The organism is Arthrobacter sp. Leaf337 (assembly GCF_001423745.1).
GTDB lineage: Bacteria > Actinomycetota > Actinomycetes > Actinomycetales > Micrococcaceae > Arthrobacter.
Genome location: NZ_LMPC01000006.1, coordinates 1 through 190,245 on the forward strand (window position 1 = coordinate 1; position 190,245 = coordinate 190,245).

The following is a 190,245-nucleotide window of genomic DNA, read 5'->3' on the forward strand; positions in this document are numbered from 1 at the left end:
CCATATAAATAAATTGGTATCAACAAACTTGGCACACTATTGAGTTCTCAAACAACAGACACACCCGGCACCACCACAACCAACTTCTGGTCGCGGATCGCTCCGGAGCAACTTTCCAAACTTACCCGATCCCGGACCACTATGCAAACCGGCGTTTCCRCCAACCACAAGCACCACAGGAAGGATCCCCACCCGGTTTCCGCACGCCACAAAAGCGCCGTTTTCCAGGCCGTTCAACAAGGGGGTCGGTCGCTATCTTTCCGCATCAGCGGCGGCGACTCGAATTACTTTACACGCCNCGCACGCCACAAAAGCGCCGTTTTCCAGGCCGTTCAACAAGGGGGTCGGTCGCTATCTTTCCGCATCAGCGGCGGCGACTCGAATTACTTTACACGCCCGAAGCACCCCACACAAATCCACCCCCAAACAGGGCGGGGCGGGCGTAAAACCCCGGAACGGCGGCGAATTTCGCCCAACTAGCCGCCCCAAAAACCCAAGCGGCCGGCGTCGGACTTTTATGGAGTGGGTCACACCGGGCCACGCGTCTACCCCTAGCCGCCGACGTGGTGGATGGTGAACGCCGAGAGGAAACCCACGGACGCCACCAGGCCGGTGAGGTTGTGGTGCTCTTCGAAGGCCTCGGGGATCATGGTGTCGGCCAGCATGGCCAGGATGCCGCCGGCTGCCACCGCGGTAATGAATGCGACGGCCTCGGCGGGAGCGTTCTCCAGCGCTGTGTAGCCCAGCAGGGACGCCAGGCCGCAGAGCACGGCAATGCCGCCCCAGACGCCGAAGACATACCCGGCGCTTCGGCCCGCCTTCTTCATGCCTGCGGTGCTGGACAGGCCTTCCGGCACGTTCGAGATGAAGACGGCGGCCAGCATCGCGGGGCTGACGGTTCCGGCAGTGATGAGTCCCAGCCCGAGGACCACCGACTCCGGAATGCCGTCCAGGAGGGCGCCGACGGCGATGGCCGTGCCGCTGCCGGGGCTGTCCTTCTCGGAGGGCTGCTGGCCTTTGGACCGTTTGCGGTGCTTGGCACCTGAGCGCGCCAGCAGGGCGTTGGCGCTGACGTACACCACGGCACCGGCAAGGAATCCGGCCGCCGTGGGCCACAGCCCGCCGCCGTCCACTGCCTCGTCCACCAGCTCGAACGCGAGAGCGGAGATGAGGACGCCCGCGCCGAAGGCCATGATGGAGGACACCAGCTTCGGAGGGATGGTCCACTTCCACGACAGCCAGGAACCCAGCACCAGCGCGCCTCCCGCCAGCGTTCCCCAGAACATGGCCTGCGCCCACATCGGCATGCGTACCACCTTCCGCGGCCACGGAGCCCGGGCTGCAAAAACAGATAGTGCCGGACGCTGAGCCGTCCGGACACCTCCAGTATTGTTGCAGACTCCGGTGGCAAACGAGTTCAGCGGCGCTGTGCCCACCGAAAAATTACGCACGACGCCGGGCGGCCGGCTCGCGGCGCCGGCATGACGGACGCTCTCAAGACGCCGGCCAAGCCTCCAGCCGGCCCGCTCCGAACCCCAGCAGCACCCCCTTGAAACCTGCCCGGCCCGGCGTATGGTTTTTGCATGGGACCGATGCTGGACACCCTTGTTATCGGAGCCGGGCAGGCGGGCCTGGCCACCAGCTACTGGCTGGGCCGGACCGGCGTCGAACATCTATTACTGGAACGGCGTGCCGCCCTGGGCGGCGCCTGGCAGGACCGCTGGGATGCCTTCTGCCTGAACACCCCGAACTTTTCGCTCGCGCTGCCCGGCGGTTCCTATGACGGACCAGCACCGGAGGCCTTTATGCCGCGCGCGGACGTCGTGGAATACATGCGGCAATATGCGGCGACCATCGGCGCGCCGGTGCGGACCGGCACGGACGTCACGCGCATTGCACCGGCGGAGCACGGCGGCTTCAGCGTGGAGACCACCGAGGGAGCCTGGCGGGCGCGCAACGTGGTGCTGGCCACCGGCGGCTACCAGAAACCGAAAATCCCCGCGCTCTCTGCGCGGTTCCCGGGCCACATCGTGCAGCTGCACACCGACAGCTACCGCAATCCGGAGCAGTTGCCGGATGGCGCCGTCCTGATCGTGGGGACCGGACAGTCGGGCGGGCAGATCGCCGAGGAACTGCTCGCCGTCGGCCGGGAAATCCACCTGGCGGTGTCCACCTGCCCGGAAGCGCCCCGCCGGTACCGCGGCCAGGACCTCCTCTTCTGGATGATGCACCTTGCCGAGCACGGGCCCGATTACGGACTGAACGGCCTCACCGTGGGGCAGCTGCCCTCCCCCGCCGCACGATTCATGTGCAACCCGCTGGTTTCCGGCGCCGATGGCGGCCACGACATCCACCTGCGCGACCTCGGCCGCCAGGGCGTCCGGCTGCACGGGCACCTGGAAGCAGCCGACGACGGCGAACTCGCCTTCAGCGACGACCTCCCGGAGCGCCTGGGCGTTGTTGAGCGCACGTTCTACCAGCGCATGCGGCCGATGTTCGATGCCTACATCGCCGCTGCAGGGATCACGGCACCGGAAGCGGACCCGCCGCACAGGGACGACTGGCTGCCGTCCGAACCTGCGCGGCTGAACCTGGATGCCGCGAACATCATGTCGGTCATCTGGGCCACCGGCTACCGGCTGGACTTCGGCATCCTGGACATTCCGGTGCTGGACGAGTGGAACTACCCGCGGCATCAGCGAGGGGTCACCGAGCACCCGGGCCTCTACGCCGTGGGGCTGCCCTGGCTGACCGGACACGGTTCGTCGATCGTGGCCGGCGTGGGCCGCGACGCCAAGTACATTGCGGAACACATCGCCGCCCGCTGACGCGGCCCCAGACGGGGTTATCGCAGAAGCGGGTTATCCGGAGCAGAGCCCGTCGAAGTCCACCGGCGCGGCCAGCCCGGCCGAGCTGAACCACTCCGTGGCCCACGCCTGGACCGACGGCAGGGCGAGCTGCTCGGCCACGAGTTCCGGCGGCCCGTCGAACACCGATTGCCCCGCTTCCAGATGCTCCCCGGTGCCGCTTCCGGCAAGCAGCCCGAACAGGGCCGGCTGGTCCACGAAAGGAAACGTCCCGCCGTCGCCATCGGTCAGGACGCCCCAGCGCGAGGTGAACAGCGAAAAGTCCTCCGGACGGCCGCCTTGGTCAAGCGCGAGCGGACAGGTGTCGCCGTCGAGCTGTATCCGCCGGTAGTTGGGCTCCGTTTCGTCCAGGGCCAGCAGCTGGAGTTCGTCCAGCCACGAAACCCACACGGTGGTGCACTCCCCCGGCCGGGGGTAGGGAGCGGCGGCGATGTAGCCGGCCTTGCTCACGTGGGCGGAGTGGCCCACCGCGATGTTGCTGAGCTGCCCGCGGACCAGGGGCAGGACCGGGCTGACCGGCTGGTGGTAGGCGGCGAACTTCCGGCGCATCACGTCGGCGCTGGCATTCGAGCCGATGGAGACCACAAGGAAGCGGGAGTCCAGCGGTGCCGCGTTGGCCTCCGCGAGGGCTTCATCCAGGCCAGTGAGGTCAAGGGGCATGAAGCCGTCGCGGTCCATGACGCCCGAGGCTTCGGGCGGATCCCACGGGTACAGCAGCGGGTCGAGCCGGCCGGCGCCGGCGGCGTCCGTCAGCCCGGTGCCCGGTCCTCCGTTCGGTTCCATGCGCTGCCTCCTCGCGATCCGGGAACGTGCTGCCGGAGTCAGTCGCCCATGCCGGGGTGGACGGGCACAAACTCGATCTTGTTTCCCGAGCTGGTTTTCTTCTTCGGCGACCGCGAATATCCCCGCGCGTCCAGGTGGTTCCGGGCGCGGAATTCGGCCAGGGCGTCATCGTAGGCCTTGTTGAGCCTGCCGCCGGAGAGTTCCTCCGTGGTGCCGTCGGCAAAGGTGACGGCGATCCGGACTTTTTCCGGGAAGTGCCGGTTCATCCTGATGAAGCCGTCGGCGTCCTGCTGGAGATTGATCAAAGTGTGGTCCGCTTTCGTGGGTGGTGTGACTTCCAGTGTCCCGCACTTTTGGGCGGGGCGGGGCCCTACCAGAGCAAATAGGGCCCGACGGCGGCAGCGGCCGGCCAGGTTAAAGAACCCAAGACCCGGTTGGGGGAACCGGGCCTTGGGCGTTGCGGGGAGCCGGCGCAGCAGCTCCCCCGGGACCGGCGTCAGTTCGACATTGAAGTGACGCCGCTGGTGTACCAGCCGGTGTACGGCGACCACACGCCGTTGCTGCCTTCCTGGAAGCTGACCTTCTGGTAGATCTCCTCGTTGCCGATCTCGCCGTCCACCAGCGTGCGGACGTTGTGGATGGTCACGGTTCCGCTGTACTGGTTCAGGTGGCGGCTGAACGTGGAGGTGCCCAGGTGGTCGTCGCCGTTGGGCCAGTCGTCTTCCTCCCAGCGCTGCTGGGTGATGTTGACGTAGCGGTCCGTGCTGCAGCGGACCTGGATCTGGTAGTCCACCAGCTTCACGCCGGCGGAGTTGTGGCCGGCGAACACGGGCCGGAGCGGCGTAACCGAGCAGGCATAGTTCGTGCCGGCTGCCTGGGCCGGGGCAGCCAGGGCGAACGGTGCCGCCACCGCCCCGAGTCCGATGGCGGTCAGCAGGGCCACCTTGCGGCGGGCGGTGTGGGACTTCATGGTGGTTGGTGCGTCGGACATGAAGGTGCTCCTGAGGGGAATGATGCGAGTGGATGAGGCGTGCTGCCCGTTGATTCGGGGCTTGGATTGAGGCGTCGGTTCCGCCGGTATTTCCCGCGCGTTCCGATGTATCCATAGTGAATCCGGGCACCCCTCCCGCACTTCCGTGCTAGCACGGTTTCTACTCGCCGGTACGGAAAAGCCCGCCTGCCTGAGATTCGGACCCTTCCCAACCCAAGGAAGTTTGTTCTAACATAAGGACAAACTGCGTCATGCGCTAATAAACACCCTCACGGGGACGAAGGAGATCTTGTGAAACTTGGACTCGTTGGATTCGGCTTCGGCGGGCGGTACTTCCACGCCCCGTTCATCACGGCCGCTGACGGGGTGGAACTGGCGGGCATCGTGACCCGCTCCCCCGCCCGCCGCGCGCAGGCCGCGGAGGAGTACCCGGACGTGCCACTCTACGATTCCCTCACCGAACTGCTGTCCGCCGGCGTGGACGCCGTAGTCATCACCACGCCCCCGGAGACGCGCCGCGAGCTGGTGCTCGAGGCGGTTGCGGCCGGTGTGCACGTCGTGGCGGACAAGCCCTTCGCCCCGAACGCCGAGGTGGGGCGCGAACTGGTGAAGGCAGCCGCGGACGCCGGCGTGATCCTCAATGTGTTCCACAACCGCCGCTGGGACACGGACATCCGGACCCTTCGCTCCGTGTTGGACTCCGGCTCAGTGGGCAAGGTGGCACGCTTCGAGTCCCGCTTCGACCTCGACCAGCCGGACACCCTCGAAGCCGGCCCCGCGGGCGGACTGCTGCGCGACCTCGGCAGCCACCTGGTGGACCAGGCGCTGTGGCTCTTCGGCCCGGCCGCCAGCGTCTACGCCACGCTCGACTGGGTGGACCTGGACGCCGGACGCACCGACTCGGGTTTCTTCGTGACCATCGCGCACCGGAGCGGCGTGAAGTCCCACGTTTCCGCCACCAAGAGCAACCGGCTGGTCGCGCGGGAACTGCGGCTGCTCGGCTCCGAGGGAAGCTACGTGTCCCAGCAGTCCGATGTCCAGGCCCTCGCGGCAATAGCCGGCAAACGCCCGGCGGACGATCCCGCCGCGTGGGGTTACGAAGAGGAGAGCCGCTGGGGAACGCTTACGACGGCGGCGGGCCAGGTCCGCGTGCCGTCCGAGCAGGGCGCGTATCACCACTACTACGAGCAGTTCGCGCTGGCCGTTGCCGGTAAGGGACCCGAGCCTGTCCCGGGTACCGAGGCTGTCCACACGCTCGAGGTCCTGGACGCCGCCCGGCTCAGCGACGCAGAGGGGCGTTCGGTGGACATCGCGGACTGACCGCCCCCCTTCGGAACCACACCGTCACCGTTTCGGCTGCAGCTCCTGGCTCCAGAGGACAGTGCCGTTGGCGTTGCGGAGGCTGACGGTGAAGACGTCGTCCTCGTTAAGGTCCACGTGGCCGAAGAACTGGTTTTCGCCCGTGCGAGGTGACTGGTTGGCGTAGGCGCCGGTCTTATAGAACACTCTCTCGGGGCCGAAGGTGCCGTCCAGTTCGCCGGGGCCGAAGCTGCCGGCGTTGATGGGGCCGGCCACGAATTCCCAGAAGGGGTCGAAGTCGGTGAAGCCTGCTCGCTCGGGCGAGTAGTAGTGGGCGGCGCAGTAGTGGACGTCCGCCGTCAGCCACACCACGTTTTTAACCCGGTTGCGCTTCAACGCGGAGAGCACTCCCGCGATCTCGAGCTCCTTGCCCAAGGGGGCGCCGGCGTCGCGGTTGGCCAGGGACTCCTGGTTCACCGGGCCGTCGGGGACGATCAGTCCCAGCGGAAGGTCGGCGGAGATGACCTTCCAGGTTGCCTTGGACTTGCTGACCTCGCTGATGAGCCAGTCGGCCTGCTCCTGGCCCAGGATGTGGGTGAGGTGCGTTTCCTTGCCGTCGGTGTTGGGGTCCTTGAAGGTGCGCATGTCCAGGCAGAAGACGTCCAGCTGCGGGCCGCGGGAGATCTTGCGGTAGATGCGCGCCGGTTCGAATCCCGTGCTGCCGTCGCCGATCCGGGTGCTGAGCCCGGAGATTGGCTGGTATTCCTGCCAGGCCTGGCGGCCGCGCGCGGCGAGGACGTCAATGCGGCGTTCGGTGTAGCGGGCGTCGGTGATGATCTCCCCGGGGTACCAGTTGTTGTGGGTTTCGTGGTCGTCCCACTGGGCGATCACCGGCACCTCCGCGTACATCGCACGGACGTTGCGGTCCATCAGGTTGTAGCGGTGCCGGCCGCGGAACTCGTTGAGGGTCTCGGCCACCTTGGACACTTCCTCGGTGACGAGGTTTCGCCAGATCTGCCCGTCGGGCTCGGTCACCTGCGAGGCGATGGGGCCGTCTGCGTAGATGGTGTCGCCGGAGTGGATGAAGAAGTCCGGTTCGGTGGCGTGCATGGCCGCGTAGCCGCGCATGCCGCCGATCTCCTCGTTGATGCCCCAGCCCTGGCCCGCGGTGTCGCCGGTCCAGACGAAGCTCTGCCTGCGGGGTGCACGGCCGCTGCTGAGCAGACCGTTTCCGGGCGCGGTACTAAAGGAGCCCTGCGCGGTTTCGCCGGCGTTGCCGTCGGCGTCCTCGAAGTGCAGGCTCAGCGCGAACCGGGTGCCCGACGGCAGATGCTCGGCATTGATCCGCGAGGTGAAATCGGTGGCCTCGCTGGCGGCGCTCCCCCGCAGCACGCGCTGGAAGGCACGGCCACCACGGAGCGGCACACCGTCCTCGTCCACGGCGAGCAGGTTGGCCACCAGCCAGCCGGGGCCCGACGCCCGGGACCACAGCACGCCGGAATCGGCGGTCACATCGCCGGTGGCGATTCCGGACGGGAGGGTCAGGCGGTTGCGGACCAGCGCGACGCCGGCATGGGCGGCGGTGGTTGAGCTTGTCGAAACCACGGGCACGACGGCGGCAGCTCCTGCGGCGGCAAGGGCACCTTTGAGGACATTTCGGCGGGTGAAAGCAGTCATGCTGCTTATCGTTGCCGGGGCGGGTGAATTGGTGGTGGCGGGGGTGTGAACCGCCCGTGGAGCTTGCCGAAACCGCAGCCGGTGCCATACTCAAGACGTGACGGCGACATATTCGTTTCGTGGCGAGCTGTGGCACTATCCGGAGGAAGCCGGGTGGCATTTCATCACACTGCCACAGGACCTGGCGGACGAAATCAGTGACGAGGCCGCTCCCTTCCGCAAGGGATTCGGCTCAGTGAAGGTCACAGCATCCATCGCGGGCAACAGCTGGTCCACGTCGATCTTCCCGGAGAGCAAGAGCCGCTCGTACGTCCTCCCGGTCAAGAAGGCCATCCGGACGGCGGCCGGCATCCTCGCCGGAGACGACGTGGACGTGGAGCTGGTCTTGGTGCTCGAGGGCTGATCTTACTGCCAGGCGGCGGCAGTCGGTCACTCGCCAAAAGGCCCTATCCCGCGCCTTTCTGCAGGACTACCATGCAGGTGCACAGCCACGGTCGGACTACCCGCCGCATCAGTGCTGAAGCAACTGCGTGGAAGGACATGTCATGGAATGCATCACCTGGTTCGCGCCGATTCTGCCCGGGAAACTGGACGAGTGGAAGTCGCTCATCGAGGAGATTGAAGGCCCCCGCAAGGAGGAACACCGGCGTTCCCGCGAGCGGATGGGCCTGACCCGGGAAGTTGTCAGCCTCATGCAGACCCCGCAGGGGGACTTTGCCTGCCTGTTCCACGAAGCCGAGGATCTGGCCAAGTCCTTCCAGACCGCCGCAAACTCGGACGATCCGCACGATCAATGGTTCGGGGAGAAGATCCAGGCAATCCACGGCATCACTGCTGAGATGCTGCAGGGCCCCCTCCCTGCGTCGCTTGCTTACGATTACAAGGGCTGACGCCGCGAAGGTCGGAAGCAGCGAACGCGGGAAGCAGCGCACGACGGCGGGATGCCGGCAGCGATTGCCAGCCTCCCGCCGTCGTACTTTTCTGGGTGGTTAAAGCTGCCGGACCCGGCTAGATCCGCGGCGATGCGTATGGCGCACTGGGAAGGTTGCCCGCCGTCCACGGCGCAGTGGAACGGATGTCGGGCAGGTGACCCCGGCCGTCGGTCAGGACGGCGCGGACGGTAACGCTAAGAACCCAGAGTCCAAGAAGCAGGATGCCGAGCAGTTCCATGGTGTTGCACCTCGAGTGAGTGTGTGCGGATAGGGTGATTTCAGTGTGTCCGGCAGGCGTGTGAGCAAACGTGTGAGCCCCGCAGACGCCGGAGAGCCCGCGGCGTACCATGAGCCGTATGGCCGAGAATTGGATTCGGCTCCTCGGTCCGCCCGCGATCGAGACCCCCGGCGCAACTCCCATGCAGCCCAGAGGCCGCAAGGCCTGGGCAGTGCTGGCCTATCTCGCGTTGCAGGCGGACGGCACCGGCCGCTCCCGCACGGCATCGCTGCTGTTCCCTGATGCCGAGGATCCCCTCGGCGCCCTGCGCTGGAACCTGTCCGAGCTGCGCCGGGCGCTCGACGGCGTGACGGTTGCGGGCGATCCCCTGCGCCTGACCCTTCAGCCGCCGTGGCGCTGCGACGCATTGGAAGTGGTCGATTCGGCCGGAGTTCCGGGCATTGATCCGCGACGCTTCGGCGGCCAGCTGCTGGAAGGGCTGTCCTTCGCCGATTCCCCGGTCTTTGATTCCTGGCTGGCGGACCAGCGCTACCGTCTGGACAACGTCGTCCAGTCCCTGCTGTACGAGGCAGCGCTGGCGGCCCTGGCTACGGGCGCTCCCGGCCAGGCGGCGGAGCTGGCAACGCTGGCCCTGCACCGCGATCCCTTCCACGCGGACTGCAACGCCGTCCTCGTCAAGGCGCTCGTGGCCCTCGGCGAGCACCGCCGTGCCCGCGAGCACGTCACCAAATGCGGCAACCTCTACCGCGAGGAGCTTGGGCTGCCGCTGCCCGCGGAAATCCGGCGGGCGCTGTCCGATGCGGCTCCGGAGGCGGACCCCGGGATGCCGGCCACCGCAGCGACGGTGCGGTCCTATCTCGACGCCGGCGGCGCGTCACTCTGGGCGGGGGCCGTGGACCGGGGCCTCGATCAGCTGAGGCTCGCGGTGGTGCTCGCCCAGCGCACGGGCGACGCCCATTTGGTCGCCGAGTCCCTCGTGACCCTGTCCGGGGCCCTGATCCACCAGGCGGGCGGGCGCGGCGCGGAGGTGGCGGATTTCCTGCACCGCGCCCTGCAGGCGGAAGGGCCCGACGGCGCCTCCCGGACTGCCGCTGCGGCGTACCGCGAGCTGGGCTACTTGTCCGTGCAGCGCGGTGTCCCGGACCGTGCGGCCGGGTGGCTGGACCGGGCGCTGCGGGCGGCTGAGGGATTCCCGGACGAACAGGCGAGGGTCCTGGCGATCCAGGGGATGCTGGCCTCGGATACAGCGAGGTACGAGGATGCCGTGACGGCGCTGACCGAATCCGGACGGCTGGCCAGGGCGGTCGCGAACCGCCGGCAGCAGGCGTTCAGCGAGGCGCTGCTTGGCAGGGTGCACCTGCTCCGCGGTGACTTGGACAAGGCGGCTGCTTCCCTGGACCGGGCACTGATTTGGATTGCGGAGGAGCACTGGACGGCATTCGAGCCGTTCGTCGACGGAGTACGCGGTGAGACCTACCTGGCTGCCGGAAAGCTGGAGGAAGCCGCAGCCATGATCGACCGGTCCTGGGTGATGGCGGACCTGGCCGGCGACCACTGCTATATGGCCCTCGCTGCTGGCGCAGAGGCCCGGCTGTTCCTGACGCACGGCGATCTCGCCGCAGCCGAGCACTGGATAGACCGGGGGCTTGAGCCCAAGCCGTGGTACATCTGGTACACGGCCCGGCTGCTGGATACGGCAGCGGAGGTTGCCATAGCAATGGGCTCGCCGCGGGCGTCGAAGTTCGTGGAGAAGCTCGCCGAGCTGGCCGGCCGCAGCGGAATGCGGGAGTTTGCGGTGCGGGCGCAGTCCCACCGGGCGGTGCTGGGTGATGAGGCCGCGGCGCAGGCTGTGCCGTGGCTGGCGAAGGAAATCGGGAATCCTGCGCTCGATGCGTTCCTCATGCAAAGGCACGGCGGTTGAGCCTGCCCTGTGCTTGCAGGAGGCACCCAAGATACCGGTGGCGCACCGGGTCGCGGGCGTGGTAGCTTTCGGGAGATCGTGATCTTTCGGCAGGAGGTGAGTCCCATGAACGCAGTATCCATAGTGGGCGCTCCCCCGCAGTCCACGATCGCGCGACTGAGGTAGTCGCCGCCGGGAGCGCCCAACAGGCAATTCGCGAAAGGGCGACTCCCATGAACACAACACCTTCTTCCCCTCTGAACTCCGCTGCAACGAGCGCCGGCGAGCGGGCGTTGGTCCTCGGTGGCGGCGGATCGACAGGCAACGCCTGGCTGATCGGCGTCATCGCCGGCCTCTACGATGCCGGGCTGGATGTGACCGAGGCCGATCTGATCATCGGCACCTCGGCCGGGTCGACGGCTGCAGCCCAGATAACCGGCGCGAGCCCCATTCAACTGCTTGCCAGCATCCTTTCCGCCGAACCCCGGCAACGGACTGCCCCGGCAGGATCCGACGGCGGACGCGTCCGCACCGGGTCAGCGGCAAACCATATGCAGAGAACAAGCCGCATCATCGCCGCCGCCGAGGATGCGGCCGACATGCGCCGCAGAATGGGTGCGGCGGCGCTCGAGTTGGATGCGGCGTCGGACGGTTCAGGGCAAACGCGGTGGCGCGACACCGTCGCCACCCGGCTGCCCAGCCAGCGCTGGCCCGAGCGAACGGTGCTCATCACGGCGGTCGATGCCAATACCGGTGAACCGGTGGTGTTCGACCGCCACAGCGGAGTCGACCTGGTGGACGCCGTCGCCGCCAGCTGTGCCAGTGGCTTCGCCTACAGGATCGGGCACAACGGATACATCGACGGCGGCTACCGGTCCAACGCCGACAATGCCGATCTGGCAGCCGGATACGCACGGGTGCTGGTCCTGTCACCCTTCGGCGGCAGATCACGGACGCCGGTGGACTGGGGCATGCATCTCGCAACACAGGTCGACGAACTACGCGCACGCGGAAGCCGAGTCGAAACGATCTTCCCGGATACCGACTCCGGGCACCTGTTCGGTGCCAATGCGATGGATCTGTCCCTGCGTCCGGCCGCCGCTCGGGCCGGTTACGAGCAGGGCAGCGCCCTTGCCGGGCACCTCACCGAATTCTGGCGCTGACGCTGTAGCAGTCAGCCGGCCCACAAGAACAACTTAAACAAAAGCAGGGCCTGCCAAATGAATGGCAGGCCCTGCTTTATGAAACCTAAACGGTCCCGGGTATCTAAGAAATTAGATAGCCTGGATGTTTACAGCCTGGGGACCCTTGGGGCCCTGCTCGGTTTCGAAGGAGACCTTCTGGTTCTCTTCGAGGGAGCGGAAGCCGGAGGAGTTGATCGCAGAGTAGTGTGCGAAAACGTCCTGTGAGGAGTCATCGGGGGAAATGAAGCCGAAGCCCTTTTCAGCGTTAAACCATTTGACGGTACCAGTAGCCATTATTTATGTCCTTCGTGAAGGTGGAGGAACTGTCCCGACTTTCGGGTCCTCCGGTGTGGGGTGTTCAAAACCGCTACTTCAGAAGAACGAGGACTTTCGACCCCGCGTACTGCCTGAACTACCAAATACAAACACAACAACGGTCTCTACTGTACACGGGTTTTCAGAGCGGCTTTACCACCGGCATCAGCGGGATGTCCTGGACGGTGATCGACCGCGGCCCGTCGAACCCCTGCATGAACACCGTCACGAAGCTGAGGGACACCGTGCCGCCCGTGTCAGGCAGCTGGCTCTCGAAGTTGATGGTCCCCTTGCGCTGTCCCCCGGGCGGTATTTCGGGCTGCCAGCTGCTGCGGAAGGCATCGGCGTCGAACGTCGTCCCGTCCGGGCCGGTGAGAATGGCGTTATGGAAGAGGGGCAGCGACATGGAGCTACTGGTCCCGTTACGCACGTGGATTTCCACCCGGGTGAAGTGGGCAGTGCTCTGGACGCCGAGCACGGTCACAGTGACGCCCTGCGCTTCCGTCACCACCTGGCGTGCCAGCCGCTGGGTGCCTTCCTCGTTCCCTGAGAAGTATCCGACGGCGTAGCTCGCTCCTGCTGCCAGCAGCCATCCGCCGCCACCAAGCAGGAGCAAGGTCACCAGCACCGTGGCGATAACTGGACGGGAACGCGTACGCGGCGCGGCCTCCGGGTGCCCCGGCTTCAACGGGCGTGCAGGTCTTGCCGGCTGTCCGAGGCTCGACGGGCGATACTGCGGCTTCGCCCGCTTGGGCGCCGGCTGTGGCTTGTCTTTGAGGTAATCGAGCGCCTCGCCGCCTAGGGCGACAGCAAGGCCCATGGCCGGGGTGACGAACCACGTCCACGTCGGTGTCAGCTCGGTCAGGAACGCGGTCAGGCTATTGCCGATCAGTCCCACCACATTGATCGCCGCCGCGAAGAGCAGCGCCGCGCCGAGGCCTTTCTTCCGGGCAGCGGCCGGGGCGGGCCGACGCCCCTCCCGGCTGCCCGCCGCTTCGGGAGGTGAGCCGCCGCCGTCGTACGTCCCTTCAACAAAGCGGAGCAGCATCTGACCGATCCCGACCTCATCGCCGTCGGCGAGCTCTGTGGGCGAGGTGATCTCATGGCCGTTGACCCAGGTGCCGTTGCGCGACTGCTGGTCGGTAAGGATTGTCCGGCCGTCCAGGGAAGTCAGTTCAGCGTGGCGGCGGCTGACTCCGGACGCCGGCAGGCGCAGCCGTGAGCCTTCGCCGCTGCCGATGGTGGTTGTGCCGTGCGGAATGCGGATCCGACGTCCCGCCGCCTCGCCGTTGACGACCACAAACTCGTCCCGCAACCCCGATGCATCCACGACTTCCCCGACCAGCCAGGAGGGCGCCGGCCCCCGAAAGGTGAAAAACCGCCCCCGGCGCTAGCGGACGGCATAAAGCAAGTCTCCTCGCGGCGCGTGGGGCTGACAAGAATGAAAAGCCGATCACGACGGCGGGTGGCGACGGCGGTTCGCGACGGCGGGTGGCGGGGACTTTCGGCACTTCCCCGGCCGCGGGACCACGCGGAGGCTGTGAGTATGGCGGCTGCTACCACGAGGCAGGTGAGCGGGATGGTAAATCGCACGAAGTTGCTGATTCTGGGAGGAGCACTGGGCGCCAAGGTTGCGGCCTATCTGGTGTGGCGTCCGGCCATGCTGCGCTGGGGGACGCAGGGTGAGGAAGCCGTTGAGCCCTTGCCCGGTGACGGTCATGTACCCCGTCCGGCGTTCCAAAGCACGCGGGCCATCACCATCGACGTGCCGCCGGAGCGCGTGTGGCCGTGGCTAGTGCAAATGGGGATCTACCGCGCCGGCTTGTACACCCACGACCGCGTGGAGCGGGCGATGTTCCACGCCCGGTACGTCGAAGGAAAGCACTCGGCGACGCGGATTCACCCGGAGCTGCAGGATCTCAAGGTCGGCGACCTGGTGCCGTACGGCGGTGGCGTCTACGCGACCGTGGCGGAGATCGAGCCCAACCGGCACCTCGTAGCGGGAGAAGCGTTCGTACTGCGTCCTCTCCCGGGAAACCGCACCCGCTTGATTGTTCGGTGCCGAGGGATGGGTTACATCAGTGCTGCGGCTCAGGGTGCCGCGGCCGATGCCCCGGCGCTGACCAAGGCCATCGCGTTCGCCCTTCATCGTGTGCCCGGCGCAATGCTGCTGGCCCGCGGCATGGACTTCTTCATCGGCGACCCGCTGCACCACTACATGGAAGTCGGCATGCTGCGCGGCATCAAGCAACGCGCTGAAGGGACGTACGACGGCGGCCATGCCGCCGTCGTGGAGCCCTAAGGGCAGCTTCCAGCAACTAAGGGCACAGTGACGGCCTTGCAGGCGTTCACCCGACCGTTCGCCCAGAAGGTTTCAGTTCCAGCCTTTCTTTCGGCGGTTGATTGGACCTTGGCGCGGACGGATGCGTTAGTAGGGCCGGCCTGAGAGCTCCAGACAAGTGCGGCAGTCGCAGCCACAATCGGCGAGGCCATTGAGGTGCCGCTGGCGATGTCATAGCCCATGGACCGGCCGTTCTGCGTACCCAGGACGAAGGGGTGGAACGGGAAGGTCGAGTAGACATTGACACCCGGCGCCGCGATATCCACCCACTTGGCACCGTAGCTTGAGAAAGATGCCTTGTCGTCCCTGTTATCCGTTGCAGCGACTGCAATAACGTTGGGGTAGGCGCCCGGGTAGATCTGGGCCGGAGTACCGGCGTTGCCGGCCGCGGCCACCAGCACCACACCCCGATTCCAGGCGTTGTTGACGGCCGTCTCGAGCGTGCGTGAAGAGACGCGCTGTCCAAGGCTCATGTTGATCACCTTGGCACCATTGGCCACCGCCCAGTCGATGCCCTTGGCAATGGCTGAGCTGGAACCGGACCCGTTGTCGTTGAGAACTTTGGCGTCCAGGATGGTGCACCCCGGGCACACGCCTGCGACGCCCATATTGTTCTTGTAGGCGGCAGCAACGATGCCGGCGACGTGGGTGCCGTGGCCGTATTTGTCGTAGTCCTCAGGGTTATCGATTTTCGTGTCGCTGAAATTGGTCCGCGCAACGACCTTCTGCGAAATGTCCTCGTGGTCGATTGCCACGCCTGAGTCGACAATTGCAACCCTGGTGCCGCCGCCGGTCGTGACGCTCCATGCTTCGACGGCGTCCACATCGGCGTCTTTGTCACCCGCGGCCACAGTCATCGTGCTGAGCGTGTTGGTAAATGATTGGCCGTCGTTTTGCAGGGCATATTGGCGGGGGAAATAGGGGTCATCGGTCGCGGCAGTAACGAGCTCGTCCGGCTCGGCGTACTCAACTGCCGGGTTCCGGCTTAGGGCTTCGACAAGGTTCAATTCCTTGCCAGCCGGCACTTTGATGAGCTGAGCGCCGGTGCTGCCGATACCGGCGCCCTCCTTGAGCCCATGCTGGCGAAGAACGCCGGCTGCCGCGCCATTGTCGCGGAATTTAACCATGATTTGTCCCGCGATATGTGACGGCTCCGAAGCCGCGTTGCCCGGGACCGATGCGGCAATTCCGCTGAGGCCCATGATTACTGCTGCGACACCGGCTACCAGGATCTTTTTCATTCAGTTATCTTGCGGCAGAATTCGCCCACTGGATAGTGCCTTTTGGCAATTCACAATGGTCGGTTTCCGGCCGTTTCATCACCGCGCAAGTGCGCGTGCACGTCGGCCCACAGGTGCACTATTTGAGGCTGAGCACCTCGTCGATCGGGCGGCCGTTGACGAACACTCGGGCGCTCGTCGCCCCGGCCGCGGCCATGGCGGTGTACTCCAGCTGTGCCTTGGCACGCGGGATGTCGCACACGCCGCCCAGCATGAACTGCCCGGTGAGGTAGATGGTGATCGTGCTGCCCTCCAGCTCGCCGCCGACGTAGCTGAGGTTCGACTGGTACAGGACGTTCACGAGCCCTGACAGTCCGACGTCGCGGTTCTTGTTCGCGAGCAGGGTCCCGATGCTGGGGCCCACCTGGTCCGTGAAGCGAACCGGGGCCGTGGTCGTGGCGACGAGGCTGTCGCCGCAGCCGATCCTTGGCCCGGAAATGCCATTATCGTCGATGGCCACGTAATAGATGGTCAGCGGGGCCTCCTGCTCGGGGAGGCCGGTGGGTGTTGGTTCCTGCGCGGCCGGCGGGCTCGCGGGGGTGGACGACGGCGGGGCAGCCGCTGTAGGAGTCGTGGTGACCGACGGGCTGGCCGTGGACGGGCTCGCTGTCGTGGGCGACGCGGACGGACTCGCTGTCGTGGTCGACGTCGCGGTCGGGGCGGCGGAGCTGCTTGTGGGCGCCGGGGTCGGCGGGCCGAAACATGCCGAGAGCGAGAACAGGGTGCAGAGCCCGAGAACGCTGAATGCCGTAAGCCTGGGCCTGGTCATGATGCCCCCTTTTGTGCGGGCCCAGCATTTTCGGAGCCCAGTTTCAACCTACGCCGGAACCGCCCTCCAAAACAGGGACTTTAGTCCGACGTCAAGGCACGCTCACCCGGCCGGACGGGTTAAGCACCCCCGGCGAAACTAGGCGGCCTGGCCATTGTTCGGTATGACGGCGGGCGATACGATGCTGCCGGGGAGAGGTCCTGGTTTCGCTTGATTGCCGTTAGGGGCCACCCAATGACTGACTTCTTCACTATGCAGCCCGGCGAGACCGCAGCTCCGCTACCACCTGGGCCCGTTCTTTGCACCGGGACGGCGGCCATGCGGCGCATCCACCGCTTTTTCCTTTGGGCCTATGACGAGGCACCGGGCCTTGTACGTTCCGCAGCGGCCGGTGACACCTCCCGCGCCGCCTACGTGGGCGAAGTACTCGGCAACTTCGACAAGGTGCTGCATATCCACCACGAGGGCGAGGACCTGCTGATGTATCCGCGACTGACGGAGCGAGCACCGGCGTGCGCGTTGCACGTTGCGCAGATGCTCGAGCAGCACCGGCAGGTCACACAACGGCTTGAGGGAATCGAGCCAATCCGCCTCCGATGGATGGAGACGGCTGACACAGAGGCCGGTGAGGAACTCGCCACGCGCTACGAGGACCTGTCCGCAGTCCTCAAAATGCACCTGCGCCGCGAGGTCACTGAGGTAATGCCCGCTGTGGACAGGGTGATGGACGAGAAGGAAATGAACGGAGTTGGCCAGCACGGGATCGAGCAGTTCGACAAGAAGTTCATGGTCGCCTACCTCGGCATGGTGCTTGCCACGAACCCTCCCGCAGACCGGAAGGAGCTGTTCAAGGAGATCCCTCCGCCGGTCCGTCTTGCTTACCGTCTCGTGGGGCGCAGGATGTATCGGCGGCAGTACTCCACGCTCTTCCCGGGGCGCACGATTCCCGCCACACTCTAAAAGACGATGATTTTCCTAGTCCCCTTAATCGGGATCCTGTTTTGGATTGCAGCACTCGTCGTGGTCTCGGTCCTGCTAGGTGTTATCTGGAGCGTGCTCGGTCTCCTCGTCGGCCTTGAGGAGGTTATGCACCGGCTCACCGGGCGGAAGACAGCTGCCAACTCCAAGCGGAGCGTGCCCCGCGGGCAGTCCACGCGGAACTCGGCCCGGGGGCCTTCCGGGCCGAGCCCGCCGCCGAAAACCGCTGCCAGCTCCAGGCGCAACACTCCTCCCGCCCCCGAGCAGGCCGCGGCCGGGACCACCACCAAATCTGACATCTGGCCCAGGTGGACCCCGTCGCGCAGGCGGGACGTGGACCGGGAACTGGCCCTCTGGCAGGAGCGGTTCGACGCCCTGAACTCCCCCAAGTAGTCATGACGACGGCGGGCGGCCGGCTTTGCTGCCGGCCGCCGTCGTTAGTACGTGGTTCAGCCGACTGCTAGATGCAGGCGGGCTGATAGGCCGGGTCTGCAGGACCCGAAGGCTTGCCAAGTGCATGGGCCACAATCTGGTGAACCACCGGGTCGTTCGGCGTCTGGTCGTGCTCGAAGAGATCGGCCGGGCACTTGTCCTGGACGGTGATGTTCGTGACCTGTTGTGCCGCGCCGCTCAGGAACTGGCTGTTGTAAGGAATGACCACTTCGTCGTGGACCGTTGAGATGACGGTGTACGACGGTCCTGCCACGGTGTCGCCGATAGAGTTGAGCTTCTGCATGAATGCCGAGCCCGCCTGCTGGTCGGCGCAGGCGGCACAGCCCAGGCCGGTGTAGTCCGGATCCTGTACAAAGCCCGGCGGCGGGACGATGACGCCCTCGGTGCCGTGGTTGGAGGGTGCGATGCCAATGAGCTTATTGACGTTCTTGGCACCGCCGAGGAAGCCCATGTAGTAGCGGGGCATCATTCCGCCCTGGCTGTGGCCCACAAGATCCACCTTCTTGGCGCCGGTGGCAGCACGCACCGCGTCCACGAACGGGGCAAGTTCCTGCGCGGAGTCGGCAACCGGGGCGGTGGCGTATACGCCGTTCGTCTCGCCGTAGTTGAGGGCGAAGACGCAGTACCCGGCGCTCTTGAGGTACGGCGACAAGGTGGACCAGTTCTTCGCCATGCTCTCAAACGTTCCAGGCACCAGGATGACCGGATACGGATGCTCAGCGGTTGGTTTGCAGGACCAGTCGTTGGCTCCCGGCGGGGCAACGTCCAGGGTGCCCGCTTGGGCTGGAGTAACCGTGAGGGACCCGGCAAGGACGGCGGCTGCGGCGATGGACAGAGCTTTGGATAGCAGTGACATAGAAACCTCTTTGTTTACGTGTCAGCGGGGGCGGCCGGCGGTGATGGTCGTTAGGGGCCATCACGCATCGGCCGGGTTTCCATGCTAGGCAGCACTGCCGTTCCACCTGGGCCGGGCTGCACGAACGTGCGCCAAAAAAGCATCACAAGGCGGAGCACTCTCCCCCGCCGCAAACAGCCCAAATTGGAATGTTGTTACTGGTCAGTAGCTGTTTCGCCTGCACTTAGCCCTTGAGAGAGCTCTCATGGGACTGTGCACAAACGTGCATCTCCAGCAAAATCCGTTCACAGATGGCAGGCCGTTATCCGCCCGCCATCTACCGGTCCGGCCGCAGCGCGAAGAACCGCAGAGCCTTGTCGGCAATCAGCTCAGGTCGGTGGTCTGCGAGGAAGTGGCCCTCGCCGGGAAGGATCTCCGTGGTCACGTTGCCCCCGTGCCCGGGCCGGTGGCCCATCTCCTGAAGAGTCGCGGACGGCTCCCTGGCACCGATGAGGGCGAGGGTCGGCACCGTGAAGTCGCGCTTGGCGTACGCCCCGAAAATGATGGCCATGAACGCCGGGAGGATCGTGCCGCGGTAGAGGGCTGAGCCTGCCCGCGCCCTCTCGGGCTGGGCCATCCCAACCCCGTAGAGCTCCATGTCCTCCTCCGCCACTCCGCCTGCAGGCTCGAAGGCCGTGAAGAGGTGCCGCGTGAACTTATCGTTCCGCTGGAGACGCGGACCGATTATTGGAGCAGCGAGCGCGAAGGCGTGCCAAAGCTTGGGGAAGAGCCCCAGCAGCCTGGCGTTCGGCCTGATGTGCATGTCAGGGGTACCCGTGACAACGAGCGCCTCAACCAGATCGGGCCGTTCCATGGCCAGGAGCTGGGCAACAACGGAACCCCAGTCATGGGTGAGAAATCGCGCCCGCGGGATATCCAGCTCCCCCATGAGCAGGACGATGTCTTCGATGAGGGTCCGGGCGTTATAGCCGTCCGCAGGTGCATCGGTCCAGCCGAAGCCGCGCTGGTCTACGGCAATCACCCGGTAGTGCTCGGCCAGGCGGGGAATGACGCCGCGCCACTCCCACCAGTGCTGCGGGAATCCATGGAGCAGGAAAACCGGCTCCCCGTTCCCGGCCTCCGCGATATGCATGTTTAACCCGCGCACGTCGATCCACCGGTGGGTCACACCGTCGAGCTGCGGCATGGCCGCGACTGTGCCTGGCATGAAACCCAAGGTATTACCCATGGGCCGGCCCTGTCACCACTTTATGGTGGAAGAGCAAACGGCTACGGAACGCCGGCCGCCTGTTCCGCTGCTGCCAGAGTCTGCGAAAACCTGTCCACAGCCAGCTTGTAGTCCGCCGGGTTGCCTGTGGTTCTTTCTTGACCAGCGGTGTGCCTAGCCCGGATCATTGCCGAGGTTGTCGGGAGGGAGGCATCAGTCATGGCGGGAAAATCGAACTGCAATTGAGGGTCCATCTCGTATTGGCGCCATCGGCGCTCAAGCAGATCGTGACGGTCGGCAGTACGCCCGTACTCCCTGACATCCGCGAGGGAACGGTGAGCCAACAACCCCGAGTCAGCGCCCGCGGCTTGGGACACCGTCCTGACCGCCTCGGACTGGCGGCCAAGGGCTTCTTCCGTCCCCAGCGCCAACGGGGTAACGCCCTTTTGGATGAACTGGGCGTTGTACTGGTAGGCCCGGATCTCCGCCGGCGTCATGTAGTCCAGGTCGCCGGGAGATTTCCTGGCCAGCTCCTTGGAACCATAGCGGCTCGCTACGCTGCTGCGAGGGACCGGGAAGAAGAACTTTCCCACGAAAAAGCCGATAGCGATGGCAATCCAAAACGCCCAGTTGGAAAAATCCAACGCTGATGCCGCTACTGCCGCACCCACGGTGCAAGCGGCGTGGCCACCCGAAAAGAGGACCTTGGTGCGGCCGAGCCGGTACACCCGGCGGGGACGGTCCAGTTGTTTCTCGTGGAATGCCTTGAGCGTGGCAGTCCATTCGCTGGCGTTGCTCACCAGTCACTCTCCTCAGTCATGGTGACGACATCACTGTCGACGCTGACACCGGAGACGTGCTGCTGCTCGGCCGTGCCGCGGGCAAACTCCGACACCGGTGTAGGACTTGACCGGTACGGCCCCCCTGCCCAAAGATACCTCTGCGGAACCGCAACCCGGACGCGGTAGTGGTAATGACAACGAGTAACTCCGGACCAAAGCCACCTCGACAATCCTTGTCACGCAGTTAACCGCCCATTCATATCTCCCTCAGAACCTGTCCAACCAGCCTCCCTACGGTCGAATGCATGGATAACATCTCACGCAGATCCCTTCTTTCCGCCAGCCTTGGGGCCGGCCTCGTGGCCGCCCTGCCGGGTGCAGCGTTCGCTACGTCAACCGCGGACGACGCCGGTCTCCGCACCGATCCGTTCATGCTCGGCATCGCTTCCGGCGAGCCGTGGCCGGACGGCTTCGTGATCTGGACCCGTCTGGCCGTTGACCCCGTAGCGGAGGACGGTCTGGGCGGCATGCCCTCCCGCAACGTCGCGGTGGCGTGGGAAGTGGCTGAAGACGCAAGCATGCGCACTGTAGTAGCCCGCGGCGTCGAGCACGCCCGGATTGAAACCGCCCACTCGGTGCACGTCGAACTCAAGGGCCTGCGGCCCGGGCGGGAATACTTCTACCGGTTCCGCGCCGGCAAGCACATCAGCCCGGTGGGACGCACCCTCACCAGCCCGGCGCTGCACGAGACGCCGGCGGCGCTGGCCATGGCGTTCGCCAGCTGCGCGCAGTTCGAGCACGGCTACTTCACCGCGTACTCCCGGCTGGCGCAGGACCACCCGGACCTGGTGCTGCATTTGGGCGATTACCTGTATGAGTACAAGAAGGGCAGCTACGTGATCGGCGGCGGCAACCCGCGCGACCATGAGGGCCCCGAGACCACCAGCCTGGCCGGCTACCGGCAGCGGCACGCGCAGTACAAGGCCGACGCCGACCTGCAGTCCGCGCACGCGATCGCACCCTGGCTGGTGGTCTGGGATGACCACGAGGTGGACAACAACTGGGCGGACGATGTCCCTGAGAACACCGACGCCGGGCAGCTGAACGACACCACCGAGCACTTCCGGCAGCGCCGTGCCGCCGCGTTCCAGGCGTACTACGAGAACATGCCCCTGCGGGCCTCCTCGGTGCCGGCGGGTGCCGACATGAAGATCTACCGGACCTTGCAGTGGGGCCAGCTGGCCAACTTCCACATGATGGACACCCGGCAGTACCGGGACGACCAGCTTGCCGGCGACGGCTGGAAGAAGAACGTCACAGAACGCCTCGCCGAGGACCGCACCATCACCGGCGCGGAGCAGGAGAAGTGGCTGCTGGACGGGTTCAGGAACTCCACCCAGCGCTGGGACATCCTGGGTCAGCAGGTCTTCTTCGCCGAAAAGGACCGGAACGCCGCGCCCGAGATCGACGACGTCTCCATGGACGGGTGGGACGGCTACGCCGCCTCCCGCCGCCGCATTACCCAGGGCTGGGTGGACGCGAACGTCCGCAACGCCGTCGTCCTCACCGGCGACGTGCACCGCAACTGGGCCAACGACGTCAAGGTGGACTATAAGGACCCCTCCTCCCCCGTGGTCGGCTCCGAACTGGTCTGCACCTCCATCACCTCCACTGGCAACGGAACCGGATCAACGGTGGACCCGGTAATGCCCTGGAACCCGCACCTGAAGTTCTACAACGACAACCGTGGCTACGTGAACACTCGCATCACCAAGGACGCGTTGACCGCGGACTTCCGCACCCTGGACTACGTCACGACGCCGGGCGCCCCCGTTTCCACGAAGGCGTCGTTCGCGATCCAGGACGGCGTGCCGGGGCTGCAGGCACGGTAGCCGAAGAACCCCTGCACCAAGGAGGCGGACGACGGCGGGCGCGTGCCCGCCGTCGTCCGCCCACTTTCCCGACGGGTTGTTGTCCCCATGGCAAGGCGCGGCGCAGGTGTGACAGCATTCCCTGTGGGCCGGTCAGCCGAAGCCCGTCATCAGAACTGGGGGAAAATGAACGGCCGAATGCAACCGCAGCTGATGTCCGGCGTCCGGGCGGCACTTATGATCCTCGGGACAACCCTCATGGCTGGCTGCACGGCACCGCAGCAGCCCAACGTGGTAACAAGCAGTTCCGCGCCGGTCACCGAGGCCCCCGCACCAGTGGCGGAAAGCTTCGCCAAGTACGATGCCCTGCGTGCAGAGCTGATTGCGGCGCTGGAAGCGAAGATGCCGGACATCAGCTGGACCGTGGACAAGCCGGCCACCTTGGCCAGGCTGAAGGACGGCAGATGCATGCTCTACCCGCAAACCATGAAGAGCAGCGCCGACGTGGTGGAGCCGTCCAACCAGTTCGCTGACATTTTCGCCGCTGGTGACCCCGTTCTGACGCAGCACGGATTCCCTGCCTTCGATGGAACGGACGCAGTTCCCGGGGGCTGGGTGGTTGCCCGCAGCACGGACGCCGCCGGTGCCACCCTGACGATCGAATCAAAGAGCCCGGCCTACCTGCGCATCAGCGTCCCGGTAGATTCCCCTACGTGCAGCGCGGACGAGATCCCACCAAACTGACGGCGACAGACAAACAACCACTACGGCTTGACGTTATCTAAAAGGGGGACGGGCGGATGCCTGGATTTTATGGCGCCGACATTGAACAGTTGCGGGCACTCGCAAAAACGATGTCGCAGCATTCCGACAAAGTGAACTCGTTGTCCACGGAACTGGGCCAGCTGCTTTCCCGGGCACCGTGGGAAGGGCGTGACGCCGCCGCGTTCCGGGCCGCCTGGCACTCGGAACACTGGCCAACGCTCAAACGCGTTTCCGGCGAACTCCAAAACCAGGCACAGGAACTGGCCCGCAATGCGGACCAGCAGGATCGGGCCAGCACGGGAGCAACTGAGTCTGAAAGTTCAGGAAATCCGGACTCGAACCCTCCCGGGGATCCAGGGCCGTTGGACCCGGAACGCCCCGACGTCGACGTGCCCGGCGACGTCCGCGAGGACCCGGATGCCGGCGATCCCCGCGATATCCGGCAGGGACAAATCGGTGACTGCTGGCTCCTGGCAGGCATAGGCTCGGTTGCCCAGACCCTGGAACGGGAAGGCAAACTTGATGAATTCCTCGCCGAACACATGCGCCCCGTGGGTGATCCGCCCGAGCACTGGGTGGTAACCCTTTACGAAGACGGCAAGCCTGTCGAAGTCACGGTCGAAGCCAAGTCCACCGACGGCGGCGTCCGGGGTGCAGATGGCGAGCCCAACTGGCTGTCAATCTACGAACGCGCCGCGGCGGAGCACCGGGGCGGTTCCTATGAAGACATCGACGGCGGATTCAGCCACGAAGCGATGGAGCTGATGACTGGTAGGTCTGCGGACAAGGACGGCGAACTGGACCTGGCTGAGATCGAGGACAAGCTCGCCGGCGGCCAGGCTGTGTCCGTGGGCACCGAAGACACCAGGGACGACGATTTTGACTGGGTCTGGGAGTCCGACGAAGTCAACCGCACCGACGTCGTTCCCAATCACGCGTACGTTGTGGTTGAGGTGAAAACCAACGATGACGGCGAGAAGGTAGTGGTTCTGGCCAACCCGTGGGGACCGTCCGGCGGCTTCATGAGTGGCGACGACGACCGCAAGGCGGGGACCCTGGAACTGACCGAGGACGAGTACAAGGAAAACTTCGATTCCGTGTACTCCGTGGATACGAAGTGAGGATGGCCGTGGAACAGCTCGTAACAGTCAAACAGGGCATGCAGCCCACGTTCGGCGGTGTCCAGGTGGGAATCGTCAAGATCGGCGTGGCTGACGGCGCCCCGGCAATCCAGGTCTGGATACGGACCGCGGAGCAGGAGCGCAAGCAGGCCTTCCGCGAGGGCCACTCGGTGGCCCTGCCCGGCGCAGGAACCTTGCGGTTCGATTCCATTCAGCCTGCCGACGGCAACACTCCGGCGTCGGCTGTCCTGGCCTACGACGCCGGCAGGGGTTAGAGGGAGGCGCCGCCGCAGATCACGTAGTTCTGCCCGGTGATGGACTTGCCGTGCGGCCCCAGCAGGAACGCGGCCAGGGCGGCCACGTCGTCCGGGTCCACCAGGGCACCGAGCGCCGGCATCCGCACCGGGGTGGCTGCCCGGCCGGGGTCGTTCAGCATCGGGGTGTCGGTCGGGCCCGGCGAGAGCACGTTGACTGTGATCCCCCGCGGCGCGAGTTCCTGCGCCCATGTCCGTCCCAGCCCCATCAAGGCAGCCTTCGTCGCAGCGTAATGGCTCTTGCCCGGCATCCCCGTCGAGGTGCGGCTGCCTAGCAGCAGCACCCTGCCGCCGTCGGGCATGGACGGTACCAAAGCGTTGGCCAGCGCACTGGCCGCCGCCACGTGGACGGCGAACATGCCCGCCAGCGCAGACGGGTCAAGAGAACCCAAGGGAGCGGTCCGCTGGAATCCGGCGGCGTGCACCAGGGCATCAGCCGGCCGCAGCGGCGCCACGGCGTCCGCCAGGGACTCGGGCTCCGACAGGTCGGCCTGCAGCCATTCGAACTTCCCGTCCAGGGAGGTGGAGCTCCTGCTCAGCCCGGTCACGGCCCACCCGTCGGCGAGCAGCCGGCGGGTAATGGCCAACCCGATGCCCGAGCTGCAGCCGGTAACAACAGCGTGCTTGGTCATTCGTCCCCGCCCGGGGTGGTGGTGCCCTCGTACGCCCACTGCGGGTCCACCCGGACGAACTTGATGGCCTGCCGGAAGTACGTGTACGCGATGTTCAAGGAACCGTCCGGCCCCTGGTGGATGGACGGGTACGAGTATTCGCGGTTGAGCCCGTCGCGGGAATTGTTGGACAGGCAGTACCCGTCCCCCACATCCAGGTTCCGCCGGACCGGCCATGACCGGCCCGAGTCCTCGGAGATCGCGAGGGTCATCGGCGAGCGCGGTGTGCCCCAGAAGGCGCGCTTGACGCCGTCGTCCTCGGAGAAAGCTGCAGCGTCCGGCTCAGCCAGCTGGCCCTGTTCCTCGGCCAGGCCGTCGTCGTCGATCTCGTCGTAGAGGGAAAGCCTTCGCTCGGTGTTCTCCTCCGCCCGGCTGTGGTTGTACACCAGGGCGAGGCGCCCGTCCGCGAGCGCGGTGAACTGGATGGAGGAGTTGTTGTTGGGCAGTTCGGTGGGGAGCGGCTCGCTCCAGGTGGAACCGTCGTCGGTGGAGCGGGATTCGTAGATCGAGTCGGCCCAGCGGCTGCGGAACAGGGCCAGCAGCGAGCCGTCGGCCACCGGCTGGATGTTCATGTGCACGCAGCCCAGGCTCCCCGGCAGGACGTGCTCGCTCCAGGTGGAGCCGGCGTCGTCGGAGATCATCACGGCGCTGTCGTCGCTGTTGCCCACCCATTTCTCCCCCGGCGTGGTGATGCAGCGGAAGATCGGCACGATCAGGCGGCCGGAGGGCAGCACCACCGGGAGCTGGCGGACGAACACGCCGCCGGTTTCGTTCGCGGGGAACAGCGTCTCCACCTCACCCCAGGTGCGGCCGCCGTCCGCGGACGTACGACGGCGGACCTCGGCGGTGTCCTGGTTGCCCGCCTTCTGCGCGGTGTACAGCAGCCAGAGCAGGCCATTCGGCGCGTTGAACAGGATGGGGTTCTGCTCGGAGCGGGTGGAATCGTCGGAGAGCTGCTGCGGTTCGGACCACTGGCTGCTGCCGGGCTCCAGCGTGGAGAACCAGATGGAGATGTCCGGCACGCCTTCCTGGGTGCCGCCGAACCAGACGCAGCCCAGCCGGCCGTCCGGCAGGGTGAGCAGGTTGGCGGCGTGGCTCTGCACGGTGGGCGCCGGGAGGTAGGCGAAGTCTGCGCCGTCGGCCCGCTTTACGGCCCCGTCCGGAGTGATGGTGCTGTAGTCGTCCGTGGTGGTGTTCTGCATCGGGTCAGCTCTCCTTGGTTCCGGCATCGGAGGTGGCGTCGGAGCGGGCGGCGTCGAGGTGGGCCTTGGCGATCTGTTCCAGGTGCGTCAGGTCCGAGGCGATGGTGGTGAAGGTGTAGCCCTGGCGCAGCCGTTGGGCCGCCACCTCCCCCGCCGGGGTGTGGATGCCGGCGGCGATGCCCGCGGACGCGGCGGCCTCGGCGATGGTCTCCAGTGCGGCGTTGAATTCGGTTTCGATGGCCGGGTCCCCCGGGAAGGCCCCGCCCACCGCGATGGCCAGGTCCGACGGCCCCACGTAGATGCCATCCAGGCCGGGGGTGGCGCAGATTTCCTTGACGTTGGCCAGGCCGTCCGGCGTCTCGATCATGGCGAACACCAGGGTGGCGGCGTTGGAGTCCGCCGGCTTCGGCCCGATGCGCAGTGCCGAGCGCATGGGCCCGTAGGAGCGGCCGCCCATGGGCGGGTACTTGGCGGCGGCCACCGCGGCGGCGGCGTCCGCGGCCGTGTTGACCAGCGGCACGATGACGCCCACGGCGCCGGCGTCCAGCGCCTTGCCGATGGCCGTCAGGTTGTTGTCCTCCACCCGGACCATGCCGACGGCGGTGTGCCCGGCGTCGATGGCCATCAGTCCGTTCAGCACGCCCGAGTAGCCGAGCAGTCCGTGCTGGGCGTCCAGGGCCACGTAGTCATAGCCCAGCCGGCCGATGCGTTCGGTGGCCACCGGCGCGTCCAGCACGGCCCAGTAGCCCACTGCCTGTTCCCGGGCGCGGATCTTGCGGGCGAATTCGAGGGCCAGTTCGGATGTCATCAGAGTCCTTCAGTTTCGGTGATCGGTTCAGGAAGCAAGTAAGTGTCAGCGGTTGTAGGCGGGCATGGGGCCGCGGAGTTCGGTGCCCACGGCGTCGCAGGCTTCCACGACGTCGGCGGGAAGCGGCCCGTTGGCGACGGCGGCGATGTTGGCCTGGAGCTGTTCCACCTTGGAGCCGCCCAGCAGCATCGAGCCCACGCCGTCGCGGTAGGCCAGCCAGCGCAGCGACAACTCGGCCAGCGTGATCCCCGCACCGTCAGCGATGCCGGAGAGCTCCTCGATGGCGACGAAGAGCTGCCGGTCCCAGTAGCGCTGGGTGTACATGGCGGCCAGCTTGGAGTCGCCGTAGCGGCCCTCGGTGGGCTTGGCGTCGAAGCTGTGCTTGCCGGTGAGCAGGCCGCCGCCCAGCGGGTTGTAGACCATGGTGTGCACGTTGTGGGAGGCGGCGAATTCGAGGTACTCCTCTTCCACCCGGCGGGCCACCAGGTTGTACAGCTGCTGCGCGACGACAGGGCGCGGGGCTCCCACTTCACGCGCCGTGTGGATCACATCGGCAATCTGCCAGGCGGCGAAGTTGGAGACGCCCAGGGCCCCTATCTTCCCTTCGGCAAACAGCTCGGCCACCGTGGCCAGGGTGTCGTGCAGGGGTGTGACGCGGTCCGGCTGGTGCAGGTAGAACAGGTCGATGCTGTCCACGCCGAGCCGGCGGAGGCTGCCTTCCACGCTGTTACGCAGCCCGGCCGGGGACAACGGCGAGTGCTGGCCGTGGTCCGGGTGCGGCATACCGGCCTTGGAGGCGAGAATGACGTCGCCGCGCCGCCCCTTGAGGAGGCGGGAGAGCATTTCCTCGGTGGTTCCCCCGACGTAAGCGTTGGCGGTATCGATCGTGGTGATGCCGGCGTCGAGCGCTTCCTCCACCATCCGCCCCGCGGTGGACTCATCGACGGTGTCGCCGAACGTCATGGTCCCCAGGACAAGCCGGGAGATGGGAAGTTTCAGGCCGTCCACCTGGGCGCCTTCGGGCTGCTTGCTCATGCGTTGATTCCTTGCGGTTGCGTTTGTCAGAAAGTACGGAAGGGGTCAGGCCTGGGCTCAGTTCGATTGCCCGCTGAGGGCCAGGGAGCGGACCAGGTGCCGCGGCTTGAGGCCCGTCATGGTGGAGGGGTCCAGCGCGGCGCGGCGGAGTTTCCGGGTGTAGTCCTCCTTGGGGGCGGTCAGGACGGACGCGGTGGAGCCGTGTTCAACCAGCTTGCCGCGCTGCATCACCATGACCGTATCGCTGATTTCCTGCACCACGCCAAGGTTGTGCGAGATGAAAACGTACGTGATTCCGGTTTCGTCCTGGATGGACTTGAGCAGCCGCAGCACCTGGGCCTGCACGGAGACGTCCAGCGCGCTGGTGGCTTCGTCGCAGACCAGCAGTTCGGGCTTGGACGCGAGCGCCCGGGCGATCCCGATCCGCTGGCGCTGGCCGCCGGAGAACTCGGAGGGGTGCTTGTCCAGGGACTTGACGGGCAGGCCCACCTGGTCGATGAGGGTGGCGGCAGCCTTGTGCCGCTCGGCCTTGGACCGGACGCCCTGCAGCTTCAGCGGCTCGGCCACGATTTCCTGGGCCGTCATGTGCGGGTCCAGGGACCCGTACGGGTCCTGGAACACCATCTGGAACTTGGAACGCAGCGGCCGCAGCTTGGCCTCGCTCATGGCGGCGATGTCCGTTCCGTCCAGCTCGATGCGCCCGCTGGTGGGGGTGACCAGCCGCATCAGCGCCTTGGCGATGGTGGATTTTCCGCAGCCGGATTCACCCACGACGGCGATCGTCTTGCCTTTGTCCACGGAGAAGGACACGTCGTCGACGGCCCGGAAGGTGCCGCCGGGCACGTGGTAGTCCACCACGAGGTTTTCGACGGCGAGGAACGGCTTCGTCATGGCTTTGCTCCAGTTGTGGTCAGGGGTGTGGCTGCGGGGGTTTCGTCCCACGGGCCCAGGACGGGCACGGCGGCCAGCAGGGCACGGGTGTACTCGGTGGCGGGGTGGTCCACGATCTGCTGGACGTCGCCGGACTCCACAAAGGAGCCGTCCTTCATCACGTGGATGCGGTCCGAGATGAGCCGGGCCACGCCGAGGTCGTGCGTGATCATCAGGATGCCGATGCCGCGCTGTTCCTGCAGTTCCAGGAGCAGGTCCAGGATGCCGCCCTGCACGGTGACGTCCAGGGCCGACGTCGGCTCGTCCGCCACCAGCAGCTGCGGCTCGCTGGCCAGGGCGATGGCGATGAGCACGCGCTGTAGCATGCCGCCGGAGAGCTGGTGCGGGTACTTCTTCAGCTGCTTCTCCGGGGTGGGGATGTGCACCTGCTCCAGCAGCCGGACGGCCCGGGCCTGCAAGGCGCCCTTGTCCTTGGCGGACGCGGCGCCGGCGATCCGGATGGCCTCGAAGAGCTGGCTGCCGATCGAGTGGACCGGGCTGAGCGCCGTCATGGGGTCCTGCGGGATCAGCGCCAGGGTCTTGCCGCGCACCTTGTCGATCGCCTTGGGGTCGGCGGTGACGTCGACGCCGTCGATCAGCACGGTGCCGGACAGCACCGCCAGGTCCTCGGGCAGCAGGCGGAGGATGCCCATCGCCGTCGTCGATTTACCGGAACCGGACTCACCGATGATGGTGACCGTCTCGCCCCGGTGGATGCTGAAGCTGACGGAGTCGACGGCGCGGATGATGCCGGCGTCGGTGATCAGTTCCACCTGGAAGTCGCGGACCTCCAGGAGCGGCTGCTCGGTGAAAGTAGGTTGTGCGGTCATGTCAGGCACCCTTCTTCTTGCGGCGGGGACGGTCGCGGAGGCCGTCGCCCAGCAGGTTCACGCCCACCACCATGAGCACGATCACCAGGCCGGGCAGGGTGACCATCCACCAGGAGGTGGTGATGTAGTCCTGGCCGTCGGAGATGATGCGGCCCCAGGTGGCGAAGGGGCGCTGCGGTCCGGCGCCCAGGAAGCTGAGCGCGGATTCGAGCAGCACGGCCTGGGCCAGCAGGAGGAGAACCACCAGGGTGGCCTGCTTGATGACGTTGGGGATGATGTGCTGGATCAGGATCTGGATCCGGTGCAGGCCCAGGATCCGGGCGGCGGAAACGTACGGCTTTTCGCGTTCCACCAGCACCATGGAGCGTGTGAGGCGGGCAACTTCGGGCCATTGGGCGATGGCGATCACGAAGGTGATCACCGGGATGGAGGGGCCGAACAGGGCCACCACCAGCAGCAGCATCATGAGCAGCGGCAGGGACATCTGGGCTTCGAGGAGGCGGGAGACGATGGTGTCTACCCAGCCGCCGAAGTAGCCGGCGGCCGCGCCGAGGATGATGCCGATGGCGCCGGAGACCAGCACGGCCAGCACGCCGATGGTCAGCGAGACCTGGCCGCCGTGCAGCACCCGGGAAAGCAGGTCGCGGCCCAGCTGGTCGGTGCCGAACAGGTGCCCGTCCGTGAACGGCGGCAGGCGCCGGGCGGAGAGGTCCTGGAAGTTGGCGTCCGGCAGCGGCAGCACCTGGGCCAGGATGATCGGGATGATCACCAGCAGGGTGCAGACGGTGCCCACGATGAGCTTCCATTTGGCGGCATTACGACGGCGGGTGGCGCCTGCCTTGGCGATGTCCGCCTTGGTGACGGCGCTGGGGCTGGGCTGCCGGGCCGGCTGCCCGGCCGGGATTCCGGCGGTTGCGGTGTCGCTGAGGCTCATGCTGTTGCCGCCTTTCCAAGACGAACGCGGGGATCAAGAAGCGGGTAGGCGAGGTCGATGAGCAGCTGGACGCCCACGGCCAGCAGCGCGGTCAGGAGGACCGTTGCCTGGATGAGGGGGTAGTCGCGGGTTTCCAGTGCCCGGACGATCAGGGAGCCGACGCCGGGCCAGGCGAACACCACTTCCACCACCACCACGCCGTTGAGCATGGCGGCGAAGCGGGTGCCCAGGGCGGTGAAGACGGGGATGGCGGAGTTGCCCATGGCGTAGCGCCACGTCAGCACGGAGTTCTTGACGCCGCGGGAACGGGCCACCGTGAGGTACGGGGCGGCAAAGTTGGCGGTCATTTCCCGCCGGACCATCCGGGAGATCAAGGCGATCTGCAGGATGGCGATGGTGACGGTGGGGAGCACCAGCCCGCCCCAGGTGGCGAAGCCGGAGGCCGGGAAGATCGGAATCAGCACGGCGAAGCCGGTGAGGAGCATGATGCCAGTCCAGAAGTCCGGCATGGACTGCCCGGCGATGGTCAGCACGTTCACGCCGAGTTCCTTGCCGGTGTCCGGCCGGCGGGACATCCACACGCCCAGCGGAATGGCCACCACGGCGGTGAGCAGGATGGAGGCGGTGGCCAGGGTCAGCGTGTAGGGCATCCGCTCGGCCACCACCTGCAGGGCGGGGGCCTGGAAGGAGTAGGACTGGCCCAGGTTGCCGGTGAACAGCTGCTGCAGGAAGATCCAGTACTGCTCCAGCACCGGCTTGTTCAGGCCGAACTGTTCCCGGACGGCGTCGAGCTGTTCGGTGGTGGCCAGCGGTCCGGCGTAGGAGACGGCGGGATCGCCCGGGGCCATGCGGATGAGGACAAAGACGGTGGACACCGTAAGGAACACGGTCAGCAGGCCCTGTCCCAGGCGCTTCAGGATGTAGTTCGTCATGGCTTAGGCCTCCAGCCGTGCATCAACGAGCGGGTAGGAGTTGGTGGGTGCCAGGTTGATCCCGGACACCCGGTCCCGGTGGGCCAGGACGGATTTGGGCACGAACGCCCAGGCGCAGGGCCAGGTGTCCCAGATGGCCTGCTGTGCCACGGCCATCAGTTCCTGCCGGCGGGCCGGGTCCACCTCGGAGGAGGCGGCCTGGATCTTGGCCTGCACCTCGGGGATCACGTAGCCCTGGTAGGTGTCGCGGGTCTTTTCCTTTTCCGGGGTGCCGGCGTACATGCCCTGCATCATGGTGATGGCCAGGCCGGTGGGGCTGCTGAAGCCGTTGCCCAGCAGGTCCCAGTCGCCCTGCTTGCCCTGGCGCCAGGCCAGGATGTTGCCGCCGGGTTCGAACTGCTGGAGTTCGGTTTTCACGCCGATGGCGCCGAACATCTCCACCAGGGCCTCCATCACGGAGGTGTCGGAGGCGAACTCGCCGGTTTCCCAGATGATCTTCAGGGTGAGGTCCTTGACGCCGAGTTCCGCGAGCCGGGCCTTGGCCTTCGCCGGATCGTAGGTGTAGGTGCCCGTCTTGTGGTAGCCGGTGAGGCTGGACGGGGTGACGCCTTCGGCCGCGCTGACGGAGTCCACCAGCACGTCCTTCACCAGCGCCTCGCCGTCGATGGCCCAGCTGAGGGCCTCGCGGACGCGGACGTCGGCCAGCGGGTGGCCGGCGGGCTTGCGGAAGTTGTAGAAGATCTGGTTCAGCCGGAGGCTGGAGGCCTCTTTAAGTTCGACGCCGGGAAGTCCGGCGAGTTGCTCGCGCGAGTCGGGGGTGATGGAGTCGATGATGTCCACCTCGCCGCTGCGCAGCGCGATGACGCGGCTGGATTCCTCCGGGAGGAAGCGGACTTCCACGTTGTCCACCTGCGGTGCCGGGCCCCAGTAGTTCTGGTTGCGGGCCAGGCTGTAGGTGCCGGCGCCGCGGTTGAACTTGGTGACCACGTACGGTCCGGTGCCCAGGCCTTCCTGCAGTTCCTCCGGCTTGTTCTGCGCGGCGGGGGTTATCAGGATCATGCTCATCAGTGAGTCCAGGATGGGGACGGGCTTCTTGGACACCATCTTGAAGGTGCGCTCATCCACCGGCACCACGGCGGGGAATTCGGGGAAGAAGCCGGCCACGAAGGAGCCCTGCACCTGCTGGTACATCTTCAGGGCGGTGGCCACGTCCTCGATCTTGACGGGGCTGCCGTCCGAGTAGCGGATGCCTTCGCGGAGCCGGACGGTCCACTCGGTGGGGCCGGTCATCTCGAAGCGGTCCGCGAGGACCAGGACGGGCTTGGTTTCGGGGCCGATGGCGGTGAGGCCCTGGCGGACGGAGCGCTGCACGGTGACGGCGGCGTCGAACTGGTTGAGCTTGTTGTCCAGGCTGACCAGGGACCGGTTGAGGGCCAGGGTCAGGGTGCTGGGTCCCGGCAGGCCGGTGGGGCCGGCGCAGCCGGCGAGGCTGCCTGTGCCCAGCAGAAACCCTGCCGCGGCGCCGAACTGCAGCAGCCTGCGGCGGGAAATCTCACTTCCTTGAGGAAGAACGGTCATCGTTGACCTCTCGGTTTGAACGGGGACGGCCTGCCGGTTTGGCTGCGCCGAATGTTGTCTCCATCACTTTGCCACTCCTGCGCAATTTGCGCAACCCTGCTAGCGCGATTCGCGCAATCGTGTCAGAATGAATGCATCCCCGCACCTGGCGGGGGTCCAGCCGACTACTGCGTGAGAGGAGCAATGTGGCTTCCGTATATGTGCAGGCCGACGATTTCTCCGGCGCCGCCGAGGTTGGCTACTGCTTTGTGCAGCATGGGCTGTCCGCGCAGGTCCTGCTCGGAACAGGCACCAATCAGGCAACGTACGACGGCGATGCCTCCTCCGCGGGGCACGTCACCGACGTTGTGGTCACCGATACCCACTCGCGCGGACTTGCTGAAGCCGCCGCCGAAGTGTTGATGGCGGAGGCTTTCTCTGGTCCTTCCGCCTCGGGCGCACATGTGTTCTTCAAGAAGATCGACTCGCTGTGGCGCGGGAACGTCCGGGCCGAAGTTGCCGCGCTGACTGGGCTTGGCTACCACGCCGTTATTGCCGGAGCGCTCCCCCAGCTGCAGCGCTCGGTCCGGAACGGGCAGCCGTTCGTTACCGGGACTCCCCTGGCGCAGACCGATCTCTGGCACGCGGAACTGTCAGCGCCGCCGGCTGATATTCCTTCCCTTCTCCGCCCGGCGGACCCGGACTCGGCGCGGACCTTGGACCTGGCCGCCGTGCGGTCAGGGTCGGTCAGCGAGAAGCTCGCCGGCCTGCTGGAATCCGGCCAGCCCGCGCTGGTCGTGGCTGATGGCGAAACCGTGCAGGACCTGGAACACGTGGTGGATGCACTGCTGGAGCTCGGCTTCACCGCAGGCGGACGGCGTGTGGTGCTCGTGGGTACCGGCGGGACGGCTGACGTTCTCGCGCAGCGGCTGGCTACCCAACTTGCGCGAAATGCGCAATCCGGGGCGCGGGCTGACGCAGCCACCGCGGAACCGCAGGGAAGCACCAGGCCGGTGCTCGCCGTCGTCGGCTCCGCTTCCGGAACGGCGCAGGCGCAACTGGCGCAGCTGGAAGCGCAGGGTTTCACCGTGGTCCGGCTGCACCCGCTGTACGCCGGTGCCACCGGCGCGTACCAACCGGAACTGGCCGAAGTCCGTCACGCCCTGGCAGCAGGCAGCAACGTGGCCGTCACCCTGGCGGCAGGAAAAGTGGACCCGGCGAAAGCCGCCGGCATCGTCCAGGCGCTTTCCGCCTTCGCAGCCGACGCGGCCAAGGGGACAAACGCTGACCTGATCCTCACGGGAGGCGAGACGGCCCGGGAAGTCCTGGACGCCGTCGGCCTCCACCGGCTGGTGCCGCTCGCGGCCGTGCAGCACGGGGCGGTGCTCAGCCGCGCCGAGGACGGAACGCTGGTGGGCACCAAGCCCGGCAGCTTCGGCGATGACCTGGCCCTCCTACAGCTTTACGAGAAAATCCGGGAGCGCCGCGGCCCATCCGCGCATGCTCCCGCCAACACCCTTCCCAGCAAGACTTCCGAACGATCTGGAGCAGACATGACAACCGCAACGAGCAAGACCGAGCAGAACGCCCTTCCCATCGTGGCCGTCACCATGGGCGACGGCGCCGGGGTGGGGCCGGAGGTGGTGGTGGCCGCCGTGCTGGATCCGCAGAGCAACGCCGAGTGCCGGCCCGTGGTGATCGGCGACGCGTTGCGCCTGCGCCAGGCCGCGGACATCCTGGGCATCGAGGCGGACATCCAGGTGATCGAGAACGTGGAGGACGCGGTGTTCACGCCGGGCCGGGTGAACGTGATCGACCTGGCGCTGCTGCCGGAGGACCTGGCGTGGGGGCAGCTCTCCCCCGTGGCCGGCCATGCCGCGTACGAGTACATCCGGGTGGCCAGCGAGCTGGCCATGGCCGGGCGGGTGCAGGCCATCTGCACGGCGCCGCTGAACAAGGAGGCGCTGCACGCCGCAGGGCACATCTTCCCCGGGCACACCGAGCTGCTGGCGCAGCTGACGGGCACGGAGGAAGTGTCCATGATGCTCTCCACCCCCAAGATCCGGGTGATCCACGTGACCACGCACATCGGGCTGATGGACGCGATCCGCAAGATCAACCCGGACCTGGTGGAGCGCACCATCCGCCGCGGGCATGAGGCGCTGGTCCGTGCGGGCATTCCGAACCCGAAGATCGGCGTCTGCGCCATCAACCCGCACGCCGGCGAGAACGGGCTGTTCGGCCAGGGCGAGGAAGCGGAGAAGATCGAACCGGGCGTGAAGGCTGCGCAGGCTGCCGGGATCGACGTCACGGGCCCGCTGCCCGCGGATACGCTGTTCTTCCTGGCCGGCCGGGGCGATTACGACCTGGTGGTGGCCATGTACCACGATCAGGGGCACGGGCCGGTGAAGGTGCTGGGCATTGAGGCCGGGGTGAACATCACGGTGGGCCTGCCGGTGATCCGGACGTCCGTGGACCACGGCACCGCCTTTGACATTGCCGGCAAGGCCATCGCGGATCCGCGCAGCATGGTGGAGGCGCTGCACCAGGCGGCGGAGATGGCCACGCGGCCCAGCGTGGCCGTGTAGCAGCACTGGTTTAGTGGGGGCCGGAACTAGCATGGTAACCACGCCCACGCGAAGGAGACCGGGAATGCTGAGCGCAAATGCCAGGCGCGAGGAGATCTACCACCTTGCCGTCACCACCGGCCTGGCGTCCGTGGAGGAACTGTCCGCACGGTTCGAGGTGACGGCCTCCACCATCCGCCGGGACCTGGCACTGCTGAACGGGCAAGGCCGGCTGGCCCGCACCTACGGCGGGGCGATGGCGCTGGGTGCGCATCCGGAGGCGTCGCTGCGGCAGCGCACGGGTGAGGCGTTTGAGCAGAAGCACGCGATCGCCCGCTGGGCGGCGTCGGTGATCCGGCCCGGGGAGAACATCCTGCTCGACGCCGGCTCCACCGTGGGTGCCCTGGCGCACGAGCTGCGCGGCTTCGAGAAGCTGTCCGTGACCACGCCGGGCATCAACACCATGCAGGAGCTGGCGGATTCGGAGGGCATCGAGGTGGACTGCCTGGGCGGCCGGCTGCGGAGCCTTTCGCAAAGTTTTGTGGGACCGCTGGCCGAGGNGCGGGCGCGGTGCAGCCAGCCATGCAGGAGCTGGCGGATTCGGAGGGCATCGAGGTGGACTGCCTGGGCGGCCGGCTGCGGAGCCTTTCGCAAAGTTTTGTGGGACCGCTGGCCGAGGCGGCGCTGGAGCGGATGAGCTTCGACCGGGTGTTCCTGGGCGCCGATGCCGTCACCGCCGAGGACGGCATCTGCGAGGCCGACCACGCCCAGACCCGGCTCAAGGAGCTCATGGCCCGGCGCGGCCGTGAGGTGTACGTCTTGGCAGATTCGTCCAAGCTTGGGCTTCGGCCGTTCCACGCGTGGGCGCGGCTGGCGCTGCCCTGGACGCTGGTGACGGACGACGGCGCCGATCCGACCGAGTTGAACAAGTTCCGGGAGGCCGGGGTTGAGGTTGAGGTGGCTGCTGTGCGCGGCGGACCGGTGGTTGAGCCTTAGCTCGCGGCGGGCAGTTCGTCGGGGATCCGAGGTTTGGTATTTCCGATGAAGGTGAACCTGGCGTTGTCGCCTTCGCCGTCCACATCCACCACTACGACGTCGCCCTCGTGTATTTCGCCGAAGAGGATCTTTTCGGAGAGCTGGTTTTCGATTTCGCGCTGGATGGTGCGGCGCAGCGGGCGGGCTCCCATGGCGGGGTCGTAGCCGCGGGTGGCCAGGAGCACCTTGGCGGCGGCGGTGAGCTCGATGCCCATGTTCTTGTCTGCCAGGCGCTTCTCCAGTCGGCCGATCATCAGGTTCACGATCTGGATGATCTCGTTCTGGGTCAGCTGGGGGAAGACCACAACGTCGTCTACGCGGTTGAGGAACTCGGGGCGGAAGTGCTGCTTGAGCTCTTCGGTGACGCGGGCGCGCATCCGGTTGTAGCCGGTTTGCGTGTCCGTGCCTGACTGGAAGCCGGTGGCAACGCTCTTGGAAATGTCCCGCGTTCCAAGGTTGGTGGTCATGATGATCACGGTGTTCTTGAAGTCCACCACCCGGCCATGGCTATCGGTCAGGCGGCCGTCTTCCAGAATCTGCAGGAGTGAGTTGAAGAGGTCCGCGTGGGCCTTTTCCACTTCGTCGAACAGGACCACGGAGAACGGACGGCGGCGGACTTTTTCGGTCAGCTGTCCGCCCTCGTCGTAGCCGACGTAGCCCGGAGGGGCACCGAAGAGGCGCGACACGGTGTGTTTCTCGGAGTATTCGGACATGTCCAGGGTGATCAATGAGTCTTCTTCGCCGAACAGGAACTCGGCGAGGGCCTTGGCGAGCTCGGTCTTGCCCACGCCGGTGGGGCCCGCGAAGATGAACGAACCGCCGGGACGCTTCGGGTCCTTCAGGCCGGCACGGGTGCGGCGGATAGCCCGCGAAACCGACCCAATGGCCTCATTTTGGCCCACGACGCGCTGGTGCAGCTCGTCTTCCATCTTCAGCAAACGGCTGGATTCTTCCTCGGTCAGCTTGAACACCGGGATGCCGGTGGAATTCGCCAGCACCTCGGCGATCAGTTCCTCATTGACTTCGGAGATGTCGTCCATGCCGCCCGCCTTCCACCGGCGTTCCTTCTCTCTACGCTGCGCTACGAGCTTCTGCTCCTTGTCGCGCAGGGAAGCGGCGCCCTCGTAGTCCTGGGCGTCAATCGCGGACTCCTTCGCCGTCCTGACGTCGGCGATCGTCTCAGCCATGGCCTTCAGCTCCGGCGGGGCTGTCATCCGGCGGATGCGCAGGCGTGCGCCGGCTTCATCAATGAGGTCGATCGCCTTATCCGGCAGGAAGCGGTCCGAGATGTAACGCTCCGAGAGGTTCGCCGCGGCGACCAGCGCGCCGTCGGTGATGGTCACGCGGTGGTGCGCCTCGTAGCGGTCACGCAGGCCCTTGAGAATCTCGATGGCGTGCGCCACGGAGGGTTCCTTGACCTGGATCGGCTGGAAGCGGCGCTCCAGCGCGGCATCCTTCTCGATGTGCCTGCGGTAGTCGTCAAGGGTGGTGGCACCGATGGTCTGGAGCTCGCCTCGCGCCAGTAACGGCTTCAGGATCGAGGCCGCATCGATCGCACCCTCGGCGGCACCCGCACCCACCAGCGTATGGATCTCGTCAATGAACAAAAGAATGTCCCCGCGGGTGCGGATCTCCTTGAGGACCTTCTTCAGCCGCTCTTCGAAGTCACCGCGGTACTTTGAGCCGGCCACCACGGAGCCCAGATCCAGGGTATAGATCTGCTTGTCCCTGAGAGTCTCAGGGACATCGCCACGGACGATCGCCTGGGCGAGTCCTTCGACGACGGCGGTCTTGCCGACACCGGGTTCGCCGATGAGGACGGGGTTGTTCTTGGTGCGCCGGGAAAGGACGCTTGTTCTCGCGGGCGGCCTGGGTCAGGTTGCGGCCGAACTGGTCCAGGACCACGGAGCCGGCAGGGGTGCCTTCCGGCCGGCCGGCGCCCTCGCCCGCACCGGTGGTTTCTTTGCCCTGGTAGCTGGAGAGCAGCTGGATGACCTGCTGGCGGACCCGGGTGAGGTCGGCCCCGAGTTTGACGAGGACCTGGGCGGCAACGCCCTCACCCTCATGGACGAGGCCGAGCAGGATGTGCTCCGTGCCGATGTAGTTGTGGCCCAGTTGCAGGGCTTCACGGAGTGCGAGCTCCAGCACCTTCTTGGCACGCGGCGTGAAGGGGATGTGGCCGGCCGGGGACGGCTGGCCCGGGCCGAGAATCTCCTGCACCTGCTCGCGGACGCCTTCGAGCGATATGCCCAGGGACTCCAGAGCTTTGGCGGCAACGCCTTCACCCTCATGGATCAGGCCCAAGAGGATGTGTTCGGTACCGATGTAATTGTGGTTCAGCGTGCGTGCCTCTTCTTGGGCAAGGACCACGGCGCGTCGGGCCCGGTCCGTAAATCGCTCAAACATTTTCGCCACACTCCTGGCTACCGCTTACTCTGATGCTACGTTGCCGGAGGCCCTTATGGGGTGTTCGCCGGAGGCAGGATACAGCGAGCCAGGCTCCGTGACCTTCCAGGCAAGAGGCAAGTCTGTCGCCGGCTATCCGGCACTTCACGGCGAGCGATTTTCTGCCGCAATAGCAGCCCCTGCAGGACGCAGCGATGGGACGTCCTGGGCCAGCAGGTGTTCGTCGCCGAGCGCGACGGGCGACGTGCACCGGAACTGGGCCAATGATCTCAAGGTGGTCTACAAGGACCCGGCTTCACCGGTGGTCGGTTCCGACGGCGTAACGGGCAAGTGCTTCCTTGTAGACCGCGGCAATTTCATGGTCGCCCCTGTCGGTGTATTTGGCGATGATGTTCGCGAGGTCGCGTTTGATGACCAAATACGCGTCATACGGTTCACGAGGACGGCGAACGTAATCGTTCATGATGTCCCGCCCACTTGCGCCTCTTCGCGCTCCAGCAGATAGCGAAGAAATGCCGCCTGGTTGTCGATTTCCCGCTGTTTGCGCGGGGAAACCCAACCCAGCAATTCTTTTTCGTTAACCATGATGCTCACTCCTTCCGGTTATGAATTGATGGTCATCCCGTCCAGGCAAGATCCGCGAAAGTTTCAGGCAAGATAGGCGAAGGTCTTGTCGGCGGCAGCCTTGGCCCGGCCGAACACGACATTGAGCGGGCACCTTTCCTCAGTGGAGGCGCCTGTACATCGATCCGTAGGGCTTGTCCAACAAACAAGTCACACGTGTCGTACGCTGGAATTCCCGAAGATCACTAAGCGAGGAATAACGTGCACGAGGACGCCGCCAGGTTCCTGTCCCAGCCGGTGGAGGCCCAGCCCGGCTCGCCGCTCCGGGTTGCCGTGTACTCCCGGATCGCCGAGGCCATCCGCAACAGCCTGCTGACGCCCGGCTCGATGCTCCCCACTGAAACGGAACTAGGCGCGGACATGAAAGTCAGCCGCACCGTGGTCCGCGAAGCGCTGATGCTACTCGAAGAGGACGGCCTCATCCGGGCCCGCCGCGGCGTCGGCCGGTTCGTCGCCGACACCCTCCCCCGCATCGGCATCGAGCGGATCCGCCCCTTCGAGGAAGTCCTCGGCGGCCCCGGGCAGCACATCGAAATCAAACGCATCCAGCGGCAGCGGCAGCCCGCCTCCGAATTCGTCGCCCCCGGCGTGGGCGTCGAGCCCGGAGCCGACTGCTGGTTCTGGGAGTCGGTCCTGATCCGCGACGGTGAAGCCATCGCGCACCTTCAGGAAAACATCTCCGCCGGGCCGGTCAGCCTCGGCAGCAGTTCCGCTGCCGCCGCGCCGTTGGAAATCGACGACGACGGCGGCAGCTCCCTGCTTGCCGGCCTGAACAACCGCTTCGGCCGGGTCCTCGGGCCCGGCGAATGCCAGATCAGTCTGAGCCAGGTGGGCCCAAGCCGGGCCAAGCTGCTGGACCTGCGTGCACCTGATCCGGTCCTCGTGCTGACGCAGTACGTCAGGCACGCGAACCGGCCCTTCTATCTGGCCAAGTGCCTCATCGCGGCACGCGCCGGACACCTTTCCGTGATGCAGTCACTCCAGTCCTGACGCGAGCTAGCCCAAACAACTGCGGGCCGCCCTGAAGCTCTTGATCGACGGAGACCCCCGGATTCCTCAGCGGCCATCAGGCAAGCTTGATCTAAGCTCTTCTGCACGGGAAGCGAGCGCCTGACGCTGGTCCCGGGTGAGTCTTCTAACCTGCAGGTCGAGGACTGCCCGGCTGCCCAACTCTCCCACACCCAATAGCTGACCCACCCGACGCCTTGCCTCGTCCGCGTCCTCTGAATCCTCAATTATCTGGAAGACCTCGTCACGCCGATCCATGGCCTGTACCAGGGCGTCAAGGATCATCAATTCCTGCCTTGTCTGCCGCTCATCTTCATCCATGCGGCGATTCTTGCACGGCGGAAGTCATTAGGGCATGGCGTCCAGTTGAGGATCTTCCACCAGACGGCTCAGTTGACGCGAGGACGGAGGTTCCCGCGCCATGCTGGTCTATATGCTGGAGACTGACGGAAGGCTGGCGTCATGCGGAAACTGATCTACGGCATGAACGTGACCCTGGACGGCTACATCGCCGCGCCCGGCGACGACATTGGCTGGGGCGTGCCGAGCGAGGAATTGTTCCAGTGGTGGCTCGATCAGGAGCTGGCGATCGGCCTGTTGCTGTATGGGCGCAAGCTGTGGGAGACCATGAGTTCCCACTGGCCGACCGGCGACCAGCAGCCCAACGCCACCCCGGCGGAGATCGAATTCGCGCGGAACTGGCGGGACACGCCGAAGGTGGTGTTCTCCTCGACGATTGACAAGGTCGACTGGAACACCCGCGTGGTCACCGGCGACGCGGTCGAGGAAATCACCCGACTCAAGGCCGACGACGGCGGCCCGATGAGGGTTGGTGGCGCAACGCTCGCCGGGGCGGCCATGCGGGCCGGGCTGATCGATGAGTACACGGTCGTGACCCATCCGGTCCTGGTGGGCGGCGGCATGCCGTTCTTCACCGCGCTGGACGGCTGGGTGAACCTGAACCTGATGGAGACGCGGCCGTTTCCCGGCGGCGTGATCATGACCAGGTACGAGACGAGGCGCTGAGCGCGCCTGGTGCTGGCCTTCCCCTCACGACGTAGCGGCCGGTAGCCGGTACGCCACCTCGGGCGTATGGTTCGTCTATGGATCGGATACGGGCCATCCTTCTTCCCGGCAGTGTGCTCCCCGCCCAGCCTGCGTACGAAGCTCTGATTGACGCCCTGGGCCGGGATGTAGAGGCTGTCGCCAAAGACTTGGAGCTCTACGCAGACGATGAGCCGCCGCCTGGCTGGAGCCTGGACACCGAGATCGACGGCGTGCTCCGCGAAGCTGACGCCCGGGGATGGGAGAGGTTCCATCTTGTGGGCTATTCGGGCGGCGGCGCGGCGGCGCTGGCGTTCGCTGCCAAGCATCCCGGACGTCTGCTGAGCCTGGCGCTGCTGGAGCCTGCTTGGGCCGGGAACTGGGACTGGAGCCCCGCGCACGCGGAGCTCTGGAAGAAGTACGAGCAGCTGGAAGCCCTTCCCCCGGAGCAGTTCATGCCCGCCTTCATCAGGCTGGGAGTTAAGCCCGACGTCGTGCTTCCACCACCGCCTCCGGGTCCCCCGCCGCCGTGGATGGCAAAGCGGCCCGCGGGAATCAGGGCGTTCCTGCAGAACTTCAAGAGCTATGACCTGGACAGGGCACGTTTGGCCGCGTTTCCCCAGCCGGTGTTCTTCGCCCTCGGCGGCTTGAGCAACCCGGACGACTACGGCGAGATCGCCGGCCGGGTGGCAAGGGTCTTCTTCCCGGACTTCCACCTGGAGGTGTTCTCCAAGCGCCACCACTTCGACCCGCCACACCGGATCGAGCCGGAGCGACTGGCCGAGTTGCTCCGGAAGCACTGGGAGCGGGCGGAAGGCAGGAGTGAGGCATCAACGGGCTCCTGACTTTGCGGGCACGCGCCGGGCCCCTCTCCGTAATGCGGTCCATCCAGTTTTGACCGGCTCGGCCAACACGACCGCTTAGGCGACCGCCGCACCCACGGCGACCGCCGCCGTCGTACTTTCAGGGAAGGACTGCAGCACCTCCACCAGGTGCGGCGCGAAGTCACCGTCGAGCTCCAGCACCACCCGGCAGCGGGCGCCGGGCTGCTCCGGGTAGTCCATGTACAGGCCGCGGAGATCGCAGATGGTTTGGCCGCGGCCGGGGCCATCGGTGGTGTCGACGTCGACCGTCACCACCGGGGCCACCGCCGCACTGACGCCGCCCACCGCGAGGGCCGCGGCGAGGGGGTCGTGCATCGCCGAGCAGGCCCGGCCGAACTGGCTCTCGTAGAAGCGGAAGTAATAGCCCAGCATGTCGCCGAGTGCCTGCGGGACCGGATGGCGCGCGGCGAGCAGTTCCTGCCGGTGGCTTTCCTCGAGCACGTTGGACATGGTGACGTCCAGCGGCACCAGGGTCACGTCCCAATCCGCGGCGAGCACCTCCGCCGCAGCTTCGGGGTCGTTGGCGATGTTGGCCTCGGCCACGGCGGTGATGTTCCCCGGCGCGAACGCGGCGCCGCCCATGATGGTGATGTCCTGCACCAGGCGCGGCAGCTCGGGGTCCAGGCGCAGCGCTTCAGCGATGTTGGTGAGCGGTCCGACGGCCAGGATCCGCAGCTGTCCCGGGTGTTCGTGGGCGAGCCGGACCAGCATCTCGGCGGCGGTTCCGGGCACCAGTTCGGCGTCGGCCGCTTCCAGCGAGACTTCGCCGATTCCGTTGGTGCCGTGGACGTGCGGGGCGCCGCCGTGGAAGGAACCAACGAGCGGGTCGTGGGCGCCGAGCGCGACGGGGATGTGGGCGTGCCCGGCGAGCTGGAGCAGGTCCAGGGTGTTCCGGGCGCCGACGGCGGCACTGACGTTGCCGCTCACGGTCCCGATTCCCCGCACGTCCGCCTGCGGCGAGGCGAGCAGGTAGGCCAGGGCGAGGGCGTCGTCAATCCCGGTGTCGCAGTCGAGGTAGAACGGGTGGCTGGTGGGCGTGGTCATGCTGAGTTTCTCGTTTCGTTGGTGCTGGACGTGCTGATGGACGGGTGTGGGGTTAGAGCTTTTCGCCCTTGGGTGCCGCGACGAAGAGGCTGACCAGGAAGGCGGCCGCGGTGATGGCGACCGAGATCCAGAGGGCTGTGGTGTAGCCGGCGGAGGTGGCCTGGGCGGCGAAGGGTGCCACGAGCACGACGCCGAGGCTCGCGCCGATGCCGAAGGAGGCGCCGTTGATGCCGGGCAGGGCCGCAGGTGCTTCCTTGGGTGAGAGCAGGACGGAGAGTCCGTTGATGGCGGTGAGGAAGAGGCCGTTGTAGAAGATGCCGAGGGCGGCGACGGCGATCAGCACCGCCACCTGGTTGTCGGAGAACGTGGCCGCGGCGATGGCGCAGGCCAGGCTGAGCCCGGTTCCGGCCCGGAGGGTTTTGATCCAGCCGCGGCGGTCGGCGAGCCAGCCGGCGAGGGGTGCGGCGAAGACGCCGATCAGCGCGGCGGGGGTCAGGAACAGCAGCGCGGAGAGGGAGGCGCTGAGTCCGAAGCCGTGGTGGGTGTCCTGGCTGAGCAGCACCACGGTGAAGTTGATGATGGCGAAGATGCCGGCGAGGGTCAGGACCGTGGTGGCGATGACCGGCCAGACCTGGCGGGAGCGCAGGTGGTGGACGGCGATGAGCGGGTTGGTCCGTTTCTTCTCGATCATCCAGAAGGCGGCGAAGGATGCGACGGTGCCGGCCAGCAGGGCCAGGGTGCTCGGCGCGGTCCAGCCGGCGGCCGAGCCGCCGGAGACGAAGTAGGTGATGAATACCAGGAACACGGACAGGGATCCAGCGCCCCACCAGTCCATGGCACCGCGCACTCCCTGCGGCCGCCCCTTCGGGACGGTTTTGAGGATGCAGCCGGCGGCGATGGCCGTCAGGACGAGCACGACGACGAAGATGGACCGGAAGCCGAGGGTTTCGGCCATGAGGCCGCCAAAGTAGCCGTCAACGCCACCCACTCCCCCGTTGATGGCGGCGATGATGCCCACGGAGGTGCCGAAGACGCGGGCCTGCAGGTTTTCGCTGAGCACGATGTAGGCGAGCGCGAAGACGGCGCTGGAGACGCCCTGGAGGAACCTGCCGGCGATAAGAATCGGCAGCGTGGGGGCGGCGATGCAGAGGATGGTGCCCACGCCCATGATCCCTAGGACCAGGAGCAGGGCCGTGCGGCGGCCGATGAAGTCGCTCCAGCGTCCGATGACGGGCCCCGCGATGGCGCCGGCCAGGAAGAACATGGACTGAACGGGGGCTGCGCTGTCGGCACTCAGGCCAAAGGAGGCCGCGATCTGCGGCAGCGCCGGCGTGACCATGCTGGCGTTGAGCTGGAAGGACAGCACGCCGAGCAGCAGCGTGGAGATCAGCAGTGCCGCGCGGCGCCCGCCGATTTTTGTGTCATCTGCGACGGCGGCCGGCGGCGACGCCGCGACTGAGGTTGGGGTGTTCACATCAAACTCCTTTGTTCTGCAGGGTCGGTTCCTGCCCTTGGGATGTGAGTTGTTATACAACCATGTATGACGCACAAGTACAACCGTGCCGTACACTATTTCCTAATCCAGCCGCTTTGGCTTCACCGATAGGACTTTCCATGAGCACTCGACTTCCTGCCGTCACCGTCGTCGGCAGCATCAACCTCGACATCATCGCGACCGCGGATCGGATTCCCTCCCCGGGTGAGACCGTCGGCGGCGGCGTCCTCCAGCAGCAGCCAGGTGGCAAGGGAGCCAACCAGGCTGTGGCCGCTGCCCGTTTGGGCGCCAGCTCGAGGATGATCGGGGCGGTGGGCGATGACGCCTCCGGCCGCCTGATGCTGGAGTCACTTTCCGAAGCCGGCGTGGACACTGCTGATGTGGCAGTGCTCGACGGCGGCGCGACGGGTACCGCGCTGATCGTGGTGGACCGCGACGGCGAAAACCAGATCGTGGTCTGCCCGGGGGCGAACGCCGGATTCTCTTTGGAGGGCGTGGAGTTCTCTGCCGAGGAGACGGTGCTGTGCCAGCTCGAGGTCGGCCTACCCGTGGTGCTGGAGGCCGCCCGTCGGTCCGCCGGCTTCTTCGTCCTGAACGCCGCCCCGGCCATGGACCTGCCGGCAGAGTTGCTGGAGCGCTGCGACCTGGTGATCGTCAACGAGACCGAGTACGAGCTGATTCCGGCACTGGCAGAGGCGAAGCTCGTCGCGGTGACGTACGGGAAGGACGGGTCGGCGATGTTCGAGCGCGGGCGCCGGGTGGCTGAGGCTCCTGCCTCTGTAGTGACGGTGGCGAACACCATCGGGGCGGGCGACGCATTTTGCTCTGCCCTGGTGCTGGCGCTCCGGGCGAGGATCGACTACTCCACGGCGCTGGCCGTGGCTAACGCCGTGGGAGCGGATGCGGTGGGTGATCCCTCGTCGCAGCCGGCGCTGGCCCCGCTGGCCGAATACGTTGCCCGCGTAGCAGGAGCCGGGGTTGCTGCGCGGTGAATCTGGTTTTCAGGCCGGCAACGCCCGCCGATTATTCAGAGGTCCGGAGAATCACCCGCGAGGCGTATCTCCATGCCGGACATTTCACTGCCGACCACCCGTACATGAGCGTGCTGGACAACGTGGAACACCGTGCGGACCACGCTGAGTTGTGGGTCGGCGAAGCCTCCGGCGCGATGGTCGCGGCCGTGACCCTTACCTTCGCGGGGCAGCCGTACAGCGAGATCGCAGTGGAAAATGAGCTCGAATTCCGGATGCTCGCGGTCGATCCGACCGTTCAGGGCAACGGCGTTGGGCGTGCCGTTGTCCGCCAGGTGATCGAGCACGCCCAATCGCTGCCCGCTGTCCGGGCAATCAGCATCACGAGCGCGACGTTTATGGAACGGGCACATGTTCTCTACGAATCCCTGGGCTTCGAAAGGGTGCCGGAGCGGGACTGGCACGTGCCCGGCAAAGATGTGTTGCTCTGGGTGTTCCGGCTGGAGCTGTAAAGCCGACTCTCTCGGGTTGAGCCATCGTTACGGTCTTCTGAAATGTCGAACTACCACTTGGCCGTCACCACCGGCCTGGCCTCCGTGGAGGAACTGTCCGCACGGTTCGAGGTGACGGCCTCCACCATCCGCCGCGACCTGGCGCTGCTGAACGGGCAGGGCCGGCTGGCCCGCACCTACGGCGGCGCGATGGCATTGGGCGCGCACCCGGAGGCGTCGCTGCGGCAGCGCACGGGTGAGGCGTTTGAGCAGAAGCACGCGATCGCCCGCTGGGCGGCGTCCGTGATCCGGCCCGGGGAGAACATCCTGCTCGACGCCGGCTCCACCGTGGGTGCCCTGGCGCACGAGCTGCGCGGCTTCGAGAAGCTGTCCGTGACGACGCCTGGCATCAACACCATGCAGGAGCTGGCGGATTCGGAGGGCATCGAGGTGGACTGCCTGGGCGGCCGGCTGCGGAGCCTTTCGCAAAGTTTTGTGGGACCGACCATGCAGGAGCTGGCGGATTCGGAGGGCATCGAGGTGGACTGCCTGGGCGGCCGGCTGCGGAGCCTTTCGCAAAGTTTTGTGGGACCGCTGGCCGAGGCGGCGCTGGAGCGGATGAGCTTTGACCGCGTGTTCCTGGGCGCCGACGCCGTCACCGCCGAGGACGGCATCTGCGAGGCCGACCACGCCCAGACCCGACTCAAGGAACTCATGGCGCGGCGGGGGCGGTCCGTCTATGTTCTCGCTGACTCGCCCAAACTCGGCCTACGGCCTTTTCATGCGTGGGCGCGGCTGGCGTTGCCGTGGACCCTGGTGACGGACGACGGAGCCGACCCCGGGCAGGTGCGGAAGTTTCGGGATGCTGGGGTTGCGGTTGAGGTGACTGCGGTTGGGGTGAGCATTCCGGTCAGCTCGGGTCTACCCTGACTAACTAAGCGCTTCGAGGCCGTGCTGCGCCCAATAAGTAAGCTCATCACTTCTCTGACCAAGAGCGGGTAGGGCCCTTTCATCACTGTCACTCGCGCAGGCCTCCAGAATCACTACACAAATAATGCGCGGATGGTCATAAACGGCTTCCCCTCCAAGACATTCGACTTCCAGAAACGCTATTTCGCGCTGACTTCGGTGCGCTTTAGCGATGCGTCGATCAAACGTAGGGATTCAACAGCTGCGCCGTCCGCAGCAAACGGCAGAACAAACTATGCACGATGTTCGCCTTCAGCTAGCGTTCACCCACGCCTCCGTGGCGGTAGAGGCGCTACTTATTTCCGAAGATAGATAGATAGCACTCCGTGCACGCCACGGCAAGGTATGGATCAAGAATAATTGGTCGCGCCCTTGACTCATTTTGTAAGACGATTCTCACGTCTGTGATGCAAGATTCGATGTTACGCTCAGCGAGCAATTCGCATCTACACCAGAATTTGGGGGCAAAAATGAACACATTCTTTCGCCGCAATGAAGCGCGAAAGCCGGTCAATAGCGGCGTTGACAAGGGCTTCCGGACCTCGCCGCGCTCATGGATTACTCAGAAGCGAGCAGGTTGTGCCGCTGCAGCTGTCGTCCTAGTCGTGTCAGCCACGGCATGCGGAGGACAATCGGCCGCCTCATCCACAACGCCCCTTGCCAGCGAGTCCGCATCTCCGAGTGCCACTCCGACACTCAAACCAACTGCGCCGGCATCCTCCGGCTGCGTCACGGAAAACGCGACTGAAAAGTACGCGCCAAAGGTCTTCATCTGCACAAAGAGTGACGCCGGGAAGTTGCTTTGGATGGAGCAATCAGAATCAAAACGCGTAACTGACGCGCGGGCGGCAGCGGAGGCAGCGGCGAAGGTGGCTGCCGACAAGGCAGCTCAAGAAGCTGCGGCTAAGGCGGCCCAGGAGCAGGCCGCTGCGGAAACGGCCCGTCAACAGGCTGCGGCCGCGGAGACGGCGCGTCAGCAGCAGGCTGCCGCCGCGGCAGCTGCGGCGGCAGCCGCGAAAGCCCAGGTGCCCGTGCAGCCTGCCGCCCCGGCGGCTCCGTCCGGATGCGATCCAAACTATGCAGGGGGATGCGTGCCCGTTGCATCAGACGTAGATTGCGCGGGCGGGAGCGGCAACGGTCCCGCGTACGTTCGCGGACCTGTCACCGTCGTCGGATCCGACATCTATGGTCTCGACAATGATCGGGACGGCGTGGGTTGCGAGTAGTGACCTGCTAGTCCATCGGAAGCAGGTCCGTCGCCTATGGCTTCCCAATGCCGTAGGCGACGGGCCTGAATAACATCCGTCTGGGAAGTTTGAGCCTTACCCAACCGCGTTTGGGGGCTCTGTTATGCGGCCCGCAACGATGCCCGGGTGCAGTGGTGAGTCTCAAGGGGAAGACATGCTGGAACTGAAACGCATCTACTGGAGCCGCCAGGTTCTGCGATTGGCTTATGCGGCTGTGATTTTGTGGTTAGGCGCCTCCGTAGTCCTGGCGCTCATGCCTAAGACCAACCGAGCGGCCGGCCCGGTGGCCTCGTCGGCCGCCGAGGTACTCCGCGGAATGTTCGACGACGTCCTGGCAGCGCTCATGGCACCGGGCCTTTTTGTTATTGTCCTGACAATTACAGCGGCCATCATCGGCGCTCGCGACGTCCGACGCCGCGATCCGGTCCGTCGCTTCACGCGCCAACAGCGCCGCGATGGCATGGCGCGTGCTGACGGCCAATGTGAGATGGAAGTGGGGTTCCGCCGGCGTTGTTCCCGGCCCGCCGAGCACGGCGACCATTTCTACCCCTGGTCCAAAGGCGGCTCCACGAGCCTGCAGAATTTCGTCGCCGCCTGCGCGAGGTGCAACCGCGCGAAGAGCGCCAGGATCCCCTCGCCTGGCCAGCAGGAAAGGATGGAACGACGACGGCGGGAGTACGTCACGCAAGAACGTTCCGTCAGCGTCGGTGAACGGCAGCCGCTCCCCTAGCCGGCCGTCCATGCCAAACAAGCCCCTCTTGTCCGCGTTCAGGGATAGGGCCCGACAACTGTTGAATTCTGAGGCAAATTCAAAAGCTCGGCATCATCTCTAACAGTGCCGGGCCTTCTCGTTTTCCCGCCTGACGCGCTGGTCGCCGTTAGGAACCATCCCCCCGAGGAATGAATTTGCGCAGGTATTCGCGGAGTTCTTTATCATGCACGTAGACGTACGTCCCATTCATGCCCCTCGTCATTAAGACGGCGTAGATATTGGTGATGTATCTGAGCAGGTCATTGTCGGTGTACACCAACCCCAGCTTGGGATTGTTCTCCTTACCTTTCTTGTCGTGGTAGCCAACTCGATTAACAACGATAGACTGAGTCCCCGGATCAAAGCGAAGATCAGGCCCGATAATGACGCCTGCATAGTTTAGATCGTATCCCTGGACTGTATGAATAGAGCCAACCTCCTCTACCGAATTAGTGGAATTAATCCAATCAGTTTGAGTCTTGTTCCAGCGAAGACGATATCCGTCGATTTCGATGTCAAAAGCATTGGGATCGGTTTTCGTCCTCCATGGCCAAGCAAAGCCTGCGACAAGTCGCGCTAGCTGCACTTCTGATTCTCGCCTACGTATGGCGTCGTGCATATCCCTGACATTATCAAAGAATCTAAAATCGTAATTATCAACGGGCGCTTGAACCGGAGGCTTTGATGACAAAATTCCACGAATATACTTTATGTAATCCGTTCCGCCCTGGACGCGCATCTGCGAATGCAAACGATAATACTTTTTCTCAGCTTGCGAAGTTAATATGAGGGAATGAACCAACTCCCTCGGCAGGTCCGCGGGCCTAACGCTCTGTTCGGCATCCACCAGCAAGATCTGGTGCTTGCTGCTCTCACGAACCCAGTCCAGCTGAGTGATTGAAAGGTCATCTATGCCAAATAAGGCTTCGGTGATCTCGCGATATTTCTTGTTCTGAGGACCGGAGGGCTGGTTTGCGCGTTGGCTAAGCCTGTGCGCCTCGTCCACTATCAGCAGATCGTAGGGGTCTTCAGAGGGTGAAAGGTCAAACGGGCTCAGGACCATGTCGGGCTGGAGAGAAGGCGTCTTATTGAAAACCTTTTTGATGGTTGAACGTAACGACTGCTGCGGGACGACTAGGCCAATTTTAAGATCGGCAATGAGATCACGATTTCCTTCTACAAAGTAGTCCGCAAAAATTGAATCACTATCAAAGTTTTCACCTTCTTGAGAAAGCTGAATGTCTCTCAGCAGTTTCATTAGGTATACTGCAATGATTGTTTTCCCGGTGCCAGGGTCGCCCTGAATGACGCTTGTACTTGGTTCTCTACGCTCAACATCGTCGAGAAGACCGTCCAAAATGTCTCCAACAGCGCCCGCCTGATCGTGATTAAGAGCCTTAAATGGTGAAAACTTAAAGAGATCACTGTTTTCAATTTCTGGAATTGAGCGTTCAAACATTCCTTCTGCGCGCAGTTCGTCAAATATTTGGTTGAAAGAGCTTGTGTACTTATCTCGGTCGTAGTAGTCCGAGTCGCTGATCCCCGCATTTCCATTCAGCACCTGATAGCGGCCCTCGCCAGCGAAGAGCCTAATCAGGAATGACTCCAAGTCCAGGCAGGCGGATTTGTGAAAAGTATCATCTATGACAAGGTGCATTCTGTGCAAGCCGCTCTTTTCAGGCGATTTCAAATGCTGCCTCATGCGAGAAGATACGCTTCTCGACTCACCTACATACACGTCTCTTGAGTCATTTAGCGTGTATACGACCGGCCAGTTAGTGAAGCGATCGCCACTGCGACCCAATAGCTCAATGTCTTGAGGCGAAAAACTCCGTCGTTCAATCCTAAAGCTCGTCATACTTCGAACTCCGCCCACGGGCCTTTTCAACCGGGTATTTCGTCCGAGTCTCTTTGAGTTTCTCGGTCACGATCGTGTCAGGGTCGAGGCCTAGACGATCGGCCAAGAGGTAAGCATAAGTTAAGACGTCGGCAAGTTCCGACTGCACCCGCAGTGGATCCGCATCCTCACTCCACTGGAAGCATTCCAAGAGTTCGGCCGCCTCAATTGAGATGGATTTTGCTAAGTTGGAGCTGCTGTGGAACTGACCCCACTCCCGCTCCGAAACGAACTCGCGAAGCAACTGCACCACAGTTTTGTCAGACATTATTTCACCGTAACATGCAGCCAAATGGAACATGTGCGAACAACCATTTTTGTTCAATCGCTGATAGCAATCCCTAGGGAAAAGTGGCGATCCTCGGTGATTTCCAGCACGGGGAGTCGGTGCCGTACCGTCACAACGAGTAGCTTCCAAAGCGCGAAGTGCCATTCCCCGGCTTCGAGCTCTGTGGAATTTGAGAACTTCTGAAGTCCTTTGTGGCCGCTTAGAAGACGAAATGAAATTGGCCTGGCTTCAGTACAGGACTACTGCGCCACCGCAGCAGCCGTCGCGTACACGTCAGCTGGCATCGGCCGGTGCAGCTTCCAGGTAATCGCAATCGGCTTCTCCCCCGTGTGCTGCACGTAATCCACCTGTCCAAGGCACGTGTAGGGAACAGTCAAGCCGGTCTCGTCGTCCGCCGAATCCCTAGTGAAGATCAGAATGTTCGAACCATGCGAACCCCGGTCTAGATACCGCCTCCCTGTCGGACTGCCCGGTGACGTCGCATTCTGTGATTCCCAATGGAACAGTTCCGGGCTGATGGCGTAGTCCTTGTACATCGTGGTCGCCGAGTGCTTCTTGTCATCCTTGTTGAGGGTGACGAAGAAGGCGTCGGTGGATGTTGACTGGCACCAGGCCACGCCCTCGCGATGCTGCACGTTCTTGCCCAGCTCCAAGGATCCATACTGAAGAGCGGCCAGAACTTCTTCTCGCCGATAAGTCGCGTGCGACAGCAGAGGAACGTGCTGCAGCCCCGTTCCGAGCCCCTTGGCAGCGTGCTTGGATGCTACGACTCCAAGCTTCACGATCTGGCGGATCTCGCTGCACACAAACTGATATCCGCGCAGATAGTCCAGGCCGGCGTCGTACGTCTGAAAACCGCCGCCGTCGTCCCACAGCGTGAAGAACAGCATCCGGGCGAAAGTCTGCTCGCGCATTCCGAGCTCCGCGTAGCGGGGCGCACCGGGGCCGACCAGCATCGAGTAGGCCTCGGCGCGTTCCAGGTCGTCCACATGGATGAGAGCAGCCATGCGGCCCAGGAGCTTCTTCTCGTCGGCATCCGAGAGCTCCTCGATCCTCCCGCTAAGAGCCGCCTCCAGCGGCGAGAACCCTTCAATCAACCCCGCCTGTCGAAGGTAGCCGGTCCAGGAATCCCTGGTCGAACGATAGATCGACTTCACGTCGTTCCCGGACTGCTCCAGATAGGCCTCCAGCTCCGTCTCGGCGTACGAAGCGATGTCCCGGACCAGCTCCCGCCGGTTTAGCAACTGTGCTCTGATGTTCTTCAGCACCACCTTTTGCGCCACCCGGTCCAGCACGATCTGCGAGCCCGAGGGCAGATACGGGAACTCATCCTCGACCGCTTTCTCCAACTCCTTGCGCCCGTAGCCGGTGAGTGCCCGGTACCGCAGATCGAAGCGGAATTCTCGGCGCTGCTGGCCGATGAAGTCCATGACCGTCAGCACTGCCTTGCCCTCGGCACGGCGCAGGCCGCGCCCCAGCTGCTGGAGGAAGATCGTGGCGCTCTGCGTGGGTCGGAGCAGCAGGATGGTGTCCACCTGCGGCAGGTCCAGGCCTTCGTTGAAGAGGTCGACAGCGAAGATGCAGTTGATCTCCCGAGTGCGGAGCCGATCCAGCGCCGCAGCGCGGTCGGCGTCGTCGGTGCTCCCGTCGACGGCAACCGAGGCGATGCCGGCGCGGTTGAAGACGTCGGCCATGTAGTGGGCGTGCTGGACCGAGACGCAGAAGCCGAGGGCGCGCATCTGTTCGGTGCTGGTGACCTTGTCGCGCAGTTCGCGGATCACCTTGGCGGCGCGGGCGTCGTTGCCGGTGTAGAGGTTGTTCAGCTGCGCGGTGTCATAATTGCCGCGCTTCCATTCCAGCTGGCTCAGGTCGACGTCGTCCGAGACGCCGAAGTAGTGGAACGGCACCAGGAGGTCGGCGTCCAGGGCGTCCCAGAGGCGCAGTTCGCTGGCGGTGCGACCGTCGAAGAACTGCTTGGCGACGTCGACGCCGTCGCCGCGTTCCGGCGTCGCGGTCAGTCCGAGGAGCTGCTGCGGCTGCAGGTGGTCCAGCAGCCGGCGGTAGGTGGGCGCCATGGCGTGGTGGAATTCATCGATGACCACGACGTCGAAGAAGTCCGCCTCCAGCTGTTCGATGCCCAGTGAGGACAACGACTGGACAGAAGCGAAGATGTGCTTCCAACGCTGAGGTTTGTGCTCTCCGACGTAGAGTTCGCCGAAGGCGCCGTCCTGCATGACGTCACGGTAGGTGCGCATCGCCTGTTTCAGGATTTCCTGCCGGTGGGCGACGAAGAGCAGCTTCAGATCGCGGCCGGCAGCCTCGCACAGGCGCTTGTAGTCCAGGGCAGAAATGACGGTCTTGCCGGTGCCGGTGGCCGCGACCACGAGGTTGTGGTCGAAGCCCTTGAGACGCTCGGCTTCCAAATCTTCGAGCATCTCCTCCTGGTGGAGGAACGGCTGGACTTCGAGCCCGGTGGCCGCGCCCGGGACTGCCGTGCGCCGGCCGCCGTTGCGCTCTAATGCTGCGTCCAGCTTTTCGCCGTCGCGGTCCGGGTCGTAGCTTTGGAAGGCTCGCTGCTCCCAGTAGCTGTCAAAGGTGACCTCGAACTTCTGCAGCAGCGTAGGTGTGCCGACCGAGCTGAGCCGTACGTTCCACTCGAGGCCGTCCAGCAGGGCCGCCTGGCTGAGGTTGGAACTGCCGACGTAGGCGGTGTCAAAGCCGGAATTACGGCGGAACAACCAGGCCTTGGCGTGCAGGCGCGTTGCCTGGGTTTCGTAGTTGATCTTCACTTCGGCGCCATAGCGGTTGACGAGCTCGTCGATGGCGCGGCGTTCAGTGGCGCCCATGTACGTGGTAGTAAGGACTCTCAGCCGGGCTCCCCGCTCCTTGAGTTCTTCAAGGGCCGGCTGGAGAAGGCGGAGTCCGGTCCAGCGGACGAAAGCACAGAGCAAGTCGACCGTGTTGGCAGATTCAATCTCGGCCCGAAGCTCGGCTGCGAGGTTTGGATCGTCCTTGCTGTTGGTGAGTAGCGCGGAATCACTAAGTTTGGTTGTGGGGCGGCGCAGTTGTCGGCGCTTTAGGGTATCCGGACGGTGGAGTGACTGGAGTTGGGTGGGGCCGGGTGCGATTCGGTCGCTATGATTCAGCTCTTGTAAAAGACGGTTTGCTAGAGCGACCCTGTCTGCTGGCTTGGCTGTGGCGAGGGCCCTGCGAACGGCGTCGGCGACGTAGCGAGAGAGGATGTCTGGGGTGTCTTCATCTTCTATGTCCTGGAAGATCGGCCGCGCTTCCAAGTCGGTGGTCAGTAGATTGCCAAGTACATCGGTGTTGAGAAGTTCATACAATCCTTCGGGCAGCCGATCCGCTGCTCCTCCCCCAATGAATTTAGTCACTGCGTCAGGGTATGGGGCAGAACCGACATCCGCCAGTCTTGGCCCAGAATGTCCGGGCATGTCTATATGGTCGTCGACGGTGGGCGCTCTGAGCTGCTGAGCGCGGTCACCGCGAGGGGCGCACAGGTTCGCCACCTTCCTCCAAGGGCCGACGTTAGTGCGACCTACCACCGTCGCGGACCACCCTTATCCCGAACGAGTGTCTAGACCGAGAGGACGTCGCGCTAGTTGAACCGGCGACCTGTCGTCTCCTGCGAAATCCGTCCCCCAAAGCACCACCGCCACGACCGGGCACTAGTCCGCGGGGCCATCCAGAAGCTCGTTCGCATCGGAAACGGCAACCGAACACGGCACGAGGTAATAGGATTTCAGCAAAGAAGGGCGTACTCGACCTCGAATAGATGCACGCGTGATAGACCACTTGACGTTTCAGTGGCGTAGCTCGCCGAACCCGGAAACAAGATGGAAGTAGGCGTGTCGGCGCATTCCGCTAAGTAATATAGAGCAAACCCTAAGACCTGGGTCTTTGGTCCCACAGGGCTGAGGTAGATATTGCGCGTGGGACTACCGGAGCGAATCCTCGTAATCTGTTGACTGAGAATCTCAGCGGTGGTGTAAGGATCATCCGCTGGGGCGTATAGTGCCGTCTTGTGGCTGCCATAGTTGTGTATTGATTCTCTCGCCTCGGCAACTCTGAGCTGACTCTCTTGATACATATGTGGCTGAAGACCTGGCAACCCAAACAAGACAAAATGTTCAGCCGAACGCTGGTATTCCGCCACTGCTCTAATTAGACGAGAGTCGTATCCAGCCCCAATAATGAGTGCATCAGTTGCATCAAGATTAGGCTCATGAATTCCCTCGAAGCCAGGGATCGATTCAACGGGATAAAGCGCACCGGTTGAGAAGGTCGTGCGGAATCCTGCCGAATAGGTAAATGGATCCGAATAGATGTAGGTAACGGTTTCGAACCCAAGTTCACGGAATAGAAATGCCATCGTAAGAACGAACGGACGGAGAAGTCCCGTGATATCCACTCCAACCGTGATGGTTCGGTCTTCTTCAGACAAACCAATGTCCCGTATGATTCGACGCAAGGCATCCAGCGGTATTTCGTCTTTAGCCACTCGAAAGACCGCACAGTCGTCACCTTCTAAGGGGTTCAGATCACCGTACTCAGGATGAATGATCCAGATCTTCCTGGCCGCACGGACGTCAGTAAAAACCCTGTTTACGCGTTCTGATTCATTGTATGCAGACAGAAATACATCAAAATTCACCGCGCTACTAATCTCATTCGGCAAAAGCACGCGACGCCGTAGCATCGAATAGTCAGTCGAGGTCAAAAAGCGCCTCCATTGTGTGCGAGTAAGCGCCAAAGGGGGCAATTAATGATGCGAGTCGCTTTTCAACTATTGTTGAATAGTTTTCTTCAGTTGAGCCGACTGCAAAGAATGCATCAATTTCGTCTGACTTGAAAGCGATAGTGCCCTTTCTTCGCGTGGGAAGTCCATAAAGCGGCGCGATCATTGGGTGAAGCTGGTATTTCTTATGCCGCGAGCCAGAGTCTCTCGCTATACGCCCACCCGGTACTTCCAAAAGGAGCCCGTGGGTCGTGGCTGCCTCCAGACAGTCGCGAGCCGAACGGGATACGTTATGAAGGTCTGTAGAGAAAGCAACAGCTCCTGGCTCAGCAGGTTTGTCCGAGTACCTATACCTGTTCATGAATGTCCCAAGCCTTCGTATTGCGATCTCACACTGGTCCCCCATCGGACCCACGGGCAGGGAGTCGACGCTGTACCAGTTTGCTGCGTCAAGTACCGCTTTGGTTTGAACGTCGATGGAGATGGCTTGACCTGCCTGGAAGGGTCGCCCCCCAGAAAAACTGTCCCGCCGGTACACGTGCTTCAAGACAACTAGAAAACTTCGAGGAAGGTACGTCGACATCTCGATGAACTGTTCAAATCCGTAATAGGGGAGCGCCTCCGAGGCTTCGGCGTGGACCTGAGCAATCATGTCGGACCGCCAACGCTTGAGATACTCCTCAGACTCCTTTGAGGATCTCCCAGACAGAAGATCCCGCCTTAGCCTTATCGCACCCGCGAGCGTCGTCGAGTCCAACTTCCGAGCCCGGCTCCAATCTTGGTAGAACCGCAAGATTGACAGCTTCTCAACCAAAGGTGAATTGGCGCAGGAGATTTCCGCGGAGAATTCATGCGCCAACTCACTATTGCCTGTGGCCTTCGTGACGCTATTCACTAGCCGCGCCAGATGAGGACGTTCTTCTGGGGAGTACTTCTTCAATATCGAAAGCAGGGGACGATGCGCTAGCGCTTCAGCATCCCACTTCTCGAACGCCTTTTGAAGCCTTGCTTCATCCCAATTTTGGTTCTCCAAATTGAGGCGACCCTTCACGAGTGAAACGCAAAAATTAGAGTATGCCGCGTTACGAGCCCGGTAGGCCTCCTCCAATTCAATCCACTCGTACTCGCTGCCCCTTTTATTTTCCTCGTCGGCGCTCAACGTTAACTGTGTGCGAACACCCCAGGCGCGCGATCCGACAAGGAACGTTACGGGGAGTTGCTTCTCACGGATGAGCGTGTTTACGTACATCTGTTGATCAATATTGAGGTTCTCATATTCGTCTATCAAGAACGTAATGACCACATTCTCCAGGCCGGTCAGTGACTGAGATACCGCCCGGGCCACTCCGAAAATCATTTCGCCAGGATTTGAGGTAATTTCAACCTGAATTTCCCCCTTGACTGCAGCATTGTTAACCTGCACGTCGACGGATCTCCTCAACTTGGCAACCAAGGCAAGCATGCCTGGAATATCAGTAACAGGCACCGAATTGGATAAAGTTGATCCTTCAATTACCTGAGATACCGCTCCGGAGAAGATTTGCTCGGCATGCTTGTCCCAACACGCATCTCGAGATTGAATATCGGCAAGAACGTGCAGCAACTGCTCCGTCACCCATAGATCCATGTAGTAACTGAAGACGCCTTGCCACACTTCCTTGCTGAGGCCTCGCCCGCTGAATCGACTCCCGCTGAGTCCGGAGCATCGGAAATAGACGCCCACATAACCGTCGGCCATGATCTGCTGGAGGACCGACGAGCCACGTTCGCGCTGAAGTGAGTAGGAAAGATGACGCATCAAATGTGTACGGCCACCACCCTTTCCTCCAACGAGAAACTGGGTCATAGGACTCTTTGGGTTGGCAACGCTTCCGGTCGGCCAAGGAACGAACGTCTCAGCGATCTGCGCGTCGGTAAAGTCGACAGCCTTCGTTACTTCAAAGGGGTTTGATTCCATGTTTATACCTTCTGATAGCGCGGAAAGAGCGCCTGCCAGTGCGGTCCAAGCTCATCCATCCAAAAAATTGGCAAGGTGTTGTTCGGTATATTGTGGTGAAAGCCGAGTAACATCTGGCCGTTCCTGTATCCCAGCCCATGCCCCGTTAGGACTTTCTCACCATAATGTCTAGCGAATGTCTCCAAATCATCAAGGGAAATATCATTCGCTAGATTCGCCAGTAAGCGCGAGGTTCCAGAGAAAGCGGACTCGGACTCATCTAAGATATGGACTGCATTCACCTCGTCAAAAAGACCATTTCGCGCAACATCCAATCCTCCTTGTTTCGCGAAAAGAACATAATAATGAATTGAAAGGTCGCGGCCCTCATGGTTCGCCGCTTCACGATATTTCGATAGTATTTTTTCGGAGTACTCAAGCGCCTGTTTGCCAGAACCTAGAACGTCGTCAATGAATATCAGTCGATCAAGGTCAGGAATATCAATTGCGGGAACATCTTGTCTTGGTGCTGCCCGCAGAACTTCATGCTGATGCACAAACAAGTTTTTCGGAAGCCTGTTTTCTTGACGAAAATAGTAAAGCAGATGGGCGCCGCTTTCAGAGGGGTTGCCCATTCCAAGAAACCGAGTGCGAGCCCGGGCCAATTGAAAGGCTGCGTTTACGTCATTGGCATCTGTTGTTCCGCCCCTGTCGGTGCGAATTGACTGAATTAGTGGATACCGGAAAAGATCACGGTATAGTGAGCGAAGCATCACTCGCAGCTCGCGATCCCCAAAATAAGTAAAGTGTGCAAGAAGGACTATTGCAAAAATTCGCTCACGTTGGACAGAAAAAACATCTCCGCTGAAATTCGCTAACCAGGCTTCAATGTCGGGGCGATGGATACGGTTTTCCCAAACACCTTCACTCAAAATCATGATTCGGTCTAGAAGGTCGTCCTCAAAGCTATTGTGGCCGGTCATACTTCATCGTCCCCCGTGCAAATGTTCTCAATGCCCAACGTCCCTCAAAAAAGCTTCATGCCCGGCTACTGACGCGAGACCGCGCTCATGAAGCAATGCGTGAACATGTTCGCAGTCTTATGGCAGCATCACGCTCTCGAACGTTCGCCGACTATGGAACATCGTTGACCCAGGGAATGTCCGCTCGGTTTGTTCGGATGCGAAGTCCCAATCGACTCATCGTATCTCCCCATGACCCGGGTTTTCCCAATCGCGCCGAGCGTGTCATCGCATAAGTTGTATCCGATGCCCATGGCCCCCGTAGAGGTTGCTCGATGGGGAAAAACGCCGGTGCTGCCAGCACCACGGTCCTGACGGCTCCGATCCAGAGCACGGGAAGGCGCCCAATCCGGTGGCCGAAAGACCCGGTCAGCTGGATGCACAACGCCATGGCCACAAGGACTGGAGTGGTCAGCAGCGTCCCCTCGATCGCGTCATACCCTTTTGGTGCTCACTTTGTAAGTGAGCGGATAGGACGTGGAGGGCTACGCCACGGTGTTGACGGCCGCAACAAAGCGGACGACGGCGGCGCGGACCGTGGGCAGGTGGCCCGCCTACTCGCCGGGCCAAGCGGCCGCTGATCCTCGCCGACCGCGGTGCGCACCTCGCCGGTGCCAGCCCGGAGCTCCGCAAACTCGCCGACCGGCTGGGCGCGCTAACCGCCGGAACAAGTGTCGCTTGTATTCCGGCGACGGCGTCGGTATAAAACGGGACCGGATATCAGATACGGTCAACAGGTGAACTTCGATAACACCGCAATCCCGCTTTCGGCGATCCGGCCCAACGGCGACAATGCAATGGTCGGTACTGGCTTCATTGTTCAGATTGGCGGGGAGACCTACTTGACCACGGTTGCGCACCTGGCAACGGGCGCCACTGACCAATTCGATGATTGGCCCAATTGGTCAAGTGAAATAAACATCCAAGACGGGGAAAAGAATATTTTGGCACAAGTCCCGCTTTTCGATGGTGACCGTGGCGAGGGTCGAGTTCCACTTTTCAAGTATGGCCGCACTACGAGTGAACCCCGGCAGCTTCTTGACCTAATCCTGGTTCCCTTGTCGGCTGATTATCTGCACGCGGCCAGCTCCAAGGTGTTCCTGCTCCCACCCCCTATTCCAGCCGCTGCCCAGGTAGGAGATAAGGCCGTCATCGTTGGCTGTCGCAACTGGCCCCGAATTACCACTGAAAGCTATAGCCTCGCAGGTTCTTCGTCTGATCAGGTGGTGATTCATATCGATCCCCCTTCTCGAGTGGGAGAGTCCGGTGGTCCTCTACTCACCCCGGCTGGCGGTTTGCTAGGCATCAACTATGGCGACGGCAACGCCTATGCACCAGGGATGGGCCTTGTCTTGAATGCTGCCTGTATCGATTGGCTCCATACGGCCAAGAACGGCTACATCGAAGGAATTAATTACGGGAATCATCAACCATCCTGCGTAACCCCCTGAGGGGAATCTCAGTACATTCTGGAAAGATTGAGACCGTTGGCGTTTCAGGCAACCATGGCGGGGGCGCGTTAAGTGACGAAGGTTCAAACTGCGGCGAGTAGATATTCGGTGCCTCGCCCCTTCGGGACGCGATGGTCAATTTGTCGCCGCCGGAGTCCTTCAAGTTTATTTCAATTCAAAGGGTGGAACCCCAAGATCTGCCATCCTCGCGCCAATGTCATTGAGCGGTTCCTCAAAATAATGAGTAAGCCCTGAGATTACTCCGAAAGCCCCCGCAGCGACCCAAAGCAGCGATGGGAGAAGGACATCATTTCGCGTCTCAGTGGGGCGGGGCTCATGATACAGACTCATGCCAAAGGCATCAGCATTCACAGCGAGATATGGGGCGGCGCTCGACATAGTCGGATGACTGACTTGGGTTTCGCGCAGCCAATACTGGTAGATCCCGGCAAACTCGCCAGGATTAGTTTCGACAACGTTAGCTAGGGCCTTATAGGTGTCTAGATATTTATATTCATCGCTTGCCTCGGCCATCAATTCCTGGATATCTCGAATTTGGGCCGGAGCTAGCGCCCATCCTCTTTCCGCTGCCTCCATCGTTTTCTCAAGGCTCCATTTCTGCATCCGAAGAAGCGCTTCCACAAAAACGTGCGGCTCAAGAGCGGCACCCCAGCTAAGCCTAATCGCGTGCTCTATAACAGATCGGACGAGAGGGCTCGACTCAACTCCGTAGTTGGCCCCTTCGAGCAGGAGCACAGCGCTAGAGGATCTTATTATTCTCATGAGTTATCCCCACGCAACGGCTACTGATCGCGCCTCCGCCTGGTCTTTTCGGGTCCAGTCGCCGACTGGCCGCTGAGGCGGGGATGGTGTATTTTCCACCAGTTCCATCAAGTCCTCAGTCACACTCGCCCAGCTGTCCTGCGCTTTATGGCCAGTCATAGCCCTATTGTCTCGCAACGCTGTGGACTTAGCCCTGACAACTGCCCCAAATCAGGAAGGGGTCCTGCCGTTTACCTCGGGCGGCGAAGGCGCGTACAAAGCGAGGGGACGTCCGGCCAAAACCGGACGCGCCCTCCATTCACGCCCTCACGAAGGGTTCAACGTCTCCGATTCAGTCGACCATCACCGGCTGCTTGGCACCGTCCGAAGACTCAACAACCGGCGAAACCTTCCCCGACCGGTGGTGGAGCCAGTTCGCCACCGCCAAAAGCGCCACGAGTGCGAACGTGCTCAGGAGCTGCGGACGGGAATCCTCGCCGATGAAGCCCACCGTGAAGATCGCGGCGAGGATGACCAGACCAAACACCGTGAGCCACGGGAAGCCGGGCATCCGCAGGGGAAGTTCCGTTCCCTCGCGGTCGGCGCGGAGGCGCAGCGCGAGCTGAGCCAGCAGCGCGGACGTCCACACCAGCAGGCAGGTCGAGCCCACGATATTGAGCAGGACGGGAAGGACCTTTTCTGGGAAAGCCAGCTCCAGCACAACTGTGACTACACCGAAGGCGACGCTGGCCAGGACTGCGACAACCGGAACCCGGGCCTTGGACACGGAGGCAAGCAGGCGCGGCGCTTCACCGCGCTCAGCAAGGGAGTACGCCATCCGGGAAGCACCGTAGAGGTTGGCGTTGAGTGCGGAGAGCAGCGCTGCGACGGCCACAAGGGTGATGGCGGTGGCCGCACCGGGCATGCCGGCCGCATCCAGCACCGCTGCGAACGGGCTCTTCAGCCCCGCCGAACCCACGGGAACCACTGCCGCGATCACGAAGATCGCACCGATGTAGAACACCAGGATGCGCCACAGCACCGTCCGGACTGCCTTCTTCACGCTGCGGGCCGGCTCTGCGGTTTCAGCTGCAGCCACGGACACGATCTCGGTGCCGCCGAACGCGAATGCCACCACGAACAGGGCCGTGGCAATGCCGGCAAAACCGCTGGGTGCGAACCCGGCACCCGTGAAGTTGGACAGGCCCGGCGACTGGACGCCCGGCAGCCAGCCGAAGAGCAGGGCCGCGCCCACCAGGAGGAACCCGACAATGGCCGCCACCTTGAGCAGCGCAAACCAGAACTCGAACTCGCCGAAGTTCTTCACACTGGTGAGGTTCACGGCGGTGAGCACCACGATGAAAACGAAGGCCATCAGCCACACCGGCAGGGCCGGGAAGATGGTGGCCAGCAGGCCTGCCGCACCGAGCGCCTCGGCCGCGATGACCACCACCAGCTGCAGCCACCACAGCCAGCCCACGGTGGCACCGGCCACCGGCCCATAGGCCTTGGCGGTGTAGACGGAGAAGGCGCCGCTGTCCGGGTTGGCGGCGGCCATCTCGCCGAGGGCCCACATCACCAGGATGATGAGCGTGCCTGCCACGAGGTAGGAGATCAGCACGGCCGGGCCGGCAGCCTGGATGCCCGCGCCGGAGCCGATGAACAGGCCGGCGCCGATGGCGCTTCCCAGGCCCATCATGGTGAGCTGGCGGGGTTTAAGGGCCGCGCCGAGGGCGCGGGCAGACGTCTTTGTCTGTTGTTCCATGGGAATTCCTCTGGTTGTAGGTGGAACGGGTTGGTAAAGGGTCAGTCGGTTGTCAGGCTGTGTGGGCTTCGAGGAGCCGGAGCACGCGGTCGTTGGAGGCGCGATCGGCAACGGTGATCCGCACGCCGTCGCCCTGATACGCCCGGACCAGGATGCCGGCGGCGTCGAACGCGTCCACCAGCCTCGCCCGGAGGTGGTCATCGGCCCGGATCCACAGGAAATTGCCCTGGCTCGGCTGCAGTTTCCAGTCCTGGGCTTCGAGCTGCGCGGCCATTCGGGCGCGCTCCTGCCTGACGGCGGCGACCCGGGCTTCCATCTCCTCCCCCGCGTCCAGCGACGCGATGGCCGCCTTCTGGGCCAGCGCGCTCACGGAGAAGGGAAGGGCGGTGCGGCGCAGTCCCTCGGCGATGGCCGGCGCAGCCACGGCGTAGCCGACGCGCAGGCCGGCGAGTCCGTAGGCCTTGGAGAAGGTGCGCAGGACGCAGACGTTCGGGTACTGGCGGTAGAGCGCCAGGGAATCGGGGCCGCTGCCCGCCTCGGCGTACTCCACGTAGGCCTCGTCGATCACCACGAGGATGTCGGAACGGACGGATTGCAGGAACGCCACGATGCGCTCGTGGCTGATCGGCACGCCGGTGGGGTTGTTGGGGGTGCAGAGCAGGATCACCTTGGTGCGGTCGGTAACGGCCGCGGCCATGGCGTCGAGGTCGTGGCCTTCAGCGTCGTCCAGCGGGATGCAGACCGGCCGGGCGCCTGCCAGCTCAACCAGGATGGGGTACGCCTCGAAGGAACGCCACGCGAAGATCACTTCATCGCCGGCGTCGCACAGTCCGGTGATGATCTGCTGGAGCACGCCCACACTGCCGGGTCCCACCGCGACCTCCCCGGCGGTGACGCCCAGGTGCCGGGCGAGCCGTTCGCGGAGTTCGACGGCGGCACTGTCCGGGTAGCGGTTCATGGTGCCGGCCGCTTCGGCCACCGCAGCCGCGGCAGCAGGCAGCGGACTGTAGTGGCTTTCGTTGCTTGCAAGGGCTGCGATGTCCACGCCGGCGCCGCGCCGTCCCGGGACATAGGGCGGAAGTCCGGCCACAGCGCCACGAAGGGTGGGAAGCGCGGTGTCCGGGGCAGTCAGGAGTTGATCACGGGTCATGAGGACCGATCATGGTTGTGACCCGGCACACAATGCAAGATACCCTCAACCCATTGGGACTTCTGCTCAACTTCTAGTGACTGCGGTGAAAATATGACCACCCCGACCCCTCGCACCCTGGATTCCCTCGACGGCAGGATCATCCTGGCCCTCGACAAGGATCCGGAAGCCAGCGCCTTGGCACTCTCCCGCACGCTCGGCGTCGCACGGAACACGGTCCACGCCCGGCTGGCGCGGCTCGAGCGCAGCGGCGCCCTCCGCTCCTTCAGCCGCAGGCTGGATCCCGCCGCGCTGGGCTATGACCTGATGGCCTTCCTCTCGCTGTCCATCAGCCAGACCCGGACAGGAGCAGTTGAGGACGGCCTGGCCGCGATCCCGGAAGTCATCGAGGTGCACGCCACCACCGGGGACGCGGACCTCATGGCTAAGGTGGTGGCCCGCAGTACGGCCGACCTCTACCGGATCACCAACGAGATCCTGGAGATCGAGGGCATACAGCGGACCAGCACCGCCATTTCCGTGCTGGAACTCATGCCCCCTCGGTACGACGGCCTCCTGGCCCGGCTCTCCGAGCAGGAATCCCGCCCTTCCAACTAGCTGCGGGTGATGCACGCCACAGGTGGGCAAATTTTCACTTGTACCGGCGTTCTCCTGCCAAATGTCCCAACCAAGTTCGACTCTCTTGCCTATCCGTGACTTAGCCCACAAGATTCCTGCATGACTACTCTTACCGTCTCCGGCCGCGTGGCGCAGGTTCTCAGCAGCTACCTCACCGATCTCTTCGGTGTCATGGGCAACGGAAACGTCTACTTCCTCGACGCCGCGGAGAAGCTGGGCCTCCGCTTCTCCCCCGTCCGGCACGAGGGCGCCGCCATCGCCGCGGCCGACGCCTACTACCGTGCGTCGGGACGCCTCGCCGCGGGCACCACCACCTACGGCCCCGGCTACACCAACGCGCTCACCGCCCTGGCCGAGGCAGTCCAGGCGCAGATCCCGGTGGTGCTGGTCACCGGGGATGCTCCGAGCACCGGCGCCCGGCCCCAGGACGTGGACCAGGCGGCCATCGCCGCAGGCCTCGGCGCGGCCACATTCACCGTCACCCGCGACGCCGCGGGCTCCATCACCCGGCAGGCAGTGGAGTACGCACTCACCACGCGAACCGCCGTCGTGATTGCCATTCCCTACGACCTCGCGGCACTCGAGGCGGCAGATGAAGAGCTTCCGGCGCCGTTGGCACCCCAGGTAACGGACGACGGCGGCGCCGGCCTTGGTCAGGTGGCCCGCCTGCTCGCCGGGGCCAAGCGGCCGCTCATCCTCGCCGGCCGCGGTGCGCACCTCGCCGGTGCCGGCCCGGAGCTCCGCGAGCTTGCCGACCGGCTGGGCGCGCTGACCGCCGGAACCGCCCTGGCGCTCAACCTGCTCCAGGGCGACGGGTACCTCGGCGTCGCGGGCGGCTTCGGCACAGACACCGCGGCCGGGCTCATGGGCGAAGCGGATGTGGTCCTCGTGGCCGGGGCCAGCCTGAGCCCCTTCACCCTGCGGTTCGGGCACCTGCTCGGCCCGGACAGCACTGTCATCCAGATCGACTCCGCCCTGCAGCCCACGCACCCGCGGGTGGACCTGTTCGTCAGCGCCGACGCCAAGTCCGCCGCCGGACGCATCCTCCAACTGCTGGACGGTGAGGCTTCAGCAGAAGCGTGGCGGGCGGAAGCCCGCAAGCGTCTGACCGAAGGACCGGCCCACCACCCCGGCTCCGACAAGACCGCGGACGGCCGGCTGGACCCTCGTTCCCTTGCCATCGCGTTGGATAACGTGCTGCCGGAGCGCCGCACGGTGGTCCAGGACGGCGGGCACTTCCTCGGCTGGGCCCCCATGTACTGGAACATCCCGCGACCGCAGGACCTGGTCATGGTGGGCACGGCCTTCCAGACCATCGGGCTGGGCCTTGCCAGCGCCGTCGGGGCAGCCCGTGCGGTGGAGGACGGCCGCACCCTGGTGCTGGCCTCCGGCGACGGCGGTTTCCTGATGGGCCTGTCCGACCTCGAGTCACTGATTGGCGCGGCGAGCAGCGCCGTCGTCGTCATCTTCAACGATGCCGCCTACGGAGCGGAGATCCACCAGTACGGTTCCAAGGGCCTCACCGAAAAGCCGATGCTGATCCCCGAAGTGGACTTCAGCGGCGTCGCCCGCGCTTTGGGGGCTCAGTCCGCGATCATCCGTTCACTGGCGGACCTTTCAGCCGTTCAGGACTGGATTGTCGCCGGCGCCAAGGGAACCTTCGTGGCCGACTGCCGGATCACGTCGAGCGTGCGTGCCCCGTGGATGAGCGAGTGGATGAATGCCAAGCAGGCCGCGAAGGCGGCGGTGGCGGGCTAGCGGCGGACAAGCCGCCACAGCGACGTGACCTCGGCCGCCGTCGAACGCAAAATAGGGGAAGCCCCACCAGCAATGCTGAAGGGGCTTCGACTGTTTTGATTCCGTTATGACGAACATCATCTCCCGAACTAGCGGGAATCCTGATTCTTCCTGCCTCGTCATCGGCAGACCACGTGGATCAGATCCACAGTGTGTTCCAGGGTTCCCTGTTGTTCGTTCCCGCCCTTCTTTCGAAGAACGTATTAACAGTGTTACGCCTAGTTCTCCGGAGGCGCAAGAGCCAATCTTCCCGGGGATTCCGGCGTTCCAAACGTTGCCCGCCGGCCATCCCGGAGCAGCAACGTCCGGGAGATTCACGCCTTGCGGTGAACCACCAGGACAGGACACTGAGCGTGGGTGACAACCTGGGTGGAGACCGAGCCCAGGTGCAAACCCGGAAAGCCCCCATGACCCCGGGATCCGACGACAATAAGATCCGCGTCCTTGGCAGCGTCCAGAATTGCCGAAGCCGGTGATGGCGTGTCGACGAGTTCTCCAGCCGCGGCCACGCCTCCGTCTGCGGCGGTCTTCAGTGCCTCACCCTGGCGTGCCCGTGCGACTTGCTCCGGGGACTCTTCGGCCGCAATCTCACCTGCCGCCGTTTCAAGGACGGCGGGATACCACGCCATCGGGGGCTTATTCCAGGCTGTGACCAGGCGGAGCTGGCCATTGCGTTGCCGGGCCTCATCCATGGCCCAGCCCAGTGCAGCCCGCGAATATTCGGAACCGTCAACACCGACAACAATCAAGAATGAACCGGTACTGGTCATCTGCCTTTCCTTTCACTGCCGCGCCGAACCGTGCCGCGCCGAGTCTTATCCTGTGAGCGTGCGGGGTTCGGTTCCAGCTGTCATGGTTCCATCGGACGCTCATGCCGGCGTCGGGGGTAGAGTCCAAGGTCCCCGGCGTCGCGGGCCGAGCGACCACGGCTCAGCGCCTCGGAGGTATCTCCCGCCGGCGCCATAGGAAACCCACAGGTCCGCGCCCTAACATGGCCCTCATGAAAGCTGCCCGGGACGCCCGCTCTGCCGCCGTCGTCATCAACGCCGGATCACGCAGGGGAGCTGCACACGAACTTGCCGTGGACACGATGCGGAAAGCAGGCGTGCCCATCTCCGCCGTGCATCACGTGCTGTCCGGCGGCGAGCTGGCCGGGACGCTTGACCGGGTGCTCACGGACGGGCACGACCTGGTGGTTGTCGGCGGCGGCGACGGGACCGTGTCCTACGCCGCCGGCCGGGTTGCCGGCACCAACGTTGTGCTCGGCGTTCTTCCGCTGGGCACCGCCAACGACTTCGCCCGCACGCTGGAGATACCGAACAACCTGGCCGAGGCGTGCGCCACCGTCGCCGAAGGAAAAGTGGTGGACATCGACCTCGGCCGGGCCAACGGCGAGCCGTTCCTCAACGTCGCGTCCGTGGGCCTGTCCGTGGCTGTGACAGAGGCTCTGAGCCCCCGCCTGAAGCGGTACATCGGGCCGCTGGCGTACAGCCTCGCCACGCTTCGGGCCTATGCCCGGCACAAGCCGTTCCGGGCCCGCCTCGAATTCCCCGAAGGTGACCACGAGCCGATGGAACTGGACAACCTGCTTCAGGTGGCGGTCGGTAACGGCCGACACTACGGCGGCGGCAACACGGTCTCCCCCACCGCAGGGATCGATGACCACCTCCTGGACATCTACGCCATCCTGGCGGGTCCGCTCCGGGAGCATGTGAGCATCGCGCGGCTACTCAAGGACGGCAGCTTCATCGAACACGACAAGGTGTACCACCTGACAAGCCGGCACGTCCGGCTGGTCACCGACCCGCCACTGCCGGTGAACCTTGACGGCGAGATCGCCACCACCACGCCCGCCGACTTCACCGTCCAGCGCAACGCCGTCCATGTGGTGGTGCCACAGAGCAGCACCAGCGCGCTGTTCGACGGACCGGGCGCCGCGGGCGGGCCGCCGTCGTAATTCCCGACGGCGGAACGTTGTGTCTATCGGGGAACAAGCCGCCACAGGGACGTGACCTCGGCCGCGCGCGCCTCGAACAGTGGATCGTCCCGGTCCGACGCCTTCGGATGCGTTGGCTTAGTGTCCAGCCGCTCCGTCACCTTCAGCCCGGCCGCCTCGATGGCGGCCAGCAGATCCCCACGCGACCGCAGGCCAAGGTGCTCGGCCAGGTCGGAGAGGACCAGCCAGCCCTCCCCGCCCGGCTCAAGATGGTCGGAGAGTTCGTTCAGGAAGCGGAACAGCATCCGGCTCCCGGGGTCGTAGACTGCGCTGTCCAGGCTGGAATGCGGCGTGGCCGGAATCCAGGGCGGGTTGCACACGATCAGCGGCGCCCGTCCGGGCGGGAACATGTCGGTCAGGACGGCCTCAGCACGGTCCTGGACACCGAGGTTCCGGAAATTCTCAACGGCACAGGCGATGGCACGCGGTTCATTGTCGGTCGCCACCACGCGGCGGACGCCCCGGCGCGCGAGGACGGCAGCGAGCACCCCGGTGCCTGTTCCGACGTCGAACGCCAACGTGTCAGACGGAAGCGCAGCGGAGGCCACGAGATCCACATACTCACTCCGGGTGGGGAAGAACGTGCCGTAGTGCGGGTGGATGCGGCCCTGCAGGGCATCGACGTGGACGCCATTCCGCCGCCACTCGTGGGCGCCAATGGCCCCGACAAGCTCATGCAGGGACACAACGGAATTTTCGCCGATATCACCGTACGCTTCGGCGGCGGCCTCCCGGATGTCCGGTGCGCGGCGCAGCGGCACCACCGGGCCCGGATCAAGCGGAATCAGCAGCAGGCCGAGAATGCGTGCACGGTGCGAGCGGGACTGGCGGTGCCGATAGAACTTTTCGGCCGGAGTTGCTGCGATCCTCTTTCCGGCGCCGACCCGGCGGTCCATGGCGTTGAGGATCTGCCGTGCGTTGTGGAAGTCCCCGTGCCAGAGCATCGCGATCCCCTGTGACGCCATCCGGTTCGCCTCATCGGCCGTGAGGGAGTCGGAGACCACTTCGACGCGCGTCGGCGCCGGCCTGCCGTTCGCGGAACGCCAGCGCGCGGTCATGCTCTCACCGGCCTCGGCCCAGGTCACGACGGCGGGATCGTCCACCGCGGCCGTGCGCGCGGGTTCGAGGACCGACGTCGGGATTCCCGCGGAAGCTGGTGTGCCAGTGATGATAAGAGGTCCGTTCCAAGCGTCAGGGGAGCCGATCGGCGACTGACGATTGCGGCGGTGATTCCACGACGTCCAAGGCCACGGCCCAAGATTCCGGCCGTCATCCGGCCACGAACTGAGCTTGGTCGATGGCCACTTGGGCCCTTCAACCTACATTGTCAGGATACAGGTGTGCCGTGGCCGCTACCCTCCGCTGCAGAGATCTGCCGCTTGACCTGCTCAAGCTCATCTTCGAGCAGGTCAACTTTGGTACGGTATTTTTCGAATTCCGCCGCCCGGCGCCTGGCCATGGCGAAACTGATGACCGCGGCGAGAACGGCAAGCGGGAACGAGAGCAGCAGGGCCCAGCCGGACACGGCAAGGAAGTCCAGGGCTACGGGAAGCGCCTGCTTGAATGCCAGGAAATCGTTCACCCCACCGACCATTCCCTGCAGGGCGGAGTCCAGGGGGCCAAAGTACTGCCCCACGATAGGCGTCTCGGAAAACGACGGAGCGCTCAACGGCGGTTCTCCCCCCGCCGACCAGCGCGAATCACGGAAGGTGTTCAGGACGTAGATCCCGGCACCCGCATTGAGGGCCGCGAAGAGCAGGACGGCACCAAGCGCAGTCCAATGGAGTCTGCGCCAACGCCAGAGGCCGGCCACAAGTGCGAAGACGGCGGCCGCAATCCAAGAAAAGGTGCGAAGTTCGTCGCGGCTCAGGCCGACCAGCAGATCCAAGGTATTCCCCACCCTTTGCAGTTGATGCTTGTTGTGGTCCCAAGCAATGCCTGTTCAGGTCCCAAGGGAGCCTATACCAGCCACCCCGGGGCATGCGACGGTACTCACGGGCGCAGGGCAAGGCCGTTCGGCCCTATCAACCTGCGGTAACCGGGCCAAAGCTTTAAATAGAAAGGCGCTGGGGCGGACGCCTGCGGGCCCCTGCACCGAGCCTTGCCAGACCGCGGGCACTGAGGACATCCGGACATGTCAATCGACAAGCACCGGCTCCCGGTGCGCGGGTGGGCCGCGACGCAGGAAAGCCAGCGCCGTGACGTCACTCGCAAGGCCCTTCTCGCCGCAGGGGCGCTGTCTTCGCTGCTCTACGTGGTTGCCACAGACGTCGTGGCCGCGTCTACGTGGGACGGATACCGCCGCACCGAACAAATGGTGAGCGAACTCTTCGCCGTCGGCTCCCCCGGCCGGGACGTCCTGGTGCCCTTCACGTGGCTTTACACGGTGCTGTTTACCGTGTTCGGGGTGGGCGTTTGGAACTCCGTACGCGGCAACCGCGCCCTGCGCATCGGCGGCGGCCTGCTCATCGCGTACGGGCTGTGGAACATCATGGGCGCCCTCTACCCGCTGACGCTGGGGGACGATGCTTCCATTCCCATGCATATCCTCGCCACCAACGTCCAGCTCGCCCTTATGGTTACGGCAATGTGCTTCGTGGCTGCGGGGTTCCACGGCCGGATGCGTGTGTATTCGATCGCCTCTCTCGCGGCTTCCGCGGTGATGGGCGTAGTGGCGTTCATGGCGGCCCCGGGACCGAACCTCGTGCTGGGCATCGGCGAGCGGATCAGCATTGGAGCGTTCCTGCTCTGGGTGGCTGTCCTGGCGGTCGCCCTATGGAAACGTACGACGGCGATGGACAGTAAGGGGGCACCGTCATGACATACGTCAAGGACCTGGCCGACGTGGGCCGGAGTGACATCCCCGAAGCGGGCGGAAAGGCCGTGGGCCTCGGCGGCATCATCCACGCCGGGCTTCCGGTTCCGCCAGGGTTTGTGCTCACCACGGGCGCGTACTCGGAATTCGTCGCCGCCAACAACCTGGGGCAGGCCATCCAGGAACTGGCCGCCCTGCCGCCCCAGACCTCGCCGCAGGACTACGAACATGCCTCGGCGCTGATCCGTACCCTCTTCAGTAAAGGCGCCATGCCCTCCGGCATCGAAGCCGAACTCACCGCCGCCTGCGCACGCCTGGGCGGCGCGGATACCGCCGTGTCGGTCCGCTCCTCCGCCACCGCCGAGGACCTCGCATCGGCCAGCTTCGCCGGCCAGCAGGAAACCTACCTGAACGTCAGCGGTGTGGACGCCGTCACCACCGCCGTCATCAACTGCTGGGCCTCCCTCTGGACGGCGCGCGCCATGGCCTACCGCGCCCGCGAAGGCGTGCTGCCCGGCGGGGTGCGCCTCGCCGTCGTGATCCAGCAGATGGTGGAGGCCGAGGCAGCCGGGGTGATGTTCACCGCCAACCCCTCGAACGGCCGCCGCGACCAGACGGTGATCAGCGCCGCGTGGGGCCTGGGCGAGGCCGTGGTCAGCGGCCAAGTCACCACCGATGACCTGACAGTGGACCCCACAACGGGGAGAGTCCTGTCCCGCCAGACAGCCGACAAGGAAGTGATGACTGTAGCCACGGAGAACGGAACGGCCGAGGAAAAGGTGCCGGAAGCCCGCCGTCGTGCGCCCGCCCTGGACGACGCCGCGGCAGCCGAGCTGGCGGGGTACGGCCGGCGGATCGCGGACCACTTCGGGGCGCCGCAGGACATCGAATGGGCCCGGGCCCGCGGCACCTTTTTCCTGCTCCAGTCCCGGCCCATCACGGCACTCCCCGAACCAGCGGCGGACGTCCCCGCGGAATGGCCCGTGCCCTATCCCAAGGGGCTCTACTTCCGGGCGAGCATCGTGGAGCAGATGCCGGACCCGCTGTCCCCGCTCTTCGCCGACCTCATCGACGGCTCGGTGTCACGCTCGCTATCGGGCCTGATGAACACTGCGCTGGGACCGAATTCCCTCCGCGAGGGCGACGTCCGCTTCCCCACCGTCAACGGCTACGCCTATTACTACTACCGCACCTGGCCCATGCTGCGGATGACGGGCAGGACGGTCCCGGCGCTGGGCGCACTGTTCCGCGGCAAGGCGCACATGGGCATCGCGGGCTGGCGCGACTATTCGCACCCGCGCTACGAGCGCATCATCAAGGACTGGTCAGTGAAACCGCCAACAGAGCTCGACGGCGGCCAGCTGCTGGCGGGGGCGCAGGCCCTCCTAGACGCCGGTACCGTCTACTACACCGCCGTGCAGTCCATCATCCCGCTCGCCGACATGAGCGAACTCTCCTTCCGGGCCTTCTACAAGGGCGTCCGGCGCGACGGCGATCCCCCGGCCCAGGCCTTCCTCCTCGGCTTCGACAGCGAACCCATCCGGGCGGAAAAGTCGCTCTACGACCTGGCCGGATGGGCGCGCAGCGACCCGTCGCTGGTGTCCGCTCTGTTGGAATGTACGACTGCAGAACTCGCCGAGTGCCTGCGCACCGGTTCGGCGCCGGCAGGGGTGGACGACGTGCTGTGGCAGGAATGGCGCTTCACCTTCCGGGAGCATCTGGCCCTGTACGGCCACGCGGTCTACAACCTGGACTTCGCCACCCCCGTCCCGGCCGACGATCCGTCCGCGCAGCTGGAGACGGTGCGGTTCTACCTGCGCGGGCAGGGCACCGACCCGCATGAGCGGCAGCGGCAGCTCACGGAACGGCGTGGGGAGCTGATGAGCGAGATGGCCGCCCGCCTGGGGCCACGCCGCCGGGCCCTGTTCTTCCGCCTGCTGAAGTGGGCACAGGAAACGGCGCCGGTCCGCGAGGACGCGCTGGCCGACGTGGGGCTGGCCTGGCCGCTGCTGCGGCGGATGCTGCTGGAACTCGGACGGCGGCTGGTGTCCTCGGGCGTGATCGCCGCGCCTGACGACGTGTTCTGGCTGCGGTTCCAGGAGTTGCAGAGCGCGGTGGAGTTCGGGCTGGCAGAGACGGACGCCGGCGTTTCCCTGGCCGGCGCGTCCCGTCCCGTGCGGGCCGCCGCCGTCGAGAAGCGCAGGATGCTGTGGCGAGGGCAGGCAAAGGCCGTGGCCCCGCAGATGCTGCCGCAGAAACCGTGGATGGAGAAGGCCTTCGGCTCCATGATGCCGGCCGGCCCGCAGCACCAGCCCGGCGACGTAATCAAGGGCGCGGGCGCGAGCTCCGGCCGCGTGACAGCCACCGCGCGCGTCCTGCGGGGCCCCGAGGATTTCGGCCGGATGCAGCCCGGCGAGGTGCTGGTGGCCCGCATGACCACTCCGGCGTGGCCGCTTTTCGCGATGGCGTCCGCGGTGGTGACGGACGTGGGCGGCCCGCTGAGCCACAGCTCCATCGTGGCCCGCGAGTACGGCATCCCGGCGGTCCTGGGCACCGGGGTTGCAACCCAGCGGCTGGCGGGCGGCCAACAGGCCACCGTTGATGGCGACGCCGGCACCGTCACCATCGTGGCCGCTGCGGCTGATGCCTGACGCACGACGGCGGCACCCAACCCGGGTGCCGCCGTCGTGCGTTCTGCCTGCGTAGCCGTCCGCCGGCTAGCGCGGGGCTCCCGCCGTCGTATCCGAGCCCTTGCCCGCGCGGACATCGGCATCACCGTGGGCCGCATGTCCGCTGTCGCCGCGCCCGCCGCCGCGCGTCTTTGCCAGGCTGGCCACCGTAGCCACCAGGATGGTCGCCGCGATGAAGAGCAGTGAGAACCAGATGGGGATCTCCGGTACCCACAGGAGCGGCTGGCCGCCGTTGATGAAGGAGAGCTCGTTGACGTGCAGGGCGTGGAAGACCAGCTTCACGCCGATGAACGCCAGGATGACGGCCAGGCCCTGGGCGAGGTACACCAGGCGTTCCAGCAGCCCGCCGATGAGGAAGAACAGCTGCCGCAGGCCCATGAGGGCGAAGGCGTTGGCGGTGAAGACGATGTAGGCCTCGCTGGTCAGGCCGTAGATCGCGGGAATCGAATCGACGGCGAAGATCAGGTCCACGAAGCCGATGGCGATGATGGTGAGCAACATCGGGGTCACGAAGCGCTTGCCGTCCTGCTCCACGGTAAGCCGGTCCCGGTGGTAGTCCGGGGTGACAGGCAGGACGCGGCGCACCAGCTTCATGAACCGGCCGTCAGCCGGGTTGGAGTCGTGGCCACCGAAGGCCTGCCGGTACGCGAGGAAGAGCAGCAGCGCGCCGAAGACGTAGAACACCCAGGAGAAGTTTTCGATCAGTGCGGCCCCGACGGCGATGAACCCGCCGCGAAGGATGAGGGCGATGATGATGCCCACCATCAGCACCTTCTGCTGGTACTTCTTGGGAACGGCGAACCCTGTCATCACGATGAGGAAGACGAACAGGTTGTCCACGGACAGCGCTTTTTCGGTGAGGTAGCCGGCGAAGTACTCGCCGCCGAAGGTCCAGCCGGAGACCATTCCGATCCCGACGCCGAACACCAGCGCGAGTCCGATGTAGAAGGCCGACCAGCGCGCCGACTCGCCGATGGACGGTTCGTGCGGTTTGCGGACGTGGGCGAAGAACTCGTAAACGAAGAACAGGATCGTCACGGCAATGGTGATAATCCAGACGAGGGGTGTGACCTGCATGGCGGGTACTCCAAAGGGTAGGCGTTGACATGTACGCCAAGGTCTCCTCCGCCCGGTGGAACCGGAGCCGGTGGCCCGGGATGCATCGCTGCATCCGTATTGACGGGCCACTCACAGACGGGAGTACTCCCCTTGATGGGTTAAATCGTAACTGATCAACGGGCGACGACGGCGGCCGGTTCCGGATGCCGCCGTCGCCCGTTGACCCTGCGGGGAAGAACCCTACTTGAGCTTCGGCACCAGCACCGGCGTGTCCCGCTTGTACGCCTCATAGTCCGCCTGGCCGCCCCACGTTTTGTCCGCCTTCTTCTCCAGCGGCGGCACGCCGCTGCCCTTGGTGAGCAGCAGGATGACGAACACCGGGGAGACCAGGGCCGCCCACTGCCAGCCCTGCAGCACGGGCAGCGCGATGATGGCCACTCCGAGCCACAGGGTGATCTCGCCGAAGTAGTTGGGGTGGCGGGACTTCGACCACAGGCCGGTGCTGATGAAGCGGCCCTTGTTGGCGGGGTTGTTCTTGAAGCGGGTCTTCTGGAGGTCCGCCACGGTTTCGATGGTGATACCCGCGGCCCACACCAGCAGGCCAAGCCAGAAGAACCAGTCCAGGCCCACCTTCCGGTCCGATGTGATGGCCACCCACACGAGCGCCGCGGTGAGCACCACCCACAGGCCCTGGATGGTCCACGTGTTCAGGAAGCGGGCGAAGTCCGGCTTGAGCTCATCAAAGCGGTCGTCCTTGCCGTGCCTGCTGATCCGCATGAACAGGAAGCTGCCCAGCCGCGCGGCCCACAGCACCACCATGGCCGCCAGCAGCATGCCGCGGGCATCGACGCCCGGCGACGCGAGCACCAGGAACACCGTGATGGAGATGTACGTCAGGGCGCCGGTGAGGTCGTAGAACTTCTCCGTCTGCGCCTTGTAGGACGGAATGAACACCAACCACTGGATCACAAACGCGGCGGCAACACCCAGCGCAAACACCGGCAGTCCCCCCACCGTGGACCCGCCCTGACTTCCGGCGAGCCCGATAAGCACCGCCACCGCCACTGCGGCAGCGGTGCTGATGATCGCCTTGCGGCTCTTCTCGTTCACAGACAGATTCCTTTCCCGTGGTCCGCTAAGCGTTCGGAGCGGGCACGGGGTTGTATGGGTGGAATCCGCCGGCACTCCCCCACAGTGCCCGGCAACCTACGCCGGCGAGTGCACAGCCACCGATGCCCGTTCAACGGCGGGGCACATGATCTTCACCGCGGCGTCGGTGGAGGCCTCGTCAAGGCCCAGCAGCATGCGGACTCCCGCCGCTCCGAGTTCGTAATGGGGCAGGGACACTGTGGACAGCGGAGGCCGAAGATGGGCGGCGATAACTTCCTGGTTGTCAAAACCCACAACAGCCATGTCATCCGGAATGGAGAGCCCGTTTTCCCGCAGGCCGTCGTACAGTCCCATGGCCATCCGGTCGTTGTAGCAGTACACAGCGGCGACGTTGCGCTTGAGCAACTCTTCGGTGGCGCCGTATCCGCCTTCCTGGTCCGGATAGGCTTCCAGCACCAACTCCGGGTCGAACGGAATGCCGGCAGCCTGCAGCGCATCCTTGTAACCCTGGAGCCGTCCGTCCCTGGCGGGCGCGGGGGTGGTGGCGTTGATGAAGGCGATGCGCCGGTGGCCGCCACGGAGCAGGATTTCCGTCGCGGACCGTCCGCCTTGCTCTTCGTCGGGCACAACAGCACGGGCAGCGCCGGGCTCCGGCGAGAAGCAGTTGACCAGGACGAAGTCCGCCTCGCGCAGTGTTTCCGGCACGGCAGTGGGACGGTGGAACCATGTCGAGTACAGGATGCCGCGCACCTTGTACTCCAGCATCATGGCGATCGCATCCGTTTCCAGATCGCGGTTACCCTCGGTGTTGGCGATCAGCAGCGCATAGCCGTGTTTCCAGGCTTCGTCCTGCGCCCCATGGATGATCTGACCCGCGAACGGCGTCGTCGCCACACCATCGGCCACGAGCCCGATGAACCGTGAGGTGCCGCTGACCAGCGTCTTCGCCATGGCGTTGGGGCGGTACCCGAGCTGCCGGATCGCATCCTTGACGCGCTGGCGCGTCTGCTCTGCAATGCGGGCGTTCTTCTTCTTGTTGATCACAAGAGACACCGTGGCAGTGGACACACCGGCTGCTTCAGCAACTTCGCGGAGAGTCACCGGCTGGGCACGGCTTTTACTCACAGGAACGTCGGGGGTGGCCGCGTTGCCTGAGTCTTTCTCCTGCGAAATCATCTGTCCTCCATCAGGAGTATATCCATCTGCCATGGCCGTCATCCCTTCGTCGCACCGCTTTCCAAGCCTTGGATCATGGCCTTGTTGAGTACAAGGAAGACCAGGAGCAGGGGTGTGATGGTGACGCACACAGCAGCGAAGGTGGCAGTCCAATCCACCTTGCCCATGGCACCGATGTAGTTCTGCAGGCCCAAGGGGATTGTCTTCAGATCCTCGGAGAGGACGAACGTGTTGGCGAAGATGAAGTCATTCCAGATGAAGATGCTATTGACCAGCACCACGGTGACCACTGTATTCAGCGACAGCGGCAGCGTAATCAGTCCGAAGATCCGGTACGGGCCGGCGCCGTCAAGGGAGGCGGCTTCGTAGGTTTCGCGCGGGATGTACTCGAAGAACGAGGAGAACAGGTAGATGGACATGGGCAGCGCGAAGCCGGCCAGGGGGATGATCATCGACTGGTAGGTGTCCAGCAGGTTCACCGTTGAGTAGTCGATGAACAGCGGAACCAGGGCGATCTGGACGGGAACGATGATTCCGATCAGGAACAGCCCGCGGACAAACTTGCTCAGGCGGAAACCAAGGACCTGGATGGCGTAGGCGGCCATCATGCCAAACAGGACGATCAGGACGTTGGCACCCATGGTGACGATGAAGCTGTTCAGGATGTTCCTGCCAAGATCGCCCGTTTCGAACGCCCGCGCGTAGTTCTCCCACGTCAGCGAGCTCGGCAGTGCGAACGGGTCACCGGTGGCGAAGTCGTGCTCGGTGCGCAGGCTGGTCAGGAACAGCCAGGCGAGAGGGTAGACCTGAACGATCACGATCAGCATGATCAGCACCCGCGACAGGGTCCGGTACAGGCTGGGCTTCCGGCGCCGCCTGGTGATGGCGGGCTTTGGGGGAACGACGGCGGTGGGTGGAGTAGCCGGGGCCGTTTGGGTGATCATGAGTCTGCCTTCCGCTTGAGCATGAACAGGATGAGGCCGACGGCGACCAGGCACTCGATCACGATGAACACGGAGATGGTGCTGGCGTACCCGAAGTCGGTACTGGTGAACGCTGTTTTGTACATATACGTGGTGAGCAGTTCAGAGGACTGGCCCGGGCCGCCGTTGGTCATGAGGTAGGGGATGTCGAAGCCGCGCAGGCCGTAGGTGGTGGCCATGATGGTCGTCGTGATCCACACCGGCCGGATGTACGGGAACCGGATCTTCGTGAAGAGCGTCCACTTTGAGGCGCCGTCCAACACCGCAGCTTCCTCCAGTTCCTTGGGAACGGCGATCAGTGCGGCGTAGATGATGAGCATGTACAGCCCGGTGAACCGCCAGCCCTCGGGAGCGGAGACCGCAGCGAGCACCGTGTTGACGTCGGACAGCCACGCGCGTTCGAAGCTGCCGAGCCCGATCCAATGCAGCAGCTGGTTGAGCAGTCCAACGGGGTCGATGGAGTAGATGCGCACGAAGAGGAACGCGATCGCCACCGTGGAGATCACGGCGGGCAGCAGGTACAGGGTCTTGATGAGCTCCCGTCCCCGGCGCAGGGACGTGAGCAGGCTGGCTACGGCCAGGGCGCCGCCGAGCTGCAGGACCAGGCAGATGGCCAGGTACAGGAGCGCGTTGAAGAACGAGCGCCAGAAGATGTCGTCGGCGGTAAGCATCCGGACGTAGTTATCCAGCCCGACGAACTCCATGTCGCTGATGCCGTTCCAGGAGAAGAAGCTGAGGAACAACGACTGAAGAATCGGGAAGAGTACCGCTGCGCAGTAGAGCAGCAAGGGTGGAAGCAGGAAAACCAGGACTGAGGTCCTTGACCTGTTGGGAAGCATGGCTGGGCCTTTCGGGCGGGGGACCTTCCGGTCCCCCGCCGCTGCGGTTTACTTGAAGAACTTGGGGGCGTTCTGCTTGATGGTGCTGTCCATGGTGCTGGTGAATTGCTCAGGCGTGATGTTGCCCTGCACCAGGAGCACGAGTTCCTGCTGGAGCCTGCCGTTGGTGGTGGGGTCCAGTTGGGTGTCCCACGGCATGGCCTGCTTTGCCCCGAGGGTGTCCGCCGTTTCCAGCGCCTTCTTGTACAGCGGGGTGGCGTTGGCCGGGACCGTCGTCTGCACGTTGGTGGTGGGTGAGAGTGCACCGGTGGCCGCGTACTCGGCCGGGTACTTCGCCAGGGCAAACTTCAGGAAGTCGCTCACCAGCGGATCGTAGGTCTTGGAGTTGACCGCCATTCCGATGCCGGACGGGGAGACGAACTCGTTGGCCGACGTCACTGAACCGTCTGTGGTTGGCAGGGTGAAGAAGTCGATGTCGTCCCGGACTGCGGAGTTCAGTTTGTCGGTAGCCAGGCTTGGCAGCTCCCACGTGCCGATGTTGTACATCGCCGCCTGGCCGGACGTGAACTGGTTCTGCGCGTCGGAGTACCCCTGGGCGGAGAAGCCATCCTGGAAGCACTTGGCCTTGCCGAGCCCGGCCATCCATTCAACGGTTTTCTGCCCGGCGGGATCGGCGAACGTCGCCTCGCCCTTCTTCAGCTTCTGGACGAACTCCGGACCGGCTTCCCGGAACGGCTGATAGGCCACGTAGCGTTCCAGCGGCCACTGGTCCTGGCCGTCAATGGCGATCGGCGTGATCCCCGCGTTGCGCAGCGCCGTGCACATTGCCGGGAGGTCGTCGAGGGACTTCGGCGCCGTGACGCCGGCCTTTTCCAGCAGTGCCTTGTTGTACCAGAAATATTCCAGCTCGAACTGGAACGGGATCATGTACAAGGACCCGTCGTCAAAGCGCTGGTAGTCCAGGGCCCCGGGCCGGTAGTCATCGTAGATGTCCAGTGATTTCAGGAGCTTCTCGGCGTCGACCATTTTGCCCTGCTTTGCCAGCTGCTGGGCGAAGGGCGTGGCGTCCGTGTCGAAGAGCTCCGGGAGTTTGTTGGCCGCAGCCAGGGTCTCCAGCTTCTGAATGTAGGAGGGGCGGTCCGGGGTGGTAATGAGGTTCAGTGCGAAGCCCGGGTGGTCCTTGGCATAGTCGTCAGCGAGCTTCTTCATGATGTTGATGACTGCCCCGTCGGCGGGACGTGACAGCAGCCACGAAATTTCACGGGGTTTGATCTCCCCGGTGGGGCTGACGTTGGCCGGGTCGCTGGAGGCTCCTACGCCGGCGCAGGCTGACAAAGCCAGGGCTGCGGCGGCTGCGACGGCGGCAGCACGGAGTAGTTTTTTCATTGCGGCAATCTCCCTTGATTGGAACAGAGGTTGGGGTGGGGATGGTCAGTTGTCGGTGCGCTGGCGTATTTCAAGCTCGGTGACGGTGATGGATCCTTCGCCGGCGAAAAGCCCGATCCGTCCCGTAGGCAGGTCGTAGATCCGGGTGCTCAGCGCCACCTGCCGGTCGACGACGGCGACGCACAGGTCGCCGTCGACGATGACCTCCAGGGTGTGCTGGCCGGGGCTGAGATCACAGGGGCGCTCCAGTTCAATATCGAACGGAACGTCTCCGGACACGTGCCATTGGGCGTCTCCGGTGATGGCCCGGGGCCAGCGGTCGAAGACGAGCCGGCCACGTTTCGGTTCCAGGCGCAGAACGTACGAGTGGTCCCCGTCCTGGCTGGAGCGCAACAGCAGCCCGCATTCGGTGGTGTCGGGTGCGATGTCCAGCACAGCCTTGGCATAGAACTGGCTGGGCAGTTCTTCCTCGGATACGACGGCGGTGTACCCGTCCGGCACGTCCAGCCGTGTGGGCAGCGCGCTCGTCAGTGAAACGGCGACGTCGTCCCAGAAGCTGTCCACGAGTTCGTCAGCGAAGCCGAACGCGAGTGTCCCGTCCGGGTTTTGGCGGGCTTCCAGGACGGACATGGTGCCGGCCCACTGCCAGGGTCCGTCGTCGGCATTGCCTTCCTTGCTGGCGATCCAGCCGAAGAAGAAGCGTCGGCCGTCGCGTTCGGCAGTCTTTGAGGCGTAGAAAGCCCGGCCGTCGATGCTGTCCAGGTCCGGGACGGTCCACGGCCCTTCGGGGCTCTTGGCCATGCGGTACCGCGTGGTAAACGATTCGGAGAACTCGGAGTAGACCATGTACCACCAGCCGCCCCAGGAGAAGACGTCCGGGCATTCATGCGTGATGTACCGGCGCGGATCCCAGAACGGTTCCGAGTACTCCCAGGTCATCAGGTCGGTGGAGAGGCACTGGGCGATGACGCCGCGGCGCCGTTCCGGTCCGGTGGAGTGCCGGGCCGCCAGCAGCATCCTCCACCGGCCGCGGCTTTCATCCCGGAACACGAAGGGATCACGCCAGTCCCCGGACTCGAAGCCATCGGGAGCGCCGAAGGTGAGTTCGGGATGCTTGGTCCAGGTCTGCATTCCGTCGGTGCTCGTGGCGTGCATGACCAGCTGGAGGGGTGCACCGTCCGCTCCCAGGTTGCGCGGGTTTTGCCCGGTGTAGAACAGGTGGTGGATGCCGGTTTCGTCGACGACGACGCTGCCCGTGTAGGCATTGAAGTCCAGGTCGTCCTCGGCGCCGTGCTGCAGGGCAACGCCGTGGTCCTCGAACTGCGTGAGGTCCTTGGTGGTGACGAGGTTCCATGACGTGCCGGGTTTCGGGTCCGAGCGTACTTCGTGGAGGTAGAAGAGCCAGAACTCTCCGTCCTTCTCGAAGGGGATGAGGTCACCAACCCATCCATCGGTGGGCTGGAAGAAGACTGAGCGTTTCATCTGCGCTGATGTCCATTCTGCTAAAGCGTTTGATCACCATGAACTTAGCGGCATTACTCGTGATGATCAAGCGTTTTAGCAATGTTTATTTTTTCGTCCAGCGGCAACCCGCTTCGCTCCGGGCCAGCCCCGAACTCATTTTGATTAAACGCTTGACCACCATCTGCGAATCGCACTATCGTCTGCGTAGCCGGTAAGAGTCCGCGCCCCTCAACGTTGAGAGGAACCACCTGATGACGCACCACATTTCACGACGCTCTGCCCTGCACGGCGCAGGCATCGGAGCCCTTACGCTTTTCGCCGGCAGCGCCGTCCCCGCTGCAGCGCACGCCCGGTCATCCCTGCGGGCCGTCTTTCATATGACTCCCCCGTCCGGCTGGCTGTGCGACCCGCAGCGCCCCGTCTATGCCAACGGCGCCCACCAGCTCTACTACCTGCACTCCGGGCAGAATAACGGCCCGGGCGGATGGGACCATGCGACCACCAGCGATGGCGTGTCGTTCACCCACCAGGGCGTGGTGATGCCCTTGCAACCCGATTTCCCGGTGTGGTCCGGATCCGCCGTCGTCGACGCCGCCAACACCGCCGGCTTCGGCGCGGGAACGGTGATCGCACTCGCAACGCAGCCCACCGGCGGTATCCGCAAGTACCAGGAGCAGTACCTCTACTGGTCCACCGACGGCGGCTACACCTTCACGGCCCTCCCCGACCCGGTGATCTTCAACCCCGACGGCCGCACGGCCACCACACCCGCAGAGATCGAAAACGCAGAGTGGTTCCGCGACCCCAAAATCCACTGGGATGCGGTACGCACCGAATGGTTGTGCGTGATCGGCCGGGCGCGCTACGCGGCGTTCTACACCTCGCCGAACCTGCGGGACTGGCAGTGGAAATCCAACTTCGACTACCCGAACCATGCCCTCGGCGGGATCGAGTGCCCCGATTTGTTCGAGATGACCGCCGGCGACGGTACACGGCATTGGGTGCTCGGCGCGAGCATGGATGCCTACAGTGTGGGCCTGCCGATGACTTATGCGTATTGGACGGGCACCTGGAACGGCACGGCGTTCATAGCCGGCAACCTCACACCGCAGTGGCTCGACTGGGGCTGGGACTGGTACGCCGCCGTGACGTGGCCGTCGGTCCAGGCGCCGGAAACAAAGCGCCTCGCAATCGCCTGGATGAACAACTGGAAGTACGCGGCCCGCGACGTGCCCACCGATGCGTCCGACGGGTACAACGGGCAGAACTCGATCGTGCGGGAACTGCGGCTGGAGCGCCAATCCGGCGGCTGGTACAGCTTGCTCAGCACCCCAGTCGAAGCGCTTTCAGGCTACGTCACCGCGACCACCACACTCCCAAACCGGACGGTCAACGGCAGCTCCGTGCTGCCGTGGAGCGGGCGCGCCTACGAGCTCGAACTCGACATCTCCTGGGACGCGGCTGCGAACGTCGGGGTCTCGGTGGGCCGCTCCCCAGACGGCCTGCGCCACACGAACGTTGGCAAGTACGGCGGCGAGCTGTACGTCGACCGCGCACCCTCGGACCAGAGCGGCTACGCACTCGCGCCTTACACCCGTGCCGCCGCGCCTATCGACGCCAACGCGCGATCGGTGCACCTGCGCATCTTCGTCGACACACAGAGCGTCGAAGTGTTCGTGAACGGCGGTCACACGGTGCTCTCACAGCAAGTTCATTTCGCCGACGGCGACACCGGCATCTCGTTCTACGCCGACGGCGGCCCGGCCAGCTTCACCGGCATTACGATCCGCGAGTTCGGCAGCCCCATTTAGCTGCTTAGCTCGGGCCCGTGGCAAAGCAGCTCACCGCCGTCGTAATTCCCGACGGCGGTGCGCTGCCGGGGTGACTATCCGTGGGTGATCGCGGCACCCATCAGGCCGAAAAGCGCCCCGGCCGCCAGGGCAACGAGGGCACGTTTCCGGGTGGGATACAGCCAGCGCACGGCGAACACGGCCACCGCCAGGATGACGCCGTTGACGACGCTGAGGATGACCGCGATCCATTCGGACCCGGTGGCCACCCCGAAGCCTCCGCCGCTGCAAGCGTTGCCGGCACTTTGATGGTTGCACGCTAACTGCTCTTCAGGAAGCACTCGCCCCTAAGATGAGGCCATGGACATCGAGGACACGCTCTGGACGGTTTTGGGCGCCGGGCTGGTTCTGCTGATGCTCGTCGACGTCTTTCGCACGCTCCTTTACCCGCATGGTTCCGGTCCTCTGGGCCGGGCGATCATGCGCGGATTCTGGCTTGTCTCGAGAAAACTGCGGGGCCGGGGCTCCTTCATCGCAGCACCCTTGGCGATGGCTGCAGTCATTGGCACCTGGGCGGCCTTGGCGGCCATCGGGTGGGCCCTGCTTTACCTGCCCCATCTAACCGACGGGTTTGTTTACGGAGCCGGGGTTCCGCTCCGGGCCGACTTTGCCGAAGCCCTCTACATCTCCCTGGTCACGCTTTCCACCGTGGGGTTCGGCGACATCGTGGCAGCGCATCCGGTGCTAAGGCTGGTTGTTGCCCTCCAAGCCGTCACCGGTTTCGGCTTGCTGACAGCAACGGTCACCTGGATCCTGCAGACGTTCCCGGCCCTGAACCGCCGCCGGGCACTTGCCCACCAGCTGACCCTGTTCCGGGAGGCCGCAGGTCCGGCAGGTGTGCTGGCACTGGATCCCGGTCACGCAGCCGGGCTGCTGGAGTCAATTGCCGGAAACGTGGCTTCGGTGAGCATAGACCTGCTCGCGTTCCATGAAACCTACTACTTCCGTGAAATCGAGCAGCGCGGCTCCTTACCCGCCACGGTGGCCTACGCCCAGGAGCTGGCATCCCAGGCCCAGAGCAGCGAGAGCCCTGAACTCCAGTTCGCCGGACGGATGCTCCACGCGGCCCTGGATGGACTCGCCGACGTCCTTCGCGGCAAATTCGGCCATGCAGGAACCACGTCCTCCGATGTGTTCGACAGCTACGAGCTGCACCACCGGCACGTGCGGCGTGGGGAGCCGGACACGAAGTAGCGGCACGGTGCCGAGTGTCGTCAACGGCGACCCTCAGCGCGGTTTCGACAGGCCAGCCACCGAACGGCGTCGAAAACACTGAAAAGCCACGGATACCTCCGGAAGAAGGTATCCGCGGCTTTCACAGCGCCTGAACCTATTTCTCGCAGGCAACGCCGTCGCGATCGCGGTCAAGGCTGGTGCTGTAGCCAGGCTGCCCGGCATACAACGGCGCTGCTCCTGCTGCTTTGACTGCGGTGCAGTTGGCGTAGTAGGCGGTGCCCGGCACCGGGGCGACCGGCGCAGGTGCGGGCGCAGCGGGAGCAACCGGCGCAGGTGCCGGTGCCTGCGGGACGACCGGCTGCGCCGCCGCTTGTTCGGCGGCCGCCTTCGCTGCAGCAGCATCCGCTGCAGCCTTGTCCGACGCCGCCTTATCCGCTGCAGCCTTGTCCGACGCAACCTTGTCCGCAGCAGCTTTTTCCGCCGCAGCCTTCTCAGCGGCCGCCTTGTCCGCGGCGGCCTTTTCCGCCGCCTCCTTTTCGAGGTTCTTGACGCCGAGGTGAACGGTGGAGTCCTTCGCCACCTTCGTGCCCTCCGTTGGGTCTTGGGACGTCACCTGCCAGTTCTTCTTGGACATGATCATTTTGCCGTCCACGGTGTCCTCCGCCTTGACCTTGAGCCCTAGGTCTTCCAGTTGATCCGTGGCTTTATCCAGGGTCAGGCCCATCACGCCTGGAACCGTGACAGCGTCTGAGACGTCTGCAACGGCGGTTGCGGACGATGCCGCCTGCTTGCCACCGCATCCGGTCAGCATGAGCCCGGTCAGCACAACAAGTGCCAGTGTCTTCTTCATTTTTCCCCCTTGGAAAGTTTGAAACTGTGGAGTGATGGAGCTGGTCTAGCTTTCGCAGGCAATGCCGTCGGAATCGCGGTCCAGCGCAGGGCGGTAGCCCGCTGACCCGGCATAAAGCGGCGCGGCACCTGCGGCTTTCACCGCAGCGCAGTTGGCGTAGTACGCGGCAGCCGGAGCCGGCGCAACAGGAACCGGGACTACTGGCGCGGGAGCAACAGGAGCCGGTGCCGGGACAACGACAGCCGGAGCGGGCGCTGCCGGGGCCGGCACCGCCACAAACGGGGCGGGCGCAACGGCGGCAGGCGCAGGTGCCGGAGCTGCGGCCACTGGCGCCTTCTCGTTTGTCGGCGCGAGCTGGCCCGAGCAGTCGGCTAGGATCCTCGCCATGGCATCATGCTCCGCCTGGGTAACCCACAGGCTGTAGGTTGCCTTCACGGAGATCTGGCGGGCAACGTATTCGCAGCGGAAGGCCTTGTTCGGCGGCAGCCAGGTGGCGGCGTCGCCGTCGCCCTTTTTCATGTTCGTGGGACCGTCCGTCGCCTGCAGATTCAGCGGATCATTGGCGAACGCTGTCCGCTGTTCCGTGGTCAGCTGCTGGGCGCCCTTCTGCCAGGCGTCACTCAGGGCCACAACATGGTCGATCTGCACGGCGCTGCTGGTGGCACTCCCCCGCAGGAACTTGATGCTCGTGCCCGTGTACGGGTCCGCCAGCGTCCCGGACTGCACCTTGCAGGGCACGCTGTTGGTGTACGTGATGCCCGTAAGGTCGCGCTTGAGGATGTCATTCCGGGTGTCGCAGCCGTTGCGGTCAACGTCCGCCCAGGCCTGCCCGAACAGTGCGCGGTCATAGCCCGTCTTCGGCGCCCTGCCCTTGATGGGAAGGGCGGCCAGCAGGTCGATCGCCTTGGTGGCGAAGGCAGGCTGCGTCTTCGGAGCCGTGACGCTGGCGCCCTGCGCCAACAGGTATGGGCTGTCAGGGTCCAGCGGAGCGCCCGTCTCCTGGGCGGTGGGAGCGGACGACGGCGTCACCGTGGCTTTCGCTGTCGGGCTCCCAGTTGCTGTGGCTGACGAGGCATTGCTCTCAGATGAGGCGGCCTCCAGCTCCCCTGTGGAAGTCCGCGGCACCGCGACGGCACCGGCGATAAACAGTGCAAACGAGAGGGCAAGCGCAACGGCACCCGCCTTCCGCTTGGCCGGGAGCCGCGCCCAGGACCGGCGGCCGGTCGCCAGGACGTAGAGGCCGGTAAGCCCGGCAGAGATGGCTAGGAAGATCAGCGCTCCCCCAAGCCCGCTGCTGAACGACCCGATGAGCATGAACAGGGCCGTGAGCCCGCTGACTACGAAAGTGGAAACGCGCGGCTTGCGCGGCGGCCTCGGGCCGGGGCCCGCGCTGGTAGGTGCCGGACCGAAAAGGGTCTCGTAATTCGACAATATTGCCCCCATAAATAAAGGCCCGGCAATAGCCGGGCCTTTTTTCTTAAGCCGAAATGCTTACTCCTGAGGATCGTATTTCCCCGTTGTCCGGCACACCGGGAATCTGCGGAGATCTTCGCCCAACCTTGATGGAGCCTTGAGCTAATCCCAAGGATGTTTGTAACATTCGGGTTTTCGGTGATCCAGAGTGTAGCTACGGCAGCCCCAGCCAGCGGGGCCCTCGCCGCGTTATGCTGGCACCCTCGGCTGAAGACGCCCGGCCGCCGGATCGCACCCCACGGAGCTGCCATCATGACCGAGGCCCCTGCCCCCGCAATCCCCACTGACACTTTCCCGGGCACTGATACCACCCCGGATCCCGACGCCGGCCTCCGCCGGCTCGCGGCAGACACCTTCGGACTCCCGCGCCTCCGCGCCGGCCAGCTGGCCGGAATGCGCGCCCTCACTGCCGGCCGGGACGTCCTCGCCGTGATGCCCACCGGCTACGGCAAGTCCGCCATCTACCAGGTGGCCGCCCTCCAACTGCACCGAAACAGCCCAGGGCGCGGTCCCGCCGTCGTGGTTTCCCCGCTCATCGCCCTGCAGGAGGACCAGCTGGACGGCCTGCTGGAAACGCTCGGCGGGAAGGCCGCCGTCGCCATCAACTCCGGCCACAGCGATGCCCAAATCAACGATGCCTGGAAAGCCGCAGAGAACGGCGACGCCGACTTCGTCTTCCTCGCCCCCGAACAGCTCGCCAAGACCGAAACCGTCGAGCGGCTCGCGGCCCTGGACGTCCCGCTGTTCGTGGTGGACGAGGCACACTGCGTTTCCTCCTGGGGCCACGACTTCCGCCCCGACTACCTGCGCCTCGGCGAGGTCCGCGAGCAGCTGGGCAACCCGCCCGTGGTCGGCCTCACCGCCACCGCCTCTCCCCCGGTGCGCGACGAAATCCAGCAGCGCCTGCGCATGAAAGACCCCTTGGTCCTGGTGCACGGCTTCGACCGGCCCAACATCCGGCTGGAGGTCATCCGCCACCACAAAGACAAGGACAAGCGCCGAGCCGTGATCACGCAGGTGGCCGAACTCAAGGGCCCCGGACTCCTGTATGCCGCCACCCGCAAGGACACCGAGGCCTACGCCGCCAAACTCACCGCCCTGGGCCTGCGCGCCGAGGCGTACCACGCCGGCCGGAAACAGAGCGAGCGGGACCGCGTGCACGAGCAGTTCCTCGACGACGGGCTCGACGTCGTTGTAGCCACCACCGCCTTCGGCATGGGCATCGACAAACCCAATGTCCGCTTCGTCATCCACGCCGACATTCCCGATTCGCTGGACAGCTACTACCAGGAGATCGGCCGCTCCGGGCGAGACGGGCAAGAGGCCGCCGCCGTCCTCCACTACCGCTCCGAGGACCTGGGCCTGCGCACATTCTTCGGCACCCACACCCCGGACGAGGAATCGCTCATGACCGTCCTCGAAGCACTCCGCGCCGCCGGCGGGCCGGTCAAGCAGAAGGCCCTCGCGGAGCAGACCGGATTCTCCCCGAGGAGGCTCACCGGAGTGCTGAACCAGCTGCAGGAAACCCGCGCCGTCCGCACCGGCAAGCGCGGCGTCCGGCTGGACGCGGGCGCCAAGCTGCCCGCGGTGGTGGAACGCGCCGTCGAACATGCGGAAGCACGCCAGCGGGTGGACCGCTCCCGCATCGAGATGATGCGCGCCTACGCCGAGACCGACGCCTGCCGGCGCCAGTTCCTGCTGGGCTACTTCGGCGAGGACCTCCCTGAGCCGTGCGGCAACTGCGATACCTGCAGCGACGGCTCCGCCTACGCAGAGGATTACGACGACGCCGCCGCGGCCGCCGCGGGCGGTGACCCTTTTCCGCTCCAGGCCTCAGCTGTGCATAAGGAATGGGGGCCGGGCCTGGTGATGCGGCATGAGGAGGACACGATCACGGTACTGTTCGAGCAGGAGGGCTACAAAACGCTGTCCCGCCAGGCCGTGACGGACGGGAAGCTGCTGACGCTGGCGACGTGACGGGGCCGGTCAGATATAGGCGCTGTTCGGTAGGGTCGGATCATGGACAGCGTCACCTTGGTCAATTTCCTGTTGGTCCTCTTTTTTGTGCTGCTGGGCGGCGTCTTTGCCGGTACCGAGATGGCGCTAGTGTCCCTGCGCGAGAGCCAGGTGCGCCAGATCGAAAAGTCGGGGAAAGGCGGGGCCCGGACCGCCGAACTGGCCCGGAACCCCAACCGGTTCCTGTCCACTGTCCAGATCGGCGTGACCCTGTCCGGCTTCTTCTCCGCCGCCTACGGGGCGTCCACCATTGCGCCCGATGTCGAGCCCATCCTGGAAGGCGCGGGCTTCGGCGCCGCTGCCCAACCGGCGGCCTTCATCGGCATGACGCTGCTGGTGGCCTACCTTTCCCTGGTGCTGGGCGAACTGGTGCCCAAGCGGCTGGCCATGCAGAGCGCCGTCGGCTTCACGAAGGTCCTCGCCCCGCCGCTGATCGTCCTCTCACAGATCATGCGCCCGGTCATCTGGCTGCTGTCCGCGTCCACCGATGCACTGGTGCGGCTGTTCGGCGGTGATCCCCACGCCAAACAGGAAAGCGTCAGCTCCGAGGAACTCTGGGACATGGTGGCGGAGAGCGACATGCTGGAAGAACACAGCCGCAACATCCTGAGCGACGTCTTCGGCGCCGGGGACCGCACGCTGCAGGAGGTCATGCGCCCCCGCACCGAGGTGACCTTCATCGACGGCACCATGACTATTGCGGACGCACGCAGCATGGTGCGGGACGGCCCGTTTTCACGTTTTCCCGTCATCGGCCGGACTCCGGACGACGTCCTCGGCTTCGTCCACATCCGTGACCTGATGCCCCGCGACGTCGATTTTGACCGGGGCCTGGTGAAGGACATCGTCCGCGAGATCCTCCCGCTTCCCGGGACGAACAGGGTGCTGCCCACCCTGTCCCGGATGCGCCGGCTTGGCCATCACATAGCGCTGGTAGTGGACGAGTACGGCGGCACGGACGGCATCGTCACCCTGGAGGACCTGGTGGAGGAACTGGTGGGCGAAATCTACGACGAGTACGACACCGGCGCCGACCACGAGGACCGCGTCACCCTGGCCGACGGTTCCCTCGACGTCGACGGCGGCCTGATTCTCCAGGAATTCGCGACGGCGTCCGGCATCGCCCTCCCGGAAGGACACTACGAGACGGTGGCCGGGTTCGTGATCGACCGACTGGGCCGGCTGCCGCGGGTTGGGGACCGGGTGGAGGTGCCGGGCCACGTGCTGACGGTCCTGGCGATGGACCGGCTCCGCATCGCGAGGATCAGGGTGACGCCGGCGGACGGGAAGACAGTTGGGCTGTCCTCGGACTAGTGACCGCCTGCCGTGTGGACGCCGTCAGCGGCTCCGGACAGGCGGACCGCAGTCAGCTTGTATTCGGGGCACCCCGTGACCTCATCCTCCACCGGGGAGGTGAGACCGTTGACCGCGGCACCAGGGAAGTGGAAGCCAGCGAAGACCTGGCCCGGTTCCACCTCGTCCGTGATCCTGGCCTGCAGGATGGCCGTCCCGTGCCGGCTGCCCAACCGGACCAAGTCGCCGTCGTGCAGTCCCAGTGCAGCAGCGTCCCCGCGTTCGACGTCGACCGTCTCCCGGGCGAGCAGGCGCAGGTTGTCGGTGCGGCGGGTCATACTGCCGGAATTGTAGTGCTCTGCCCGCCGCCCGGTGATCAGCAAAAACGGGAAGTCCGCGTCGCATTGCTCGCCCGGAGGTAGGTAGGGCCTGGCCGCCAGGTGCGCCAGGCCGTCCGGCGTGGCGAAGCGGTCCTGGTAAAGGCGTGGCGTCCCGGGGGAATCGACGGATCCGCACGGCCAGTGCAGCGGCCCCTCCCGGTCCAGGCGCGGGTGCGAGATACCACCAAAAAGCGGCGCCAGCGCTGCGCATTCCGCCATAGCCTCCGCCGGTGTGGCGCACCCAAGGTCTGCCCCCATCCGGGCCGCGACGGCGTGCAGCACCGCGAAGTCGGTGCGGACACCGGCAGGGGGCGCCACCGCCTCCCGGACCCGCTGGAAGCGCCGGTCGAAATTGACGAACGTGCCGTCCTTTTCCAGCCACGCTGCCACCGGGAAGACGACGTCCGCGGCGGCGGCCGTCGCGGAGAGGAACAAATCGTTGCAGATCACCAGCGGGCAGGCCGCCAGTGCCGCCCGCACCGACGTGCTGTCCGGGTCGGTGGTGAGCACATCCTCGCCGATGACCCACAGCGCCTTCAATGTCCCGCCGCGGGCGGCCGCAAACATCTGCGGGATGCGGAGCCCGGGCAGCGGCGGCACATCGGCCCGCCAGGCCTCGGTGCACCGGGCACGCGCTGCAGGGTCCAGGACCTTCTGGTACCCGGGCAGCAGGTCGGGCAGCGCCCCCATGTCCGAGGCGCCCTGGACGTTGTTCTGCCCGCGCAGCGGGTTCACCCCTCCGCCGGTGCCCGGCCCGACGGCGCCGCGCAGGAGTGCCAGGTTGGACAAGGTCCGGACACCGTCCGTGCCGTGCCGGTGTTCGGTCACGCCGAGGCCATAGAAAATGGCCGGCGCCAGTGCCTGCCCGTACACGACGGCGGCCCGCACCAGATCGTCTGCCGGGACACCGGAGATCCCGGCTACGCGCTCCGGCGGGTAGTCCCCGAGCAGCCCCAGCAGCTCCCCGTAGCCGCTGGTGTGCGCGTCAAGGAAGGCCTCGTCCACCAGCCCCTCCCGGGCCAGGACGTGCGCCAGGCCGTTGAACACAGCCACGTTGGTTCCCGGCCGGGGCCTAAGGTGGACGTCCGCGTGCCGGGCCAGCGAGGTTAGCCGGGGATCAACCACCACCAGGCGGGCGCCGTCCATGACCCGCTGGAAGATGCGGGAGCCCACCACCGGGTGGGCGGCCGTCGGGTTCGCGCCGACCAGGAGGATCGCGTCACACCGGTCCAGGTCGTCGAACGGGTTCGTCCCGCCGCCCAGGCCGAACGTGGCGGCCAGACCGGCCGCGGAGGGGGCATGGCAGAGCCGGGAGCAGTTGTCCACATTGTTGGTCCCCATGACGGCCCGGGCGAACTTCTGGGCCAGGTAGTTCTCCTCATTGGTGGCCCGGGCCGAGGAGATCACGGCGAATCCGTCCGGGTCCGCGTCCCGGATCCCGGTAAGCCTTGCGGCCACATACCCGGCGGCCTCGTCCCAGGTGGCCCGGGCGAGCGTCCCGTTCCGGCGGATCAGCGGGGTTGTCAGGCGTTCGGCGGAACCGAGGAACCCGTGGGCAAACCGTCCCTTGACACAGGCGTGTCCACGGTTCACCGAGCCCTCACCGGCGGGCCGGATGGTCATGATCTCGTTGTCGCGGGTGGAGACCTCGAGGCTGCAGCCGACGCCGCAGTAGCCGCACGTGGTTAGGGTCTGCCGTTCGATCGGCAGCAGATTCAGCAGCCCGGGTTCAGACAGTGCCCCGGTGGGGCAGGTGTCCACGCACGCCCCGCATGAGACGCAATCGGATTCCACCCAGGGACCGCCCGTCCCGGGCGCCACCACCGTCCCGGCTCCGCGGCCCACCAGCGTGAGGGCGAACGTGCCCTGGATTTCCGCGCAGGCGCGCACGCACCGCCCGCAGGCAATACAAAGATCTCGGTCGAGCTTGACGTACGGATGGGAGTGGTCAACGCCGCGCTCCGGCGGCAGGACGGAACCAGCGGTGGCAGCCACCCCGTACTCTGCGCATTGCCTGGCCAGTTCGCTGCGGTCGGCCGGAACATCCAGCGCCCGGGCCGGCAGCCCCGCGACGATGGCCTGCAGGGCATCACGCCGGATCTCCCGGGACGTCTCAACGCCGATGCGCAGCCCGTCCTCGGCCGGGGTGCTGCAGGCGGCGGCGGGGCCCCGGCCGGAAATGTCCACCAGGCACGTCCGGCAGGAGGCCACGGTGCTGAGCCGGTCGTCATGGCACAACGTTGGAAGGGCCAGGCCGGCCGCCCGCACGGCCTCGAGCAGTGTGGCTCCGGCCGGGACCTCGACCTCGCGGCCGTCAACCAGGAGCTTCATGGCGTCCACCCCGCCAGCCCGTACACACGGGCGAGGCTCTGCACCGCCGCCGGCACCCGCCGGCCGAAGGCGCACAGGCTGCCCGCCGCCATGGTGCGCAGCACCTCGCCGCGCTCACGACTGACGGCAGGGCCATCCGGCCGCTCCGCCAGGCCACGGCCGCGCCACGACCCTACCCGGCAGGGCGAGCACTGTCCGCAACTCTCTTCCGCGGCGAAGTCCCACAGGTTCTGCAGCACCTGCCCGCCCGTGAGCCTGTCATCGAAGGCGACGATCCCTGCGTGGCCGAGGGCGGCCCCGTGCTTGGACAGCGCATCATCACTGAGCGGGATGTCGAGGTCTTCGGGGCCGAGGAAGCCGCCCAGGGGCCCGCCGATTTGAAGGGCCCGCAGTGTCGCCCCGTCGCGAAGCCCGCCCCCGAGGTCATCGACGATCCGCCGGACCGGCGTGCCGATCTCCACCTCGTAGGCGCCGGGCCGACGGAACCTCTCCGACAGGCACGCGAGCACGGTGCCGGCCTCGTCCGCGGTGCCCAAGGCGGCGTACGCTGCTCCCCCATGCTGCACGATCCACGGAACAGCACTCAGCGTTTCCACGTTGTTGACCACAGTAGGCCGGCCGTGGAGTCCCCGGCCGGTGGGGAACGGCGGCCTGGAACGCACGACGCCGCGCAGTCCCGCGAGCCCGTTCAGCAGGGCCGTTTCCTCACCGGAGACGTAAGAGCCTGCACCTTCAACCACGTGCAGGCCCAGGCTGAAACCACTGCCCGCCGCGTCCGGGCCGAGATGCCCGGCAGTGCGCGCCTGGGCCACGGCTTCCCGCAGCCGGGCGGCCGCGCGAGGATACTCCGAGCGGACAAACACGATGCCGGTGGCCGCACCGACGGCGAAGCAGGCCAGGGCCAGGCCCTCAAGCACGCGGTGCGGGTCCTCCTCCATGAGCAGCCGGTCGGCATAGGACCCGGGGTCCCCCTCGTCACCGTTGGCCACCACCACCCGGGGGGCAGGGTGCTCAAGCGCGGCCCGCCATTTCGCGGCGGCACGGAAACCTGCCCCGCCCCGCCCTCGCAGTTGCGCGGCCTCGACTTCGGCCAGAACGTCCTCGGGGTTTGCCGAGGCAGCGACGCCGGGCCATACCGACCACGGCTGCGAGCCTCCGAGTAGCCCGGCGGTCACCACAGGGACTCCGGTGTCGCAGGCCACCGGGATGGGCGGAGACGTCCGCGGGGCGGATCCACCCAGTTGTGCTGCCAGGCCGGGCCCGGCCAGCGCGTCGACGCCGTCCAGTGCTGCGGGACCGGAGAAGCAGTAGCCCAGGCAGCGCACTGCCTGGAGCGAGACGGAGCCGTCCTCGCTCCGGCTCCCGGCGTGCACTCCGAGTGCCGCCTCTACCTCCGCGACGTGCGTTCCAGCGGTGGCGGCGAAGCAGGCTGCCGCTGCGCAGACCCGGACGTGGCGGGCTCCGCGGGTCGCGGTGAAGTCGGCGAAGAAGGTTGCCGGACCTTCGACCGCTGCCGCGGGCAGGCCCAGCGTGCGGGCAATGTCAGCGGGGGCGGCACGCGAGGAACGCAGCGCGTCCGGAACGTCGCCGATCGGCCGGTCGAAGCGTCTGGCATACCGGAGGAACGGATCGTCATTGCTCCGGTCCCGCCGGCCCTGAGGTTCGGCGCTGGGTTCCTGCATGCGTCCAACCCTCGCCTGAGCGGCCCGTGCGGGGAAGAGTCGAAAGTCCCCGCATGGCCAAATAATCCCCTCAGCTCAACCGCCCGGCGTCGTTCCCGTGTGGCCCGCGTGCGACGCCCGCGCAGCCTCGTAGCTGCTGTCAAAAGGCAAAGTGTCCATGTCCAGCAGCGGGTTCTCGTCCTGGGTGGCCACCAGCTCGCGGGCTGCCTCGTCCGAGTCCACGCTGGGCATCGACCCGGGCAGGTGCCGGCGGGCGGATTCCGGCAGGAAGTAGATGGTGACCACGGCGATCGCCGAGGTGGCCATCAGGTAGTAGGCGGGCATCATGTCATTGCCGGTCGCCTGGATGAGGGAGGCAATGATGAACGGGGTGGTGCCGCCGAAGATGGCGACAGCGAAGTTGTAGGCGATGCCCATGGCCCCGTAACGGTGGGCCGTCGGGAACAGTGCCGGCAAGGCAGACGCGAGGTTGGCCACGTAGAACGTGACGGGGAAGGCCACCAGGGCCAGGCCCGCGAAGGTGGCCGGGACGGTTCCCACCGCGATCAGGCTGAACGCGGGGATGGCCAGGACCACGGTGCTGACCGCGCCGATCCACAGCACGGGGCGGCGTCCGATCCTGTCCGAAAGATGGCCGGTGAGCGGGATGCACAGCGACATGACCACCAGGACAGGGATGGTGAGCAGCGTTCCGTGGATCTCGTCGTACCCCTTGTTGCTGGTCAGGTACGTCGGCATGTAGGAGGTGAGTGCGTAGCCCACCGTATTGGCGGCCGCCACGAGGATCATGGCCAGCACGATCCTGCGCCAGTAGGCCCTGAAAATTCCTGCCGGGCCCATGGCGCCGAGCACCTCCCCCGTCTCAGGGTGCCGGGCTGATTCCTGTTCCGCTTCCAGGGTTGCCTGGAAGACGGGTGATTCCTCGATCTTCATCCGGAAGTAGATCGCCACAATGCCGAGCGGCCCGGCAATCAGGAAGGGAATGCGCCAGCCCCAATCCTCCATCTGGTCCTGGCCCAGGGTCAGCTGCAGGACCGAGACCAGCGCCGCTCCCAGGGCAAAGCCCAGGTAGCTGCCCATGTCCAGGAAACTGGCGAAGAAACCGCGGCGCTTGTCCGGGGAATGCTCACACACGAACGTGGTGGCTCCGGAGTACTCGCCGCCGGTGGAGAAGCCCTGCACCAGTTTGGTGACCACCAGCAGGACGGCGGCCCAGATTCCCAGCACCGCGTAGCCCGGGAGGAGGCCGACGGCGAACGTCGCGGCCGCCATCAGCATCAGGGTCATGGCCAGCACCTTCTGGCGGCCAATCTTGTCACCCAGCCAGCCAAAGAAGACGCCGCCCAGGGGCCGGGCAATAAACGTGGCACCGAAGGTACCCAGCAGGAAAAGGTTCTGCACGGCCTTGTCCGCTTCGGGCAGGAACACCGGGCCCATGGTGGTGATCAGATAACCGAACACCCCGACGTCGTACCACTCCATGGTGTTGCCGACGATGGTGCCGCCCAGCGCCTTCCTCAGGGTGGGATGGTGAACGACATTGACGTCCGTGACGCGGAGGCGGCGCTTCTTCGGGCGTTGAACGGTCATAGCTGCGGCCCTTCCACCAAACGGCCAAACCCAGGTGCCCGGCAAGCGTGCCGAACTGTCGAGAGGAGCCACTGCGGCTCACGTGCGGTGCTCCGACCATTTTCCCACCGCTGCCCGCCCTCCTCAATGACCCGCGCACGTTATCTAGATGATGCTCGGCTACGCAGAGGATTACGACGACGCCGCATGAGGAGGACACGATCACGGTGCTGTTCGAGCAGGAAGGCTACAAAACGCTGTCAGAGGACCTTGGACAGGAACGCCTTGGTCCTTTCATGCTGTGGATCGCTGAGGACCTGCCGGGGCGGCCCGGCCTCCACCACCACGCCTTCATCCATGAAGACCAGGGTGTCCGCCACTTCCCGGGCGAACCCCATCTCGTGGGTCACCACGATCATGGTCATGCCGCTCTTGGCCAGTTCCTTCATGACGTCCAGCACCTCGCCCACCAGTTCCGGGTCCAGGGCACTGGTGGGCTCATCGAAGAGCATCAGCTTCGGGTCCATGGCCAGTGCGCGGGCGATGGCCACGCGCTGCTGTTGCCCGCCGGACAGGTGCGCCGGATAGGCATCGCCCTTGTCCGCCAGTCCCACGCGCTCCAGCAGTTCCTTGGCCCGCGCGGTGGCTTTAGCCTTGGAAATGCCTTTGACCCGCATGGGGGCCAGAATGATGTTCTCCACCGCGGTCAGGTGCGGAAACAGGTTGAACCGCTGGAACACCATCCCGATTTCCTGGCGCTGGAAGGCTGCTTCCTTGAGCTTCAGTTCGTAGAGCTTGTCCCCCTTCTGGCGGTAGCCAACCAGCTGGCCGTCCACCGAGAGCCGGCCGCCGTCAACCCGTTCCAGATGGTTGATGCAGCGCAGGAACGTCGACTTGCCCGAACCGCTGGGTCCCACCATGCAGAGAACCTCCCCCGGATTGACCTTGAGGTTGATTCCGCGCAGCACCCTGTTGGTGCCGAAATTCTTGGAGACCTTCTCCGCGAGCACCATCGGCGCGTCCGTCATCCTTTTCCTCCAAAGTCATTGCCGAGCGGCCCGCCGGGAACGCCGGGGCCGCCGGGAAGCGCGGCAGGTGCCGGTTCCGGCGTCGTGCCTTCCTTGCCCGTCCTGGCGCGTCCGGTTCCCCGCGAGAACCGCTTTTCAATGAAGTGCTGGCCCACCATCAGCACTGAGGTGAAGAGCAGATACCAGAGCGACGCCACAATCAGCAGCGGCACAGGCGTGAACGTCACGGCGGAGATACCGCGGGACACCCCGTAGAGGTCAACGCTCAACGGGATCGCCGCCACCAGCGAGGTGGTCTTGAGCATCGAGATCACCTCGTTGCCGGTGGGCGGAATGATGATCTTCATGGCCTGCGGAACCACCACATACCGCATGGTCTGCCCCCAGGACATGGCCAGCGCCGTCGACGCCTCCGCCTGCCCCTCGTCCACTGACAGCAGCCCGGCCCGCACAATCTCGGACATGTAGGCGGCCTCGTTGAGGGCCAAACCGATCACCGCGGTGATGAAGAGGTTGGTGAACACCTCATTCGGGATGGTGACCCACGGGTCCATGAACGGGATGCCCAGCGTGAATACCGGATAGATGAGCGCCACGATGCCCCAGAACACCAGCTGCACGTACACCGGGGTTCCGCGGAAAATCCAGATGTACAGCCAGGCGATGCTCTTCAGCACAGGGTTGGGCGAAAGCCGCATGATGGCCAGCAGCAGCCCGATCACGATCGCGCCGATCATCGCGTAGATGGTCAGCCACAGCGTGACCCACGCAGCCTGGCTGATCCGGCGGTCGAAGATGTACTTGCCCACGTCCGCCCAGCCGTAGTCCGGGCGCTGGGCGGCATCCAGCACAAAGACTGCCAGCCCGATGATGAGGAGCACCGCCACCACATTCCGCCAGGGGTGGCGCAGCGGGATGGCCACGATCGCTTCCGGCGGCGCGCCGTCGTCGTCCCCTGCCCTGCCGGCCCGCGGCTTCCTGACGGGATCCGGCTTCCTGCCGGGGTCCCCATTCCTGGCGGGGTCCGCCTCAATCATCCGGCCGGATTCCGGCTCGCTCATGCTGTATCACCCCTTGGCTGCCACGTTGAGGTCCGCCGTTTTGATTCCGCCGGCTTCCACTCCCCACTTGGACAGGATCTTGGTGTAGGTGCCGTCGTCGATCAGCGTCTGCAGCGCCTTCTGGAGGGCCGGCGTAAATTCGCTGCCCTTGGCCACGGGGATGCCGTACGGCGCCACTTCGAACGCGTCGCCGGCGGTCTGCAGCTTGTCCTTGGTCTTGGAGATCGCGTAGAGGGTAACGGGCGAATCGGCGCTCATGGCATCCACCTGTCCCACCACCAGGGCGTTGGTAGCCTGGTCCTGCGCGTCGTACTTGAAGATGGTGATGGCCGGCTTGCCGGCGTCGGTGCAGGCCTTCGACTTGGCGGGCACCTCGTGGGTGTCCTCATACGTGGTTGCCTGGACGGCCACCTTGAGCCCGCAGGCGTTGTTGGGGTCCACGGTCTTGCCCTTCGGGGCGGCCCACTGGATGCCGGCGGAGTAGTAGTTCACGAAATCCACCTGCTTTTCGCGTTCCAGCGTGTCCGTGAAGGAGGACATGCCCATGTCATCCTTCCCCGCGCGCACGGCGGGAAGGATGTTGTCGAAGGTGCCGATGTCGAAGTTGACCTTCAGGCCCATTACCTGGCCCAGGGCGTTGGTGAGGTCCACGGACCACCCTGCCGGCGCTCCGTTATCGTCCTTGAACTCGTTGGGCGGGTAGTTGTTGGCCATGCCGACGTTGAGCACGCCGGCGTTCTTGATCTTCTCCGGCAGCATCGCGGCAACGGAATCATTCTTTTTCACGTCGACGGCGTCAGCGGTGCCGGATGCGCCGCCGGTGGCGGGTGGTGCGCTGTTGTCGACGCAGCCGGAGAGTGTGAGCGCCGTGGCTATGGTGAGGACGGGAAGGAGGTATCGGGTGCGCATGGTTTCCTTAGCTATTCGGGAGATTCTCGGGGTGCCCGCGGGTCTGCGGGAGAAGTGCACTGTGTACTTGTTCAGAACTCGTTAGTGCTTATTGCCTGACGCCGTTGATTCAAGGATTTCGCCGGAATGACGGATGTCCCGGAGAATCTCCCCGCCTCGAGCTTTCACCTCGGAAATGCTGGAAACGCCTACTAACGTCATGGTACGCCGGAGTTCGTCCGAGAAAATCTCGATGATGCGCCCGACGCCCGGCGAGCCCGCCGCCACCAATCCGTACAGGTAGGCCCTGCCGATCGAGCAGGCATCGGCACCCAGCGCCAGCGCCTTGAGGACGTCGCTCCCCCGCCGGATGCCTGAGTCCACATAGATCTCAATCGAATCGCCCACCCGCTGCCGGGATTCCTGCAGCACATCCATGGGACTGAGCATGTGGTCCAGCTGCCGGCCGCCGTGGTTGCTCAGCTGGACGGCATCCAGGCCGATCAGGGCGGCCTTGTCGACGTCTGCCGGGTTGACGCAGCCCTTGAGCACGATCTTGCCGTGCCACGCCTGGCGCAAGGCCTCCAGTTCCTTCCATCCGCTGGTGGCATCGGAGTGGCCAAGGATGTGCTGCCACATGGACGGGGTGACCACGGAGGTGGCCGCGGCACTGCGCGGATCCAGGTTGGGAAAACTGATGCCGTCCGACGTCAGGAAGTTGATCCACCAGGAAGGCCGCCGGGCGATGTCCGCGATGGTTGACAGCGTCAGCGCCGGAGGCGCGGTGAAGCCGTTGTGGAGGTCCCGTTCCCTGGCGCCTAACGCCCGGGTATCGACGCCGACAATCAGGGTGGTGAATCCGGCGGCTTCGCAGCGCGCCAGCTTGTCCTTCAGGGCCTGCGCGTCGGAGGTGAGCCCGAAGTTGAACCAGCGGTCGAGGGCCGGGTGGTTCTCCGCAATTGCTTCCATGGACACGGTGCTTAGCCCGGCCAGCCCGTAGGGGATGCGCGCCCGGTCGGCCGCGGCGGCGACGGCCAGCTCGCCCTCGGGATGGAACAGGCGCGTTGCGCCGGTGGGCGTCAGGGTCAGGGGCAGGGCACTGTTTTTCCCGAGCAACGTGGTGCTGGTATCGGGTCCGGAGACCGGGCCCCAACTGGGCATGAGGGCCCAGGAATCGAAGACGGCGCGGTTCCGGCGGAGCGTCACTTCGTCTTCAGAACCGCCGTCGAGATAATCGAAAATCCCGGCGGGCAGGACTCTCCGTGCCGATTTCCGGTATTCCTCCACATTAAAAGCGTTGGCCAGCACACGGCGTCGTCGGGATAATACGGGGGCTTTGATCTGGACGAGCTGCCTGGCTTCGCTGATTTTCAATGACGGCCTTTCCAGTGCGTGCGTGCGTTATGGTTCAGCGTAGGAAGCGGAACTCCGTGCCACTATGGAGATAGCGACAAATTGAGGAGCTCCGCGTTAGCAGCAACTACCAAACAGTGCGTCGGGCGGCACCGTGAAGGTGTTTCCCGCGGCCGCGAGTCATGCTTTGCCTACGCTCGCAGATGTGGCGCGCTCGGCCGGATCGGAAATTGTCAGCCTCGTCGAAATGCCGGCGGATGACCAGCAGGTTGTCGCGGGCTCGGTCTTGTACGACTCGACGGCCACGCCCGCCACGTTCCCCGGCGCCGTTGCCCTGGCCATCGGCCTGTCGCTGTCCGGCAAACGCCTGCGGGTGAAGGTCCGGGAACTGAAGGACGCCGGCTACGTGGCAATCGTCTACAAATCCAACGGCAACCCGGACGCCGCCCTCCGGGCAGCCGCCCGGGAAACGGGGCTGGCCCTCTTCCGTGCCTCCGACTCGGTTCCGTGGAACCAGCTGGCCGAGATCATGGACGCCGCCGTCGTCCCGCACCGGCAGTCAGGCCGCACCCTGGTGGACATCCGTCCCGGGGACCTGTTCGATCTGGCCAACACGGTGGCGGCCCAGGCCGGCGGTGCCATTGCGATCGCCGATCCGGACAAGACGATCCTGGCCTATTCCACCCTCCCGGACCAGCCCATCGACGAGACCCGGCGTAGCTCCATCCTGCGCCTGCACGTTCCCCATTCCGTGCAAACCGACAAGGACTACCGGCGTGTGCATGCCGCGAGCGATGCGCTGGATGTGGCGACGGCGGACCCCCGGCTCCGGCGTACAGCCATCGCCATCCGGGCCGGCGGCGCCGTGCTGGGATCGCTCTGGCTGCTGGAACGCGCCGACCACCACAACGAGGACGCGGACCGGATCCTGCGTGAAGCCGCCAATGTTGCCGCGCTCCATATCCTGCACAAGCGCACCACGTACGTCTCGAACCTCACCCGCCAGATGGATCTGGTTCAGCCGCTGCTGTTCGAACCCGAGCGCGCCGAGCTGGCCGCCATCCGGCTGGGAATATCGGCAGCTTCCATCCGGGTGGCCGCCCTCAGCGTCTGGCCGGCGGACGCCATAGCGGCCGAAACGTTGCAGTCACGTCTCCGGCTCTTCGACACCATCCGGACCGCGTGCGCCATCCGGGTGCCCTCCGCAGTCTGCGGGCTCTCAGACGGCATCGTGTACATCGTGCTGCCGCAGAGCACCGAATCGTCCCTGCAGTTTCAACGCGGCGCGATCCTCAAAATCGTCCAGAACGCACGGCGGCTTCTCTCACGCCCGGTGCTGGCCGCACTGGGGGCAGCGGCTACGATCGACCGGCTTGCTGAGTCCAGGGTCAACGCGGAACTGGTCCTGTCCGAGCTGGTTCGCAACGTCGTCGAGGGTCGAATATCTGCCGACTCCGATGACGTGGTGGCCGACGACGAATCCCTGGGTTCGCGCCTGCAACTGCGGCAGATCGCCTCGTCTTTGACGGCGTCCGGCCAGCTGCCCGGGACCCACGCCCTCAGGATCGCCGAGTACGACGAACGCCATAAGAAGTCCTTCGAAGAGACCATCCACGCCTACCTGAGCTGCGGTGGCAACGCGATCGAAGCCGCCAAGTCTCTGGACGTGCACGTCAACACGGTCCGCTACCGCCTATCCCGGGTGGAGACCCTCTTCGGCATCGACCTGGATGATCCCGAAACGCGCCTGCTCGTATGGCTGCAGTTGTGGGCGAGGCACAACCAGTAGAGCCGCTTCTTCCGTCAGCTTCTTTCGTCAGTGTCCGCAGGATGCCAGAGTTGAACCATGAAAGTGGAAACCGGCGGGCTGGTCCTGAACCTGGAGTGCAGGCTCCCTGCTCCTCCGGAAGACATCTTCCGGATGCTGACCGAATCATCCGAGCTGGTGCGGTGGTGGGGACCGCACGGCTTCACCATCCCGTCAGCCGAACTGAACCTCGCGGAAGGCGGCCGCTATTGGTTCCGCATGGCACCACCGGACGGTGAGCCGTTCCACCTCTCAGGCGAGTTCCTGGAGATCGATCCTCCCTGGCGCCTCGTGTACACCTTCCGCTGGGAGGAACCGACGCCGGATGACCGGGACACCGTCGTCGACCTCTCGCTCCAAACGGCCGACGACGGCACGCGCCTGGCGCTCTCGCAGGGACCGTTCCTCACGGAGGAACGGCTGGAACTGCACCGCGGCGGCTGGACTGAATCGTTCGAGAAACTGCAGGCGCTGGTAGGTGGCCGGGGTTAGTCCCGGACCATGTGCGGTTCGGTGGATCAGGGGTCAAGGCTTCTGGGACGCCGCCGCATGAGGTTCAAGATCGGCGAGAGTGAGCGGATGCGCGGGGGCGTCCGGGAAGGGGTGCGTGGCGGTCACCGTCAGGGACTGATCGACGTGCACCAGTTCGCCGGATGTCATGGGACGCCAGGCCGGGCTATGGTCCATCGGTTCGGTAGCTAAAAGTACATGCGGATTGTAGGCAAGTTCCGTGCTGCGGGAGTGGATCCGGTTGCTCCGCGCGTCCAGAGGGGCCGCCGGAGCCGGAGCAGCGGCCGGGTCCCGTTCCAGAATGTATAACTCGTGGGCTGCCGGGTACCTGAGCGCCCACAGGTCCGTGGCCGTGGTGACGATGATGTTCAAGCTAAAGACGGGCAACTCCGCAGCGACCCACTTGATCGCGGCGGTGATACCTTCCCCAATGGCACCTCCGGCGCGGCGGGTCTCGGCAGTGATGAGCGCGAAGAGTCGTTCGCTGTCGGTCTGGCCGAACACGAGGTCCGCAGCGCCAAGCTCGATCAAACGCTGATCGAGCCGTTCGAGATCACCGAAGGCCCCGTTATGGGCAAACAGCCGCCCGTCCTGCTCGAACGGGTGGGTGTTGACCAGAGTATGTGCGCCAGTGCTGGCATACCGCACGTGGGCCAGGAAAGTCGTGCTCTTCAGGTCCCGTGCCTCACGGGCGAAAGCGTGATCCTCCCACGCGGCAAGCGGCTGTTTCGCTACGCGGGGCCCACCATCGGCGTCGAAAGTCCCTATGCCGGCGCCGTCGGGCTCCCGCCGGCTCTGGTCCGCCAGGCTGTCCGGGGCGTCCAGCAGCCAGAACGTGGCTCGGACCGGTCGGGAACCGGCGTGCAGCGCGAATAGTCGGCACATGGCAGGCGGTGAAAGCAATCAGTCAGTGTTTCAATCCCTTCGCGTAGGCGGCCTGCCCCACGTGCTGGAGGCAGTCGGCAATCGTGCTGACCAGCCGCACCCCGAGGGTGACGGGCGGGTCCCAGCGGGTGTCAACGATGCGGTCCAGATCCTCGTCGCCGAGGGTCTGCAGGAAGTCCGCGGTCTGCCGGTGGACGGCGTCGTAGTATTCGAGCAGCAGCTCCGGCGGGGCCTTCACCGAATCCACCTGCACGCTGGAATGGCCGTAGCCGGTGTCGCGCTCGCGAAGCGGGAGGTTGAAGCGGTCCACGAACCCCTGCGAAATCCACACCTGTTCCAGACCCGCCGCCGCGGCGACCTGCGCATCCTCCACCCGGCCAAGGTGCCAGATCAGCCACACAATCGGGTTCCCGGTTCCCGAGGGCCGGCGGACCAGAACGTCATCGTCCACCCATTCAAGAGTGTCCTCCACAGCCTCGCGGATCCGGCCGAAGGCGTCCAGCAGCAGTTCGTTGGATTTCATTTTTGACCCTTCACGGAGTGTCGGTGAGGCCCATGCTCGCACGGAAGCTGCGCTGCCGGATAGGGCCGGGGTGCAGCTTCGTTGTCTGATTCGGGATGGCAGGGTCCGGGCCCCGGCGCGGACCGGATGCGCGGGATAATAGAGTTATGACGGACCAGGATCAGGCACGGGACCCGTGGGAGGAGTTCGACAGGCTCCCACCAGCCGGCCCCGACCGCATCGAGGGATTACCCGGAGGTCAGCCGCTGGGCTTTGGCTTCCGCACGGGCGTGCGCAGCGCCAAGGTGGCCATCGGGTTCGCCGTGTACGCACTGATCCTCGGGACAGTGCTGGTCCTCACCGGCGCCATTGTTTTCATCAGCGAGGGGCAATGGCTGCTGCTCGGACTGATGGTGCTGATCGAGGCCGTCTTCGTGGGTGCCTTCACCCAACTGGTGCGCCAGGCCCGCAACCGGCGATCGGCCCAGTAGCCGGGCCCTTGCGATAGTCGTTGCCCGAGCCGTTGCCCCGCACCGGCGGCCTTGCAATACTTCACCCATGCCTCCCCTCCCCGCCATGTCCGCCGAAGACGTCCTCCACCAGCCCGTCCGCGTCCAGTTCGAGGCCTTCCTCAATGAGCACCGCAGCATGCTCACCTCCTGTCTGGACGGGCTCACCGAGGAGCAGGCGCGCCGCTCCCTGGTGCCGTCGCGGACCACGCTGCTGGGCCTGGTGAAGCACGCCACCTTCGTGGAAAAGGTCTGGTTCGACGAAGCCATCACCTGCCGGTCCCGCGCCGAGATCGGCATCCCGGCCACCCCGGATGAGTCGTTCATCCTCGACGACCAGGACACCATAGCCTCCATCCGGCAGGCCCACCTCGGGGCCTGCGAGGCATCCCGTCTCGCCACCTCGGCATTGGAGCTCGACGACGTGCTCCGCGGCAACCGCCGCGGACCGCTGCCGCTGCGCTGGGTGTATCTGCACATGCTGCGCGAGCTTGCCCAGCACTGCGGGCACGCCGACATCCTGCGCGAGCAGATCCTGGCCGACCAGGTGCTGAGCCAACAGGTCACGTCCGGCTGAGGCCACGAAACACCGTCATGGACTGCACCAAGGACCCGCGCGTGGACCACTACATCGACGCACTCCCGCCCTGGCAGCAAGCCATCTGCCGGCAGGTCCGCGACCTGGTCCACGCCACCGATCCCGACGTCGCCGAAACCATCAAACGCACCGTGCAGCCCTACTTCGTCCTGGACGGGAACATCTGCGCCCTCCTTGCTGCGAAGGACCACGTCAACGTTTTCATGTACGACGGCGGCATCGTCCCGGATCCGCACGGCATCATCACTGCCGGGCACACCAACAAAACGGCCCGCACCGTCGCGTTCCGCGAGGGCGAGGCCGTAAACGAGGAAGCACTCGGCGAGATGTTCAGGGCCATCATCGCCAACAACCGGGCCGGCGGTTGGCGGAAGCTCAAGGGCGCCGAATAGCCGGTGCGGCGGCGAACGTTCACCACCAGCTCTGAGGTGCCCCCTGCCCCACGTGCTTGCCGCGCGCACCTCGCCGGAGCATAATGGTTAGCAGAGCTAATTAGCAATGCTAAGTATATTCAGGAGGCGCACCACGCGGTGACAGCAACGGACAAGGAACCCACGGGCAGCGAGGCAAGGGACAGCATCAAGCCGGACATTCTGGCCATCGACCTTCGGACAGCGGTGATGCGCACTTCCCGCAGGCTCCGCGTCGAGGCAACCGGCGACGTCATTACGCCGGGCCAGTACACGGTCCTGGCCCAACTGAACGGCTACGGCCCGCAGACCCTACGCGAACTGGCTGAACGCGAGCACGTGCAGGCGCCGTCCATGACCCGGATCGTCAACGCACTCACGGAACAAGGCTTTGTCACGCGGACCGCGCATCCGCGCGACGGCCGCCAGGTCCAGGTGGGAATTACCCCGGCCGGCGCGGCCATCCTGGCCGAGGCCCGTGAGCAGCGGACCGCCTGGCTGGCCCGGCGTGTGGCGGGCCTGAACGACGAAGACCGCCGGATCCTGAGCCGCGCCGCCCACATCATGCAGCAGCTGAGCGCCAAATGAGCGCCATGTTCCAGGCACTGGAGAACCCCAACTACCGTCTGTGGGCGGGAGGCGCACTTGTCTCCAACATCGGCACGTGGATGCAGCGCATCGCGCAGGACTGGCTGGTACTGACCGTCCTCACCAACCATTCCGGCACCGCCGTCGGCATCACCACTGGCCTGCAGTTCCTGCCGATGCTGCTGCTTGGCCCCTACGGCGGCGTGCTCGCAGACCGGCACCGCAAACGCCTGATACTGCTGTGGACCCAGCTGGCGATGGGTCTGTGCGGGCTGGCCATCGGACTCCTGGTGGTCACCGGCACCGCCCAGTTGTGGCACGCCTACCTGGCTGCATTATGCCTGGGACTGGCCAGCGCCATTGACGCACCCGCCCGCCAGTCGTTCGTCTCGGAGCTGGTGGGGCAGGACAGCGTGGCCAATGCGGTGGCGCTGAACTCCGCGTCCTTCAACACGGCCCGGCTCACCGGTCCAGCCATCGCCGGCGTCCTAATTGCCTGGGTCGGAACCGGCCCGGTGTTCCTCATCAACGCAGCCAGTTTCGCCGCCGTCATCATCTCGCTGTTCCGGATCCGCACCTCGGAACTGGCCCCGACCACACTGGCAGTCCGCGGCAAGCACCAGGTTGCCGAGGGCCTGCGCTACGTGCGGAGCCGGCCGGACCTGGTGCTCATCCTGGTCATGGTGGGGGTACTTGGGGCCTTCGGCATGAACTTCCCGATCACCAACGCGCTGATGTCCACCGCGGTATTCGGGGCGGGTCCCGGGGAGTTCGGGCTGCTGGGCTCCATCATGGCCGTCGGGACCCTGGCCGGCGCCCTGCTCGCGGCCCGCCGCTCCGGCCCCCGGCTGCGCTTTATGCTCGGCGGCGCCCTGGGACTCGGGTTTTTCACGCTGATCGGCAGCGTGTCGCCGTCGTTCTGGCTCTACGCCGCAGTGCTGATACCGGTGGGCCTGGCGTCCATCACCTTCCTGAACAGCTGCAACACCAGCATCCAGCTCTCCGTGGAACCGCAGTTCCGTGGACGCGTACTGGCCCTCTACCTGGCCGTCCTGCAGGGCGGCACCGCCGTCGGCGCTCCTCTTATGGGGTGGATCGGCACCGAGTTCGGTGCCCGATGGTCAGTCGCCGCCGGCGGTGCGGTGGTGCTGCTGACAGGCCTGCTCTCCATCATCGCGGTCAGCCGGCGAAGTCAGCTGACGTTCCGGGCACAGCTTCGGACCGCGTTTCCCGGAAGGCGCGCCAGCACCTGAGGGTCTCGGACGCGTAGTCCGGGCTGGGCGGGCACCGGGTTTCGACTGCCTCAACCACCCCCGTTTACGAAACGTACAACAATCCTCCAGGCCTCCGTTTAGTGTTGGTGCAGCAGATCACGAAACCGATTACGTAAACCGTTTGCGTAACAGCGTTTTCGGTCAGCATTTCGAAGCCAGCAACACCCGCGAGGAGAATCAACAGTGGTAACCATCAGGGACGTCGCCAAGCACGCCGGCGTATCTCCCGCCACCGTCTCGCGGGTGGTCAACGGACTCGTGGGCTACTCCACCGAGACCCGCGAGCGCGTGGAGGACGCGGTCCGGAGCCTCAGCTACGAAACGGACTACCTGGCCCGCGGCCTCAAAACCCGGCAGACCTCCGTGATCGGGCTGCTGGCCCCGATGGTCTCGGACGCCCTCGCCTCACAGGTGATGCTTGGTGTGGAACAGGAAGCCCAGGAACGCGGCTACGCCGTGATGCTCGGCCGCACCGGGGCCAAGTCGGCGTTCATTGCCGGCTACCTGCGGACGCTCCGCACCTACCGGGCGGCCGGCGTCATCCTCATCTCCGCCGTCATCACCCCCGAAACGCGGCAGCTGCTGGGGCCGAACATCCCCATCATCTCTGTGGCCATCAGCGACAAGTCCGGCTCACCCAGCGTGGCCATCGACGACGAACAGGCAGCCTACGACGCAACCCGTCACCTGCTGAAGCTCGGCCACCGCCGCATCGGTCTGCTCACCGGCGATCCCGCCTCGATCTACGTCGCCCAGCCCCGCCAGCGCGGCTACCTCCGTGCCATGGCCGAAGCAAAGCGCACCCCCGTCACGGCCGCCGGCAGCTTCTTCTACGAAAGCGGCGCCCCCGGCCTGGACGAACTCCTCGCCCAGGAACCGGACCTTACGGCCATCTTCGCCATGAGCGACGAGATGGGCGCCGCCGTGGTGAACGAACTCCAGAAGCGCGGCCGCCGGGTGCCGGAAGACGTCTCCGTGCTGGGCTTCGACAACACCTCCACCGCCCTGCACGTCCATCCACCCTTGAGCACCATGGCCCAGCCGCTTGAGGACATGGGCCGGATGGCGGTGAAGAAACTGCTTCGTTCCCGCGACCTGGGGCCGAAGATCATGCCGCACCAGCTGATCGAACGCGGCTCCACCGCGCCACCCCTACAGCTGGCGCCTCCGATCAGCTAGCACCCCGCACTACGCATCACACCCACCCCCTCCCACCGGCGACGTCCGGCACCCACCGTGCCGCCGCCGTCGCACTCCCCCGCGCCCAAAATCCAAGCGCCCTGAAACAGGGCCCCAACCAAGTACCCCAAACCAAACCACAAGGAGCAACACATGAGGCAGCGCAGCCGGACCTGGCAGACTCTTCTCACCACCACCGCACTCGTGACGGCCGCCGCCGTCTCGCTCACGGCCTGCGGCGGAACCGCGCAGGAACCGAAGGCGAGCGCCAACGCCGCCGCGGCGTTCGAAGGCAAGGGCCCCATCAACTACGTCTCCAACCGCGACGCCTCGGGCGCGGCGAACAAGAGCATCGAGGAATGGAACGCCGCCCACCCGGACGAAAAGGTCACGTTCATCGAACTGCCGGACTCCGCGGACCAGCAGCGCCAGCAGCTCATCCAGAACGCCCAGATCAAGTCGGACACGTTCAGCGTGCTCAACCTGGACGTGGTGTGGACCTCCGAGTTCGCCGCCAACAAGTGGATCATGCCGCTGCCCGAAGACGCCGTCCCCGCGGACCAGATGATTCCCGCCACCGTCAACGCCGCCACGTACCGGGACACCCTCTTCGGCGCCCCGTACTACACCGACGGCGCCCTGTTCTACTTCCGCTCCGACCTGCTCAGGGCCGCCGGCATCGCCGCCCCGCCCAAGACCTGGGACGAGATGAAGGCCGCCTGCGCCAAGATCCTGGCCCTCCCCGAAACCGCCGGAATGTCCTGCTACACCGGCCAGTTCGACAAGAACGAGGCACTCACCGTCAACTTCTCCGAGGCCGTGGCTTCCGCCGGCGGCTCCGTTGTGGACGCCGAGGGCAAGCCCACCGTGAACACCGCCGAAGCCAAGAAAGGACTGAACCTCCTGGTGGACGGCTTCAAGGACGGCATGTTCCCGTCCGACGCCATCACCTACCTCGAAGAGCAGGGACGCCGCGCGTTCCAGGACGGCAAAGTGGTCTTCCTGCGGAACTGGCCGTTCCTCTACGCCTCCCTGAGCGCCACCGACGGCTCCAGCAAGGTGGCCGGCAAGTTCGGCATCACCTCCATCCCGGGCACCGACGGCCCCGGCGTCTCCACCCTGGGCGGCCGCAACCTGGCCGTCTCCCCGTTCACCGCCAACAAGGCCACCGCCCTGGAATTCATCAAGTTCTTCACGAGCGAGGAGCAGGCCCAGAAGCGCCTGTCCCTCAGCTCCCGCGCCCCGGCCTACGCCTCCCTGTACGAGGACCCGGCCGTGGTGGCCAAGCGCCCGTTCTTCCCCACCCTGCTGGAATCCCTGAACAACGCCCAGCCCCGCCCGAAGGTTGTGCAGTACGGCGCCACCACCAAGGCGATCCAGGAAGAGGCCTACGCCGCCATCACCGGCGAAAAGGACACGGACACCGCCCTGGCAGCCATGCAGGCCAAGCTCGAAGAAATTTCCGCCAAATGACGGTCACCACCGCTCCCGCTCCGCGGAACCAGACTCCCGGCAAGCCCGGCACGCCCGGAAAGAAGCCCGGTAAGTCCCGCACGCCCGGGGAGGGCCGCATGGCCGCCATGCTGCTCTCCCCCACCCTCCTGGTGCTGGCCCTGGTGATCGTGTACCCGCTCATCTCGGCCATCCACCAGTCCCTCTTCCGTGCCGAGTCCGGCCTGGACGCGGACGGGTTCGTCACCGAGGGCGAGGCCTTCGTGGGCCTGGCCAACTACGCGGACCTGTTCGTGGGCGAATCCGGCCGGCGCTTCCTCAACGCCTTCGGCAATACCACGTTCTTCACCGTCAGCACCGTCCTGCTGGAAACCGTCCTGGGCCTGTGTCTGGCCCTGGCCATGAACCGGGCGTTCCGCGGCCGGTCCTTCCTCCGCGCCAGCATCCTGGTGCCATGGGCCGTGCCCACCGCTGTGTCAGGCCTGCTGTGGCGCTGGATCTTCCAGTCGGACGGCATCGCCAACACCATGCTGGGCAGCGAAATCCTCTGGACCGCCGAAGGCACCGCCTCCAAGCTGGCCGTGATCATCGCCGAGGTGTGGAAGACCGCACCGTTCATCGGCCTCCTGGTCCTGGCCGGCATGCAGATCATCCCCGAGGAGGTGTACGAGGCCGCGAAGATCGACGGCGCGGGCTGGTGGCGCCAGCTCGGCTCCATCACACTCCCCCTGGTGAAGCCGACGCTCCTGGTGGCCGTGCTGTTCCGCATGCTCGATGCCCTGCGGATGTTCGACCTCCCGTTCGTCCTCATCGGCCCCGGCAAGGAATCCGTGGAAACCCTCTCCATGCTCGCCTGGGACGAATCCAACCAGCTGCGCTACGGCTCCGCCTCCGCGTTCGCCGTCGTGCTCTTCCTGTACGTGGCCGTCGTCGCGATCGTTTTCGTGAAAGTGCTGGGCACGGACGTCACCGGCGCAAACCGGCTGCGCCCGGTAAAGAACCGCCAGAAGCGCAAGGCAACCCGTTCACAGAAGGCCGAGGCCACCCGATGACCATCTCCGAACTCCGCAGCCTCGCCACCGATTCCGGCACGCGCGGCGGCAAGCGCACCGCCGACAGGCAAAACGCAGGCGCTCCCCTGCCCACGAAGAAGAAACGCACCTGGCGCTCCTACTCCGTATACGCCGGACTGGTGCTGATCTTCGCCTACTGCCTGGCGCCGTTCTACTGGATGATCGTCTCCAGCCTCCGCCGCACCGCGGACATCTTCGACAACACCCTCCTGCCCGCGCCGTTCTCCCTCGAAAACTACGTGAAGGTGTTCGACGGCTCCACCATGTTCGGCCAGGCCCTGCTCAACAGCCTGATCGTGGCCGGCACCACCACGGTGTTCGCCCTGGTGCTGGGTGTGTTCGCCGCCTACGCCATCTCCCGGCTGAACTTCCGGTTCAAGTCGGTGATCCTCGGCGTTATTATTGCGACGTCGATGTTCCCCGGCATCTCGGTGGTGGTCCCGCTGCTGAGGTTCTTCACGGACCTCGGCTGGATCAACACCTACCAGGCCATGATCATCCCGAACCTGTCCTTCGCCATCCCGCTCGCCGTCTGGAACCTGACCACCTTCATGAAACAGCTGCCGTTCGACCTCGAGGAAGCGGCCATGATCGACGGCTGCACCAAGTGGCAGGCGTTCCGGAAAGTGCTGCTCCCGCTGGCCGCGCCCGGCGTGTTCACCACCGCCATCCTGACGTTCATCCACAGCTGGAACGAGTTCATCATCGCCCTCTCGATGATCAACGATCCCAAAATCCAGACCGCCACCGTGGCCATCTCCAAGTTCACCGGCGCCACCGAATTCCAGGCACCGTTCGGCGAGCAGATGGCCGCCGGCGTGATCGTCACCGTGCCGCTGGTGATCATGGTGCTGATCTTCCAGCGCCGGATCGTGGAAGGCCTCACCGCCGGAGCCGGCAAATGACGCACGACGGCGGCACCCCCTCCGCGGGCACAGTCACCGGCGACTGGTGGCAGTCCGCCGTCATCTACCAGGTGTACCCGCGCTCGTTCGCGGACGGGAACGGCGACGGCGTGGGCGACCTCGCCGGGCTCATCGCCCGCCTGCCGTACATCGCCTCCCTCGGCGTGGACGGCATCTGGATGACACCCTTCCAGCCCTCCCCGCAGGTGGACCAAGGCTACGACGTCAGCGACTACTGCGGCGTTGACCCGCTCTTCGGCACCATGGAACAGTTCGATGCGCTGCTGGAGCTCGCCCACGAACTGGGCCTGCGGGTACTGCTCGACGTCGTCCCCAACCACTGTTCCTCGGCCCACCCGCTGTTCCAGCAGGCCCTCGCTGCCGGGCCGGGCTCGCCGGAGCGGGACATGTTCCATTTCGTCGAAGGCCGCAGTTCCGGTCCGGACTCGCCCAGCGACCTGCCGCCCAACAACTGGCAGAGCGTGTTCGGCGGGCGGGCCTGGAGCCGCGCGAACCCGGGCTCCGACACGGACACTCAGTGGTATCTGCACCTCTTCTCCCCCGGCCAGCCCGACTGGAACTGGCGGAACCCCGCCGTTGGCGACTACTTCGAAGGCGTGCTCCGCTTCTGGTTCGACAAGGGCGTGGACGGCCTCCGGATCGACGTCGCACATGGCCTCTTCAAAGCCGACGGCCTGCCCGATGCACCGTCCGCCACCGCGGTTGTGGACGGGCTCCGGGCCAACCCCCTGGTCTCGGACCAGGAGGACGTCCACGAGGTGTACCGGCGCTGGCGCACCCTGGCCGAAAAGTACCAGCCGCACCGGCTGCTGGTGGGCGAAGTCAACCTGGAACCGGCCCGCGCCGCCCGCTACACCCGCGCCGACGAGATGCACCAGGCGTTCGCGTTCGCGTTCGTGAAGCTGGGCTGGGATCCCGCGGCGTGGGCTGAGGTGGGGGCCGAGCTGGAGGCGGCCCGGCTGCTGCACGGAGCCGCGCCGAGCTGGGCGTTGGAGAACCACGACATTGTCCGCTCCGTGACGCGGTTCGGTGGCGGGACCGAGGACAGCGGCGAACAGGGCACCCGCCGCGCCCGGGCCGCTTTGCTGGCCCTGCTTGGCCTGCCCGGCGCAGCCTACCTTTACCAGGGCCAGGAACTCGGGCTGCCCGAAGTGGACGTCCCGGCGGAAGCCCGGGTGGACCCGATGTGGGCGCGCGGCGGCATCACCCGCGACGGCGCCCGCGTGCCGCTCCCGTGGACCGAGTCTGCCGCGGCGAACCACGGGTTCTCGGTGGGCTCCGGCGCGCCGGGTCAGCCCCACAAGCCGTGGCTGCCGCAGCCCGGGGGCTGGGGGCGGTACGCCGTTGAAATCCAGCAGCTGGACCCCGGTTCCACGCTCGCGCTGGTGACTGCCGCCGTCGGACTCCGCCGTCAGTTGTGGGAGCAGGGCGTGTTCACCGCGGACGACGGCGGCAGCTGGCGTGTGGAGGACGGGAACCTGCTGATCTGCGAGCGCAGCCAGCGGTTCCTGGTGGCAGTGGCGATGGGAACCGAAGCGGTGCGGCTGCCGGCCGGGGCTGTCCTGGCCAGCGCCGAGCCGCTGGATACCAACGGCTGGCTGCAGCCGGACAACGCCGCGTGGGTGCTGCGGGACTGAGGTGCTGAGGGCTGCGCGGACCCTAGACATGTGACCAATTAGTCACCTATTCTGGACTTGTGGACGCCGTATTCAAGGCCTTGGCCGACTCCACCCGTCGCGACCTTCTGGATGAGCTCTTCGCGAATGACGGGCAGACCCTCCACGCCCTCGAGGCGCACTTCGACATGACGCGCTACGGAGTCATGAAGCACCTCAGGATCCTGGAGGAAGCCGGCCTGGTGGTGACCCGTCGTCGGGGGCGGGAGAAACTCCATTTCCTGAATCCGGTGCCCATCCGGCTGGTCCACGACCGCTGGGTGAGCAAGTACGCCGAACCATGGGCCGCTGGCCTCAGCGACCTCAAAACCAGATTGGAAAGTCCCATGGAAAAGATCTTCGAAATCTATATCAAGACCACCCCGGAGCGGCTTTGGGAGGCCATCACGGACGGGGAGATCCGCAGCAAATACCAGTTCGGGTCCGTCATCACCTCCGACTGGACACCGGGCGGCCGGTTCGAGATGGGCAATCCCAAAGCCGGGGAGCTCCTGGGTGAGGGCGAGAACCTGGAGGTTGACCCGCCGCGCCGGCTCGTCCAGAGCATGCGGGCCCTGTGGGGCGAGGACGTCAAGGCCGAAGGCACCTCGCGGGTCACCTGGGAGATCGAGCCGGTGGGCGATTCCTGCCGATTGACCGTCACGCACGACCAGCTGCGCGAAGGCGCCAACGACCAGCTCTACGGCGGCTGGCCGATGATCCTCTCGGGCCTGAAGACCTGGCTGGAAACCGGCGAGCTACTCACTACGCCCGGCTCACTGATGTACACCTAAGGTGACCGGGCTCAGGTGACCGGCGGCACCCAACCGGGTGCCGCCGTCGTACTTTTCCGCTAGTTCCCTTGCCGGGCTACTGCCCCGGCGCACGGTAGGACGGTGTCTTCTTGGCCGCCTCGTCGATGTCTTCCGGCGTCATGAGCGGCTTCAGGCGGACGTTCACGGAGCCTGTCGAATTGATCATCAGCGAAAGGGCTGCGGCGTCGGCCTGGCTGGGGGCGTCAAAAACCCCGAGGACATCAGTGTCCCCGAAGGCGTAGTAAAAGCTCTCGAGCGATCCCCCCACGGAGTCGAGCGCCTGGACCAGCGCCTCACGCCGCTTGGTGCCACCTTCGCGCATGAGCCCCTTGATTCCCTCGCCCACGTAGTTCGCTTCGAACAGATATTTGGTCATGGTCTTTCCTGTCTTGGAGCGGGTCCCCGGAGTGGGGCCGTGCGCACAGCGTAGGCTCACTTCCCGGCACTGACAACGGGTTCCGGAAAGATGCTGCGGAACGGGAGAGCGGGCTTGAACCACACCTCGCGGCGGGTCCGGCGGCAGACCTCGCGGCGATCGCTGCCGAGCTCGGCTACACCGATCATGCCCATCTGACGAACGACTTCCAAAGGACCCTGGGATTCACGCCCAGCACCTACCGGCGGTCAGTCCGCCAAGACCAGGCAGGGCGCCAGGCCGGGAATCAGGATAGCCCCGGCACGCCGTCGCGTTAGCATTGGTCCCACCACGTCTGACCACGCCTGACCAGGAGAGCGCATGACGCACATCGTTGACTTCGAGAACGTTTCTACTGCCGGCTTGGAATCGTCGCCGGTCGCCGACGCCGCCGCCGGATTGCGCGCCAATGAGGCCCGCTATTTCCGGAACAAGTACAACCACGTCTTCACCGTGAGCCCTGCCGGCGAGGTTCCGGAGGTGGTGGACCGGGTGAGCCGGATCCTCCGGGACGAGCGCGACATCGTCATCGGATCACGCCCCCTGGAAGCAACCGACTTCGAAGTCGACGGTTTGCGGATGTCCTACGTTTTCTACGAGTCGGGGCTGTCGATCAACGTCATGTACAGCATCGAGGACGGCGGGAAGCGAGCCGTGGGGTTCAAACTTGCCGACGGCATGGACATTCCGGAGGAACTGGCGTCACGCTTCAAGTTCGCCCGCCAGAAATCAAAGCTGGCAGGCGTCATCCGCGGCTCCTACTTCGTGATCAAGGGCGAGTACTGACAGGAGGTTGCTCTCATGGCACACATACAACGTTTCGACCATGTCGGCATCACCGTCGCCGACCTCGATGCGGTGACGGCCTTCTTCGTCGGGCTGGGTCTCGAGGTCGAGGGCCGGACGTTCGTGGAGGGCGAGTTCCTGGACACTGTCTGCGGCATCCCGGACTCCCGCACCGAGATCGTCATGCTGCGCCCGCCCGGCGGTGGTGCCGGGCTGGAGCTCGCGAGCTTCGTCCGGCCCGCCCACGAGCCCGGGTCGCCCGCCGCGATGGCCAACGAGCTGGGGCTGCGCAACGTGTCCTTCGAGGTCGACGACCTCCAGTCGGCGGTGGATGGGCTGGCCGCGGACGGCTACCGGCTGGTCGGCGGCATCGGCCAGTACGAGAACAGCTGGCGGATGGCGTACGTACGCGGCCCGGAGGGGATCATCGTTTCCCTCGCCGAGCGGATCGGCTGAAGGTGGTTCTGACAGACCCTGCCTGGCGGTATATAAATCAGGTAATTTGAGTGGAGGACACCGGCAACTGGCGCCGCAGTCCTTCCCCACTCCCTGAAAAGGACTCTTCACCCGTGCCTCCCGCGACCTCCGTTTCTGCACGCGACCGCATGCCCTTCGGCGCGCTGCTGGTGCTGTCGATGATCGGCTTCACCGCCATCACCACCGAGCTGCTGCCCTCCGGCCTGCTCCCCCAGATCAGCGCCGGCCTCAACGTGTCCGAGCCCGTGGCTGGCTACCTCACCGCCGGATACGCCGCCATCATCGTGGCCACGGTGATCCCGGCCGCGATGCTGCTCGCCCGCATCCCCCGCCACACCCTGCTGATAGGGCTCGTCCTGACCTTTGCCATCAGCAACGCCCTCGTTGGCCTGGTGTCCGACTTCGGCGCCGCCCTCGCTGCGAGGCTGGTGGGCGGCATTGCCCACGGCCTGCTCTGGACCGCGATGGCCCCCTTCGTGGCGCGCATCGTTCCGGCCCACAAGGTGGGCAAGGCCATGGCCATCGTCTTCAGCGGCAACAGCCTGGGCCTGGCCATCGGAGCCCCGCTGGGAACCGCTTTGGGCGGGCTGATCGGCTGGCGGGCGTCCTTCCTCCTGCTCGCGGGCGCCGGCGTCGTCCTCGCGGGCCTGGCCATGTGGCTGCTGCCTGCTGTCCGCCGGATCCCGGATGCCCCTCGGCCGTCGCTGCGCAAGGCAATAGGCCAGCCCGGCGTGAAATCGGTGGCAATCGCCTGGCCGCTGATGCTCATGGCCCACTTCGCGCTGTTCACGTTCATCGCGCCGTTCCTCCGCGAGGCCGGCCTGCCTGACTACACAATCACCCTCTCCCTCACCGTCCTGGGATTCTCCGGGCTGGTGGGCATCTGGATCGCCGGCATCACCGTGGACATGCGGCCTCGCCGTTCACTGCTGATTACGACGGCGATAATCGCCGCCGCGTACCTCCTCCTCCCGCTGGGCGGCAGGACCGTCCCCGGCGCCCTCGTGCTCATGGCGGTGTGGGGTGCGGCCTTCGGAGCGATCGGCATCTACAACCAGTCGGCCATCCTTCGCGCCGGCAGGGAGTACCGGGAAGCTGCCAACGGCCTGACCGTGCTGACAATCCAGTTGGGTATCACCATCGGCGCGCTGTACGGCGCGGCTGCCCTCACGACGGCGGGCCCGCTGATGGTGCCGGTCGCTGCTGCGGTGCCTGTCGCCGTCGCGCTGGCGCTTGTGGTGACCGGGCGCAAGCACGCCTACCCGCCGGGGCCGAAGGAAGCGGGGTTCGTTGCGGCTGAAAAGTCGGCGGCGGGCGCACCGGTCCCGGACGCGGCCGACGCCGCTGTTTCAGCGGACGCGCGTGCCGATGCGCCGGCCGAGGCGGGCGTGACCGCGCGCCCATAGACTCGCGGGCAACGGTGCGGCACCGCCACGGGACGGTGCCGCACGTGATGCTTCCCGCCGTCGGCTAGGAGCGGCGGCGGGAAACTCTTTCGACCCGAAAACTATGTCACCCGGCGCTCGCGCCCGTTGTCTGGGACGGGACGGCCCCGATCTGCTGCATGAGGCTCAGCGTGTCGGAGGAGCCCCAGTGCTCGGCCACCTTCCCGTCCTGGATGCGGATGATGTCCGCGCTGCTGAATTGCACGCTCTTGCCGCTTGGCGGAACACCAAGGAACTCGCCCGTGTGCGTGCCGGACAGCACCACGTGACCAGCCTCAAGATCGCCCTCGGCCAATGTCGGATCAAGTTTGACGGTGAGGTCGGGGAACGCCGTGCGGATGGCGTTGGTGTAGAACTTCACGCCGTCCTTTCCCGGCGGCTGCCCTGGCATGGGGTCCTCGTGGTCCTGGATGTCGTCCAGCACATATTCATCGATCAGGGCGAGATTTCCGCCTGCCAACACTTCTTCGTAAAACCGCCTGAGGAGTCCAGTTCCTTCAGACATTGTCGGCTCCTTTGTTCGGTGAGACCTTTGGATATTTCCCCCGGTCCATGGCCGCCGGCGCTCAGCGACGGCGGCGCGTTACATGCCCATCCCGACCATCGCCGCGGGGGTGAGGGCAACGCCGAGCGCAATCACGGCGAGTGCCACCGCAACGGAGCGGTTGGCCAGCTGTTTCCAGGGCAGCATCTTCTCCGCGGCGATGAAGGCACCGATCAGTGCCATCCAGCCGATGCTCATCACCCCGAGGGCGAACAGGGCAACCATCAGCGCCCAGCAGCACGCGACGCACCAGGCCCCGTGCTCCACTCCCATCACCAGCGCGCCCCGGTAGCCGGGCCGCATGCGGTGCAGGATGAAATCCATGGGCGTCCGGCATTTCATCAGGCTGACATTCTTGGCGGGGGTCAGCTGATAGACCGCCGCGACCAGGATCACCCCGGCTGCCAGGTAACGTCCACCCTGGTCCGAGCCGAAGAGCCCGGGAGCCAGCGACGCCACCGACATATACAGCGAGTAGGCCACCAGCCCGAAGGCGGTCCATGCCAGCAGGTAGCCAGCCACGAACACCGCTGTTGCCCCGGCAGGCGCGTACCGTCCCGTTTCTCTCCGGTGCCGCTGGATCCGGTCATAGGCCACCACCATGGGCGCCACTGACGGGAACATCATGGCCGCCAGCATCACCACCCATGTGGCGACGAAAAACCCCAGCGGCCCCGGGTCCGTCCAGCGGCCCATGTCCATCCCGCTCAGCTGGGTTGAGGTGAGGATCCAGCTCGCTGCTGCGAGGACCAGAAGGATGGCGACGAGCCCGGCTTCCCGTGGGTCGATCCGGGAGGCCGCCTTGGCGTATGCCGGAGAGTGGGCGTGCGCCACCGGCTGCACGCCCACTCTCCTAAACAGCTTCCGGTGGTACATCGGGCGGGCCTTAGCCGCGGCCCTTGGGAGCGCCCTCAGCCATTTCGCTGGCGAAGGTGAAGTCGGACGTCTCGCCATACACGCCGTCGAACTCCATGCCGAAGCGTTCCGGGTGCCCCGGTCCCTTGCCGATCCGGAACTCCGGGGCAAAGCCGAACATCGCGTTCTTCACGGTGGTCACGCCGCCGTCGGGGCCGGGCAACGGCTCGAAGGTGACAACCACGCGGCCCGCCACCGAGGCGGACGGCGTATCCCCGTCGGAGAACGAGACACTGGCGCGTTCCAGTCCCAGCCAGTCGCCGTACAGCGCTGCAAAGTCACCGAACGGGCCGCCGGCCTGACCACGGAGGATGCTCTCGAGGGCGTCCACCTGGGCGTCCGAAGCACCCTCGTCGACGACAGCCCCCACTTTCCAACCGCCTGCGGAAAGGTTGGTTGGGAACCAGTTGAAGAACGCGAAGTCGACGCCGGACAGGTCCGTTTCATCCATCGTCCCGGTCGCGATATGGAACACGTTGAAGCCGCGGCACTCGCCGTCCGGGCCGGTGGGCACGCCGTCCACGGGGCACGGGCAGATCAACGAGCAAGTGCAATTGCCAACGTATGTTCCCGAAATTTCCCAAGTCACAGGACCCTCCTCGCTGGCGCTGTCGCCAAGCAGAAGCGGCCCAGAGTCAGCGCCGAAAATATTGGAATACGGGGCGGAAGGGCCCCGTTAAGGCAGACAATATTCCCGCGCAATCTGGGTGTCAATATGGCGTGAAAACAATGAATTTGGGGCGCGGATAAGAAGTTTGGCGGGCGTGCGTGGGGGCCCTTTCAGCCAGGTTTTGGCGCTCATTCTGGGACGCGCCCACAGCTCATTTACGTTCCCGCCACAGCAGCGTCACGCCGAAAGCCACCGCGCCCAGCACCAGCATGGTCAGAACCATGAGGCCCCAGTTGGCCTGGTTCACGCCGCTGCCATAGAAGATGCCGATCATCACCGTGGCCGTGATGGCGCCCAGGTACCGGCAGGTCTGGAAGATCCCGGCGGCCACCCCGCGCTCGTGCGGCTGGGTGGAGACGTACATGCCCTGGCTGGACGCGATGCTCACCACGCTCCACGGAATGCCCATCAGGGCCGTTAGCAGCAGCACCAGCGGGATGGCGAAGGAGGCGGTCAGCAGCCACATGGCTCCAGCGGCGGCCACCAGGAACAGGACCCCGGCGATCAGCACCCGCCTTACACGGAAGCGATCGATCGCACGCACCGCGAACGGCGTCGCGATCACGGACATCGCTGCCAGCGGCAGCATGAGGAGACCCACGACGCCGGGATCGTAGCCGGCCGCTTCCTGCAGCAGCTGCGGCAGGCCGAAGAACGCAAAGTAGTAGATTCCGTTGAACACGGCGAAGCCCAGGTAGACCAGGAGCAGCGGCCGGTTCCTGCCGAGCAGCCGCAGGTCCAGGAAGGGCGGGCTGAACTTCAGTTCACGCCAGACGAAGAGTGCAGCCAGCACCGTGCCGCCGGCCAACAGCCACCAGCGTGCGTCCGGCAGCACGTTCAGCAGTGCCATCATGACCAGCGTCAGGGAGCCGATGAAGCCGAGGATGCCCGGAATGTCCGAGTCTCTGAGGAGTTCGGCGGCACTGCCGCGTTCCCGGTCCTCGTCTATCGGGGCATACTTCCGGACGATGAGCAGCGCGGCCAGCGACAACGGCACATTGATCATGAACAGGGCCTGCCAGCCGACCAGGCTCACCAGCAGGCCGCCCACCACCGGTCCCACCGCCGCCGCGGACGTGTTGGCCATCTGGATCCGGCCGAGCGGCCTCGTGGACTTTACGTTGGCGGTCCGGGCCAGGGCACCGACGATGACAACGGCACTCGGATACGCCGTCGCCGTGCCCAACGCCATGACGGCCCGGGCGACGCACAGGAGGGCGAAGTTCGGAGCGAAAGGCGCCAGCGCGCAGGTGACCGCCACCAGCACCATCCCGAAATTGAACAGCCGCCGCGGCCCGAAGCGGTCCGCCAGCCGGCCCATCAGCGGCTGGCCCGCCGCGGAGGTGAGGTAGAAGGCGGTGATCACCCAGGTGACCGTGGCGACGTCGAGCCCGAAGTCCGTGCGCAGCACCACCAGGGCGACGGCGATCATGGACGAGTTCAGCGGGTTCAGGGACGTGCCCAGGCTGAGGCCGGCGACGGCGAGGGCTGTCCGGGGTTTGTTGCTCACGGAAACAGTCTGTCCCAGATCGGAGTCGGGTAGAACTACGTTACGCGGCCGGTGTTCACCCTCAGGCCAACTTCCGGCCGGGCTCTTGGCGGCCCGGCGGCGTTGACCTGTTGTCCGCTGGACCCGTTGCTATACCGGAGAGCGAACACTAGTGTTCGGGCCATGGCTGCGTCCGGGGGAACCGTTCATCATCGACTGCGCACCACTTTGTTGTCGGTGGCGTGCGTCGCCATCGTCGTCTTTACCTCAGGATGTGGCTCGCCTCCACGCGCTGGTGGTGCGGTCGTCAGCCAAACCTTCACGACGCCGTCGGCCGCCCCTTCCTCTTGCTCGCCTGCCGCACCGGCGTCCGCCGCAGGACTGTCGCCGAGCATGACACTGGCGCCGGTTCCAACGGTGCCTCCGGCCCCTTCCGGTCCAGTTACCGACGACTGCTTGACCCCGGGCGCGAAAGGAGCCGTCGCCAACCGACAGTTGGTGTGCCAGTACTTCACTTCCGGTTCGTTGATCCCGGCTGGCGTACCCGCTGGTGAGGGACTGAGTTCAGGCGACTACGCCATCAGGTTCAGCTCCGTGGGCGGCAGTCAGTTGATGACCGTGCGGATCCCCTGCGCTTCCTTTGCGGTGAGGGTCAGCATCATCGACCAAACAATCACGCCGGATCCGGGGACGATGGAAAGTTTCGCGGACACGTGCGAGTTCCCGTGGGACCAGGAACAGCAGCGGATGGCACAGCATCTCCAGGCGCCGCTTCAGTTCGAACGAAAGGACACCGGGATCGCGCTACACAACGCCGAATGGGGAGTCACGCTCTTCGGCACTCCCTACGAGACGCGCTAGTCCCGCTTTCCGGCTTCCCCCTGCGGGGCTCTTTGGCGGAGTAGTCGGTTAAATGTCAGACCCTTCCACCAGACTTTGAGTATGGAAAGCACCGCAGTATCTGACGCATTGGACGCTGTCGCGGCGTCCGTCGCTGCACTGTCTCGCCACATCAAAAGTGCGCGCCCTGCCGGAGGTGCACCGTCGGATCTCTTGCGTCAGCTTGCCGATGACTGCCTGGACGGGCTCACCGAAGCGAGCCGGCTGGAAGCCAAGACCGCAGCCCTCAAGGTCGAACTGGCTGCAGCGCTAGTCGAGGCTACAAAGGCCATGGAATCCCCGTCTGCCTCGCCGCAGCAGCGGTGCGCCACGGACATGGCCCTGGTAGCCGAGGTGGCCTGCGTCCTGACCATCAGCGAGAGAACCGCAGGAGCCTTCCTGCACGAGGCGCGGCAGCTCACCACAGCCCTGCCACTAACACTCGCCTCCCTCCAGGCCGGGACCATCTCCTGGCAGCACGCCCGGATCCTCGTGGACGAAACCACCGGCTTGGACCGGGCGGCCACGGCTGGACTGGAAGCGCATTTCCTGGACCCTGATGCTGAAAACGCTGCCCGGGGATGCCCTGCCGGGGAGCTCGTGCCCTCCCGTTTCCGCGCCAAGGCACGCACCTGGCGGGAGCGCCATCACTCTGTAAGCATCGAAAAACGACACCAGGCCAGTGCCCAGGACCGGCGCCTCGAATTCACACCGGACCGCGACGGCATGGCCTGGCTCTCCGCCTACCTGCCGGCCGATGCCGCCGCTTCCATCTGGAACCGCGCCACCGCCGCGGCCAGAGCCTTCCAAGGCCCCGGCGAATCGCGGAACCTCTCCCAGCTCCGGGCAGACACTGCTGCAAACTGGCTCATCGCCGGCGTAGCGGATGGTGTTCCGTCGCCGAAGGCGCAAGTCCTCGTGACGGTGCCCGTGTTAACGCTCATGGGCGCCACCGAAGAGCCAGCCATGCTGGACGGCTATGGACCGATCCCGCCCAGCATGGCCAGACGGCTCGTCGCGGATGGTGCATCCTCGTTCCACCGTGTCCTGACCGACCCGGCCAGCGGCACCCCGCTGGAGATCGGACGGTCCAGCCACCGCGTCCCGAACGTTTTGCGCCAATGGCTGCGCCTCCGCGACGGCAGGTGCCCGTTTCCCGGCTGCAACAACCAGTCCCTCGACAACGAGGCGGATCATGCTCTCGCTTGGCACGAGGGCGGCACCACTGGCGTCTCCAACCTCAGCCAGCCCTGCCGCAAACATCACCGGCTCAAACACACCACCGGCTGGCAGCCAATGGACGCCAGCCGCGACGCGCCGCCCGGCTGGATGGCCCCGTCAGGGCGCCGGTACACCAGCGAAGAACAAGACTGGGAGCCTCCCTGGCAACCCCACGACATCCCGTGGCCACGCGATCTGCCTGAACCGGTACAACCCGGTGAATTCCCCCCTGACATTGGTGCATACCTGCCCGACCCCGCGTTGGTTGACCCGCTGCCCGACTGGGAAATGTGGCTCGCCGCGTAGTTGGGCGCTGCCCTGTTGGGCGCTGCCCTGTTGGGCGCTGCCCTGTTGGGCGCTGCCCTGTTGGGCGCCGCGCTGTTGGGCGCTGCCCTGTTGAGCGCCGCGCTGTTGGGCGCTGCCCTGTTGGGCGCCGCGCTGTTGAGCGCTGCGCTGTTGAGCGCTGCCGCCGTTACTTCGCGCCCTTCGCCACCGTGAACAGGAACGTCGAGTCCTCTTCGGCCTCCAGGCTGTGCAGTCCGTCGGGCACGATCAGCAGGTCACCGGGCTTACCCTCCCACGACTCTTCGCCCGCGCGGAGTCGGAGGCTGCCCTGCAGGACAAAGACCGTGGCGTCGCCCGGGTTCTGGTGCTCGCTCAATTGTGTGCCGGCCTTGAGGGCCATGACGGTCTGGCGGAGCACCTTCTCATGTCCGCCATAGACGGTGTCCGCAGCACGCCCGTTGCTCGCTGCAAGGGCCGCGGCGAGCTGCTGCCGGGCCAGGGCCTCGATCGATATCTTCTGCATGAGGCCACGGTACCCACAAGGACTCCCGGGCGGTATAGGCCGGTGGTCCCTCATCCGGAACAGCCGGTTAATCGCGAGCGGACACGTGCGGCCCCGTTCACCGGGGCCGCAACTGTCCGCTCGCCCCGTCCCACCACTCAAGCACGCGCGTGCCGAAGAAGGTCAGCCACTTGGACGGCTCGCCGGGCGCAACATCGACCTCGAACCACACCCGGCCCGGGTGGCGGCGCTCCTGCAGCCACCTGCCGTCAGATCGCCGGGCGGCCCGTACCAGTTCGATAGCATCGGCCAGCCGCGGATCGGGGGCGGCGCCGTCGTGCAGGGCCGCTGTCCTGAAGTAGTCCGCGGCGTTGAGCGCGCTGTAGAACGACCGGAACGGGTACGTGAACCGCGCCACCCACGGCCCCACGATCTCGCCCGTGGACAGCGTGCGGAGCAGCCTGCGCTGCAGCAGGTACTCCTCACCGGCCCGGCGGGCGGCCCGCAGCCGGCTGGTTCCGCCGGTCGCGGCCTCGTAGTCCAGCAGGCCCTTCAGGGCGTTGAGGGTGGAATGGAAGGAGGACCGGGTGGAGCCCTCCACCCACTCGCAGTTCCAGCCGCCGTCGGCCATGCGGTGGTCCAGGAACCATTGGGCGATTCCGGAGACATCTGCCCCGAGCCACACCCCGTTGGCGAGCGTGTAGGCGTTGATGCAGCAGTCCACCTCGCCGCCCCAGTACGGCAGGTTGTCGTACTCCCAGCGGCTGTTCACGGCGAGCAATTCGGCGGTGCCGGCGAGGGCGGCTGCATCGAGGCCCCAGTCACGGAGGGTGTTGAGCGTCCACGTGGTTGCGGTCCACGGCTGGCCGGCACCCTCGGCCGCCTCGAGGCCGTGGGTTGCCTCGAGGCCGTGGGTTGCCTCGGGGCCGTGGAAGTCGAAGTCGCGGGGGAAGAACGCTCCGCCCGCCCACTGGCCGTCGGGGTCCTGCAGCGCGAGGAGCCGCGCGGCCAAACCCTCCGTCGCGAGTCTGTCGCGGGTCGCTTCCCAGATGTCACGGGGAGCGCCAGCGAGATCGCGCTCGACCTGCCAGCGGAGAGCCGGGTCTGAGTCCAGCAGCCAATTGAGCAGGGAAGGGTCCACAGCCATGCCCGGCAGGCTACCACGGGCGCCGGGCCGCCGGGCCGCCGGGCCGGCGGGCTGGCCTTTCGGTCCCAGCGCCCGAAGAGCAAACGCCAAGCCATCTTGCTGAAGCTATCGAATATCGATAGTATCCAACTGTTATTCGACAGCCAAGGAGATCTGATGGGAAAGCTGACTGTCCTCGCGTTGCGGATTGTCCTCGCGATGGGACTGGCCGGTTCGGTATTTGTGCAGGCGGTGATGGTGCCACTGCTGGCCCGGGACCTGAACGAGGACATGGGGCCGGACATCGCCCGCGTCAGGATTCCGGTTCTCGTGATCGTTCTCCTGGGCATCCTCACCGTCCAGGTCACCATGGTCTGCGTCTGGCGACTCCTCACGATGGTGCGGCGGGGAACTGTGTTCTCCCACGCCGCCTTCCGCTACGTGGATGTGGTGACAGGCGCCATCGCCGCCGCGTCCCTGCTGGCCTTCGGGCTCGGCGCCGTCCTCGCCCCGGGCGAATCGGTCGCCCCCGGCGTTGTCCTCCTGGTCGGAGGCGCCGGCGTGCTGATCGCGGGAGTGGCGCTCGTCGTCGTCGTACTGCGCATTCTGCTGGCGCAGGCGGTGGCCCGCGACGCCGAAGCCAAGCACCTGCAGGACGAACTGGACGAGGTGATCTGATGCCCATCGTCGTCGACATCGACGTGATGCTTGCCAAGCGGAAGATGCCCGTGGGTGCACTCGCGGACCGTGTCGGGATCACGCCCGCCAACTTGGCGGTGCTCAAGAACGGCCGGGCCAAAGCGGTGCGCTTCACCACCCTCGAAGCCTTGTGCGAGGTCCTGGAGTGCCAACCCGGCGACCTGCTGCGCTGGGAACCCGGGGAGTCGGCGGAATCCGAGGAGTCCGCGGAACCCGACGGTCCGGCGGGCTAGCCTATGGCTTGCCCCGCCGGACCATCCGGATCTCGGGGAGCTCCTCCCACTCGGGTGGCAGCAGTTTGCGTGACCCGTCAGGCCGGAAGCCGTGTTTGAGGTAGAAGGCCTGCGCCCGGGGATTGTCCTCGAGCACCCAGAGGTACGCCGGTGAATCTCCGATGGCGGCCTGGAGCAGGGCCGAACCAAGGCCACTGCCGTGCGTCCGCCTGAGCGTGTAGATGGTATACAGCTCCAACGCTGCAGGCCCGTCCTCATCATGACCGGGACCCGCATCGGCCAGACCCACCACTTCATTGCTGTCGTCCAGGGCAATGAGACGAGGGTCAGTGGTTGCCAGGAATTGTCGCCGCTGTTCGACGCGCTCGGGAATGCTGGCCCGCCGGGCGCGAAAGAATTCGGGTGACAACTGGTGAACGTAGCACTCCTCGTGGACCAGGGTGTGCATGCGCACTACGGCGTCGGCATCCTCAGGCGTGGCCTGGCGGATTTGAAATTCCATGGTCCCAGCCTAATCAGCGGCCGGCCGCCCTACCCATCCGATCTTACGAAGCCAGCCGGTCAAAATGGGCAGCACCACGGAGCTGTGCATTGCGCTGAGGTGATCCAGGCCAGCGAGGACTTGTACGTCCCAACCTGCAGCGATGAGGGCCGCCTGGTGTTGGGCCAGAGGTTCACCGATCCGCACTCGGACTCCGCCCCATTGGGCGCTGTAGTCAATCTGGTCTTCGGCACCGGCAAAGGCAAGCCTCGGCAATTCAGGCGGGACGTCGGCGGCGAAGTCATCGAACCCTTGGAGTGCTTCATACAGCGTGACGAACTGGCGCGTTTGCGACTCGGTCGTCTGGACGGAAACGTGGTCCCAGTCTCCCGGTTCGGCGTCGGCAACCGGAACTGCGGACTGGTTAGGAGCCGGGTTGGACGACGCCTGGGACATGGCGTGTGCGGCGCGGGTGACCGCCAACATGCTCTGGTATGGTCCGTCCACCGGCGGAAACCCACCCATGGCCAGGGCCTGGAGACGGTCCGTGCGGAGGGCGAGTTGGAGCCCGCTCAACGCAAGCCAGGAGTAGCCGTAGTAACCGAAGGCGTGGGCTCCCGCAGCGTCCGCAATTGCCAGCAGATCGGCGGCGAGGTGGTCGGGGGTCAGCGTGTCTGCCGCAGGATGGGCCATCCGGTGGCCTTCGTAGTCGGCCGCGATCACGCGGTTCGTCCCGGAAAGCCCGCGGACCAGGGCCAGCCCCACGTCAGGATCCCCGCCCCATCTGCGCATGGTCTCGGCCTCGACAGTCCCATACGGTTCCAGCCGGACTGGCAGGAGCAGCGCCGGCCCCTCCCCCTGCACCGTGAGAGCTATTCTTGAGCCGTCGTGGAGGACAGCTTCACCGCTTTCTGCCATTTTGATCCACACCTTCCAGGCGATACCGAGGCGCTATCCCGCGCGCTTCCTGCGGTCCTTTCTCAAGCCCAACAGGTAACTGATGAACAGGAAGACGCCGATTCCCCCGAAAATGGCGGTCAGGACAACGCCTGCCCCCCGAAAAAATACGCCGTCGCTTTCATACCCGAGGACGGTCGCGTTGCCCGGATCGGACTCCCTGTAGACCACGGTGACGTCCTCGCCCACCACAGGGTGCTGGTCATGGTCCACCGTGACCCAGGTGTAGTGAACGAATCCGTCGCCGGACTGAAACTCGACTTTGATCTTCCGCTGGGAAGCCTTCGATTCATCGTTGAAGACGGTGACTACTCCAGGGACCTGCTCGCCGGTCCGGACGAGCTCGTCGTCGGCCTTAATGAGGAGCGTTCCGACGACGATCAGCACCGGCCCGAGGCAGAGAACCAGCGCTGTGATCGCGAGGTTCGCCCACCTCCCCGGCGACCGTCTGGCTTTGCGGTTCACTGTTACGTTCGGCGAGGTCACGGTCCCATTCTGCCCCAGCACCGATCAACCGGTGACCGCCGGAATTAGCGATCCTCGGAGCCATGAGTCAACCTCCCGCTGGGAACGCAGCCTGACGACGACGACATGCGGGTATTCGGTCACAAACTGCGGCATCAACCCGGAGTACTTTCGCCGGGTCCGAATAGCCCAGCGGACGATGTGGTCACTATCCGTGAAGAAAGTCAGCAGCGGCCGCGCAACATCGTACTGCCACTCAGTGGTCCACGAATCAGCGCCCACCAACCTGTTCACATCGGCAAGAAATTCTCCCCGCGGCGTCCAGTCCGGCCCATGGAAGATCGCGTCAATCTCCGTGTGCTTACCGCCCGTGATGGCTGCGATCCGCGCAGCCAGGGTGGTCTTGCCTGCGCCCGCTACGCCCCAGCCCGCGCGGCCAGCGCCCCGCTGAGGTAATCGAGGTGGGCCGGCGTGGTGGCGGTAGTGCTCGCGGCGTACTCGGGGTGTTTGGTGAGGAACTTCTTGATGTAAGGGCACACCGGCACGATGCGCAGCCCTGCGGCCACGGTTTCGTCCAGGGCCGCGGTGGCGAGCCTGCCCGCCAACCCCTGGCCGCCGTATTCCTCGTTGATTACCGTGTGGTAGAAAATCCGCTGGGGCGAGTCGCCGGCGTCGTACGCTTTGTACGCCGCCTTGCCGATCACGGTGCCTGCCACCAGCACTTCAAAGCGCTCACGGTCCGGGTTATGGCGGATGGTCACATCACTCATCGGGAATCTCCTTGATAGCAGCTCTCGCTACAGCCTAACCTCGAGGCATCTGCCGTTATTTCCGACCACACATCTGAACGCACTCGTGACCTAGGAGCGACAATGACCGCCAACGACAACGAAAACCAGATCCTGGACCAATGGAGCCACCGGCTGGCGCAGGCACTGCAGCTCCTGGACCTCGATTTTGACCGCGAGCTCATCCTTGACCTGGCCGGAGAGTCCGCGCGGTCCGTCACCCACGCCGCGGCGCCAATCACCGCGCTGATGGTGGGCTACGCGGCGGGACGGGCCGCCGGCACCAGCACAGCCACCGGCAGCGCGGGTTCCAAGGAGGCCTCCGCGGCGGCGGTCGCGCAAGCCGCCGACGTCGCCTTCCGGCTGTGTCAGGACGGAGCCGACGGCGGCCCGTCCAGCAAAGGCTGGGCAGACACCGCTCAGTAGCAGACACCCAGTAAAGACTCGCCCGGTAGGGTTGACTCAACCCCAACCGACCGGAAGGCACGCAGCATGCAGGTCCCGCTTTACGTATGGATTGTCACCGTCATCGGCATCGTGGGCCTGCTGGCCTTCGACTTCTTTTTCCACGTCCGCAAGGCGCACTCACCGAAGCTGAGGGAGTCGGCCACGTGGTCCGCGATCTACGTGGGAATCGCCCTGGTCTTCGGCATCGGCGTCCTGGTGTTCGGCGGCCCCACCATGGGCACGGAGTACTTCGCCGGCTACGTCACCGAAAAGGCCCTGTCCGTCGACAACCTCTTCGTGTTCCTGATCATCATGGCCAGCTTCAAGGTTCCGCGCGCTGACCAGCAAAAAGTGCTCCTGTTCGGCATCGTCTTCTCCCTGATTGCCCGCACCGGCTTCATCTTCCTCGGCGCCGCCCTGATCAACAGCTTCGCCTGGGTGTTCTACATCTTCGGCCTCATCCTGCTGATCACCGCCGGCAACTTGCTCCGGCCGAACTCGCACGACGACGACTCCGAGGGTCTGGTGGTCCGGCTCGCCAGGAAGTTCCTCCCGGCGTCACAGCACTACGACGGCGACAAACTCTTCACCGTGGAGAACGGCAAACGCGTCCTGACCCCCATGCTCCTGGTCATGGTGGCGATCGGCGGAACCGACATCCTGTTTGCGCTGGACTCCATCCCAGCCATCTTCGGCCTGACCCAGAACGTGTTCGTCGTGTTCACCGCCACAGCCTTCTCCCTCATGGGCCTGCGGCAGTTGTTCTTCCTTATCGACGAACTACTGGACCGCCTCATCTACCTCTCCTATGGCCTGGCCGCGATTCTCGGCTTCATCGGAGTGAAGCTCATCCTCCATGCGCTGCACGAAAACAACCTGCCGTTCATCAACGGAGGCGAACACGTGACCGTCATCGAGATCAGCACCGGCCTCTCGCTGACCGTGATCATCGGCGTCCTGGTGGTCACCGTGCTGGCCTCGATCTACAGCCCCAAGGGCAAGGCCAAGAACATGGTCTCCGGCGCCAAGCGGCACGCCACCGAGTACGTGGACCTGAACTACGAGACGGGCATTGCCGAACGCGAGGAAATCTTCAACAAGATGCTGCGCGAGGAGGCGGAACTCAGGAAGCTCCCGGAGAAGTACAAGCGGCTCATCCGCGACGAGACCGAGTTCATGGACCTCCTCAAGCAGGCCCACGCCGAGCACGACGCCGCCCTGCAGCGGGAGAACCTCGCGTAGGAGTGACCTTGTTCCGGCTCAGTACACCACGTCGAAGTTGCTGAACTCGCCCGTCGCGGGCGATACCGATTCCTCCACGTGGTCCACGCGCCCCGGCGCGTCGCTGGACCTCAGCCAGCGCCGGAACTCCAGAACCATCGCCTGCGGGCCTTCGACGACGACAGCGACAGTACCGTCGACGTCGTTCTTCACCGTTCCGGTCAGCGAGAGTTCCTCAGCCTTCCGCACGGTCCAGTACCGGAAGCCGACCGCCTGGACGACCCCCTCGACGCGGGCCTGCAGGCGGACGTCCGGCCCCAAGTCCTTATCTGCTGCGTGAGCCATGGTTCCAATGTAGCCTCGCGGCGGGGGGTTCTGCTCCCCACCCGGCCGGTCCACGGGCATTGTGCTCGCGGCGTGCTTGGCCTTGCCGTGCTTGGACCGCGACCACACCAGGACGGCGCCGATGGCAGCGACGAGCACCGGGATGGTCACGCCCAGCGGTTGCGCCCAGTCCTTCACGAGTGAACTCAGCACGTAGCCCAGCTCAATCTCCACCTGGATGTCCTCCCGGAACGTCTCCAGGCTCAGGTCCGGCCCGTCCTCGGCGGTGGCAAACAGCTGCAGGGTCATGGTCTTCCGCCCCGGATCCTTGGGCGTGATCCACCAGCGCCACTCCGCAACGCCTTGTTCCGGGACCAGCATCTCTCCGCTCGGATTTCCGGCCCTCTCAACGGTTATGCCCGGTCCGGACAGGTCAGCGCGCATCTCTTCGCACACAATGGGCGCACGGGTCTGCACCGGGTTGGGTCCGGGGATGTTCTTCTCATGGCCCGCGCCGGGGTCGCCCAGGGTCACGTGCAGGACGAACTCCCTGGTCTCCCCCTGCCGCATGGGCGACGGCGGCCTGAAGGTCAGCTCGCCCTGGACGCAGGTCTCCAGGATTTCCTTGGCCCGCCTGGCCCGTTCGAAGGCAGTGGAGGTGGCACGCGGGGTTGAAGTGGGGCGCAGCGTCGGGAACGGGCCAGGTCCGGCGCCGGGCTTACTTTCGGCAGGGCCGCCGTCACTGGGGAGGGGACGTGTAGCAGTGGGCGTCGCGGTGCTTGCAGTGGGCGTCGGTTCCTCATTCGGCAGCGGCGTGCAGGCGGCCAGGCCCATCACGACAAACAGCGCCACACATATCGCCGCGCACAGGGCTGCCAGGGCGGATGCCATTACCTTCGCACCGCTCACGAGCCGCTGCTTCCCCAATGCGTACATCAGAACCCCGACTACTGATCGGACCGTGTCCTGATTCGAGTCTGCGCGGGCCCACGGGGCCAGTCAAGGAGCCCGTACAGGCCGCCGCACGCTACTTCGAGGGCCGCAGCGAGGTGATCATCCGCCGGATATTCCGGTACTCGCCCGTCTCCACGTACAGCTTCGCCTTCTCCCAATACGGGAGCGACGGATCGCCGGGCGTGGTGTTGTTCGCCGGGTCGTAGCCCGCCCCGAACACGGCCCCGCTGGGCGGCCACCGGAACAGCAGGAAGATGGGACATGCCAGCGTCCCGATCTCCTCCGGAACCATCGTGATGCCGTAGGCCGCGATGGTCTCGGCGGTCCGGGCGGGCGCCAGTGCGTCTCCGCGGATCTCGAACATAAAGCGGGGTGCGTTCCCGTCCGCCACGCCCTTCTCGGCCAGGGCGGTCATGGGTTCGGAATCCAGCACGGCAAACGGGTACTGCTGGACGCACTCCGAACCGGTCACGATCCTGGTCTCCAGGACAGCCATCGGCTTCCCTCCCGCGTTCAAGACGTCCACGTGTTCGCCGCCGAGCGGTGATTTTCCGACCGGATCCACAATGGTCCAGTCGCCCGGGTAGTCGAACGTCAAGCCACCGTCCGACGTCGTGAACGTCTTCCAGCCGGACGCCGTCGGGGACGGCAACCGGCTCGGGGACGTGACCGACGGCGCCGGTTCAGCCGCCGGGGCGCCCGCCGTCGCGCTTGGCGGCACGGCAGTCCCGCTGGCCGATCCGGTGGCGGTATCGCGCACAGACCCGTTCGCCGTCGCGCTCGACGTCCCGCTGGCTGAGGCTCCTGACGCGGTGGCTGTCGCGGATCCGGCGTCGGACGGAGCAGGTGGCGGGCCGCAGGCTGCCACAAGCACTGCGAGGCAGGCGCCCGCAGCGGCTGCTGTGCCGGAACGTGCTGCTCCGGGACGTGCCGGTCCGGACGATCGAAAGCCGGGCTTCAGTGATCGGCGCATGCAATCCTCCTCATGAAGCTGAGGAACTCATTGTGGCCCCGCCCTGACGCGACTCGCGCGGGACGGGGCAAGTTGCCGCCAAAACGTTGCGCACCGCAGGTTGCCCCGCAGTGCGCAACGGTCGCGTTTCTGCCCTGTCCGCCTAGGCCGGCCGCAGGGAGGTGATCATCTTCTTGATGTTCTTGTACTCCTGGGTGCCCATGTACACCTCGGGGGTGTCCACATGCATCTCGTTCCCGGGGGTGGTGTCGAAGGGGTCGTATGCACCCCCGAACATCGCTCCGCTGGGCGGCCAGGTGAAGAAGTGGAAGATGGGGCACGCTTCGGTCCCGGTGGGTTCGGGCGCCGTGGTGATGCCGTAGGCGAACACCGTCATCAGCTTCGGATCCGTGGCGGTGGTGTCCGTTCTCGTCTCGAAGGTGTACCGGGGCACGCTGCCGCTCTGTTCCAGTGCCGGAAGGGGCACGGATTCGTACACACCGAACGGCTGCTTTACGGTGCATTCGGAGCCGGTGACCATGTTCGTCCGGAGGGAGGCAAGGTTCTTGCCGTTGGCGTTGGTGATTTTCACGAACACTCCCCCGGGGGCTGCTTCGCCGGCTGCCTCCGTGAGCTTCCAGTCTTCCGGATAATCAAAGGTCAGGCCGTCCGCCGTCGTATAGGACTTCCAACCTGCTTCCGGGGTGGCGGAAGGCGACGTGGAAGCCGTGGCGCTCGTGGCTGGCGTGGACGAGGGGGAAGCGGTGGACGTGGCGGTGGCTGCCGGGGAACTCGTCGACGGTGACGAGGCCGGCGGTCCGCAGGCAACCAGCAGAAAAGCGAGGCATAGGGCCCCCGAGACGGCGATGGCCGAGGGTGCTGAGCGGTGCATCTGTTCTCCTGAATCTCATGAGACCGCGAATAATTCCTCAATTCTGGACTGCGGCGCGCCTCCGCCCTAGCAATAAATCCAATCGATGTCTAAATGTTATCGCCACGCCCACGGCACTCCGGATTTCAGCCCTTCCCCGAAGCTTGATAGAGCTTAACCAATGCAAGAATTCCTCACCCCGGCAATGCCCTTCCTGGCCATGACGCTCGCAGTGGCGGCTGGACTGGTCCTCTCCTGGCTGATCCGCAAGACCGTCCTCCGGCTCAACCGCCGCCGTCCGGAGCTGCAGTCCACTTCCCGTGTGGCGCGGCTCCCGCTGCGCCTCGCCCTCTGCCTGATCGGCGTCCGGATCGCGCTGGCGCTGACAACGCACGACGGCGGGTGGAGGTCCGCCGTCGACCACCTCCTGCTGATTGCCCTCATGGGGTCCCTTGCCTGGCTCGCCGTGGCCGTGCTGCTGATCGTTGAGGCCCTGGTCCTCGGCCGCTACAGCGTGGACGTGGCCGACAACCGCCGAGCCCGACGCCTGCGGACCCAGATGATCCTGGCCCGACGGATCGCCGTTGCGCTCATCGTGGTGCTGGCGGTGGGCAGCGTCATGCTGACCTTCCCCGCGATCCAGGCGCTCGGCGCGGGGCTGCTGGCCTCTGCCGGCGTGATCTCCATCGTGGCCGGCCTCGCCGCGCAGACCTCGCTGGTGAACGTGTTCGCCGGCATGCAGCTCGCTTTCACCGACGCGATCCGGGTGGACGATGTTGTAGTGGTCCAGAAGGAGTGGGGACGGATCGAGGAGATCACCCTGACCTACGTCGTGGTCCACATCTGGGACGACCGCAGGCTCATCCTGCCCTCCACCTACTTCACCACCACGCCGTTCGAGAACTGGACCCGCCGCCAGTCCGAGGTGATGGGCACCGTGGAGTTCGACCTTGACTGGCGCGCACCCATCGAGGACATGCGGGCCGAACTGCGGACCGTGCTCGACGGAACGGCACTGTGGGACGAGCGCGTGGGAATCCTGCAGATCACCGATGCCACCAGCGGCTACGTCCGGGTGCGGATCCTGGTGAGCGCCGCGGACAGCGCCGCCCTTTTCGACCTGCGCTGCCTCATCCGCGAAGCCATGGTCACCTTCCTGCAGCAAGGCCACCCGGAGTCGCTGCCGCACGTGCGCTGGGAACCTGTGCAGCCTGCGCCCGCCCGGGAGATGTCCCGGCAGCCCGCAGTCGAGGCCCGCGAGGCCCGCGAGGCCCGCGAGGCCCGCGAGCCAGCACAGCCAGTGCATGGGCGTCAGCCATCAGATCCGCAGGACTCCCAGCTTTTCACCGGGTCCCTCGAAGCGATCGAGCGGTCCCGCGCGTTCACCGGCCCCGGCGAGGAGGTCTTCGAGGACCGCGACAAGACCCTCTCGGCACGGAACTAGCGGGCCCTTTCCTGCCCGGCCGATCTGAACAATAATCAAACCGAGCCCCATCATCAGACCAGCCGCAAGCAACTGAGGAGACCAGGCCATGACCACCCACGCAGACCCCGCAACGGAACCCCCTGTCAGCGAGGCGGCGGACAACGACGACGAGGTGACCACGGACCCCGGCTGGTTCCACAAAGCGGTGGTCTACCAGATCTATCCGCGCAGCTTTGCGGACTCCGACGGCGACGGCATCGGCGACCTGCCAGGCATCATCAGCAAGCTGGACTACCTGCAAAAGTTGGGGGTCGACGTCGTCTGGCTCTCCCCCATCTACACCTCCCCGCAGGACGACAACGGCTACGACATCAGCGACTACCGCGACGTTGACCCCCTCTTCGGCACCCTGGCCGACCTGAAGGAACTCACCGACGGGCTGCATTCGCGGGGAATGAAGCTGGTGATGGACCTGGTGGTCAACCACACCTCGGACGAGCACCCGTGGTTCGTGGAATCACGTGCCTCCAAGGACAGCCCCAAGCGCGACTGGTACTGGTGGCGGCCGCCGCGTCCGGAGCCGGCAGGCGGCGCAGGCGCGGAACCGAACAACTGGGGTTCGGCGTTTTCCGGCCCGGCCTGGGAATTCGACCAGGCCACCGGCGAGTACTATCTCCACTTGTTCTCCCGGAAGCAGCCGGACCTGAACTGGGAAAACCCCGAGGTCCGCGCCGCCGTCTACGACATGATGAACTGGTGGCTGGACCGTGGTGTGGACGGATTCCGGATGGACGTCATCAACTTCATCTCCAAGGACACCGCGTTGCCGGACGGGCCCAAGGCGGACGGCATGCTGTTCGGCGACGGCAGCCCGCACTTCATGTCCGGACCGCGGATCCACGAATTCCTGCACGAAATGCACCTGGAGGTCTTCGCCGGCCGCGACAAGCCGCTGCTGACCGTGGGCGAAATGCCCGGCGTCACCGTGGAAGACGCCGTCCTGTTCACAGACCCCGCCCGGCGCGAGGTGGACATGGTGTTCCAGTTCGAGCACGTGGCGCTGGACCAGGAGGACGGCAACAAGTGGCGGCCCAAGAAGCTGCGGCTGACGGACCTGAAGAAGTCCCTGGGCCGCTGGCAGGAAGCCCTGGCCGGGCGCGGCTGGAACAGCCTCTACTGGGGCAACCACGACCAGGCCCGCGCAGTGTCCCGCTTCGGCGACGACGGGCAGTACCGCGAACTCTCCGCCAAGATGCTGGCCGGCATCCTGCACCTGCACCGCGGTACGCCGTACGTGTACCAGGGCGAGGAACTGGGCATGACCAACATGAGCTTCGGCGCCATCAGCGACTACCGCGACATCGAAGTACTCAACCACCACCGCGAAGCCACCACCCATCTGGGCCATACCGATGCCGACGTCCTGGCCGCTCTGGCACCACTGAACCGGGACAACGCCCGCACCCCGGTGCAGTGGGACGCCACCCGGCACGGCGGGTTCACCACCGGCGCGCCGTGGATCGCGGTCAACCCAAACACCAGCCACATCAACGCCGCGGAGCAGGAGGACAACCCGGGCTCCGTCTTCAGCTTCTACCGCCAGGTCATCGCCCTGCGGCACGCCGAGCCTGTGGTGGCGGAAGGCGATTTCACCATGCTGCTGCCGAATGACGAGCACGTGTACGCCTTCCGGCGGTCACTGCCGGCTCCGTCCACGGGGCCCGGTTCTACCACGGGGCCCGGCGTCCAGTTGCTGGTGCTGGGCAACTTCTCCGGGGAGGACCGGACCGTGGAGCTCGACGGCGGCGGCTGGGGCGATACCGAAGCCGGCGCGGATGAGCCCGAGCTGGGCCACTACCCGGCCGAGCTGATCCTCGGAAACTACCCAACCGACGACGCCGGGACACACGGAGCCGGGACGCACGCTGCGATTACGCTGCGCCCCTGGGAACTGAAGGTCTTCCGCCGGCAACACAACAACTGAACCGTCATCCTCAAGGCCGTTAACCAGCGAAGCAAGGAGAGCATCATGACCATTCCACCGCTGCCGGAGCCGGATCCGTTCCCGCCGGAGCCTGGACCCACCGGCCCGCCGGATCCGGACAATCCGTTCCCGCCCAGCAGGCCGGACCCCACGGAGCCCCGCCCGCCGCACCCCGGACCGGAACCGACCCCGGCGCCCGGTCCGCTGCCGATCCCGGACCCGGGTCCCATGCCGCCGGTGCCGCCGTCGCCGAATCCCGACCCCACGCGGTTCTAGGACTTCACTCCCCGACCCCAGGCTCAATCACCGGGGACGGCTCAATCACCGATGCTGTGCAGGAACCGGCGGACTTCGGTATTGAACGCCGCCGGCGTTTCAGCGGCGACCATATGCCCGACGTCGGGAATCACCGTGAGCTGTGAACCTGGGATCTGGCGGTGCATCTCGTGCGCCACCGCCAGCGGCGATCGCACGTCTTTTTCGCCGTAAAGCAGCAGAGTCGGCACTTTGATGCCGGGAAGCACGTCGCGGTAGTCTGCGTGGCCGCTTGCGCTCAGCATTGCCCGCATTCCGGCGGGATGGAAGTCGGCCATGATGGCGCCGGCTTCTTCGACGACGGCGGGATCCGCCCGCGCGGTGAACAGGGTGGGCATCCACACAGGGATGAATTGCTCGGGCGGCTGGTCCAGCTCGGCCAGGATCTGGGCGTACCTGCGCTCGACTTCCTCCGGCGGCAGCGAGCCGGCCCAGCCGGCATAGGCCGAAACCAGCAGCAGGGACGCTGCCATGTTGGGGTGGCCGCGGTACAGTTCCAAGGCAACCCCGGATCCCCAGGACAGCCCAAGGACATGCGGTTTCCGCGGCGCTACCTCGCGGAGGAAGCCGGCAAGCACATCTCCCAGTTCCTTGCCGGAGAAGTCCGCCGGAGGATCGTCGGACCGGCCGCAGCCCGGGGCATCCCAGGCAATGACGGTGAACTCGTCGGAGAGCCCCTCCAGCTGCTGCCGCCAGCTGCGGCTGTCCTCGTAGGCGCCGTGAAGAAGCACCAGCGGAGGGCCTTGGCCCGCGCGCTGGTAGCCGATCCGCAGTCCTGAAATGTCAACGGTGTCCATGCCGCACCGCTCCTTTGTGGAGCTGACCCTGATGGGTTGATTCTAGGCCGATCAGGGTCAGCTGCCTACAGGACAAGTGCAGCGGTTGGGCCTCAGATCAGGGTGATGTCCCTGGTCCGGTGATCGTAGTTGAAGGTGATCCGGCCACCGGGGTGGTGGAGTTCGTGGTTTGCACCGTCAAACGCACCGAACGCGCCGTAGTTCTCGTCCCAGGAACGGTTGAGCGCGATCTTGAACGTGTAGTGCCCGGCGGGAAGGTCGGTGGTGAGCTTCCACAGCTGGTCCACGGCATCCAGCGTCATCTGCGATTCGTCGTACTGCGGCGCCCAGTTTGCCGGTGCACCCAGGAGCACATTGAAGTCGCCCGCGATGGCAACTGCCTCCGGCTGGTCGATCGATTCAACACTGGGAGCCTCTGCCGGCGTTTCCTCGCTGGCCTTGGCCGGCTTGGCAGCAGCCTTGCGCGTGCGCACGGCCTTCGCCACCGGCGCCACTGCATCTTCAATCAGCTCGGCAGCCTTTTCAACCACCTTGGCAGCCTTGGACGGCGCCTTTTTCTTCGGGGCGGCCTTGGGAGCTTTCGCGGCAGCCTTCGGGGCTGCAGCCTTGGCGGGGAGCTCCGTGGGAACCGGTACGTCAGCCGGCACCGGGGTGCCTTCGGCAAGGGCCGTGGCAAAGGTGTCCGGATCCGGGAACGCAACGGTGGCGCGGAGGCCGTCGTCGGTGATGGTCCAGCCGCTGCGTCCCTTGACGAGCCAGCCTGCCTTCACGAGCTTGCTGGTGGCGGTGGTCAGCGCCTTGTGTCCCCGGGGGATGCCTCCGCTGAGCAGCTCACTTTCCTTCTCGTTCAGCGGTACCCGGACCGTGGCCTGGGCCAGGACTGCGCCCGCGCCGAGGGTCTCGCCTGACAGGACGCTTTCCGCGAGGATGTCGAGCACTGATTTGAGTCGAACAGTGGTGGTGTCTGCAATAGCCGTGGGCATATTTGTCCTTTCGAGCAGGTGATCACTCAGCATTTTGCCAGTGAACTGTAACTAGAGGCGACTATGGGCGTTAACAACGTGTGTCGTGACCGACTATGACGCCGAATGCGGCACAAGTGATCTTAGGGTCTCAGCTGATCGGCGGAAACATTAGGACTTTGGGCCTGTTGACAAGGCGCCCGGGCTCGTTTTCGTCAAACCGCCACCCGAGCGAAGCCTGCGTGGAGGTTGCGGATAATGACGGTGCCGCCCAGCAATTGCGTCTTCGCTTCGAGCTGTTTGACCAGCTCTTCGTTGACCGCACCGAAGATTTCGATGGTCCGGAGCCGGACGAGGGGCGCAATCGGAGGGAACCGCGGTCCGGCCACCTCCAGGTGGAACTCCAGCGACGCCAGGTCCTGGTGGACCTGGAGGACGTTCATGCGGGTGCCGTCGTCCGAAAAGTAGACGTCATAGGCGATGATCCGTGGCTCATTGGCTTCGACAAAGCTGGCAAGGTCCTCCATGGCGACCTTGAGCTCGCCAAGCTTCCCTGGCTGAACGTCGGACGTATCGAGGTAGACAAGGAAATCACTCATGCTGCCCTCCCGGGGCATTCGGGGTTCTGTCAGGATGCGCCGTCGTCCTGGACGGCGTATTTGATCACGGATTCTGCATAGTCCTGCGGGTGTGTCAGGTGCGGGATGTGGCCGGCACCGGTGCAGGTGAGGCGCTGGGCGTGCGGCAACGCATCGTGGATGCGGTCCATGACCGCGGCAAACATCAGCGGGCTCTGCTCGCCCTGTGTCAGGAGGACCGGGCCGGTGTAGTTCTGTAACTGGCCGAGATCGAGGGTAAGGGAGTCCGGGTCGCCGAGCTCGTCCCGGAAGGTGGGAGCATTCCGGACAAACGTCTCCTGCTGGTTCGCCGGAAGGCGGTCCCAGCTTCCGGGACCCAGCGCAATCGAATCAACAAAAAGCTCGGCACCCTGCGCGTAGTTCCCCGCGTTGAGCGCTGCCACAACTTCGCCCACGCGGGTGGTGAAGCCTCGGAGGACCTCCGCATGGGCGGGGTCTTCAGCCAACAGTCCCAGTCCCGGCGGTTCATGCACAACGATCGCTGCGACCACTTCCGGATGGGCCGCGGCCAGGCGCAGCGCAACCAGTCCGCCGAACGAATTGCCCACGACCACGGCAGGGTCAAGGCCCAGCTGGCGGATGAGCCCGAAGAGATCCTCGACATCCTCGTGAACCGATCCCTGGCGGCCCGGCGCGGAGCTGCTGCTGTGTCCCCTCCTCTCATAGCTGACTACCCGGAAATGTCCGACCAGCAGTGGCACCATCTGATCCCATTCGTGGTGGTCCACCCAGGACCCGTGCACCAGTACGAGGCCCGGGCCCCGACCTGCCTCCTCATAGAACAGGTCGACTTCGCCCACGGTGATGATGGCCATGACTGCCTCCGTTCAGGCCAGGCTCGGCTCCAGGCGCACGATCACGGCTTTGGAGACGGGCGTGTGGCTGCCCTCCGCCACGCTCTCCAACGGCACAAGGACGTTTGCTTCCGGGTAATAGGCCGCGGCGCATCCGCGTGCCGTTGGGTAGGACACCACCCGGAACTTCCTGATCACCCGCTCAGTACCGTCGTCGTACACCCCGTGGATGTCCACGTATTGCCCGTCAGCCAGTCCTAGTTCGGAGATATCTTCCGCGCTGACGAACACAACGTCCCGGCCCTTCTTCACTCCGCGGTACCGGTCATTGTGCCCGTAGATGGTGGTGTTGAACTGGTCGTGGGATCGCACGGTCTGCAGGATCAGCGTCCCGGCCGGCCGCTCCACGTGCTCCAACTGGTTGACCGTCAGCATCGCCTTCCCCGTGGGGGTGCGGAACGTCCGGGAATCCCGCGGCCCGTTGGGCAGCACAAACCCGCCCCATTCCCGGATTCGCCGGTTGTAGTCCTCGCAGCCGGCCACCACGTGCGAGATGTGGTCCCGGACGAGGTCGTAGTTCCGTTCGAAACCGGCCCAGTCCGCGTTGATCCTGCTGTCCACGGTTGCCCGGGCAAGCCGGGTAACTATCGCCACCTCGGACAGCAGCCCGGGCGCCACCGGCTTCACCTTTCCCTCGGAGGCGTGCACGGCGGAAACCGTGTCCTCCACCGACACGAACTGCGGCCCGGTTTCCTGCAGGTCGATTTCAGTCCGTCCCAGGGTGGGCAGGATCAGGGCTTCCTCGCCTGTGACCGCGTGCGAACGGTTGAGTTTGGTGGAGATCTGCACCGTCATTTCCGTGTTCGCGACGGCGGCCTCGGCCGCGTGCGTGTCCGAGATGGCCGCCACGAAGTTTCCGCCCATCGCGACGAAAACCTTGATCCCGCCGTCGCGCATTTTACGGATGGTTTCCACCGCATCAGCGCCGGGTTCCCGGGGCGGCTCGAAACTGAATTCCTTGGCGAGCGCATCCAGGAAAGCCGGCGGCATCTGCTCCCAGATGCCCATGGTGCGGTCCCCCTGGACGTTGCTGTGGCCGCGGATCGGTGACGCTCCGGCACCGGGTTTCCCGATGTTTCCGCGGAGCAGCAGCAGGTTGATGATCTCCTTTATGGTGGGCACGGCCTTCTTGTGCTGCGTGATGCCCATGGCCCAGGTGATGATCACCTTCCCGGCCCGCAAATACCGCTCGGCGAGTTCGTCGATTTCCATGCTGCTCAGGCCGGTAGCGCGAAGCACGGTTGTTTCCTGCAGGGACGCAAGGTGCGCCTGGAGTTCGTCCAGGCCCTCGCAGTGCTCCCTGAGGAACTCGTGGTCCAGCACCTTCCCGGGGCGCTTGGACTCGGCGTCGAGCACCCGCTTGGACAGGGCCTGCATCAGCGCCATATCCCCGCCGAGCCGGATCTGCAGGTACTGGTCCGCCAGTTCCGTTCCGCGCCCCAGAATGCCGTTGACCTTCTGCGGATTCTTGTACCGCATAAGCCCGGCTTCCGGGAGCGGGTTGATGGCCACGATCTCGCAGCCGGCTTCCTTGGCCTCTTCCAGGGCGGTCAGCATTCGGGGATGGTTGCTGCCCGGGTTCTGTCCCATGATGATGATCAGGTCCGCCTTGGCGAAGTCGTCGTAGGAGATGGTGGCCTTGCCGACGCCGATGGTCTGGCCCATGGCCCAGCCGGAGGATTCGTGGCACATGTTGGAGCAGTCCGGCAGGTTGTTGGTCCCGTACGCCCGCACGAACAGCTGGTAAAGGAACGCGGCCTCGTTCGACGTCCGGCCGCTGGTGTAGAACGCGGCCTCGTCCGGGCTGTCCAGGCCCTGGAGCTTGCTGCCGATGATGGAAAAAGCCTCGTCCCAGCTGACCGGCCGGTAGTGGTCGTCCCCGGCCGGTTTGTACACCGGCTCGGTGAGCCGGCCTTGCATTCCCAGCCAGTACTCGGACCGCTCCCGCAGTTCAGTGACCGGGTTCGCCGCCCAGAACTCGGACGGCACCACCACCGGCGTCGCCTCCCAGGTGACCGCCTTGGCGCCCTGCTCACAGAACTCGAAGGTCTTGCGGTGTCCGGGATCCGGCCAGGCGCAGCTCATGCAGTCGAAGCCGTCTTTCTGGTTCAGCCCCAGCAGCGTCTTGCCGGCACGGCCCACGCCCATGTGTTTCAGGGCCGGCTGCATCGAATGGTAGACACCCGGGATACCCGCGGCCCAGTCCTTGGGCTTCCCGACTTCCAGATTGTTTTCGTCGGCTTCTTCCACGTGCGGATTCTTGCGCGGCATGCTGCGCCCTCCCTGACTCGGAACCTGCTGATCAGTGCTGCTGTGAACTGATGTCCCAACTGGAGAAGTGTCCTCCAACGGACCCGGACCTTTCCTCAGGATTAGCAGGTATGGCAGGGCCCCGCAAGCATTCAGCCCGCGTTCGTCCTGCAGCCCCAGTGCTGGTACCAAAATGCGGATGGGCGGACAATGGAACCCACCCGCTCTGAGTGTCCGGAGCCGTCATGCCGCGCTTCCGCAACTGGTCTCAGCGCCAGGGATCAGGAGTAGCCGAGCTCCGCGAGCAGTTCGGTCTTGCGCTCGTCGTCCGCGAACGAGGACCGGATGGAGTTGGAAGCCAGCCGGACCCGGTCAAACTCGGAGAGCCCCAGTACCGTCTGCAACTGCACGAAGTTGTCGTCCACATAGCCGCCGAAGTACGCGGGGTCGTCCGAGTTCACGCTGACGTTCAGGCCCGCGGCAAGCATGGCCGGCAGCGGATGCTCGGCCAGGGTGTCCACGGCGCGGAGCCTCACGTTGGACAACGGGCACACCGTCAGCGGCACCCGCTCCGCGACGAGGTGTTCCACCAGTTCGGGGTCCTCCATGCAGCGGATGCCGTGGTCGATCCGCTCCACGTCCAGCAGTTCCAGCGCGTCGATAATGTACGACGGCGGGCCCTCCTCGCCGGCGTGCGCTATGCGGTGCAGCCCGGCTTCCTTCGCCCGCGCAAACAGCCGTTCGAATTTGGCCGGAGGGTTGCCCACCTCCGCCGAGTCGAGGCCGATGCCGGCGATGGGCGCGTTCATAGCCAGCAACTGTTCCAGGACGTCCAGGGCCGATTCCTCGGAAAGGTCGCGCAGGAACGCTGCGATGAGCAGGGTGGATACCCCGAACTCCGCCAGGGAGTTCGCCAGCACAGAGGCAACCCCGTTCACGCAGGTTTCCAGCGGGACCCCGCGGGACACGTGGGCCTGCGGGTCCACCATGATTTCAGCGTGCCGCACTCCCGCGGCCGCCGCACGCTCCAGGTAGGCACGGGTCATGTCCGCGAAGTCCTGCTCCGTCTGCAGCACCGCCATGTTGGCGTAGTACAGGTCCAGGAAGGACTGCAGGTCCGTGAACTCGTAGCAGGCACGCAGCTCGTCGAGGTCCGCATACGGCAGCTCGATGCCGTTCCGCTCAGCGAGGGCGAAAATCAGCTCAGGCTCCAGGGTCCCCTCTATGTGGAGGTGCAGCTCCGCCACCGGCAACAGCTTGACGGGCTGTTCGACGACCACCGCAGCTTCTTCAGCATCGGGCACGGGAGCCGCAGCCTCGTCAGCTTCGGAAATGGGAGCATCACTGAGTGCTGGCACGCCGCCGGGTTCGGGCGCGCCGTCGTAAGTTTCCATCCGGTAAGGATATGCCCGGAGCGCCCTGACACCGATAGAGTCGAATCAATGCAAAATAACAAGCAGGCTTCCAATGTGCCCTTCCTGATTCCGGACCATCCCACCGATGGATTCGTCCGGGTGCGCGGAGCCCGGGAAAACAACCTGCGCAACGTGGACGTGGACGTTCCGCGCGATGCCATCGTGGCGTTCACCGGCGTCTCCGGTTCCGGCAAGTCATCCCTCGCCTTCGGCACTATTTATGCCGAGGCCCAGCGCCGCTACTTCGAGTCCGTTGCCCCGTACGCGCGGCGCCTCATCCAGCAGGGGCACAACCCCAAGGTGGAGATGATCACAGGGCTGCCTCCCGCCGTCGCGCTTCAACAGCGGCGCGGCACACCGAGCAGCCGTTCCACCGTGGGCACGGTGACCACTCTCTCCAACTCGCTGCGCATGCTGTTCTCCCGGGCCGGAACCTACCCGGACGGCGTGGCCCAGCTGGATTCGGACGCCTTCTCGCCCAACACCGCTGCCGGCGCCTGCCCCGTCTGCCACGGCTTGGGCATTGCCCACACGGTCAGCGAATCATCCCTGGTCCCGGACACCTCGCTGAGCATCGCCGACGGCGCCATCGCGGCCTGGCCCGGCGCGTGGCAGGGCAAGAACCTCCGCGACATCCTCAGCCACCTGGGCTACGACGTCAACACGCCGTGGCGGAAACTGCCCAAGAAGCACCGCGACTGGATCCTCTTTACCGAGGAGCAGCCGGTGGTGGAAGTGACGCCGAAGCGGGACCGCGTGGCCAAACCGTACAAAGGCCGCTTCTGGAGCGCCAAGAGCTACGTGCTCCACACCCTGGCCGACTCCAAGAGCGACACCATGCGCCAGCGCGTCCTCCGGTTCATGGAAACGGGTCCGTGCGAGCGCTGCAGCGGAAGCGGCCTCACGCCTGAGGCCCTCGCCGTGACCTTCGCGGGCCACACCATCGCCGGGCTCAACGCCGTGCCCATGAGCGAACTGGCAGAGCTGATCCGGCCCACCAGCCAGCTCACGGACGCCGGGACAGCGAGCCGGGCCGCAGCATCGGGCGAGACGAACGAGGTGGCAGTGGCCATCACCCGCGACCTCCTGCTGCGGATCACCGTGCTGCTGGAACTGGGCCTTGGCTACCTCGCACTGGGCCGGGCGACTCCCACACTCTCCCCCGGTGAAATGCAGCGCCTGCGGATCGCCACCCAGCTCCGCTCCGGACTTTTCGGCGTGGTCTACGTGCTGGACGAACCGTCCGCCGGGCTCCACCCCGCCGATGCCGAACCCCTGCAGTCCGTGCTCGAAGCGCTCAAATCCTCGGGGAATTCGGTGTTCGTGGTGGAACACAACATGGACGTGGTCCGCCGCGCCGACTGGCTGGTGGACGTTGGCCCTCGTGCCGGTGAAGGCGGCGGCGAAATCCTGTACAGCGGGCCCGTGGCCGGACTCGCGGATGTGGATGCATCCGTCACGCGGCCGTTCCTGTTCCCGGACGGTTCTGAAAAAGCGAAGAACGACGGCGAAGAGAACGACGGCGGCGCTCGCCGGGATGGTTCGGTCAGGGAGGCGGACGGCTGGCTGGGGCTGAAGGGCATCACCCGGCACAACCTCCGGGATCTCGACGCAGAGTTCCCGCTGGGCATCCTGACCGCGGTGACCGGTGTCTCCGGCTCCGGCAAGTCGACCCTGGTCAGCCAGGTTCTCGCCGAAGTGGTCGGTGCCCGGCTGAAGCCCGACAGTGATGCCGCCGCGGACGCCACGGACGGCTCGGATGCTGAAGCGCACCCCGGATCCGGAGAGCCGCTGGTTGTTTCCGAAGCCGTGGGCCCGGTCTCCGGGCTGGAACGGATTGACCGGCTGGTCCGGGTGGACCAGAAACCGATCGGCCGAACCCCGCGGTCCAACCTGGCCACCTACACCGGGCTCTTCGACGCGGTGCGGAAGGAGTTCGCCGCCACAGAGCAGGCCAGAGCACGGGGTTTCGGCGCCGGGCGGTTCTCCTTCAACGTAGCCGGCGGCCGCTGCGAGACCTGCCTGGGCGAAGGCTTCGTGGCGGTGGAGCTCCTGTTCCTTCCGGGCAGCTATGGTCCCTGCCCCGAATGCGCGGGTTCGCGCTACAACCCGGAAACTCTTGAGGTGAGCTACAACGGCAAGAACGTGGCCGAGGTGCTGGCCATGACGGTGGATGCCGCGGCGGAATTCCTGGCCGCCGTTCCCGCCGCTGCCCGCAGCCTGCAGACCCTGCGCGATGTCGGCCTGGGCTACCTGCGGCTGGGCCAGCCCGCCACGGAACTCTCCGGCGGCGAGGCGCAGCGGATCAAGCTGGCCACGGAACTGCAGCGCGCCCGCCGCGGCCACACCCTCTACCTGCTGGACGAGCCCACCACCGGACTCCACCCGGCGGACGTCCAGTTGCTGATGGCCCAGCTGCACGGCCTGGTGGACGCCGGAAATACGGTCATTGTGGTGGAGCACGAGATGGACGTGGTGGCTGCCGCGGACTGGGTAATCGACCTCGGCCCGGCCGGTGGCGATGCGGGCGGTGAGATCGTGGCGTCCGGGACGCCGGCCGCCGTCGCGCGTTCCAAGCAGAGCCGGACGGCGCCGTACCTGGCGACGGCGCTGCAGCACTGACCGGTGCCGGTGTTCTCGCCCCGCCTGCAACTTCCGCACCCGGTATCTATTTCGATTTGATAACGGGGCGGCACTGTCCTAGCGTGGAACGTAATCCCGCCGAGCGGGACAACGAATGCCCGGTGCTGCCACCACCAGTTACTGCCCGGCCGGCAGACACCGTACGTGACCTCTAGTTCGTCAGGGGCGGGCAGTGGCGCGACAACGTCCGGGGACGGACCGAGCGCAGGTGGCCCTCAGGAGCATCCACTTTCATGAACTCTTCCACTCGCACGAACACGTCCATGGGCAAATCCAAGCTGGGGACCGCCGCGCGCCGCGGAGTCACGCTGGCCGCCGTTTCCGCGGCAGGACTCGCACTGTCCGCCACAGCTGCCAACGCGGCCGTGCCCACCGCCACCAGCGGCAGCACCTGGGACGCTCTCGCCCAGTGTGAGAGTGGCGGCAACTGGAGCACCAATACGGGCAACGGTTTCAGCGGCGGCCTGCAGTTCACGGACAGCACATGGGCGGCCTACGGCGGCACCGGATCAGCGGCAAACGCCACCCGCGAGCAGCAGATCGCCGTCGCCGAGAATGTCCAGGCCAGCCAGGGCTGGGGCGCCTGGCCCGCCTGCGCCGCCAAGCTGGGCCTGAGCGGCGGCGGCGGAGCACCCGCCCCGAGCGTTCCGGTGACTCCGGCGGCGCCCGCAGAAGTTCAGGTGCAGTCAGCTGCTCCGGTGCAGGCTGTTCCTGCGCAGGCGCCGGTTGAGGCCGCACCCCGCCACGCAGCCGAGGTTCCGGTGAGCGGCGAAACCTACACGGTTGCTGCCGGGGACACGCTGAGCACCATCGCGGAGAAGCTCAACATCACCGGCGGCTGGCAGACCCTTGCCGACGCCAACACGGACACCATCGTGGATCCCGATCTGGTGTTTGAAGGACAGGTCCTGCAGCTGCCCGCCTAACGTTCAGGCAACAAAGCGTTAACCACGACGCCGGAGCATCCCGTTGGCGGGGAGCTCCGGCGTCGTCATTTCTTAAGTTAATTGGTTCCCGCTGCTGTCTAGGCGGCCTGCGTATAAGCCGCCTGGGGCAGTTCGCGGACGATTCGTACTTTCCAGGCGGAGTCGTCACTGGTGTCCAGGACGGCCACGGTGCCGATATGCAGGTGCAGGGCAACCCGCTTGGCGGCCAGGAGTTCCAGGTATAGGTGCTCGTTCATGCGTGCCGGCGAATCGATCACGAACTTCACGGCGTCGCGCACCTTGCGGTAGTTGTCGCTGCGTTCCCGGTGCAGGTGCAGTTCAAGCGAGTGCCGCTGGCGGACCTTCGGTTCATGGCTGTTCAGCCATGAAACGGCTGCGTGCACGGCCACCACAACGGCCAAGGAGACGGCGTAGATCCACCAGCCGGTGGACAGCAGGAACAGCGGCAGGTTGGCGATGGCCACGATGGCGATGAAGAGGCGGAGGGCAACGATGCGCCGGAGTTTGAGGGCCACAGAGCCGATCGCGGCGCGGAAGCCGTGCTGCTCTTTGCGGGCCGCTTCCGGGTCGATGGTGAATTCATCAAGCACCAGGATGCCATTGGCTTCCGGGCTCAGCATTTGTCCGAACTTCGGCGTGAACGGAACTGCTTGAGTAAGTGTCATGTCGTATCTTCCGGAGGGTGGCTGAGGGGTGGTTTGATTGCGGTCATCTTAGTCAAATTGTGACCGTGTTGTCTCCGTCGTCTCACCATACGGTCCAGTAGACTACGCCGCACTTCTCTCCAGCCGCTGACAGCCTACCCGACCAACGGCCGGCTCAACGGCCGGCGCGGGGGCGGTGCGCCGCCGTCGTCGGCATTTGGTCTGGGACCCCGGCACCTCCACACTTGAAGGATGCAGACTTTCCTTCCCTATCCAGATTTCCAGCAGAGCGCCGCGGTCCTGGACCGCGTCCGGCTCGGCAAGCAGCGTGTCGAGGCGCTGCAAACACTGCGTGCGCTGGTGATCCCGGAGTACGGCTGGCAGTCGCACCCGGCCATCCGCATGTGGATGGGCTACGTCCCCGCCCTGACCATGTACGGCCTGGCAATGGTTGATGAGTGGATCGCCCGCGGCGGCGAAGACACCACCCGCGCCAAGATCGCCGAATTCGCACCGCAGGCCGACCACGCGGCCTACGCGGCCAAGATCCCCATGCCGCCGTGGCTCGGCGAGCCCGACCTGCACCTCAGCCACCGCTCCCGGCTTCTGCAGAAGGAGCCCCGTTTCTACAGCGAACTGTTCCCCGGAACGCCCGCGGACCTGGAGTATGTCTGGCCCGAACCCCGGCACGAGTTCCTCCCGGAAGATCCGGTCGGCGACCGGCTCTGGATCCTGCGGGCCAACGTGGGAGACACCGACCCTGAAAAGCTGGATGTCGTGAGCCTCCCCGAAGTTGGCCGCGCCGCGAAAGCTACCGCCCAGGCCGACGAATACGAGTTCGTCTATGCAGACACCGACTCGCGCCGCCCAGCCAAGAACCCGAAGAAGCGGCCCCCCAAGCAGCTCGTGAAGAAGCCCACGAAGAAGCGCCAGCAGCAGGAGGAGGCCTTCCGCACGCTCCCCGGCAACACGGCACTCGCGGTTCCGTTCAATGGGGGCGCCACCTTTGCGCTGGGCAAGGTGCAGGGGCGTCCCATTACGGTGGACGGCCGCTTCGCCCGCAACTTCCAGGTGACCGAGGTCGTGGAACGCTCATCGTTCGACTACCCCGCCCTGCTGCAGGACCCGCGGCTGTTCTTCCCGGTTCCGGCGCCGTAGCTCAGGTTCCGGCGCCGCTCCGGCGAGCTGCGGGCGGCGCCGCTGCCGAGCCTGGACCACCGCTCTGGCAGACTGACCCCTATGACTGTTCTTCTGGCCGGCTGCGGCGATCTTGGTACCGAGGCCGGGCTGCGTTTCGCGGCCGCCGGCCACCGCGTGGTGGGCTGGCGACGCTCGCCGGACAAGCTTCCGGCGGCCATCGAGGGTGCCAGGGCGGACCTGACCGTCCCGCCGCTGCCGCCCATCCCGGCGGACACCACCGCCGTCGTCGTCGCCGTCGCTGCCTCCTCCCCCACCGAAGAGGCTTACCGGGCCGCCTACGTGGACGGGCTGTCGAACGTCCTGGATGCGCTGGCCCGCGACCGGAATCACGACGGCGCGGCGTCACCTTCGCTGCTTCGGCGCGTGTTGTTCGTCTCCTCCACCGCCGTTTACGGCGACGCCGGCGGCGGCTGGGTGGATGAAAGCACGACGCCGGCACCCGGCGGATTCTCCGGCCGCATCATCCGCGAGGCGGAGGATCTGCTGCACCAGCGGCTGCTCGGCACAGGAATCTCTCCCGTGGTTCTGCGGCTGGGCGGCATTTACGGGCCGGGGCGGACCCGGCTGATCGACCAAGTCCGGTCCGGCGCCGCCACGGCACCGGCGGAACCCCGCTACACCAACCGCATCCACCGGGACGACGCTGCCGCGGCCATCGTGCATTTATGCACCATGGCCGCCGAGCCCGCTCCCGTGTACCTCGGCGTGGACAACGATCCCGCGGAGCTCGGCGAGGTACAGCGTTACCTGGCCGACGAGCTGGGACTGCCGCTGCCGGCGTCGGACGTTCCGGGTGGTTCCGGTGGCGCTGGTGGCGGTTCCGGCGGCGGCGAGCCGTCCCGGGGCGGGAACAAGCGGTGCAGCAATGCGCTGCTCCGCAGCACCGGGTTTGAGTTTGCCTACCCCACCTTCCGTGAGGGGTACCGCTCCATTCTCGCCGGCGAAGGCGTCAGGCATCCGTGATGCAGCTGCACTTGCCTGCGGCTGAGGCCTTGTTTGTTTCCGAATCCTTGTTCGTGACCGAAGCATCGTAGGGGAAACTGTGGATTTCCAGCACATCATCGAATCGGTCGGCAGGTTCATGGACTTTGCCGGCGTCGCCGTTATGGTGATCGGCGCCGTCGTCTCCATCCCCATGGCCCTGCGCGGGTTCCAGCCGAAACGTCTGCCCGAAGGTTCCGAACCGCTTTCCGTCTACCGCTCCTACCGGCAACTGCTGGGTCGTTCCATCCTCCTGGGGCTCGAACTCCTGGTGGCGGCGGACATCATCCGGACGGTGGCCGTAACGCCCACCTTCGAGAGCGTGGGCGTGCTGGCGATCATCGTGCTCATCCGGACCTTCCTGAGCTTCTCCCTTGAGCTCGAAATCACCGGCCGCTGGCCTTGGCAGAAACAGCCTGCGGGCGCTGCAGCCACCGCCGGCTCCTCGAGCTCGTCCACTGACGGCTGAAACCCTTGTCCGCCGAGGAATTCCCCGACCCCTGGCCGGATCCGCCCGAGCTGCCCTCCCCGGTCATCATGGACCAGCGGTGGACGGATGCCGTGTTCCTGCACTGGCGCATCCCCGCCGTGGCGGCTGCAGCGTTCATGCCGCCCGGAGTCGTGCCGGACGAATTCGACGGCTCAGCGTGGGTGGGCTTGATCGGCTTCCGCATGCAGCAGGCGGGCATCGGCCGCGGGCCCGCGGTGCCGTTCTTCGGGGACTTCAACGAGATCAACGTCCGGCTGTATTCACGGGAGCCGGACGGGACCCGAGGCGTGGTCTTCCTGAGCTTGGACGCGGACCGGCTGGCTGTGGTGCTGGCCGCACGCGCCGCCGGGATTCCCTATGTGTGGTCGCACGCGCACTTCCGTCGGGGCGGTCCAGGAGACCCGTCGACTGGCTATTCTGTGCGCCGGTTTCAGCATGGGGCGACGAGCGACTTTGCGGTGGTTCCGGTGCTGGACGACATCGCCGCGGATCCGCTCTCCATCCACCTGACGGCGAGATTCGGCTTGCACTCCCGCTTCCGCGGCCGCACGCTCTACATCCCGAACACCCACACGGCATGGCCCCTGTACCGCGCCGAACTGACGGTCCTTGAAGACGGGTTGATCAGCGCCGCCGGACTAGAGGTGTCGGGTCCACCCGAGTCCGTGTTGTACTCCCCCGGCGTCCGGACGCAGTTCGGCAGGCCACGGGTGCTGGGGGCTTAAAGGGGACGGGCGGGCGCGGCGGGGGCGGGGCTGGAGATTGGGGCCGCACGTGTCCGTTCGCGCTTCCCTGCGGGGCGAGTGCTCAGGAAACCTCCGCGGCCTCGCGGACGGCTGAAGTGCCCGGATCGGGAGCACGCCTTCGTGCCACGCGCCGGGCGATGGCGGCACACACCACCAGCTGCATGGCGTGGTACATGATCACCGGGAGGATCACCACGCCGGCCAGCGGGCCGTGGAACAGGATCGCCGACAGGGGCAGGCCGGTCGCGAGGCTCTTCTCCGATCCGCAGAACATGATGGCGGTGGAGTCAGCCCGCGCAAACCCCATTTTTCGGCTTGCCAGGGACGTCACCGTCAAGGCCACAGCCAGCATTAGGGCGCAGATCCCGGCGGTCACGGCCAGCTGCGCGGGCGGCAGCTTTTGCCACAGCCCGTTGGCGACGGCGGCACCGAAGGCCGCATAGACCACCAGGAGGATGGCTCCGCGGTCCACGATCTTCAAGGGCAGGGCGTGCCTGGCAGCCCAGCCGCCCAGCCGCCGGTTGAGCAGCTGTCCGAGCACAAACGGAAGCACTATCTGGAGCACAATCTTCACAGCCGAGGCGAGATTCATCCCGCTGTAGGACCCCAACGCCAGCGCCACGAGCAGCGGCGTCACCACGATCCCCAGCAGGTTGGAGATGGAGGCCGCACAAACAGCCGCAGCCGTATTGCCTCTCCCGATACCCGTGAAGGTGATGGCCGTTTGCACCGCAGTGGGGAGCATGGTCAGGAACAGGAGCCCGGCCACCAGCTCATGAGTCAGGTACCAGGAGGATGCCGCCGCCACCCCGAGTCCCATCAGCGGAAAGAACACAAAAGAGGCGGCAGCAATGACCAGATGGAGCCGCCATGCCTTGAACCCCTGTACTGCTGCCGAGGTGGACAGGCGCAGCCCGCTGATGAAGAACTGCACCGCCACCGCTATGCCGCCGGCTGCGGCCAGGACAGACCCCAGCTCCCCCTGCGGCGGGAATACCGCCGCCGCCACCAGCGTCAGCAGCAGAAGCACCACAAACGGATCCAGCCAGCCGAAGCGCCTGCTGACCGAGGCCGCTCCAATTCCCAAAATTCCCATGAATGAGCATCCTCCGCATCGACGATCCGCTTAAGAATACTGTAGACATTTTTACAAAACGTCCGCCGGTGTTAACGATGTGTAAACTCCTGCCGGAGCGAGTCGATTGACAATCTGTAGACAGTAGTCTGGAAGCATGATCGTCCAGGAAAGCCTTGTTTCACTCGCAGCACAGGAGATTCGCAAGCTGATTGTCAGCGGCGAGCTGGCGCCGGGCGACAAACTCAATGAACCCCCGCTCGCCGAACGGCTCGGCATCTCACGCCCTCCCCTGCGCGAAGCACTGCGCATGCTGGAAAGTGAAGGCCTGCTCGAACAGACACCGCGCCGGGGCTATCGCGTGGTGGAAATGACGGAGTCGGACATCAACGAGATCTACTCACTCCGGCGGGCACTGGAAATGTTTGCCCTGGACCTCCTGCTCGCCAGGAAAGACCCGTCCGCCTACCCGGCCTTGGATCCGATCATGACCACCATGAGGGCCGCCGCCAAGCGCGGCGACCAAGCCACCGTGGTGCAGGCCAACGTTGACTTCCACACGGCACTCGTGGAAGCTGCCGGCCACCGCCGGCTGACAGATGCCTACCGTTCCCTCATGCTTCAGATGCAGCTGTGCATGGCAGCCAACGTAATCAGCGAGGCCCGCACCAAGGGCGACCTCAGCAAGGGCTGCGACCGGCATGCGGCTTTGCTCGCATGCCTGCGGTCCGGAGATGCTGAGCGTATTCGCCGCGAGTTCGAAGAGCACGGCGAACGCGACTACCTCGAACGCGGGGGAAGCTCCGCGGAATCGGCCGCAGGCCAGGAATCCGGGGCGCACCCTGCAGGCATCGCGGGATGACGGCGTCAGTGCTGCAACAACTCAACACGGGCATGCTGGACGCAACAGCCATTGCCGAAGCCGTCCAGAACGGATCGCTGACCGCTTTCGACGTCGTGGCCGCCGCCCGAACCCGCGCCCAGTCCCCGGCCGGGCGGGCTATGAACGCTTTCATCACCGAAGACTGGGACCGGGCCGCCCGCGCTGCTGCCGCCGTCGACCGCCGCCGCGCCGCCGGTGAGGCACTGGGACCGCTGGCCGGCGTGCCGTTCAGCGTCAAGGACGTGATCGCCGTCGCCGGCCTCCCCATCACGGGCGCCAGTAAGGCGTTTGCGGACACAGTGGCGACGACGACGGCGCCGGCAGTCCAGCGCCTGCTGGACGCTGACGCGATCCTGATCGGCAAGACCAACTGCCCCGAGTTCGCCTTCGGCGTTACGTGCGACAGCCCCCTCCTGGGCAGGACCGGCAACCCCCGGTTTCCGGCGAACACGCCAGGCGGCTCCAGCGGAGGCGAGGCCGCGTCGCTGGCCGCAGGCATCTCTGCGCTGGGAGTCGGCACCGATTTCGGCGGCTCCGTCCGCTGGCCCGCCCAGTGCGTGGGGGTCGCCGCGCTTCGTCCGGGCATTGGTTCTGTTCCCGGGGACGGCCAGGTTCCGGGCGTTGGCGGCAGTTTCGGAGCGAACGGAACCGTGCCGGCCGCGAGCCCGGGGATGCAGGGTACGTTCCAGACCATCGGCCCCATGGCCAGGTCCGTGCGCGACCTGCGGTCGGCGTATCTCATCATGTCCGGGGCCGAGGCCCGTGGCGTGGCCGACCGGCAGGAATCGACCGGAGGCCTCATGCCATCCGCGGGCTCCCGGCGCCCGTTCCGGATCACCTGGAGCGACGGCGCCGCGCTCGGCCCCGTCCGCGCGGAGGTCACGGCACTGATAGAGCGGCTGGCCGCTGCGTTGGCGGGCGACGGCCACACGGTCCGGCACCAGCCGGACCTGTTCGCGGACTGCCTGCCACCCTACAACCGGCTTCGGGCCGTGGATCCCATGGTGGACCATGCCGCGGCCGTCAAGGGACGCGAAGACGGCGTAACAGCCGCCAACCTCCAGACCATCCAGGCGTCGTTCGCTGCCACTGCCGCCGACGTGGAGATTGCCTGGCAGGCTGCCAATTCCGCGCGCTCCGCCGCCTTGACCCAGCTTGCGGCGGTGGACATCGCCCTGCTCCCGGTGGCGGGAGGCCCCGCGGGCGACCCCGACGGCCGCCTGGACATCGACGGCCAGACAGCCGAGGGCTGGGAAATCATGGGGCATTGCCGGGCCGTCACGCTGACCGGATGCCCTGCGGTGTCCTTGCCGGTCGGGTTGTCCAACGAGGGCCTGCCGCTGTCCGTGCAAATTGTGGCCGGGCCGGGCGGCGAACTGACTGCGTTGGACTTCGCCGTCGTGCTGGAGAGCCTGGATATCTGAGGTTCCCATGCCCGATTCGGGGCACGCCTGCGGGGCACGTCTGCGTTGCCGACAGGCTGCCAACGGGGCTGCCGCAGCGGGCTCCAGGTTCCCTAATTTGTAAAATTGTCTACAGAATTCATAATTAACATCTCGGAAACGAAGCAGGCCATTCCCGGACACACGGAACCCATAGCGTCTTAGCTGTCAGGCAATCATCACTGGCACCTGGATCACTGAAAGTGGGAAGCAACGCATGTTTTCACGCACTAGCAAAGCCGCCGTCGTCGCCACTCTGGCCGCTCTGGCCCTCGCTGCGAGCGGCTGCTCAGCCAGTAGCACCGCCTCCGCAGGCACGGCCGCGAAGGAAAAGTTCACCATCGCCACGAGCGGCACGTTCCGCCCCATTACTTTCTCCGAGGGCGGCAAGCTCACCGGCTTCGATATTGAAGTGGGCACCATGATCGCGGACAAACTCGGCATGGAAGCAGAATTCGTTGAGGGTCAGCTGTCCGGACTTCTCCCGGGGCTGAACAGCGGGAAGTTCGACGCCGTGATGTCAGGCCTCACCATGACTGAACCGCGCAAGCAGTCCATCACCTTCTCCGCTCCCTACCTCGCCGACGGCGCAGTGGCAGTGGTGTCCAAGAACAACAGCTCAGTCCAGGACGTCAGCAAACTGGACGGCTTCAAAGTGGGCGCAATCGGCGGCTCCGGCACTGAATCAGACGTCAAAGGCATCGGCGGGTTCACCGAGCTCAAGGCCTACCCCGGCGCCCCTGAAGGCTTCGCCGACGTCGCCGCCGGACGCATCGACGTCTTTGCCACCGGCCGGATCGCCGCGGAGAACTTCATGAAGAACTCCCCGCTCGCAGCGGACCTGAAAATCCTGGGCGAGGTGTACGGAACCAAGCCCGCCGGCGTCGGACTTCCCAAGAGCGACACCGAGATGAAGCCCAAGGTGGACAAGATCATCGCCGAACTGAAGGCGGACGGCACCCTGGAGAAACTGAACCAGAAGTGGTTCGGCTTCACCGTGGCAATCCCGGAGTAACTGCCGCCATGAATATCCCTGAGCCCGGCTCTGTAGCAGCCGAATATTTCCCCATCTTCCTGAACGGCGCCCTGACAACACTGGGGATCGTCGCCGCGGCCATCGTCTGCGCCACCGTTTTGGGATACGTGATCGCCACGCTGCGGCTCTCGCGGATCCGCGCCCTGCGCATCTTCGCAGCGGCGTACGTCTGGTTCTTCCGGGGCCTTCCGCTGATGCTTTCGCTGTTCTTCTTCTATTACACGAAGCCGTTCGGACTGACACTGGACGCGTTCTCGGCGGGCCTGATCGCCATGAGCCTGAACTCGGCGTCGTTCTTCTCGGAAATCATCAGGGCCGGGCTCAAGTCCGTCAACACCGGACACCTGGAAGCAGCCGACTCCGTCGGCATGAACCCGCTGCAGAAGTTCCTCCGCGTCACCGGCCCCGAGGGCATCCGCCTGATGACCCCGCCGTACATCAACAACTGCATCATCATGCTCAAGGAGTCGGCCCAGATTTCGGTGATCACGGTCCCCGACCTGATGCTTCAGGGGCAGAAGGCCTATAACTCCACGTACAACGTCATGGAGACGCTGGGCGTCGTGGCTGCGATGTACCTGGCCATGACCAGCCTCCTGATGGCCCTCCAGATCATCATCGAAAAGAAGACCGGCCGAAAAATGGGCACCACGAAATCACTCCGCGAGACCGTAGGGAGCATGGCATGATCAGCATCACCGGATTGACCAAGAGCTACGGTTCCCGCGAAGTACTCAAAGACGTGGACCTGCGCATCCTGCCGGGCGAGGTGGTGGCCATCATCGGCCCCAGCGGCGCCGGCAAGAGCACGCTCCTGCGCTGCATCAACATGCTGGAAGTCCCTGATTCCGGGCGCATCCACGTGGACGGCCGGCAGGTGTTCTACACGCCGAATTCGCGCGGAAAGCTGGGTGTGCTGGACCAGTTCCGGCTGACCTGGCTGCGGCGGGAAATCTCCATGGTGTTCCAGCAGTTCAACCTGTGGCCGCACCGGACCGTCCTGGACAACCTCCTTGAGGGTCCCGTCATCTCCAAACGCGAGAAGCGCGCCGTCGCCGAACCCCGTGCACTGGAGAAACTGCGCTCGGTGGGCCTCGAGGAAAAGGCGGACGCCTACCCGGCAGACCTTTCCGGAGGGCAGCAGCAGCGTGTGGCCATCTGCCGGGCGCTGATGATGGAGCCCAAGGCAATCCTGTTTGACGAGCCCACGTCCGCTTTGGACCCTGAGCTGGTCAACGAGGTCCTGGACATCATGGCCAAGCTGGCGAAAACCGGCATGACCATGGTGATCGTGACCCACGAGATGAAGTTCGCCCGCGAGGTGGCGGACCGGGTGATCTTCATGGAACATGGCGGCATCGTGGCGGAAGGGCCGCCGGACGAGGTGTTCCAGCACCCGCGGCTCCGCGTCTACGCATCCCACCTAAGCCACTGATGGCACGCCATCCGCTCACCCTGGTTGCGGCTTCCCTCGGCGCGCGTCCGTTTCTGGAGTCCGAGGCGCTGCCGGGAGTCCGCATTCCAGGCCAGCTCATAGGCATCGGCGAGAACTACTGGCCTGATGGGCCCCGGCCGGCCGCGGGTCGCATTCCCCTGGTGTTTGGCAAGTTCCCCGGTAGCCTGGCCGGGGACGGCCAGCCGATCGTCCTGGACCCCGTGATTGCCGGAACGGTGGTCTGCGAAGGTGAGCTCGCCGTCGTCGTCGGCCGCCTGCTAAAGGACGCCCACAGCCCGGAAGAGGCGCTCAAGGCAATCGCCGGTGTGACGGTGGCAAACGACGTTTCGGCGCGGGACCTTCAGGCGGCCGACATCCAGTCCACCCGGGGCAAGAGCCTGGACACGTTTTGTCCGCTGGGACCTGAGCTCGTGACCCTCGATGAACTGCCGGAGCTGCAGTCGCTGAGCATCGTCACGCGGATCAACGGCGCTGTCGTTCAGGACTCGACCACGGCCAGCATGGTGTTTTCGGTGGCTGAACTAATGATGTTCTGTTCCCGGTTCATGACCCTGTATCCGGGCGACGTGATCCTCACGGGAACACCCTTCGCACCTGACGAATCCGTCCTGGAGCTCCAGCCGGGCGACACGGTTTCGGTCGAGGTCGGTGGCGTCGGTCTCCTGACCAATCCCGTGGCCGCAAGGGTGCCTTCGGACCGGATGGCGCGGGTGTGAATTCTTCGCCGGGGCTGATCCTGAGCGCCTACGCGGCCGCGCCCGCCATCGATTCGTGGCACCCGTCGGACGAGGCGGCCTACCTGTCCGCGGTCGGCGCACTCCCCTACGTGGCCGGGCTGGAGATTCCGTTCTATGGATCCGTTGGAGGCAGTGCCTCCGGTAGCGGAGGGCTGCCTGGTGGCGCATTGCATAAGTACGACGGCGGCTGGTTACTTCGCGCTGTACGGCACCTGCCGCAACACTTGGCTTTTACTGTCACCACCATCCCGGACACCATGGACCGATTGGGTCGGGAGCCGGCTTTTGGGCTCGCCTCCAAGGACACCGGTGGACGGCAGGCGGCGTTAGCTGCGGTGTTTCGGACGGCTGAGGCTGTTCGCAGCCTCAATGATGCCGTTGGACGGCAGGCCGTGCGCGCGGTTCACCTGTTCAGTGCACCCCGGCCTTCCGCTGGTGTGTCCGCTGCCAGCGCGTCAGCCGGCGCGCTAAGAGCGTCGTTGGCTGAGCTGGCCGGCTACGCCTGGGACGGCGCCCGGCCCGTGCTGGAACACTGCGACGCCGCGCTCGGCAACAAACCGTGGATCAAGGGATTCCTGCCTTTGGAAGCGGAAATCGAGGCGATCACGGCAGCCGATGCCGGCGTCGGCCTTGCGGTGAACTGGGCGCGCTCCGTGATTGAACAGCAGGATGTCAGCGCGCCCAGCCGGCACCTGAAACTGGCCACCGACGCTGGGGTATTGGCCGGCGTCGTGCTTTCCGGATGCTCGCCGGTTGATACGGCGTTCGGCCGCGCCTGGGACGACACGCACCTCCCTCCCGCCCCGCTGGAGCCCCGTTCCCTGTTGACTGCGGACCGGATCCGGGAGTTTACGGTTACCGCCGGTGCCGGGATGAGCAACGGTCTGGGCCCCAGCCGTCCGTACCGCGGCCTGAAGGTTTCGGCACCCCGCAGCGCGAACGTGGAACAGCGCATTGCCGTCGTTTCGGGATCCATCGCTGCGGTGTGCGAGGCCGGGTTCTGAGACGAAGGCTCTTTCAAGGCGGTAGCGGCTTCGGCCCACTTGGAGACGCTATTTTGTCGTAGGTCGCTGGGAGAGTTGTCCCATGGAGGTCTTGGGGGAACTCGCAGCAGGAGGGCGTTGCGGTGGGCGGCACTGCCCGCCGCCGCTTCTGCTGTTCGGGTTGCCTCCGTTCCGGGCCTGCGCAGTGTCCCCGCCAGTCTGCAGTCTTCTCAGGCGTTGGCGTCCGACGGCGGCGGGTCCGGTGATCTTCCCCGGATCCTTGCGCTGCTCGGGGCTTTGAGTTCGACAGCGGTCGAGGACGCCGGGGTGATGGGCTTCCGGGAGGCTGCCGATTTCGCGGCGAACGTTGAGGACATCGCCCGGACCCTGGAATACCTGCAGGTGGTCGCCGCCGGGGCYGTGGASCGRACCCGCCGCCAGGCCTCGGCTGCTGCGCGGGCCGGCTCGGGTTCCGCGGTTGGCTGGACCACCGGATGGGGTAACGAGACTGCCGTGCACGGGCCCATCGGCTGGGCCACCAGCCCGGCGGATGAGGACCACGTTGCCGAGACGGCGGTGTGTAACGAAGCTCCGGACCCCACAGAACCGGACCCGGCCGATGACGGGTGCCGGAACACCACAGAGTTTCTCCGCGCGAGGCTGCGGATCGGTACCGGCGAAGCCCGCCGCCGGCTGGCACTGGCGGAGGCGGTCCTGCCCAGGACCGGGATAACCGGGCACCCCCAACCGGCGGAACGGCCCGAACTCGCGGCCGCCGTGGCATCCGGGACCGTGGGCTCCCGGTCCGCGACCATCATCACCCTGGCGTTAGACCGGGTCCGCCACCACGCCGCCGAAGACACCACCGCCAGGATGGAACACGCCCTGACCCACACCGCGACGGAGCAGGACACCGACTTCGTTTCGTGGCCCGGGTCGCCCGGCAGTGGACGGAGGCGATCGACCAGGACGGGTCCGAACCCACCGAGGAGGAGCTCCGGCACCGCCAGGGAGCGTTAATCCGGAAGCCCCGGCGGGGACTGCACCACGTGGAATTCTTCGCCACTGCGGACCAGTACGAACCCCTCCTGACCGTGATGAACACGGCAACCAACCCCCGCACCCAACCAGGCGAGCCGGACCTGGACCAGCGCACCCGTCCCCAGCAGCTCCTGGACGGCCTTGTCGGCGCCTGCAAAGCAGCCCTGACCACCGGTGCGCTCCCTGCCGCGGGCGGGCTCCGCCCGCAGGTTATGGTCACCATCGACTACGGCGACCTCCTCGACCAGCTGGAGAACCTCGAGGACGCCACCGCCCAAGGACCACGCTCCCGATCAGGCGTAGACACCGGGACGAGCGCGGGCGCAGCTAACGGCATCCCGGGCACGGGCACAGGCTCGTTCACGTTCACCGGCCCCGTCACCGCCGCCACCGTCCGCAAGATCGCCTGCGATGCGGACATCATCCCCGTCCTGCTCGGCAGCCAGGGCAGGATCCTCGACATCGGCCGCACCACCAGGGTCTTCCCGCCCCACATCCGCAAAGCCCTCACCGCCCACGACCAGGGCTGCGCCTTCCCGGGCTGCACCATCCCCGCACCCTGGTGCGAAGCCCACCACATCTCTTACTGGTCACACGGCGGAACCACCAGCACAGACAACGGCACCCTGCTCTGCAGCCATCACCACCACCTGATCCACAAGGAACAGTGGCAGATCCACGTCAAAACCGGGCCTGCTCTGCAGCCATCACCACCACCTGATCCACAAGGAACAGTGGCAGATCCACGTCAAAACCGGGATCCCCTGGTTCATCCCGCCACCCCACATCGACCCACGACAGGTCCCCCGACGAAACACCTACTTCACAACCTTGCTTTCAGCCTGACGCTGAGCGACCAGGACCAATCACGCACGGGCGCATATCTCGGCGGTGGCAGACCAAAGCGCGCCCCCGGAGCCGTTCCGGGGCGGGCCGGGCGGCAAGTGACCGTTCGCGCTTGGTGAAGTGACGTGGTTGCCCTTCAAGAATCAAAGGGCGGAGACACCCCGTGCGGAACGGCTACCGCCCCGCCGCGTAGCCTTGCGCGCCGCGGGGGTTCGCTGCGGCCTGCAGGACTCCCGTCAGTGGATCGCGCACAACGGCGGACAGCCTTCCCAGCGTCCAGCCGCCTGCCCGCGTGATCCGGTGACCGCGACGTTCCAGGCCCGCAATGACGTCCTCACCCAGCCGGTCCTCCACGACTGCGCCGCCCGGCTCCCAGGTGCGGGGCCAGAACGACCCCGGCATCGAAGTCGTATGGAACGTCGGCGCATCGATGGCCTGTTGCGGGGAGTAGCCGCCCACGATGGTCCGCAGCAGGTACGGCAGCTGCCACTGGTCCTGCTGGTCGCCGCCCGGAGAGCCCAGTGCGGTGACAGCCGTGCCGTTCCGAAGCACGAGGGTCGGCGTCAGGGTGGTGCGGGGGCGCTTCCCCGGAGTGAGCGTTGACGGCGTTCCGGGTTCGAGCCAGGTCATCTGCAGCCGCGTTCCCAGGCAGAAGCCCAGCTCGGGAATCGCCGGGGATGACTGCAGCCAGCCGCCTGACGGAGTCGCCGAAATCATGTTTCCCCAGCGGTCCACCACGTCGAGATGGCAGGTGTCGCCGCGCGTCTCGCCGGTTGCCAGCACGGTCGGTTCCCCCACGCCGGCGCCGTTCCCGCGTAAGCCCGGCCCGTCGTCGTCGTTCACAAGCGCCGGCGGCACGTACTCCCTCCGGAGCGGCGGAGTAAACGGTTCTCGCCCGGGAACCCGGCCGGGCCGGAACTCATGCGACGCCTGCTCCGTGATCAACGCACGGCGCTCCGCGGCGTACCCGGGGGACAGCAGATGGTCGAGCGGAACGTCAGTGTCGCCGTAGTAGGCCTCCCGGTCGGCGAGCGCCAGCTTCTGGGCCTCGAGGATCGTGTGCGCGCCGAGTTCGGTGGACGGGTCGAGGTAGTCGTCGGCGAATCCTTCCAGGATCGCAAGGGTTTGCAGCAGCGCCGGACCCTGGCCCCACGGGCCTGTTTTGGCGACCGTGTGCCCCCGGAACTGAAGAGTCGCAGCGGGCTCGTAGCCTGCCTCGAAGGCTGCCAGGTCATTCAGTGACAGCACGCCCCGATGGTCGGTGCCGGATGAATGCCGGTGCGGCGTCTGCACGGACTGCACCATCGCCGCTGCGACAAAACCCTCGTGCCATTCGCGGCGGGCGGCGTCGATGCGCGCTTCCCGAGTGGACTCTGAGACCCCGGCCTCCGCCAGACGCACAAGGGTCCGCGCGTGGGCCGGATTCCGGACCAGCTCCCCCTCCGCAGGGATGCGGCCATCCGGCATCCACAGTTCGGCCGACGTGGGCCAGTGCTCCCGGAACAGTTCGGAAACCGCCGCGATTGTCGCACCCACCCGTCCCAGCACCGGATGGCCGTCGCGGGCGTACCCGATCGCGAACTCCAGCACCGCCGGCAGTTCCCACGTTCCGTAGTCGCGCAGCAAAAGGAGCCATGCGTCGACGGCGGCAGGTACCGCTGCGGCCAAGGCGCCCGAACCGGGCACTAGTTCCAAGCCCTCCGAACGATAGTGCTCCGCCGTTGCTCCCGCGGGAGCCGGCCCTTGCCCCATCAGGACCACCGGCTTGCCCGGTTCCGCAGCGGTGACAAACACCGCGGTCATGTCCCCGCCCGGACCGTTCAGGTGCGGCTCAACGACGTGGAGCACAAACGCCCCTGCGGTGGCGGCGTCGAACGCGTTCCCGCCCCGTTCCAGCACCGACTGGGCAGCCGCCGTCGCAAGCCAATGCGTCGAGGCGGACATCCCGAAGGTTCCCCGCAGGGTGGGGCGCGTGATGAAAGGCTCAGGCCGGGTAAAGGTCATGGGGACCACTGTAGCCACGGCCGCCAGCCGCAGGAGGGACTCACCGCGACGGTCGATGGCGGCTACTTGCCCAAGCCGGCCTTCCGCAGCGCCTCGGCCATGGCCGTGTTGACCGGAGCGGGCTTGGGCGGCGGCGTCCGTTTGGCGTCGGCGCTGTCTCTCCGCGGCTGACGGTCGCTACTCCGTGGCGGTTTGGCGTCGCTCCCCTGACGGGGTGCCCCGCTCCCCTGCCGTGGTGCACTGGCCTGCCGACCGGAAGCAGCCGGCCTGCCCGCCGCGGCAGTCGGCCGGCCACCGGCAGGTGCCGGTTCGTCGTCGAGCCTCAACGTGAGCGAGATGCGCTTCCGCTCCGGGTCGGCCTCAAGAACCTTCACCCGCACCACCTGGCCGGACTTCACCACCTCGCGTGGATCAGACACGAAGCGGTTGGCCAGTGCGGACACATGCACCAGTCCGTCCTGGTGCACTCCGACATCCACGAACGCCCCGAACGCGGCCACGTTGGTGACGGTTCCCTCCAGGATCATCCCGGGACGGAGGTCGGAGATCTTCTCGATCCCTTCCGAGAACTTGGCGGCTGCAAAGGCCGGCCGCGGGTCCCGTCCGGGCTTCTCCAGTTCGGAAAAGATGTCCTGGACCGTGGGCAGTCCGAAGGCGCCCTCCACGAAATCCTGCGCGTTGAGCGAAGCCAGGCTGCCGGCACCGGACCCGCTAAGAGCTGCCTTCCCGGCAGCTGACTTTCCGCCGCCTGCGGCCGCCAGGATCTTCCGCGCCACGGGGTAGGCTTCCGGGTGCACGCTCGAAGCGTCCAGCGGCTCCGCTCCCCCGGTGATCCGGAGGAACCCGGCGCACTGCTCGAACGCCTTGGCCCCCAGCCGCGGCACCTTCTTCAGATCACTGCGCTTGGCGAACGGTCCGTGCTCGTTCCGGTACGCCACGATGTTCTCGCTCAGCAGCGGCCCGACGCCGGCGACGCGGCTCAGCAGCGCAGGCGACGCCGTGTTGACGGCCACTCCCACCGCGTTGACGCAGTCCTCCACCACGGCATCCAGGCTGCGGTCCAGCTTCGCCGCCGTGACATCGTGCTGGTACTGCCCGACGCCGATCGACTTCGGCTCGATTTTCACCAGCTCGGCCAGCGGATCCTGCAGGCGCCGGGCGATGGAGACCGCCCCGCGCAGGGAGACATCCATGCCGGGCAGCTCGGCCGCAGCAAGCGCCGACGCCGAATACACCGAGGCCCCGGCTTCGGACACCACCAGCTTTTCCGGTGCCGCTGCTCCCGACGCGGACAGCTTCTTGATCAGTTCGAGGGCGAGCTTGTCGGTCTCGCGGGACGCCGTCCCGTTGCCGATCGCCACCAGTTCGACGGCGTGCTGGCGCGCCAGCCGGACCAGCGTGGCCAGGGCTTCGTCCCACTTGCGCGCCGGGGCGTGCGGGTAGACCGTGTCGGTGGCCACCACTTTGCCGGTCCCGTCCACCACGGCCACCTTCACGCCGGTGCGCAGTCCCGGGTCCAGTCCCAGGGTTGCCCGGTTGCCTGCCGGGGCCGCCAGCAGCACGTCGCGGAGGTTTGCGGCGAAAACCCGCACGGCTTCGTCCTCGGCTGCGGCGAACATCCTCCCCCTCAGGTCGGCCGTGAGCCGGGCCAGCACCCGCGAGCGCCACGCCACCTGCGCGGTCTGCAGCAGCCATTCATCGGCTGGCCGGCCGCGGTCCGCGACCCCGAGGAACCTGGCCACGGCGGACTCGTAGCGGCCGCGGGCGGCGGCCAGGGCGGCGTCGTCGAACGGTTCCGCCTCGGCGAGATCCAGCTCCAGCACCCCGTCCTTTTCCCCGCGGAGCAGCGCCAGGACACGGTGCGACGGCATCCCGGACGGCGCCTGCGAAAACTCGAAGTAGTCCTTGAACTTCTGTCCCTCGGCCTCCTGGCCCTTCTTCACCCGCGACACCATGCGGCCCTGGGTCCAGAGTCGTTCGCGGAGGGTCGCGGCGAGATCGGGGTCCTGGGCCACCCGCTCGACGAGGATGGACCGGGCACCCGCCAGCGCTGTCGCGGCGTCCTCGATGGAATGTTCAGCGTTCAAATACTTGGCGGCCTCGCGCTCCGGGTCCAGTTCCGGGCGCTTGAGAAGGGCATCCGCGAGCGGCTCGAGACCCGCCTCACGGGCGATCTGGGCCTTGGTCCGCCGCTTGGTTTTGAAGGGAAGGTAGATGTCTTCCAACCGGGATTTGGTATCGGCGCCGACGACGGCGGCTTGCAGTTCCGGCGTCAGCTTGCCTTGCGCGGCGATCGCCTCCAGGACGGTCCGACGGCGGTCCTCCAGTTCGCGAAGGTACCGGAGCCGCTCCTCGAGGTCGCGGAGCTGGGTGTCGTCCAGCGTCCCGGTGGCTTCCTTGCGGTACCGGGCGATGAAGGGAACGGTCGAGCCGCCGTCGAACAGTTCCACCGCGGCCTTCACCTGCCACGCCTTGACCCCCAGCTCGCCGGCGATCTGGGCCGCGATGTGCTCGGCAGTTGAGCCGGCAGACATGGTGGTGACCGGGCTGGCCGGTGTTGTGGCCGGTGTACCGGCAGGGAAAGCGGAGGGGCGCTGCGGGATGTGGTTCACCCAGATCATTTTGCCTTACCGGACCGACACTGTGACGCTGTGCCATCTCTGCACCTCCCCGCGGCAGCCAAAACTGGGGCTATCCACAAGGGAAAAGAAGTGATGTAGTGGCAGTTGGGGGGAGCCCGACGATCTACGGAGGCGGTCCACGATGCAGGAGTTGCTCATCATCCTTCAGGGCGGCTTTGAGGAGGACAACGTCACGGTTTTCGTCAACGGCAAGCAGGCCAGGCGCGACACCGAACTTTCCACGAATCCGTTGCTTGGAATCGCCGAAGAAGTCGCGATCGAGGTTCCGGCGCGCGGGGCAACTATCGGCGTCGATGTCACCAGCCGGGGCTTGTCCGGGGGCGTCAAGCTCAGCGGCAGGCCCAAGAGCCTCCTCGTGTCCATCGAAAACGGCAAACTCCTGCTGCGGGAAGGGACCGGCCGCGAAGCGTTCCTGTAGCGGGCGGGCTTGGTTAGCGGGCGGGCTTGGTTACCGGTCGGGCCGGCCGGTCAGGAGCTCTGCCGGTCTGCGCGCCCGCAGCGATGATGTTCCGGCGATGCAGCGCCACCGCCAGCAGGATCAGCGGAACATGGATCGCCGGGAGGTTCCTCGCGAACCACTTGGGCAGGTAAATGTCAGTCACCGACCCCGTCTCGTCTCCGAGGTTTTTGGCCACAGCGGTCAGCGGGCAGTGGAAGCCGTTGGCGGCAAAAACGAGCGTTTCACCGGCAACGACGCACGCGGCCACCCCGGCACGCCTGTCCGTGCGACCGCGGATTCCCGCGTACAAGAGGTAGACCATGCAGGCTTCGATCAGGAACCAGGCCAGCGTGTGGAATGACTTCACTGCCGTCAAGGCCATGCGGTTTCGGTCCATGTCTCCGCCTCGTGCCGGTATTCCGTCTCGCCCTATTTCCCTGGAACGCGGGCAGAGTCCGCGGGCGCGTCCTCGGCGATGTCCTCGGCCCACAGTTCCGGGTAGTCGCGCTGGAAAGCGAGCATCATGTCCACGCAGCGCTGGTCGTCCAGCACCAGCACTTCAACACCCCGCGAGCGCAGGAGCTCGAATTCGCCAGGAAATGTCCTGGCCTCCCCCACCACCACCCGCGGAATCTTGAACTGGATGATCGTCCCGGTGCACATCGCGCATGGAGCCAGGGTGGTGTAGAGCGTGGTGTCGCGGTAACTCTTCTGGCGCCCGGCAGCACGGAGCGCAGCCATCTCGCCGTGGGCGATGGGATCGCCGTGCTGTACGCGCTCGTTGTGGCCGCTGGCGAACACTTCATTGCCCCTCGCCAGCGCGGCACCGATGGGGATGCCACCTTCACTGAGACTCTGCTCGGCGGCCCGGACAGCTGCTTGGAAGGCTGCCTCATCGTAGGTGGCGGGGGCTGAGGCGGCTGCCTCGGTGGCGGTGTGGTCACCCGGTTTATTGCTCATGCGGCCCTCCCTTGTGGCCGGCAAGTCCCGCCGACTCCTCGATATCCTGGACCACTTCATTCTTCCTGAGGAACCAGGGTTTGAAAGGCGGGTCAAAGCGTGCGAACCGGGGCGCTCCGACTGGCCTGAGGCCGGCTTGAGCCAGGGCTTCCTGCAGGACTCTGTTCCGCTTCTCGAACGCCGCTTCGGTCCCCCTGCCGGAGAATCCCAGGACGGCGGCCATCGAACCGCGCACGGCCCGGATTTCCACTTGCGGATTATTCGGAACGGGAGCTGTTGCCGCCGTGATGCTGGCGGGAAGAACGAACGCAACAACGAATTCGCTGTCGCCGAGGGCACCGCTCTGGACCACCGGCGCGGTCATTGCCAGTTTCCGGGATGGCGCGGGACTTTGCAGGACCGGGGCGGTCATGGACACGGACCTGCGTGCGGTGTTGTTACCGCTGATGTAGCCGAAAAGAAGCCGAAAAGCGGCGTTGCCCGCACTGTCGAAGGTCGCGTTCACCTTCACTTCGGCGACGGAGTGCGCCGGGTAACGGCGCACTTCAAAATCCGGAAACCGTTGGACGACTTCAAAAGGCTGCTGTTCAGTCATGTTCCTCAGACCTTACGCCGACCGTGCCTGCCCGGGCCAGAGGCTGGCGGGCAGCGGCAGAGCCGAACGGGGGGTGCCCAAGCCAAATTGTCAGGACCCTTTGGTAGCTTGGCAATAAGACATCAGCGGCAACTCACAACAACCGGCACCGCAACATCTACAGCAACGAGGCGCAGTGTTTCTTCTTGAACCGGAAGTACCGGATCTGGCACAGGACCTGGTCTTCTCCGCGAGCGATCTGGTGATCGCGGCCACGTGCGAGTACCAGCTGCTCCGCAAACTCGATGAAAAACTGGGCAGGTCCGCCAGGGCCGAATTCGAGCCCGACGAGATGCTGGCCCGCACGGCGAAGCTTGGTGACGTCCACGAGCACAAGGTCCTTGACAAGTTCCTGGCTGAGTTCGGCCCGTGGGATCCCGCCACCGGCCGAGGCGTGTACGACGTCGCCGCCGCCACAGCAATGGACCGCGCCACCCTGCAGGCCAAACATGCCGAATCGATCGATGCGCTGCGGGCCGGGGCGGACGTCGTGTTCCAGGCGGCCTTCTTCGACGGCCGGTTCCACGGCCGCTCCGACTTTCTGGTCAAACAGGGCGACGGCAGCTACGCCGTGTACGACACCAAACTGGCCCGCCATGCCAAAGTGACGGCGTTGCTCCAGCTGGCCGCGTACGGCGACCAGCTGCTGCATGCCGGAATCGCACCGGACCCGGCGGTCACCCTCATCCTTGGTGCCACCATTGAAACTGTGGGAGGCGGCTTCGACTATGTCCGGAGCAGCCACAAGCTCGCTGACATCCTGCCGGTGTTCCGCGAGCGGCGGGACAGGTTCCTTGCGCTGACCACCGGCCACCGTAACCAGCCCGACGCCGTCAGCTGGGGAACGTCCGGCGTCGTCGCCTGCGGCCGCTGCGACTACTGCCAGGAACAGGTCAAAGCTACGGACGACCTCCTCCTGGTCGCGCGGATGAACTCGGCGCAGCGGAAGAAACTCCACGCGCAAGGGATCTTCACGGTCAAGCAGCTGGCCGATGCCACGCTGCCCGGCGCCAGCCCCTCCCTGCTGCGGATGCAGGACCAGGCCAGGATGCAAAGCAACGCCGGCACGGCAGAAGGTTCCGTCAATTACATCAAGGACGGCGAACAGCACAGCATCAGCTACCGGGTGATCCCGGAGAACACGCTGGCGGAACTGCCGCCGCCGAGCCCCGGCGACATCTTTTTCGACTTCGAAGGGGATCCGCTGTGGCAGGACAGCGCCACCGGCGTCTGGGGGCTCGAGTACCTCTTCGGAGTTATCGAAGCTCCGCCGGAACCGGATCGCCGGACTATGTTCAAGCCCTTCTGGGCCCACAACCGCGCCGCCGAGAAGCAGGCCTTCCTCGACTTCCTGGACTATGTGGAAGACAGGCGGCGCCACTACCCTGACATGCACGTCTACCACTACGCCGCCTACGAGAAGACCGCGCTCCGCAAACTGTCGGTGATGCACGTCGCCGGTGAGGACGTCGTGGACAACTGGCTGCGGGACGGACTCCTGGTGGACCTGTACCAGACGGTGCGGAACAGCATCCGTATCTCCGAGAACTCCTACAGCATCAAGAAACTGGAGCCGCTGTACATGGGCAGCAACCTCCGCTCCGGGGACGTGAAGGACGCCGGCGCCTCCGTGGTGGCCTACGCCGATTACTGCGAAGCGCGCGACGCCGGATTGTCCGAGGACGCCGCGGCCATCCTCGCCGGCATCTCCGACTACAACCAATACGATTGCCTCTCCACGCTGGAGCTTCGCGACTGGTTGCTGCGGCGCGCCGCCGAGCGAGGAATCCGGCCGGCACCCGGAAGTGCCGGTCCTGCCGGAAATCTAGGGCGGGGGGCAGCTGAGTCCGACGACGATGCCGCGGTCCGGCGTTCTGAACTCGCCATTCGGGCGTTCCTGGCCCGGGCGGCAGAGTTCCGCGCCGCAGGCGGTGAGCTCGGCGGCCCCGATTCCGATATCCAGGCTGTCGCCATGGTGGATGCGGCCGTGAGCTACCACCGCCGCGAGCGCAAGGCGTTTTGGTGGGCACATTTTGACCGCTGCGAAAACGGCCCCGACACCCACCAACAGGACCGTAACGTCTTCCTCGTGGAAGAAGCCCGCATCCTCGATGACTGGCACAAGGTGGGCACCAGGCTCCCGGAACGCAGGGTGCAGCTGACCGGAACGGTGAGCGCCGGCTCGGATCTCCGCGAGGGCAGCAAGTGGTTCCGGATGTACGACCGTCCGTTGCCGGCCGGCCTTGAGGGCACGGGCAACGACGGGTCGGGGCGCAACGGGTGGTTCGGGACGGAAGTTCTTGAGCTCGGCCACGAAGACGGGCGGGACACAGTGGTGATCCGGGACAAGCTGCACCGGAAGATCGAACCGCACAACAACCTGCCCATCGCCCTGACCGAAGACCAGCCCATCGCCACCAAGAGCTTGGAGGAAGCGCTGGCCCTGCTGGCGGACCAGGTCGCTGCCGGCCTTCCGGACGGCTCGGCAGACGCCCCGGGAGCAGCCGTACCGGGAAAGGCCGGGGCGCCGGGCAGGCCTGTTTTCCGGAAACACCCGGCGTTGGACCTGGTGCGCCGGATTCCGCCGCGGCTGGTGACAGGCAGTCCGCTCCCCGCACCGGCCGGCGGGCCGGACCGATTCATTGACGCCATCACGGCTGCGGTGGAGGCGCTCGACCATTCGTACCTCGCGGTACAGGGGCCGCCGGGCACCGGCAAGACGCACGTCGGCTCGCACGTCATCGCGCGGCTTGTGGCCCGAGGCTGGAAAGTGGGTGTGGTGGCCCAGTCGCACGCTGTGGTGGAGAACCTGCTCTGCACTGCCGTGGCAAAGGCCGGAGTGGACCCGCGCCGTGTAGCCAAGGACGTGAAACACGACGGTACTTTGCCGTGGCACCACCGGGACGCCGCGGACGTTGAACGGCTGCTCAGTTCCCCGGGCGGAGCGCTGGTGGGAGGCACTGCCTGGACCATGACCGGCTCCACGGTTCCCGCCGGGTCACTCGATCTGCTGGTGATCGATGAGGCCGGGCAGTTCTCCTTGGCGAACACCCTGGCTGTTGCCCAGGCGAGCCCTCGGCTGCTGCTGCTAGGAGATCCGCAGCAGCTCCCCCAGGTCAGCCAGGGCACCCACCCGGAGCCAGTCAACGAATCCGCGCTCGGCTGGATCTCCGCGGGTCGCGCCACGCTTCCGCCCGAGCTCGGGTACTTCCTCGCGGACTCTTGGAGGATGGCGTCACCCCTGTGCGAAGCCATTTCGGAGCTCGCCTACGAGGGCAGGCTGCGCTCAGCAAACGCGGCGGATCTGCGGATCCTGGCGGGCGTTCCTGCCGGAATCGAAACCGTGTTGGTCCCACACAGCGGCAACATCACGTCCTCCCCGGAGGAAGCCGCTGAAGTGGTGCGCCAGGTCGGGAGGCACCTGGGTCTGATGTGGCACGATGAAGCCGGCGGCCGTCCGCTGGGGCCGGAAAACATCCTGGTGGTGGCGGCTTACAACGCCCAGGTGAACCTGATCAGGGACGCCCTCGACTCGGCCGGCCACGCGGCGGTCCGCGTGGGCACCGTGGATAAATTCCAGGGCCAGGAGGCTGCCGTGGTGATCGTGTCCATGGCCTGCTCTGCGGTGGCGGAGGCTCCGCGCGGCATGGAATTCCTGCTCTCCCGGAACCGGATCAACGTGGCGGTTTCCCGCGGCAAATGGCGTGCCGTGGTGGTGCGGGCACCGGAACTGACCAACTACCTGCCCACCCATCCGGAAGGGCTCGAACAGCTGGGCGGTTTTATTGGACTGTGCCAGCGGTCGGCCCCCAGCTAGGGCCGGCGGTCCGCCACAAACCAGGGGGCAAGCAGTAGCGCCTCATCCAGCACCCTGCCGAAGTTCGCGGCGTCGTGTGCGAAGCGGCCCAGGAAAAGTCCGGAAACGCCGCCGAGCCGCGGAAGCAGGCCGGGTTTCGCTGAACCGCCGTAAATGACCGGAACTCCCTGGAGCCCGTGCCGGGCGAGCAGGCCGCGGAGGTGAATCACGACGTCGGACACGTAGCCGGCGTCCGCAGGCTCGGCGGCGCCGATGGCCCAGACCGGCTCGTAGGCAATAACGAGGCGCGTGGCCAGCGCCCAGTCGCCCCCGACGGCAGCGTCGATCTGACGGAACACAAAATCTGCTGCATCCCGGGCGGCGGCGGAGTCTTCGCCAACGCACAGCAGCGGCGTCAGCCCGGCGTCGTCCGCTGCCCGGACCTTGAGCGCCACCACGGCGTCGGTTTCGCCGAAGTGGGCGCGGCGCTCGGCGTGGCCGATCTCCACCAGTTGGACGCCCAGCTCGGCGAGCATGGACGGCGCCACTTCACCGGTCCACGGGCCGTCCGCCCAGCCGCAGTTCTGCGCACCGAGGAACAGCGCCGAACCCTCCACCAGAGCGGCGGCCGCGGGAAGCACCGGGAAGGACGGGATCACAAACGGGACAACCCGCCCGGCCGCGAGGGCCGGACGGGAGTCCACTTCGTGCCGCAGGCGCTCCAGCCAGCCCAGGCTGTCCCGGTATCCCAGGTACATCTTGGTGCTGACCCCGACATACGTCACGGCACTGTTATTACTGTTCAAGCTGTTGCTACTTCTCAAGCAGTTCGTCTGCCTTGTTCTGGAACCTCTTGGTCGCGAACATCATCGCGGCCGCCAGGAACGGCAGTACACCCAGGGCGTAAACACCCATCGTTCCGGTGTCGGACGCCGTGACCTGGTTGACCGTGGTCCGCAGGATCGGGGCCACGAAACCGCCCAGGTTGCCCAGCGAGTTGATCAGGCCGATGCCCGCGGCCGCAGCCGTGCCGGTGAGGAACGCCGTCGGGTAGGACCAGGCGATGGGTCCGATCGACAGGAAGCTGCACACCGCCAGGGTGATGAAGATGATGCCCAGTGCCGGGATGTGGTTGGCGCCGGCCCACGCCGAGCCGAAGATGCAGAGCCCGGTGGAGATAAACAGCCCGGTGCCCCATACCCGGCGGCGGACGATGGTGTTGGCCGCCTTGCCGATGAAGTAGCAGGCGAAGATGCCGAAGAACCACGGGATGGCCGCCATCAGGCCGACGGCGAAGCCCACCTTCTGGCCCGTGAGCTGTGCCACCTGCTGCGGCAGGTAGAACGTCACGCCGTAGACCGCCACCTGGAGGCAGAAGTAGATGACGGTGAAATACCAGACCTTGCGGTTCTTCATGGCCGCGAGTACGCCGCGGGGACCGGTTTCTTCCTTGACGGTGTCTTCCAGTGCCATGACATCCAGCAGCGCCTTCTTTTCGCCGGGGTTCAGGAACTTTGCGTCCTGCGGGCTGTTGATCAGGAAGAAATACGCGGCGATGCCGGCCAGGACTGCGAGCATGCCTTCGACGAAGAACATGACCTGCCAGCCGGCCACGCCGGGAACCTGGTCGCCGATGTTGATCAGCCAGCCGGACAGCGGGGCGCCCATCATCTGGGAGAACGGCTGGGCCAGGTAGAAGATGGCGAACATCTTCACGCGCACCTTGTTCGGGAACCAGGCCGCCAGGAACATGATGACGCCCGGGAACAGGCCGGCCTCAGTCACGCCGAGCAGGAAGCGCAGGATGATAAAGGACGTCTCGCCCTGAACGAAGGCGAAGCACGCGGACACAATGCCCCAGGTGATGGCGATGCGGGCCAGCCACACTTTGGCGCCGAACTTGGTCAGGAGCAGGTTGCTGGGGATTTCGAACAGTGCGTAGCCGATGAAGAAAATGCCGGCGCCAAGGGCGTAGGCCCCGGCAGTGACTCCGCGGTCCACGCCTAGCGCCGCTTCGGCGAAGCCCACGTTGGTGCGGTCCAGGAAGGCCACGACGTAGAGGATGACGAGCATGGGCATGAGCCGGAACGAAGCTTTGGAAATCGCCGATTTGAGGACCGGCGAATCCAGGAGCTCCTTCGTGGACGTTGCTGTTAGGGACATCAAAACTCCTCTTTGAGTAAATCAGTTGCGAACGAAGGGGGTACTTCGGGTCCTAGCGGGAGAACGCGATGATCATGATCCCGGCGAGGCAGGCAAGGATGCCCACGGCGAGGTAAATCTGGCGACCGCGGCTCCAGGACCTGAGCCCTGTCGCCGGCCGTGATGATGCCGGCCGTGCTTTTGCGGACAGTCTTGCGGGGGTGCTGTGCTGTGCCATGGCTGGCCTTCCCTAGTGCATGTAGAGTCCGCCATCCACATTCAGCGTCTGGCCGGAGATGTAGCCGGCGTCCTCGCTGATGAGGAAGGCGATGGCTGCTGCGATGTCGCGGGTGGACCCGACCCGGTTGACTACGAGGTCCTTGGTGAGTTCGTCCTTGCGTTCCTGGCTCAGCGTGCCGCCCATGATGTCGGTGTCGATCGGGCCCGGGGAGATGGCGTTGACGGTGATGTCGTACTCCCCCAGTTCCCGGGCAGTGGAGCGGGTCAGCCCGATCACGCCGGCCTTCGCCACCGAGTAGGGCGTCTTGGAGAACGTGCCGCCGCCGCGCTGGGCCGACACGGAGGAGATGTTCACGATGCGCCCGATCCGGTTCTCCACCATGGATTCGGCCACGCGGCGGGTGGCATAGTGGACGCCGTTGAGGTTGATGTTCAGGACACGGTCCCATTCGGCCGCGTCAAGCTCCAGGTACGGAACGGGTGAACTGACGCCGGCCACGTTGGCGAGGGCCACGACCTGCGGCAGCTCCGCTTCGATCTCGTCGATGGCCCGACGGACGGACGCTTCATCGCCGACGTTGGCGCCGACGCCGTGGGCCTGCACGCCGTACTGGGCGGCGAGTTCCTTGGCGGTGGCCTTGCAGAGTGCGTCGTCGAGGTCGATGATGCCGATGTTCCAGCCCTGCGCGGCCAGGTAGTTGACGGTCGCCCGGCCGATGCCGCGCTCGGAGACGGCTCCGGTGACGATTGCCGTGCGTTCTGCGGGGAAGATGCTCATGTGGGTGGCTCCTGTGTTAGTTGATCGGCGCGGGGCCGAGGTCTTCGATCAGCTGCTGCATGGCCACGTAGGCCTTGTTGCGGTAGGCGATCAGCTCGGGGGTCCGCTCGGCCGGTACGTTGAGGAAGCCCGCGCCGGTCTTGGTGCCCAGCTTTCCCGCTTCCACCAGGTCCGTGAGGATCTTCGGGGTGGCGAACCGCTCCGGGAAGTCGGTTTGGAGGGACTTGTAGCAGAAGTTGTAGACGTCCAGCCCGGCCATGTCCGCAATCGCGAAGGGACCGAAGAACGGGAGCCGGAAGCCGAAGGTGGTGCGGACCAAGGTGTCCACGTCGTCCGCCGTCGCGATGCCCTGCTCCACCAGCTGCGCCGCTTCGTGGAAGAGCGCGTACTGCAGGCGGTTGAGAACGAAGCCGGTGACATCCTTGACGACGGCGGTCTGCTTGCCGGCAGCGTGCACCAGGTCGCGGACTGCGCCGACCGTCGTTGCCGACGTACCGGCGTGAGGAATGATCTCCACGCCGGGGATGAACGGTGACGGGTTGGAGAAGTGCACGCCGAGGAACCGTTCCGGGTTGGTAACCGGTTCGGAGAGTTCCGCGATGGAGATGGTGGAGGTGTTCGAGCCGATGATGGCGTCCGGCTTGGCCGCGGCGCTGATGCGGGCCAGCGTCTGGTGCTTGATGGCGATGACTTCGGGGACGGCTTCCTCGATGAAGTCCGCGTCGGCCACGGCTTCCTCGATATCCTTGGCAGCCCAGAGGTTCTGCTTCAGGATTTCGGTGGAACCGGCGGGGAACAGGCCGTCGGCCACGAACTGGTCGGATTCGGCGAGGAGACGGTCGTAGTTGCTCTGCGCCACTTCGGCGGACACATCCGCGAGAGCCACGCGGGCTCCGCCAAGCGCCAGGACCTGCGCGATCCCGCCGCCCATGTAGCCGGAGCCGACGACGGCGATCCTACGGGCGCTGTTTAAGGCTGCCGCGTTGGGGGTGCTGACTGTTTCGGTCATGATCAGACTGCCTTCGTGTAGTCGGGCTCGTAGGAGCAGATAGCGTCCACCTTGGCGGCGGAGGATGAGGTCTCGTCGAAACGGTAGTCGAGCCATTCGCCCACCAGCTTCTTGGCCAATTCGAGGCCGATCACCCGCTGGCCCATGGTGAGGACCTGGGCGTTGTTGCTCAGCACGGAGCGCTCCACGGAATAGCCGTCGTGGGCCGTGACCGCGCGGATCCCGGGAACCTTGTTGGCCGCGATGGCCACTCCCAGCCCGGTGCCGCAGATCAGCAGCGCACGGTCCGCTTCGCCGTCGGCCACTTTGCGGGCGGCGTCGACGGCGACATGCGGGTACGCGGTGGAGTCGTTCGCGCCCACGCCGATGTCCAGCACGGACGCGACGCGGCTGTCCGCTTCGAGCAGCGCCTTCAGCGCTTCCTTGTATTCGACGCCGGCTTCATCGTTGCCGACGACGATCCGCCAGCCTGGGGAAGTACTGGTGCTCATGCTTTTGCTCCATTTCCGGCCGCGGAGGCCGCCAGTTGGGAATCCATTAGTGGGGAATTAGTGAGTTCAGATTCGACGTAGCGGGAGATCCGGGCCGCAATCAGCCCGAACGAAACTGCACCGGGATCGGGATGCCCCACGCTCTTTTCGGCGAGGGGCCGTGCGCGGCCCTTGAGCGGCCGGAGCGAAGCGGTGGCGTCAGCGGCCTGCTGGGCAGCGGCCGCTGCGGCGGCGAGCGCCCCGCGTACCGGAGTTCCGCCGTCGAACGCGTTCAGGAAGGTGTCTTTGAAGGGAAGCAGCGCATCCACCATGGTTTTGTCCCCCGGCTCGGCCTTGCCGAGGGCGGTGATTGCGTCCACGAAGGCGGTGACGGCGGCCGCCGCGTCCTCGCCGCGGTAAGCGTCCCTGTTACCGAGGGCGAGCCCGGCGGCGATCACGGCGGATCCCCACAACGCACCGGAGGTTCCGCCGGCGCGTTCGCTCCAGGCTTCCCCTGCCGCTGTGAGAACGCGTTCCACTGATGCCCCGGCCGCCGAAATTTCCCGGGCGGCGGCGGTTGCGGCGTCCACGCCGCGGCGCATGCCGATGCCGTGATCACCGTCGCCGGCGATGGCGTCCAGGTCCCCCAGTTCCTCTTCATGCTCGACGACGACGCCCTGCACCTGGGCGAGCACGGCGGCTGCCAGCCGGCCCAGGTCAGCTGCTGCCGGCGTCGTGTTTTCCACTTCGCCAGCTACGGCGTCTTCCGGTCCGGCCAGTTCGCGGCGGGCCCGCGGGGCGAGGTTGCCCTTGCGGAAGGCCGGGGTGTCGGCCGGGGCTGCCCAGAACTGCTCCAATTCGTCGTCCAGCCAAAGCAATGTCAGGGACAGCCCGGACATGTCCAGGCTGGTGACCAGCTCGCCGCATTCCGGTTCCACCACGGTCAGGCCCGCGGCGGTGAGGAGCTTTTCGATCTTGCCGAAGAGCAGGAACAGTTCGTCGTATTTGACCGTGCCCAGGCCGTTGACGATGGCCACCACGCGGTTCCCGGCGTCGTCGGGCTTGTCCGCCAGGAGCCTGGAGACGAGCAGTTCGGCGAGTTCGGAGGCGGTGGGCATCGGGTGTTCCGAGATGCCCGGTTCGCCGTGAATGCCCAGGCCGAGCGACATCTGGCCGGCGGGCACGTGGAACAGCGGCGCATCCGCGCCCGGGAGCGTACAGCCGTCAAACGCCACGCCCAGGGAACGGGTGCGGTAGTTGGTGCGGATGGCCAGACGTTCGACGGCGTCGAGGTCCAGTCCCGCTTCGGCCGCGGCGCCGGCGATCTTGAAGACCGTGAGGTCTCCGGCGATGCCGCGGCGCTTCTCGATCTGGTCCAGCGGGGCGCTGGCGATGTCGTCCGTGACGAGGACGGTCCGGGTTTCGATGCCTTCGGCGTTGAGGCGCAGCTGGGCTTGCCCGAAGTGGAGCACGTCGCCGGCGTAGTTGCCGTAGCTCAGAAGGACGCCGCCGCCGGCGTTGGATGCCTTGGCCACCCGGTAGACCTGGCCGGCCGCCGGGGACGCGAACATGTTGCCGCAGGCGGAGCCGGTGGCGAGGCCCGGCCCCACCAGGCCGGCAAAGGCCGGGTAGTGGCCGGAGCCGCCGCCCACCACCAGGGCCACCTGGCCGGCAGGCACCTCGGTGGAGCGGACCACGCCGCCGTCAACGCGGGCAACATAGCCGCGGTTGGCTGCCACAAAGCCGTCCAGTGCCTCATCCGCGAAATCAGCGGGGTTGTCGAAGATCTGGGTCATGGTTTCCTCATCGAATCCGTGTTGGGAAATGCAGTGTCGGGCTGAGGCCCTGTTTAGACGGCGGCCAGTGCGGCGGCCGGCTGCTGCCGCCCCTGCGCCACCTGGCTCCGGCCCAGCGCGTAGCCGTCCGTCTTGGGGAGGACGTGGCGGCGAAGGTAGTCCTGGTTGCTGGCCGTCACGCTGAGGCCGTCTCCGCCGTAGTGCTCGGTGCAGAGGATGCCCTGGAACCCGACGGATAGTGCGAGCTTGAAAGCTTCGCGGTAGTTGATGAGGCCGCTTTCCATAGGCGCCGGCATGGCGACGTACATGTCGCGGGCCGTGTCCTCGTCCCGGATGTAGTTCTTCATGTGCCAGTAGTTGGAGTACGGCAGGGTCTTGGCCACCATCTCGCGCCAGTCCTCGATGGGCCGGTGGAGCCGGATCAGGTTGCCGAGGTCCGGGTTGAGGCCGACGTTGGACAGGCCGATGTCCTGGACCAGCTGGACCGAGGAATCCGCGGTTCCCAGGTAGGTGTCCTCATACATTTCGAGCGAGAGCAGGACCCCGACTTCGGCTGCGTGCCGGCCAAGTTCGCGGAGACGAGCGACGGCGTTTCCCCAGGCTTCCTTGTTTCCGGCCGGGTCCTTGTAGCCTTCGACGGTCCAGAACCAGAGCTGTTTCTGCTGCTCGGCCGTGATGGCCTGGTGGAGCCCGAACGAGACAACTTCGCAGCCCAGCTCGGCGGCGGCGTCGATGGTGCGGTGGCTGTAGGCAAGGTTGGCTTCCCAGTTGCCTTCTTCGATGACGCTGCGCCGGATGGCGGAGATGACCGGCACGCCGATGCCCACGGCGTCTGCCGTCTGCTTGAACTCGGCCAGGCGTTCCTTGCTGAGATCGCCGGGGCGCACCCAGCTGTCCGTGAGGTCCGCGTGGGCGAAGCCGGCTTCCTTTACCTCGGTGAGGACCTCGGCCCAGGCCGATGCGTCGGCGTCGTTGATGTGGGTTCCCTGGGCATCGGTGCCCGGGAACTGAAGCAGGGCCGCAGTAATGGGCCAGTTCTCGGCTGTGTAGGCCATGGTGTTCACTCCTTTGTGCGAATCCTGTTTCCTATAGGATTTACTATCGACACAAAGTTGTCAAGGTCACACTTCAGGTGGTGTCAGCCCAACTAGCTAGCAGTAGACGTCGCGAAAGAGCGCGATCACGACGTTAACTGCCAGTCAGTTGGGAAAGAGAGCGCTAAGGGTGGGGCTCAGGCTTCCGGGGCGTCGGCGATGGCGCGGCCGCGGACTTTGCTGACGTGATCGGCCATGGCTGCCGCGGCCGTCTCGGGGTCTCCCGTGGCCATCGCATCAAGGACGGCCTGGTGTTCGGCGATGGCGTTTTCCGCATCCGTGATGCCCACGCCCCCGAAGAGCCGGAACCGCTGCACCTGGCCACCCAGCGCGGCATAGGCAGCCACCATGAACTGGTTTCCGGTCTGTTCGGCGATGAGGCGGTGGAACCGCTCGTCGGCTTCGAGGTAGTCACGGAATTCAGCGAATGACGGGCCCCGCGGTGCGGTCTTCAGGTCAGTCACCGCTTGTTCCAGCTGGGCGAGCCGTTCCGGGGTCAGGCGTGCGCAGGCGAGGCGTGCATTCACCGGCTCGATGGCCAGCCGCGCTTCCATCAACTCGGCGAAGTCCTCGCGTGTGAAAACCGGGGCCACGCGGTAGCCCTTGAGCGCCACCCGGCGGACCATGCCGGTGTGTTCCAGCCGGGCCAGGGCTTCGCGGACCGGGGTGGGCGAAACGTCGAGGTCGCGCGCCGTGCCGTCAATGCTGACGGTGGCGCCCGGTTCCAACCGGCCGTCCATCAGTGACTCCAGCAGTTCCTCGTACACGTGGTCCGCCAGCACCTGGCGGCTCACGGGCTTGCCTTTTCGACTGCCGGGACTGGTGCTTTGGGACGGACGCTGCATGTTCAGATCCTATAGGGCAGCCTCCGGCGCGGCCTGCATGGCCGGTCACAAAGCGGCGGACAGCACAACAGGCGGGCGCAATGGGGTTGCGCCCGCCTGTTGTACCAAGGCCTGAAGACCCGAAGAGGCTAGTTCTGCGACTCCTCGTAGAACGGGTAGTCCGTGTAGCCTTCGGCGCCGTCGGCATAGAACGTGGACTGGTCCGGTTCGTTGACCGGGAGGCCCTCACGCCAGCGGCGGACGAGGTCCGGGTTGGCAATGGCCGGGCGTCCCACCACTACAGCATCGGCATGGCCGTCGGCAACGAGCGCGATGGCCTCTTCGCGGGTGGTGATGACGCCGAACCCGGTGTTGACCAGGAAGGGTCCGTTGAACCGGGAACGCAGGTACTGGACCAGGTCGCCGGCGGGCTCCTTGTGCAGGATGCTCAGGTAGGCCAGGTTCAGCGGCGAGATGGCGTCCACCAGCTGGGAGTACGTCGCGCGGGCGTCCGCGGCGTCCGTTTCGAGGGCGCCCTGCACGTTGTGTTCGGGCGAGATCCGGATGCCGACGCGGTCGGCACCAATGGCCGCAACGACAGCCTGCACAACCTCGATGACGAAGCGCGCCCGGTTCTCGGGCGAGCCGCCATAGATGTCGTCGCGCTGGTTCGACGACGGGGCAAGGAATTCGTGCAGCAGGTAACCGTTGGCGGAGTGCAGCTCAACGCCGTCGAACCCTGCCTCGATCGCGTTCAGCGATCCCTGGACGATTTCCTGGAGGATGCCGGGCAGTTCGGCTGTGGTCAGGGCGTGCGGCACGGGGTGTGCCTGCTTGCCCTTGTACGTGCGGGTCTCCGCCTCGACGGCGATGGCGCTCGGCGCGACCACCTGGTGGCCGCCGTTGATGTCCTCGTGCGAAACGCGCCCGCCGTGCATGATCTGCGCGAAGATCCGGCCGCCTTCGGCATGAACAGCGTCCGTGACTTTCTTCCAGCCGGCAATCTGCTCCGGCGTGACAATGCCGGGCTGCCCCGGGTAGGAGCGTCCTGCGGGGCTGGGGTATGTGCCTTCGCTGACGATCAGGCCAAGCGAGGCGCGCTGGCGGTAGTGCTCGGCAACGACAGGGGCGGGTACCCCCGCTTCGCCGGAGCGGAGACGGGTCAGCGGGGCCATCACCAGGCGGTTGGGCAGTTCGAGCTCGCCGAGAGTCAACGGGGAAAACAGCATGCGCAGTTCCTTTCAAAGCGGATTGGGTCCACTGAGCCCAACTGCGAGGCGCCTGCAACTATTCCGGATGAGACTCGGATCACTACGGATGCACGATGATCTTCACCGCCGTGTCGTTGTGGTGGATCAAGGTGTCGAAGCCCTTGTCCACGAGATCGTCCAAGGCAATGCGTCCCGTGATGAAGGGTTTGAGGTCGACTTTCCCTTCCTGGACGAGTTTGATGGCGGCCGCGTGATCGCCGCGGTAGGCAATCGTTCCGCGCAGGTCGATTTCCTTGAGGACGATCTTCTGCATGTCCACGGTGGCCGGGCGCCCCCAGATGGACACGTTGACCACCACCCCGGCGGGCTTGACGACGTCGAGCATGGTGTCCAGCACCGCGTTCACACCGGCGCATTCGAACGCTGCGTCCGCACCTGCTCCCCCGGTAAGTTCCAGCACCCGCGCCTTGACGTCGACTGCGCTGGGGTCGAGCACATGATCCGCGACGCCGGATGATGTGGCTTTCTCTTTGCGCGCGGCAGACAGTTCGGTCACTACGGTGGTGACGCCCAGCCCTTTCAGGACGGCGGCCGTGAGCAGGCCGATGGGACCCGCACCGCCGACGACGGCGACGTCCCCGGCTTTGACGTCGCTTCGGCCCACTGCGTGATAGGCAACGGCGAGGGGTTCGATGAGTGCGGCTTCGTCGAGCGGAATGTCGCCGACCGGGTGGACCCAGCGCGAATCAACCACGATCTTTTCGCTGAGTCCCCCGCCGCCGCCGGCAAGCCCGATGAAGCCCAGCTTGGTGCACAGGTTGTAGTTGCCTGCCCGGCACGGTCCGCACTCGTCACAGACGAAGTAGGGCTCCACCACCACGCTGTCGCCCACGGACAGGCCGGTAACGCCTTCGCCCAGTTCCTCGACAGTGCCGGAGAACTCGTGACCCAGGGTGACCGGGGCCTCCTCGTGTGAGAGCCCGTGCGGGTGTCCGGGCGGCGGGGTGAAGATGGGGCCTTCCAGGAATTCATGGAGGTCCGTGCCGCAGATCCCGCACCAGGCGACGGCGATCTTCACGGCGCCGGGCCGCAACTCCGGCTCCGGAACGTCTTCGATCCGGAGATCCTCGCGGGCGTGGAAACGTGCTGCTTTCATGGTGTTTTCCTTCGTTTACGTGGCCGTGGATGCAGCCGGTCAGGCGCATCCACGGCATGTCGTTGGAGTGTCACAGCAGGAGGTCGTCACCCCCAGTGTGGTCCCGAGGGAAGGCGGTTGTCACGGCCCCTTGGGTCAGTTTGGTCAGCGCGTGTGGTGGGTGGGCTGGAGCTCGTAGACGGGCGTGGGCAGTCCCTCCATCCGCGCCTTGAGCTGCAGGGCCAGGTAGTTGGAATAGTGGCGGCTCTGGTGCAGGTTGCCGCCGTGAATCCAGAGATTCTCAACGTTGGTGGGCTTCCACATGTTGCGCAGCTCCCCCTCCCACGGCCCCGGATCCTTGGGCGTGTCCGAGCCGAAGCCCCAGCACTTGCCGACGGCGTCCGCCACCTCGGGTGAGACCAAGTCGGCAAGCCAGCCGTTCATGGACCCGTAGCCGGTGGCATAGATGATGACGTCGGCTTCGAGCTCCGCTCCGCTGTCCATGACCACGGCGTTCCCGGTGATCTTGGTGACCTGTCCGTTGGCGAGCTTGACCCGGCCGTCAATGATCAGCTGGGAGGCGCCGACGTCGATGTAGTAGCCCGAGCCGCGCCTCAGGTACTTGAGGAACAGTCCCGAACCGTCCACCCCGAAGTCCAGGTCGAAGCCGGCGGCCTCAAGCTGCGAGTAGAACCCGGCGTCGCGCCTGGCCATTTCCTCGTAAACAGGGATTTGGGCTTCAGGCAGGATCCGGTAAGGCAAGGACGCGAACAGGAGATCGGCTTTCTCCGTGGTGACGCCGTTGGCGAGCGCCTTCTCCGAGTACAAGTCGCCAAGGGCCAGGTCCATGAGTGACTCGCTGCGGGCAATGTGAGTGGAAGACCGCTGGACCATGGTGACCTCCGCGCCGTGTTCCCACAGGTCGGCGCAGATGTCGTGCGCCGAGTTGTTGGACCCGATCACCACCGCCTTCTTGCCCGTCCAGTCCCCGCCGCCCGGGTGCTTGGACGAGTGGTACTGCTGCCCCAGGAAGGACTCGGCGCCGTCGAACGCTGGAACATTCGGATAGCCGGAGACGCCCAGGGCGAAGACGAGCTGCTTGGGCCTCAAGGTGACCGGTTCGCCGTCGCGCATTACCTGCACGATCCACTCCTGGGACGCTTCATCGAAGCGGGCGTTGGTGCATTCGGTCTTGGACCAGTAGTTGAGCTCCATTATCCGGGTGTAGTGCTCAAGCCAATCGCCGATTTTGTCCTTGGCCGCGAAAACGGGCCAGTCGTCCGGGAACTTCATGTACGGCAGGTGGTCGTACCAGACGGGATCGTGCAGATGGAGTGACTTGTAGCGGTTCCGCCAGGAGTCGCCGGGGTTCTCGTTTTTCTCGATGATGATCGTGGGCACACCCAGCCGGCGCAGCCGTGCACCGAGTCCGATGCCGCCCTGGCCGCCGCCAATGATCACGGTGTAAGGCTGGTCTTCGTATCCCAGGCGGGCTTCCTCCTCTTCCCTGAGTTCCAGCCACGATTTACGGCCCTTGCTGATCTGGTGCGCCACACCCTTCTCACGGTTGGGGCCCTTTTTCTCCTCAAATCCCTTCAGTTCTTTCATGGTGGTGAGCAGCGTCCAGCATTTGCCGTCGCGGAGCCGCAGGTGGGCGTGGCCCCGCGCCTGGGCGGTTTCGAAATCCACCCAGGCCTCGGTGTTCGCCGCGTCCCCGGTGGCATCCTCGGCGAGCGCCCAGTTGCTTGGCTGCACGTCCTTCAGAGTGGCATCCAGCATGCGCTTGATCTCAGCCTTGCCCTCGAGCGTCTTGAGGTTCCAGGTGAAGGACACGAAGTCCCGCCAGTAGGGTTCGTTTTCAAACAGCTGCAGTGCGGCATCGGTGTCCCTGCTGCGCAGCGCCTCATCGAACTGCGCCAGCCAGGCCTCCACGATGCCGTTTGGTGTCTCAGGCATGATTCCTCTTTTCGTTGCTTTCAGTGGGCCGCTCCCGGTCCGTCTTGCGACGACCGTCCCGTGACCCGCATCACAAGTAAAGGCCCCAGAGGGTTACAATCGAGTGACACGGCCCCCTCCCCGATTACATCGAGTGGTCCGAGCACGATTCGATGACGAGTTGGGAGATTGCGGATGCGGACGGGCACCGGCGCGATCACCCATCTTCGCGACCTGCGGTTTACCGCTCCGGCGGAGTACGCGCGTACGCTGCGGAAAGCCCACGAAGCTACTATTTCGGGCAACCCCGATCCTTCAATTTCGCCAGCCCTCATCAAGTCCTGGCAGCGTTCGCTGGCGCTTGGTATCGACCCCGATCAACACCGGCCCCTCCACCGGCATGATGTGTCCGAGGCACGCTCACTCAGTGCCGACCACCGCTTGGCCACCGTGATGCCGGCGTTGTCCCAGCTGCTGGCTGACGAGTCCTCGGCGGGCCGCCACCTGCTGATCGTCACGGACCAACAAGGTGAGGTGCTGTGGCGGGTGGGCAGCCGGCAGGCACTCAGGCTGGCTGACTCGTTGGAGTTTGTGGAGGGCGCCGACTGGTCCGAATCCGGCGTCGGGACCAACGCCATCAGCGAGGCGCTCGTGACGGGTGCGCCGGCGCAGCTGTTCTCTGCCGAACACCTGGTGCGCACGCATCACGACTGGGCATGCACTGCGGCACCCATCCGCGATCCGTACACGGGTGAAGTGGTGGGAGTGCTTGATGTCTCCGGCCCCTTCGAATCGGTCACACCGGACAGCCTGCGCATGGTGCGCTGCGGGGTGCGGCTGGCGGAGGAGTTGCTGAGGTCTGCCGGCGCTCCGGCGGCCAGGCAGCAAACGGGTGGCGCGGTTCGGTCGGCGCTGACGCTGACGCTGTTGGGTGACAAGCCGAGTGCCGAGCTCGACGGCGGTGCCCGTCTTCCGCTGACGCTGCGCCGCGCCGAGATCCTGGCTTTGCTGGCCTCCCGGACTCAGGGGTGGAGTGCCGATGAGCTGGCGTATCGGCTGCATGGCGAGGACGGCGCGGCCACGGCCGTCAGGACCGAGATGCATCGGATCCGCGGCATCCTCGGCAACGTGGTGGAACCGAACCCGTACCGCTTCTCGTCGGCCGTCCGGGTGGTCACGGACGCATCCGTGGTCGCCGATCACTTGCGGGACGGTCGGGTGGCGCAGGCGCTGGCCGCTTACCCTGCGAAGCTGCTCAACCGTTCGGTGAACCTGTCGATTGAGTTGATGCGGGACGAGCTGAATGAAGCCGTGGGCGCGTCGGTCCGCTCCAGTGGCGACGCTCAACTCATCATGCAGTGGTGCGCCAGCGACATGGGTGCTTCAGATACCGAAGGCGCCGCAGCCATGGCCCGCCTGATCGGGCCGGGCGATCCGCGCTTTCAATTGGTCCGGGCGCGGATGGAGCGGGTGGACCGGGAACTGCAGTCCTAGCCTGGGGTGGGGCTGGTCTGGCTAGGGAGCTGTTCGACTAGGGGGCTGGCGGGGCAACTCCAGGGCAGCCTTGGCCTTGCGGGTTCCTGATGCAGTCGTCAGCGTAGTTACGGGTGATGGAACGCCACACACTGATGGTTTGCGGTGGCGAACTGAACTGGCCTTGACCAGGGATCGGCAGCGGCGGGCCGTTATTGACGGAGTAAGTTCCGTGGAAGTGCGTCGTGAGCACCACCTGGAAGTCGCCGGTCTGCGTGTAGACGTGGCTGGTGCGGGTGTTTTCACCCCACCGGTCCTGCGGGAGTGGCCCGCCTGCCGACTGCTGAGGCCCAAATATTGTCCCATCGCCGTAGTTCCAGGTGTATTGGACCGGGGTCGCCACCACATGGACCTTCTGGGCCAGGATGGTGATGTCGAACGTCTGCTCCGCCGAGTCCGTGAAGAAATTTGTCTCGGCTCCGCGAAGGGTGTGTGGGCTCGGCTGGGCCGTGACCGTTCCTGCGGCCACTGGCAGCTTCTGGAACTCGCTCTGAATCAGGGCCGCGATGCGGGGAAGCAGGTCTTCGGGTCGCGGATCGAAAAGACAGGTGGGACCGGAATGGAAGGTCCATGTTGGATCCGCCAAGCCCTTGGGCGCTTTCAACCACACCACTGGTATTCCATCTTTGCCGTCGGGGCCGTTCTTGCATTCCAACTGTCGCGCTAAACAAGGTGTATCGAAATCTGCACCGCCCAGGTGGCACTGGAGTTCGTACTTGTATTGGTTGGGGTCGGTTGCGGTTCCGCTCGTAGATGGAACGAATGTCCCGGTTTCTGGGTCGATCACCCAGATTGTCTTTGATCCTCCGACGTCAACGCCTCCAGGGGCGAAGCCCGCTAATGGCCCCTCATCAGATCCCTCGGATGCCGCTAGCGGCGTGTATATGGCGGCATGGGCCATTGCCGCTAACAACACGGAAACAATAAGTCTCTTCGTCCACGCTCCCCCTTTCATGGATTCGGCTAACCGTTGAGACGTTGCACGTCGGCAAGCTGCCAGCCCTTAGGAGACCTGTTAGCCATAAAAATCTGAGCGACATCCGAAGCAGGGATCACACTGTCCGACTGAGAGCCATCTGATTTGTATGCCCGAATTTCCGATTGCTGGACTTGAACTATCACCTGATAGTTTCCATCCGAAGCCACTTTGAAGGTCGTTTCAATTGCCGGCGTTGTGATCTTGCCGCCCTCAAGCCATCGGCCACCTGAGTTCCAGTTAGCTATCACCTTCTTTGCCTCGTCGCAGTTGGCGCAGCCCGTGCCAGAAATTTCATCCATTGGAGACGTGTCGCCGGTTTCGTAGGCATAGCTAAGTGTCGAGTACCAATACTGGGCGAATGCCTCGAGCCCCTCCTTCGTCTCCGCCTTCGCGGCCTCAGGCAGCACCGGAACGGGAACATTCTGGGCTTTTCCCTTGGCGTCGGCCGGTTTGTACGCGGCGGACGGTGTCGGCGTCGGGCTTGGCGTGGACGTGGCAGAGGCCGAGGCAGACGCAGACTCCGAAGGTCCGCCATTCCCCGGCGTATTGCTGCCTCCGTTGCACGCGGTAAGTACCAGGACAGAAGCGACGAAAACTGCAGCTGCGGAATAGCGCAACCGTGCGAAAGGCAAAGTACGAGATGTCATGGGCAGCTATTCCCCCGATAGTTTCAAGACGTCCGAGCCGCCCGCAATAAATCCGGACGATGGTTAAAGGGTAACTGAGGTCACACTTTGATGCCCAAAGTTATCCACAGCCTCCGGTGTATCAACCACGGCTTCAGGTAGGAAGTCAGGTAGAAAGTCGCACCGTCCGGTCAACGCCAAAAACTGCTGCCCAAGTTCAGCGCCTACTCTTTGTTGAATTCCCACAAAAAAGCCAACAAAAAGCCAAACTAGCGTCAGAGGCGACCAGCCGCCCAGCGAGAAGGACCCATCAATGACGATTCAGGCAGCCGTTCCTACCAGCGACGCAACAGGCGACACCATCCTGGAAATAGCCCGCGAGCAGGTCCTCGAAGACGGCATCGGCCTGACCCAGCCCCAGCTCGAGGAAGTCCTCCGCCTCCCGGACGTAGCGCTTCCCGCCGCCCTTCAACTGGCCCACGAGGTGCGCCTGAAGCACTGCGGCGAGGATGTCGAGGTCGAGGGCATCATCTCGATCAAGACCGGCGGCTGCCCCGAGGACTGCCACTTCTGCAGCCAGTCCGGCCTCTTTGACAGCCCGGTAAGAGG

Annotated in this window: 174 protein-coding genes and 5 pseudogenes; 78 read left to right on the forward strand and 101 right to left on the reverse strand. The window is 65.6% G+C overall.

Annotated elements, in window-relative coordinates; all coding sequences use genetic code 11:
* Nucleotides 1-551: 551 nt before the first annotated feature.
* A complete protein-coding gene (locus tag ASF98_RS06260; protein ID WP_055799053.1) occupies nucleotides 552-1,307 on the reverse strand; it encodes a ZIP family metal transporter in 756 nt (251 codons plus the stop codon).
* 276 nt (nucleotides 1,308-1,583) lie between these two features.
* Between ASF98_RS06260 and ASF98_RS06265 the strand changes: the two genes are divergently transcribed.
* The gene (locus tag ASF98_RS06265; RefSeq protein ID WP_055799056.1) at nucleotides 1,584-2,828 is read left to right on the forward strand and encodes a flavin-containing monooxygenase; all 1,245 of its coding nucleotides are present in this window, start codon (nucleotides 1,584-1,586) and stop codon (nucleotides 2,826-2,828) included.
* A gap of 33 nt (nucleotides 2,829-2,861) precedes the next feature.
* On the opposite strand, the gene ASF98_RS06270 is transcribed toward ASF98_RS06265, so the two are convergent.
* The 3 genes from ASF98_RS06270 to ASF98_RS06280 all read right to left on the reverse strand — a co-directional run bounded on the left by ASF98_RS06270 (nucleotide 2,862) and on the right by ASF98_RS06280 (nucleotide 4,641).
* A complete protein-coding gene (locus ASF98_RS06270) occupies nucleotides 2,862-3,650 on the reverse strand; it encodes a hypothetical protein (RefSeq protein ID WP_055799059.1) in 789 nt (262 codons plus the stop codon).
* Between the two features lie 38 nt (nucleotides 3,651-3,688).
* Complete coding sequence (locus ASF98_RS06275) at nucleotides 3,689-3,955, reverse strand: hypothetical protein (protein WP_055799062.1); 267 nt, start codon at nucleotides 3,953-3,955, stop codon at nucleotides 3,689-3,691.
* A gap of 191 nt (nucleotides 3,956-4,146) precedes the next feature.
* Complete coding sequence (locus ASF98_RS06280) at nucleotides 4,147-4,641, reverse strand: hypothetical protein (protein ID WP_055799065.1); 495 nt, start codon at nucleotides 4,639-4,641, stop codon at nucleotides 4,147-4,149.
* Between the two features lie 291 nt (nucleotides 4,642-4,932).
* On the opposite strand from ASF98_RS06280, the gene ASF98_RS06285 reads away from it, so the two are divergent.
* Nucleotides 4,933-5,961 (forward strand): Gfo/Idh/MocA family oxidoreductase, encoded by a 1,029-nt coding sequence (locus ASF98_RS06285; RefSeq protein ID WP_055799068.1) that lies wholly within the window; start codon nucleotides 4,933-4,935, stop codon nucleotides 5,959-5,961.
* A 24-nt stretch (nucleotides 5,962-5,985) separates the two neighbouring features.
* Here ASF98_RS06285 and ASF98_RS06290 read toward each other — a convergent pair whose 3' ends face one another.
* On the reverse strand, nucleotides 5,986-7,617 hold the full coding sequence (locus tag ASF98_RS06290) for an alkaline phosphatase D family protein (protein ID WP_055799071.1): 1,632 nt from the start codon (nucleotides 7,615-7,617) through the stop codon (nucleotides 5,986-5,988).
* Nucleotides 7,618-7,714: 97 nt separating this feature from the next.
* On the opposite strand from ASF98_RS06290, the gene ASF98_RS06295 reads away from it, so the two are divergent.
* Nucleotides 7,715-8,020, forward strand: a complete 306-nt coding sequence (locus ASF98_RS06295; protein ID WP_055799074.1) for a DUF1905 domain-containing protein — start codon at nucleotides 7,715-7,717, stop codon at nucleotides 8,018-8,020.
* A 142-nt stretch (nucleotides 8,021-8,162) separates the two neighbouring features.
* Nucleotides 8,163-8,507: a DUF6176 family protein gene (locus ASF98_RS06300; RefSeq protein WP_055799077.1), complete on the forward strand. Its 345-nt coding sequence runs from the start codon at nucleotides 8,163-8,165 to the stop codon at nucleotides 8,505-8,507.
* Nucleotides 8,508-8,625: 118 nt separating this feature from the next.
* On the opposite strand, the gene ASF98_RS24520 is transcribed toward ASF98_RS06300, so the two are convergent.
* Nucleotides 8,626-8,787: a hypothetical protein gene (locus tag ASF98_RS24520; RefSeq protein ID WP_200939319.1), complete on the reverse strand. Its 162-nt coding sequence runs from the start codon at nucleotides 8,785-8,787 to the stop codon at nucleotides 8,626-8,628.
* A gap of 118 nt (nucleotides 8,788-8,905) precedes the next feature.
* On the opposite strand from ASF98_RS24520, the gene ASF98_RS06305 reads away from it, so the two are divergent.
* Both ASF98_RS06305 and ASF98_RS06310 read left to right on the forward strand, forming a co-directional pair.
* Nucleotides 8,906-10,708, forward strand: coding sequence for an SARP family transcriptional regulator (locus ASF98_RS06305; RefSeq protein ID WP_235505630.1), 1,803 nt, complete (start codon nucleotides 8,906-8,908; stop codon nucleotides 10,706-10,708).
* 212 nt (nucleotides 10,709-10,920) lie between these two features.
* A complete protein-coding gene (locus ASF98_RS06310) occupies nucleotides 10,921-11,850 on the forward strand; it encodes a patatin-like phospholipase family protein (protein ID WP_055799083.1) in 930 nt (309 codons plus the stop codon).
* Between the two features lie 111 nt (nucleotides 11,851-11,961).
* On the opposite strand, the gene ASF98_RS06315 is transcribed toward ASF98_RS06310, so the two are convergent.
* Entirely contained in the window at nucleotides 11,962-12,165 is a 204-nt protein-coding gene (locus ASF98_RS06315; RefSeq protein ID WP_003806113.1) for a cold-shock protein, read from the reverse strand.
* 163 nt (nucleotides 12,166-12,328) lie between these two features.
* Entirely contained in the window at nucleotides 12,329-13,516 is a 1,188-nt protein-coding gene (locus ASF98_RS06320; RefSeq protein ID WP_162242325.1) for an FHA domain-containing protein, read from the reverse strand.
* Nucleotides 13,517-13,765: 249 nt separating this feature from the next.
* On the opposite strand from ASF98_RS06320, the gene ASF98_RS06325 reads away from it, so the two are divergent.
* Nucleotides 13,766-14,488, forward strand: coding sequence for a hypothetical protein (locus ASF98_RS06325; RefSeq protein ID WP_055799090.1), 723 nt, complete (start codon nucleotides 13,766-13,768; stop codon nucleotides 14,486-14,488).
* Here ASF98_RS06325 and ASF98_RS06330 read toward each other — a convergent pair.
* Both ASF98_RS06330 and ASF98_RS06335 read right to left on the reverse strand, forming a co-directional pair.
* Nucleotides 14,485-15,768, reverse strand: coding sequence for a S8 family serine peptidase (locus ASF98_RS06330; RefSeq protein ID WP_055799093.1), 1,284 nt, complete (start codon nucleotides 15,766-15,768; stop codon nucleotides 14,485-14,487). The two genes, ASF98_RS06325 and ASF98_RS06330, sit on opposite strands and share 4 nt — an antisense overlap.
* 118 nt (nucleotides 15,769-15,886) lie before the next feature.
* On the reverse strand, nucleotides 15,887-16,576 hold the full coding sequence (locus ASF98_RS06335; protein ID WP_055799096.1) for a hypothetical protein: 690 nt from the start codon (nucleotides 16,574-16,576) through the stop codon (nucleotides 15,887-15,889).
* Nucleotides 16,577-16,810: 234 nt separating this feature from the next.
* On the opposite strand from ASF98_RS06335, the gene ASF98_RS06340 reads away from it, so the two are divergent.
* Complete coding sequence (locus tag ASF98_RS06340; protein ID WP_055799098.1) at nucleotides 16,811-17,536, forward strand: hemerythrin domain-containing protein; 726 nt, start codon at nucleotides 16,811-16,813, stop codon at nucleotides 17,534-17,536.
* 6 nt (nucleotides 17,537-17,542) lie between these two features.
* Nucleotides 17,543-17,947 (forward strand): hypothetical protein, encoded by a 405-nt coding sequence (locus ASF98_RS06345; RefSeq protein ID WP_055799101.1) that lies wholly within the window; start codon nucleotides 17,543-17,545, stop codon nucleotides 17,945-17,947.
* 67 nt (nucleotides 17,948-18,014) lie between these two features.
* On the opposite strand, the gene ASF98_RS06350 is transcribed toward ASF98_RS06345, so the two are convergent.
* The 3 genes from ASF98_RS06350 to ASF98_RS06360 form a co-directional block, all read right to left on the reverse strand.
* Entirely contained in the window at nucleotides 18,015-18,863 is an 849-nt protein-coding gene (locus tag ASF98_RS06350) for an esterase/lipase family protein (protein WP_055799104.1), read from the reverse strand.
* Between the two features lie 316 nt (nucleotides 18,864-19,179).
* Nucleotides 19,180-20,070 carry an alpha/beta fold hydrolase gene (locus ASF98_RS06355; RefSeq protein ID WP_055799454.1) on the reverse strand — a complete coding sequence of 297 codons (891 nt, stop codon included), beginning with the start codon at nucleotides 20,068-20,070 and terminating at the stop codon, nucleotides 19,180-19,182.
* 62 nt (nucleotides 20,071-20,132) lie between these two features.
* Complete coding sequence (locus ASF98_RS06360; protein ID WP_055799107.1) at nucleotides 20,133-20,870, reverse strand: hypothetical protein; 738 nt, start codon at nucleotides 20,868-20,870, stop codon at nucleotides 20,133-20,135.
* A gap of 287 nt (nucleotides 20,871-21,157) precedes the next feature.
* Here ASF98_RS06360 and ASF98_RS06365 point away from each other — a divergent pair, with 287 nt between their 5' ends.
* The 4 genes from ASF98_RS06365 to ASF98_RS06380 all read left to right on the forward strand — a co-directional run bounded on the left by ASF98_RS06365 (nucleotide 21,158) and on the right by ASF98_RS06380 (nucleotide 24,884).
* A complete protein-coding gene (locus tag ASF98_RS06365) occupies nucleotides 21,158-22,744 on the forward strand; it encodes an alkaline phosphatase D family protein (RefSeq protein WP_055799110.1) in 1,587 nt (528 codons plus the stop codon).
* A 177-nt stretch (nucleotides 22,745-22,921) separates the two neighbouring features.
* Nucleotides 22,922-23,467 (forward strand): hypothetical protein, encoded by a 546-nt coding sequence (locus ASF98_RS06370; RefSeq protein ID WP_235505631.1) that lies wholly within the window; start codon nucleotides 22,922-22,924, stop codon nucleotides 23,465-23,467.
* A 56-nt stretch (nucleotides 23,468-23,523) separates the two neighbouring features.
* Nucleotides 23,524-24,609 (forward strand): C2 family cysteine protease, encoded by a 1,086-nt coding sequence (locus ASF98_RS06375; RefSeq protein WP_082506739.1) that lies wholly within the window; start codon nucleotides 23,524-23,526, stop codon nucleotides 24,607-24,609.
* A gap of 8 nt (nucleotides 24,610-24,617) precedes the next feature.
* Nucleotides 24,618-24,884, forward strand: a complete 267-nt coding sequence (locus tag ASF98_RS06380; protein WP_156372316.1) for a hypothetical protein — start codon at nucleotides 24,618-24,620, stop codon at nucleotides 24,882-24,884.
* Here ASF98_RS06380 and ASF98_RS06385 read toward each other — a convergent pair.
* Genes ASF98_RS06385 through ASF98_RS06425 form a run of 9 tightly spaced genes read right to left on the reverse strand, consistent with a single transcriptional unit; the run spans nucleotide 24,881 to nucleotide 33,843 of the window.
* Nucleotides 24,881-25,555, reverse strand: coding sequence for an SDR family NAD(P)-dependent oxidoreductase (locus ASF98_RS06385; protein ID WP_055799120.1), 675 nt, complete (start codon nucleotides 25,553-25,555; stop codon nucleotides 24,881-24,883). The two genes, ASF98_RS06380 and ASF98_RS06385, sit on opposite strands and share 4 nt — an antisense overlap.
* Complete coding sequence (locus ASF98_RS06390; RefSeq protein ID WP_055799123.1) at nucleotides 25,552-26,796, reverse strand: sialidase family protein; 1,245 nt, start codon at nucleotides 26,794-26,796, stop codon at nucleotides 25,552-25,554. Before ASF98_RS06390 ends, ASF98_RS06385 begins: the two co-directional genes overlap by 4 nt.
* Nucleotides 26,797-26,800: 4 nt before the next feature.
* Nucleotides 26,801-27,604 carry an HpcH/HpaI aldolase family protein gene (locus ASF98_RS06395; protein WP_055799126.1) on the reverse strand — a complete coding sequence of 268 codons (804 nt, stop codon included), beginning with the start codon at nucleotides 27,602-27,604 and terminating at the stop codon, nucleotides 26,801-26,803.
* A gap of 45 nt (nucleotides 27,605-27,649) precedes the next feature.
* Complete coding sequence (locus ASF98_RS06400; protein WP_055799128.1) at nucleotides 27,650-28,639, reverse strand: aldo/keto reductase; 990 nt, start codon at nucleotides 28,637-28,639, stop codon at nucleotides 27,650-27,652.
* 57 nt (nucleotides 28,640-28,696) lie between these two features.
* A complete protein-coding gene (locus ASF98_RS06405) occupies nucleotides 28,697-29,530 on the reverse strand; it encodes an ATP-binding cassette domain-containing protein (protein WP_055799131.1) in 834 nt (277 codons plus the stop codon).
* Nucleotides 29,527-30,399 (reverse strand): ABC transporter ATP-binding protein, encoded by an 873-nt coding sequence (locus ASF98_RS06410; protein ID WP_055799133.1) that lies wholly within the window; start codon nucleotides 30,397-30,399, stop codon nucleotides 29,527-29,529. Before ASF98_RS06410 ends, ASF98_RS06405 begins: the two co-directional genes overlap by 4 nt.
* Nucleotide 30,400: 1 nt before the next feature.
* The gene (locus ASF98_RS06415) at nucleotides 30,401-31,333 is read right to left on the reverse strand and encodes an ABC transporter permease (protein ID WP_055799136.1); all 933 of its coding nucleotides are present in this window, start codon (nucleotides 31,331-31,333) and stop codon (nucleotides 30,401-30,403) included.
* The gene (locus ASF98_RS06420) at nucleotides 31,330-32,265 is read right to left on the reverse strand and encodes an ABC transporter permease (RefSeq protein ID WP_055799139.1); all 936 of its coding nucleotides are present in this window, start codon (nucleotides 32,263-32,265) and stop codon (nucleotides 31,330-31,332) included. Before ASF98_RS06420 ends, ASF98_RS06415 begins: the two co-directional genes overlap by 4 nt.
* A 3-nt stretch (nucleotides 32,266-32,268) precedes the next feature.
* The gene (locus ASF98_RS06425) at nucleotides 32,269-33,843 is read right to left on the reverse strand and encodes an ABC transporter substrate-binding protein (protein WP_055799142.1); all 1,575 of its coding nucleotides are present in this window, start codon (nucleotides 33,841-33,843) and stop codon (nucleotides 32,269-32,271) included.
* A 185-nt stretch (nucleotides 33,844-34,028) separates the two neighbouring features.
* Here ASF98_RS06425 and pdxA point away from each other — a divergent pair, with 185 nt between their 5' ends.
* The 3 genes and pseudogenes from pdxA to ASF98_RS06440 all read left to right on the forward strand — a co-directional run.
* A complete protein-coding gene (gene pdxA, locus ASF98_RS06430; protein ID WP_055799145.1) occupies nucleotides 34,029-36,410 on the forward strand; it encodes a 4-hydroxythreonine-4-phosphate dehydrogenase PdxA in 2,382 nt (793 codons plus the stop codon).
* A gap of 64 nt (nucleotides 36,411-36,474) precedes the next feature.
* The coding region (locus ASF98_RS06435) for a DeoR/GlpR family DNA-binding transcription regulator (RefSeq protein WP_156372328.1) at nucleotides 36,475-36,949 on the forward strand (475 nt) is incomplete at its 3' end.
* Between the two features lies 1 nt (nucleotide 36,950).
* Nucleotides 36,951-37,385: pseudogene (locus ASF98_RS06440) on the forward strand (DeoR/GlpR family DNA-binding transcription regulator); the annotation flags it as partial.
* Here the strand turns inward: ASF98_RS06440 and ASF98_RS06445 are convergent.
* The 3 genes and pseudogenes from ASF98_RS06445 to ASF98_RS25010 form a co-directional block, all read right to left on the reverse strand.
* Nucleotides 37,382-39,830 (reverse strand): annotated as a pseudogene (locus ASF98_RS06445) (ATP-dependent Clp protease ATP-binding subunit). The pseudogenes ASF98_RS06440 and ASF98_RS06445 sit on opposite strands and share 4 nt — an antisense overlap.
* 295 nt (nucleotides 39,831-40,125) lie before the next feature.
* Nucleotides 40,126-40,293: a hypothetical protein gene (locus ASF98_RS24060; protein WP_156372317.1), complete on the reverse strand. Its 168-nt coding sequence runs from the start codon at nucleotides 40,291-40,293 to the stop codon at nucleotides 40,126-40,128.
* On the reverse strand, nucleotides 40,290-40,415 hold the full coding sequence (locus ASF98_RS25010; protein ID WP_268760417.1) for a hypothetical protein: 126 nt from the start codon (nucleotides 40,413-40,415) through the stop codon (nucleotides 40,290-40,292). Before ASF98_RS25010 ends, ASF98_RS24060 begins: the two co-directional genes overlap by 4 nt.
* A 240-nt stretch (nucleotides 40,416-40,655) precedes the next feature.
* On the opposite strand from ASF98_RS25010, the gene ASF98_RS06450 reads away from it, so the two are divergent.
* Entirely contained in the window at nucleotides 40,656-41,444 is a 789-nt protein-coding gene (locus tag ASF98_RS06450) for a GntR family transcriptional regulator (RefSeq protein WP_055799148.1), read from the forward strand.
* A 66-nt stretch (nucleotides 41,445-41,510) separates the two neighbouring features.
* On the opposite strand, the gene ASF98_RS06455 is transcribed toward ASF98_RS06450, so the two are convergent.
* Nucleotides 41,511-41,783, reverse strand: a complete 273-nt coding sequence (locus tag ASF98_RS06455; protein ID WP_055799151.1) for a DNA gyrase subunit A — start codon at nucleotides 41,781-41,783, stop codon at nucleotides 41,511-41,513.
* 141 nt (nucleotides 41,784-41,924) lie between these two features.
* Between ASF98_RS06455 and ASF98_RS06460 the strand changes: the two genes are divergently transcribed.
* Both ASF98_RS06460 and ASF98_RS06465 read left to right on the forward strand, forming a co-directional pair.
* The gene (locus ASF98_RS06460; protein ID WP_055799154.1) at nucleotides 41,925-42,488 is read left to right on the forward strand and encodes a dihydrofolate reductase family protein; all 564 of its coding nucleotides are present in this window, start codon (nucleotides 41,925-41,927) and stop codon (nucleotides 42,486-42,488) included.
* Between the two features lie 77 nt (nucleotides 42,489-42,565).
* Nucleotides 42,566-43,351: an alpha/beta fold hydrolase gene (locus tag ASF98_RS06465; RefSeq protein ID WP_055799157.1), complete on the forward strand. Its 786-nt coding sequence runs from the start codon at nucleotides 42,566-42,568 to the stop codon at nucleotides 43,349-43,351.
* A 75-nt stretch (nucleotides 43,352-43,426) separates the two neighbouring features.
* Here the strand turns inward: ASF98_RS06465 and ASF98_RS06470 are convergent, their stop codons facing one another.
* Both ASF98_RS06470 and ASF98_RS06475 read right to left on the reverse strand, forming a co-directional pair.
* Nucleotides 43,427-44,434, reverse strand: a complete 1,008-nt coding sequence (locus ASF98_RS06470; protein ID WP_055799159.1) for a nucleoside hydrolase — start codon at nucleotides 44,432-44,434, stop codon at nucleotides 43,427-43,429.
* A gap of 52 nt (nucleotides 44,435-44,486) precedes the next feature.
* On the reverse strand, nucleotides 44,487-45,908 hold the full coding sequence (locus ASF98_RS06475) for an MFS transporter (RefSeq protein ID WP_055799162.1): 1,422 nt from the start codon (nucleotides 45,906-45,908) through the stop codon (nucleotides 44,487-44,489).
* Nucleotides 45,909-46,048: 140 nt separating this feature from the next.
* Between ASF98_RS06475 and ASF98_RS06480 the strand changes: the two genes are divergently transcribed.
* The 5 genes from ASF98_RS06480 to ASF98_RS06495 all read left to right on the forward strand — a co-directional run bounded on the left by ASF98_RS06480 (nucleotide 46,049) and on the right by ASF98_RS06495 (nucleotide 50,337).
* Nucleotides 46,049-46,921 carry a ribokinase gene (locus tag ASF98_RS06480; protein WP_055799164.1) on the forward strand — a complete coding sequence of 291 codons (873 nt, stop codon included), beginning with the start codon at nucleotides 46,049-46,051 and terminating at the stop codon, nucleotides 46,919-46,921.
* A 104-nt stretch (nucleotides 46,922-47,025) separates the two neighbouring features.
* Entirely contained in the window at nucleotides 47,026-47,412 is a 387-nt protein-coding gene (locus ASF98_RS06485; protein ID WP_326949414.1) for a GNAT family N-acetyltransferase, read from the forward strand.
* 42 nt (nucleotides 47,413-47,454) lie between these two features.
* On the forward strand, nucleotides 47,455-48,321 hold the full coding sequence (locus ASF98_RS06490; RefSeq protein WP_055799168.1) for a DeoR/GlpR family DNA-binding transcription regulator: 867 nt from the start codon (nucleotides 47,455-47,457) through the stop codon (nucleotides 48,319-48,321).
* 845 nt (nucleotides 48,322-49,166) lie between these two features.
* Entirely contained in the window at nucleotides 49,167-49,586 is a 420-nt protein-coding gene (locus ASF98_RS24685; protein ID WP_235505633.1) for a hypothetical protein, read from the forward strand.
* Between the two features lie 175 nt (nucleotides 49,587-49,761).
* The gene (locus tag ASF98_RS06495; protein ID WP_055799172.1) at nucleotides 49,762-50,337 is read left to right on the forward strand and encodes an HNH endonuclease; all 576 of its coding nucleotides are present in this window, start codon (nucleotides 49,762-49,764) and stop codon (nucleotides 50,335-50,337) included.
* A gap of 148 nt (nucleotides 50,338-50,485) precedes the next feature.
* Here the strand turns inward: ASF98_RS06495 and ASF98_RS06500 are convergent, their stop codons facing one another.
* From ASF98_RS06500 to ASF98_RS25140, 7 genes and pseudogenes are all read right to left on the reverse strand, one after another.
* Nucleotides 50,486-52,060 (reverse strand): DNA/RNA helicase domain-containing protein, encoded by a 1,575-nt coding sequence (locus ASF98_RS06500; protein ID WP_235505635.1) that lies wholly within the window; start codon nucleotides 52,058-52,060, stop codon nucleotides 50,486-50,488.
* Nucleotides 52,061-52,202: 142 nt separating this feature from the next.
* Nucleotides 52,203-52,523, reverse strand: a complete 321-nt coding sequence (locus tag ASF98_RS06505; protein WP_055799457.1) for a nucleotide pyrophosphohydrolase — start codon at nucleotides 52,521-52,523, stop codon at nucleotides 52,203-52,205.
* Between the two features lie 260 nt (nucleotides 52,524-52,783).
* Complete coding sequence (locus ASF98_RS06510) at nucleotides 52,784-55,900, reverse strand: DUF3427 domain-containing protein (protein ID WP_268760420.1); 3,117 nt, start codon at nucleotides 55,898-55,900, stop codon at nucleotides 52,784-52,786.
* Between the two features lie 404 nt (nucleotides 55,901-56,304).
* The gene (locus ASF98_RS24065) at nucleotides 56,305-57,282 is read right to left on the reverse strand and encodes a hypothetical protein (RefSeq protein WP_156372318.1); all 978 of its coding nucleotides are present in this window, start codon (nucleotides 57,280-57,282) and stop codon (nucleotides 56,305-56,307) included.
* A complete protein-coding gene (locus ASF98_RS06515; protein WP_055799183.1) occupies nucleotides 57,269-59,257 on the reverse strand; it encodes an ORC-CDC6 family AAA ATPase in 1,989 nt (662 codons plus the stop codon). The genes ASF98_RS24065 and ASF98_RS06515 overlap by 14 nt, the downstream gene beginning before the upstream one ends.
* Nucleotides 59,258-59,259: 2 nt before the next feature.
* Complete coding sequence (locus tag ASF98_RS24070) at nucleotides 59,260-60,219, reverse strand: phosphoribosyltransferase-like protein (protein WP_156372319.1); 960 nt, start codon at nucleotides 60,217-60,219, stop codon at nucleotides 59,260-59,262.
* 313 nt (nucleotides 60,220-60,532) lie between these two features.
* Nucleotides 60,533-60,703 (reverse strand): annotated as a pseudogene (locus tag ASF98_RS25140) (MFS transporter); the annotation flags it as partial.
* A gap of 135 nt (nucleotides 60,704-60,838) precedes the next feature.
* Between ASF98_RS25140 and ASF98_RS25145 the strand changes: the two are divergent.
* Both ASF98_RS25145 and ASF98_RS24075 read left to right on the forward strand, forming a co-directional pair.
* A complete protein-coding gene (locus ASF98_RS25145; protein ID WP_442854030.1) occupies nucleotides 60,839-60,964 on the forward strand; it encodes a hypothetical protein in 126 nt (41 codons plus the stop codon).
* Nucleotides 60,965-60,995: 31 nt separating this feature from the next.
* Complete coding sequence (locus ASF98_RS24075) at nucleotides 60,996-61,709, forward strand: trypsin-like peptidase domain-containing protein (RefSeq protein ID WP_156372320.1); 714 nt, start codon at nucleotides 60,996-60,998, stop codon at nucleotides 61,707-61,709.
* 165 nt (nucleotides 61,710-61,874) lie between these two features.
* Here ASF98_RS24075 and ASF98_RS06520 read toward each other — a convergent pair whose 3' ends face one another.
* The 3 genes from ASF98_RS06520 to hisC form a co-directional block, all read right to left on the reverse strand.
* Complete coding sequence (locus ASF98_RS06520) at nucleotides 61,875-62,492, reverse strand: hypothetical protein (RefSeq protein ID WP_156372321.1); 618 nt, start codon at nucleotides 62,490-62,492, stop codon at nucleotides 61,875-61,877.
* A 331-nt stretch (nucleotides 62,493-62,823) separates the two neighbouring features.
* A complete protein-coding gene (locus ASF98_RS06525) occupies nucleotides 62,824-64,236 on the reverse strand; it encodes an amino acid permease (protein WP_055799189.1) in 1,413 nt (470 codons plus the stop codon).
* Nucleotides 64,237-64,288: 52 nt separating this feature from the next.
* Nucleotides 64,289-65,386 carry a histidinol-phosphate transaminase gene (gene hisC, locus ASF98_RS06530; protein ID WP_055799191.1) on the reverse strand — a complete coding sequence of 366 codons (1,098 nt, stop codon included), beginning with the start codon at nucleotides 65,384-65,386 and terminating at the stop codon, nucleotides 64,289-64,291.
* Nucleotides 65,387-65,479: 93 nt separating this feature from the next.
* On the opposite strand from hisC, the gene ASF98_RS06535 reads away from it, so the two are divergent.
* Nucleotides 65,480-65,983, forward strand: a complete 504-nt coding sequence (locus ASF98_RS06535; protein ID WP_055799194.1) for an Lrp/AsnC family transcriptional regulator — start codon at nucleotides 65,480-65,482, stop codon at nucleotides 65,981-65,983.
* A gap of 120 nt (nucleotides 65,984-66,103) precedes the next feature.
* Nucleotides 66,104-67,762 (forward strand): thiamine pyrophosphate-binding protein, encoded by a 1,659-nt coding sequence (locus ASF98_RS06540; RefSeq protein WP_055799197.1) that lies wholly within the window; start codon nucleotides 66,104-66,106, stop codon nucleotides 67,760-67,762.
* Between the two features lie 353 nt (nucleotides 67,763-68,115).
* Here the strand turns inward: ASF98_RS06540 and ASF98_RS06545 are convergent, their stop codons facing one another.
* Nucleotides 68,116-68,571, reverse strand: coding sequence for a universal stress protein (locus ASF98_RS06545; RefSeq protein WP_055799199.1), 456 nt, complete (start codon nucleotides 68,569-68,571; stop codon nucleotides 68,116-68,118).
* A gap of 230 nt (nucleotides 68,572-68,801) precedes the next feature.
* On the opposite strand from ASF98_RS06545, the gene ASF98_RS06550 reads away from it, so the two are divergent.
* Nucleotides 68,802-69,758 carry a lipid kinase gene (locus ASF98_RS06550; RefSeq protein WP_055799459.1) on the forward strand — a complete coding sequence of 319 codons (957 nt, stop codon included), beginning with the start codon at nucleotides 68,802-68,804 and terminating at the stop codon, nucleotides 69,756-69,758.
* A 23-nt stretch (nucleotides 69,759-69,781) separates the two neighbouring features.
* Here the strand turns inward: ASF98_RS06550 and ASF98_RS06555 are convergent, their stop codons facing one another.
* Entirely contained in the window at nucleotides 69,782-70,855 is a 1,074-nt protein-coding gene (locus tag ASF98_RS06555; RefSeq protein ID WP_055799462.1) for a N5-glutamine methyltransferase family protein, read from the reverse strand.
* Nucleotides 70,856-71,124: 269 nt separating this feature from the next.
* Nucleotides 71,125-71,697, reverse strand: coding sequence for a hypothetical protein (locus ASF98_RS06560; protein WP_156372322.1), 573 nt, complete (start codon nucleotides 71,695-71,697; stop codon nucleotides 71,125-71,127).
* Between the two features lie 234 nt (nucleotides 71,698-71,931).
* Here ASF98_RS06560 and ASF98_RS06565 point away from each other — a divergent pair, with 234 nt between their 5' ends.
* Entirely contained in the window at nucleotides 71,932-72,618 is a 687-nt protein-coding gene (locus ASF98_RS06565) for a DUF998 domain-containing protein (protein WP_055799205.1), read from the forward strand.
* Nucleotides 72,615-75,263, forward strand: a complete 2,649-nt coding sequence (locus tag ASF98_RS06570) for a PEP/pyruvate-binding domain-containing protein (protein WP_055799207.1) — start codon at nucleotides 72,615-72,617, stop codon at nucleotides 75,261-75,263. The genes ASF98_RS06565 and ASF98_RS06570 overlap by 4 nt, the downstream gene beginning before the upstream one ends.
* Before the next feature lie 66 nt (nucleotides 75,264-75,329).
* Here the strand turns inward: ASF98_RS06570 and ASF98_RS06575 are convergent, their stop codons facing one another.
* The 7 genes from ASF98_RS06575 to ASF98_RS06605 form a co-directional block, all read right to left on the reverse strand.
* A complete protein-coding gene (locus ASF98_RS06575; RefSeq protein ID WP_082506741.1) occupies nucleotides 75,330-76,379 on the reverse strand; it encodes a TerC family protein in 1,050 nt (349 codons plus the stop codon).
* Between the two features lie 222 nt (nucleotides 76,380-76,601).
* Nucleotides 76,602-77,471 carry a DUF1295 domain-containing protein gene (locus tag ASF98_RS06580; protein WP_055799210.1) on the reverse strand — a complete coding sequence of 290 codons (870 nt, stop codon included), beginning with the start codon at nucleotides 77,469-77,471 and terminating at the stop codon, nucleotides 76,602-76,604.
* A gap of 96 nt (nucleotides 77,472-77,567) precedes the next feature.
* A complete protein-coding gene (locus ASF98_RS06585) occupies nucleotides 77,568-78,647 on the reverse strand; it encodes a LacI family DNA-binding transcriptional regulator (RefSeq protein WP_200939320.1) in 1,080 nt (359 codons plus the stop codon).
* A gap of 38 nt (nucleotides 78,648-78,685) precedes the next feature.
* Nucleotides 78,686-79,591 carry a carbohydrate ABC transporter permease gene (locus ASF98_RS06590; RefSeq protein WP_055799213.1) on the reverse strand — a complete coding sequence of 302 codons (906 nt, stop codon included), beginning with the start codon at nucleotides 79,589-79,591 and terminating at the stop codon, nucleotides 78,686-78,688.
* A complete protein-coding gene (locus ASF98_RS06595; RefSeq protein ID WP_055799216.1) occupies nucleotides 79,588-80,469 on the reverse strand; it encodes a carbohydrate ABC transporter permease in 882 nt (293 codons plus the stop codon). Before ASF98_RS06595 ends, ASF98_RS06590 begins: the two co-directional genes overlap by 4 nt.
* Nucleotides 80,470-80,517: 48 nt before the next feature.
* Nucleotides 80,518-81,855, reverse strand: coding sequence for an ABC transporter substrate-binding protein (locus ASF98_RS06600; RefSeq protein WP_055799220.1), 1,338 nt, complete (start codon nucleotides 81,853-81,855; stop codon nucleotides 80,518-80,520).
* Between the two features lie 45 nt (nucleotides 81,856-81,900).
* Nucleotides 81,901-83,337, reverse strand: coding sequence for a GH32 C-terminal domain-containing protein (locus ASF98_RS06605; protein ID WP_055799222.1), 1,437 nt, complete (start codon nucleotides 83,335-83,337; stop codon nucleotides 81,901-81,903).
* Nucleotides 83,338-83,570: 233 nt separating this feature from the next.
* Here ASF98_RS06605 and ASF98_RS06615 point away from each other — a divergent pair, with 233 nt between their 5' ends.
* Nucleotides 83,571-85,130 (forward strand): glycoside hydrolase family 32 protein, encoded by a 1,560-nt coding sequence (locus ASF98_RS06615; protein ID WP_055799229.1) that lies wholly within the window; start codon nucleotides 83,571-83,573, stop codon nucleotides 85,128-85,130.
* Between the two features lie 74 nt (nucleotides 85,131-85,204).
* Here the strand turns inward: ASF98_RS06615 and ASF98_RS24080 are convergent, their stop codons facing one another.
* Complete coding sequence (locus ASF98_RS24080) at nucleotides 85,205-85,378, reverse strand: hypothetical protein (RefSeq protein WP_156372323.1); 174 nt, start codon at nucleotides 85,376-85,378, stop codon at nucleotides 85,205-85,207.
* 91 nt (nucleotides 85,379-85,469) lie between these two features.
* Here ASF98_RS24080 and ASF98_RS06620 point away from each other — a divergent pair, with 91 nt between their 5' ends.
* Nucleotides 85,470-86,363 (forward strand): potassium channel family protein, encoded by an 894-nt coding sequence (locus tag ASF98_RS06620; RefSeq protein WP_055799231.1) that lies wholly within the window; start codon nucleotides 85,470-85,472, stop codon nucleotides 86,361-86,363.
* A gap of 136 nt (nucleotides 86,364-86,499) precedes the next feature.
* On the opposite strand, the gene ASF98_RS06625 is transcribed toward ASF98_RS06620, so the two are convergent.
* Together ASF98_RS06625 and ASF98_RS06630 are read right to left on the reverse strand one after the other, a co-directional pair.
* Nucleotides 86,500-87,195: an excalibur calcium-binding domain-containing protein gene (locus tag ASF98_RS06625; RefSeq protein ID WP_055799234.1), complete on the reverse strand. Its 696-nt coding sequence runs from the start codon at nucleotides 87,193-87,195 to the stop codon at nucleotides 86,500-86,502.
* A 45-nt stretch (nucleotides 87,196-87,240) separates the two neighbouring features.
* Nucleotides 87,241-88,626 carry a GmrSD restriction endonuclease domain-containing protein gene (locus ASF98_RS06630; RefSeq protein ID WP_055799469.1) on the reverse strand — a complete coding sequence of 462 codons (1,386 nt, stop codon included), beginning with the start codon at nucleotides 88,624-88,626 and terminating at the stop codon, nucleotides 87,241-87,243.
* A gap of 294 nt (nucleotides 88,627-88,920) precedes the next feature.
* Here ASF98_RS06630 and ASF98_RS06635 point away from each other — a divergent pair, with 294 nt between their 5' ends.
* Both ASF98_RS06635 and ASF98_RS06640 read left to right on the forward strand, forming a co-directional pair.
* A complete protein-coding gene (locus ASF98_RS06635; RefSeq protein ID WP_082506742.1) occupies nucleotides 88,921-90,645 on the forward strand; it encodes a RecQ family ATP-dependent DNA helicase in 1,725 nt (574 codons plus the stop codon).
* Between the two features lie 42 nt (nucleotides 90,646-90,687).
* Entirely contained in the window at nucleotides 90,688-91,998 is a 1,311-nt protein-coding gene (locus ASF98_RS06640; protein ID WP_055799237.1) for a hemolysin family protein, read from the forward strand.
* Here ASF98_RS06640 and fdhF read toward each other — a convergent pair.
* The 7 genes from fdhF to ASF98_RS06675 form a co-directional block, all read right to left on the reverse strand.
* A complete protein-coding gene (gene fdhF, locus ASF98_RS06645) occupies nucleotides 91,995-94,688 on the reverse strand; it encodes a formate dehydrogenase subunit alpha (RefSeq protein WP_055799474.1) in 2,694 nt (897 codons plus the stop codon). The two genes, ASF98_RS06640 and fdhF, sit on opposite strands and share 4 nt — an antisense overlap.
* Entirely contained in the window at nucleotides 94,685-96,370 is a 1,686-nt protein-coding gene (locus ASF98_RS06650) for an NAD(P)H-dependent oxidoreductase subunit E (protein ID WP_055799240.1), read from the reverse strand. Before ASF98_RS06650 ends, fdhF begins: the two co-directional genes overlap by 4 nt.
* A 75-nt stretch (nucleotides 96,371-96,445) precedes the next feature.
* Nucleotides 96,446-97,960 (reverse strand): MFS transporter, encoded by a 1,515-nt coding sequence (locus ASF98_RS06655; protein WP_082506743.1) that lies wholly within the window; start codon nucleotides 97,958-97,960, stop codon nucleotides 96,446-96,448.
* A gap of 239 nt (nucleotides 97,961-98,199) precedes the next feature.
* On the reverse strand, nucleotides 98,200-98,967 hold the full coding sequence (locus ASF98_RS06660) for an amino acid ABC transporter ATP-binding protein (protein ID WP_055799246.1): 768 nt from the start codon (nucleotides 98,965-98,967) through the stop codon (nucleotides 98,200-98,202).
* Nucleotides 98,964-100,028, reverse strand: coding sequence for an amino acid ABC transporter permease (locus ASF98_RS06665; protein ID WP_055799248.1), 1,065 nt, complete (start codon nucleotides 100,026-100,028; stop codon nucleotides 98,964-98,966). Before ASF98_RS06665 ends, ASF98_RS06660 begins: the two co-directional genes overlap by 4 nt.
* Nucleotides 100,029-100,034: 6 nt before the next feature.
* The gene (locus ASF98_RS06670; RefSeq protein ID WP_055799251.1) at nucleotides 100,035-100,937 is read right to left on the reverse strand and encodes an ABC transporter substrate-binding protein; all 903 of its coding nucleotides are present in this window, start codon (nucleotides 100,935-100,937) and stop codon (nucleotides 100,035-100,037) included.
* A gap of 81 nt (nucleotides 100,938-101,018) precedes the next feature.
* Complete coding sequence (locus ASF98_RS06675; protein ID WP_055799254.1) at nucleotides 101,019-102,290, reverse strand: alpha-hydroxy acid oxidase; 1,272 nt, start codon at nucleotides 102,288-102,290, stop codon at nucleotides 101,019-101,021.
* A 166-nt stretch (nucleotides 102,291-102,456) separates the two neighbouring features.
* On the opposite strand from ASF98_RS06675, the gene ASF98_RS06680 reads away from it, so the two are divergent.
* Nucleotides 102,457-104,058 (forward strand): PucR family transcriptional regulator, encoded by a 1,602-nt coding sequence (locus ASF98_RS06680; RefSeq protein ID WP_156372324.1) that lies wholly within the window; start codon nucleotides 102,457-102,459, stop codon nucleotides 104,056-104,058.
* Nucleotides 104,059-104,115: 57 nt separating this feature from the next.
* Nucleotides 104,116-104,568, forward strand: a complete 453-nt coding sequence (locus tag ASF98_RS06685; protein WP_055799258.1) for an SRPBCC family protein — start codon at nucleotides 104,116-104,118, stop codon at nucleotides 104,566-104,568.
* Nucleotides 104,569-104,601: 33 nt separating this feature from the next.
* On the opposite strand, the gene ASF98_RS06690 is transcribed toward ASF98_RS06685, so the two are convergent.
* On the reverse strand, nucleotides 104,602-105,489 hold the full coding sequence (locus ASF98_RS06690; protein ID WP_235505645.1) for a class II glutamine amidotransferase: 888 nt from the start codon (nucleotides 105,487-105,489) through the stop codon (nucleotides 104,602-104,604).
* Between the two features lie 4 nt (nucleotides 105,490-105,493).
* Nucleotides 105,494-105,994, reverse strand: a complete 501-nt coding sequence (locus tag ASF98_RS06695; protein ID WP_055799265.1) for a mycothiol transferase — start codon at nucleotides 105,992-105,994, stop codon at nucleotides 105,494-105,496.
* A 146-nt stretch (nucleotides 105,995-106,140) separates the two neighbouring features.
* Between ASF98_RS06695 and ASF98_RS06700 the strand changes: the two genes are divergently transcribed.
* From ASF98_RS06700 to ASF98_RS06750, 11 genes are all read left to right on the forward strand, one after another.
* Complete coding sequence (locus ASF98_RS06700; protein WP_055799268.1) at nucleotides 106,141-106,464, forward strand: hypothetical protein; 324 nt, start codon at nucleotides 106,141-106,143, stop codon at nucleotides 106,462-106,464.
* Between the two features lie 67 nt (nucleotides 106,465-106,531).
* Complete coding sequence (locus ASF98_RS06705) at nucleotides 106,532-107,059, forward strand: DinB family protein (protein ID WP_082506744.1); 528 nt, start codon at nucleotides 106,532-106,534, stop codon at nucleotides 107,057-107,059.
* Nucleotides 107,060-107,076: 17 nt separating this feature from the next.
* A complete protein-coding gene (locus tag ASF98_RS06710; protein ID WP_055799274.1) occupies nucleotides 107,077-107,472 on the forward strand; it encodes a DUF1801 domain-containing protein in 396 nt (131 codons plus the stop codon).
* A 228-nt stretch (nucleotides 107,473-107,700) separates the two neighbouring features.
* Complete coding sequence (locus tag ASF98_RS06715; RefSeq protein ID WP_156372329.1) at nucleotides 107,701-108,078, forward strand: MarR family transcriptional regulator; 378 nt, start codon at nucleotides 107,701-107,703, stop codon at nucleotides 108,076-108,078.
* Nucleotides 108,075-109,331: an MFS transporter gene (locus ASF98_RS06720; RefSeq protein WP_055799280.1), complete on the forward strand. Its 1,257-nt coding sequence runs from the start codon at nucleotides 108,075-108,077 to the stop codon at nucleotides 109,329-109,331. The genes ASF98_RS06715 and ASF98_RS06720 overlap by 4 nt, the downstream gene beginning before the upstream one ends.
* 204 nt (nucleotides 109,332-109,535) lie before the next feature.
* Nucleotides 109,536-110,531 carry a LacI family DNA-binding transcriptional regulator gene (locus ASF98_RS06725; RefSeq protein WP_055799282.1) on the forward strand — a complete coding sequence of 332 codons (996 nt, stop codon included), beginning with the start codon at nucleotides 109,536-109,538 and terminating at the stop codon, nucleotides 110,529-110,531.
* Nucleotides 110,532-110,684: 153 nt separating this feature from the next.
* Nucleotides 110,685-112,004, forward strand: a complete 1,320-nt coding sequence (locus tag ASF98_RS06730) for an ABC transporter substrate-binding protein (protein WP_055799284.1) — start codon at nucleotides 110,685-110,687, stop codon at nucleotides 112,002-112,004.
* Nucleotides 112,001-113,035: a carbohydrate ABC transporter permease gene (locus ASF98_RS06735; RefSeq protein WP_082506745.1), complete on the forward strand. Its 1,035-nt coding sequence runs from the start codon at nucleotides 112,001-112,003 to the stop codon at nucleotides 113,033-113,035. Before ASF98_RS06730 ends, ASF98_RS06735 begins: the two co-directional genes overlap by 4 nt.
* Complete coding sequence (locus ASF98_RS06740; protein ID WP_082506746.1) at nucleotides 113,032-113,961, forward strand: carbohydrate ABC transporter permease; 930 nt, start codon at nucleotides 113,032-113,034, stop codon at nucleotides 113,959-113,961. The genes ASF98_RS06735 and ASF98_RS06740 overlap by 4 nt, the downstream gene beginning before the upstream one ends.
* Nucleotides 113,958-115,619, forward strand: a complete 1,662-nt coding sequence (locus ASF98_RS06745) for an alpha-amylase family glycosyl hydrolase (RefSeq protein ID WP_055799288.1) — start codon at nucleotides 113,958-113,960, stop codon at nucleotides 115,617-115,619. Before ASF98_RS06740 ends, ASF98_RS06745 begins: the two co-directional genes overlap by 4 nt.
* A gap of 59 nt (nucleotides 115,620-115,678) precedes the next feature.
* A complete protein-coding gene (locus ASF98_RS06750) occupies nucleotides 115,679-116,431 on the forward strand; it encodes an ArsR/SmtB family transcription factor (protein WP_055799291.1) in 753 nt (250 codons plus the stop codon).
* 76 nt (nucleotides 116,432-116,507) lie between these two features.
* Here the strand turns inward: ASF98_RS06750 and ASF98_RS06755 are convergent, their stop codons facing one another.
* Entirely contained in the window at nucleotides 116,508-116,828 is a 321-nt protein-coding gene (locus ASF98_RS06755; protein WP_055799294.1) for a GYD domain-containing protein, read from the reverse strand.
* Nucleotides 116,829-117,188: 360 nt separating this feature from the next.
* Between ASF98_RS06755 and ASF98_RS06760 the strand changes: the two genes are divergently transcribed.
* The 3 genes from ASF98_RS06760 to ASF98_RS06770 all read left to right on the forward strand — a co-directional run bounded on the left by ASF98_RS06760 (nucleotide 117,189) and on the right by ASF98_RS06770 (nucleotide 119,536).
* The gene (locus tag ASF98_RS06760) at nucleotides 117,189-117,653 is read left to right on the forward strand and encodes a hypothetical protein (RefSeq protein WP_055799297.1); all 465 of its coding nucleotides are present in this window, start codon (nucleotides 117,189-117,191) and stop codon (nucleotides 117,651-117,653) included.
* Nucleotides 117,654-117,668: 15 nt separating this feature from the next.
* Nucleotides 117,669-118,109, forward strand: a complete 441-nt coding sequence (locus ASF98_RS06765; RefSeq protein ID WP_055799300.1) for a VOC family protein — start codon at nucleotides 117,669-117,671, stop codon at nucleotides 118,107-118,109.
* Between the two features lie 113 nt (nucleotides 118,110-118,222).
* Nucleotides 118,223-119,536, forward strand: a complete 1,314-nt coding sequence (locus ASF98_RS06770) for an MFS transporter (RefSeq protein WP_055799303.1) — start codon at nucleotides 118,223-118,225, stop codon at nucleotides 119,534-119,536.
* Nucleotides 119,537-119,642: 106 nt separating this feature from the next.
* On the opposite strand, the gene ASF98_RS06775 is transcribed toward ASF98_RS06770, so the two are convergent.
* From ASF98_RS06775 to ASF98_RS06790, 4 genes are all read right to left on the reverse strand, one after another.
* Nucleotides 119,643-120,080: an ester cyclase gene (locus ASF98_RS06775; protein WP_055799305.1), complete on the reverse strand. Its 438-nt coding sequence runs from the start codon at nucleotides 120,078-120,080 to the stop codon at nucleotides 119,643-119,645.
* Nucleotides 120,081-120,158: 78 nt separating this feature from the next.
* Nucleotides 120,159-120,962, reverse strand: a complete 804-nt coding sequence (locus ASF98_RS06780) for a DUF2182 domain-containing protein (protein WP_235505655.1) — start codon at nucleotides 120,960-120,962, stop codon at nucleotides 120,159-120,161.
* 43 nt (nucleotides 120,963-121,005) lie between these two features.
* Nucleotides 121,006-121,623, reverse strand: coding sequence for a DUF1326 domain-containing protein (locus ASF98_RS06785; protein WP_055799311.1), 618 nt, complete (start codon nucleotides 121,621-121,623; stop codon nucleotides 121,006-121,008).
* A gap of 232 nt (nucleotides 121,624-121,855) precedes the next feature.
* The gene (locus ASF98_RS06790) at nucleotides 121,856-123,214 is read right to left on the reverse strand and encodes an MFS transporter (RefSeq protein ID WP_055799314.1); all 1,359 of its coding nucleotides are present in this window, start codon (nucleotides 123,212-123,214) and stop codon (nucleotides 121,856-121,858) included.
* Between the two features lie 921 nt (nucleotides 123,215-124,135).
* On the opposite strand from ASF98_RS06790, the gene ASF98_RS06800 reads away from it, so the two are divergent.
* Nucleotides 124,136-125,599 (forward strand): HNH endonuclease signature motif containing protein, encoded by a 1,464-nt coding sequence (locus tag ASF98_RS06800; RefSeq protein WP_055799319.1) that lies wholly within the window; start codon nucleotides 124,136-124,138, stop codon nucleotides 125,597-125,599.
* Between the two features lie 166 nt (nucleotides 125,600-125,765).
* Here the strand turns inward: ASF98_RS06800 and ASF98_RS06810 are convergent, their stop codons facing one another.
* Together ASF98_RS06810 and ASF98_RS06815 are read right to left on the reverse strand one after the other, a co-directional pair.
* Nucleotides 125,766-126,101, reverse strand: coding sequence for a cupin domain-containing protein (locus ASF98_RS06810; protein ID WP_055799323.1), 336 nt, complete (start codon nucleotides 126,099-126,101; stop codon nucleotides 125,766-125,768).
* Between the two features lie 97 nt (nucleotides 126,102-126,198).
* Nucleotides 126,199-127,227, reverse strand: coding sequence for a hypothetical protein (locus ASF98_RS06815; RefSeq protein ID WP_055799326.1), 1,029 nt, complete (start codon nucleotides 127,225-127,227; stop codon nucleotides 126,199-126,201).
* A 156-nt stretch (nucleotides 127,228-127,383) separates the two neighbouring features.
* Here ASF98_RS06815 and ASF98_RS06820 point away from each other — a divergent pair, with 156 nt between their 5' ends.
* The gene (locus tag ASF98_RS06820) at nucleotides 127,384-127,884 is read left to right on the forward strand and encodes a DUF2975 domain-containing protein (protein WP_055799328.1); all 501 of its coding nucleotides are present in this window, start codon (nucleotides 127,384-127,386) and stop codon (nucleotides 127,882-127,884) included.
* Entirely contained in the window at nucleotides 127,884-128,138 is a 255-nt protein-coding gene (locus tag ASF98_RS06825) for a helix-turn-helix domain-containing protein (RefSeq protein ID WP_055799332.1), read from the forward strand. Before ASF98_RS06820 ends, ASF98_RS06825 begins: the two co-directional genes overlap by 1 nt.
* Before the next feature lies 1 nt (nucleotide 128,139).
* Here ASF98_RS06825 and ASF98_RS06830 read toward each other — a convergent pair whose 3' ends face one another.
* The 4 genes from ASF98_RS06830 to ASF98_RS06850 form a co-directional block, all read right to left on the reverse strand.
* Entirely contained in the window at nucleotides 128,140-128,640 is a 501-nt protein-coding gene (locus ASF98_RS06830) for a GNAT family N-acetyltransferase (protein ID WP_055799334.1), read from the reverse strand.
* Nucleotides 128,641-128,649: 9 nt separating this feature from the next.
* Nucleotides 128,650-129,537, reverse strand: a complete 888-nt coding sequence (locus ASF98_RS06835; RefSeq protein WP_055799483.1) for a hypothetical protein — start codon at nucleotides 129,535-129,537, stop codon at nucleotides 128,650-128,652.
* 33 nt (nucleotides 129,538-129,570) lie between these two features.
* Nucleotides 129,571-130,062: a DUF3592 domain-containing protein gene (locus tag ASF98_RS06840; RefSeq protein ID WP_055799338.1), complete on the reverse strand. Its 492-nt coding sequence runs from the start codon at nucleotides 130,060-130,062 to the stop codon at nucleotides 129,571-129,573.
* A gap of 395 nt (nucleotides 130,063-130,457) precedes the next feature.
* Nucleotides 130,458-130,811, reverse strand: coding sequence for a GNAT family N-acetyltransferase (locus tag ASF98_RS06850; protein ID WP_055799341.1), 354 nt, complete (start codon nucleotides 130,809-130,811; stop codon nucleotides 130,458-130,460).
* Nucleotides 130,812-130,913: 102 nt separating this feature from the next.
* Between ASF98_RS06850 and ASF98_RS06855 the strand changes: the two genes are divergently transcribed.
* Together ASF98_RS06855 and ASF98_RS06860 are read left to right on the forward strand one after the other, a co-directional pair.
* On the forward strand, nucleotides 130,914-131,255 hold the full coding sequence (locus tag ASF98_RS06855; protein WP_055799343.1) for a DUF6457 domain-containing protein: 342 nt from the start codon (nucleotides 130,914-130,916) through the stop codon (nucleotides 131,253-131,255).
* Between the two features lie 66 nt (nucleotides 131,256-131,321).
* Nucleotides 131,322-132,518 carry a TerC family protein gene (locus ASF98_RS06860; protein ID WP_055799345.1) on the forward strand — a complete coding sequence of 399 codons (1,197 nt, stop codon included), beginning with the start codon at nucleotides 131,322-131,324 and terminating at the stop codon, nucleotides 132,516-132,518.
* An 18-nt stretch (nucleotides 132,519-132,536) separates the two neighbouring features.
* Here the strand turns inward: ASF98_RS06860 and ASF98_RS06865 are convergent, their stop codons facing one another.
* Both ASF98_RS06865 and ASF98_RS24705 read right to left on the reverse strand, forming a co-directional pair.
* Nucleotides 132,537-132,842 carry an acylphosphatase gene (locus ASF98_RS06865; RefSeq protein ID WP_055799485.1) on the reverse strand — a complete coding sequence of 102 codons (306 nt, stop codon included), beginning with the start codon at nucleotides 132,840-132,842 and terminating at the stop codon, nucleotides 132,537-132,539.
* 1,006 nt (nucleotides 132,843-133,848) lie between these two features.
* Nucleotides 133,849-134,373 carry a hypothetical protein gene (locus ASF98_RS24705; RefSeq protein WP_235505657.1) on the reverse strand — a complete coding sequence of 175 codons (525 nt, stop codon included), beginning with the start codon at nucleotides 134,371-134,373 and terminating at the stop codon, nucleotides 133,849-133,851.
* A gap of 16 nt (nucleotides 134,374-134,389) precedes the next feature.
* On the opposite strand from ASF98_RS24705, the gene ASF98_RS24710 reads away from it, so the two are divergent.
* Entirely contained in the window at nucleotides 134,390-134,764 is a 375-nt protein-coding gene (locus ASF98_RS24710; protein WP_235505659.1) for a hypothetical protein, read from the forward strand.
* Between the two features lie 126 nt (nucleotides 134,765-134,890).
* Here the strand turns inward: ASF98_RS24710 and ASF98_RS06875 are convergent, their stop codons facing one another.
* On the reverse strand, nucleotides 134,891-135,619 hold the full coding sequence (locus ASF98_RS06875) for a hypothetical protein (protein WP_055799351.1): 729 nt from the start codon (nucleotides 135,617-135,619) through the stop codon (nucleotides 134,891-134,893).
* A gap of 160 nt (nucleotides 135,620-135,779) precedes the next feature.
* Between ASF98_RS06875 and ASF98_RS06880 the strand changes: the two genes are divergently transcribed.
* The 3 genes from ASF98_RS06880 to ASF98_RS06890 all read left to right on the forward strand — a co-directional run bounded on the left by ASF98_RS06880 (nucleotide 135,780) and on the right by ASF98_RS06890 (nucleotide 139,284).
* The gene (locus tag ASF98_RS06880) at nucleotides 135,780-137,042 is read left to right on the forward strand and encodes a mechanosensitive ion channel family protein (protein ID WP_235505660.1); all 1,263 of its coding nucleotides are present in this window, start codon (nucleotides 135,780-135,782) and stop codon (nucleotides 137,040-137,042) included.
* An 88-nt stretch (nucleotides 137,043-137,130) separates the two neighbouring features.
* Nucleotides 137,131-139,008 (forward strand): alpha-glucosidase, encoded by a 1,878-nt coding sequence (locus tag ASF98_RS06885; RefSeq protein WP_235505662.1) that lies wholly within the window; start codon nucleotides 137,131-137,133, stop codon nucleotides 139,006-139,008.
* Between the two features lie 45 nt (nucleotides 139,009-139,053).
* On the forward strand, nucleotides 139,054-139,284 hold the full coding sequence (locus tag ASF98_RS06890) for a hypothetical protein (protein WP_055799355.1): 231 nt from the start codon (nucleotides 139,054-139,056) through the stop codon (nucleotides 139,282-139,284).
* Between the two features lie 41 nt (nucleotides 139,285-139,325).
* On the opposite strand, the gene ASF98_RS06895 is transcribed toward ASF98_RS06890, so the two are convergent.
* The 6 genes from ASF98_RS06895 to ASF98_RS06920 all read right to left on the reverse strand — a co-directional run bounded on the left by ASF98_RS06895 (nucleotide 139,326) and on the right by ASF98_RS06920 (nucleotide 146,218).
* Nucleotides 139,326-140,120 (reverse strand): alpha/beta fold hydrolase, encoded by a 795-nt coding sequence (locus ASF98_RS06895; RefSeq protein WP_055799358.1) that lies wholly within the window; start codon nucleotides 140,118-140,120, stop codon nucleotides 139,326-139,328.
* A 92-nt stretch (nucleotides 140,121-140,212) separates the two neighbouring features.
* A complete protein-coding gene (locus ASF98_RS06900; protein ID WP_055799360.1) occupies nucleotides 140,213-141,103 on the reverse strand; it encodes a pullulanase X25 domain-containing protein in 891 nt (296 codons plus the stop codon).
* A 194-nt stretch (nucleotides 141,104-141,297) separates the two neighbouring features.
* The gene (locus ASF98_RS06905) at nucleotides 141,298-141,681 is read right to left on the reverse strand and encodes a hypothetical protein (protein WP_055799494.1); all 384 of its coding nucleotides are present in this window, start codon (nucleotides 141,679-141,681) and stop codon (nucleotides 141,298-141,300) included.
* 29 nt (nucleotides 141,682-141,710) lie between these two features.
* Nucleotides 141,711-142,535: an alpha/beta fold hydrolase gene (locus ASF98_RS06910; protein WP_055799363.1), complete on the reverse strand. Its 825-nt coding sequence runs from the start codon at nucleotides 142,533-142,535 to the stop codon at nucleotides 141,711-141,713.
* A gap of 12 nt (nucleotides 142,536-142,547) precedes the next feature.
* On the reverse strand, nucleotides 142,548-144,845 hold the full coding sequence (locus ASF98_RS06915) for an FdhF/YdeP family oxidoreductase (RefSeq protein WP_055799366.1): 2,298 nt from the start codon (nucleotides 144,843-144,845) through the stop codon (nucleotides 142,548-142,550).
* A 260-nt stretch (nucleotides 144,846-145,105) separates the two neighbouring features.
* Entirely contained in the window at nucleotides 145,106-146,218 is a 1,113-nt protein-coding gene (locus ASF98_RS06920; protein ID WP_235505664.1) for an adenosine deaminase, read from the reverse strand.
* A 48-nt stretch (nucleotides 146,219-146,266) separates the two neighbouring features.
* Between ASF98_RS06920 and ASF98_RS06925 the strand changes: the two genes are divergently transcribed.
* Complete coding sequence (locus ASF98_RS06925; RefSeq protein WP_055799369.1) at nucleotides 146,267-148,861, forward strand: excinuclease ABC subunit UvrA; 2,595 nt, start codon at nucleotides 146,267-146,269, stop codon at nucleotides 148,859-148,861.
* Between the two features lie 254 nt (nucleotides 148,862-149,115).
* Nucleotides 149,116-149,808, forward strand: coding sequence for a LysM peptidoglycan-binding domain-containing protein (locus ASF98_RS06930; protein WP_156372325.1), 693 nt, complete (start codon nucleotides 149,116-149,118; stop codon nucleotides 149,806-149,808).
* 98 nt (nucleotides 149,809-149,906) lie between these two features.
* Here the strand turns inward: ASF98_RS06930 and ASF98_RS06935 are convergent, their stop codons facing one another.
* Entirely contained in the window at nucleotides 149,907-150,494 is a 588-nt protein-coding gene (locus ASF98_RS06935) for a hypothetical protein (RefSeq protein ID WP_055799372.1), read from the reverse strand.
* A 231-nt stretch (nucleotides 150,495-150,725) separates the two neighbouring features.
* Here ASF98_RS06935 and ASF98_RS06940 point away from each other — a divergent pair, with 231 nt between their 5' ends.
* The 4 genes from ASF98_RS06940 to ASF98_RS06955 all read left to right on the forward strand — a co-directional run bounded on the left by ASF98_RS06940 (nucleotide 150,726) and on the right by ASF98_RS06955 (nucleotide 153,869).
* Nucleotides 150,726-151,631: an MSMEG_6728 family protein gene (locus ASF98_RS06940; RefSeq protein WP_055799373.1), complete on the forward strand. Its 906-nt coding sequence runs from the start codon at nucleotides 150,726-150,728 to the stop codon at nucleotides 151,629-151,631.
* A gap of 81 nt (nucleotides 151,632-151,712) precedes the next feature.
* On the forward strand, nucleotides 151,713-152,636 hold the full coding sequence (locus ASF98_RS06945) for an NAD-dependent epimerase/dehydratase family protein (protein WP_055799375.1): 924 nt from the start codon (nucleotides 151,713-151,715) through the stop codon (nucleotides 152,634-152,636).
* Nucleotides 152,637-152,715: 79 nt separating this feature from the next.
* The gene (locus ASF98_RS06950; RefSeq protein ID WP_055799378.1) at nucleotides 152,716-153,123 is read left to right on the forward strand and encodes a DUF1622 domain-containing protein; all 408 of its coding nucleotides are present in this window, start codon (nucleotides 152,716-152,718) and stop codon (nucleotides 153,121-153,123) included.
* Nucleotides 153,124-153,191: 68 nt separating this feature from the next.
* Nucleotides 153,192-153,869 carry a DUF2071 domain-containing protein gene (locus ASF98_RS06955; RefSeq protein WP_055799503.1) on the forward strand — a complete coding sequence of 226 codons (678 nt, stop codon included), beginning with the start codon at nucleotides 153,192-153,194 and terminating at the stop codon, nucleotides 153,867-153,869.
* 82 nt (nucleotides 153,870-153,951) lie between these two features.
* Here the strand turns inward: ASF98_RS06955 and ASF98_RS06960 are convergent, their stop codons facing one another.
* The gene (locus ASF98_RS06960) at nucleotides 153,952-154,986 is read right to left on the reverse strand and encodes a bile acid:sodium symporter family protein (protein WP_055799381.1); all 1,035 of its coding nucleotides are present in this window, start codon (nucleotides 154,984-154,986) and stop codon (nucleotides 153,952-153,954) included.
* 136 nt (nucleotides 154,987-155,122) lie between these two features.
* On the opposite strand from ASF98_RS06960, the gene ASF98_RS06965 reads away from it, so the two are divergent.
* The 8 genes and pseudogenes from ASF98_RS06965 to ASF98_RS07000 all read left to right on the forward strand — a co-directional run bounded on the left by ASF98_RS06965 (nucleotide 155,123) and on the right by ASF98_RS07000 (nucleotide 163,389).
* Entirely contained in the window at nucleotides 155,123-155,827 is a 705-nt protein-coding gene (locus ASF98_RS06965; protein ID WP_055799384.1) for a GntR family transcriptional regulator, read from the forward strand.
* The gene (locus ASF98_RS06970) at nucleotides 155,824-157,272 is read left to right on the forward strand and encodes an amidase (RefSeq protein WP_055799387.1); all 1,449 of its coding nucleotides are present in this window, start codon (nucleotides 155,824-155,826) and stop codon (nucleotides 157,270-157,272) included. Before ASF98_RS06965 ends, ASF98_RS06970 begins: the two co-directional genes overlap by 4 nt.
* A gap of 235 nt (nucleotides 157,273-157,507) precedes the next feature.
* Nucleotides 157,508-158,305 carry a transporter substrate-binding domain-containing protein gene (locus tag ASF98_RS06975; protein ID WP_055799392.1) on the forward strand — a complete coding sequence of 266 codons (798 nt, stop codon included), beginning with the start codon at nucleotides 157,508-157,510 and terminating at the stop codon, nucleotides 158,303-158,305.
* An 8-nt stretch (nucleotides 158,306-158,313) separates the two neighbouring features.
* Nucleotides 158,314-159,015, forward strand: a complete 702-nt coding sequence (locus tag ASF98_RS06980) for an amino acid ABC transporter permease (protein ID WP_055799396.1) — start codon at nucleotides 158,314-158,316, stop codon at nucleotides 159,013-159,015.
* Complete coding sequence (locus tag ASF98_RS06985; protein ID WP_055799399.1) at nucleotides 159,012-159,761, forward strand: amino acid ABC transporter ATP-binding protein; 750 nt, start codon at nucleotides 159,012-159,014, stop codon at nucleotides 159,759-159,761. Before ASF98_RS06980 ends, ASF98_RS06985 begins: the two co-directional genes overlap by 4 nt.
* Nucleotides 159,761-160,498: a fumarylacetoacetate hydrolase family protein gene (locus ASF98_RS06990; RefSeq protein WP_055799402.1), complete on the forward strand. Its 738-nt coding sequence runs from the start codon at nucleotides 159,761-159,763 to the stop codon at nucleotides 160,496-160,498. Before ASF98_RS06985 ends, ASF98_RS06990 begins: the two co-directional genes overlap by 1 nt.
* On the forward strand, nucleotides 160,495-161,523 hold the full coding sequence (locus ASF98_RS06995) for a DUF4862 family protein (protein ID WP_055799404.1): 1,029 nt from the start codon (nucleotides 160,495-160,497) through the stop codon (nucleotides 161,521-161,523). The genes ASF98_RS06990 and ASF98_RS06995 overlap by 4 nt, the downstream gene beginning before the upstream one ends.
* 177 nt (nucleotides 161,524-161,700) lie before the next feature.
* Nucleotides 161,701-163,389, forward strand: a pseudogene (locus ASF98_RS07000) (DUF222 domain-containing protein).
* 174 nt (nucleotides 163,390-163,563) lie between these two features.
* On the opposite strand, the gene ASF98_RS07005 reads toward ASF98_RS07000, so the two are convergent.
* On the reverse strand, nucleotides 163,564-165,393 hold the full coding sequence (locus tag ASF98_RS07005; protein ID WP_055799407.1) for a gamma-glutamyltransferase family protein: 1,830 nt from the start codon (nucleotides 165,391-165,393) through the stop codon (nucleotides 163,564-163,566).
* A 62-nt stretch (nucleotides 165,394-165,455) separates the two neighbouring features.
* Nucleotides 165,456-167,927, reverse strand: coding sequence for a Tex family protein (locus tag ASF98_RS07010; protein ID WP_055799506.1), 2,472 nt, complete (start codon nucleotides 167,925-167,927; stop codon nucleotides 165,456-165,458).
* A 229-nt stretch (nucleotides 167,928-168,156) separates the two neighbouring features.
* On the opposite strand from ASF98_RS07010, the gene ASF98_RS07015 reads away from it, so the two are divergent.
* Nucleotides 168,157-168,453 (forward strand): hypothetical protein, encoded by a 297-nt coding sequence (locus tag ASF98_RS07015; protein ID WP_028272106.1) that lies wholly within the window; start codon nucleotides 168,157-168,159, stop codon nucleotides 168,451-168,453.
* Between the two features lie 13 nt (nucleotides 168,454-168,466).
* Here the strand turns inward: ASF98_RS07015 and ASF98_RS07020 are convergent, their stop codons facing one another.
* Genes ASF98_RS07020 through ASF98_RS07030 form a run of 3 tightly spaced genes read right to left on the reverse strand, consistent with a single transcriptional unit; the run spans nucleotide 168,467 to nucleotide 170,029 of the window.
* Nucleotides 168,467-168,871, reverse strand: a complete 405-nt coding sequence (locus ASF98_RS07020) for a hypothetical protein (protein ID WP_055799410.1) — start codon at nucleotides 168,869-168,871, stop codon at nucleotides 168,467-168,469.
* A gap of 32 nt (nucleotides 168,872-168,903) precedes the next feature.
* Nucleotides 168,904-169,434 (reverse strand): nucleoside deaminase, encoded by a 531-nt coding sequence (locus ASF98_RS07025; protein WP_055799412.1) that lies wholly within the window; start codon nucleotides 169,432-169,434, stop codon nucleotides 168,904-168,906.
* On the reverse strand, nucleotides 169,424-170,029 hold the full coding sequence (locus ASF98_RS07030; protein ID WP_055799415.1) for an SOUL family heme-binding protein: 606 nt from the start codon (nucleotides 170,027-170,029) through the stop codon (nucleotides 169,424-169,426). The genes ASF98_RS07025 and ASF98_RS07030 overlap by 11 nt, the downstream gene beginning before the upstream one ends.
* Before the next feature lie 175 nt (nucleotides 170,030-170,204).
* Between ASF98_RS07030 and ASF98_RS07035 the strand changes: the two genes are divergently transcribed.
* Nucleotides 170,205-173,885, forward strand: a complete 3,681-nt coding sequence (locus tag ASF98_RS07035) for a TM0106 family RecB-like putative nuclease (RefSeq protein ID WP_055799417.1) — start codon at nucleotides 170,205-170,207, stop codon at nucleotides 173,883-173,885.
* Here ASF98_RS07035 and ASF98_RS07040 read toward each other — a convergent pair.
* The 12 genes from ASF98_RS07040 to ASF98_RS07090 all read right to left on the reverse strand — a co-directional run bounded on the left by ASF98_RS07040 (nucleotide 173,882) and on the right by ASF98_RS07090 (nucleotide 186,519).
* Entirely contained in the window at nucleotides 173,882-174,670 is a 789-nt protein-coding gene (locus ASF98_RS07040) for a triose-phosphate isomerase family protein (protein ID WP_268760419.1), read from the reverse strand. The genes ASF98_RS07035 and ASF98_RS07040 overlap by 4 nt on opposite strands.
* Before the next feature lie 7 nt (nucleotides 174,671-174,677).
* Nucleotides 174,678-176,027, reverse strand: coding sequence for an MFS transporter (locus tag ASF98_RS07045; RefSeq protein WP_055799420.1), 1,350 nt, complete (start codon nucleotides 176,025-176,027; stop codon nucleotides 174,678-174,680).
* Between the two features lie 52 nt (nucleotides 176,028-176,079).
* The gene (locus tag ASF98_RS24085; protein ID WP_156372326.1) at nucleotides 176,080-176,244 is read right to left on the reverse strand and encodes a hypothetical protein; all 165 of its coding nucleotides are present in this window, start codon (nucleotides 176,242-176,244) and stop codon (nucleotides 176,080-176,082) included.
* A 12-nt stretch (nucleotides 176,245-176,256) separates the two neighbouring features.
* Nucleotides 176,257-177,024 (reverse strand): SDR family NAD(P)-dependent oxidoreductase, encoded by a 768-nt coding sequence (locus ASF98_RS07050; RefSeq protein WP_055799423.1) that lies wholly within the window; start codon nucleotides 177,022-177,024, stop codon nucleotides 176,257-176,259.
* 16 nt (nucleotides 177,025-177,040) lie between these two features.
* A complete protein-coding gene (locus ASF98_RS07055; protein WP_055799426.1) occupies nucleotides 177,041-178,033 on the reverse strand; it encodes a 3-hydroxyacyl-CoA dehydrogenase family protein in 993 nt (330 codons plus the stop codon).
* Nucleotides 178,034-178,035: 2 nt separating this feature from the next.
* Nucleotides 178,036-178,524: a ribose-5-phosphate isomerase gene (locus ASF98_RS07060; RefSeq protein WP_055799428.1), complete on the reverse strand. Its 489-nt coding sequence runs from the start codon at nucleotides 178,522-178,524 to the stop codon at nucleotides 178,036-178,038.
* Nucleotides 178,521-180,299: a dihydroxyacetone kinase subunit DhaL gene (gene dhaL / locus ASF98_RS07065; protein WP_055799432.1), complete on the reverse strand. Its 1,779-nt coding sequence runs from the start codon at nucleotides 180,297-180,299 to the stop codon at nucleotides 178,521-178,523. The genes ASF98_RS07060 and dhaL overlap by 4 nt, the downstream gene beginning before the upstream one ends.
* Before the next feature lie 53 nt (nucleotides 180,300-180,352).
* Nucleotides 180,353-181,354, reverse strand: a complete 1,002-nt coding sequence (locus ASF98_RS07070) for a sugar phosphate isomerase/epimerase family protein (RefSeq protein ID WP_055799435.1) — start codon at nucleotides 181,352-181,354, stop codon at nucleotides 180,353-180,355.
* A 176-nt stretch (nucleotides 181,355-181,530) separates the two neighbouring features.
* Nucleotides 181,531-182,238: a GntR family transcriptional regulator gene (locus ASF98_RS07075; RefSeq protein WP_055799438.1), complete on the reverse strand. Its 708-nt coding sequence runs from the start codon at nucleotides 182,236-182,238 to the stop codon at nucleotides 181,531-181,533.
* A gap of 128 nt (nucleotides 182,239-182,366) precedes the next feature.
* Nucleotides 182,367-183,446: an alkene reductase gene (locus ASF98_RS07080; protein WP_055799441.1), complete on the reverse strand. Its 1,080-nt coding sequence runs from the start codon at nucleotides 183,444-183,446 to the stop codon at nucleotides 182,367-182,369.
* Between the two features lie 82 nt (nucleotides 183,447-183,528).
* Complete coding sequence (locus tag ASF98_RS07085; RefSeq protein ID WP_055799444.1) at nucleotides 183,529-184,584, reverse strand: 2,3-butanediol dehydrogenase; 1,056 nt, start codon at nucleotides 184,582-184,584, stop codon at nucleotides 183,529-183,531.
* Between the two features lie 144 nt (nucleotides 184,585-184,728).
* Nucleotides 184,729-186,519: an NAD(P)/FAD-dependent oxidoreductase gene (locus ASF98_RS07090; protein WP_055799447.1), complete on the reverse strand. Its 1,791-nt coding sequence runs from the start codon at nucleotides 186,517-186,519 to the stop codon at nucleotides 184,729-184,731.
* A 174-nt stretch (nucleotides 186,520-186,693) separates the two neighbouring features.
* Here ASF98_RS07090 and ASF98_RS07095 point away from each other — a divergent pair, with 174 nt between their 5' ends.
* Complete coding sequence (locus ASF98_RS07095; protein ID WP_055799448.1) at nucleotides 186,694-187,992, forward strand: helix-turn-helix domain-containing protein; 1,299 nt, start codon at nucleotides 186,694-186,696, stop codon at nucleotides 187,990-187,992.
* A 37-nt stretch (nucleotides 187,993-188,029) separates the two neighbouring features.
* Here the strand turns inward: ASF98_RS07095 and ASF98_RS24090 are convergent, their stop codons facing one another.
* Complete coding sequence (locus ASF98_RS24090) at nucleotides 188,030-188,644, reverse strand: PKD domain-containing protein (protein ID WP_235505666.1); 615 nt, start codon at nucleotides 188,642-188,644, stop codon at nucleotides 188,030-188,032.
* Between the two features lie 350 nt (nucleotides 188,645-188,994).
* The gene (locus ASF98_RS24095; protein ID WP_156372327.1) at nucleotides 188,995-189,657 is read right to left on the reverse strand and encodes a DUF6318 family protein; all 663 of its coding nucleotides are present in this window, start codon (nucleotides 189,655-189,657) and stop codon (nucleotides 188,995-188,997) included.
* Between the two features lie 292 nt (nucleotides 189,658-189,949).
* Between ASF98_RS24095 and ASF98_RS07110 the strand changes: the two are divergent.
* Nucleotides 189,950-190,245, forward strand: a pseudogene (locus ASF98_RS07110) (biotin synthase BioB); the annotation flags it as partial.

Coding starts and splice junctions, on each gene's coding strand:
- ASF98_RS06330 (WP_055799093.1), bottom strand. CDS start 15,768: ATGAAAAAGATCCTGGTAGCCGGTGTCGCAGCAGTAATCATGGGCCTC.
- ASF98_RS24685 (WP_235505633.1), top strand. CDS start 49,167: ATGGAGCAATCAGAATCAAAACGCGTAACTGACGCGCGGGCGGCAGCG.
- ASF98_RS06410 (WP_055799133.1), bottom strand. CDS start 30,399: ATGACCGCACAACCTACTTTCACCGAGCAGCCGCTCCTGGAGGTCCGC.
- ASF98_RS06415 (WP_055799136.1), bottom strand. CDS start 31,333: ATGAGCCTCAGCGACACCGCAACCGCCGGAATCCCGGCCGGGCAGCCG.
- ASF98_RS06720 (WP_055799280.1), top strand. CDS start 108,075: ATGAGCGCCATGTTCCAGGCACTGGAGAACCCCAACTACCGTCTGTGG.
- ASF98_RS06350 (WP_055799104.1), bottom strand. CDS start 18,863: ATGTCACTGCTATCCAAAGCTCTGTCCATCGCCGCAGCCGCCGTCCTT.
- ASF98_RS24070 (WP_156372319.1), bottom strand. CDS start 60,219: ATGACCGGCCACAATAGCTTTGAGGACGACCTTCTAGACCGAATCATG.
- ASF98_RS06700 (WP_055799268.1), top strand. CDS start 106,141: ATGACGGACCAGGATCAGGCACGGGACCCGTGGGAGGAGTTCGACAGG.
- ASF98_RS06535 (WP_055799194.1), top strand. CDS start 65,480: ATGACCACCCCGACCCCTCGCACCCTGGATTCCCTCGACGGCAGGATC.
- ASF98_RS06735 (WP_082506745.1), top strand. CDS start 112,001: ATGACGGTCACCACCGCTCCCGCTCCGCGGAACCAGACTCCCGGCAAG.
- ASF98_RS06615 (WP_055799229.1), top strand. CDS start 83,571: ATGACGCACCACATTTCACGACGCTCTGCCCTGCACGGCGCAGGCATC.
- ASF98_RS06485 (WP_326949414.1), top strand. CDS start 47,026: ATGAGCGTGCTGGACAACGTGGAACACCGTGCGGACCACGCTGAGTTG.
- ASF98_RS06940 (WP_055799373.1), top strand. CDS start 150,726: ATGCAGACTTTCCTTCCCTATCCAGATTTCCAGCAGAGCGCCGCGGTC.
- ASF98_RS07050 (WP_055799423.1), bottom strand. CDS start 177,024: ATGAGCATCTTCCCCGCAGAACGCACGGCAATCGTCACCGGAGCCGTC.
- ASF98_RS06875 (WP_055799351.1), bottom strand. CDS start 135,619: ATGCACCGCTCAGCACCCTCGGCCATCGCCGTCTCGGGGGCCCTATGC.
- ASF98_RS06710 (WP_055799274.1), top strand. CDS start 107,077: ATGGACTGCACCAAGGACCCGCGCGTGGACCACTACATCGACGCACTC.
- ASF98_RS07095 (WP_055799448.1), top strand. CDS start 186,694: ATGCGGACGGGCACCGGCGCGATCACCCATCTTCGCGACCTGCGGTTT.
- ASF98_RS06760 (WP_055799297.1), top strand. CDS start 117,189: ATGACGCACATCGTTGACTTCGAGAACGTTTCTACTGCCGGCTTGGAA.
- fdhF (WP_055799474.1), bottom strand. CDS start 94,688: ATGAAGCTCCTGGTTGACGGCCGCGAGGTCGAGGTCCCGGCCGGAGCC.
- ASF98_RS06315 (WP_003806113.1), bottom strand. CDS start 12,165: ATGGCTACTGGTACCGTCAAATGGTTTAACGCTGAAAAGGGCTTCGGC.
- ASF98_RS06550 (WP_055799459.1), top strand. CDS start 68,802: ATGAAAGCTGCCCGGGACGCCCGCTCTGCCGCCGTCGTCATCAACGCC.
- ASF98_RS06660 (WP_055799246.1), bottom strand. CDS start 98,967: ATGACGGACGCGCCGATGGTGCTCGCGGAGAAGGTCTCCAAGAATTTC.
- ASF98_RS06860 (WP_055799345.1), top strand. CDS start 131,322: ATGCAGGTCCCGCTTTACGTATGGATTGTCACCGTCATCGGCATCGTG.
- ASF98_RS06260 (WP_055799053.1), bottom strand. CDS start 1,307: ATGCCGATGTGGGCGCAGGCCATGTTCTGGGGAACGCTGGCGGGAGGC.
- ASF98_RS06855 (WP_055799343.1), top strand. CDS start 130,914: ATGACCGCCAACGACAACGAAAACCAGATCCTGGACCAATGGAGCCAC.
- ASF98_RS24520 (WP_200939319.1), bottom strand. CDS start 8,787: ATGGAACTGCTCGGCATCCTGCTTCTTGGACTCTGGGTTCTTAGCGTT.
- ASF98_RS06290 (WP_055799071.1), bottom strand. CDS start 7,617: ATGACTGCTTTCACCCGCCGAAATGTCCTCAAAGGTGCCCTTGCCGCC.
- ASF98_RS24085 (WP_156372326.1), bottom strand. CDS start 176,244: ATGGCACAGCACAGCACCCCCGCAAGACTGTCCGCAAAAGCACGGCCG.
- ASF98_RS06880 (WP_235505660.1), top strand. CDS start 135,780: ATGCAAGAATTCCTCACCCCGGCAATGCCCTTCCTGGCCATGACGCTC.
- ASF98_RS06375 (WP_082506739.1), top strand. CDS start 23,524: ATGCCTGGATTTTATGGCGCCGACATTGAACAGTTGCGGGCACTCGCA.
- ASF98_RS25010 (WP_268760417.1), bottom strand. CDS start 40,415: ATGGTTAACGAAAAAGAATTGCTGGGTTGGGTTTCCCCGCGCAAACAG.
- ASF98_RS06955 (WP_055799503.1), top strand. CDS start 153,192: ATGGACCAGCGGTGGACGGATGCCGTGTTCCTGCACTGGCGCATCCCC.
- ASF98_RS06525 (WP_055799189.1), bottom strand. CDS start 64,236: ATGGAACAACAGACAAAGACGTCTGCCCGCGCCCTCGGCGCGGCCCTT.
- ASF98_RS06405 (WP_055799131.1), bottom strand. CDS start 29,530: ATGACGAAGCCGTTCCTCGCCGTCGAAAACCTCGTGGTGGACTACCAC.
- ASF98_RS06300 (WP_055799077.1), top strand. CDS start 8,163: ATGGAATGCATCACCTGGTTCGCGCCGATTCTGCCCGGGAAACTGGAC.
- ASF98_RS06815 (WP_055799326.1), bottom strand. CDS start 127,227: ATGGCTGTGGACCCTTCCCTGCTCAATTGGCTGCTGGACTCAGACCCG.
- ASF98_RS06270 (WP_055799059.1), bottom strand. CDS start 3,650: ATGGAACCGAACGGAGGACCGGGCACCGGGCTGACGGACGCCGCCGGC.
- ASF98_RS06310 (WP_055799083.1), top strand. CDS start 10,921: ATGAACACAACACCTTCTTCCCCTCTGAACTCCGCTGCAACGAGCGCC.
- ASF98_RS06400 (WP_055799128.1), bottom strand. CDS start 28,639: ATGAGCAAGCAGCCCGAAGGCGCCCAGGTGGACGGCCTGAAACTTCCC.
- ASF98_RS06345 (WP_055799101.1), top strand. CDS start 17,543: ATGATTTTCCTAGTCCCCTTAATCGGGATCCTGTTTTGGATTGCAGCA.
- ASF98_RS06740 (WP_082506746.1), top strand. CDS start 113,032: ATGACCATCTCCGAACTCCGCAGCCTCGCCACCGATTCCGGCACGCGC.
- ASF98_RS06575 (WP_082506741.1), bottom strand. CDS start 76,379: ATGCAGGTCACACCCCTCGTCTGGATTATCACCATTGCCGTGACGATC.
- ASF98_RS06545 (WP_055799199.1), bottom strand. CDS start 68,571: ATGACCAGTACCGGTTCATTCTTGATTGTTGTCGGTGTTGACGGTTCC.
- hisC (WP_055799191.1), bottom strand. CDS start 65,386: ATGACCCGTGATCAACTCCTGACTGCCCCGGACACCGCGCTTCCCACC.
- ASF98_RS07090 (WP_055799447.1), bottom strand. CDS start 186,519: ATGCCTGAGACACCAAACGGCATCGTGGAGGCCTGGCTGGCGCAGTTC.
- ASF98_RS06810 (WP_055799323.1), bottom strand. CDS start 126,101: ATGCAGAAGATATCGATCGAGGCCCTGGCCCGGCAGCAGCTCGCCGCG.
- ASF98_RS06820 (WP_055799328.1), top strand. CDS start 127,384: ATGGGAAAGCTGACTGTCCTCGCGTTGCGGATTGTCCTCGCGATGGGA.
- ASF98_RS06915 (WP_055799366.1), bottom strand. CDS start 144,845: ATGCCGCGCAAGAATCCGCACGTGGAAGAAGCCGACGAAAACAATCTG.
- ASF98_RS06655 (WP_082506743.1), bottom strand. CDS start 97,960: ATGACCGTTCAACGCCCGAAGAAGCGCCGCCTCCGCGTCACGGACGTC.
- ASF98_RS06265 (WP_055799056.1), top strand. CDS start 1,584: ATGGGACCGATGCTGGACACCCTTGTTATCGGAGCCGGGCAGGCGGGC.
- ASF98_RS06850 (WP_055799341.1), bottom strand. CDS start 130,811: ATGAGTGATGTGACCATCCGCCATAACCCGGACCGTGAGCGCTTTGAA.
- ASF98_RS07070 (WP_055799435.1), bottom strand. CDS start 181,354: ATGGCCTACACAGCCGAGAACTGGCCCATTACTGCGGCCCTGCTTCAG.
- ASF98_RS06670 (WP_055799251.1), bottom strand. CDS start 100,937: ATGCGCACCCGATACCTCCTTCCCGTCCTCACCATAGCCACGGCGCTC.
- ASF98_RS06505 (WP_055799457.1), bottom strand. CDS start 52,523: ATGTCTGACAAAACTGTGGTGCAGTTGCTTCGCGAGTTCGTTTCGGAG.
- ASF98_RS06975 (WP_055799392.1), top strand. CDS start 157,508: ATGTTTTCACGCACTAGCAAAGCCGCCGTCGTCGCCACTCTGGCCGCT.
- ASF98_RS06395 (WP_055799126.1), bottom strand. CDS start 27,604: ATGACATCCGAACTGGCCCTCGAATTCGCCCGCAAGATCCGCGCCCGG.
- ASF98_RS06930 (WP_156372325.1), top strand. CDS start 149,116: ATGAACTCTTCCACTCGCACGAACACGTCCATGGGCAAATCCAAGCTG.
- ASF98_RS06775 (WP_055799305.1), bottom strand. CDS start 120,080: ATGTCTGAAGGAACTGGACTCCTCAGGCGGTTTTACGAAGAAGTGTTG.
- ASF98_RS06925 (WP_055799369.1), top strand. CDS start 146,267: ATGCAAAATAACAAGCAGGCTTCCAATGTGCCCTTCCTGATTCCGGAC.
- ASF98_RS06540 (WP_055799197.1), top strand. CDS start 66,104: ATGACTACTCTTACCGTCTCCGGCCGCGTGGCGCAGGTTCTCAGCAGC.
- ASF98_RS06425 (WP_055799142.1), bottom strand. CDS start 33,843: ATGACCGTTCTTCCTCAAGGAAGTGAGATTTCCCGCCGCAGGCTGCTG.
- ASF98_RS07085 (WP_055799444.1), bottom strand. CDS start 184,584: ATGAAAGCAGCACGTTTCCACGCCCGCGAGGATCTCCGGATCGAAGAC.
- ASF98_RS06465 (WP_055799157.1), top strand. CDS start 42,566: ATGGATCGGATACGGGCCATCCTTCTTCCCGGCAGTGTGCTCCCCGCC.
- ASF98_RS07010 (WP_055799506.1), bottom strand. CDS start 167,927: ATGTCTGCCGGCTCAACTGCCGAGCACATCGCGGCCCAGATCGCCGGC.
- ASF98_RS06565 (WP_055799205.1), top strand. CDS start 71,932: ATGTCAATCGACAAGCACCGGCTCCCGGTGCGCGGGTGGGCCGCGACG.
- ASF98_RS06910 (WP_055799363.1), bottom strand. CDS start 142,535: ATGGCCATCATCACCGTGGGCGAAGTCGACCTGTTCTATGAGGAGGCA.
- ASF98_RS07080 (WP_055799441.1), bottom strand. CDS start 183,446: ATGCTGTTTTCCCCGTTGACTCTCGGCGAGCTCGAACTGCCCAACCGC.
- ASF98_RS06385 (WP_055799120.1), bottom strand. CDS start 25,555: ATGACCAAGCACGCTGTTGTTACCGGCTGCAGCTCGGGCATCGGGTTG.
- ASF98_RS06960 (WP_055799381.1), bottom strand. CDS start 154,986: ATGGGAATTTTGGGAATTGGAGCGGCCTCGGTCAGCAGGCGCTTCGGC.
- ASF98_RS06715 (WP_156372329.1), top strand. CDS start 107,701: ATGCGCACTTCCCGCAGGCTCCGCGTCGAGGCAACCGGCGACGTCATT.
- ASF98_RS06935 (WP_055799372.1), bottom strand. CDS start 150,494: ATGACACTTACTCAAGCAGTTCCGTTCACGCCGAAGTTCGGACAAATG.
- ASF98_RS06335 (WP_055799096.1), bottom strand. CDS start 16,576: ATGACCAGGCCCAGGCTTACGGCATTCAGCGTTCTCGGGCTCTGCACC.
- ASF98_RS07025 (WP_055799412.1), bottom strand. CDS start 169,434: ATGAGCAATAAACCGGGTGACCACACCGCCACCGAGGCAGCCGCCTCA.
- ASF98_RS06830 (WP_055799334.1), bottom strand. CDS start 128,640: ATGGAATTTCAAATCCGCCAGGCCACGCCTGAGGATGCCGACGCCGTA.
- ASF98_RS06590 (WP_055799213.1), bottom strand. CDS start 79,591: ATGATCACCCAAACGGCCCCGGCTACTCCACCCACCGCCGTCGTTCCC.
- ASF98_RS06635 (WP_082506742.1), top strand. CDS start 88,921: ATGACCGAGGCCCCTGCCCCCGCAATCCCCACTGACACTTTCCCGGGC.
- ASF98_RS06970 (WP_055799387.1), top strand. CDS start 155,824: ATGACGGCGTCAGTGCTGCAACAACTCAACACGGGCATGCTGGACGCA.
- ASF98_RS07005 (WP_055799407.1), bottom strand. CDS start 165,393: ATGACCTTTACCCGGCCTGAGCCTTTCATCACGCGCCCCACCCTGCGG.
- ASF98_RS06605 (WP_055799222.1), bottom strand. CDS start 83,337: ATGAAACGCTCAGTCTTCTTCCAGCCCACCGATGGATGGGTTGGTGAC.
- ASF98_RS06650 (WP_055799240.1), bottom strand. CDS start 96,370: ATGCAGGAACCCAGCGCCGAACCTCAGGGCCGGCGGGACCGGAGCAAT.
- ASF98_RS06480 (WP_055799164.1), top strand. CDS start 46,049: ATGAGCACTCGACTTCCTGCCGTCACCGTCGTCGGCAGCATCAACCTC.
- ASF98_RS06730 (WP_055799284.1), top strand. CDS start 110,685: ATGAGGCAGCGCAGCCGGACCTGGCAGACTCTTCTCACCACCACCGCA.
- ASF98_RS06745 (WP_055799288.1), top strand. CDS start 113,958: ATGACGCACGACGGCGGCACCCCCTCCGCGGGCACAGTCACCGGCGAC.
- ASF98_RS06355 (WP_055799454.1), bottom strand. CDS start 20,070: ATGCCAGGCACAGTCGCGGCCATGCCGCAGCTCGACGGTGTGACCCAC.
- ASF98_RS06595 (WP_055799216.1), bottom strand. CDS start 80,469: ATGCTTCCCAACAGGTCAAGGACCTCAGTCCTGGTTTTCCTGCTTCCA.
- ASF98_RS06905 (WP_055799494.1), bottom strand. CDS start 141,681: ATGAGTGATTTCCTTGTCTACCTCGATACGTCCGACGTTCAGCCAGGG.
- ASF98_RS06370 (WP_235505631.1), top strand. CDS start 22,922: ATGCAACCGCAGCTGATGTCCGGCGTCCGGGCGGCACTTATGATCCTC.
- ASF98_RS06520 (WP_156372321.1), bottom strand. CDS start 62,492: ATGAGAATAATAAGATCCTCTAGCGCTGTGCTCCTGCTCGAAGGGGCC.
- ASF98_RS06835 (WP_055799483.1), bottom strand. CDS start 129,537: ATGGCAGAAAGCGGTGAAGCTGTCCTCCACGACGGCTCAAGAATAGCT.
- ASF98_RS06825 (WP_055799332.1), top strand. CDS start 127,884: ATGCCCATCGTCGTCGACATCGACGTGATGCTTGCCAAGCGGAAGATG.
- ASF98_RS07060 (WP_055799428.1), bottom strand. CDS start 178,524: ATGAGCACCAGTACTTCCCCAGGCTGGCGGATCGTCGTCGGCAACGAT.
- ASF98_RS07045 (WP_055799420.1), bottom strand. CDS start 176,027: ATGTCCCTAACAGCAACGTCCACGAAGGAGCTCCTGGATTCGCCGGTC.
- ASF98_RS06705 (WP_082506744.1), top strand. CDS start 106,532: ATGCCTCCCCTCCCCGCCATGTCCGCCGAAGACGTCCTCCACCAGCCC.
- ASF98_RS07015 (WP_028272106.1), top strand. CDS start 168,157: ATGCAGGAGTTGCTCATCATCCTTCAGGGCGGCTTTGAGGAGGACAAC.
- ASF98_RS06945 (WP_055799375.1), top strand. CDS start 151,713: ATGACTGTTCTTCTGGCCGGCTGCGGCGATCTTGGTACCGAGGCCGGG.
- ASF98_RS06305 (WP_235505630.1), top strand. CDS start 8,906: ATGGCCGAGAATTGGATTCGGCTCCTCGGTCCGCCCGCGATCGAGACC.
- ASF98_RS24060 (WP_156372317.1), bottom strand. CDS start 40,293: ATGAACGATTACGTTCGCCGTCCTCGTGAACCGTATGACGCGTATTTG.
- ASF98_RS07030 (WP_055799415.1), bottom strand. CDS start 170,029: ATGACTGAACAGCAGCCTTTTGAAGTCGTCCAACGGTTTCCGGATTTT.
- ASF98_RS06365 (WP_055799110.1), top strand. CDS start 21,158: ATGGATAACATCTCACGCAGATCCCTTCTTTCCGCCAGCCTTGGGGCC.
- ASF98_RS06340 (WP_055799098.1), top strand. CDS start 16,811: ATGACTGACTTCTTCACTATGCAGCCCGGCGAGACCGCAGCTCCGCTA.
- ASF98_RS06585 (WP_200939320.1), bottom strand. CDS start 78,647: ATGATTTCGCAGGAGAAAGACTCAGGCAACGCGGCCACCCCCGACGTT.
- ASF98_RS06990 (WP_055799402.1), top strand. CDS start 159,761: ATGGCACGCCATCCGCTCACCCTGGTTGCGGCTTCCCTCGGCGCGCGT.
- ASF98_RS06515 (WP_055799183.1), bottom strand. CDS start 59,257: ATGGAATCAAACCCCTTTGAAGTAACGAAGGCTGTCGACTTTACCGAC.
- ASF98_RS06495 (WP_055799172.1), top strand. CDS start 49,762: ATGCTGGAACTGAAACGCATCTACTGGAGCCGCCAGGTTCTGCGATTG.
- ASF98_RS06280 (WP_055799065.1), bottom strand. CDS start 4,641: ATGTCCGACGCACCAACCACCATGAAGTCCCACACCGCCCGCCGCAAG.
- ASF98_RS06325 (WP_055799090.1), top strand. CDS start 13,766: ATGGTAAATCGCACGAAGTTGCTGATTCTGGGAGGAGCACTGGGCGCC.
- ASF98_RS06765 (WP_055799300.1), top strand. CDS start 117,669: ATGGCACACATACAACGTTTCGACCATGTCGGCATCACCGTCGCCGAC.
- ASF98_RS06555 (WP_055799462.1), bottom strand. CDS start 70,855: ATGACCGCGCGCTGGCGTTCCGCGAACGGCAGGCCGGCGCCGACGCGC.
- ASF98_RS06490 (WP_055799168.1), top strand. CDS start 47,455: ATGTCGAACTACCACTTGGCCGTCACCACCGGCCTGGCCTCCGTGGAG.
- ASF98_RS06920 (WP_235505664.1), bottom strand. CDS start 146,218: ATGGAAACTTACGACGGCGCGCCCGAACCCGGCGGCGTGCCAGCACTC.
- ASF98_RS06625 (WP_055799234.1), bottom strand. CDS start 87,195: ATGAAGAAGACACTGGCACTTGTTGTGCTGACCGGGCTCATGCTGACC.
- ASF98_RS06620 (WP_055799231.1), top strand. CDS start 85,470: ATGGACATCGAGGACACGCTCTGGACGGTTTTGGGCGCCGGGCTGGTT.
- ASF98_RS06980 (WP_055799396.1), top strand. CDS start 158,314: ATGAATATCCCTGAGCCCGGCTCTGTAGCAGCCGAATATTTCCCCATC.
- ASF98_RS06985 (WP_055799399.1), top strand. CDS start 159,012: ATGATCAGCATCACCGGATTGACCAAGAGCTACGGTTCCCGCGAAGTA.
- ASF98_RS06640 (WP_055799237.1), top strand. CDS start 90,688: ATGGACAGCGTCACCTTGGTCAATTTCCTGTTGGTCCTCTTTTTTGTG.
- ASF98_RS06755 (WP_055799294.1), bottom strand. CDS start 116,828: ATGACCAAATATCTGTTCGAAGCGAACTACGTGGGCGAGGGAATCAAG.
- ASF98_RS06900 (WP_055799360.1), bottom strand. CDS start 141,103: ATGCCCACGGCTATTGCAGACACCACCACTGTTCGACTCAAATCAGTG.
- ASF98_RS06800 (WP_055799319.1), top strand. CDS start 124,136: ATGGAAAGCACCGCAGTATCTGACGCATTGGACGCTGTCGCGGCGTCC.
- ASF98_RS06695 (WP_055799265.1), bottom strand. CDS start 105,994: ATGAAATCCAACGAACTGCTGCTGGACGCCTTCGGCCGGATCCGCGAG.
- ASF98_RS06965 (WP_055799384.1), top strand. CDS start 155,123: ATGATCGTCCAGGAAAGCCTTGTTTCACTCGCAGCACAGGAGATTCGC.
- ASF98_RS06885 (WP_235505662.1), top strand. CDS start 137,131: ATGACCACCCACGCAGACCCCGCAACGGAACCCCCTGTCAGCGAGGCG.
- ASF98_RS24095 (WP_156372327.1), bottom strand. CDS start 189,657: ATGACATCTCGTACTTTGCCTTTCGCACGGTTGCGCTATTCCGCAGCT.
- ASF98_RS06460 (WP_055799154.1), top strand. CDS start 41,925: ATGCGGAAACTGATCTACGGCATGAACGTGACCCTGGACGGCTACATC.
- ASF98_RS06890 (WP_055799355.1), top strand. CDS start 139,054: ATGACCATTCCACCGCTGCCGGAGCCGGATCCGTTCCCGCCGGAGCCT.
- ASF98_RS06600 (WP_055799220.1), bottom strand. CDS start 81,855: ATGAAAAAACTACTCCGTGCTGCCGCCGTCGCAGCCGCCGCAGCCCTG.
- ASF98_RS07020 (WP_055799410.1), bottom strand. CDS start 168,871: ATGGACCGAAACCGCATGGCCTTGACGGCAGTGAAGTCATTCCACACG.
- ASF98_RS06570 (WP_055799207.1), top strand. CDS start 72,615: ATGACATACGTCAAGGACCTGGCCGACGTGGGCCGGAGTGACATCCCC.
- ASF98_RS06390 (WP_055799123.1), bottom strand. CDS start 26,796: ATGCAGAACACCACCACGGACGACTACAGCACCATCACTCCGGACGGG.
- ASF98_RS06665 (WP_055799248.1), bottom strand. CDS start 100,028: ATGAGCGAGCCGGAATCCGGCCGGATGATTGAGGCGGACCCCGCCAGG.
- ASF98_RS06865 (WP_055799485.1), bottom strand. CDS start 132,842: ATGGCTCACGCAGCAGATAAGGACTTGGGGCCGGACGTCCGCCTGCAG.
- ASF98_RS07075 (WP_055799438.1), bottom strand. CDS start 182,238: ATGCAGCGTCCGTCCCAAAGCACCAGTCCCGGCAGTCGAAAAGGCAAG.
- ASF98_RS06420 (WP_055799139.1), bottom strand. CDS start 32,265: ATGACGAACTACATCCTGAAGCGCCTGGGACAGGGCCTGCTGACCGTG.
- ASF98_RS06895 (WP_055799358.1), bottom strand. CDS start 140,120: ATGGACACCGTTGACATTTCAGGACTGCGGATCGGCTACCAGCGCGCG.
- ASF98_RS06455 (WP_055799151.1), bottom strand. CDS start 41,783: ATGGATGAAGATGAGCGGCAGACAAGGCAGGAATTGATGATCCTTGAC.
- dhaL (WP_055799432.1), bottom strand. CDS start 180,299: ATGACCCAGATCTTCGACAACCCCGCTGATTTCGCGGATGAGGCACTG.
- ASF98_RS06470 (WP_055799159.1), bottom strand. CDS start 44,434: ATGACCACGCCCACCAGCCACCCGTTCTACCTCGACTGCGACACCGGG.
- ASF98_RS06685 (WP_055799258.1), top strand. CDS start 104,116: ATGAAAGTGGAAACCGGCGGGCTGGTCCTGAACCTGGAGTGCAGGCTC.
- ASF98_RS07055 (WP_055799426.1), bottom strand. CDS start 178,033: ATGACCGAAACAGTCAGCACCCCCAACGCGGCAGCCTTAAACAGCGCC.
- ASF98_RS06500 (WP_235505635.1), bottom strand. CDS start 52,060: ATGAGGCAGCATTTGAAATCGCCTGAAAAGAGCGGCTTGCACAGAATG.